This window comes from Rhodopirellula baltica SH 1, assembly GCF_000196115.1.
Lineage (GTDB): Bacteria > Planctomycetota > Planctomycetia > Pirellulales > Pirellulaceae > Rhodopirellula > Rhodopirellula baltica.
This window is the reverse complement of sequence record NC_005027.1, coordinates 2,825,904-3,056,589: the sequence shown is the minus strand read 5'-3', so window position 1 is coordinate 3,056,589 and position 230,686 is coordinate 2,825,904. Positions and strand designations below refer to the sequence as shown.

General features: G+C 55.0%; 159 protein-coding genes and 1 tRNA gene (1 of these 160 running past the window's edge). 93 read left to right on the top strand and 67 right to left on the bottom strand.

Annotated elements, in window-relative coordinates; translation table 11 throughout:
- The first annotated feature begins 10 nt into the window (after nt 1-10).
- A complete protein-coding gene (locus RB_RS11830; protein WP_007324545.1) occupies nt 11-1,207 on the top strand; it encodes an LptF/LptG family permease in 1,197 nt (398 codons plus the stop codon).
- A gap of 110 nt (nt 1,208-1,317) precedes the next feature.
- On the top strand, nt 1,318-2,184 hold the full coding sequence (locus tag RB_RS11825; protein WP_164921905.1) for a dienelactone hydrolase family protein: 867 nt from the start codon (nt 1,318-1,320) through the stop codon (nt 2,182-2,184).
- Nucleotides 2,185-2,320: 136 nt separating this feature from the next.
- On the opposite strand, the gene ylqF is transcribed toward RB_RS11825, so the two are convergent.
- The 6 genes from ylqF to RB_RS11795 form a co-directional block, all read right to left on the bottom strand.
- A complete protein-coding gene (gene ylqF / locus RB_RS11820; RefSeq protein ID WP_007335354.1) occupies nt 2,321-3,301 on the bottom strand; it encodes a ribosome biogenesis GTPase YlqF in 981 nt (326 codons plus the stop codon).
- Nucleotides 3,302-3,468: 167 nt separating this feature from the next.
- Nucleotides 3,469-4,794, bottom strand: coding sequence for an L-fucose:H+ symporter permease (fucP, locus tag RB_RS11815; protein WP_164921904.1), 1,326 nt, complete (start codon nt 4,792-4,794; stop codon nt 3,469-3,471).
- Between the two features lie 90 nt (nt 4,795-4,884).
- Nucleotides 4,885-5,907: an aldo/keto reductase gene (locus tag RB_RS11810; protein ID WP_231846427.1), complete on the bottom strand. Its 1,023-nt coding sequence runs from the start codon at nt 5,905-5,907 to the stop codon at nt 4,885-4,887.
- Between the two features lie 41 nt (nt 5,908-5,948).
- Nucleotides 5,949-7,568: an alpha-L-fucosidase gene (locus RB_RS11805; RefSeq protein ID WP_164922831.1), complete on the bottom strand. Its 1,620-nt coding sequence runs from the start codon at nt 7,566-7,568 to the stop codon at nt 5,949-5,951.
- A gap of 414 nt (nt 7,569-7,982) precedes the next feature.
- Nucleotides 7,983-9,398, bottom strand: coding sequence for an alkaline phosphatase D family protein (locus RB_RS11800; RefSeq protein ID WP_011120624.1), 1,416 nt, complete (start codon nt 9,396-9,398; stop codon nt 7,983-7,985).
- 50 nt (nt 9,399-9,448) lie between these two features.
- On the bottom strand, nt 9,449-10,318 hold the full coding sequence (locus RB_RS11795; protein WP_011120623.1) for a ThuA domain-containing protein: 870 nt from the start codon (nt 10,316-10,318) through the stop codon (nt 9,449-9,451).
- A gap of 121 nt (nt 10,319-10,439) precedes the next feature.
- On the opposite strand from RB_RS11795, the gene RB_RS11790 reads away from it, so the two are divergent.
- Complete coding sequence (locus RB_RS11790; protein ID WP_231846425.1) at nt 10,440-13,796, top strand: PVC-type heme-binding CxxCH protein; 3,357 nt, start codon at nt 10,440-10,442, stop codon at nt 13,794-13,796.
- A 177-nt stretch (nt 13,797-13,973) separates the two neighbouring features.
- Here the strand turns inward: RB_RS11790 and pnp are convergent, their stop codons facing one another.
- From pnp to RB_RS11775, 3 genes are all read right to left on the bottom strand, one after another.
- Entirely contained in the window at nt 13,974-16,235 is a 2,262-nt protein-coding gene (gene pnp / locus RB_RS11785) for a polyribonucleotide nucleotidyltransferase (protein ID WP_037246149.1), read from the bottom strand.
- 502 nt (nt 16,236-16,737) lie between these two features.
- The gene (rpsO, locus tag RB_RS11780; RefSeq protein ID WP_007329975.1) at nt 16,738-17,007 is read right to left on the bottom strand and encodes a 30S ribosomal protein S15; all 270 of its coding nucleotides are present in this window, start codon (nt 17,005-17,007) and stop codon (nt 16,738-16,740) included.
- Between the two features lie 119 nt (nt 17,008-17,126).
- Complete coding sequence (locus RB_RS11775) at nt 17,127-18,719, bottom strand: hypothetical protein (RefSeq protein WP_164921902.1); 1,593 nt, start codon at nt 18,717-18,719, stop codon at nt 17,127-17,129.
- Nucleotides 18,720-18,946: 227 nt separating this feature from the next.
- Here RB_RS11775 and RB_RS11770 point away from each other — a divergent pair, with 227 nt between their 5' ends.
- Both RB_RS11770 and RB_RS11765 read left to right on the top strand, forming a co-directional pair.
- A complete protein-coding gene (locus RB_RS11770; RefSeq protein WP_007329973.1) occupies nt 18,947-19,654 on the top strand; it encodes a PTS sugar transporter subunit IIA in 708 nt (235 codons plus the stop codon).
- Nucleotides 19,635-20,501, top strand: coding sequence for a hypothetical protein (locus tag RB_RS11765; protein WP_011120618.1), 867 nt, complete (start codon nt 19,635-19,637; stop codon nt 20,499-20,501). Before RB_RS11770 ends, RB_RS11765 begins: the two co-directional genes overlap by 20 nt.
- Nucleotides 20,502-20,787: 286 nt before the next feature.
- Here RB_RS11765 and RB_RS11760 read toward each other — a convergent pair whose 3' ends face one another.
- Entirely contained in the window at nt 20,788-22,476 is a 1,689-nt protein-coding gene (locus RB_RS11760) for a heterocycloanthracin/sonorensin family bacteriocin (RefSeq protein ID WP_164921901.1), read from the bottom strand.
- A gap of 607 nt (nt 22,477-23,083) precedes the next feature.
- Between RB_RS11760 and RB_RS11755 the strand changes: the two genes are divergently transcribed.
- The 3 genes from RB_RS11755 (at nt 23,084) to RB_RS11740 (ending at nt 27,121) form a co-directional block, all read left to right on the top strand.
- A complete protein-coding gene (locus tag RB_RS11755) occupies nt 23,084-24,469 on the top strand; it encodes a tetratricopeptide repeat protein (RefSeq protein WP_011120614.1) in 1,386 nt (461 codons plus the stop codon).
- Between the two features lie 301 nt (nt 24,470-24,770).
- Nucleotides 24,771-26,291, top strand: a complete 1,521-nt coding sequence (locus RB_RS11745) for a trypsin-like peptidase domain-containing protein (protein WP_011120612.1) — start codon at nt 24,771-24,773, stop codon at nt 26,289-26,291.
- A gap of 83 nt (nt 26,292-26,374) precedes the next feature.
- On the top strand, nt 26,375-27,121 hold the full coding sequence (locus RB_RS11740) for a hypothetical protein (protein WP_164922830.1): 747 nt from the start codon (nt 26,375-26,377) through the stop codon (nt 27,119-27,121).
- Here the strand turns inward: RB_RS11740 and RB_RS11735 are convergent.
- Both RB_RS11735 and RB_RS11730 read right to left on the bottom strand, forming a co-directional pair.
- Nucleotides 27,118-27,615, bottom strand: a complete 498-nt coding sequence (locus tag RB_RS11735; RefSeq protein WP_007329282.1) for a response regulator — start codon at nt 27,613-27,615, stop codon at nt 27,118-27,120. The two genes, RB_RS11740 and RB_RS11735, sit on opposite strands and share 4 nt — an antisense overlap.
- 1 nt (nt 27,616) lies before the next feature.
- The gene (locus RB_RS11730; RefSeq protein WP_007329284.1) at nt 27,617-28,141 is read right to left on the bottom strand and encodes a hypothetical protein; all 525 of its coding nucleotides are present in this window, start codon (nt 28,139-28,141) and stop codon (nt 27,617-27,619) included.
- A gap of 402 nt (nt 28,142-28,543) precedes the next feature.
- On the opposite strand from RB_RS11730, the gene RB_RS11725 reads away from it, so the two are divergent.
- Both RB_RS11725 and RB_RS11720 read left to right on the top strand, forming a co-directional pair.
- Complete coding sequence (locus tag RB_RS11725) at nt 28,544-30,301, top strand: alkaline phosphatase (RefSeq protein WP_164922829.1); 1,758 nt, start codon at nt 28,544-28,546, stop codon at nt 30,299-30,301.
- 125 nt (nt 30,302-30,426) lie between these two features.
- The gene (locus RB_RS11720) at nt 30,427-31,383 is read left to right on the top strand and encodes a Gfo/Idh/MocA family protein (RefSeq protein WP_011120607.1); all 957 of its coding nucleotides are present in this window, start codon (nt 30,427-30,429) and stop codon (nt 31,381-31,383) included.
- A gap of 40 nt (nt 31,384-31,423) precedes the next feature.
- On the opposite strand, the gene RB_RS11715 is transcribed toward RB_RS11720, so the two are convergent.
- Together RB_RS11715 and RB_RS11710 are read right to left on the bottom strand one after the other, a co-directional pair.
- The gene (locus RB_RS11715; RefSeq protein WP_231846423.1) at nt 31,424-32,902 is read right to left on the bottom strand and encodes an RtcB family protein; all 1,479 of its coding nucleotides are present in this window, start codon (nt 32,900-32,902) and stop codon (nt 31,424-31,426) included.
- Nucleotides 32,903-33,033: 131 nt separating this feature from the next.
- The gene (locus RB_RS11710) at nt 33,034-34,416 is read right to left on the bottom strand and encodes a hypothetical protein (RefSeq protein ID WP_231846422.1); all 1,383 of its coding nucleotides are present in this window, start codon (nt 34,414-34,416) and stop codon (nt 33,034-33,036) included.
- 233 nt (nt 34,417-34,649) lie between these two features.
- On the opposite strand from RB_RS11710, the gene RB_RS11705 reads away from it, so the two are divergent.
- The 6 genes from RB_RS11705 to RB_RS11680 all read left to right on the top strand — a co-directional run bounded on the left by RB_RS11705 (nt 34,650) and on the right by RB_RS11680 (nt 43,113).
- A complete protein-coding gene (locus RB_RS11705; RefSeq protein ID WP_011120603.1) occupies nt 34,650-38,219 on the top strand; it encodes a mechanosensitive ion channel domain-containing protein in 3,570 nt (1,189 codons plus the stop codon).
- A 105-nt stretch (nt 38,220-38,324) separates the two neighbouring features.
- Complete coding sequence (locus RB_RS11700; protein ID WP_007329291.1) at nt 38,325-39,722, top strand: NAD(P)/FAD-dependent oxidoreductase; 1,398 nt, start codon at nt 38,325-38,327, stop codon at nt 39,720-39,722.
- A 140-nt stretch (nt 39,723-39,862) separates the two neighbouring features.
- Nucleotides 39,863-40,981, top strand: a complete 1,119-nt coding sequence (locus tag RB_RS11695) for an FG-GAP repeat domain-containing protein (protein WP_164922827.1) — start codon at nt 39,863-39,865, stop codon at nt 40,979-40,981.
- An 11-nt stretch (nt 40,982-40,992) separates the two neighbouring features.
- Complete coding sequence (locus RB_RS11690) at nt 40,993-41,391, top strand: nucleotide pyrophosphohydrolase (RefSeq protein WP_007337535.1); 399 nt, start codon at nt 40,993-40,995, stop codon at nt 41,389-41,391.
- Nucleotides 41,388-42,164 (top strand): sulfite exporter TauE/SafE family protein, encoded by a 777-nt coding sequence (locus RB_RS11685; RefSeq protein ID WP_007329295.1) that lies wholly within the window; start codon nt 41,388-41,390, stop codon nt 42,162-42,164. The genes RB_RS11690 and RB_RS11685 overlap by 4 nt, the downstream gene beginning before the upstream one ends.
- A gap of 94 nt (nt 42,165-42,258) precedes the next feature.
- Nucleotides 42,259-43,113 carry a TerC family protein gene (locus tag RB_RS11680; protein WP_164921900.1) on the top strand — a complete coding sequence of 285 codons (855 nt, stop codon included), beginning with the start codon at nt 42,259-42,261 and terminating at the stop codon, nt 43,111-43,113.
- Here RB_RS11680 and RB_RS11675 read toward each other — a convergent pair.
- The 4 genes from RB_RS11675 to bcp form a co-directional block, all read right to left on the bottom strand.
- Complete coding sequence (locus RB_RS11675; protein WP_011120599.1) at nt 43,107-47,096, bottom strand: FG-GAP-like repeat-containing protein; 3,990 nt, start codon at nt 47,094-47,096, stop codon at nt 43,107-43,109. The genes RB_RS11680 and RB_RS11675 overlap by 7 nt on opposite strands.
- A 100-nt stretch (nt 47,097-47,196) precedes the next feature.
- Entirely contained in the window at nt 47,197-50,067 is a 2,871-nt protein-coding gene (locus RB_RS11670; RefSeq protein WP_164922826.1) for an Hsp70 family protein, read from the bottom strand.
- Between the two features lie 7 nt (nt 50,068-50,074).
- Nucleotides 50,075-51,940, bottom strand: a complete 1,866-nt coding sequence (locus RB_RS11665) for an Hsp70 family protein (protein ID WP_164921899.1) — start codon at nt 51,938-51,940, stop codon at nt 50,075-50,077.
- 4 nt (nt 51,941-51,944) lie between these two features.
- Nucleotides 51,945-52,442, bottom strand: coding sequence for a thioredoxin-dependent thiol peroxidase (gene bcp / locus RB_RS11660; RefSeq protein WP_007337529.1), 498 nt, complete (start codon nt 52,440-52,442; stop codon nt 51,945-51,947).
- Between the two features lie 249 nt (nt 52,443-52,691).
- Here bcp and rsfS point away from each other — a divergent pair, with 249 nt between their 5' ends.
- The 3 genes from rsfS (at nt 52,692) to RB_RS11645 (ending at nt 55,748) form a co-directional block, all read left to right on the top strand.
- Nucleotides 52,692-53,153, top strand: coding sequence for a ribosome silencing factor (gene rsfS / locus RB_RS11655; protein ID WP_231846419.1), 462 nt, complete (start codon nt 52,692-52,694; stop codon nt 53,151-53,153).
- 62 nt (nt 53,154-53,215) lie between these two features.
- The gene (gene argS / locus RB_RS11650) at nt 53,216-55,231 is read left to right on the top strand and encodes an arginine--tRNA ligase (protein ID WP_011120594.1); all 2,016 of its coding nucleotides are present in this window, start codon (nt 53,216-53,218) and stop codon (nt 55,229-55,231) included.
- A gap of 124 nt (nt 55,232-55,355) precedes the next feature.
- Nucleotides 55,356-55,748 carry a hypothetical protein gene (locus RB_RS11645; protein ID WP_007324801.1) on the top strand — a complete coding sequence of 131 codons (393 nt, stop codon included), beginning with the start codon at nt 55,356-55,358 and terminating at the stop codon, nt 55,746-55,748.
- Between the two features lie 201 nt (nt 55,749-55,949).
- Here RB_RS11645 and RB_RS11640 read toward each other — a convergent pair whose 3' ends face one another.
- A complete protein-coding gene (locus tag RB_RS11640) occupies nt 55,950-58,058 on the bottom strand; it encodes an adenylate/guanylate cyclase domain-containing protein (RefSeq protein WP_011120593.1) in 2,109 nt (702 codons plus the stop codon).
- A 71-nt stretch (nt 58,059-58,129) separates the two neighbouring features.
- Nucleotides 58,130-59,425: a BaiN/RdsA family NAD(P)/FAD-dependent oxidoreductase gene (locus RB_RS11635; protein WP_011120592.1), complete on the bottom strand. Its 1,296-nt coding sequence runs from the start codon at nt 59,423-59,425 to the stop codon at nt 58,130-58,132.
- A gap of 220 nt (nt 59,426-59,645) precedes the next feature.
- Between RB_RS11635 and RB_RS11630 the strand changes: the two genes are divergently transcribed.
- The 3 genes from RB_RS11630 (at nt 59,646) to RB_RS11620 (ending at nt 62,900) form a co-directional block, all read left to right on the top strand.
- Nucleotides 59,646-60,773, top strand: a complete 1,128-nt coding sequence (locus tag RB_RS11630; protein ID WP_007324798.1) for a fatty acid desaturase family protein — start codon at nt 59,646-59,648, stop codon at nt 60,771-60,773.
- On the top strand, nt 60,770-61,696 hold the full coding sequence (locus RB_RS11625) for an aminotransferase class IV (protein ID WP_164921898.1): 927 nt from the start codon (nt 60,770-60,772) through the stop codon (nt 61,694-61,696). The genes RB_RS11630 and RB_RS11625 overlap by 4 nt, the downstream gene beginning before the upstream one ends.
- Nucleotides 61,697-62,123: 427 nt before the next feature.
- Nucleotides 62,124-62,900 (top strand): transcriptional regulator, encoded by a 777-nt coding sequence (locus tag RB_RS11620; RefSeq protein ID WP_011120588.1) that lies wholly within the window; start codon nt 62,124-62,126, stop codon nt 62,898-62,900.
- 55 nt (nt 62,901-62,955) lie between these two features.
- On the opposite strand, the gene RB_RS11615 is transcribed toward RB_RS11620, so the two are convergent.
- Complete coding sequence (locus tag RB_RS11615) at nt 62,956-63,819, bottom strand: GAF domain-containing protein (protein WP_007324795.1); 864 nt, start codon at nt 63,817-63,819, stop codon at nt 62,956-62,958.
- A 342-nt stretch (nt 63,820-64,161) separates the two neighbouring features.
- Between RB_RS11615 and RB_RS11610 the strand changes: the two genes are divergently transcribed.
- Nucleotides 64,162-64,476: a hypothetical protein gene (locus RB_RS11610; protein WP_231846418.1), complete on the top strand. Its 315-nt coding sequence runs from the start codon at nt 64,162-64,164 to the stop codon at nt 64,474-64,476.
- Nucleotides 64,477-64,542: 66 nt separating this feature from the next.
- Here the strand turns inward: RB_RS11610 and RB_RS11605 are convergent, their stop codons facing one another.
- The 4 genes from RB_RS11605 to rph form a co-directional block, all read right to left on the bottom strand.
- Nucleotides 64,543-66,150, bottom strand: a complete 1,608-nt coding sequence (locus RB_RS11605) for a serine/threonine protein kinase (protein WP_164922824.1) — start codon at nt 66,148-66,150, stop codon at nt 64,543-64,545.
- A gap of 20 nt (nt 66,151-66,170) precedes the next feature.
- Complete coding sequence (larE, locus tag RB_RS11600) at nt 66,171-67,091, bottom strand: ATP-dependent sacrificial sulfur transferase LarE (RefSeq protein ID WP_164921897.1); 921 nt, start codon at nt 67,089-67,091, stop codon at nt 66,171-66,173.
- Nucleotides 67,088-68,146 (bottom strand): Gfo/Idh/MocA family protein, encoded by a 1,059-nt coding sequence (locus tag RB_RS11595; protein WP_164921896.1) that lies wholly within the window; start codon nt 68,144-68,146, stop codon nt 67,088-67,090. The genes larE and RB_RS11595 overlap by 4 nt, the downstream gene beginning before the upstream one ends.
- A 174-nt stretch (nt 68,147-68,320) precedes the next feature.
- The gene (gene rph, locus RB_RS11590) at nt 68,321-69,061 is read right to left on the bottom strand and encodes a ribonuclease PH (protein WP_007330546.1); all 741 of its coding nucleotides are present in this window, start codon (nt 69,059-69,061) and stop codon (nt 68,321-68,323) included.
- Between the two features lie 77 nt (nt 69,062-69,138).
- Here rph and RB_RS11585 point away from each other — a divergent pair, with 77 nt between their 5' ends.
- Nucleotides 69,139-69,330: a hypothetical protein gene (locus tag RB_RS11585; protein ID WP_164921252.1), complete on the top strand. Its 192-nt coding sequence runs from the start codon at nt 69,139-69,141 to the stop codon at nt 69,328-69,330.
- Between the two features lie 56 nt (nt 69,331-69,386).
- Nucleotides 69,387-70,280, top strand: coding sequence for a C39 family peptidase (locus tag RB_RS11580; RefSeq protein WP_007337514.1), 894 nt, complete (start codon nt 69,387-69,389; stop codon nt 70,278-70,280).
- 29 nt (nt 70,281-70,309) lie between these two features.
- On the opposite strand, the gene RB_RS11575 is transcribed toward RB_RS11580, so the two are convergent.
- Entirely contained in the window at nt 70,310-71,167 is an 858-nt protein-coding gene (locus RB_RS11575; RefSeq protein ID WP_164921895.1) for a carbon-nitrogen hydrolase family protein, read from the bottom strand.
- Nucleotides 71,168-71,332: 165 nt separating this feature from the next.
- Here RB_RS11575 and sthA point away from each other — a divergent pair, with 165 nt between their 5' ends.
- Nucleotides 71,333-72,826 carry a Si-specific NAD(P)(+) transhydrogenase gene (gene sthA / locus RB_RS11570; protein ID WP_007325276.1) on the top strand — a complete coding sequence of 498 codons (1,494 nt, stop codon included), beginning with the start codon at nt 71,333-71,335 and terminating at the stop codon, nt 72,824-72,826.
- Nucleotides 72,827-72,828: 2 nt separating this feature from the next.
- Nucleotides 72,829-73,125: a DUF202 domain-containing protein gene (locus RB_RS11565; protein ID WP_007330542.1), complete on the top strand. Its 297-nt coding sequence runs from the start codon at nt 72,829-72,831 to the stop codon at nt 73,123-73,125.
- A 6-nt stretch (nt 73,126-73,131) separates the two neighbouring features.
- On the opposite strand, the gene RB_RS11560 is transcribed toward RB_RS11565, so the two are convergent.
- Nucleotides 73,132-73,764 carry a TerB family tellurite resistance protein gene (locus RB_RS11560; RefSeq protein ID WP_007325274.1) on the bottom strand — a complete coding sequence of 211 codons (633 nt, stop codon included), beginning with the start codon at nt 73,762-73,764 and terminating at the stop codon, nt 73,132-73,134.
- Nucleotides 73,765-73,934: 170 nt separating this feature from the next.
- On the opposite strand from RB_RS11560, the gene RB_RS11555 reads away from it, so the two are divergent.
- From RB_RS11555 to csrA, 3 genes are all read left to right on the top strand, one after another.
- Nucleotides 73,935-75,890, top strand: coding sequence for a flagellin N-terminal helical domain-containing protein (locus RB_RS11555; RefSeq protein WP_011120579.1), 1,956 nt, complete (start codon nt 73,935-73,937; stop codon nt 75,888-75,890).
- Nucleotides 75,891-76,097: 207 nt separating this feature from the next.
- Entirely contained in the window at nt 76,098-76,562 is a 465-nt protein-coding gene (fliW, locus tag RB_RS11550; RefSeq protein ID WP_037198267.1) for a flagellar assembly protein FliW, read from the top strand.
- 458 nt (nt 76,563-77,020) lie between these two features.
- Nucleotides 77,021-77,245, top strand: a complete 225-nt coding sequence (gene csrA, locus RB_RS11545) for a carbon storage regulator CsrA (protein WP_007325270.1) — start codon at nt 77,021-77,023, stop codon at nt 77,243-77,245.
- Between the two features lie 55 nt (nt 77,246-77,300).
- Here csrA and RB_RS11540 read toward each other — a convergent pair whose 3' ends face one another.
- The 5 genes from RB_RS11540 to RB_RS11520 are packed head-to-tail and all read right to left on the bottom strand — an operon-like array spanning nt 77,301 to nt 83,337.
- Complete coding sequence (locus RB_RS11540; RefSeq protein WP_231846416.1) at nt 77,301-77,807, bottom strand: molybdopterin synthase catalytic subunit; 507 nt, start codon at nt 77,805-77,807, stop codon at nt 77,301-77,303.
- A 2-nt stretch (nt 77,808-77,809) separates the two neighbouring features.
- Complete coding sequence (locus RB_RS11535; RefSeq protein ID WP_011120576.1) at nt 77,810-78,070, bottom strand: MoaD/ThiS family protein; 261 nt, start codon at nt 78,068-78,070, stop codon at nt 77,810-77,812.
- On the bottom strand, nt 78,067-81,300 hold the full coding sequence (locus tag RB_RS11530) for an FAD-binding and (Fe-S)-binding domain-containing protein (protein ID WP_164922823.1): 3,234 nt from the start codon (nt 81,298-81,300) through the stop codon (nt 78,067-78,069). The genes RB_RS11535 and RB_RS11530 overlap by 4 nt, the downstream gene beginning before the upstream one ends.
- Before the next feature lie 46 nt (nt 81,301-81,346).
- Nucleotides 81,347-81,985: a DUF2238 domain-containing protein gene (locus RB_RS11525; RefSeq protein ID WP_011120574.1), complete on the bottom strand. Its 639-nt coding sequence runs from the start codon at nt 81,983-81,985 to the stop codon at nt 81,347-81,349.
- A gap of 8 nt (nt 81,986-81,993) precedes the next feature.
- The gene (locus RB_RS11520) at nt 81,994-83,337 is read right to left on the bottom strand and encodes a redoxin domain-containing protein (protein ID WP_164921894.1); all 1,344 of its coding nucleotides are present in this window, start codon (nt 83,335-83,337) and stop codon (nt 81,994-81,996) included.
- Between the two features lie 99 nt (nt 83,338-83,436).
- Here RB_RS11520 and RB_RS11515 point away from each other — a divergent pair, with 99 nt between their 5' ends.
- Complete coding sequence (locus RB_RS11515; protein ID WP_011120572.1) at nt 83,437-84,264, top strand: inositol monophosphatase family protein; 828 nt, start codon at nt 83,437-83,439, stop codon at nt 84,262-84,264.
- A gap of 58 nt (nt 84,265-84,322) precedes the next feature.
- Here the strand turns inward: RB_RS11515 and RB_RS11510 are convergent, their stop codons facing one another.
- Entirely contained in the window at nt 84,323-85,189 is an 867-nt protein-coding gene (locus RB_RS11510; protein WP_007329752.1) for a carbon-nitrogen hydrolase, read from the bottom strand.
- On the opposite strand from RB_RS11510, the gene bioD reads away from it, so the two are divergent.
- On the top strand, nt 85,188-85,958 hold the full coding sequence (gene bioD / locus RB_RS11505) for a dethiobiotin synthase (protein WP_164921893.1): 771 nt from the start codon (nt 85,188-85,190) through the stop codon (nt 85,956-85,958). The genes RB_RS11510 and bioD overlap by 2 nt on opposite strands.
- 288 nt (nt 85,959-86,246) lie before the next feature.
- The gene (locus RB_RS11495; RefSeq protein WP_164921892.1) at nt 86,247-87,353 is read left to right on the top strand and encodes an adenylate cyclase; all 1,107 of its coding nucleotides are present in this window, start codon (nt 86,247-86,249) and stop codon (nt 87,351-87,353) included.
- Between the two features lie 40 nt (nt 87,354-87,393).
- On the opposite strand, the gene RB_RS11490 is transcribed toward RB_RS11495, so the two are convergent.
- Entirely contained in the window at nt 87,394-88,608 is a 1,215-nt protein-coding gene (locus tag RB_RS11490) for a ribonuclease D (protein WP_037230144.1), read from the bottom strand.
- A 251-nt stretch (nt 88,609-88,859) separates the two neighbouring features.
- Between RB_RS11490 and RB_RS11485 the strand changes: the two genes are divergently transcribed.
- On the top strand, nt 88,860-89,657 hold the full coding sequence (locus RB_RS11485) for a (5-formylfuran-3-yl)methyl phosphate synthase (protein ID WP_011120568.1): 798 nt from the start codon (nt 88,860-88,862) through the stop codon (nt 89,655-89,657).
- Between the two features lie 89 nt (nt 89,658-89,746).
- Here the strand turns inward: RB_RS11485 and tig are convergent, their stop codons facing one another.
- A complete protein-coding gene (tig, locus tag RB_RS11480; RefSeq protein WP_007330527.1) occupies nt 89,747-91,267 on the bottom strand; it encodes a trigger factor in 1,521 nt (506 codons plus the stop codon).
- Between the two features lie 254 nt (nt 91,268-91,521).
- Between tig and RB_RS11475 the strand changes: the two genes are divergently transcribed.
- The 8 genes from RB_RS11475 (at nt 91,522) to RB_RS11440 (ending at nt 99,756) form a co-directional block, all read left to right on the top strand.
- Nucleotides 91,522-91,594, top strand: a tRNA-Gly gene (locus RB_RS11475).
- Nucleotides 91,595-91,753: 159 nt separating this feature from the next.
- Nucleotides 91,754-92,764, top strand: a complete 1,011-nt coding sequence (locus RB_RS11470; protein ID WP_011120566.1) for a ketoacyl-ACP synthase III — start codon at nt 91,754-91,756, stop codon at nt 92,762-92,764.
- Nucleotides 92,765-92,922: 158 nt separating this feature from the next.
- Nucleotides 92,923-93,702, top strand: coding sequence for a YqgE/AlgH family protein (locus tag RB_RS11465; RefSeq protein ID WP_011120564.1), 780 nt, complete (start codon nt 92,923-92,925; stop codon nt 93,700-93,702).
- Nucleotides 93,703-94,416 (top strand): metallophosphoesterase family protein, encoded by a 714-nt coding sequence (locus RB_RS11460; RefSeq protein ID WP_007337498.1) that lies wholly within the window; start codon nt 93,703-93,705, stop codon nt 94,414-94,416.
- A gap of 185 nt (nt 94,417-94,601) precedes the next feature.
- Nucleotides 94,602-96,713 carry an NAD(+) synthase gene (locus RB_RS11455; RefSeq protein WP_011120563.1) on the top strand — a complete coding sequence of 704 codons (2,112 nt, stop codon included), beginning with the start codon at nt 94,602-94,604 and terminating at the stop codon, nt 96,711-96,713.
- 114 nt (nt 96,714-96,827) lie between these two features.
- Nucleotides 96,828-97,172, top strand: coding sequence for a rhodanese-like domain-containing protein (locus tag RB_RS11450; protein WP_007329766.1), 345 nt, complete (start codon nt 96,828-96,830; stop codon nt 97,170-97,172).
- A 153-nt stretch (nt 97,173-97,325) separates the two neighbouring features.
- The gene (locus tag RB_RS11445) at nt 97,326-98,444 is read left to right on the top strand and encodes a crotonobetainyl-CoA--carnitine CoA-transferase (RefSeq protein WP_011120562.1); all 1,119 of its coding nucleotides are present in this window, start codon (nt 97,326-97,328) and stop codon (nt 98,442-98,444) included.
- A gap of 253 nt (nt 98,445-98,697) precedes the next feature.
- The gene (locus tag RB_RS11440; RefSeq protein ID WP_390175247.1) at nt 98,698-99,756 is read left to right on the top strand and encodes a DUF1570 domain-containing protein; all 1,059 of its coding nucleotides are present in this window, start codon (nt 98,698-98,700) and stop codon (nt 99,754-99,756) included.
- Between the two features lie 83 nt (nt 99,757-99,839).
- Here RB_RS11440 and RB_RS11435 read toward each other — a convergent pair whose 3' ends face one another.
- The gene (locus RB_RS11435) at nt 99,840-101,081 is read right to left on the bottom strand and encodes a DUF1559 domain-containing protein (RefSeq protein WP_164921889.1); all 1,242 of its coding nucleotides are present in this window, start codon (nt 101,079-101,081) and stop codon (nt 99,840-99,842) included.
- Nucleotides 101,082-101,300: 219 nt separating this feature from the next.
- Between RB_RS11435 and RB_RS11430 the strand changes: the two genes are divergently transcribed.
- From RB_RS11430 to RB_RS11415, 4 genes are all read left to right on the top strand, one after another.
- Nucleotides 101,301-101,696 (top strand): Dabb family protein, encoded by a 396-nt coding sequence (locus tag RB_RS11430; protein ID WP_007329772.1) that lies wholly within the window; start codon nt 101,301-101,303, stop codon nt 101,694-101,696.
- A 272-nt stretch (nt 101,697-101,968) separates the two neighbouring features.
- Nucleotides 101,969-102,946 carry a LysR family transcriptional regulator gene (locus RB_RS11425; protein ID WP_007329773.1) on the top strand — a complete coding sequence of 326 codons (978 nt, stop codon included), beginning with the start codon at nt 101,969-101,971 and terminating at the stop codon, nt 102,944-102,946.
- Nucleotides 102,947-103,014: 68 nt separating this feature from the next.
- Nucleotides 103,015-107,580, top strand: coding sequence for a glutamate synthase large subunit (gltB, locus tag RB_RS11420; RefSeq protein WP_011120560.1), 4,566 nt, complete (start codon nt 103,015-103,017; stop codon nt 107,578-107,580).
- A 142-nt stretch (nt 107,581-107,722) separates the two neighbouring features.
- Nucleotides 107,723-109,225: a glutamate synthase subunit beta gene (locus RB_RS11415; RefSeq protein ID WP_007330518.1), complete on the top strand. Its 1,503-nt coding sequence runs from the start codon at nt 107,723-107,725 to the stop codon at nt 109,223-109,225.
- Nucleotides 109,226-109,472: 247 nt separating this feature from the next.
- Here the strand turns inward: RB_RS11415 and RB_RS11410 are convergent, their stop codons facing one another.
- On the bottom strand, nt 109,473-109,862 hold the full coding sequence (locus RB_RS11410; RefSeq protein ID WP_164921888.1) for a hypothetical protein: 390 nt from the start codon (nt 109,860-109,862) through the stop codon (nt 109,473-109,475).
- A gap of 160 nt (nt 109,863-110,022) precedes the next feature.
- Between RB_RS11410 and RB_RS11405 the strand changes: the two genes are divergently transcribed.
- The 4 genes from RB_RS11405 to RB_RS11390 all read left to right on the top strand — a co-directional run bounded on the left by RB_RS11405 (nt 110,023) and on the right by RB_RS11390 (nt 114,575).
- The gene (locus RB_RS11405) at nt 110,023-111,759 is read left to right on the top strand and encodes a B12-binding domain-containing radical SAM protein (RefSeq protein ID WP_011120556.1); all 1,737 of its coding nucleotides are present in this window, start codon (nt 110,023-110,025) and stop codon (nt 111,757-111,759) included.
- A 149-nt stretch (nt 111,760-111,908) separates the two neighbouring features.
- Entirely contained in the window at nt 111,909-113,438 is a 1,530-nt protein-coding gene (locus tag RB_RS11400) for a PA14 domain-containing protein (RefSeq protein WP_231846411.1), read from the top strand.
- A gap of 48 nt (nt 113,439-113,486) precedes the next feature.
- A complete protein-coding gene (locus RB_RS11395; RefSeq protein ID WP_164921887.1) occupies nt 113,487-114,224 on the top strand; it encodes a 3-keto-disaccharide hydrolase in 738 nt (245 codons plus the stop codon).
- Between the two features lie 81 nt (nt 114,225-114,305).
- The gene (locus RB_RS11390) at nt 114,306-114,575 is read left to right on the top strand and encodes a hypothetical protein (protein WP_164921251.1); all 270 of its coding nucleotides are present in this window, start codon (nt 114,306-114,308) and stop codon (nt 114,573-114,575) included.
- Here the strand turns inward: RB_RS11390 and fliG are convergent.
- From fliG to RB_RS11370, 4 genes are all read right to left on the bottom strand, one after another.
- A complete protein-coding gene (gene fliG, locus RB_RS11385) occupies nt 114,572-115,579 on the bottom strand; it encodes a flagellar motor switch protein FliG (protein ID WP_007326344.1) in 1,008 nt (335 codons plus the stop codon). The two genes, RB_RS11390 and fliG, sit on opposite strands and share 4 nt — an antisense overlap.
- Nucleotides 115,580-115,759: 180 nt before the next feature.
- Nucleotides 115,760-117,388, bottom strand: coding sequence for a Na+/H+ antiporter NhaC family protein (locus tag RB_RS11380; RefSeq protein ID WP_011120552.1), 1,629 nt, complete (start codon nt 117,386-117,388; stop codon nt 115,760-115,762).
- A 39-nt stretch (nt 117,389-117,427) separates the two neighbouring features.
- Nucleotides 117,428-119,722 carry a hypothetical protein gene (locus RB_RS11375; RefSeq protein WP_164921886.1) on the bottom strand — a complete coding sequence of 765 codons (2,295 nt, stop codon included), beginning with the start codon at nt 119,720-119,722 and terminating at the stop codon, nt 117,428-117,430.
- Between the two features lie 57 nt (nt 119,723-119,779).
- A complete protein-coding gene (locus RB_RS11370) occupies nt 119,780-120,532 on the bottom strand; it encodes a TIM barrel protein (RefSeq protein ID WP_011120550.1) in 753 nt (250 codons plus the stop codon).
- Nucleotides 120,533-121,021: 489 nt separating this feature from the next.
- On the opposite strand from RB_RS11370, the gene RB_RS11365 reads away from it, so the two are divergent.
- Together RB_RS11365 and RB_RS11360 are read left to right on the top strand one after the other, a co-directional pair.
- A complete protein-coding gene (locus tag RB_RS11365; RefSeq protein ID WP_007330042.1) occupies nt 121,022-121,297 on the top strand; it encodes a hypothetical protein in 276 nt (91 codons plus the stop codon).
- A gap of 74 nt (nt 121,298-121,371) precedes the next feature.
- Nucleotides 121,372-122,220, top strand: a complete 849-nt coding sequence (locus RB_RS11360) for a ParA family protein (RefSeq protein WP_007330043.1) — start codon at nt 121,372-121,374, stop codon at nt 122,218-122,220.
- 53 nt (nt 122,221-122,273) lie between these two features.
- On the opposite strand, the gene RB_RS11355 is transcribed toward RB_RS11360, so the two are convergent.
- Together RB_RS11355 and RB_RS11350 are read right to left on the bottom strand one after the other, a co-directional pair.
- The gene (locus RB_RS11355) at nt 122,274-122,867 is read right to left on the bottom strand and encodes a DUF6702 family protein (RefSeq protein WP_011120546.1); all 594 of its coding nucleotides are present in this window, start codon (nt 122,865-122,867) and stop codon (nt 122,274-122,276) included.
- A complete protein-coding gene (locus RB_RS11350; RefSeq protein WP_011120545.1) occupies nt 122,864-125,500 on the bottom strand; it encodes a M1 family metallopeptidase in 2,637 nt (878 codons plus the stop codon). Before RB_RS11350 ends, RB_RS11355 begins: the two co-directional genes overlap by 4 nt.
- 367 nt (nt 125,501-125,867) lie before the next feature.
- Here RB_RS11350 and RB_RS11345 point away from each other — a divergent pair, with 367 nt between their 5' ends.
- Entirely contained in the window at nt 125,868-126,050 is a 183-nt protein-coding gene (locus RB_RS11345; protein ID WP_037199528.1) for a Flp family type IVb pilin, read from the top strand.
- A gap of 13 nt (nt 126,051-126,063) precedes the next feature.
- The gene (locus RB_RS11340) at nt 126,064-126,579 is read left to right on the top strand and encodes a hypothetical protein (protein WP_164921884.1); all 516 of its coding nucleotides are present in this window, start codon (nt 126,064-126,066) and stop codon (nt 126,577-126,579) included.
- A 186-nt stretch (nt 126,580-126,765) separates the two neighbouring features.
- Here RB_RS11340 and RB_RS11330 read toward each other — a convergent pair whose 3' ends face one another.
- A complete protein-coding gene (locus RB_RS11330) occupies nt 126,766-127,731 on the bottom strand; it encodes a uracil-DNA glycosylase (RefSeq protein WP_011120542.1) in 966 nt (321 codons plus the stop codon).
- A gap of 90 nt (nt 127,732-127,821) precedes the next feature.
- Here RB_RS11330 and der point away from each other — a divergent pair, with 90 nt between their 5' ends.
- The 4 genes from der (at nt 127,822) to RB_RS11305 (ending at nt 133,397) form a co-directional block, all read left to right on the top strand.
- On the top strand, nt 127,822-129,186 hold the full coding sequence (der, locus tag RB_RS11325) for a ribosome biogenesis GTPase Der (RefSeq protein WP_007330049.1): 1,365 nt from the start codon (nt 127,822-127,824) through the stop codon (nt 129,184-129,186).
- A 251-nt stretch (nt 129,187-129,437) separates the two neighbouring features.
- Nucleotides 129,438-129,944 (top strand): NINE protein, encoded by a 507-nt coding sequence (locus RB_RS11315; protein ID WP_011120540.1) that lies wholly within the window; start codon nt 129,438-129,440, stop codon nt 129,942-129,944.
- A gap of 168 nt (nt 129,945-130,112) precedes the next feature.
- A complete protein-coding gene (locus RB_RS11310) occupies nt 130,113-132,212 on the top strand; it encodes an alpha/beta hydrolase family protein (protein ID WP_011120539.1) in 2,100 nt (699 codons plus the stop codon).
- Between the two features lie 57 nt (nt 132,213-132,269).
- Entirely contained in the window at nt 132,270-133,397 is a 1,128-nt protein-coding gene (locus tag RB_RS11305; protein WP_011120538.1) for a hypothetical protein, read from the top strand.
- Nucleotides 133,398-133,475: 78 nt separating this feature from the next.
- Here RB_RS11305 and RB_RS11300 read toward each other — a convergent pair whose 3' ends face one another.
- The 4 genes from RB_RS11300 to RB_RS11280 form a co-directional block, all read right to left on the bottom strand.
- Complete coding sequence (locus RB_RS11300) at nt 133,476-133,931, bottom strand: hypothetical protein (RefSeq protein ID WP_011120537.1); 456 nt, start codon at nt 133,929-133,931, stop codon at nt 133,476-133,478.
- A 30-nt stretch (nt 133,932-133,961) separates the two neighbouring features.
- On the bottom strand, nt 133,962-135,044 hold the full coding sequence (locus RB_RS11295; protein WP_011120536.1) for a DNA glycosylase AlkZ-like family protein: 1,083 nt from the start codon (nt 135,042-135,044) through the stop codon (nt 133,962-133,964).
- A 24-nt stretch (nt 135,045-135,068) separates the two neighbouring features.
- A complete protein-coding gene (locus RB_RS11290; protein ID WP_011120535.1) occupies nt 135,069-135,869 on the bottom strand; it encodes a hypothetical protein in 801 nt (266 codons plus the stop codon).
- A gap of 400 nt (nt 135,870-136,269) precedes the next feature.
- Nucleotides 136,270-137,649 (bottom strand): 3-keto-disaccharide hydrolase, encoded by a 1,380-nt coding sequence (locus RB_RS11280; RefSeq protein ID WP_011120533.1) that lies wholly within the window; start codon nt 137,647-137,649, stop codon nt 136,270-136,272.
- 83 nt (nt 137,650-137,732) lie between these two features.
- Here RB_RS11280 and uvrA point away from each other — a divergent pair, with 83 nt between their 5' ends.
- Nucleotides 137,733-140,738: an excinuclease ABC subunit UvrA gene (gene uvrA / locus RB_RS11275; protein ID WP_164921883.1), complete on the top strand. Its 3,006-nt coding sequence runs from the start codon at nt 137,733-137,735 to the stop codon at nt 140,736-140,738.
- A gap of 547 nt (nt 140,739-141,285) precedes the next feature.
- Here the strand turns inward: uvrA and hisG are convergent.
- The 3 genes from hisG to RB_RS11255 form a co-directional block, all read right to left on the bottom strand.
- On the bottom strand, nt 141,286-142,176 hold the full coding sequence (gene hisG / locus RB_RS11265; protein ID WP_007329831.1) for an ATP phosphoribosyltransferase: 891 nt from the start codon (nt 142,174-142,176) through the stop codon (nt 141,286-141,288).
- 104 nt (nt 142,177-142,280) lie between these two features.
- A complete protein-coding gene (gene hisE / locus RB_RS11260; protein ID WP_011120528.1) occupies nt 142,281-142,757 on the bottom strand; it encodes a phosphoribosyl-ATP diphosphatase in 477 nt (158 codons plus the stop codon).
- A gap of 25 nt (nt 142,758-142,782) precedes the next feature.
- Entirely contained in the window at nt 142,783-143,295 is a 513-nt protein-coding gene (locus RB_RS11255) for a hypothetical protein (RefSeq protein ID WP_011120527.1), read from the bottom strand.
- A gap of 240 nt (nt 143,296-143,535) precedes the next feature.
- On the opposite strand from RB_RS11255, the gene RB_RS11250 reads away from it, so the two are divergent.
- From RB_RS11250 to RB_RS11230, 4 genes are all read left to right on the top strand, one after another.
- A complete protein-coding gene (locus RB_RS11250) occupies nt 143,536-147,408 on the top strand; it encodes a serine/threonine-protein kinase (RefSeq protein ID WP_011120525.1) in 3,873 nt (1,290 codons plus the stop codon).
- Nucleotides 147,409-147,552: 144 nt separating this feature from the next.
- Nucleotides 147,553-148,059 carry a hypothetical protein gene (locus tag RB_RS11245; RefSeq protein ID WP_007329836.1) on the top strand — a complete coding sequence of 169 codons (507 nt, stop codon included), beginning with the start codon at nt 147,553-147,555 and terminating at the stop codon, nt 148,057-148,059.
- A gap of 526 nt (nt 148,060-148,585) precedes the next feature.
- The gene (locus tag RB_RS11235) at nt 148,586-149,245 is read left to right on the top strand and encodes a hypothetical protein (RefSeq protein ID WP_011120524.1); all 660 of its coding nucleotides are present in this window, start codon (nt 148,586-148,588) and stop codon (nt 149,243-149,245) included.
- Between the two features lie 133 nt (nt 149,246-149,378).
- Nucleotides 149,379-149,957, top strand: a complete 579-nt coding sequence (locus tag RB_RS11230; protein WP_007329838.1) for an ECF-type sigma factor — start codon at nt 149,379-149,381, stop codon at nt 149,955-149,957.
- A gap of 40 nt (nt 149,958-149,997) precedes the next feature.
- Here RB_RS11230 and RB_RS11225 read toward each other — a convergent pair whose 3' ends face one another.
- Nucleotides 149,998-150,501 carry a hypothetical protein gene (locus tag RB_RS11225; RefSeq protein ID WP_007329839.1) on the bottom strand — a complete coding sequence of 168 codons (504 nt, stop codon included), beginning with the start codon at nt 150,499-150,501 and terminating at the stop codon, nt 149,998-150,000.
- Nucleotides 150,502-150,781: 280 nt separating this feature from the next.
- On the opposite strand from RB_RS11225, the gene RB_RS11220 reads away from it, so the two are divergent.
- Entirely contained in the window at nt 150,782-151,810 is a 1,029-nt protein-coding gene (locus RB_RS11220; RefSeq protein WP_231846409.1) for a formylglycine-generating enzyme family protein, read from the top strand.
- Between the two features lie 62 nt (nt 151,811-151,872).
- Nucleotides 151,873-152,925, top strand: coding sequence for an SMP-30/gluconolactonase/LRE family protein (locus RB_RS11215; protein ID WP_390175113.1), 1,053 nt, complete (start codon nt 151,873-151,875; stop codon nt 152,923-152,925).
- Nucleotides 152,926-153,036: 111 nt separating this feature from the next.
- Here the strand turns inward: RB_RS11215 and RB_RS11210 are convergent, their stop codons facing one another.
- The 4 genes from RB_RS11210 to dxr all read right to left on the bottom strand — a co-directional run bounded on the left by RB_RS11210 (nt 153,037) and on the right by dxr (nt 158,773).
- Nucleotides 153,037-153,972, bottom strand: a complete 936-nt coding sequence (locus tag RB_RS11210) for an alpha/beta hydrolase (RefSeq protein ID WP_007329841.1) — start codon at nt 153,970-153,972, stop codon at nt 153,037-153,039.
- Between the two features lie 78 nt (nt 153,973-154,050).
- Nucleotides 154,051-154,950, bottom strand: a complete 900-nt coding sequence (locus RB_RS11205; RefSeq protein ID WP_011120520.1) for a DMT family transporter — start codon at nt 154,948-154,950, stop codon at nt 154,051-154,053.
- Between the two features lie 185 nt (nt 154,951-155,135).
- Nucleotides 155,136-157,367: a M50 family metallopeptidase gene (locus tag RB_RS11200; RefSeq protein WP_011120518.1), complete on the bottom strand. Its 2,232-nt coding sequence runs from the start codon at nt 157,365-157,367 to the stop codon at nt 155,136-155,138.
- A gap of 38 nt (nt 157,368-157,405) precedes the next feature.
- Nucleotides 157,406-158,773 carry a 1-deoxy-D-xylulose-5-phosphate reductoisomerase gene (dxr, locus tag RB_RS11195; RefSeq protein ID WP_164921880.1) on the bottom strand — a complete coding sequence of 456 codons (1,368 nt, stop codon included), beginning with the start codon at nt 158,771-158,773 and terminating at the stop codon, nt 157,406-157,408.
- A 247-nt stretch (nt 158,774-159,020) separates the two neighbouring features.
- Here dxr and ftsH point away from each other — a divergent pair, with 247 nt between their 5' ends.
- Together ftsH and RB_RS11180 are read left to right on the top strand one after the other, a co-directional pair.
- Nucleotides 159,021-161,207 (top strand): ATP-dependent zinc metalloprotease FtsH, encoded by a 2,187-nt coding sequence (gene ftsH, locus RB_RS11190; protein WP_011120515.1) that lies wholly within the window; start codon nt 159,021-159,023, stop codon nt 161,205-161,207.
- A 194-nt stretch (nt 161,208-161,401) separates the two neighbouring features.
- Nucleotides 161,402-162,262 carry a hypothetical protein gene (locus RB_RS11180; RefSeq protein ID WP_231846408.1) on the top strand — a complete coding sequence of 287 codons (861 nt, stop codon included), beginning with the start codon at nt 161,402-161,404 and terminating at the stop codon, nt 162,260-162,262.
- Between the two features lie 86 nt (nt 162,263-162,348).
- On the opposite strand, the gene trpA is transcribed toward RB_RS11180, so the two are convergent.
- From trpA to RB_RS11160, 4 genes are all read right to left on the bottom strand, one after another.
- On the bottom strand, nt 162,349-163,185 hold the full coding sequence (gene trpA / locus RB_RS11175; RefSeq protein ID WP_164921878.1) for a tryptophan synthase subunit alpha: 837 nt from the start codon (nt 163,183-163,185) through the stop codon (nt 162,349-162,351).
- Nucleotides 163,186-163,248: 63 nt separating this feature from the next.
- A complete protein-coding gene (locus tag RB_RS11170) occupies nt 163,249-163,737 on the bottom strand; it encodes a hypothetical protein (protein WP_011120511.1) in 489 nt (162 codons plus the stop codon).
- A gap of 117 nt (nt 163,738-163,854) precedes the next feature.
- On the bottom strand, nt 163,855-165,168 hold the full coding sequence (locus RB_RS11165) for an outer membrane protein assembly factor BamB family protein (protein ID WP_231846407.1): 1,314 nt from the start codon (nt 165,166-165,168) through the stop codon (nt 163,855-163,857).
- A 329-nt stretch (nt 165,169-165,497) separates the two neighbouring features.
- Complete coding sequence (locus RB_RS11160) at nt 165,498-167,489, bottom strand: hypothetical protein (protein ID WP_011120507.1); 1,992 nt, start codon at nt 167,487-167,489, stop codon at nt 165,498-165,500.
- Between the two features lie 352 nt (nt 167,490-167,841).
- Here RB_RS11160 and RB_RS11155 point away from each other — a divergent pair, with 352 nt between their 5' ends.
- Nucleotides 167,842-169,014, top strand: a complete 1,173-nt coding sequence (locus RB_RS11155) for a hypothetical protein (protein WP_011120503.1) — start codon at nt 167,842-167,844, stop codon at nt 169,012-169,014.
- A gap of 5 nt (nt 169,015-169,019) precedes the next feature.
- On the opposite strand, the gene RB_RS11150 is transcribed toward RB_RS11155, so the two are convergent.
- The 4 genes from RB_RS11150 to RB_RS11135 form a co-directional block, all read right to left on the bottom strand.
- On the bottom strand, nt 169,020-170,597 hold the full coding sequence (locus RB_RS11150) for a hypothetical protein (protein ID WP_193427771.1): 1,578 nt from the start codon (nt 170,595-170,597) through the stop codon (nt 169,020-169,022).
- A 367-nt stretch (nt 170,598-170,964) separates the two neighbouring features.
- On the bottom strand, nt 170,965-173,004 hold the full coding sequence (metG, locus tag RB_RS11145) for a methionine--tRNA ligase (RefSeq protein WP_011120499.1): 2,040 nt from the start codon (nt 173,002-173,004) through the stop codon (nt 170,965-170,967).
- 153 nt (nt 173,005-173,157) lie between these two features.
- Nucleotides 173,158-173,925, bottom strand: coding sequence for a PIG-L family deacetylase (locus RB_RS11140; protein ID WP_007325025.1), 768 nt, complete (start codon nt 173,923-173,925; stop codon nt 173,158-173,160).
- A gap of 69 nt (nt 173,926-173,994) precedes the next feature.
- Entirely contained in the window at nt 173,995-195,489 is a 21,495-nt protein-coding gene (locus RB_RS11135; RefSeq protein WP_164921876.1) for a tandem-95 repeat protein, read from the bottom strand.
- A 756-nt stretch (nt 195,490-196,245) separates the two neighbouring features.
- On the opposite strand from RB_RS11135, the gene RB_RS11130 reads away from it, so the two are divergent.
- The 15 genes from RB_RS11130 (at nt 196,246) to RB_RS11060 (ending at nt 218,176) form a co-directional block, all read left to right on the top strand.
- Nucleotides 196,246-196,722 (top strand): type II secretion system protein GspG, encoded by a 477-nt coding sequence (locus RB_RS11130; protein WP_007325029.1) that lies wholly within the window; start codon nt 196,246-196,248, stop codon nt 196,720-196,722.
- 5 nt (nt 196,723-196,727) lie between these two features.
- Nucleotides 196,728-197,459, top strand: a complete 732-nt coding sequence (locus RB_RS11125) for a prepilin-type N-terminal cleavage/methylation domain-containing protein (protein ID WP_011120494.1) — start codon at nt 196,728-196,730, stop codon at nt 197,457-197,459.
- A gap of 11 nt (nt 197,460-197,470) precedes the next feature.
- A complete protein-coding gene (locus RB_RS11120; RefSeq protein ID WP_164922818.1) occupies nt 197,471-197,974 on the top strand; it encodes a type II secretion system protein in 504 nt (167 codons plus the stop codon).
- A 40-nt stretch (nt 197,975-198,014) separates the two neighbouring features.
- A complete protein-coding gene (locus RB_RS11115; protein WP_164921875.1) occupies nt 198,015-199,058 on the top strand; it encodes a prepilin-type N-terminal cleavage/methylation domain-containing protein in 1,044 nt (347 codons plus the stop codon).
- Complete coding sequence (locus RB_RS11110) at nt 199,042-200,847, top strand: type II secretion system minor pseudopilin (protein ID WP_164921874.1); 1,806 nt, start codon at nt 199,042-199,044, stop codon at nt 200,845-200,847. The genes RB_RS11115 and RB_RS11110 overlap by 17 nt, the downstream gene beginning before the upstream one ends.
- Nucleotides 200,848-200,862: 15 nt before the next feature.
- On the top strand, nt 200,863-202,476 hold the full coding sequence (locus RB_RS11105; RefSeq protein ID WP_011120490.1) for a type IV pilus biogenesis protein PilM: 1,614 nt from the start codon (nt 200,863-200,865) through the stop codon (nt 202,474-202,476).
- A complete protein-coding gene (locus RB_RS11100; RefSeq protein WP_011120489.1) occupies nt 202,473-203,867 on the top strand; it encodes a hypothetical protein in 1,395 nt (464 codons plus the stop codon). Before RB_RS11105 ends, RB_RS11100 begins: the two co-directional genes overlap by 4 nt.
- 127 nt (nt 203,868-203,994) lie before the next feature.
- Nucleotides 203,995-205,491 (top strand): transcription termination factor NusA, encoded by a 1,497-nt coding sequence (nusA, locus tag RB_RS11095; protein WP_011120487.1) that lies wholly within the window; start codon nt 203,995-203,997, stop codon nt 205,489-205,491.
- Between the two features lie 261 nt (nt 205,492-205,752).
- Nucleotides 205,753-208,869: a translation initiation factor IF-2 gene (infB, locus tag RB_RS11090; protein ID WP_011120484.1), complete on the top strand. Its 3,117-nt coding sequence runs from the start codon at nt 205,753-205,755 to the stop codon at nt 208,867-208,869.
- Between the two features lie 152 nt (nt 208,870-209,021).
- A complete protein-coding gene (gene rbfA, locus RB_RS11085; RefSeq protein ID WP_007325039.1) occupies nt 209,022-209,435 on the top strand; it encodes a 30S ribosome-binding factor RbfA in 414 nt (137 codons plus the stop codon).
- Nucleotides 209,436-209,448: 13 nt separating this feature from the next.
- Complete coding sequence (locus tag RB_RS11080) at nt 209,449-210,747, top strand: hypothetical protein (protein WP_011120482.1); 1,299 nt, start codon at nt 209,449-209,451, stop codon at nt 210,745-210,747.
- A gap of 83 nt (nt 210,748-210,830) precedes the next feature.
- On the top strand, nt 210,831-211,571 hold the full coding sequence (locus tag RB_RS11075) for a YebC/PmpR family DNA-binding transcriptional regulator (RefSeq protein ID WP_007340094.1): 741 nt from the start codon (nt 210,831-210,833) through the stop codon (nt 211,569-211,571).
- A 38-nt stretch (nt 211,572-211,609) separates the two neighbouring features.
- Nucleotides 211,610-212,935, top strand: a complete 1,326-nt coding sequence (locus tag RB_RS11070) for a glycosyl hydrolase family 28-related protein (RefSeq protein WP_164921873.1) — start codon at nt 211,610-211,612, stop codon at nt 212,933-212,935.
- 256 nt (nt 212,936-213,191) lie between these two features.
- Complete coding sequence (locus tag RB_RS11065) at nt 213,192-214,901, top strand: efflux RND transporter periplasmic adaptor subunit (RefSeq protein ID WP_011120479.1); 1,710 nt, start codon at nt 213,192-213,194, stop codon at nt 214,899-214,901.
- Nucleotides 214,898-218,176: an efflux RND transporter permease subunit gene (locus RB_RS11060; RefSeq protein WP_011120478.1), complete on the top strand. Its 3,279-nt coding sequence runs from the start codon at nt 214,898-214,900 to the stop codon at nt 218,174-218,176. Before RB_RS11065 ends, RB_RS11060 begins: the two co-directional genes overlap by 4 nt.
- A 147-nt stretch (nt 218,177-218,323) precedes the next feature.
- On the opposite strand, the gene RB_RS11055 is transcribed toward RB_RS11060, so the two are convergent.
- Nucleotides 218,324-219,388 (bottom strand): protein kinase, encoded by a 1,065-nt coding sequence (locus tag RB_RS11055; protein WP_231846404.1) that lies wholly within the window; start codon nt 219,386-219,388, stop codon nt 218,324-218,326.
- A 660-nt stretch (nt 219,389-220,048) separates the two neighbouring features.
- On the opposite strand from RB_RS11055, the gene RB_RS11050 reads away from it, so the two are divergent.
- The 7 genes from RB_RS11050 (at nt 220,049) to RB_RS11020 (ending at nt 226,098) form a co-directional block, all read left to right on the top strand.
- Nucleotides 220,049-220,447, top strand: coding sequence for a response regulator (locus tag RB_RS11050; RefSeq protein WP_160167117.1), 399 nt, complete (start codon nt 220,049-220,051; stop codon nt 220,445-220,447).
- Between the two features lie 7 nt (nt 220,448-220,454).
- Nucleotides 220,455-222,035, top strand: coding sequence for an ATP-binding response regulator (locus tag RB_RS11045; RefSeq protein ID WP_164921872.1), 1,581 nt, complete (start codon nt 220,455-220,457; stop codon nt 222,033-222,035).
- Between the two features lie 95 nt (nt 222,036-222,130).
- On the top strand, nt 222,131-222,526 hold the full coding sequence (locus RB_RS11040; protein WP_011120473.1) for a response regulator: 396 nt from the start codon (nt 222,131-222,133) through the stop codon (nt 222,524-222,526).
- Nucleotides 222,527-222,711: 185 nt separating this feature from the next.
- Complete coding sequence (locus RB_RS11035) at nt 222,712-223,227, top strand: response regulator (protein ID WP_231846403.1); 516 nt, start codon at nt 222,712-222,714, stop codon at nt 223,225-223,227.
- 946 nt (nt 223,228-224,173) lie between these two features.
- A complete protein-coding gene (locus RB_RS11030) occupies nt 224,174-224,575 on the top strand; it encodes a response regulator (protein ID WP_231846402.1) in 402 nt (133 codons plus the stop codon).
- Nucleotides 224,572-224,937: a response regulator gene (locus tag RB_RS11025; protein ID WP_231846401.1), complete on the top strand. Its 366-nt coding sequence runs from the start codon at nt 224,572-224,574 to the stop codon at nt 224,935-224,937. The genes RB_RS11030 and RB_RS11025 overlap by 4 nt, the downstream gene beginning before the upstream one ends.
- Before the next feature lie 477 nt (nt 224,938-225,414).
- Complete coding sequence (locus RB_RS11020; RefSeq protein WP_007340108.1) at nt 225,415-226,098, top strand: alpha/beta fold hydrolase; 684 nt, start codon at nt 225,415-225,417, stop codon at nt 226,096-226,098.
- A 68-nt stretch (nt 226,099-226,166) separates the two neighbouring features.
- On the opposite strand, the gene RB_RS11015 is transcribed toward RB_RS11020, so the two are convergent.
- Nucleotides 226,167-227,141, bottom strand: coding sequence for a diguanylate cyclase (locus RB_RS11015; protein WP_011120464.1), 975 nt, complete (start codon nt 227,139-227,141; stop codon nt 226,167-226,169).
- Nucleotides 227,142-228,096: 955 nt separating this feature from the next.
- Here RB_RS11015 and RB_RS11010 point away from each other — a divergent pair.
- Entirely contained in the window at nt 228,097-228,660 is a 564-nt protein-coding gene (locus RB_RS11010) for a hypothetical protein (protein WP_231846400.1), read from the top strand.
- Between the two features lie 98 nt (nt 228,661-228,758).
- On the opposite strand, the gene RB_RS11005 is transcribed toward RB_RS11010, so the two are convergent.
- On the bottom strand, nt 228,759-229,205 hold the full coding sequence (locus RB_RS11005) for a hypothetical protein (protein WP_011120460.1): 447 nt from the start codon (nt 229,203-229,205) through the stop codon (nt 228,759-228,761).
- Between the two features lie 413 nt (nt 229,206-229,618).
- Between RB_RS11005 and RB_RS11000 the strand changes: the two genes are divergently transcribed.
- Both RB_RS11000 and RB_RS10995 read left to right on the top strand, forming a co-directional pair.
- Nucleotides 229,619-230,164 (top strand): hypothetical protein, encoded by a 546-nt coding sequence (locus RB_RS11000; protein WP_231846399.1) that lies wholly within the window; start codon nt 229,619-229,621, stop codon nt 230,162-230,164.
- A 226-nt stretch (nt 230,165-230,390) separates the two neighbouring features.
- Nucleotides 230,391-230,686: the 5' portion of a hypothetical protein gene (locus RB_RS10995; RefSeq protein ID WP_011120456.1), read on the top strand. Its footprint extends 49 nt past the window's final position; only the first 296 of its 345 coding nucleotides appear in the window; it begins with the start codon at nt 230,391-230,393; the stop codon falls past the right edge of the window.

Below are 230,686 nucleotides of genomic sequence, written 5' to 3'. Positions count from 1 at the left end.
TACAGAGCCAGTGATTCCAACCCGTCTGACACGCACGATTCTCTTCGAAATCCTTCGGATCTTCGTCGTTGCGCTCGTCGTGTTGACGCTGCTGATTCTGCTGATCGCGGTGGGACGAGAGTTGTTTCGCAAGGGTTTGGGGGCGATGGCTGTCCTGCAGTTATTGCCATTCGCGATTCCGATTTCCTTGCAGCACGCGGTTCCCGCGACGGCGTTGTTCTCCGTTTGCTGCGTTTACGGCCGAATGGCTGCCGACGGCGAGATCTCGACCGTCAAAGCGTCGGGCATCTCACCGCTGAGATTGCTGCAGCCGGCAATCGTTTTTGCGGCTTTGCTCAGCCCAGTCGCGGTTTACTGCAGCGACATGGCGGTTTCCTGGGGGAAACCCGGCGTCAAACGAGTCGTGTTGCTCTCGATCGAAGACATCGCCTACCGGTTGTTGGAACGCGACCACTCCTACACGTCCGATCATGGTTTCTCGATCCATGTTCGCGAAATTGACGGTCGCCGAATGATTTCGCCTCGAGTGACCGTTCGAGGCAAGGGCGACGACGCGTTCACCGTGACGGCGAGCGAAGGCCAATTGATGATGGATGAGGAGAGTCTGTCCCTTGTCCTGAAATTGGTTGATAGTCAGGTCATTCGCGGAAAAGGATTGCAAGGCGATTTCTACGGCGAACATCAGTTTGAAATTCCAATCGGAAATGCGTTGGAAGAAACCGATGTTTCCACGCGAAGCCCGAGTGAGTTGCCGCTGCGACTGATTCGAAATGAACGACTTCGCCAGCGTGAACGCACTCATGCGAAAATCGGTGAGCTCGCTGCGTTCACCGGTTTCTCTTTGTTGACATCACGACCAGCCGAGATCGGCGGTGAAAAATCTTCGGCAATTCAATCGAGTTTGCAATCCAGTCGACATCGTTTGACCCGTTTGCAGACCGAACCGTGGCGTCGTTGGGCGGAAGGTTTCACGTGTTTCTTCTTCGTGCTCGTTGGTGCTCCGCTGGCGATCGTCGCAAAGACCAGTGATTACTGGACAACGTTCGGCATGTGTTTTCTGCCGACGATCTTGGTTTATTATCCGCTTTACTTGTTGGGTTTGGACCAAGCAAAGGCGGGTGACATGCCCCCGTATGGAGTCTGGATTGGCAACGTGGTTTTGTCTGGCGTCGGCATGATGTTGATCGCTCGGGTTCGGCGATACTAGAAGCCGCCACCTTGGAAACCGCTCTCACGTTCTTTTCGTTGGGGTGGTTTTGCTTTTACAATCGCAGCGTCGTTTGTATTTGATGCCCATTGCCCGCCCGAGGATCTTTCATGTTGTGCTGCTGTCTTGATGTCCGTCGCTTCGTTTCTTCAAAGTTACCGGCCCTGCTCGCCTTTGGTTTGTTTGCTTGTGTGACCGGGCCAGCTTCGGTTGCACAGGCGGAAGTGCAGACACAAACCATCGTCTACAACGATGGCGACGTGGTGCTGGAAGGATTCTTGGCTTTTGATACCAGTGTGCGTCCCGCCGGTACGAAAGCCGAGTCGGGCAAGCCCGGGGTTTTGGTCGTGCATCAATGGATGGGGCTGACCGACTACGAACGTCGTCGTTGCCGTCAATTGGCCGAGCTGGGATACATCGCTTTCGCTCTGGATATCTATGGTCGTGGTGTTCGTCCCGCAGACACGGGCGAAGCGGCAGAGTTCTCAGGAAAATACAAAAGCGATCGAGAACTCTATCGTCGCCGATTGAACTTGGGTTTGGAGCAACTTCGCAAGGCGGACAATTTGGCCTCGGATCAGGTGGCAGCGATCGGATACTGCTTTGGAGGAACCGGGGTGATTGAACTGGCACGCAACGGAGCGGACATCAACGGCATTGTCAGCTTCCACGGTGGTTTGGATTCGCCCACCCCTGAGGACGGAGCGAACATCAAAGCCAGAATTTTGATTTGCCACGGTGCTGACGATCCTTACGTTCCTAAGGAAGACATCGAAGCAACGATCGCTGAGTTCGATGCGAACGATGTCGATTGGCAAATGAATGTTTACGCCAATGCGGTTCATTCATTTACGCAGCCGATGGCCGGCAACGACAACAGCAAAGGCGCGGCGTACAACGAGAAGGCAGACCACCGGTCGTGGGACGCGATGCGAGTTTTCTTCCACGAACTGTTCGCTGCTCAGTCGGCGGAGTGAGTGTCGCGGATCCGTGCCGCTTCACATGCATGTGAAGCACACTACGAATGCTTGTGTGCTTCACTCGGAAGCTTTCCCGATCTGCGAGACTGTTCGGCAACAATTACATTGCCGAGTGATTCTTTCATGACCAGGTTTACTGGCGGCGGTCGCGACGCGAAGCATCCATCTCGCGAGATTTGCGTTGGGCCTTTTGCTTGTTCTTGAATCGCTTCTTGCGTTTCTCGTCTTTCAAGCGAGCGGCTTCTTCGGCTTCGACCATCGCCTTTTGCGTGAGGATGCGTTCTCGTTGCATCGTCGCAGGTGTCTCGAGCGTGAGCCGGCCCAAGCCGCCGGTGCGGTATTCCTGAATCAGGATTCGAGAGGCTCGTTCCAGATCGACTCGGTTGTTCCGGCCCAGGCAGCCCCGGCGGCGGCCGATGTCTTCAATGACCGCCATTTCGGTGTCAGCAACCGACTCGAGATCAAAACGGCTGGCCAATCGATCGGGATACTGTTCCATGAAATACCGAGCGGCAAAAAAGCCGACGTCGGTGTAGTCCATCGCGGTGTCTTTGATGGATCCGATCAATGCCAATCGATAGCCGCTGCTAACGTTGTGGACCTTTGGCCAAAGCATTCCGGGTGTGTCCCACAGGATCACTCCATCGCCGATGTCAACACGCTGTTGATGCTGGGTCACCGCGGGCGTGTTGCCGGTTTTGGCGACTTTGCGACCGGCCAGAAAGTTGATGATGGTTGATTTGCCGACATTGGGAATTCCCATCACCATCGCATTGATGGATCGACCTTTTCGATGAGGGCACATGCCGATCAGAGCGGATTTCAATCGGCGTATGGTTGGCACGTCGTCGGTCGTTACCGAGCGAGCCCGCGTGGAGCTGGAACTGTTCAACGCGTCCAACCATTCTTCAGTCCGGTGTGGATCGGCCAAATCGGATTTGGTCAGGACTTTCAAGCAGGCTTTGTCACCGCGAATGTCGGCCAACATCGGATTCTCGCTCGAATAAGGAATCCGAGCGTCGATGATCTCCATCACCACATCCACTTTTGGCAACGCAGCCTGGATTTCCAGCCGAGCTTTGTGCATGTGGCCGGGGAACCATTGAATCGACATGGTCAGAGTGTTTTGTGTGGAGCGGGTTGGCGACCGGCTGAGTCGGTCAATCGAATGAATCGATCATTCCCGACGGCGCAAGTCCGATTTGGAAGCCCGCCCAGTGTCACACACCGGGATGGATTTTTCTAACCCTGTTTTCAATTCTGGCGTCCGGCGTTTCGCATTCAGGCAGCCGGAGCGGCCAGAGGAGCCTGTGGCTTGGAAGTGAACAAGCCGTAAATCGCGATCACCAAGAAACAAATCAGCGGCAAAACGAAGGAAAAGTTGAGCGACCATGTGTCGATCAAGTAGCCCTGCAGCGGCGGCATGACGGATCCGCCGGCGATTGCCATCACCAACCCCGCGGCACCCAATTTGGCGTCGTCACCGACTCGATCTAGGGCGATGCCATAGATGGTCGGGAACATCAAAGACATGCAACCCGAGACGCCGACGAGAGACCACAGGCCCACTTTGCCCCCAATGAAAATGACGGGAACCAGCAATGCCATTGCGCCGAGAGCCAAAACCATCAACAACGCGCCCGGACGAACGTATTTCAGCAGGAACGTGCAGACAAATCGGGAGACGGCGAACAACACCATCGAATACAGCGTGAAAGAGGATGCCGCCGTCGCACCGTCTCCGGCGGACATGCCTTCGGCCACGAAGACGTCTTTGCCGTATTGCGCGGTGAACGTCCAACACATGATTTGAGCGCCGACATAGAACGCCTGTGCAATCACTCCACCCACATAGCGAGCATTCGCAAATAACCGGCTGAGTGTTCCTCCAATATCGAGTGACCGGTCCGAGTCTTGATTGCGTGGCATCTTCTTGACCAGGATCAATACGAACATGGTGGCGATCACCAATCCAATTGCCACGTACGGGCCGCGAACAATGGCTAGGTCCGAGAACTTCATCGCTTCGAATTCTTCAATTGGCAGTTCCGCTCTTTCGGGACCGTCCAAAGGATTGATGTTCGAAAGGATGGCGTATTTGGCGGTGAGGATGCCAACGATCGATCCAAGTGGATTGAACGACTGAGCCAAGTTCAGGCGTTGGGTCGCGGTTGAGGCGGGGCCCATTGAAAGGATGTAGGGGTTGGCACTGGTTTCCAGAAAACTCAGGCCACAGGTCATCACGAAGAATGCGATCAAGAATGGCATGAACTCGCCAACACTGGCGGCGGGAATGAATGCCAATCCTCCCAGTGCATACAACGCCAGCCCAACGAGCAGGCCGGTTTTGTACGAAAATCGCTTGATGAACAGTGCGGCGGGCAACGCCATGAAGCAGTAACCACCGTAGAAGGCGAACTGCACGAAGGAGCTTGCAAAGGTGCTTTGATTGAAAATTCGTCCAAACGCTTCCACCAAGGGGTTGGTGATGTCGTTGGCAAATCCCCACAGGGCAAAACAGAACGTCGTCAGAACAAACGCGACCAAGTAACTCTTGGGAACCACTTCAGCCTCGGATTGTGGTTCAGCGACGATTGGTTCAGCCATGAGTTTCCTGGGGAGGAGTTGGAGGAATGAAGGAAGAGATGTCCACGCCAATGGTTAAGCCGTGGATCACGCAAATCATAACGGCTCGTATCAGACGTATGGGTAAGACGTGTCGATCAAACCGTCTTGTTTCATCGATGTCCAAAACTCAGCAGGAGGCTTGGCCGAAACCAGTTGAACATTCTGAGCGATCCGATCTGGTTTGCTGCTGTTCAAAGCGGTCGCCACGACACCAGGTGGTGACATGCCGAAGGCGACGCACGCTTCGGCTGGCCGAACGCCATGTCGCTTGCAGTGATCATGGAATCGTTGTCGCCAAGAAATCAGCTCCTGATCCTCGACGCTTTCGCCGGTGACTTTTCGATAATCGTAGTAGTCACCACCGGTTAAAAAGCCGGCATGAAAGACGGCTGAGTTGATCACACTGACACCTTGAAGACGCATCGCTTCAACGAAGTCCAGCAAGGATTCTGGATGAGTCCGAATGGTGAGGCTGGTCGCGAGCATCACCCAGTCCAAGGGAAAGGCTCGTGCGAGTTCTTCGGACACACGCCAGTCCTTTGAACCAACGCCTATCGCCAAGACATCACCGCGATCACGTAGTTCACTCAACGCTTGGTAGGCACCCAGGATGTCTTCCCAGCGTCGTTGGCGATCGTTTTCGTCGGTCGCGGCGGCCAGGTATTCGTCCGGGTCGTGGACCGATACCAATTGCGGTCGGTAGGGAGCGAGTAGCTCGCAACCCTGTTCCCAGCATCTCAAAATGCCGTCGTAGCTGATGTCCTGGACCGCATCGTGTTTGAGCCCAACCCAGGCACCGGGTTCGAAGGTTGGTTCCGGCGTCGTCAAAGCCACCCGCCGCCAACCAAGTTTGTTGCTGATCAGAATTTGATCCGGAGCAACGTTCAATGAACGCAATGCATCCGCCATGCTTTCCAAAGCCAAACCCGCGCCGTACTTGCCGGCTGAATCTGCGGCAACCACACCGTCGCAATGTTCAAACCATTCCGAAACGATGGACCGCTTGGTATCGCGGTCGACCGCTTGGTAAAGATTGCCCAATGCACTGGTGCCAAAGATGATTGGCGGCAGCGTATTGCGAATGGTTGGCACGGCGGCTCTCTCGACTCGTTGAGACGCAATCGACTCTGGCATCATTGGGTGACCTTCAGGACGTAAGCAAACTTCGACGCTTTGTCCTTTGGAAGCGAAACGGTCACACCTGACGCGTCTCGTTCCCAACTCAGTTCCCTGTCGAACCCGAGCAATTGGATGGTTCTGATCTCTTCCGGATACAGATCGCTGCCCTGAGCCAATGTCTTGACCGTGATCTCGTTGTTTTCGGGCCACTTCAAGCCATGGACGTACAGGACGTTGTCGCGAGTGGTGAACCGAAGGTCTTCCGATGTGAAAGGTTTGTCTTTGGATTCGGAAACGTGGCCTGTCGAAACCGATGTTGGTCCTTCACCAAAAGTCTTCCAATAGGTCGTGTCGTAGATCGCCTCGCCGTTGACCTTTAACCAATCACCGATTGCCTTCAGGATGGCTTGGTCTTCTTCGGGAATGGTTCCGTCAGCGCGAGGTCCCACGTTCAATAGCAGGCAACCATTTTTACTAACGATATCGACGAGGTCGTTCACCAATCGCTCAGGAGTTTTGTAGCGTTGGTTCTCGGTATAGCCCCATGAACTGGAACTCACCGCCGTATCGGTTTGCCAAAAAGGCTTGCGGATTTCCGCCATCTTGGAGCGTTCTTTGTCCAAAACCGCGGCGGATTCGGGGAACGCGTTGAATTTGTAGTTGATGATGCCGAGGTCGGAGTCTTTGGCGGACGTTTTGTTGTAGTAGTAGGCTGCGAATTTCTGCAGGTGTTCGGCGTACGTGTTGTTCTCGTGAGTCGAGTCGCCATGTTTTGGGGTGATTCCGAAGTCGAACCAAAACACATCTGGTTTGTACTTGTCTACCAACTCGCAGGAACGAGCCAACCAATCGTCTTTGAATTGGTCGTCTTGCGGTGTGAAGTTGTGTTGGTAATCCCACGCATTCTCCTCAAACAGGAAAGGCATTGGACGGCCATAGAGGTCAGCGTACTGCGGGTCCGCATTGTCGAACGATTCGTCACGCACGTAGAACATCCAGTTGAATGCTCGGTGGCTGCTAACGCCGAACTTCATGCCTTTTGCACGAACAGCTTCGGATAGTTCTTGGATCACATCACGTTTAGGCCCCATCTCGGATGCGTCCCAGCGGGTGAACGCACAGTCGTACATTGGGAATCCATCGTGGTGCTCGGCAACCGGGATGACGTAGCGAGCCCCGGTATCTTTGAAAAGCTGGGCCCACGCTTTCGCGTCAAATTTTTCCGCTTTGAACTGCGGGATGAAGTCTTTGTAGCCAAACGTTTTTTGCGGGCCGTAGGTGTCGATGTGATGCTGGAAAAAATTGTCGCCTCGGCGGTCACGATCGATGTACATCTGCCGTGGGTACCACTCACTGCCATACGCAGGAACGCTGTAGGCTCCCCAGTGAATGAAGATGCCGAATTTTGCATCCTTGTACCACTGCGGGATCTCGTACTTCTCCAGCGAATTCCAGTCGGCCTCGAAGGGACCCTCGGCGATGGTCGCGTGAATATTCTTCAGGGCTGGCTCGACCTGTGGGTGAGGCAATGTCGCCGGGTGAGGTTTGGTTTGGTCTTGTGCCACGGCGGTTTGGAGTGTGATACACGCCAACATGGACATCAGTGTCGTCCGGAATTTCATGCTGCAGCTCATCAAAAGGCGGGGCAACGCGGGGATTGGGAACGGTTGGGAGATGAATGCCAGGAGCCTTTTATGCGAAGCACCCGTGGGGCTTTCCGGCGAAGGCTGCGTGGCACTCGTTTCCCGCTCATCACTTAGTGGGGGAGGAAGCGTCTTCAGGAGGCGTTTCAGTCGGATTAGTTTCCACTGAGCCGGTAAGAATCCCATAGCCGAGTTTGAATTTTCCATGTGGATTTTTAAACTCGGGGCGGCGCCGGACATTCAATTCATGAATGGTGAAGCAGGCATTGCAAGCTTGCCGTTGGGGCTCGTCCCGTTTCAGGATATCGGCGCAAGCGGTGTGTTAGGTGCACGCGAGAAACGCTTGCTCACCATGTCTGGCGATCGTCTTTTGAGTCGCCAGTGTGAGCCGTCGAGAGACCGTGGTTAGGGGCGGGCTTCGTAGAGAAGTTTGCCCTCGTCGTTGTAAAACTCGACTAACAGATCCTCGCCCGCAGTGACCGATAGGAAGCCTCCGCTGGGTTCCGGCGAGATGAATGGCTGTTCGATCAAAGCTTCAGGGTCGGTGCCTCGCCGTGACCCAGGCGGCACGCCCATTCGAGAGTTTTCGTCATTCAAGGCGCCGCAAGCAAACTCTTGAATGCCCGACGGATGAATGCTGTGGTACTGCCAGTGTCGGTCGCCACACATCGTCATGAAGTGATCGATTTCATTGGCGTCCAACCACTCAAAGAACTCATTCGCTTCGTGCCGAAATCCCTTCAAATTGGCGTGGTTGTCTTTTTTGTAGGCATCGTCAGGGCCGATCAAAGGAGTGGGCGAGATCAACAACTTCCATTTCGCGTCACTTGCTTTCAGTGTGCTCTTGAGCCATTGCTTTTGCTCGTCGCCCCACAGTGTCTTCTCCGGTCCATCCTTCATGCGATTGGGTGATCGGTAGTCACGACCTTCCGTCAACCAAATTTGAAGGTGTTGGTTGACACGAAAAGTGCGATAGGTTGGTGAATCCTGATCGTCCGCGGGAACGATGGGCAGTTGTTCTCGAAAGACTTGAATTCCGGTGTTGGGAAGCGGCAGACGATCCTTGTCGTGGTCCGAATCGTTGAATCGAAAGTCATGGTCATCTTTGGACCAATACCCCGGGACTTCTTTCAGGAAATCGATCAGGCGAGGGAAACGGAACTGTTCGTGCCAGCATTGTCGAAGCTGCGTCAAGGTTTCCGCATTTCGATAGGGATTGTCGTAGTAAACGATGTCGCCGGTACCAACGAAGAAAGCTGGCGAATGTTTTTTCATATGGACCAACGCCGGATAACCCAGTCGCTTGTCCTCTTCCGTGGCAGTCAGTGGCCCGGATGACTTGGCTTTCTTGCCGTGCAGGAACTTGTTGTAGTTCATGCAACTGAAAACCAGGAACTCGACATCGGCCTCGGAGTCTTCGGCCGGGAGCGTTTGGAATTGCCCGATTGGTTCGAACGGGCGTTCCTCGGTCGCGACGGAAACCAATGCTCGATAGTAGTAACGCGTTCCGGGAGTGAGCGACGTGACCAGGTGGCGAACGATGAAATCGTGGCCAGGTTCCGCGATCAACTGGTCGCTCGTTTGCGACGATCGAAAATCTGGGGCGGTGGACCATTCGAAACGTACTCTTCCTGCGCGACCCGGCAAGTCGCCGGATTCGTCCAACCCTTCTCTCGCGGTCAGTCTCGTTTGCAGCAACACGCTAGTCGAGGTGACTTCACCGGACATCACGCCTTGGCCTAGGAAATACCGTTGTGCTTGAACCGCAGATGAGCAGACAAGCGACGCTAGGATGACCAGAGCAAGACGTGATAGCATCATTTCGACCTAAGAAAGCGGCACCGTAAGTGAATGTAGGAACGTCTCGGAGTTCACTCGGCTGATGCGGTGGTTTCGTCGAGCTGTCCAGCCGCCCAAAGCACACCACGCGAAACGAGGTCCATGTAACGAGTGTCGGCGACGGTTTCGTTTTGGTGCCCAAGCGAGGTGCTGAAAATTCGCGTTTTATTGGGACCGTATTCGTTGGTCCAAGCAACGACGGCAGTGGCTTCTTTTGCTTTTGCGTTGGGATCTTGCTTCAGTTGTTTCTTGTTCGGTGGAGTCTCTTGGACGCCTTGGATCAATGCCGAGGCACCATCAAACACGCGAATGTTGTTGTAAAGTTCTTCGTTGATGGTTGTCCAATCTTCCATGCCTGCGGTGATTGGATGTTTGTCCAAGTGTTTGATATCGATTGGAAATTTGGGGCCGTGACCGGTCGACTGCAAACCAAGCATCTCGTACCAACCCGCATTGTCGGCTCCGTCTTTGACAGGTTGGCGGAAGTCGTCCCAGCGATAGCTGTGCATGGCGCAGTGGAGATTCACGGCGGGCACGCCATCGAGGTGCTGTTTCAAAATTCGATTCACATACGGCTTTTCGATGACGTCCGCTGAGCACTCATCGTGAATCACGACGTCATAGCCATCTGCCCAATCGTCGGACTCGTAAATGTCGAATCGTGCTCGGGTGGTCGTGTTGTCACTCAGCACAACGGTGACCTTGGCATTGATTCGCTCTTCCAATCCCTCCTTCAGAATCTTTGTTTGGCTGGTGTAGTCGTGGCAGCAACCGCCGGCAACGAGTAGCACCTGAAGCGGCTTCGTTTCGGATGAAGCTGCGGCATCTTCTCCATGAGTCGCACTCGCAACGAAGAAGGGAGACAGGATGGCGGCAAACGCGAGAAGGATGAACTTTTGCATCGTGATGTGAGCTTGAGTTGAGTCGAAAGATCGGAAGGTTTCGTATTGTAAACGACCAGTCGGGTATTTGGTTGGGGTAAGGTGTTTTCTGCTGAATTCCAACCCCACAGGAATGCGTTCCATGAAGCGTTTTCGATTCAATCACTTCCGCGGCGAAATGCGTGCGGATTTTCGTTCTCCAGCGGTCTTCTGCTGTTCGTTGCTGGCTCTTTTTATTGCCGGAGGGCCTGCTTTGATTGGGCAGGAACGGAATCAATCGGAGGGCGTGTCGGCGGAGATGCCAGTTGGTGCTGCCGAACCGGTGACTGCGGCGGAGGTTTACGGTGAAGGGGTTCGGTCGACGGGGCATCGGACTCCCGCCGAAGAGATGGCTGGGTTCCACCTGCCGCCCGACTTCGAAATCAGGCTTTTTGCATCTGAGCCCGAAATTGCCAAGCCGTTGAATATGGCGATGGATTCGGAAGGCAGCTTATGGGTGACCGAAAGTGTTGCTTATCCGTATCCGGTGGCATTGGACGAAGAGGGCCCCGATTCGATCAAGGTGTTGAAAGACACTGACGGTGATGGAAAAGCTGATTCGATCAGGATGTTTGCGGATGGATTGAACATCCCGATGGGAGTGCTGCCTTACGGTGACGGATGCTTGTGTTTCAGCATTCCAAACATTTGGTACCTCCGTGACACCGACGGCGATGGGAAGTGTGATGAGCGACAGATCGTTTTGGGGCCGTTTGACACGACCCGAGACACGCATGGCATGATCAATTCCTTGCGAGACGGTGGTGATGGTTGGATCTATGCCTGTCATGGATTCAGCAATCAAAGCCGAGTTACGGGAACGGATGGGCACCTTGTCACGATGGTTTCAGGCAACACATTCCGGTTCCGTCCCGATGGAAGTCGGGTGGAGTTGCATACTCGCGGGCAAGTCAATCCGTTTGGGATGACGAGGGACGAATGGGGGTATTGGTATTCAGCGGACTGCCACAGCAAACCGATCAGCCAGTTGGTCGCTGGTGCTTGCTACCCTAGTTTTGGTCTGCCACACGATGGGTTGGGTTTTCTGCCGCCGATGATGGACCATTTGCATGGCAGCACCGCGATTTCTGGTATTCATTTTTTTCCACCCGACTCGATGGTCGTTCCACTTCGCAACTGTTTTATCAGTGGCAACGTGATGACTTCACGTTTGAATTGGAACCAACGAGAGTTCGTTGGGGCGACGGCGAAAGGGCGGGCGTTGCCCGATTTTTTGACCAGCGATGACCCTTGGTTTCGGCCAGTGGATATTCAGGTCGACAAACAAGGGAACATTTACGTCGCCGATTTCTACAACAAAATCATTGGCCACTACGAAGTGCCGCTGGAGCATCCAGGGCGAGATCGAACGAGTGGCCGTATCTGGCAAGTTCGTTATACGGGCACCGCAATCGATGGGGATGAATCGACCAGTGAAGAACAGCGGTTGGTCTCTAAAATTCGAATGAGTTCTGATGGCAATGCAGACACCATGTCATTGGAGCAAATTCGTGGGTTGTTGATGCATGACAACGCCCACATCGTGCGGATGTCCGCGGAGTGCATCGGCCGACGCGGGGACGCGACGGACGTGGCAGGATTGGTTGTAACGTTGAGCGAGGTCGATGAGGCGGACGTTGTCTTGCGGCAAACGATCCGCATTGCCATTCGGAATTTGTTGCAGTTCGCCTCTGACGATGATCCGTTTTGGGATTCTGCACCTGACGCAGAGACGACCTCGATCATGCTAGGCCTGAAGCGAAACGAAGTCGTCGAGCCGATCTTGGCCTATCTGACGACAGCGATGCAAGTCAAAGGCGAGCAAGCAGCGAACAGGGCCTTGTTCGGTCACGCGGTATCGTTGGCGAAACCGCATCAGTTGGGTGCCTGCGTCGCGTTGGCCAGGCAGTTGGCAGGTTCCAAAACAGAGCAGGCATTCGATTGGTTGCATCTGATTAGCGACGCGGCCGGTTTTCAATCGGCGAGTGTCCCGACATCCATTCGAAGTTGGGCAATGGAGTTGATCGAAGCCGAATGGACCGAGTTGACCGTCGCTGACGATATTCCGGTCGCATGGTTCGGTTCCGACGAAAAGAATTGGTCCACCGAACGGCGTTTGACTCATGTGGCGGCATCGGCTGAGGAACGCGATGTGTTTGCGGAGCTAGTGAGCAGCTTTCCGCTCGGCGAGACATATACGGGAACGATCGCGAGCGATTGGTTTGAGGCCCCCGAGCAAATCCGATTTCGCGTTGCCGGCCACAATGCTCGGCCAGGACGAATCAATCCAGAATCGAACTTCGTTCGTCTGGTTTCAGCGAAAACGGGAGAGGTGCTTCGACAAGTGTTGCCTCCTCGCTCGGATGTCGCGCAATTGGTCGTTTGGGAGACCCATAACGTGGTTGGCCAGTTGGTTCGAATCGAAGCTGTCGACGGTGACTCGGGCACTGCCTACGCGTGGTTGGCGATCGGTGACTTCATGCCGGGAAGGCTCAGTCCAACTGGATCGTCTCATCGGTGGGCGAGAGCATTGGATTGGATTGAACGACTCGAGTTGATTGAATTCGAGGGTCGCTTGAAGGGACTGCTCGTCGATGAACAATTTGGTCCGCTGACGCGATTGAGTGTCGCCGGCACGGTGGCGAATTTGAGTGGGCAAGCTGGATTGTCGACGCTGGCTCAATTCGTGTCGGCGGAAATCGGACAAGTGGATTTGGCTGAGTCGATCGTTGATGCAACTGCGAGTGAGCGATGGGAGGCAGTTGAGCAGCTGAAGCAACTGGGGCCGCATCTGAATGCATCGCAGCAACGGAAGCTGGCGCTGAACTGGATCGCTAGCGGTGCGGACCCGGCGGTTTTGATTTCCGTGATCGAGTCGGGGTCGTACGCCGCGCAAGTTTTGGTCGATCCAGATGTTCAGCAGGCGATGGAACCGAAGCTGGATGAAGCCTCACGAAATCAGGTGAGGGAGTTGACCGAAGGAATCGTTGTTGACTCTGGGCGCATTGAGAAGTTGAGCCAATTGCTTGCGTCGATTCGAAACCTGGATGGCGACACGGTGAATGGCAAAGCTGTGTTCACCAAACACTGCCAAACTTGTCATCAGCTTCACGGTGAAGGGAGTTTGGTCGGTCCGCAGTTGGACGGAGCGATTTCACGAAGTGTGGAGCGGTTGCTTGAGGACGTCGTGCTGCCGGATCGCAACATTGACCAAGCATTTCGAACGCAGAGTCTGCTATTGGATGACGGTCGTGTTCTAGTTGGTTTGATCGCCAGTCAGGATGACGAGGTGATTCGATTGACCACTTCGGATGGGAAGACCCAAGACGTTCGCGTTGACAACGTGGAAGCTCGGCAGGCATCCCAGCGATCATTGATGCCCGCCAATCTGTCCGAGTTGATGACCGAGCGTGAACTGGTGGACTTGATGGCCTACCTGAAATCGTCGTCCGGAAACTGAACGGACGTTGTGCGAGGATGCTTTGGGGACCGTGAAAGCGGGACGCGATTGTGCTCCGGCTGCTTTGGTTTCCCGGAAAGCAACAGGTGACCTGCACATTGGCGCATGAAAAACCCCGGCATCAAATCAGATGCCGGGGTTGAGTGATCATTCAGTGGTACTTCGGTAGAGAAGCGATCAGTCGCGATCGCGTCCGCCACCGCTTCGACGTGGGCCGCGTCCGCGACCTCCGCCTCCACCACCGCCGCTGCCGCCGCGTCGACGACGTGGGCGATCTTCACCGTCGCCACCGCCTTCGCTGTCGCCGCCACCTTCGCCTTCAACGGCCAAAGGATCTTCTTCGCCGAGCTCTTCGAGAGCTTTGCGACGGCTGAGCTTCACGCGATCGTGTTCGTCAACATCGATGACCAAGACCTTCATGGCGTCGCCAACGGCGATCACTTGGTCCAGGCTGCTGATGTATCCGCCACTCATCTCGCTGATGTGAACCAGTCCATCGCGACCGGGAAGGATTTCAACGAAGGCACCAAACTCTTTGATGCTGCTGACGGTGCCGTCGTAGATCTTGCCAATCTGAACGGTTGCCGTGCAAGCCTCGACCTGACGCATGGCTTCTTGAGCCGACTCTTTGTTGCTGCTGGCAACCAAGACGGTGCCTTCATCATCGACTTCGATGACCGCACCGGTCGTTTCTTGAATTCCACGGATGTTCTTTCCGCCAGGACCGATCAAGGCACCGATCTTGTCGGGCGAGATTTTCGTGCGAAGCAGACGAGGAGCGGTCGGCGAGATTTCGCGACGAGGACGTGGGATCGTCGTCAGCATCTTCTTCAGGATCTCGATCCGAGCTTCACGCGATTGTTTCAGCGTGGCGCGGATGATGTCGTTAGTGACACCGGTGACTTTGAGGTCCAACTGGATACCGGTGATACCGTTTTGAGTACCAGCGATCTTGAAGTCCATGTCGCCGAAGTGGTCTTCGGTTCCGAGGATGTCAGTGATCAAGCACCAGTTGTCAGGACCGTCTTGGACGAGGCCGACCGAGATACCAGCGACTGGGTTGCTGATTGGAACACCCGAAGCCATCAGGCCGAGGGTAGCACCACAAACGGAAGCCATGGAGGAGCTACCGTTCGATTCGGTGATGTCGCTGATCACGCGAATTGTGTAGGGGAAGTCGTCGGCGGAAGGAAGCACGGGAGCGACGCTACGCTCGGCTAAGCAACCGTGTCCGATTTCACGACGTCCAGGTCCACGAATCGGACGGCATTCGCCAACCGAGTACGAAGGGAAGTTGTAGTCCAGCATAAACTTCTTGCTGTACTCGTCCTGCAGGCCATCGACGCGTTGTTCGTCGCGGCTGGTTCCCAATGCGATCGTGATGAGAGCTTGGGTTTCGCCACGTTGGAACAAAGCCGAACCGTGAACGCGTGGCAACAAGTCGGTTTCGCAGTGAATGGCGCGAAGCGAGTTGTGGTCGCGGCCATCGGGGCGGGTGCCGGCGAGGATCAGGTCGCGAACGACCTTTTCTTCCAGGTCGTGCCAGACTGATTTGAAGCGGTTGACGCAAACGGCGTCAGCAGCGTTGGGATCAGGAATGACGTCGGCCATCGCACGATCGCGAACGGCACGGACGGCTTCCGCACGAGCTTGCTTACCCGAAGTTTGTTGAGCGGTTTTGAAGTCGCTGTAGTAGGCGTCGGTCAAACGCTGAAGCAACCCGTCGTCTTCAGGTGACTGGTAAGGAGTCTTCTCTGGGTTGACCTTTTTATAGAACTCTTCTTGCAGGTCGATGACTTCGCGGATGGCGTCATGGGCGAAGCCAATCGCTTCCATCATCTCGTCTTCGGGCATTTCATTGGCAAAGCCTTCGATCATGGCAACCATGTCACGGCTGCCGCTGACGATCATGTCCAACTCGCTTTGTTCGAGTTGATCGGCGGTTGGGAAGGCAACCAATTTGCCGTCAACCTTACCGACTCGAACGCTACCCAGAGGGCCTTTGAATGGCAGTGGGCTGATGTGCAACGCGGTAGCGCCACCGATCATTGCCAATACGTCGCCGTCGTTTTGCAAGTCGCTGGCGATCACGCAAGCTTGGACTTGAACTTCATCTTTGTAACCGGCTGGCCAAAGCGGTCGGATCGGGCGATCCATCAAACGCGAGCTGAGGATTTCTTTTGTGCTGGGACGACCTTCGCGTTTTAGGAAGCCACCAGGGAATTTACCAGCTGCAGCCAATCGCTCGCGATAATCACACATCAAGGGGAAGAAATCGATTCCCGGACGTGGCGTACCCGATGCGGCCGCGACCAGCACAACGGTTTCGCCGTATTGAACCAGCACGCTGCCGGCTGCTTGTTTAGCGATGTGTCCTGTCTCAAACGACAGCACCGAATCACCAATTTTTCGCTCCACGCGAACTTTTTGAACACTCACAACAACCTCTTTTCCTGCATCTACACAACAAACAACAATTTGAACGGCTTTTCCGAAGCCGGCCCGATTTTCATCCCTGGCCAACAAGGCCTTGTCAGCCACAACGGCTGATGGGAAAGAGCGGCGAACTGGGTCGCCACGCAACAACGTGAAGAATCGCGAAAATCGCCAAGCGACATTCCCGATTCGTGACAATCAAACGTGGGCTTGTTTTGATTGGATCGCAATGGGTACCGAAAGGTGCCACAAACGAACTGCTCTGACGAGGCGACAAGACGCAGCCGGACCGGCTGCAGTACATGGACAAGGCAAAGTAGAGCCAGCGAAACGGCGATCACGTTCGCTGAGATGGATGGGAAGGATTTGAGTCCAGAGAAGGACATTCCCGATAGCGATGCTGAGCCGCAGTCAAACTGCGACTCCATCCCGCCCCGGGACCAGAGAGCCCGGGGGGACATACGCCACGTGGCCGCGGCCACGCCGTCGACCACCCGGTCACAAACTATTTGCGGATACCAAGTTTTCCAATGATATCCAAGTAACGTTGTGGGTCTTGCCCACGAACGTAATCCAGCAGACGGCGACGGCGACTCACCAAACCCAGCAAACCGCGACGCGAGGCATAATCCTTGCGGTGGGTTCGCATGTGTTCGGTCAATCCGTTGATTCGTTCCGTCAAAATTGCGATCTGCACTTCAGGAGAACCAGTGTCTCCAGCTGCGGCGCCGTGCTCGCTGATTACTTCTTCTTTCCGTTCTTTCGAAATCGTCATACCGACTGATGCTTTCCTGATCGTTTGTGATCGCGGTGGACCAATGTTTCTGAATCGCAGAAGTTTAGCGTGCCCCCCTGCGAACGCAACGTCAAATTCGCTGCCGTGGGAAAATCGGCTCAGTAGCCAATTCCCGCTCTTAGAATAAACGCTTCTTCCAAGCTTGTGTTGCCCGAGACCGATTGTTCGTAGAGCAATTCTCGGTCAAACGAGATGCCGGCTTCGATGAATCCGGAACGTTGGCCGGTTCGCAGCAATTGCGAGTTGCCCCATTCGAATCCAAACATCGCGTTGATCTGGTTGATATCGACGCGTTCGCCGTCTGGTGCGAGCAAAGTATCGCTGAGCGTCCAAGAATCACCGCCGTATTCGCCGGCCAGGTACCACCAAACGTCACGGGTCCCGATCGTTCGCCAATATTTTGCCATTTTTGGCTCAGGGAAGAAAATGTCGAACCGGGTGTAAGGATTTGGCTGCCACAGCAATCCCCCCGCAGGAAGGAGCTTTGTGTCGAGTCGGTCCAGGTAATAGACGCCACCCTTCAACGTCGACGTGGGGGTCAAGCGGAAGGAGGCGAGCCCTTTTCCGAGCACGCGGATGCTGTCGCTGTTGAAAGTGTCAAAATCGGTGTACGCCCCAACTCGGACTCCGAGCTCAGCACCAACGATTTGATTGGGATCGGTTTGCCAGCCGAAATCGATCGACGCAGCATAGGCATTGCTGGGCAGCATGCGTGTCGGGGCTGCAGCAGGCGTGGATGGTCCATCGAACAGGTACAGCGAAAACGACGGAACGACGAACAAAGGCCGTGTGCTGAACAGAAAGTTGGGGAACGCGAATCCGATCGAGGCGTCGGTTTGGTTGTATCCGACATCGGTTGCTCCATCGCCACCACCGATGAATGTGTGGCGAATCCTCGGTCCGTTGAGCATTCGATATGCGCTGACGGCCTCCGGTGAACTGAAACCGCCCGGAAATAGGCTCGACGGAGAACCTGAGAATCCACCGGGGAATAGTGTGGACGGGGATCCGGATGGATAGGCCGCCGACGGATAAGGATCTAAACCCGGCGGAGGAATCGCGGTGCCTGGATAGCCGGTTCCGCCTTGGTAAGGCATGCCGGTTCCGGGGTAAGTCGGAGGTGCACCGGTGTAGATGGATCCTGCGTCGTACGGGACGGCAGTTCCTCCACCGAACCCGGTCGCGAATCCATTGCCCTGATAAGTGGCCCCTTGATAGGGCGCCGAGGTTGAACCTTGTGTGAACATACTGCCGGAGAAAAGTCCGTTCAGCAAACCGCCGTTGGGATAAGCGGCGTTTCCCGTTGCGGGAGGGTATGCTCCGGCGGCGGAATTCAACGGAACGGGTGATCCGAGCGGCGTTGGCGTGTACTGGGGCACCGCGAAAGAGTTTGGAGCCGCGGCCGCCGATGCGTAAGGATCAAACAGCGATCCCGACACCGGAGCGGTGTTGGGGCGTGGCGGAGTGGCAAAGTTTGGGCTGGCGTAAATCGAACTGCCGTAACTGCCATTTGGCGCACCATTCGCAACGCCGGGGGGAGGGGCAATTGTCGACTGTCCGTACGGTGAGACGCCAGTGGCGGGCGATTGGATCGGAGCAAGATTTGTTTGTGGAGTTTCGCCGTAGTTCGACTGCGCGACCAAGGGAGCCGGATTCATCACGATCACGACGCAGACCAACGAAGCCGCCATCAAGGTGAGGACGATTCGGAAGAATCCACCTATGATGGCGCTCGACTGCGGAGCGACGAAGTGATGAAAATGGTTCGGCAAAAGATTGCACTTTGGAGTCGGCGGGCGCGGTCGAGACAACAACTTGAGTCGATTTAGCGATTTTCATGAACTTTCGTCAAGATAAATCTGAGCGGCGATTGGCTCGTGATCACCACAATTCATTGAAAACTAGGCAAGCTTGAGCGATGGAAGACTTAGATATCCCGCAGTTGGCTGAATACCTGCACATCACTCCCGACCAAGTTCGAAAAATGGTTTCGCGAGGAAACTTGCCGGGCCGGCGAGTCGGAGGTGACTGGAAATTCAACGAGGCCGAGATCCATCACTGGCTCGAAGAACGAATCGGGTTGAGCGATCAAGGTGAACTCGATCAAGTTCGAGCAGTATTGCATCGTCGATCAGAGGCCCCGCCGCATACTTTGGCAGAGATCTGTCCTGTGGAGTTGGTTTCCAACCCGTTTGTTGCCAGGACTCGTGGCAGCGTGATTCGCAATATGTGCGAACTAGCCAGTCGAACGGGCATGCTTTGGGACGCACCCGCGATGGCGGAAGCGGTAGCGACTCGCGAAAAATTGCATCCAACGGCTTTGGACTGCGGTGTCGCATTGCTTCACCCGCGTCGTCCGCAAACGTCCATTTTGGCGGAATCAGTGTTGGCGATGGGAATTTGCCCAACGCCGGTTGCTTTCTCTGATACCGGGCAATTGACCGACATTTTCTTTTTGATCTGCTCTTATGACGACAGTTCGCACTTGCGTATTTTGGCGAAACTGAGCCGGATCGTCTCCGATGAAGCCTTCCTGGAAGGTGTGCGTGCAAGTGACACGCCGGCAGACGCTTGGGCGATCTTGAACGAAGCCGAGATGTCGCTGGATGAGAATCACGCTTTCTAAGTCGAACGAATCCTTCAGAGACAATGTCTCCGCTGAGGCGGTAGAGAATCAGGCAACTGAAATTCGGGCCATTGAAAATTCCGAATTCGAGCCAGACATCAGTCCGCCATGCATCGTCGCTTGGGTGGGCGACTCTTCCGATTCATTGGCATTGCACGCCAAGGCACTTTGCGAGCAGAACGCGGATGCGGTCGCGACCTATTCCAGTGTCGCGTGCATGCTTGCTTCGCCGCCGCGACTTCCGTTGTCACATGTGTTGCTGGCTCAAACCGATCGTTCGCACTTCATTGGTTCCGATCACGTCCGTGAGCTGAAGCGTGTCGCTCCGAACGCGAAAGTGTTGCGATGGTTGGGACCGTTGGTGGCTCCTTCGGTTGGATTGCCAGGGCAAGAAGGTTGGGTTGAGTCAATCGGTTGGCGAGACAGTACGCAAACGCTTCCGCTTTGGTTGGGCGGAGTGGACCGTTCGGCTGACGCGTCGAATTCGACCCAGGGTTTGATCATCGTTTCTCAATCTTGGGCAATCGCTGATGCCCTGTTCGGGACCGTCGAAGCTATCGCGGGTGAATTGAGCCGGCCAGTCCCCGTCATGACGTGGCGTCGAGATGGATTGACTCGCGCGGATCGATTCACCTCCGCACACGTGGTTTGGGACGATTCGGTGTGGCGATGTTCAGATGAGAAGCCTTGCGAGTTGGCGTCCGCTGTGGAAGGTCGCCAATACCGTCACATTTGGATGACTGGAATGGCATCGCCAACGCAAATTGAAAGCGCGTATCGATCGGGAGTGAACGCAGTTTGGAACAAACCAACTCGTCGCGAGTCGATCGAAGCCTTGTGGCGCTGAGAGAGTTTTCGCTGAGTTGTATTTTGCCACCGCCAGCGTCCATCTGAATCCTCCAGCGTCCGTCTGAAATCATCCAGCACTGCGCATAAAAAACCCGCCCGCGAAAAATCGCGGACGGGTTCGTCGCCGACCGAGTGGAGTATCTCGGTCTAGCGTTTTGGAGTCGAGTTGTCGTTGACGGATCGTTTTGAATCAGACTTTCTCATTCAACATGCTTTTGTTGCGACAAAGAACGTTCCGTCAACGCATTGCCCACTTCAATGTGGACGAAAATTCGAGCTGCTGATTAGCAACCGGTGCAAGGCGATGCACTGACCGTTGCGCCACAGCTTCCGCAGCCACTGCCGATCGACGGAGCCGATTGGTAATGGATTGGGGTGCTGCATCCGCTTGCTCCGCTACCGCCCATGATGACCGATGGTCCCACGTTGATGGCTGGTCCGGATTGATACCCGCCCATAGCAGCTGGTTCAGCACAAGGCGTGAAGGATTCTTCCACCAAGGTCGGGACCATCTTGCAGACTTGGACTTTCTTTTCCTTTGTCACGGTGACAGGAACACTGACGGTGTACTCCTCAACCACTTGCTCGGCGACTTGGTCGTAACGAGTGGTTGTGTAAGGTTCGACGGTGTATTCAGGAACGTTGTAAGTGAAGCTAACTTCCTTTGTACGTTCTTCTGTCTTGTAGGTGACGTAGGGAATCGTTTCCGTTTTGGTGACCGAGGTGTAGGTCAGTTGTTTGCGAATGCGAGTCCGAGTTTCCTCGTTGTACTGGACTTCCTTGCGAGTACGTGTGCGAGTTTCGTCCACGTACTGGACAACCTGCTTTGATCCGGTGCGGGTTTCAGGTTGGTAAACGATGGTCGTGCACTCGTAAGGGACCTGGGTCGCTTGTTGTTCGTACACGGTGTAATTAACCACTTGCGACTCGGTCGTGCTGGTTGTCACAGGCACTTCTTCGGTCACAACGTTGGGGACCCAAACGCGTTTGGTGATGGTGCTGGTTGTCGATCCGCAAGCGGTCGATGCAGGGGCTGAGTACGAGACTCCGCCACCGCAACCGGCGTAGGTTTGTCCGTACCCGGTGCCGCATCCGCCACATTTGGAAACGCAACCGCCACATGAGCGGCATCCGCAAGCACGACGTCCGCAAGATCCACCACAAGCAGAGCCGACCGACGAAGTTGATCCGCATCCGCCGACATAAGCGACTGTGCTGGCAACAGGAGCCGAGGCGACTTCAACGACTTGTTCTTCCCAGTGACCGTAATCTTTGGTGACTGTTTGCATGGTCGTCTTTGGCACAGCGACTTCGATCGTGCGACTCTTGGTGACTGGAACAGCGTTGACGACTGTTCGAGTCTTTTGAGTCGTCACGGCTTGTGGCACGTTGACGGTGTAAGTGAAAGTCTCGTCGACCAACTTTGGCACCTTGACGGTGTACGTTTCAGGAACGTCGACCAGGGTTGGGACACGAACGGTGTACTCTTCCGGAATTTCGGACCACTGAGGCACCGACTCGGTGACTTCGACTTGCTTCTCTTCCTTCACGGGAACCAAAACCGAGTAGGTGATCGTCTTCGTGTCCGTCTTCGGCACGTTGACCACTTTGGTGCGGTACTTTTCTTCGGTCACTGGAACCGTCTTGTAGACCGTCTTGGTGCGGAAGCGAGTTTCCGGTTGGCTTTCGGTCACGTTGACCATGCGGGATTCGGTCACATAGGTCGGCTTCATGACGACGCGATAACCGACGACAGGTTCGCAAATGGTTTCGCGAGCAGGAACCGACGAGGTGACAACCGAACCGCCCATCACCGATGGGCCGCTGCTGTAAACCACGCCCGTCGAATAGGTCTGGCTGGGGACGACGTAGCCTTGGCCGCAACCAATTGCGCCGCCGCAACCGCTGCTGACGACGGGTGCTGAAACGCCGCACGGATCGGAGCATCCGCCGCACGGAACGCATTGTGCCATGGCAGTAGCCACCATGGAGGCGAAGCATGCCGCGGCAATGCTCGCAAAAGTGGATCCAAACTTCACTGGTGAAATCCTCAAAGAGTCATAAACAACGATGGAAACGGATGCCAATCGAAGTCCGACGGCACACGTGAAGGGTGTGAATCATTTCAGTGCGAGCAGCGCCAAACCGGACAGTTGTCGTTCAAAAAGACATTGCTCGGAGCATTCACGCAGCACCCCAGGGGGGGCGAGGCTGCTACTCTGTCGCACCAGATTAGATCGGGTCTAGAAGGTTACAATCGTTCAGGTGATAAAAAAGTGCCTATTTGTTGCAATGGGCACAATCGTTGCAATCTGCACAAATATCCTACAGCACGTAAGTTTTTGCCGGTCAACCACCCGAGGCGTCTGAATCGCCCGAACAAAACAAACCCGCTTCGGAAATCTCGGGAAGATTCCCATTTCCCGGGCGGCGTCCCTCGTGAGGGGAGTTTCTGGTTGATAAATTTCTTCTTTGCACGCCCGATCCCCGACTGTGTCAAACAGCTCGAGGCTTCCGTTTTGAGACCGTTGGCATCGAGGCCACGTTTTCAACCGATCTCAGCACCTTCCGAAGAAATCTATGAACGCCGTGTTTGATTCTCGCCCTTGGGCCGTCCGAGTTGGAATTTCTGTCTTTGCCGCGTTTTGCTGGATCAACGCCTCGGCAACATTCGCGGCAAAGCCTGGACAACCCGTGGTCGCTCGCGTCGAAATGCAATTCGCGAAGGAAGACAAAGTCGTTGACGTCATCGCGAAAGGTGATTTGTTGACGGTGGTCGAAGATCGCGGAGAAGACTACGTGATCGTGACGCACGATGGGACTCGCGGTGCCGTCGACAAGGTGAACGCGGTCGAATTGGCGGAATCGACCGGCATCTACACCGATCTGATCGAGGAGTTCCCTGAAGAAGGCCGCTACCACACGCTTCGAGCGTCAGCCTGGTGGGCTTTGGGAGAGCAGGAAAAGGCGATGGCGGACTTCAACGAAGCCATTGAAAAGGGCTACGAAGAAGCCCACGCGTACAGCAGCCGAGGACTTTTCTATGCCGCTCGCGGCGAACACGACGCCGCAATCAAAGACTACGAGCGAGCGTTGAAGCTCGATCCCGAAGATATCACTCCGATCATCAACCGGGCAGCCGTTCGAATGGCTCAGCGTGAATTCGAAGCGGCAATCGGCGACTACACCGAGGCATTGGAAGTTCGCGAAGGCAACGCGGGGCTGCTTCGCCAGCGGGCTTTAGCGTACAAGTCCGCAGGTGAAATGGAAAAAGCGATTCAGGACTACGATGCGATCGTGGACGACAATCCCGAGGACGTCGCCGCGATCATGGGCCGCGGTTACATCCGTTTTCAGCAACACGAGTACGCGGCCGCTGCTGCCGATTTCTCCGCGGCTTTGGAGCTGAACGAGAAAGACCCGGTGGCTTGGAACAACCGGGGCTACAACCGTTATCAGCTCGGCAAAGCCAAGGAAGCATTGTCGGACTACGAAAAAGCCATAGAACTGGCGCCCGAATACGGTTTGGCCCACCAAAATCGAGCTTGGTTGTTAGCGACCACCGACGATGAATCGCTGCGGGATTCGGATGCCGCTGTGGAAGCCGCCAAGAAGGCGTGCGAACTGAATGGCTACGGAAACGTCAGTGACCTTTCAGCTCTCGCGGCTGCACTGGCCGCGCATGGTGAATTCAAGGAAGCGGTTGGCTGGCAAGAGAAAGTGGTCGAGTCGGCTCCCGAGGATGCGAAGGAATTTGCTGGCAAAATCCTGGATCGTTACCGCGCCGGGAAGCCCTATATCGCTGATCCCGCCGCGGCAGAGAAGGCTGAGCGTGCGGCGGCCGAGATCGAGGCCAAGAAGAAGGCGGAGAAAGAAAACGCAGCCGCAAAGAAGGCTGCGGCCAAACAATTGGCAGAGGAAGCCGAAAAGGACGCCAAGGCAACCGGCCTGGAAAAGGCAGAGTAGCTGCCGGACGTCGCAGACGTGACTTCTCCCGCACGACCTGCAATTTGTGAGGAAAGCACACTGCTTTAGTGCTGAAGCCGGTTTCGAAATTTGCGTGCTTGCAACTTTTTTCGATTTTCTCGTCAGAAACGCTCAAGTTTTGGCGGATGGCCGATTCAATTGGGGTTGCCGTGGTTCGGGAGGATGTCCGACCATCGCGCGACGGACACAAAGTGGTTTCTTCGTTGCCAAGGATGGTGATGGGGAGCTCAGGGACACTTTGTGCTGATTGAACTATTCCATCGTCCAAGGAGGGACGAGAGTGCAAACGACTCATCAACTGGCTGGCGTTCTCGACCGATCACGGCAAATTCGTTGGTTTGCCCGGCACCTCATGATTCAGTTCATGACGGTCTGCTTTGCCGTCTCCGCTCTCGCGTCCTCCGCTTCGGCGAACGATGCCGTGTTGCTGGAGTTCTCATCGTCTCAGTGCGGACCATGTTTGGCGATGAAGCCGATCGTGTCAGAGTTGATTGCTCGAGGCGTTCCTGTTCGCCAAGTCAACGTCGACAACGAAGCACACCTGACTCGCCGCTTTGGAATTCGCAGTACCCCGACCTATGTGGTGCTTCGCGAAGGCAAAGAAGTCACGCGATTGTTGGGAGTTCAAACGGTCAGCGAACTCACCGCCGCGTTGAACCAATCTGCCGCCGGTCCCCTGATCCCCACACGAAGTGCGTCGTCCGAGCAAGCGTGGAACGAACCACAAACCCGGTTGGCCCCTCTGACCTCCGGACAAAACGCAGTCGACCGCAGCCCACGTCGTGCCATTCGAAAAGAGCGTGCCGACCGAGATTCTGGCTTTGCCGGTGGTTGGCAATCGATGAATAACCAAGCGGCCGGATCATCCGGGCAATTGGTGAGTTCGCAAGACGCGGCGATGGAGCCGATGCCCAGCATGTCGCTGGCCGATGCAATTGAAAACGCGAAAGCAGCGACGGTGCGTTTGCGAGTGTTTGACGGTCGTGGATATGGGGCTGGTACAGGAACAATCATTGATACCAACGGTGACGAAGCCCTGGTGCTGACATGCGGTCACTTGTTCCGCGATGGCGAAGGCAAAGATCGAATCGAAGTGGACTTGTTCGTCGCTGGCGAAGTCCGAACCGTTTCGGGACAAGTCGTCGACTATGACGCGGGCGATCGAGACATCGGATTGGTTGCGATACGACCTGGTTTCGCAGTCACTCCCGTGAAGGTGATTCAAGAAGGCGAAAAGGTCAAAGTGGGTCAAACTGCGTTTAGCTTTGGATGTGACCGCGGCGACGATCCGAGTCGCCGGGACACCCGCATCACCGGTGTCGACAAATACAATCAAAACCTCGGTATGTCCAACTTGGAAATCGATGGTGCTCCGATCGATGGCCGCAGCGGCGGTGGTTTGTTCGACGACCGCGGTGTCTTGATCGGCGTCTGCAACGCAGCGGATTACAAGTCCGACTTGGGAATCTACACCGGGCCTGGATCTGTCCATTGGCAATTGGAACGCATTCAACTGGGGCGTTTGTATCAAGGAACCCCCGTCGCTCCTGTCGCCAACCAGTTGTCCACAACTCAGCCCGCATCGAACGGATTTGCCAGCGGACCAGCACTCAACGCTCCCGACCAGAACGGAGCCAATGCTGCATTGGCTGGTCCAGCCACGCCGTCGGCTGGAACCGCGACTGAAATGATCGTGATCTTGCGAAATCCTGACGGGCAACAGCGGGAACAAGTGATGACGTTGAACAGTCCCGATGCGGATCTGGTGAGGCAAATTCGCCAAGCCGCGTTGAGCCGGTAGTCATGACAGGTCGAGGCCTGCAGTACACGCTCGGCATCTTGTGGTGCCGCGTGGTTCCAGCGTGGTGCTTTCGGTACCGGTGCATGGAAATCGTGAGGCTGGGACCGTCATCGGCCGAAGGTGAATCAAACGATCGAAACGCGACCGATGCCTATCAAGCTCGCAAAGTTGTATCGGCCGAAGAGCTAGAACACGTCCAGATGGCGACGCTGTACAGCGGGGATTCGTCACCGCAATGGTCAACGCAATCCAAAGACGTAGCAGCAAACGAACCGACCGAAACCGCCTACGCCGTCTTCCGCATGCGATCGACGGAAAGAAGTTCTCAATCGGAAAATCAAAACGAGTCGGCCGCTCAGATTGTCGGTGGTGTTTGGATCGCGACCCGATCCTTCACCGAGCGAGATCTTCATTTGCAGATCGATTTGGCCGAGCACCAACGCTGGCTCTTTGCTGCCAGGATGATACCGGAGGAACGAAATCGCGGTGCCTACTCGGTATTGCTTCGGAAGTTGTTGTGGGCAGAAACTTCGTCTGATCCATCGAATGGTCGCGGAGCGGAGGCTGGTGAAGTCACGCAAGTCTGGGCGGCGATCAATCCAGCGAACCACCGAAGTGTTCGAGCCCACGCTGTTTTCAATAATTCGTCCGCCGGGCGGATTCATATGGTCCGGGTAGGGCCCCTTGCCGTTGCTTGGCGTGGTCGATCATCTGCTGACATTGCAATGACGATGCGTCCCAAGTGGACGTGGCGTGGAGGCGATTCGCCCCTACGCATGACGGTCGAGCCTATAACCAGTCAGAAAGATTCGACCGCGAATTCCGATTAGGCTCGCAGCGATCCAGATGGCGAAGGGCTGTGATTGCCTGCCGCGGCGGACACGGCAGCCTGCTGCAAGTGAATCATCAATTTCTTGTGATCACGAACGACTCGCAAAAACTCATCTTCGCTGACTGGTTTTTGAATGTAGTCGTACACTCCCAACTCATCACAACGCGTTCGATAGGATGCATCTTCGCAGGCGGTTAGGACCACGGTCGTGACGCGAGACGAATCGGGTTGCAGTTCGCTCATTTCTTCTAGGACATCGATTCCGGTGCCATCAGGCAGAATCATGTCCAGCAGCAAAAGGTCCAAACGCGGGGCTCGCGCAAAGATGCCTGTCCGTTTCATAAAGAGAATTGCTTCGTGAACGCTGCGAACCAGCGTCAGTCGGTGATGCAAGCCGCTGCGTCGAAGAGCATGAATTGTCACTCTCGCGTCGACCAAGCCATCTTCCACCAACAGAATTTCCATTGGTTTGGTGCGTGAATCACCTAGCATTCTACAACTCCCTTTCGATCAGTTCGGCTTCGAGACGTTCATGTCGGGTCATCTCACGAGAGAATTGGGCAACTTGTTCGGCGAAAGCCAGCAAAGCGGAACGATCGCATCCACGATATTGTAATTCCTCGGACTGCTCGACGAGGTCACAAAGGTCCAGATACAGCCTGCAGTGCTGTTCGAGTGCCTGACGCAGCTGTTTTTGCACGTCCTCGAAATCTGGTTGCAATGGTGCCAATTGGGGGGGCGGTCCCGAGGCATGCAGATACCCGTATGACTCTTCCAAACCAAATTGCAGTGAGATCAGATCTCGCAGCTCACCAAGTGCGCGAACGAATTGTTTGATGTGATCTCGGGTGGTCGTCTCGGCATCCCACTCGTCGCTCTCGCACATCGCCCTCAATTCGCTGGCGGCGTGCCAAAGGTTCGGGTTGCTATCTTTGATCTCCTGCAGAAAGGCTGCGTTGATCAAGATCGTTTGCGAGGCGTTTTCACCATCGCGGACCAAAGCGTCAGGTGCACCCATTGATGCGTTCCGTTGAAGATTGGGTCTTGCGCTCGTCATACAAATGCAATTCCTCCATGCTTTGATGGCCCGTTTTCTGCCAGATCATGTCTGGAGCAGTGACAGTGAGAGTACGATTGCCTGAACCGGTCGTCAAGGAATTTTGCCAGGGGGGTGGCGTAGAATGTCACCTCATTGCTGGCTGTCGAGGATCAGAGTTCCTCTAATCGTCGCCGTTTAACTCACGTGCGGCGCCAACTCAGGTAGACGCCGGCATCGGTTACAGCACTTCGGTTGAATTTTGAGGACACTTCTGAGTCGGTTCTTACTACGATCTTCATCATTGCCCCGTTTGACGAGTGGTATTTTGAAGACATGATGTCACTCAATGCTTTTGTCCCGCCTCCACTAAACCGTAAATCAATGATCTCGTTGCGATTGCAGTTCGCTGCTTGTTTGCTCGTTTCTTTTTCCGCTGTGCCCGCTACCGGTGAGGAAACCGTTGGGAAGCTTCTCGAGAAAGCCAAGAGTTTGGTCGACATCGACGATGCGAGAGCACCAGGTACGACCGAGTCCGGTGAACTGGTGATTGATCCGATGCGTGAGATGCAATCCAACGCGATCAAAGAACAATCCGCCCCGTGGGGGCATTGGGGCAGCAACCCAAAGAAGTACAGCACATGGACCAATCACAGCAATCGACTGGTACCGCTGTACACGTTTGGCTACACGCTGAACGACTTGCGTGAAAAAGGCAGCCTGTATGGCGATCCGGAACGACTGAAGGAACACTTCGGACGCGTGGATGAAAAGTCATTCAATCCAAACGCGAATTATCACGATCAAATTGACGTTTATGACTTGCAGATGGCTGCGGTGAAGGCGGGCAAGCGACACGTCATCTTGATGGTTTATGACGGGATGGATTGGCCGACCACTCGTGCGGCGGCGCTGTATCACAACCAAAGCAATCGCTATGACAGTGGTCGTGGAACGGGGCTGCTTTTCCAAGACTATCGGGGAACCAAAACGGACTTCACATTCTTGGTCACGACACCGTTTTCGTCCGGCGCAAAACTTGACGTGAACTCTCAAACTGTCACAGCACCCAGCAAAGAGTCCACGGGCGGATACTCACCTGATCATGGTGGACGAGCACCTTGGCATGAACAGTCACGCCGTGATTATGTGATCGGGCAAGACCGATTGGTCCCGCACACGGTTGCTGATTCCGCTGCGACGGCAACCAGCCTGATGTCGGGAGTCAAGACTTACAACGGTTCGATCAATGTGATGCCCGATGGATCGCATGCGATTCCCATCGCGCGGACCTTGCAAAAGGATGGTTTCAAAGTTGGAACCGTGACCAGTGTCCCTGTCAGCCACGCAACACCCGCGGCGTCCTATGCAAACAATGTCGTGCGTCAGGACTACCAAGACATCACTCGCGATTTGGTTGGGTTGCCGTCGTCTTCACACCGCCAAGATCCACTGCCCGGATTGGACCTTTTGATCGGAGGCGGTTGGGGAGAAGGCACCGGTGCGGACAAATCACAAGGCGAGAACTTCATGGAAGGCAACAAGTATTTCCATGAATCGGATCGCGACGCTCTGAAGGAAAAGTACGAAGCAGGCGAGCCGAACTCATACCTCGTCGTGGAACGAACCAAAGAACGACCCGGTGCGGAAGTGTTGAAGGAGGCAACTAAAAAAGCCATTCAAGAAAACGCACGGTTGGTAGGTTTCTTCGGTACCAAGGGCGGCCACATGCCTTTTCAAACCGCCGATGGAAACTTCAACCCGACCTTTGATGTCAAAGGCACGGAACGCTACACCCACGCCGATGTCATTGAGAATCCAACGATCTCCGACATGACTCAGTCCGCTTTGGAATTTTTGTCTGCACCGCAGAAGGGTTCCGACCAACGATCTGATTTTTGGTTGCTAGTAGAAGCTGGCGATGTTGATTGGGCCAACCATGCCAACAATTTGGACAGCAGCATTGGTGCTGTCTTCAGTGGCGACAAAGCGTTTGCGACCATCGTCAATTGGGTCGACGAGAATGCGGCATGGGATGATACCGCCGTCTTCGTCACCAGTGACCATGGTCACTTCTTAGTGATCGAAAACGTTGACGCGATCGGGAAGGCTGCTCAAAAAGCCGCCGCCGCGAATCGCTGATTCAAACTGTCGACCCGGGACAGCATTGGTCCTGGGATGCTGTGGATCTTCCATTACGCATCCCGATTGCAAGTAACGCGTTGGCGTCATGACACTCGTTGATTTTAGGAATGGAGCGGATCTGAATGACTGTTCGTTGGGGGCTGATTGGCACAGGCGACATCGCTCATAAACGAGTCGCTGGCGCGATCCAAGACGATCCGCGTTCGGAGTTGGTCGCAGTTTGCCGTCGCAGTGAACGGGAGTTGAACCTTTTCGCTGATCAGAACGGCGTTCCGCATCGATTCACCGATGCGGAACAGTTGATCGCGCTATCGGAAGTGGACGCGGTTTACATTGCCACTCCGGTTGGTTGCCACTGCTCGCAAACGATCGCGGCGGCCAACGCGGGAAAGCATGTCATGGTCGAGAAACCGATGGCGATCGATCCGGAGCAATGTCAACAAATGATTGAGGCATGTCAGAACTCCGGCGTGACTCTCGGAGTCGCATACTACCGGCGGTTTTATCCGGCCGTCGAACGCATCAAGAATCTGATCGACTCCGGTTCGCTGGGGCGTCTCTTGTCGATCGCTTGTGTGACAGGTAACCCGAATCGGTTTCCTGCCGATGATTGGCGAGTGGTGCTTGCTCAAGGAGGTGGCGGACCTTTGATGGACATCGGCAGTCACCGCTTGGATTTGTTTCTGCATTTGTTTGGCGAAGTCCAATCCGTTCAAGCAAGTCGGATCGATTCACCTGATTTCGAAGCGGAGCAGGTGGCGACATTGTTGATGCAGTTCAAGGGTGGCGTTCACGGCGTGTTGCAATGCTATTTCGGTACCGTCAATACTCCGGATCGGTTGGAAGTCATCGGCACTGATGGAAGGGTGACCATCGAAGATCTTAACGGTGACGAGGTGTTGTTGTTCACGGGTGAGGGGGTGTCGCGAGAATCTCATCCGCCGGCGGAGAATTTTCACTCGCCGTTGATCGCCGACTTCACACTGGCGTTGCAGGAAAAACGTCCGCCGATGATCAGTGGCCATCAAGGCAAGCAAACCAACGACATCATCAAACTGGCCTACGCAAACGCTCTTTGAAACTTGATGAACGATTCAGGAGAACGTGCCGTGTCTCGATTCAATCGTCGGCGGGGGCACCGTCTTTCAAGACGAACTTGGCTTTCAACCGTGCCACCTCATCGGCCAACCCAGCTTTGGTAACGCTTTTCAGGACTTCGGCGAAGTCCTGGTATGCATCCGGAGCCTCGTCCCGCGGGTAAACGCGGCAGTTGCTGATGACGTCGTGATCAAGCAAGTTTTGATCGATGACTGTTTGGTTCAAATTCTTCTTGGCTTTGGTTCGGCTGAGTTGTCGTCCCGCACCATGGTTCACGCTGAAAGCCGAAACGGACGCTCCCCGTTGAGCGACCATGATGCTTGATCCATCCCGTGGATTGCCTGGTAACAGGATCGGGTGGCCAGTCGATTCGAACTCGGTGCCCGCCAGTTGTTCGTGTCCTTTGGGTAACGCTCGCGTGGCACCCTTTCGATGAACCCATTGCAGGCGTCCATCCACGGGTTCTTGGCGAGCAATGTTGTGGCTGATGAAGTAGATCAACTCACCCCGGATACCGGGAAACACTTCGCGGAATGACTCGAGAACCAACTGATTGATCAGCAAGTGATTGACCGTCGCGAAATTGGCTCCCATCGCCATGTCGCAGAGATAACGCTGACCTTCGGGCGAGTCCGCTTCGGCATAGCAAAGTTGTGGGTCACCAGCGGGGAACGCCAAACCACTGGACTGGAAGTGAGTTTTCATCGCACGGAATTGACTCATCGCCCAATCGTGGCCAAATCCACGCGAGCCACAGTGCGACAAAAACGCCACGCAACCATCACGCAGTCCCCATTGTTCGCCAAGCGAACGGAAGTACTGTTTGTTTGATAGCGACACGATTTCGGCTTCGCCAAAATGATTGCCGCCACCGTAGCTTCCCAGTTGGCGAAACTTGCTTTCCAGGCGGTCACGTTTGTCTCGTTCGCGTCCCATCCATTCCAACCGTGCCGCCAACGTATCCACCGAACCGTCCGGAGCGGTATGCGATGCGTCTTCGCAGCGGCTCGCCCAAGACTTGGGGATGCCTAGTTTTTTCAGAACGGATTTCGAAGCTCCCTCCGTTGCAACTTGAAATCCGAGAGGCCCGTCCACGCTTCGGCTTTTGGGCACATGTCGTTGCCCGCGTCCGGCACCGGTAGGCACGCGTTTCGCGATCGCTTGGATCACGCGACGACGCATCTTCCAATCGGTAATTTCGCTTTCCGGCAAATCGGTTTGCAACAAACTCATGCTGCATTTGATATCGACGCCAACGGGGCCCGGATAAACATGCGTCGGCGAAACCATCACGCAACCGACCGGTGCACCATACCCAACGTGCGCGTCTGGATTCAGCACGACTTGCGATACGCCAGGTGCCAAACGACTGTTGATCGCTTGTTGAAACGTTTGGCTACCAAACGATTGTCGGATCGGATCGGTGCCGATCACGGTAATGGGTGAGCATCCATCGCCGACGGGCAAAGTCGCCGTCGCGGGGCCAGTGATTTCCAACATCTCGTGCATCGTATCCATTGCACTTGTCCGCCTGAGTTCTTTCTGTGATTGATTGAACAACAAGAGAACACAAGATGTCAGAGGTTCGCTTTGAATCAGCAAATCCAATGCTTCTTAGATCACGACTCGCTTCACTTTGGGGTGGAACGCAGCGTTCCACGGAAAAGTTCGATCAACTCCGTTTGACGATTGAAGAGATCCTTTGAAAGAGGTTGTTCCACTTTCGGCAATCGCTTTGGTCGAGCGGGATCGCGCTTGTCGTCGTCCTTCGATCGCAGGTTTGCCGTTTGCGAATGAGTTGATTCGCTGGCGTCTGTTGCTGGCCAATGGGGGGATGATGGTGTCTTGTCGCCCGAGAAATCAGCATCAGCTGCCTCGTCGATGAACGACGCTTGAGCCACCCCGTTAGGGTCGATTCCACGTGGTGTTTCGGCAAGGATCGGATCAACCTCAACTACCTTCAACTCACTTGGAAGCGGAAGCTGGTCGACAAAGCTTTCAAGCGTTCTCAGCAATACGGAACCGGGTGGCAGGCTGGTCGATTCGTTGCGAGGAGACGCTTTCGCACCGTGATCGGACTTGGCCATCTGAATCAATGAGCTCGCGTCAGGATTTCCTGGCTCGCAGAGTCTCAAGATCGCTCGTAAGTTGGATTCGGTGATGCGGCGACCAGGGCGACTGGAGTGCACCGGGCGATGCAGTGCGAAGTCACTTGTGAGGTCGCTCGAGTTTTGGTCGTGACATTGAGCGCATTTTGCCAAAAGGATCGGCTGTACCCGAGCGGTGAATGCGTGCAGCAACCAGGAATTCATGACCGCGTCGTGCAGGTGATCCGTGGGTTCGTCACTTGATGAAGGGGCATTTTCGGGTGCAACGTTGGTTTGCTCCGTTTCATTGGCGGTTTCGACAAAGCTGGCCTGCTGAACTTCGCTCGTCTTGGGTTCCGGGTCACTGGGACGCGTCAGATTGCGAAGTCGTGATTCCAAGTGCTGTGCTTCGGAGTTTTGCGGGTCATTGCGGTAGACGACCATGAGCTGTTCCACCGCTTGCCGATGCAGACCTTGGTCGACACACCAACGTGCCGCGGACAATGCTCGTTGGGTTGGTCGCGTTGATGTTCGGGCGGAACGCCATTTCTCTCGAAGTTCAAAAAGAGCGTCCAAATTGTCTCGGGAACCGATGACTTCTCCCGCGGGGAGTCGGATTTCGGATCCACCGCGTCGCACGATGACGGATTCTCCTGAGCTCTGAACATCGCCTCGGAGTACGCGATCGTTTCGAAGCAATACAAACTCGCCTTCATCCTTCTCGGTTGAATTCGAAGAAGAATCCGTAGAGCTACTGATTGCCGCTTCGTTGGCTCGGACCGTCGCGGTCGTTGCGGGACCACACCACCCGGTCAGGAACCACCCAATGATGAGGCCGCTGACCAAACGCCTAGCCGGACTTAGCACCGCGAAAAAATTTCGCGATGAGGCGGGGAGGGCTGCGGTGCGTGGGATTGTCTCGTTCATGTTCGATGCAGCTACCAAAAAAGCGGTGCCAAAGTCAACGTACAACTCGGAACGCCGCTCGAATTTTGAGTTTCAAAGACAAAACGGCACGCGATTTGACGCGGCCGGCTGTCGCCTTGCACTTGAATTCGTTGAGAGCATTTGACCGGTAATCAGTTGCAGTTCCGGGTTTGGGCTTTCGGTCGCCAACGCCTTTTCGAGACACTTCAACGACTTGGTTTCCTGTATTCCTAATGATCATCACCGACATCTTGCATCGACGATTTACCATGCTCCTTGACGGACCATCCATGCGTCCCGGCTCTTTACAAAACACTCGTCGCGCAGCGACTTCAACGCGGCTAAGCTTGATGCTGTTCGGCTGCGTTGGCGCTTCGATTGCCAGCAATTCGTTTGCTCAGACGGTTTCGCCAATTCCGGCTTCGCTGAACGCTCAGACGCAACGATCGCCGGCGCAAACGATTGTCCAAGTCGCGGCATACACGCCATTTCAAGCCGACGATGCGACCGGAACTGCGGCGAGCGGTGGTGGAACCGCCGATGCGAAGCCAAAGGCAACCAACGACCTGAACAGCGTCGAGGCCGTCGCGGCGGAAATCGAGTCGGTCACCAACGACGCGAACATGGATCCGATGCTGAAGAATCGGTTGTTGGAGTCGCTAAAAAGCCTGCAAGCGGTTCTCACCGCTCGACAGGAAGCCGTCAATCGAATCGCGTCGTATGAAAAGTCGTTGCTGTCGATCGCGGAAGAAAAGAAGCGATTCAAAGCCCTCGCCAATCAAGAAGTTACGATTCAAGCAATTGATGTGGATCGCTACATGGCGATCGAACAAATTCAGCAAAAGCAAGCAGAAGCTAGTCTCAGTCTCGACGCCGCTCGGAGCAAGTTGCAGAAGATTGAGTCGGACATCACGGCTCGGAAAGAAACTCTGGAAAAGCTTCCTGAGCAAATCGTCCAAACTCGGAAGGAAATCGAGTCGTTAACAGGCGAAACGATCGGCGAAATCAAAGATGACCCGGACGGGCGTCTGCGTCATGTTCGCGAAATCGAAACTAAAGCAAAACTCGACGAAGCACGTCAGCGACTCGCCGCTTATCAGCAGCAACAGACACTGTTGGAATCACAAGGCGATCTGCTGCCGTTGATGAAAACCGCGACTGAAAAAGAAGTCGCCGAAGCGGAAGCAAAAGCACGAGCTTGGTCGGCAACGCTTGCGAAGAAGCGACAAAGCGAAATCGCCAAGGACTTGAAAGAATTCCGACGCACGATGGAAGCCGACGGTGGCGATCCCAGTGAGTCGTTGATCCTATCGCTCGAAGAACGGTGGATGCGAATTGCCGGCGAAAAGGATCGTATCAGCCGATCGCTCAACGACGAACGTGCGGAGTTGGACAGTTTGTCCGATCGACGCACGAAGATCACAACAAATTTGGAAGAGAACATCACGGCGTCCGGTGGTTTGACCAGTACGCTCGGGGTGGAACTGCTGTTGCTCAAGAACAAGCTTCCCGCTCTTGCTCCGATCAATTCTCGAATTGCAGAACTCAGGAAAAGCATCGAGACCAATCGGGCTCTGCAAACCCAACTGGAACTGACTCTCGAAGGGATCTTGGACAACTCGTCGATCGGGCTGTCGCTGGAGAACATCGAAGGCGTGTCGATTCCTCAGGGGAAACTGTCTGAGAGTGAGATTCGTTTGGTCAACAAGTTCATCGCTGACTTGAGTGACTACATCGTTCAAATGGTCAGCTTGCAAAGCCAGCTCGAGCAGAAGCAGCGGTTGGTGATGGAGCTGACTTCGATCATCGACACCAAGATCGTTTGGATCAAAAGTCAGCCCTCGTTTCGTTTGAACGATTTGGTCGTCTCCTGGCAGGTCTTCCGTGCGATCGTCCACCCTGACAATCTGATTCTTTTGGGTCGCAGTTTGCTGAAAGGTTTGCTTAACCGTCCAGAACTGATAGCGATCGCGTTGATGGCAATTTTCACAATCATTTACGCGGGAGCTAGATTGCGGCGGCGAATCGCAACCCACGGCGAACGTGCTCGAAGTCGCCAAAGCGTCTCGTTGAAACCCACCTTGGCGGCGACGCTGCTTTCTTGGGCGTTGGTACTGCCGCTGGTTGGATTGCTATGGATTATCGGCGACGCATTGTTGGCGTCTGGCGCGAGCGAAGCGATTGTACGAGCCACCGCCAAGGCGTTTCATTTGGCTGCCGTTGCAGTGACTCCGGTCGAACTGCTGCGTCAATGCTTGCGTCGTGACGGTTTGGCCGCGGCTCACTTCGGTGCGGATGAAAGTTCGATTGCAACGCTTCGGAAATGGTTGCGGTTGCTGATTGATATCGGCGTGCCGATTTTGATCTTTTATGGGATCGCCGAAAATTTGGGACGCTGGCAAGCCGCCGCGGCGCTAAGTCGAGTCATGTTGGTGATCGGCATGATTTTGATCAGTGTTGTTCTTTGGCGATCGTTTTCTCCCACCTCGGGAGTCTTCTCAAAACACATCCAACTCAATCCAAACGGATGGACATCGCGATTGCGCTTCCTTTGGTTCGGATTCATCCTGATCGTGCCACTCGCACTCGCCTTTATCGCTTTGATCGGGCTGAGCAGTGGTGCTCGAGTTTTGGTTGAACAACTTTATCTAACGCTATGGCTTTGTTTGCTGACGTATTACGTCAGCGGTTTTGTGAACCGATGGTTGCTCACCAATCGTCGCCGATTGACGATGGCGGTTCACCGCGAACGATTGGAAGAATCGGAGCGTCTGGGAGCGGGGGGCGTTGAAATTGAACCGAGTACTTCAATGGAAGCCTCTGAAATCAATGCCCAGACCACACGCTTGTTGCAGACAATCCTGTTCATTGTTGCCTTGGTTGGAATTTCGTTGGTGTGGTCGCCGGTGTTGCCCGCCGTTGAGTACTTGGATCAAGTCAAACTGGGGTGGTCCACCACCGACGGTGACGGAAATGTTACGCCAGTCACTCTGAAGAACATCGTCTTCGCAATTCCAATCATCGTATTGACTTGGGTGTCAGTGCGGAACTTGCCTGGTTTGTTGGAAGGCGTGTTGCTGGAACGTTTGCCGCTCGACAAACCCGCACGTTACGCGATCACGACTCTTGGCACATACGTCCTGATCACGATCGGGATTCTGATGACGGCGAAGGCCCTCGGCCTGCACTGGCAGAACATTCAGTGGCTGGTCGCCGCATTGGGCGTCGGACTTGGTTTCGGATTGCAAGAAATCTTCGCGAACTTCATCAGCGGTTTGATTTTGTTGTTCGAACAACCCATTCGCGTCGGAGATGTTGTCACGCTGGGTGACACGACCGGAGTGGTGGCACGGATTCGAATTCGCGCAACCACGGTGACGAATTGGGACCGGCAGGAACTCATTATCCCGAACAAAGATTTGATCACTGGGCGATTGGTAAACTGGACACTGACCGATAGTACCAACCGGATCGTCGTCAACGTGGGCGTCGCTTATGGAAGCGACACGGAGTTTGCATGCGACTTGCTGCGGAAAATTTGTGAGGAACATCCAAAGATTTCGAAAGATCCAGAACCCGTCGTCACGTTTGAGAGCTTTGGTGATTCGACATTGAATTTGGTTTTGAGGTGTTACCTGTCGACTTTGGATGAGCGACTGAAATCAATCCACCAACTGCACACCGAAATCAACAAGCGATTCAACGAATCGGGGTTGGAAATTGCCTTCCCGCAACGCGATTTGCATTTGCGTTCATTGCCGCCTGAGTTGATGGACCGATTGTGTCCTCCACCAAAGGACTGATTTGGTGTCAACTGGAACAACCTGCGAAGCGATCGGTTGAGTACGGACGAAATCGATCTCGCTCGACGAAGGGTGTTCTGAACGTTGTGAAGAGAGAAATTGGATATGAGCAACGCAACTAAACAGCGTCCTCACGTTGTCGTGGTTGGCGGCGGTTTCGCTGGTTTGCAAGCGACACGCGACCTGCGGAAGGTCGACGTCTCGGTAACGCTTCTTGATCGTCGCAATTTTCACCTTTTTCAGCCGCTGCTGTATCAAGTCGCTACCGGCGAACTTTCACCCGCAAACATTGCGACGCCACTGCGTGGGATTCTGCGAAAGCAAAAAAACGCTCGCGTGGTTTTGGAAGAGGTGACATCGATTTCGCTGGATTCGAATGAGGTGTACACCACGGATTCAGTGATTGCGTTCGACTATCTGATTGTCGCGACGGGAGCGATCCACCATTACTTTGGTCGTGAAGAATGGCGTCCGCTGGCTCCTGGGCTAAAGACGATTGAAAACGCGACGGAAATTCGTCGGCAAATCTTGGGGGCGTTTGAGGCTGCTGAACGCAGCAGCGATCCCGATGAAATTCATGACCTTCTGACGTTTGTCATCGTTGGAGGTGGTCCGACCGGTTGTGAACTGGCCGGTGCGCTGGCCGAGATTTCGCGTCACACCCTTCAGAATGATTTTCGCTCGATCCAACCTGCAGACGCACGGATCGTGTTGGTCGAATCGGGAGATGCTCCGCTGGACGTATATCCTGAACCATTGCCGCAGCGTGCCGCGCTTGATTTGAAAAAGCTGGGTGTTGAAATCCAAACGCAATGTCGCGTGGTGGAGATTGAACCGACGCATGTGATGATTCGCAATAAGACGACCGAAGAAGTCAGTCGTTTGAACACGCGAACGGTGTTGTGGGCCGCAGGGGTCAAAGCAAGTCCGTTGGGTGCGATTCTGTGTGAAGCCGCTGGGATCGAATCAGACCGTGGCGGCCGAGTGCCAGTCAGTCCGGATCTTTCAATCGCCGGTCATGGCACGGTCTTCGTTTGTGGCGACTTAGCCCAAGTGAAGATGGAGGATGGTGGCGAGGTGCCGGGGTTGGCTCCCGCAGCGATGCAGATGGGGACACAAGCGGCGAAGTGCATCCGCGCCGACTTGCAATCCAAGCCTCGCCCCGAATTTCGATATCGGGACAAAGGCAGTTTGGCCGTGATTGGTCGCTGCACCGCCGTTGGACAAATTGGAAGCTACAAGGCGAAAGGCTTTGTCGCTTGGTTCATTTGGCTGTTTATTCACCTGATGTACATCACCTTGTTTCGGAACCGGTTGTTGGTGTTGATGCAGTGGGGGTGGACCTTTGTCACACACGACCGATCGGCTCGGTTGATCACCGATGGCGCCAACACAGATATTTCGACGATGGAACAAGCGACCGGATGGAATGCAGACCCTGCAATGCCATCGACCCGCCGTTTGGAGCCGACATCACAAACCGGCGTTGGTGGATCGGATTGACCCCGCCAGCTGGCTTCCAGTTTGAACTACAATAACCGCGAAAAGTGGCGTCCTTCTTCTGGAGTGGTTGTTTGATGCGGTTCCGTACGTTTTCTGCCGTTTGTTTCTTGCTTGGTTCTCTGTCGGCTCAGGTTACCGAGGTGTCAGCGGATGAGCCGGTTTCGTTTGAGATTCGTTTGTTGACCTTGGATGCAAACGAAGGAATCGCGGCGGGTGACGTTGACGGGGATGGAAAAACGGACCTGGTCGCCGGGCGCAATTGGTTCCGAAATGGCGATTGGGCACCGCGGCCCTTGCGAGCAATCGAAGATTGGAATGGTTACGTTCAGAGCAACGGAGACTACCTCTTCGACGTTGATTCGGATGGTCGTTTGGATGTGATCGCGGGATCGTTCTTGCCGACGGAAGTGAAGTGGTATCGCAACCCAGGCGAAGAAGATTTGCGTTTGGGGAAAATGTGGCCCGAATCCACCTTGGTTGATACGGGAGCGACGGCAAACGAGGGGCAGCTGTTCGAAGACATCGATGGCGATGGACGTCCCGAATGGATTGTGAATAGTTGGAAGAATGAAGTTCCGACGGTGATCTGGCGATTGGAACCCAACGAATCAACGGAAGATGGCAAACCGGCCTACGAATTGAAGCGGCATGTGTTGGGCGAAGAGTTCAACGGCCATGGAATCGGTGTTGGCGATATCAATGGCGATGGTCGGAATGACATCTTGGTTGGTTGGGGATGGTATGAACAACCTGCCGAGAATCCTTGGGGCCAACCCTGGATCGCTCACCGTGATTGGAAGTTGCACGCCAGTTTGCCGATGTTGATCGAAGACATCGATCAAGACGGTGATCAGGACCTGATTTATGGTGAAGGTCACAACTATGGGTTGCAGTGGTGGGAAAACACCGGTGCCAATGATTCCGGATCCATCGAATGGAAAGAGCACGAGATCGATCGACGTTTCAGCCAGCCTCACTCGATGGTTTGGGTGGACTTGGATGGTGATGGCAACAAAGATCTCGTGACCGGAAAACGGTATTACGCCCACAACGGAAATGACCCAGGCGGAAAAGAAGTTCCGTGTCTCTACTGGTACTCGTTCGATGTTGCGTCAAAATCGTTCCAGCGACATGTCGTTGATGAAGGTCGCGTGGGAACCGGTTTGCAAATCGTCGCCGAGGACTTCAACGGTGACGGAAAAACCGACCTGGCGGTCGCCGGGAAAAGTGGCACCTACCTGCTATTAGCAAAACCTTGACGAAAGACTTGATGTCGCAATCATCTTCGGACTCCGCAAAGCAAACGCCTTCGTCCATGTCGATTGCGGATGCTCAAACGCAGGTTGACCAATGGATTCAAACCATCGGCGTGCGATACTTCGATGAGATGACCAATCTGGCTCAATTGGTCGAGGAAGTTGGCGAGGTTGCACGGATTCTCTCACGCACCAAGGGCGAGCAGTCCACCAAGTCGGGTGCGGTCTTGGGCGAATTGTCGGACGAATTGGCCGACGTGATGTTCGTGGTCATTTGTTTGGCAAACCAATCCGGGATTGATCTGACGGATGCCTTGCGGCGAAACCTGGACAAGAAAACGAAACGCGATGCAACGCGTCATCGCGAAAATTCGAAGTTGATCGGTACTGATGAATCATCGGAATCCGCGTGAGCTTCTTAGACATCCTGGCTCAACCGGATACGTGGCAATTGGTGGGGGTGCTTTGCCTGGGCATCTTCGTTCAAGCCGCTGCTGGATTCGCGGGCGGGTTGGTGATTGTGCCGTTGCTACTATGGGCAGGATATTCCATCCCGGAAGCCCAAACATCTTTGCTGGTCGCAACCATTCCTCAAAACTTGTGGGGCGTGGTGTCTTTCCGCGACGCTCTGGATTCGAAACGCATGGTGTGGCCGGGGGCGGCGCGTTTGCTGTTCTTGCCGCTTGGCGTGCTGACGTTGCAGTGGATGGAATCGTTTTCAATGGTGACGCTTCGGCAGATCGTCGGGGTGGCGGTCTTGTTGGCGACGCTGGCAACGATTTTGTTTCGACCAAAGCCGCGTGATCAGGTGGCACCGTTTTGGAGCTATTTGGTATTTCCGCTGTCCGGATTTCTTCAGGGTTTGGTCGGGATGGGCGGGCCGCCGATGGTGCTTTGGGTGCAAGCCCACGATTGGGATACGCGGCGGATGCGTGGGTTTCTGTTTTCGATGTACCTGATCAGCTTGGCACCCGGGATTGCTGTGTTGGTATGGTTCTTTGGATCTCGCGTGATTCCCCCGGCATTGATTGCTGCCGCCGCGATTCCTATTTTGCTGGCGGTGACTTGGGTCGGTCTGAAAGTCGGAACGGCTTTGGGGACGCAACGTCTGCGACGGATCACGATGGCATTGTTATTGCTGATGGGGTTGGCCGGTTTGGCCGCACCGTGGCTGTCTCCCGCCTGAATCGAACCATGATCTCTCGTCGCTGCGAACGGTGCGTTGATTTGGTTTGCGTGTTGTCTGTGTTGCGAGTTTGGAATTTCTTCCTGTGGGTCCCATGATGGATTTGATTGCGTCGTCGGTTGAAGTTGCTGCGGATGTACCGCTGTGGTCGGTTCCGTCACTCATCGCTTTGTTCGCGTTGACTTTGATGGAGATCGTTCTCGGCATCGACAACATTGTTTTCATTGCGATTCTGACCGGGAAATTGCCTGCTGAGAAACGCTCCTTTGCTCGGCGATTCGGATTGTTCGTCGCGATGGGGATGCGAATCCTATTGCTGATGATGATCGGATGGTTGATGAGCCTGCAGTCGCCAATCATTGAACTGTCGTCGCTGGCACCAATCGAATCGTTGAGAGAACATCTGGCTGCCGACGCCGAAGTCAATGAAATCAGCGGGCGGGATTTGATTCTGTTGTTCGGTGGCCTGTTCTTGATGTTCACCGCGGTTCGAGAAATCCATCATAAAATCGAAGGCGAGCACGATGATGATCCACAGATGGACATGGATTTGCCCGAAGCCGATGCAGCGGTGAAATCGCGAAAACCGGTGACGGTCGGATCCGTTTTGTTTCAGATCGCTGTGATGGATGTCATTTTCTCGCTCGACAGCGTGATCACAGCGGTCGGCATGGCGTCTCACCTGCCAATCATGATCGCCGCGGTGGTGATTAGCGTCGGTGTGATGATCACGTTCGCCAACCAAATTAGCGACTTCGTGCAGGAGCACCCAACTGTCAAAATGTTGGCTTTGTCGTTCCTGATTTTGATTTCAGTGGTATTGCTCAGCGAAGCCGTCGGAACGCCAGTCAACAAAGGCTATGTTTACTTTGCGATGGCGTTCTCTTTGATCGTAGAGTTCCTGAACCTACGGATGACGAAAAAGGCGAAGTTGCAGCACGCTCATTGAACAGGCCTTTCGCTTGAATCGTTCCGGGGCGACGCACCTCGCGACCAAAATTTGCGAAAGGGTTGCTCGCGTGAGAGGTGAACCGCGTTGGTTTCGCGAGACTTGGTTGCTTCTTCTTTTTGGGATGCGGTTGGTGGGTACTTGCTCATCGATTGGAATGGGAGCGGCAAAGTTGATTGGCCAGCCAGTGTGTTGAGGTCGGCGTCTTTGTCCCATCCCACTCCGTGCATTACGAAGTCGCGTTGCTCGGAATCCGAGAGCTCTTTTTTCGGAACCTCAAAACGCAATCGGATTTCATCGCCACCACTGATGACCACCATTGAGTCGTCCCAGTCCGAAATCAGATCCTCGGCCGGACCGTAATTGGTGAGTGGCCCATCGAGAGGTGGCCATCGAGGTGAATCCTGAACGCTTTGGTAGTCGTAAGTTTCGGCCTGTTTCGGTCCAGGATGACTTCGTCCGGAGAAGCCGTGCCAAGCCACTTCGGCAGATTGCAAAGTCAGCGGTTGGACTACGACGAGTGAGCGAAGACGCTCAATTTCCTCGTTCGTTCGAACGGATACCGCTGCGGAATCCCAATAAATTTGGTTGGTCGTTCGGATCCTCACTCGAGCGTCTTTGCGATTTACCCAGTCGGTAATGTCGACAACGATCGTTTTGTTCTTGCCACCGGGGAATCCAATGAACGGTGAGGCCATTTTCCAGCCGGATTCTGATGATTCATCGGGAACCCAAAGCGATGGTGGTTCAGGCGATGACAGTTCGGGGTTCTGATCGATTTGAATGTTTAGCGACGTGTCCGTCGGCAAAATCCATCCGTTGAGGACCAAGTGAATGTTGGCGTCCTCGGATGTGGTTTCAGAAACACGGTCGCTGAGGTCCAAGTCGATCCAGTGTGGAGGACAGAGTCCCTGTCGATATCGATGTGCAAACCCCTGGACATGCTCGCCGTCCGTTTCGCGAAGGAGCGATGTCACGTCTGCTCCCGCGGTGTCGGTTGATTTGGAAACTGATTGAAGTTCGGATCGATCAAATGCGTGAATAATTGGTTCTGCTACCGAAGGCGGGCCGACTTTTTCGTTGGTGAAGACGACCACATCTTTGGGGTGATCAATCGCCGCCAAGTCCAGTTGATCGAAGTATGCGACTTCCCAAAGTTCCTCGGTGATTCGAAGTTCGTAGGCGCCGTCGTTGGGAGCCAAAAACTTCCCGTCGACCAACAAGTGTTCCCACGGTCGATCAGGAACCACAACTCCGGGAGAGGTTTGCAATCCCAGTGGCGCCGCCCACAAACAGTCCGTGACGAACTCAAACCGTTCCCCGTTGAACGCATACAGGTACGGGCAGGATCCTTTGAGTGTTTGTTCTTCTTCGATCATGACTCCCGGTTCAATCTTGGGAACCGATTGGGTCAAGCCGTTTGGGAAGATGACTCGTAAGTTGCCGGGGCCGATCAATCCATCCAGTCCGAAGTGGGTGGTCGGATCGGTGACGATACGAGAGCGGTAGTGTGGTCCGAAACGCAGTTCCAATACCGATCCGACGGCATAGTGATTGACTCGGCCGCTGTTTGCGTTGTTGTCGTCGATGCCTTTGAAGCGAACTGAGATCGCCTTGCCGCTCAGATCCGTTGTGTTGGAAGCAACGGAGATGGTCGGTGAGCTTGCGTCACCGGAAGCCGACCACCCGACCAAGTCGACGCGTAGGTCGGCATCGAAATCAGTCGCCGCGTAAACGAAGATCTCGGATGTTTGGTCGGAAGCTTTCCACTGCAAATCCTGTTGAGGCCCAAACTTCTGTGGTTTTTCATCCGCCGGTGAGGCAGGCGATAGTTCCAAAACGGATGAAGCGATTCCACCACGAAGGCATTCATAGAAACTGTCATTGTCGAGGTCAGCAACGATGAGTGAACCTCGGTGGGTTCGCGACGGTTGCTGATCCGTTCGGGTCGTTGGCCACGAGAATGGCGTGACCGCATCGACTCGCCACATGCCAATGTCGCCGGTGTGAGACAGAACCAATTGTCCTTGATTGGGCGAGCCCAAAATGATGTCCCAGGACACGTTTCCATCGACGTCTTCGATCGCTAGTGAATCCACGCCCGGTAGGACGGGGATGTCGTCGCGATAGGAAAAACGAAACTGCAGGTGCAGCAAGTTTTCGATCCATCCGACGCGGCCCGATTGAGGGTGAACGGTCACGACGTCCAGGTCCAAGTCGCGATCTAAGTCTGCGATTGCGAAAGCAACGGGTGGATCAGACTCGTCCCACGACGTGGCTTGATTCTCATTTGTTGGAAGCGGAAAAAACGTTCGGTTGCCGCGATTGACCAGGAGTTCCCATCCTCGATCGGTGGCCGCCATCAAATCCAAGTCCCCGTCTCCTTCAAAATCGCCACTGATCATCGCGTGAACTTGTGAAAGCAAATCCAGGCCGTCGGCGGCTTCGGTCTTCAACGAGTCTTCATCGGTCGCGTCGGTCTGGCCAAAGTCTCGTCCATCGACGACGACCAATTGAGCACCTGAATCACCAAACAGGATGATGCTGCGAAGTGTGTTGTGACTGCGTGACGTCGCGTCCTGACGAAGCCGGCCTGGTGAACTGGAGTCGACCATGAATAAATCCGCGACCATCATGCCAGTCCACTGGCCGTCCACTTTCAAGGTGCCGTGCTTCTGCCAGCCTTTGTCACCTTGCATCCATAGAAACAAAGTTGCAGAGTCGTTACCGGGATGTAGCGACACCACATCCATTTTGAAGTCGAGGTTGGCATCAATGGCAATCAGATCGTTGGCTGATATCCCTTCATCGTTGTCACTAGCAATCGTCAACGATTGAATGTCGAACGACAAAGGATCCGAGGCCGACGCAATTCGCGATTGTTTCGAAACTTCCGCTGAAAGTCGACGCAGCGATTCAAACTGAATCAAATCCAACGGGTGAGGTGACGCGCGGCGTCGGTCGGTCTTGATCAGTTCCGTGGAGTTCAAAAGATTGAACCAAAGCATCATTTGGTTGTCAGCCTCGTCGAACTCGCCGGCTTCGACCGAGGAAACAATTCCATCGACCAATTCAGCCGGAGTTTTTCCGATCGGGGCGGTTTGTTGGCGAAGGGTGGGCTCGATCGATGCCGCAAGGGTTTGGGTTCGCCGAATCGCATCGACGGCCGCTTTGGATTCGTTCGCGATTCCAAGTCGTGCCGCTCGGACGGCCAAATACAGGTTGTTGGGTTGTTGGTTGGACAGCTGAGTCAGAGCGGTCGCGGCCGGTTCGAGAATGGTTGGTGGAATCCCGCGAATGGGATCCTCCAGCACATCCACCACCTGAGTCAAAGTGCCCGCCAACAGAATGGCATTGCTTTTGTCGCCTTTCGCATCAGCGTTTTTTTGAATGGATTCAATCAGCCGGCCAAAGACTTCTTTGCGGATCGATTGCATCACCGATCGCGGCAGCAAGTTGGCTTCATTCAGGTCGACTCGTGCGTTCATCCAAGTCGCCAGGTTGGGATCGCCACCAAGCTCAACATACTTCTGAATCAAACCGCGAGCTTCTGAAAGCAGCGATGCGAGTCGTTGTCGAGCGGCTTGCTTTTCTTCTGGTTTGGCGGAAGCATCGGTGGCGACGGCAGACAACTCGTCGATCGTCAATGCTCGGTTCAGTGCGCGGTTCAGCGCGATCGAACGATCTTCTGGTCGGGACTTTGACAGTGCAGACCAAGCCGTTTCCGCATCGTCGGTATCGAGATTTTCCATCGACGCTAGCGCGACCCGGTTCAGGTCGAGGTTTTGCGACGCGAGCTGCTCGGATTGGTTTTCGCCACCAACACCGGGAACGTCGTCTGGAGGATCCGCTGGGCCGCGACTGAACCAATAGCCGGCTGCTGCGAGCAACCCAATCGCGACAACAGCGACCAGCCAGGTGTTGATCGCGGGCTGTTTACCGGAAGGAGACTGTTTGCTGGTTGGGGATTGAGACGAAGTCACCGATTAGCATCCTTGGAGAACAAACTGACACGAGGTCGAGAGCGGATGCAGTCTATCAAATGCGAGCGAATTTGATGCGGCACTTCGGTGCCTACCGAACTCAGCCTCGCAGTTCGATCCCCAGCGGCAGCGTGTCACCGAAAACAGCTTGTTGTTCTTCGTGGTCGAGTTGGCCACCGTTCTTGACCAATTCAATCCAGTGGTCGGGTGCGCCAAGTCGATCCAGCAAGCTCAAAGCTCGATCTCGCGTGGGTTGGTCAACGTCACGAAATCGGTCATCGCAACGACGAGTCATTTGAGTGATCGTGAAGGCGGCCAATCGCTTGGTTGCTTCGTCTGAGGTGTTTAGCGACGGCGAATGCGAAAGCTTTTGTAGCCAATGTGAAACGTCCGTCGCCGGAAGGATTAAATTCAATGGCCCATACGCAAGGACGCGAGACGCGAGGCGGCCGAGCGTCCAAAACAGACTCGGGTACAGCGGGGAAGCCTTTTTGCGGTCGAGCGATTCCATGACGGCGGTCGCGAAAGATCGTTTTTGGTCGATGGGCAGTCGCTCCAGCGAACCGATCGTCCGCCACGCCTCGTTGGCTTCGGCCATGTCCTGGTTTGATGTTCCCGCGAGTAGCCATCTGCCCAGCGAGGTCGCCAACTGACTTTGTTGACCCGCCGTCATTCCACCCGCGATGCGTCGCCACATCACGTAAGACTCAGCGCGGACCTGGTGATCGGGATGCGAAATCTTTCCGTAGATCATCCGCCAAGTTTGCGAGGTTCGCCAATCATCCACCGCGACACCGTAACCGGGACGCAGGGCGAAGCCAGCTAAGTTCAACCAACGGGATTCATGAGCGGGCGACCGGCGACGATTTTCTTGGACATCCATCAACGATTCCCATAACTGACGAAGCAATGCCGGTGGCCATTGATCGCGGGAAGTGCCGATGGTGGTTTGAAGCCGCTTGATTAGCAGCGAAGGTTTGAGCGTGCCTTCAACGAAGACCCGCGAGATCAATTGGCGACATTCGTCGAGGGTTTCTTCATCAACAATTCCAGCGGACTCACCGGCATAGTCATGAGATTCGCGGTCGGTTTCGAGGGTTCCACGGATATCAAATTCCAAACGCCAACGTTTGGCGTCAGAGACGCAAAACAGCCCGACCGTGCCGATTTCCGAAAGCTCCGATTCGATCACGATTTGCATCGTGGATTGGTCACGCCGTTTACGATCTTTGAGCGCCGTTTGAATGGGCGGCAACGGCGTCATCGTATTTGGGTCAATGTCGACCACCTCGCCGGGTCGGTCAGCCAGACGAGTGCTACTGACCCAAAGTGGAAAACTAACCGGCACACCAACTCGCAAATCCATTGGAACTTGATCGATACGGAAGGATTGGCCGGCTTGCGCATCAGCGGGAATCACACAAACCGCTCGCGGCGGGTTTTGTTCGATCTGCATGAAGTAGGTCCGAGCCAAGTTCGCGGCGATGCGAACCCCATGGCCCCGCCGGACCATCGCGTAGTGAGCGGCACCTTGAGCGACCGCCAAATCCAACCGTGCGGATTCCAGGACGGCGGGTTCCGAAAACCACTTTGTCAGTGAGCCGATGACTCGCTCGCGAATCGCGGGTGCCGTCAGCACGCCTCCATTGAAAAGTACCAAGTTGACCTGGTCGCTTTCTTTGAGTTTTGACGGATCGGCCGCGGTGCCATCGGCCGTTGCGTCGTCCAAGCCGGTGCGGCGATGTTCGCGAAGGAATTCGGCCAGGTGTTTGGTGACGGCGGGGTCAGCAGCGTATGGCAGACCGACTTCTTGAAAACCGCTTTGTTGCGAATCGACTTCGCATTCCATCTCCACATCGGGAAAGAATCCGTCGAGCAACAATGAGTCGACTTCTTCGGCGGTCATTTCGACACTGAGCCCGCCACCGATCAGCGACGATCCTTCACCGGGCAAGTGAATCGTGGTGCGTTCAGGACGTGGTACTGAGAGAAATGTCTCTTTGGTTTGTCTTGCCGCTGCCAATAGTTGTTGCCATTGCCGCGGCGATAACGTCCGGCCAAGCTTGGCTTCCGCCGCTTTGGCGACCGCCAAATCAAGATTGTCTCCACCGAGAATCAAGTGTTTTCCAACGGCAACGCGATGGAACTGAACGACGTTCGATTGGTCGTTCGAGTCAGCCGGACGCACGCGAATGAGTGTCAGGTCGGTCGTTCCGCCGCCGATGTCACATACCAGAATCAGTTGGCCGACTTGAACCAAGTCTTGCCACTCGTTTCGGTGGCGATCCAGCCAAGCGTAGAATGCTGCCTGTGGTTCTTCGATCAATTGGATGCGAGGCAGTCCCGCCATCTTGGCCGCCCGAATTGTCAACTCGCGAGCGACCTCGTCAAACGATGCGGGCAACGTGATCACGATGTCTTGTTGTGACATCGGATGATCGGGGTGTTCGGCATCCCATGCGTCGGCCAAATGTTTTAAATAGCTTGACGAGGCGTCCGCCGGCGATCGTCGTGGAACATCATGGTCGCCATGCCAAGGCAACAAGTCCGCGGTCCGGTCCACTCCTTCATGAGACAGCCAGCTTTTTGCCGACGCGATTTGTCTGCCAGGATGCAGCAGCCCAGCGATCCGGGCGTACTCGCCCACGCAGGAAGCCAGGGCATCATCCGTTGGGTTTAGCCAATCGTGAGCGTCACTGCGCGGGAGCTTCTCAGAAGGATGAAGTGTGTAGTGGAACGACGGCAGCGTTGAGCGAGATTCCGCCACACCCAGGTCGACCCATTGGGGCACCAAAAAAGTGTGGACGGTGAATTCAGCGTTTGCGTTGGCTGGGGACGCACCGGTATCCGTGGCGGAGGCTTCCGTATCGACATAGGCCAGCACACAGTTGGTTGTGCCTAAGTCGATTCCGATGCAATAACGCGGTGGAAGTGGATCGTCGTGTTCATCCGATGGATTGCGAGAATTCATGTCGAGATTACGACTCGTCTTCTTGGCGAGCGTTGAATTCAAGTTTCCAGTGGCGATCACCCCGTTTGTCATGACACCAAAGCTCAAACATTCCAAGCTCGGTTACACGTGATTCAAACTGCACCGGAACGAAGCTCTGGGCTGGTTCGTTGTCGGCCGCGCCGGATGCGGAGTCTTCGCCCCGATTTTGGTCCAACGTCAATTCAATCGGTTCACTTTCTTGAAGCTCCGTGGGGCTCCAGCGATCCAACCGGTCGCCTGGTTGGTCGCCTGCACGAGTTGTTGACGAGAAGAATCGAAAACGGGCTGGCGTACCGACAACGACGCCGACTTCCTGTCCAGGAACTTCGGCCTGGGTGCCTTCTTCCATTCCCTGAGCGGCGACGCAGACGGCGCGCAAGGGACGAGGAGCGCCGGGGATTGCCATGCCCGCGGTTTCGATTCCGATGTAGAAGGCTTTGGCCGTGCCGCCACGAATACGGATTCCGCCATGAGTTTTGGTCCAACCGTAGTAGGCGGCACCAATCGCGACGGCGTGATCCAAATCGTCTTCCGACGACAAAGTATTGACGCTGGAATCGGTCCAAGAAGAAAGCGTTGATTCCAACCGTTCTCGCATCACCGGACTTCGGAAAACACCGCCATTGAGCAGCAAGTGGGTCACCGGGCCGATGCCTTCATTGTCGCTGTTCAGTGCGGATTGATCGGTTAGGAAGGCCGCAATGTGTTTCGTGATGGCAGGATCCGATTCGTAAGGCAAGCCGACGTCTTGGAAACCGCTGACCACGTTGGCTTGAGGCCGATCCTGTGGTGCACATTGTGGGAAGAAACCATCCAGTAAAAGTGTTGCCGCATCGCTGCGCTGGATTTCCGTGGTGATGGTTCCGCCGATCAGCGAACTTCCTCGACCAAGTACCGAAATGGACTGCGAGTCGGGACCATCGTGACTGAGCAATCGTTCTTTTGCGTCACGGCAGGCGTGCCAAAGTGAGGTGCTTTGCCAAGGATCCAGGTCGTGACCGGACTGGCGAAATTGCTCGGCGGCTTGATAGGCCAATGCGAGGTCCATGTTGTCACCGCCGACCAACAAGTGATTGCCGACCGCAACGCGTTTCAACATCAGTTCGCCAGCTTCTTCTTCGACACCGACCAATGTCAGGTCAGTGGTGCCGCCGCCGACATCGACCACCAACATGGTGTCTCCGTCGGATAACGATTTGCGCCACTTGCCATCGGTCGATGCGAGGTAGCGATAGACCGCTGCTTGAGGCTCTTCCAGAAGAACAAAGTTCTCGTTCAATCCAGCTCGAATGGCAGCACGCCGAGTCAGTTCGCGGGCTGCTGGATCAAACGAAGCCGGAACGGTCAGTACGACTTGTTGCTGATCGATCGGAGCGTTGGGGAATTGGGCATGCCACGCCGCCACCAAATGACGCAAAAAGATGCCGGTGCATTCGACTGCGGAAACTCGCGGGATTTCATCAGGCGATTGCCAAGGAAGCACCGGGGAATCCGGATCCACCTTACGCTGACACAACCAACTTTTCGCGGCGACGATGACACGTTGTGGGTTGTCGGCGGCCTGCTGCCTTGCGTACACGCCTGCGACCCCTTCGGTCGAGGACGGGAACCGCGCGTGTTCGCTGGTCACTTCCAACGCGTCAACTTCCTGATCGCGAGGCAAGTATAGGAACGACGGCAATGAAGTCCGCGACTCGATTTGGCCGGATGCGACGACCTGCGGGATCGGTAGCAACTGAATCTCAGGGGCTTGGTCAGCCGTTTTGACTTCCGCGTTGGATTGAGGAGCGTACGCAACGACGCTGTTGGTCGTTCCGAGGTCGATTCCGATGCAATATTTTTGCTCACTCATGGGATCAATTTTGCTCTGCGAGTAAAGCGAGTGCATCGAGAACCTGTTGGTCGTGGCCGTCGACTCGAACACGTTTCCAAACCTTGACCACTTTGCCTGCGGCGTCGATCAAATAGGTCGAACGTTGGATGCCCATCGACTTTTTGCCGTACAGGTTCTTCTCCCGGTATGCCCCATATTTCTCACTCATGGCATGATTTTCATCGACGAGCAGAGGGAACGGCAATTCAAACTTGTCACGAAATTGGATGTGACTTTCGGCTGAATCGGTGCTGATGCCGAACAATTGTGCTCCCGCGGATTGCAGTTCAGCGTATCGATCGCGAAACGCACAGGCCTCTTTGGTGCATCCAGGTGTGTTGTCTTTGGGATAGAAAAACAAAACGACCGGGGCACCAGCCAAATCTTTCAATTTGACGGTCTGGCCGTCCTGGTCTTTGAGCGTGAAGGCGGGAGCCTTTTTGCCTGGTTCGATAAAATCAGCCATGATGAAACGCCCCATTTGGGGGCATATGGATTGAAAGGAGGCGGATGGGACAGGGCATTGTTTTCGATCGGCCAAGTTGTCGCCAGCGGGGGCGGATCGACCGAGACCAGCGATTGGATCCGAGGCGGGAAAACACGACAGAAACACGCATCTGTATGGTGTTTGACGGGTGCCCCCAAAAAACAAACGCGTTACACTACGGGGCAACTCCGAGACGTGGGATTGCTCCACCCTCCATTCTTTCCCCATTCGCTTGAAAGTTGTTTGAACTTGTCTGATCAACCGCCTTCTTCCTCCAACGACACCCCATCTGCTGATCCTATGGCTTATCCCAGTCGGGCAATTCGTCCGCATGGATTGGAAGATGCTCGCAAATTGGCGACTGAGGCCGCTCGGGTCGCGTTGGACAACAACGGTCAAGATGTGATGGTGTTAAACGTCAGCGAGCAATCGGCTGAGTTTGATTTCTTCGTCATCGCCACTGGAACCAGCCGTCGTCAATTGCATGCGATCAGCGAGCAAACCGATGACGCACTCGAAAAAGGTTTGGGCGATCGGCGTCAAGGAATCGAAGGCTATCAAGAGAGCAGCTGGATCGTGCTTGATTACGGCAGCGTCGTTGTTCATCTGTTCGATGAAGAGACCCGTGAGTACTACGACCTGGAATCTTTGTGGGCCGATGCCACCCCCATTCCGCTGTCGGATCTTGGTTTGACGCAACGCTGAACCGCGTTTGGACGTCCCATTTCTTTTTCTTCCCCACCTTTTCTTCAGGTGTGTAGGTTTCGATGCATCTACCCAATGTTCTTCAAGCACGATTTGTTCAAGCCCTCGAGCCTTTGACGGACTCACCCAGCGATTACGCAGGAATGATCCGACCCGCGGCTGACCCAAAGTTTGGTGACTACCAATCCAACGCCGCCATGCCATTGGCGAAACGGGTGGGCAAGACATCTCGAGATGTTGCGGCCGAACTGGTGCAAAACCTCAATGTCACCGATCTATTTGAAGAACCCGAGGTCGCCGGACCCGGATTTATCAATTTGCGTCTGAAGGATTCGGTCCTTTTTGATTCGATTCAACAGATGCTGTTGGACGAACGAGTTGGTGTCTCGAAAACCACCGACCCGAAGAAAGTCATCGTCGACTTCTCTTCGCCCAATGTGGCGAAGCCCATGCACGTAGGGCACATTCGCAGCACCGTGATCGGTGATTGTCTGGCCCGGACGCTGCGTTTCTATGGCGAAGATGTTGTCACCGACAATCATTTGGGTGATTGGGGCACTCAGTTTGGAATCATCATTTATGGTTATCGAAACTTTGGCGATCCCGCAAAAGTAGCTGCCAACCCAGTCCCAGAATTATCCGCTCTGTATCGGTTGACCAACCAACTGATCGAATACCAAAAAGCCAAACAGTCGCTCGCAACGATGGCGGACAAGCTCGCCACGGCGAAAAGCGATGCTAAGACGGCGAAAGAGGTGTCTGACCAATCGGAATCGGACGAGAACCTCAAGCCAAAAGATAAAAAGAAGCTCCGGAAAAACGCCGAAGCTGCGACTCGCCGAGTTGCCTCGATCGAGGCAGATATGAAGTCACTGAAGGCCAAGATCGATGCGGTTGATAGTGATACCGAGTTGTCCAAATTAGCTTCAGAACACTCTGACGTGGATGTCGCGGTTCTTCGAGAAACGGCCAAGCTGCATGAAGGCGACCCCGAGAACTTGGCATTGTGGAAAGAGTTCTTGCCTCACTGCCAAGACGAAATCAACCGAATCTATGACCGCTTGAACGTTCAATTTGATCATACGCTCGGCGAAAGCTTCTATCACGATCGATTGGCAGGTGTTGTCGATCACCTCACCACGCTTGGACTGACGACCAAAAGTGATGGGGCGATATGCGTCTTTCTAGAAGGGTTTGATAGCCCCATGATCATTCAGAAACGCGATGGCGCGTTTTTGTACGCGACGACGGACTTGGCCACGCTTCAGTATCGTCGAGATGAGTTCCAACCTGACGAGATCTTGTATGTAGTGGATTCGCGTCAAGGCGAACACTTCAAGAAGTTTTTCGCGATGGCTGAGCCTCTGGGCATGGCCGAAGTCCAATTGGTGCATGTCAATTTCGGGACGGTATTGGGGCCTGATGGTCGCCCTATGAAGACTCGTAGCGGTTCGCTCATTGGTCTGGAAAGCTTATTGAATGATGCCGTGAGTCGTGCCAAAGAGGTGGTTTGTAATCCGGACCGTTTGGCGACGATGGATCCCCCAATGGGCGGAGAGGAACAGCAGCAAATAGCAGAAATCGTTGGCATTGGCGCCATTAAGTACGCGGATTTGTCGCACCATCGAACGAGTGACTACAAGTTTGATGTCGACAAAATGGTCGCTTTGGAAGGCAACACTGCGACCTATGTGCAGTACTCATACGCTCGGACCCAAAGCATTTTGCGGCGTGCGTCCGATGGTGAAGGCCTTCCCGCATTTGAACAGGCCATTGAACAAGCCGCCGCGACACAACCGATGACTTTTACCCACCCCAACGAGCGATCTCTCGCGTTGATGTTGATGCGTTTTGAAGAAGCGATTGAACAGGTCCGTTTGAATTACGCACCCAACGCGTTGTGTGATTACCTGTTTGAAACCGCAAAAACATACTCTTCGTTCAATGAGAGTTGCCGCGTACTGGGCAATGATGATCCCGCGGTAATGCAAACCCGCTTGGCTTTGGTTGTGTTGACCGGTCGAGTCCTCAAGAAAGGGTTGTCATTGTTAGGAATCGATGTCGCGGAGCGCATGTAGGTCAACTTCTATGACAATGTCATCTATTTTATGACTGTTGTTCCCTTTGAAGTATTGACAGTAACTCTACTTTTTATAACGTGTTGCGGAATTAAGTTTTCTAAACACACTTATGGAGTAAAACGTGGCCAAAAAATCTGGTGGACCGAACAAGTCACAAGCGATTCGTGATTACTACGGAGCGAACCCCGACGCCAAGCCAATGGAAGTTGCGGCTGAACTGAGCAAGAAGGGAATCGTCGTCACGCCTGCTTTCGTTAGCACCGTGAAGTCCACCACCATGGGCAAGTCTGCTAAAAAATCCGCTCGCAAGTCGGCTAAGAAGTCGGCTCCAAGCGTGAAGAAGAGCAGCACAGGGGCCAAACGCGGTCGTCCAGTTGGTAGCACCAACAAGGCAACAGCAAGCAACGAAGTTTCGTTGGACTCACTGTTGCAAGTGAAGCGCATCGTGGAAGAAATGGGCAGCGTCCAAGATGCAAAGAATGCTTTGACCGCACTCGAAAAATTGATGGGCTAAGACTCGTTCAACCGAGTCATTTGTCCTTCCGATCAAAATCATTGATCGAGTCAGCAGCGAACCATGACAATTTGGTTCGCTGTTTTTTTATGCGCCCGGAGAAGTGGTCAATGCTTTGTCCGCTTGAGCTCGTCCGTCTAACGGACGAGAGGTCCATAGACGAATCGTCAAACGGTATCGAACCTTCGCATCGCCGGTGGGCTATTTGGGGAAATCGAGAACACCATCCCATCCCGGGGGGGCAATTCGATGATGTTGCAAGATCAGGCGTAGCAACACGTCCTTGGGACGGTCCCATGCTGGTAGTTCCAATAGTCGTTGGTAGGCCGAATCCCAATCACCACTGGCAAACTCTTCCCACCCTTGCTCATAAGCCTTGATCTGCGAATCCGTGAGGTTTTGGGGGCCACCGCTTGGGACGACCAATTGATAGACGTCGACCGGGATTTTCATGCCGGCAACTCGGACGCGACCTAATTTGCGAAGCCGAAACGGTGAGGGCTCATCGGTGGTTGGTATGTGTTTGAGCCACGCTTGCAATGCACTCGCCGAGGCGTGGTCCATGAGGACCTCGACTCCGAAGTGCTTGGTTAGGCCTTCTAATCGACTCGCCAGATTCACGACCGGGCCAAACGCCGTGACTTTGACCTGATCGACCGTTCCGATTCGACCCGCGACGGCGGGGCCAGATGCGATGCCAATCCCGCATCGAAATTCCGTTTGCCCCGTCGCATAATCCTTTCGGATTCCTGCCGCCGCTTTGGCGGCCGCTAGAACACTGGCAACGACGTGGGCCGATGCTGAGAGGTCTGAATGCGGATCGGACAATTGCAGCTCAATGGGCCAGCCCCAGAATCCCATGGCAGCGTCACCGTGGAAGTCTCCGATCACGCCACCGGTGTCGAGGATGTGACGGGTCATCACACCCAGCGCTGCACTGACCTGTTCGAGTAATAGGAGTAATTGGTCACTCTGCATCTCCGAAGTTCGTGAGAAACCGCGAAGGTCGCAGAACATCACTGATAAATCGCATTGTCGAGGTTGCAGCCAGCTTTGTGGGTCCTGGCCTGACAACGCGTCGAGAACGACGGGTGCGAAGAAGCGTCTCATTGCCAAGTGACGTTGTTGAAAGTGAGACGTTTGTCGGATACCTGAGATCAGAGATCCCACCACCTCCGCAAACTTCACGTCGTCACCCAATCGATCTGCCAGTGTGGCGGAGTCGTCAGAGAGTTCTTTCCAGTTGGATCCCAGTGCGCGTGATCCCGCTACATAGATGGCCCACCCTGAGCACGCTTCGCTTGTTAGAGGCACGCAAAAAGCCCAGTCAACATTCTCAGCCGCGGTGAATTCGATGCCACCATTGCGTTCGGTTTCCCACAGATGCAGAACACTTTCGCGGCGGTGAAGTGCTGTTGTGACCAAGCGAGCACTGACCGCGTGTTGTTGCGATCCATTGTCGCGGCAATCGTAGTGCAACACCTTCATGTCCGAAGGCGTTTCATTCTTTGGGGCATCGATATCGGAACCGACACGATCGGGAACATTCGCACGGACGATGGCCACCGCGGATGCCGATGGAGTCGCGCGTAGCAATGTGTCGGAAACGCGAACCAATAGTTCTTCATCGTCGACACTGCCGGCGACGATGTCGGGAAGGCGAGCAAGCAGTTGAATGCGACGTCGAGTGTCACGAAAGTCTCTTTCACGCAATACCGATGCGTCGAATGCCATCTCCGTGACACCCTCGGCACTGCCGATCATGGCAGAACGTTGCGACGGAGGGATCGGGCCTTCGCGTGGCGTCGACGCATCAATGGCACGCTCCTGAATGGACTGGCCTCGCATCACATGGCTGACGTCGTCCGTGAATCCGGGGCGGCGTGCGAGCGTGAAGGTGGTTTCACCAATCACGAAGTGTTCGCCAGGCACAACCACAAATCGGTCTCGGGGGCGACCGCGAAAGAAGATTGGGTTGCGTGCTCGAGCGTCTCGATGAACCTGAATGCGATCGTTTTCCAGGATGGTCAGAATCGCATGGCAGCGTGAGATGGATTGATCCCAAGCGACTTGCCAATGAATTGTGCGTGTCCGCCGACGGTCTCGCTGAAGGTTGATTTCTCGTTCGGTTGGTTCTGAATCCGCTGTGTCGGTGTCGGACAGTTCGCCACCGGAAGACTGCAGAGCGATTGGATCCGGCGAACCGGATGGTTGGCGGCCTAACAATACGTCCACGCCGGCGACCAATTCGGGAAGACCTTTGCGCCAACGGAATCCGTCACCGGCACCTTGAGCAATCAAATCAGGCATGCGGTGGTGTCGTCCGTGAGTGGAGGGTGGCGAATCGCAAGTTTTGATTTTCTATGATCGAGTCGTGTGTCTCAAGCATCGTCTGTTTGTACCGCGGCCAGTCCGGCGGCGCGGCCCGTGCTGAAGGCGGCTTGGAAGTTGTACCCTCCAATCCAGCCGTCAACGTCCAAAATTTCGCCGGCGATAAAGAGGCCTTTTGCCAATCGACTTTGCATCGTTCGCGGATCGACTTCGCTCAGTTTGACACCGCCGGCAGTGACTTCTGCTTTCGCGAATCCACGGGTTCCATTGACTGGTAGGTGCCAACGTTTGAGTTTTTCGATCATCAAATTGGCGTCTTTGTTCGGCAACTCTGCGAGCTTGCAGTTTGCATTGGTCGGATGGCTTTCTTCGCAGATCGCGAGTGCTAAGCGAGATGGCACCCATTGTTGCAAAACGTTCGCCACCGTCCGTTTGCCAGCTTCGCCCGACCGGCGGCCAAGGACTTCGCGGAGTTCGGCTTCACTGAGTTCAGGAACCAAATCCAATCGCATAACCGAATCTTGGATCCGCTCGTAAGCAGTCATGACACCACTGACATCCATCGCAGCCGGGCCCGAGAAACCAAAATGGGTGAATAGCCAGGAGGACCGTCGTTGAACCTTAGGCTTCTTGCCTGATCGATGGTCAGGAGTGAAGACTGAGACGTTGACGTCAGGCAGCGTTAGGCCGGATAGAGCTTGGGTTGCATTCGTGCCGCCCACCAAAGGAACCAGTGCGGGACGCGTCGCCACGATTGTGTGCCCGAGGGCTCGCAACCAATCGTACCCGTCTCCTGTCGTTCCGCACCCTGGCCAACTTCTTCCGCCGGATGTCACGATGACTCGGTCGGCGAAGATCTCGTCGGCACAACCGTTTTGCTCGAAACTGATTCGCCACTGGCGGGATGAGTCCGACGGCGGAAGAATGCTTTGGACCGCGCAACGCAGTTCCAAACGGACTCCGGCATCCAGCATGGATTGATGCAGAGCGTCCCGGACGTCGATGGCCCGGTTGCTAACAGGAAAAATTTTGCCCGTCTCTTCGCGTTTGGTTTCCACGCCCATTTCGTGAAACATCGCGATGACATCAGAGGGGCCAAACTTGCCAATGCTCGGTTGCAAAAAACGTTTCGCGTGACCGAACGCTTCGGTAATGCCCTTGGAGTCGGTGTCGTGAGTGATGTTGCAGCGAGTGCCGCCGGACATCAGGATTTTCACGCCCGTTTTGGTGTTTTTTTCGAGCAGCGTGACGCGTGCGCCCGATTGAGCGGCCACGGCAGCAGCCATCATTCCCGCCGCCCCGGCTCCCACGACGACGATGTGGAGACCGGTTGATTGGGTGGCCACTTGGGTCAAAACGTTGGCGTCCTATTCGTCTTCAAGAAGGTGTTTGGCTTCGCTCGGGTACCGTCGGCAACCATCTTGGCGAGGGGGAATCATTCGACGGCAACCGCTCATTGGCGGATTGGGATCACAAATCTGAATTGCATTTTGTTATCTCATTGACTAACTCTGATCTTACATCACAAGCGAAGACTCGTTCACACCCCTTTTTTTCCATAGTGAAATGAGCGGCACCACTCCAAACGCCTCCTGTCACGGATTTCGGTTCTCAGAGGCGCGAGCTCTTATCTCCGATTTGCAGCGTCCCAATCAAGCCATCTACTGGATTGACTTTTTGGGCTCGATTTTGGCGGGGCACGTGTTCCTCCACGGCATCTTTTTGTTGCCCTGGTTTTACGGATTCACACCGCAGGTTTGGGCTGGGATGGCCGTGTGCTATGTGTTGACACTCATCCTCTACATGCGGGCGTTGATGTTCATCCATGAACTGGTGCATTTACCCGAGAAAGGGTTCACTGCCTTTCGCATCGCATGGAACGCTCTTTGTGGAATTTTCTTCTTTGTGCCTTCGTTCCTTTACTATCCGCACGTCGACCATCATCGAAGAAAGCACTACGGGACTGAGCACGACGGTGAATATTTGCCTTTGAGCAACCGTGGGCCGTGGTTGATCGCAGTCTTCATTGGGCAAGCGTTGTTTCTGCCCCTGCTGGCGATCTTTCGTTTCCTGGTCATCAGCCCGGTGTGCTGGATCGTGCCGAGTTTGCGACCGCTCGTTCATCGTCACCTCTCAACCATGGTCGTTGATCCCTTTTATGAACGTCCCGATGCATCTCCCAAGGTGATGCGAATCGTGTTGTTACAAGAAGCTTTGTGTTTTGCCTGGTGTGTGTGGTTCCTGATTCGCGGCGGAATTTTGCGAGATCAATGGCTCGATCCGTTTTGGTTGATTGCTTATGCGGTTGGCGTCGGGATTCTCGTGCTGAACGAGGTTCGTACGCTGGGGGCTCATCGATGGACGAATGACGGTGGCGAGATGAGCTTTTCGGAACAGCTGCTGGACTCTGTGAACTATCCCAACCACGCTTGGGCCAGTGAACTATGGGGGCCGATTGGAACCCGTTTTCATGCCTTGCATCACTTATTTCCAAGGCTGCCGTATCACAACTTGGGCAAAGCTCACCGGCGACTCACTGAAGGGTTGCCTGCTGATTCGATTTATCATCAGACTTCTGCGGAATCATTGTTCTCAGAGATCGCGGCGCTTTGGCGACGTTCGAGAGCCTCTGAACACGGCGATGTCGTCCCGGCGGAGACGTCTGATTCCAACCATGTGGTTCCGTCAACTTGAGCGACCGTTCGCATACGCTCGGAGAAGCGAACATCGAATCGTTTGCTACGCACACCGCCTACTTTTGTTGTCCCGCATGGGGCGTCAGAGAATGGCGATCGTTTGATCAGATCTCATTGCCCATCAGCGATTTGGGTTTCCGCCAGGGTGTGACCGCAGTCGAACGGCTTCGAACCTATGGCGGAATGGTTTTCTGTGCCGAGCAGCATTTGCTGAGACTGCGTGAGACGCTTCGATTGTTGAAGATCGAAAATGGGCCTTCCACCGGTCAGCTCGAGAGGTTGATTGAGGAATGTTTGAAATTGAACACTGAGTTGGTCCGGCAGGTTGATGTGGGGATGACCATTTGGGTGACCGCGGGATCATCCAAGTTTGATCCCACCTGGGCTGTGCACCTCAACGCGATCGACCACGAGGCGGTGGCAGATCGTCAAATGCATGGTCAGCCCATCGTCATCACGAATGTGGTCCAGCCACCGATGGAGTCGTGGCCTCGCCAGGCGAAAGTTCGAAATCGCTTGCACTACTATCTTGCTGATCTCGAAGCAAAGCAGGTCGATCCCGACGCGACGGGGATGCTGCTGGATTTGGACGGCAGTGTGACAGAGTCGAGTGTGGCGAACGTCGCGATTGTCCGCGAAGGTCGATTGGTCGTCCCACCGGAAAAAAAAGTGTTAAAAGGAGTGACGATTGGCCTCCTTCGGCAGTGGGCGAATGTGCAGGGGATCTCGTGTCTGGAGTCGCCTTTAATGCCGGATGACCTTCATGCAGCTGATGAGATTTTGCTTGCAGGGACGGATACGGGCGTTTGGTTTGCCAGCAATTGCACACAGGGGGGGGATCTGCGTCAGAGAGGGGCGGTCTGCCGAATGATGCAGGAAAAGTTACTGCGATCTGCGAACCGCCCGAACAGCGGGGTCTAGGCTTGCCTGGGGGCCCTAGGGGAAATGTAGGGCTTGTCTTCCGTTAGGTCATTGCGCATATTCACCCGTCCGATGCAGGTAGTGTTCGCAAATGCGAATCAAAGTTCGGATTGATATCACTTGCCCCGTGATGTCAACCACTTTGTAGGTGGTCTTGTGGGGACTGCATTGTGCCCCATTGGCAGTCTCCGCAGACCACCACTTTGAATCACATTGAAATGTTTTGAAAACGCATTGGGCTTAGCCTTCTTGTCGAGCGGCATATTGCGAAAGTTGCGCCTTCGGTGCCCTATCTGAAGCGATACCTCAAGTGGTGTGATAAGATCGCTCTCTCGAGGCATCGTATTGACGTGGAGTGGCTCTTGTGAATCCGAATCGATCGGGTTCAGCCTCGGTGCTTTCCTCCCCATAAGGGTCGAGGGTCGGAATGGTCCAGCAGGTATCCGCCGCGATTCATCGATTGGCCTACCGTCGTCCATTCACGGAGGATCGACGGGTGGTGGATCGTTGGCTGAATACTCATTTCAGCGTTATCTTGACCACCGGCATGCTTGAGAGTGGATCGAATCGTTTTGATGCGCCCTCGATTGAGTTGCCAGTCGAATCCCTGCGCGGGTCACTCACCGAACTGCGATTGGAGTCGGGTGTGTTCTTACTGGACCGCGAGCGGAGGTTGATCGCTTGGAACCAAGCTCTCGAAGATCTGTTCGTCGAGGTGGAGTTCACCGCTACCGAAACGTTGCCATCCGGGTTGCCCGGCGAGATGGTTCAAATGTTGTTAGGTGGAAGCGAGTTGATCGCCCTGGGAGCGTTTGAATTGGACTACTCGTTTCAATCCAAAGACGACCGCGGACGAATGTGTGTTTGGGATGTCAGTAGCATTCGGCGCGAGTTCCATTCGGGCGGCAGCGCAATCAGTGCAACGCTTGTTCGCCCGGTTGCGCTTTTGAAGGCTGATGCGACGGAAGAGGGTTTGTCGCTGAGTGAGTCGTTGTTGGTCTATCAACAATTCGACTCGGTCGATCGTCAAATTTGCGAAGCGATCGCGATGGGAGATACCACCGGGGACATCGCCACAATGGTCGGGCTGACTCGGCGTTCGGTCGAAGTTCGCCGTGCGAAGATCCTGGAACGTTTGCAATTCACGCGGCCGGTCGAGATTGTCCGGTTGTTGGTGCGTTTGGAAGAGAACGGCTTGCTTTAAACCGGCAAGCAGCGAAACACGTTGCCGATGTTGCCACGCAAAGCGTTAACAAACGTTACGCAGGAGCGGTTTCGGTGATCTTGAGATTGAACGCGTTGTAGTCCGAAGCGATTCCGCGCGTTGCCAATCGATCTTGAATTGAACGTCCTCGTTCAATCACCAGCGACATTTCGTGGTCTTCAAGCAAGATTTCGAATTGGTCCGTCGCGAGGTGCCCAATCAAATAGTCGGACCCGAATTCATCTTTGATCGCCGAAACGATCTCAGACAATTTGGTTTGAGCGTTGAACTTGATATCAACTCGAAGCACGTTTGAAGGTCTTCCCAAACGATTCGCACGTTCGCGTTCTCGTTGAATCAATCGGCTCCAACCTTCCCGGTTGAAGTAGCTCGTTGTCGGGTCAACCATTTGATGCAAGGAATTGCGATCGCTTTTTCGCTGCAGCGATTGCAATTGCAATTCCATTGAAAGATAGCCACCCAGCAATCGAGCCAGCAGTTGGATCAACGGCAGGTGATCTTCGAACTGTTCTGATTGGATCTCCGGATCGATGCCACACAGCGTGCCAAACAATTCGCCATCGCGGTCCAGAATTGGGACGCCGGCGTAGGCAGCAATCGGGAGCTTTTGAGAGATTTTGGACTGAGCAAAGAGCGGGATCTGCTGAGCATGCCGGGCGATCTGAGGTGCCGTGCCTTCGATCATGTGCTGGCAATAAGAATCGGACCACTGGATCATGTCGCCCGAGTCGACGGGATAAACGTCGTTGGGATCGGAGCGGTCCAGGACGATCCAAGCTTCGTCCTCCGTGCGGGTGATCATCCAAAGTGCCAACCCCGTGGTTGACTGGAGGTGCTCGAGCACGACGCGGCTTGCTTCACGAAAATTCATCGTGGGCGCGAGCAGATTCTGAATCATGGCAAGTCATTTGCAACATGGATGGTGATTCGAGCCCGTCTACCTTAACGAACCTGTGCACTTCCTAGCTCTGATTATGACAGAACGCACGACGATCATACACCCAAAATCTGACGTTCGATGTGCGCTTGATTATGCGAAAATTACATCTCCGTTGGGGGGGCGCGTGGCGGGGCCGGAAATGGGCGGTGGCCACAAAATCGCGATTTCTCGCGGGCCCTGATTCTGCAAAGTCGCCAGACTCGTTATCTTACCACCATGCCTGCGGATTCCGATCTCAATACGAACGAATGCCGAACTGCCATTCAGCAGCGTGACGCTGCTTCATTGGCGGATTGTCTGATGGCCCATTCGTACGTTTTGATTCATTTACGCGACGAAGACGACTCGGACGAACTTGGGGCGTTGACCGCCGAATTAGACGGTTCGCCTTATTTGGTGGCTTTCACCGGTCAGTCATCTGCGGCTGAATTTGTGGAGCTACGAGCGGACCTTTTTGGCGATGATGAAGTCGGTGGCTTCATCGTCGATGGAGAAACGTTGCTCGATTACATCGCCGAAGGCTACGGGTTGCTGCTCAATGCCGATCTGAAATCGATGTGCCGGGTTGACTCGGAATTGGTTTCCGATGTTCTCGACGAATTGAATTTGGACTGAGCCCTTTACCGGGCACCGTCCTTCTGAAGTTTCGTATTGCCAGCTCGGATCCTTGAACCACCACGTTCAACCGATTCGCGGCGAGAAAAGTCGATTGAATTCAACTGCGGATCTTCGATCGCTCGGGCCGTCGATCACCGCGGGCTCGTCGAGTCCTAATTCCAAGCGATCTGACAACGGCACCAACGCGCGAAACGTTTCCAAGACCTGTGATTTTTCGTTTCTTAATTCATCGACCAAGTTGCGAAGTTTGTTCTTGGTTTCATTGGCGTCTCTTCGAGCACCGATGCCCATTTGGATTTGGTATCGCATGACCAACGCGAGTGCGCGATAGAGTCGCGACGTGTTGGCGGACTGTTCGACCCCGGCAAGCGCCGCCGATGCTTCGGGCCAGCGTTGCTCGTCGATCAGCAATCTCGCAAGCTGCAGTGCCGCTTTCAAATGATAGATTTCCTCTTCGGGAGTGATCTCGTCTTTGGGAAAGTAATCCTCCACCGCTTTCCATGCTGGCACGCTGTCCAGCGAGATGGCTTGCCAATATTGATCTTCGATACTGGCGGTGCGCGTGACCCTGGGGACTCCGATGGTTTGAGCAACCGATGGAGCTTGGGTCCAGATCGCGATTCCCCATCCAGCCAGCGCGGCAATGCCTGCTAACGCGATCACACCGACCCACCGCATCGTGTCGTGTCGTCGATCGTTTGCAATCGCATCGGTGACTCGTTGAAGTTGAATTGTCGCGGAGGTGGATCCCAAATAGTTCACAGCAGCGGATGTGCGATCGGAATCGATTGAAGTCGTTCCATTGGAGCACGAGCCGTTTCCGACTGGCGTTGCCGGCAAGCCAGATTCGGAAGGCGATATGTTGGCTCGAATAACGTCGAGCAGTTCCATTGCAGATGCGAATCGTTCACCCGGTGTCTTTCGCAGCAAACGCATGATTGTGGCGACCAACCAAGGCGGTAGGTCAGACGATCCGCGAGCATGGTCGAGCGGTTGCGGCATTTCGTGCAAATGCTTGACCGCTAACGCCAGGGGTTCTTCGGCATCAAAGGGTGGCTGACCGGCCAGCAAGTGATACAAGGTCACGCCGAGCGAATAGAGGTCGCTTCGGCCGTCGACCTTGTGCCCTTGGATTTGTTCGGGACTCATGTAGCGAGGTGTGCCGAGTGTCAAACCCGCCCGAGTCAGATCCACCGCACTGGCGTCGGTGTTGGACAACACACGTGCCAACCCGAAGTCGGTGACTTTGATCGCACCGTCACCCGAACGCATGATGTTCTCAGGCTTGATGTCGCGGTGAGTGACTCTAGCAGCATGGGCGACCACGAGCGCCTCCGTCACACAGCGAAGAATTTCAATCCCTTCCTTCGCGGTGAATTGCCCTGATTTTTGCAAGCACTGTTTGAGATTTGAACCGTCGATCAACTCTTGCGCGATGAAGTGGGTGCCCTGATGGTCACCGATTTCATACACCTGAACGATGCTGGGATGATTGAGGCAAGCCGCGGCTTGTGCTTCACGTTCGAATCGTTGCAGATCTTCTTGACTGGTTTGTGGTGTGCGTCGCAACACTTTCAACGCAGCATCTCGTCGGAGCTTCAAATGTTTGGCTGCGTAAACGTCCGCCATGCCACCGCTGCCCAAGCGGCGCAAGACTTGGTAGTCACCCACGCGACAGCCAACTAGATCGCTCACGAAAGTGCCTTTGTGCCGTTGGGGGAAGACTCGCCGTGACTTGGTTGGCGAGACGAAGATGAGTTGGACATGGAAATCGGCCGGTCGGGTGTCAGTTGAACCAGTTCAGGTTCGGACAATCCGCGGTTTTGACTTCCGCTGGACAGGCCACCTAACTCCAAGGTGACATATCGAAAGCCCATTGTAATGAATGAGCCAACCAAATCTTCGTTTTGTGTCCAATCCAGGACCTTGGCGAATTCATGTTGGGGAACTTCGATTCTGGCCAATTCGTCTGCGTGCAGCCGAACCCGGCAATCCGAGACGCCACGTTCGCGGAGCCATGCTTCGGCAGTTTCAATCCGTTGCAATCGTTCAGGTGTGACTTCAACGTGATACGCGATGCGGCTGGCCAAACACGGGGAAGCCGGAAGGTCCGCATTTTCCAAATCGAAATGAGCGGCCAATTGACGGACTGCCGACTTGCCAATTCCCAGATCGGCCAACGGTGTTTGGACACGAGCCTGAGTGCCCGCGGTGATGCCCGGACGGTGATCGCCTAGGTCATCCGCGTTGGTTCCGGAGACGATCGTCGCACCGCGTTGCTCAGCGATTGGCGTTAGGAATTCATAAAGCGTTTGTTTGCAATAGAAGCAGCGGTCCGAGTGGTTCCTCCGGTAAGACGATCGGTCCGATTCATCGGTCGAAACAAACTGATGCGTGATTCCAACTTGCTCGGCCACGCGGCGAGCCCAATCCAGTTGCCACCGAGCGACGGCCGGTGACTGAGCAGTGACTGCAACAACATCGCGACCCGTTCGATGCGCCGCCGCCGCAACAACGCTGCTGTCGACGCCACCCGAAAACGCAACAACCAATCCGCCCATCTCTTTCAAGTGAGCGATCAGTTGGTCGGCAAGTTGTTGAACATCGGTCATGAACGGCGACTCGCCATTTGCATTTCGCAAATCGTTAAAGCATCAGTTGCGAGTTGTGCGTCAAGCACCGGATGCAAGGGTCCGCCCGCGACGACCGCTGCGGCCGCATCGATCTCACTGACGAAACCATCAATCGGATCTTGCTCGCCTAAACCGGGGCGTTCTAGTTGTCCATCGTTGTGCATGACAGTCAGAGGAATCGTGTCCGAGGAACCATCGCCATAAGCGGCAAATTCAAAACGCACAGTGGCCTTTTCGAATGAGACCTCATAACCATGGGTGAATCCGCGAGCCGGGGAGTCGATCACGCCGCCGGCCAGACTGACCACGGGTGTGACACCATAAGAATCGGCTGACGGAGAATATTCCAGAATCGTTTCGTATCGCTTGGGAACGCCTTGTTGGTTGTGGCTGACGCAGTGAGCCGCCGCTGGCATTCCGAACAACACGCGAGCCAAGTGGGCGTCATGCACCTGCAAGTCGATCAGGGGACCGCCAACTTTTTCGGGGTCATAGAAATCAGGAATCCAATCCGGTGGACTGATCGTCCGAGAGAATCGACCTGTGATGGGATCGCCAAAGCGACCGTCGGATTTTGCTTCGACGAGGAAGCGAAAGGCGGGCATGAATGGCAGAATATGAGCGACCATCAATTGCCCTGGTTCAGCAATGTTCAGAAGCGAACGTGCCGCGTCCGAATTCAATGCGAGCGGTTTCTCACACAGCACTTTCTTGCCGGATGCCAAGATTTTTTTGATGGCATCGACGTGAAGATGAGGTGGCAAACATACATCGATCAGATCGATGGAATCATCTTCCAAAAGTCCGTCCAGGTTCTCGCTGACGTTTAGTCCGGACACATCCCATTGTTCACCGGGCGGTCCAAAGTTGCCCTGGATACCTCGCCAATCACCTGCTCGCTTTTTTGCATCTCGGCTAGCAAAACCAACCAACTCCGCGGTCGTACTGCGTTGGTAAGCGAGCGTGTGGATCCAACCCATGAATCCGACGCCTAAGATGGCGGCACGCATGGGGGTGTTGGCGTTCGAAGACATACACTGAACTGGCAAAAGGAGGGACGACGGCACACGGTCGATTTGCCTTCGGCTGAGGAAGGATGGCGATCCGCGTGTTTGCACCGCCGGTGATCGAAGTTTGGAGGGATAGCAAAGCGAAGTGATTCGAGTGGAAGCCGTGCAAACGCAACGACTCAATCCGATTGGTGGCGACTACACGGTTACCAGTTGAGCTTTTTGGAGTTTGGTCAATTCGGCGATACCAATTTTGCCCAAACGCAGAAGTTCTGCCAATTGAACGTCGTCAAACGTGGCTTCTTCGCCGGTGCCTTGCAGTTCAATGAAGCGACCCGAACCGGTCATGATCACGTTCATGTCGACGTCGGCAGCCGAGTCCAGTCGGTAGTCCAGATCCAAGACGACATCTTCGCCGATGACACCCACGCTGATCGCTGCGACAGAATCGCGAAGAACGGCGGTTGGGTCGACGGGAGGATCGAGTTCAGGAATCGCCGCCAATTGCGACACTGCCAAAGACAACGCGATGTAGCCGCCGGTGATCGAAGCGGTGCGGGTGCCGCCATCGGCTTGAAGAACGTCACAATCGACCGTGATGGAACGTTCCCCCAGGGCATGCAGATCAACGATCGCGCGCAGGCTGCGTCCGATCAAACGTTGAATTTCTGTCGTCCGGCCGTCCACTTTGCCGCTCCGGTCGCGTCGCTTTCGTGGGCTCGTGCTGCCCGGCAACATGTTGTATTCGGCGGTCACCCAACCTTTGCCCCGACCTTCCATCCACGGCGGAACGTTCGTTTCGACCGATGCTGTGCAAAGCACGATCGTTTTACCGCTTTTGTAAAGAACGCTGGCGGGGTTGGATTCTAAGTACCCGCATTCGATTTCGACGGGGCGGATTTGATCGTGGGGGCGGGCGGAATCGGTGGCGGAGTTCATGCGTTGAGTGGGCTTCGCGAGCAGGGAGATGGTGAAACCGGCAGCCTATCTGACTTTGGGCCTTCGATGGATAGGCGATGCCCAAAAAGAAGGTTGGCACGGCAAGTGCTCAAAGGCATCAGCCGAAGCAGACCTCGGCGGAAGTTCGTTTTTTTGAGGCGCCCGCGCGAAAATTGGGCGGTGTCGAGAGCCGAAAGTCGATTGTTATGAGAGGGATTGATGAAGCCAAGGTTAAATTGTTGTTTGTGCTGAAGGTCATCGGTTGGTAACGTTAATTTAACGGAATGTTAACTTTGGCCCCGTTGTTGTGCCCTCGGAGGTGTTTATGGACCTGGATTTCGCTCGCCCTGATCTCGAACTGGCTTTGGCAGTGATCGTGGTGACATTGATGACTTTGGGTGCCTATCGCCTGGGATGCCGCTTCCAATCCGCTTCGGAACGATCGGACCGCTGGGTGTTTTTGGGGTTGGTCGGGATTTCGTTCTTATTCGCCTGGAGCTTCTTCGGTCGCCTGATTTGGGCTGAAGCCATCACATCATCCGCGGCCCTCTACTGGTCCAACGTAACACCTGTTGTTCTGGCGTTCTCCGCGGGAATGGCGGGGCACGCGGTCGATTTGCGTCGCAATTTTCGGCCCGCTGTCGCTGGGATCATGATGACATTGGCGGTTGCTTTCGTGATCACGCCTATTGCTCGTCCGGTTCTGTTTCCCTTGGATTGGGATCAACCTCGTGAACCACAATGGATGTCGCAGTGGCATGATGGTGTCTACATCCAGTCCAACTCTGCCAGTTGTGCCCCCGCTGCCGCCGTCACACTCTTGGATCGATCGGGGATCAAAGCCGACGAACAGGATCTTGCCAAATCTTGCTTGAGCAGTTCGCTGGGAACCGCACCTTTGGGACTTTACCGTGGTCTGTCGACCGTCGCGCACCAGCACGACCGAAAGGCAAAGGTTGCGTCTCGCAATCCCAGTCTTTGGCTTGAGAAAGGTCAACTTCCCAATGTCGCGTTGGTTCGATTTGGACTGACCGGCGACAATCCTCAGGACAACGGTTTCTTAGGCAATGTTACGGTCGGGCATGTCGTGACTGTGCTGGGCCAGACCGACGGTGGTCGCTGGTTGATCGGGGACCCTGCGGTCGGCAAGGTTTCCTGGAGCGACGAAGAACTGCGACGACGGTTCACGGGTGAAGCCATCTATTTGGCCGATCAGTGAATCGAATCGTTGATTGACAAAAACGAAGTTCAAGCGTCGTCGGGTGATTCGTTGGCCGCAATTGATTCACTGAGACGTGAATACATCTCGGGACGTCGATCGGCAAACCGGTCGATGACGTGTTTTCCAGGCGTGCGTTCGATGCGTTTGTTACGGGCCTGTTCCAAATCGATGTCGACGATCAGCTCCGTTTCCTCAGCTCCTTTTGCGCGAGCCAGTTCCACGCCGTCGGGGCCACAGATCGAACTCAAGCCGCAGTATTCGAAGCCGCGTTCTTCACCAATTCGATTTGCGGCAACGAAGAACAAATGGTTTTCCATGCTTCGCGCCGGGGGAACAATTTCTGCGGTGCGAGAAGCAGCGACTGGCCAGTTGGTTCCCAGTGCAATGACATCCGCACCGGCCAGTCCCAACGCTCGCATGGGTTCCGGGAAGGAACTGTCGTAGCAGATTCCCAGTCCCACATTGCAACCCGATTGAGTGGTAAAAGTTTGATCGCAAAAAAGTCCGCGATCGACGAAGCGGTCCACGCCCAGGTGTGGCAGGTGGACTTTGTTGTAGCGTCCGAGCAACCCGGACCCATCGATCATCAAAGCTGAGTTGTGGAGCTCGTCCCGATCCTTCCGAATCAGCGTTCCAATCGTGATTGTCAGTCGATTGGCTTGGCAAGCTTCGATCAAACGGCCGATTGCGGGGGAATCAATTGTGGGGGCGGCGTCGAGTGCTTCCTCACGACTTTCGTATCCGTATCCCGTAAGCGTGCATTCAGGGAAAACGGCGAGTTCGACGCTTTGTTTGCCGAGCTGTTCCATCTTCTTGCAGACGTCGTCGACGTTCTGATCGACGGACGCAAAATGGACACCGGTCTGGACGCAAGCAATCAACATCGTACAAACAAGACTTATTCGACGGGGTGACGGATTCTTTCGAGCCATGATTCGAACAGAAAACGACGCTCCGTGGTACCCAATCATGTCGAGACACGAAGCGAACGGTGAGGCGGCCAACGCTGAATTGACTCGCGATTCATTGCAAATTTCAGGGAACGAGTCATGTCATCAGCGACCGAATCCTCCTCGTCCAACGGGGCGGCGTCGCCCGACGAAACACCGGATATCAATTTGCCTGCCCCCGAAGCGAAGCCAGCCGCCAAGCCCGCACCTGACAAATTTGATTTTGATTTATTTGTCATTGGCACCGGACCGGGCGGCGAAGGTGCCGCCATGCAAGCTGCGAAAGGTGGATTGCGTGTTGGTGTTGCGGAACGCTATCGGCAAATTGGTGGTGGTTGCACCCACTGGGGGACAATCCCCAGCAAGGCCCTGCGATACGCAGTGACCAGCACCATGAAATCGCTGAAGAATCCTGTGATGCGAGAAATGGGATTCGCGGCCAGCCCGAGCATGGAACAGCTCAACCGTGGTACGCAGGCGATCATCGGCCGTCAAGTCACCATGCGGCAATCGTTTTATGATCGCAACTCGGTCCCGATCTCTCGCGGACAAGCACGCTTTGTCGACGAGCACACGATCACGATCGACAACGGGGAATTGATCACCGCGGCCGCATTCGTGATCTCAACCGGATCGCGACCTTACCGTCCCAAAGGCGTTGACTTTTCACATCCCAGAATTTTCGATAGCGACACGATTCTGGAAATGAAGGACAAGCCAACATCAATCACGGTGTATGGCGCCGGCGTGATTGGAACTGAATACGCTTCGATGTTTCGCAACCTGGGGATCAAAGTCAATTTGATCAACACGCGAGACAAGTTGTTGGAGTTCCTGGACGACGAAATCATTGATGCGTTGTCGTATCATTTGCGTGATCAGGGCGTCATCATTCGCCACAACGAGACAATGGAAAGCATCGAAGGCCTGGACGATGGCGTGATCTTGCGACTGAAAAGTGGCAAAGTGCTCAAGACCGATGTGTTCCTGTGGGCGAATGGTCGCCAAGGCAACACAGATGACTTGGGGCTGAAGAACCTTCCGATCGAAGCAAACAGTCGCGGCCAAATTGTCGTCGACGAGCATTTTCAAACTTGCTTGCCGCACATCTACGCCGTCGGCGATGTCATTGGAATTCCTTCGCTAGCCAGTGCCGCTTACACGCAAGGCCGCGCCGCGGGAATGCATTTGTTGGGGCGAGTGGATGGCAATTTACGGCTCAACGACATTCCAACAGGCATCTACACCAGCCCCGAAATCAGCTCGGTCGGTTCGACTGAACGTGAATTGACCGAGCGGTGCGTTCCCTATGAAGTTGGCCAAGCACAATTTCGCTCGCTGGCCCGTGCTCAGATCACCGGTGAAACCACCGGCATGTTGAAGCTATTGTTTCATCGCGAAACCAAAGAGATCCTTGGCGTGCACTGCTTTGGTGCCAACGCGTCGGAGATCATTCACATTGGCCAGGCGATCATGAATCAACCGGGAAGGCAGAACACGATCGATTACTTCATCGAAACGACGTTCAACTATCCAACCATGGCCGAAGCGTATCGAGTCGCGGCGTTGAACGGACTCAACCGGCTTTTTTAAATATGAGCGAACCCGGCACCGAATCGACATCTGAATCAACCGGCGATCTGCTCGCACGCAAACGGAACGACTTGGCGGTGATCCGAACGGATCTTGCTAACGAGCGGACGTTGCTGGCGTATTTGCGGACGTCGTTGATGATGGTGGGAACCGGGGGAACGCTGATCAAGTTCTTCGGCGAGTCTCGCGAATTATTGATCGCGGGATATGGCGCGATCGGGATCGGTGCGGTCGTTCTGTTGGCCGGTTTCGTTCGCTTTCTTCAAACCATGCGACGGGTGCGATCGGATTGCCAATGAACGCGGTCAAACGCCTGCGTACATCAGCGAATCTTCGATGACCGCTTCAAATTCGGTTTCGGTTAGCTCGAGTAGATCTTTTAGGCGACCGAGTTGACGAATTTTGGCATCGGAGACTTCTTCCTCGCAGGACGAGGCCGCTAGGAACATAGCCTGTAGAGCGAGCAAACGCTGTTGCATGTTCCAGCGTTTGGAAACGGTCATGACATAGTTTTGCGTTTCAATTCCCGAATGCATGGCGACCGAACACAGCCGCCCCAGTTCTTCTCGGGAGATCGGGTTTTCCAGAATCACTCGGCTGATTCGAAGTAATGACTGAATCTCGGGTTCGGAGATTTCTTCGTCTTCCAACGTCATCAAAACGCAGGACCGAATTGCCTCGTTGCGAAACTGATTTTCGCGAACTTGTTCGTGCGTGCGTTGGTCGATGTGCAGAACGCTCAGATCCCAGGGCGATTTGCAGTTGTCGCACTGGATGAACGGTTCGGGGGCGCTGATCGGAATGACCGGGATGAAATACAGGGTCAGAAACGTGCGTTTCGTACGATGACGGTAACCCTGGATCGATTCGCAGGTTGGGCAGTAGAACTCCCCCCGTTCCAGGGTCCGAGTCAACTGCATGGTGCTGATGAAAATCATGTTCTTTCTCGGTCCGTTGTCATCGATACCGGCTCTTTAGCGGCGCCGGCGACGATCGCGAATGGATTGATCTACAGTCGAGATGTCGATCGTGCCGATTACAACGATACCGAAAATACTTTCCTCGTGCTTTCGGACGGTGTCTTCGAACCATATCGCATCGTTGAAACATGTCACTACTTCCCGTCGCAACCAACCGTACGAGCACGCCGCTGCAGAACCAGCGGTTGATGTTCCAGCTCAACAGCGACCAATTGGCGATCCAACGCCAGTACGATCAGCTTAGCACTGGCCGTCGAGTGTTGAGCATCAGCGATGATCCAGCGGCAGCTTCGCGGGCGATCGGACTGCAGCGAGGAGTTTCACGAACGGATCAGTTGGTTCGCAACGCGAGTGCCGCCGAGGCATTTTACCAATCCGCAGACGTGACGCTTAACAAAGTCGACACCGCCATTATCGAAGCGCGTGGTGCCGCCGTGGAGGCCGCACAGAGCGTTTTGTCTGATGACCAACGTGAGGCGTTGGCGATGACGATTCGTCAGCAGATGGAGCAAATTGTCAGTGCCGGAAACGGCATGTTCACCGACCACCAATTGCTCGGCGGCGTTTTGCAAACCGAATCGGCATTGGAACACATCAGCGGAACGGTTCGATTCAACGGCAACCAGGCAATTGGGCAAACCAAACTCGGCGATGGAACTCGGACCGAGTTCACTGTCACCGCCGCATCCGCGATTGGACTGGGGGAACCCTTCATCGAGGGAAGCTCGTTGGGGGCGGCTCTCAACGCTGATACTCGTTTGATCGACATGAAACAGGGCGCGGGCGTGCAGGCCGGCGTGTTGACTGTTTCAGACGGCGACAATTTCGTGGAACTCGATCTTCGTCAGGCGGCGACCATTGGGGACGTCGCTGACATCATGCGTTCGGCGGATTTGGACGGGCGATCGTTGTCGGTGACTCTGGGGGCGGATTCGATCACCGTTCAGTATGCGGACGGTTTGCCCGGGACTTTGGCGATTAAAGATGCACCCGGAAGTCGTCTGGCGTCGGATTTGTTGATCTCCAACCCGGAAGGTTTTCACGCTCCACCATTGATTGGCGACCGCTTGTCGCCCCAAGTGACCGCGGGAACTCCGTTGGCCGACCTTAACAATGGCGTAGGCCTCGATTTGTCCGACGGACTGGTCATCGATCGCGGAAACGAACGATTCAACATCGATTTTTCTGATGCTGAAACGATCGGTGACGTTGTCATCGCAATCAACCGAAGCGATGCCGAAGTCAGAGCTGTGCTGAACGAAACGCAGGGCAGGATCGAGTTGCACGCGTTGCGTTCGGGAGTCGATTACAGCGTTGGCGAGAATGGCGGGACGGCGGCGTCGGAATTGGGGATTCGGACTGCCACCGAGGACACTCTGATCAGTGATTTGGCGCGCGGAAGGGGATTGAATTTCAATCCAGCCGGTCCTGATTTGGTGATCACTCGACCCGATGGCGTCGAGCTGGAGTTGGAGTTGGAAGATGTGGCAACGGTGGGTGAGATCATCGATTTAGTCCGCAACCATCCAGACAACCAAGACACACTTCGCGTTCAGATCACGTTGAACGACGTCGGGAATGGTTTGCGATTGACGGCGCCTCCGGGGGCCGACCCGATCCGCGTCACGCAACCGGGTTTAAGCGATGCCGGGACCTATTTGGGATGGATTCCCGAAGATGCAACGGCCGCCGAAGGCGAATTCGACGGCAGTTTCGCGGTGCTGAATGGTCGTGATTACCTGCCTCGTGATGCCGGCGGAGCGATCGACACGCTGTTGCGGCTTGAGCAAGCGGTTCGTGACGGGGATATCTCGGAAATTGGCCGTCTTCAAGCTCGCTTGGATGAAGACCTCGACGACAGCACGCGAACTCGTGGCCGCGTTGGGGTTTGGCATTCCGCTCTTCAGGACTCACGCACCGCGGTGGAAAACGAAAACGTATTGCTTCAATCGCAACTGTCCGATGCGATGGACGCCGACTTGGCGGTCGTGATCAGCGAATTGCAGGCTCGTCAGGTCGCGTTGGAAGCTTCCATGCGATTCGTTGGGCAAACGTCGGGTATCACCGTTCTGAACTACTTGTAGTCAACTGGCTCGAGGCGAGCACGGCTGCCACGTTGATGGCTGGGAATTCCGGTTGTGACGGCTGCAGCGAATTTCCGCTTTTTTTCGATTGTTCAGTGAACTGGTATCGTCAGGTGGTCGATGAAAGTATCGACGGAGAACCCGATGGAACCGTCTGGGACAGGACCGGTCCCGGATACCAAAAAATTCGACGAGTGGAATCAAGTCATGCGGATCGACAGTCATCGCTTCGGCACGTTGGAACTCAACGCCGATCAGTTGTTTTTGTTCCCGCAAGGTTTGATCGGAATGGAATCGCTTCATCAGTGGGCGCTCATTCCAGATCCTGACAACGCTTCGGTTGCGTGGCTGCAAAGTGCTGCCCGTGGTGATCGAGCGTTGGCCGTGATCAGCCCACGTGCGTTCTTCCCCGATTATCGCGTCCACATTGGTCGCCGTGATCTGTCGAGCCTGCACCTGACATCAGGTTCCGAAGTCTACGTGATGACCACCGTCGCCGGACACGTCGGGAAACTGACGACCAACCTGCGTGCTCCTTTGATGTTGAATTTGGATCGCCGCTTGGGTTGTCAAGTCATCACAAACGACGATCGCCCCATGCGTCAGCCATTGCCAACCGTGGCGGCTGAATCGGCCAAGCCACTGCCGACGTCGCAAGTACGGGCCGCCTGAGCCGGCACGACGCATCTGAAACAAACACGAATGGCGAGCGCTCACTGTGCTCGCCATTTTTCGTTGGCATGCGGTACAGCGATGACCAAGCGGCAATTGAGTCCGCCCGAGTGGTCTGGGGTCTCGGAAAACGCACGGAGTGAACCTGCAACAGTCAATTCGTGTCCGGATCCGGTGTTGGGGATCGGTGGGCGTTGCAAACGGGGTACCAAGTCGAATCGGCACGACCGGCACGTGCCGACCTTCTGACCGATGCGTGAACTATTCCATGCGGTGGGTCGATGAGTGGTGTACGCGAGGCGAAACAACGGGTGTTGTTTCATCAGGTGAACCTCGTCCGAAACTTTGCGATGGAATGCAACAACTCTCGGCAATGGACTGCCGCCGTGAACACATTGAAATTCCTGACGAATTGATTCGAAAGCTCTCCCACTCCGACAACTTAAGCCGAGGACACCATGCTCGTCCTTTCCCGACACCGCGACGAAAGCATCATGATTGGTGACGATGTGGTCGTAACCATCGTTGATATCCGAGGCGACAAAGTGCGTCTGGGGATTGAAGCTCCACAAGCGATTCCAGTGCACCGCCAAGAAGTTTATGACGCGATTCAGCGAGAAAATCGCCGCGCGTCACAAACAGGTGCGGGGGCTACGAAGGACGTTCGTCCACCTCGCGACTGAACGCCGTCAGAAGTGATGTTTCGCGAAAATGCCCGGTGGGTGTTTTCGTCGAACATCAATGAGTCGTTGGATCGTCCGTCGTGGGTGACGGGTGAATCCATTGGCGGTCGCCTGATTCAAATCGTTCCTGTTTCCAAATCGGAACTTCTTTTTTCAAGCGATCCATGATGGTGGCAACCGCATCGAGCGAGGCGACTCGGTGGGAACTGCTGCATCCGACGATCACGCTGGCTTGTCCGATCGGGACAACGCCCAGGCGGTGCCAAATCACGACCCGGTGCAAGGTGAATTCCCGCACGGCGTCGTGAGCAAGCTCTCTGAGTTGCTTGACCGCCATTTCGCGATGGGCCGTGTACGAAAGTTCTTTCGTGACGGTAACGCGATCGCCCTGTACCGTTTTGCGGCGAGTCACTCCATGGAACCAAAGCATCGCACCCGCGTCGGGGTGTGCCAGCCAAGGTTCTTCGGAGGACGTCGCGGCAACCATGGGTTCCAAAGGTTTGTCCGTCAAACAGACGTGAACGGAACCGGATTTCTCGTCGGTGGTGGGTTGGACAGGCACGATCAACCGCCACTGACCGGTGGAATCAAAGCGACTTCCGCACCTGGCTGAATCACGTGACTGGGCGACACGTACTTTTGATCGATCGCCAATCGTGATCTTTGAGCCAATGGTGCCAAAGCGGCATACTGGTCGGCGAGTTGCTTCATCAAATCACTGGCGGTGGTGTTCTCGTGCGATTGGACGATCACACGATCCGCACCATCGGCGGCCTCGCTGGCACCGGCGAACAGCAAAACTTCGATCGATCGCGGCTCGTTCATGCTCGGACACCTCCTGAGTTTGGAGTTTTTCCCCGCAAGTTCAACGCGGGTAATCGGCCATACGAATGCGCCAGTAACTTCAGCGGATGAATGGCTTCGTAGTCACCGCCGTGTTCCATTTGCAATTTGCACGCACTGCATTCGGTTGTAGGCGCGCTGGTGGTCGCCTTGCGAACCGTGGAAACCATCGGCCATCCAATCCGTAAACTATTGCGGTAATTCTTACGCTGCAGTCCCCATGTCCCAGCCATTCCGCTGCACCCCTTCGCGACAACGTCCACTTCGAGTTCTGGAATCAATCGCATCAAGTTGGCTGCCGCGGTGTCGCTGTGCAAAACTCGACTGTGGCACGGTTGGTGATACAGCATGCGGTGCCGAACGGGTTCGAACTCCAATGTCAGACGCTTTTCTTGGTGCAGTGACCACAGGTAATGACATGCTTCAAAGCTGTGTTCGGCGACCAGGTGAGCGTCTTCGGTGTCGAGCAGGTTTGGGTATTCGTGTTTCAAGCACAAGGCAGCAGCCGGTTCCGTCGCCAGGACCGTGTAGCCTTGCCTGACCGCATCGGCCAACAAGCGAACGTTGCGTTTGGCGACTCTTCGGGCACCTTTCAGGTCGCCCGCGGTGATGCGTCCCATCCCGCTCAAGCTTTGGCCCGTCGGAACATAAAACCCAATGCGATTGTGTTGAAGGATTTCAGCCAAAGCACGACCAATTTCCGGATCGTGATAATTCGCGAAATGGTCGACGAAGTAGACCACTTTCAATCCGCCGGCCGGCGAGGCTCGGTGCCATCGTCTTCGCACGGCGTATCGGACGAACGATTCACTGGCTAGCAATGGAATTTCACGAGAAGCGGACAAGCCAAGGGCTCGTTCAGCAAACCATCGAAGTGATCGTCGCCGAAGCATCCAGTTGGAAAGCCATGCGACACGTGATCCGAGTGCAGCCAACATGTCGATGCGGCCGATCAACCAATCCGACAGTGTCAAACCGTTCGTGGCGACGTACTGAGCTTTGATTTCGCCGACAACCTTTGGAATGTTGACCGACGCGGGGCACTCCACGCGACAAGAGTGACAATTGAAGCACAAGTCCGCGACGGCTTTGGCTCGTTCTCCAGTGAGTTCTGAAACGGGCAGTTGTCCGCTCAGGACTCCTCGAAGCAGATTGGCCTTCGCTCGCGGAGAGGCTTCTTCGATCGAAGTGATCCGGAACATGGGACACTGGCGTTCATCCGAGGCGTCAGCACGGCAGCGAGCACACCCGTTGCAGGCGCGCGTGGTCGTCGTGATGGGAGCGCCACCGGGCCAGTGTTGAAGGACTTCCAATTGAGGTGCCGGTTGGTGCGGCATCATGGACGCAACCCATTTGGTCGGCTGAGGATCATCCGACGATTGGTCGTCCGGCGGTACCGCGTCCGAAGATGGTTTCGTCTTGGATCCATCCTGTGCAAGCCCGTCCGTCGCTTTGGCGGACGAAGACGCATTCATTTCGTCGGTTGCGCTTTCGGTTGTCATCGGCAGAGACGATGGAATCACACTGCGTCCGGAGGCGACGATCTCAATCGTTTGATCCAGCGGTCGCAGGTTCTCATCGGGCTTTTGCAGCACGGCACCGAATAGCTTGCCAGGATTGAAACGGTGATACGGGTCGAACAATCGTTTGACTTGCCCCATCGCTTGCCAAAGTTCGCCCGATTGCTTTGGCATCAAGTAAGAGCGGCTGAGTCCGGCGGCGTGTTCGACTCCGATTTGTCCACCGCGGTCCCAAACAACACTGGCAATTTCTTCGCTGAGAGGACGGATCTTTCGTCGATCTTCTTCCTTCTGCAAATCCAGCATGGGGCGAACATGCAGTTGACCGTGACCGGCATGAGCAAAGATGGTCGCGGTGGTTTGATGACGCTTGAGAACGTTCTGAACGGCAACCACCATCTCCGGCAATTGCTCCGGTGGTGAATGGATGTCCTCGACAAATGGCAACGGCATCTGCGTGCCACGCACTCGATACTGTCGCGGAATCACCCGTCGAAACAACGTCCAATAAAGATCGCGAATTTCATCTCGGATGGTGTCTTCGGATTGAAATGCCGCATCGTGGCCACTGGAGATTGATTGTCGCAAAATGGCGAGTCGATCATAAAGATCTCCAAGCGATTCACCTTGGATCTCAACCAGCATTGCGGCTTCCGCTTCGCGAGGCACCAAGTCCGCAAACCGCTTTTCACCTTCGCGAGCAATTTGAAGGAGGCGGCGGTCCATGACATCGCATGCGATTGGTCCATGTTCGAGGGCCGACACGGCGGCACGCGTGGCTGAATCGAGTCGGTGGAAGAAGAACAGCACCACGCCGCGGTGCGCCGGGATCGCTTCGGTGCGAACGGTGGCGTCGACCATCAAGCCCAACGTGCCTTGAGATCCACTGAAGAATTTCGCCAGATCGACCCTGTTATTGGAATCGTAAAGATCGTCGAGTCGATACCCACCGCTGGCGGGCGAAGCGAATGCATTGGAGTCGATGTGGTAGTTGAACCGGTTGCGGATCTCGACTAGGCCACGGGAGACTCGGTTGACGAATCCTGCTTCACCGGATCGATCCAACAGCGACGCGTTCGGGTCTCGAATCGCATCATGGTTTCCACCATCGGTTAGCGTTTCATCGTCGCTGGCCGGCGTTGGGGCATGCTGAGAAAGTTCGACCAGACGTCCATCCGCGGCAATCATTCGCAACGACAAAACGGTGTCGCGTGCCGAGCCGCTGCGGAGGTAATGACTGCCCGAGGCATTGGTCGCGATGACACCGCCCATGGTGGTGATCGATCGCGTGGCGGGATCGGGACCAAACCATCGCCGATGTCCTTTTAAGAAGCGATTGACGCTCGACAGAGTCGCTCCACTCTGAACGGTGACCTGCATCCCATCGTCCGATGGAGAGATCCGCTTCATGTGAGCGGACATGTCCACGACGATGCCGGGGCCAACTGATTCTCCGGATACACCGCTACCGCTGCCACGTGGATGAATCGGCAAGTCATTTTCGCAAGCGTATTGAACGGTCGCGGACACGTCAGCCACAGAACGTGGCCGCACGACAGCGAGCGGCCGAATTTGGTAGATACTGGCGTCGGATGCGTACAGTTGTGTCGACACTGCGTCGCACAATACGTCACCGGAAACCAATCCGCGGAGGTCGTCGTGAAGTCGCTGGCTATCAATGTCTCGTTGCATTGTCCCATTACGACGCCCCGCGACCGGTTCCGTCAAGATGACAGATTCAGTCGCGGCGTATTTCCGACCAGATCCAGTGGATTCCGATGGCCGCCAGTCCACCGATTCCAGCTAGGCAGAGATCCTTTTGAGCGTCCCAAAGGTCACCCTGCTGGCCATTGTAGGCTTCCGCTTGATCAGGCGAGAAAAACATCGCTATCTGCCATTCCAACACTTCGTAGGCGGCCCCCACGGCCATCACAACGCATAGCGACAAAAACCATCCCCAGCGTTTGGGCAGTGTGACTTTGGGGTGCGATGTATCCCAGGTTTGCTTCAGCCAATCAAATGCCACCGGGACGCCAAAGCATCCCGATGCAAAATGGACCAATCGGTCGTAGTGGTTGCGTTGCCAACCGAATTGGTCCGAAAGCGAGGATCCGGTCAGAAATTCCCACCAAGCATCGTAGGGCACGTTGGAGTAAATCCAGCGGGCCCCGATGATATGCAGAACAATGAACGCGATCGCACAACCAAATGCGATTCGCGACAATCTAGCGTTACCGGTTGACCACAGTAGACCCAGCAGCATCAACACCGTGGGAGTGTGCTGCAGCCACTGCTCTGCTGGATACAAAGCATTGCGAAGCGACGCAACCATCAGCAGAAAGGTTGCCAGCAGGGCGATCTTTTGGCGATCAACCAATGGAACGATCAGTCTTCATTGTCTTCGTCCGCCGGTTTTGAATCGCCATCAGCGTCTGACGCTTCGCCAGTCAGTTCTCGCAGGTACGCCTTTAGTTTGTCTTTTTCATCATCAGGTGCGGTCTCGATCGCGCGCTGCTGCCACTCGATTGCCGAGTCTTTGTCTTTCGCCAATGCCTTCAGGTGAGCAACGGTGTCGTACGCGGGCCACAATGCATCGTTTGACTCGTTTTCTTCCGAAGCCAAAGCAGACTCCAGAGCATTCGTGGTCGTCATCAAAATCTTATCGCTATTATCCCATCCTGACTCGAAGGCCTCGTAGACTTCCCATGCCCAGCGATTGATGGCGACAACATCGTCTGGATTGGATTCAATCTTCTCTTCGATCAATTTCAACGCGATCTCGTTTTGCTGGGTTGCAAGTGCCGTTGGGAACCAAATTGACTTGAGTATCGATTCATACCCTGTGCCCTGGAAAAGATCGGCGTGTTCTTGTAATAGTCGCGACGTGGTTTCGTAATGCTCGGTGCGATACGCCATGAAGATCTCGCGTAATGCTAGATCGACTTTTTGTTTGCGCTCGAATTTTTCTTTGGCTGGACCTCGATCCCATTTGTCATTGACAACCGCTTCCAAAGGGCCATCCATCGACATTGGATGTCCGATCCATTCCACGTGACCGTCCTTGCCGACGATGAACGCGGTGGGGATGCCGTTTTGAGCGGCGGCTTTCATGTAGTCTTCGTCAACTGATTTGTCTGGGTCGGTGGTCAGGCTGTAAGCAGACGTCAATTCGCCGAAGGTAATTCGTTCGGCTTCTTCTTCGGTCGACTCATCTTCATCAGGTTCAGTTGCGTCCTCGTCAGCTTCTTCTTTGGGTTCTGGAAGGCCAAGGATCTCCGGGCTGACAGGGCGTTCCAGGAAGCTGGTGACAGTTTCTAGATCTTCATTGCTGACGCTCACCACGCGAACACCTTGGTCTTCGTACTTGCTTTGCAGTTCGGCAAGGTGTGGCATGCTGTGAAGGCACGGTCCGCACCAGGTCGCCCAGAACTCAACCACGTAAACTTTGCCCGGCTCAAATTCTGACATTGGCGAAGGCGAGTCACCAAACCAGTGCTCAATGTCGAGGGAGGGAGCCAACGAACCAATCGAAAGCACTTTCGCTTTCTCTTCTTCAGCGGGTTCGGCGTCGGGAGTGGCCGCTTCATCCGCGTCCGGACTGATCTTCGCAGCAGTGGTTTTCTTGGCATCGACGGACGGCGACGTTGTTCGATCGTCCCCCTTGGCAATCCCACCGGTACCAATCACAAAACAGCAAACGAACACACGAGCGGTCGAAAAGATTTTCACGACGAACATCCTCGTTGGGCAAATCGAATGGAGAGTCATGGGATGACTCCTTCACGATAACAAACTACCGCCTCTCCCAATTGACCGAAGGTACGAAAAATGTCCGAGAACGATTTGAGGCGGTCTGAACTACTCCAAACCGCAGTCAAGGCTGCGAAGAACGGCGGCGAAATTCTTCGTCGATATTTCGAGAATGGCGTGACGATGCGGGACAAGTCCACCGACGGTGGGAAAACCTACGATTTGGTCAGCGACGCTGATTTGGAAAGCGAACAAGCGGTGGCAGCGATCATCCGTGAGTCCTACCCCGATCATGAATTGTTGGGCGAAGAAGATCTCAAAGGCGGCGATGCCAACGCTGAGCATTTGTGGGTCATCGATCCGCTCGATGGCACAAACAACTTTGCACATCACTTGCCGCATTTCGCGGTTTCGATTGCTTACTACGAATCAGGAGTTCCAATCGTCGGGGCCGTCTACAACCCAATTCGCGAAGATTTGTTCACCGCGGTTCAGGGGCAAGGTGCCTTTGAGAATGGAACCCAAGTTCGGGTGAGTGAATCAAGTTCGCTGAATCAATCCATGATTGGTTGCGGTTTCTATTACGACCGCGGCGACATGATGCGAGCCACTTTGAATGCGATTGCCGAATGTTTCGAAAATGAAATTCATGGCATCCGACGCTTTGGCACCGCGTCGCTGGATCTTTGCCAAGTTGGCTGCGGCGGGTTTGACGCATTCTTCGAATACAAATTGTCACCGTGGGATTTCGCCGCTGGTGCACTCTTCATCACCGAAGCAGGTGGAAAGATTACGACCGCGACCGGCGACACGCTGCCGTTGGAAACAACCAGCGTGTTGGCTAGCAACGGAAAAATTCACGCGGCAATGCAGGACATCACCACGCGACATACTTTGCCAAAGTGACGATGTCGGCTCAGCGGCAATGTCAATGTGCATGAGAATGTGCACAGGTTCGAGTGGCTCAGTCGATCCAGCGTTTCGTTAGATCACCGTACGCATCGATGCGACGATCACGAAGGAACGGCCAATGCGTTCGAACGACATCGATGTCCGCAAACTGACAATCGGCCGAGACGATTTGATCGCTTGAGCAATCGCCCTGCGAGAGAATCTCTCCTCGCGGTGAGGCGATGAAAGACGATCCCCAAAACTCGACACGACCTTCAATCCCGACGCGGTTGGGGGCTCCCAGGTAGATTCCATTGGCGATCGCATGAGCCCGCATCGCGGTCATCCACGCATCACGCTGGCCTTCGCCGAATTCCTCTTTCTCTTCGTCGATCCAGCCAATCGCGGTTGGATAGAGCAAAATCTCGGCGCCCGCGAGAGCGAACAGGCGAGCCGCTTCTGGAAACCACTGGTCCCAGCAAATTCCCACACCCAGTTTGGCGAAGCGGGTCGGAATGACTTTGAATCCTAAGTCGCCGGGTATGAAATAGAACTTCTCGTAGTACAACGGGTCGTCAGGAATGTGCATCTTGCGATACACGCCCGCGATGCTTCCATCGGCGTCAATGACCACGGCACTGTTGTGATAAACGCCTGGTGCTCGGCGTTCGAACAGTGGGGCAACGATCACAATACCCAATCGTTCCGCCACCGGTTGCAGGGCTTCGGTCGTCGGTCCCGGAATCGATTCCGCCAGATCAAAGTTATCGTGGTCTTCGCTCTGGCATGGGTAACATGTGGCAAACAGTTCCTGCAAACAGACGATTTGGGCACCTTCGGCGGCGGCTTTTTCAATCCATCCAATCGATGCATCGATCGACTTGTCTTTCGACCCCGCATCACGCATTTGAATCAACGACAATTTGACCGAAGAACTCATGGCAAGTCTCTATTTCGTTACGGGAACCGATACCGAGGTTGGCAAAACGTACTGCACCGCGAAAACGGTTGAGCGGATGCGGGAATGCGGGCAACGGGTTGGTGTTTACAAACCGGTGGCCAGTGGTTGCGAGTTGCGCGCCGATGGCCAGCGCTATAGTGTCGATGCGGCAACGCTATGGCAAGCGGCAGGACGCCCCAAAAACATTGACGCGGTTTGCCCGCAACGTTTCCTTGCTGCTTTGTCGCCACCGCAATCGGCCGCGAGAGAAGGGGTGAAGGTTGATACGCGACAATTGCGAGATGGTTTGGCGATTTGGTGCGACGGCGATTTCGACGTCGTCATGATTGAGGGAGCCGGTGGTTTGTTCAGTCCCATCAGCGACGATTGGCTGAACGTGGATCTGGCGATCGAGATGAAGCGTTGGAGCGATCAGAATGGCCACTCGTTTGAGTTGCTCTTGGTGGCTCCTGACCGATTGGGGGTTTTGCATCATGTGATCTCTACCTCCCGTGCGGCCGAATCCGCTGGGATACCGATCGCCGGATTGATCTTGAATCGAATGGATGACCACGCCGACGAATCCACGCAAACAAATGCCGAAGATTTACGCCGGTGGTGCGGTATACCGATGGTCGCATCGGTGCGGCAACCGAGTGGCCCATTGGTCGTCTTTTCCGGGCCCAACGGCCGAAACGCGTCAGGGGAAACGTCTCGTGAAACTGCGGGGGGTGTGAATTTTTTGAATCAAACGACAATTCGGCGTTGACACTCATTTGTCGTCGGTGGTACCCCACTTTCAACGGCAAAGACATTCCCACCGCCGTCCCACCTTCGCCCATCCAAAAGATGAGCTTTACCATCCAGACATAAGTTTCGTTGACAAGGAATCGTTTGCGGGAATGATTTCTTCGTCCGTTCACTCGGGCGGAAGCATTTGTACTCGCTGCGACGGTTACTGGGTCAATCGTCTCAGCGTTTTGCTTCTCGACGAAACTTAGCTGCGCACCGGAGCGTCGTTCATCGGCGCTCCGGTGCCAGGATACAAATCTTCCTCATGTCATCGAACGAAATACCAGACGACGACCGAGAGGAAGAAAACGATTCGCCCGAAGATGAATCCGCTGCTGCCGCGGTCACGGGCGAATCCGGCGCTGAGTCTCCGCCTGACAATGACGAAGATGAATTGGGCGATGTCGTTGAAACGGACGACGAGGAACAGCCGCCCAAGCGACTCAGCCTCAAGGAACGGTTGATTGCACTCTGCACGCCCACCAAACTCGGCGTGAGCATTGCTGTCGTTGCAATCTTCGGGCTGGCATGGTGGGCCACTCGACCGATCGAACCGCCCAAGCCACCGGCAAAACCTCCTGAGCCGGAAGAGCTTTACGCCCAGCAGATCGAGCAAATTCTGAGTGGTGCGTCGATTCAGCTGCACACGACAACGTATGAGATCAACGACGAAAAGTTGCTTCTGATTCCGTTTGAAGAACTGGAAAAAGCAGCCGAGCAGCGACGGCAAAATTTGCTCGCAGATGAACAGTCGTCTGTGGATGAAACGGCAACGGATGAGTCGTCCTCAGACTCTGCCCCATTGCCACCTAGCAGCTCTCTTTCTTCATCAGAAGGCGAGTCGGACGAACCTCAGGTGTCAGAGCTTCCCAAGTTGGACACGGTGTTGATCGATGAAGGCGTGATCACCGACGAAGGGATGGTCACGATCGCGAAAATTCCTGAACTCCGGCATTTGCGATTGCGGCTTTCGCCGATCACCGACGAAGGCTTGAAGCCTTTGCTCGAACGAAAATCGATTTGGTTTTTGAACCTGCCGCACAGCAGATTGACCGAAAAGGGGATCCGTTCACTCTCGGAGTTGCCAAAGCTGCGCCAATTGCGAGTCGGGTCGACTTTGTTGGGAAACGATATCGGCCGTGCATTGCTGGAAGTGAAATCGTTGAGAGGGCTGCACCTAATCGGTGTGCCACTTTCAGATGAAGGCCTGAAGGTGATCGTCCAGCTTCCACACTTGGAATCGTTGTACCTGGACGACGCAGCAATCACTGAGTCGGGTTGGGATTGGTTGTTTCAAAACCATCCTCAGTTGCACGTTCACATCAACCAGCGTCATCACGATCGCGACCCGCAACATCACAAGCACGAGTAGTGACCGGAGTCCGCCGTTTCGGTCCATCTGGTACCGAAGCTCACTCGTCGGGCTGGTTCGAGCCTTCGCACTCAACGAATTCGAGCGGTTGTTGCTCGCTGGTGTCCGCGACGCGAATGGCTAGTTCGCCGCGAAGGATCTTTCGAAATGCGGTGCCAACGATGTCGCCACGCCAACCTTTGAGCAATGATGGCGTGGGTGTTCCGCGACGAGGATCCAACTCGTAAGACAACAGTTCTTTGACGTCATCTGAATTACCGACGATCGCAGGTGCCAATTTTTGCTGGCGGCTAATGCAAGCGATCGAGGTCGAGAGAAACTGGCTCAGCATCGGCGAAGCACTCCGAGAACGTCCGCGCGTTCGACGGGGCAAATGTTCGTCAGGGACGTCCAAAGCCGCCGCAATGGCAGCCCCAATTTCATCGTATTGATCGTTGTACCCACGACGTTCCATGCCACGGATGTTGCGAATCTTTTTCGTGTCGGGTGAACCCTTCTTGGCGAGTTCGACCATCAGGTCGTCTCGCATCACCCGGCGAGGCAATCGGTTTTTGGTGCGAGCGATCTCTTCACGCCAACGCCAAAGGTGTCGGATGATTTCAAGTTGACGCGGTTTCAGACCGGAGCTGCCACTGACGCGCTGCCAGTTCTCACTTTCTTCGGCGTCGATGACCTTCTTTTGCAGGCGATCGGTTTCTTCGTCGAGCCACGAAACGCGATCGAGAGCTTTGACATCGGCGATCAGCTTGGAGTGCATTTCCGCCAGCGTCGTCACATCGTGCAACGCGTAAGTCAGCTGATCCTTGGTCAGAGGTCGATGTCGCCAGTTCGTTCGGGTCTCGCCTTTGGGAAGCGTTTGCCCGACCAATTTTTGAACCAGTGTCGCCAGCGAAGCGGGGTATTCGATCCCGACAAATCCTGCGGCCAATTGAGTGTCGAACAATCCCGCGATCGGTCGGCCCGAATACCGATACGCGAATCGAATTTCTTCTCGAGCCGCATGAGCGATGACGACTCGGCTGCCAGGTTCGATCTGGTCGTCGGTCAGGATGTCCCAAAAGGGCTTTGTGTCGCCGACGGTGTAAGGATCGATCACCGCCAAATGTTTGCCCGCGGCGACCTGGACCAGGCACAATTCGGGGCGGTAGCAGTCCTCGGACACGAATTCTGTGTCAAAACCGATCACGGGTTCGTCCGCAATGGCTTCGCAAAATTCTGCGAACTGCGAAGGCGTCTCGATGGAGTCGTAATTCACCGCGGCAAATCCGGTGTCTTGTTGGGCGACGTTGATTTCACGTAAGTTGCGTTCCTGAAACGCTGTTTCGGAACGTTTGAGAAACAAGTGTCGGAGATCTTTTTTCGGAGCGGCCTGTTGCGGGCATCGCCTAAAAGGTGCCTGACACTTGTTTCTTGCGTTTTGCTTTGACGAAGACTGTAGCTTGCCAGCCGCTTCGGGTCGATCGGATGTAGCGGTGGCTTGGATCAGAATGCCCCGAAGGAATCGAAGTGGAGTCGACTTCACCCCGCCAAAGATTGGTGCTTGCTAGAACCGAAGCTCGTTCGACCTGTTCGGGGAAGGCGAGCGGGAGCGTTTCCAAATTGCTGGTCAGTGTGCGGGATCTGGGGGAGGCCCGTGTGGCCGTCTCCGGGGGCGTCGATATCCTTGACTTCAAAGAGCCTTCACGGGGTGCTTTGGCCGCATGTGACCCGTGTGTTTGGAAGTCAGCCGTCAGCGAATTCGTTGATGGTGCCCCCGCGGATTGCACCGTGCGGTTATCGGCGGCGTTGGGTGAGTCCGACACGGGGGCCGACTTATCTTCGCTCGTTCCGCCGGAGTTCTCTTTTGCAAAGGTCGGCCCTAGCGGTTGCTCCACCGCAAAGAAACTGATGGAGCTTTGGGAGTCGGTCCGACTGCCACAATCGGTTGAATTGGTGCCGGTCGCATACGCGGACCATCTTGTCGCCGACACAATCTCCGTGGAGCGAGTGCTCGACATCGTGATCGAATCAGGGCGTCATCGATTGTTGATCGATACTTTCGGTAAAGACGGCCGAACATTGACGGACCATTTGTCGATCGATCGGCTGAGGGCGTTGGCAAACATGGCGAGCGAGCACAGCGTTTGGATCGCCTTGGCCGGATCACTGCGGCTGCCGGAGATGCGGTCGCTGATGAGCGAAGGCGTGCGTCCTGATTGCTGGGGTGTTCGTGGGGACGTGTGTGATCAACGCGAACGGACCGGGCGGATCAATTTGCATAAAGTCACCGCCTGGAGAAAAGCAACAGGCTCTCCGGCGATCTGACGTCATTCGCGTTCACGGGTGACGCACGAAAAAACGCCCGATCGCGATTGGCGACCGGGCGTTGATGCGCTTGGAAAAGGGACTTGGAATCAGTCCTTGTCTTTTTCCTGCTTGTCTTCAGTTTCGGCGCCCTTCGGCGTGTTGTCATCGTACTTGGCTGCTGGGATCGCGTCGTGATCCTTGGTTGGCAGCACTTCGTGATCGATGGCGAACTCTTCGTTCTTCTCTTCGGCTTCTTTTTCGACAGGTTCTTCGGTAACCGTTGCCGCTTCGGAGATCAGTTCAATGACCTTGCGTTCGACGATTTGGTTACGAAGAGCATCCATTTGACCGGTCTTTTCCAGACGAGCACGGACGCGACGTGGCGACGAATCGCTTTGCTCAGCGATCAGCTGGATTTCCGTTTCGTATTCTTGAGGTTCCGCGTCGATTTTCTCTTCGTCGGCGATTTGCTCAAGGATGAAGTGCTCACGCAGCGAGGACTCGGTGCCCTGTTGCATGTTCTGCTTGCTGGCGTTGACGAAACGACGAATCATGTCGTCGTCGAAGCCGCTGCGACGGAACTCAAGAACCTTGCGGTCGAGTTCTCGTTTCATTTGGCGACGAACCAAGGTTGGTGGCAATTCGAAGTCTGCCGAAGCCAGCAGTTTTTCGATGATGCTGCCCCGCATCGCTTGTTCGGTGCGGAAGTTGGCTTGTCGTTCCAATGATGCACGAACGAATTCGCGAAGTTCATCTTCGGTTTCGAACTCGCCCAATTCATCGAGGAATTCGGAAGTCAGTTCTGGAAGTTGCTCTTTCAAGACCTCGACGACCGTGAAAGTAGCGTCGACTTCTTTGCCTTGCATTTCTTCGTTGGCGTGACCTTCGCCGAGTTTGACCTTGCCGGTCACGACATCACCTTCTTTGCAATCCTTCATCAGTTCGCCGAAGTTTTCGCAAACCGCATCGGAGAGGCTGAGGCGATTGGCCAACGTGACGCGTTCTTCGTCCATCTCGGAGATGGTTTTTTCGCCGTCAACAAATTTGCCGGTGATCAACAAGCGATCGCCGATCTCGGCTGGTGCGTCGCTGGCTTCCAAAGAAGCGTAGCGTGAAAGGACTCGTTGAAGAGCTGCGTCGACGTCTTCTTCAGAGATCGTTTCGACGGGTTTTTTCAGTTCCAGTTTCTTCCAGTCTGGAGTTTCGAATTCAGGTCGCACTTCGATGCTGAATTGATATTTGAATTCGCCTTTTTCAGGCAATTCGATCGACTCGTAATCGAAGTCAGGTTCACCGATCGCTGAGAACTCAGCATCTTCGGTGACTTTGGCGAGGCTGTCCATCAACAGCGAGCCTTTGACTCGATCTTCGATGCGATCTTTGAATTGTTTTTCAACCAACTTGCGTGGCGCGCGGCCGGCACGGAATCCAGGAACCTGGGCTTCCGGAACGAGTTCGTCGTACGCGTCCTTCATGTAGCGATCCACTTCGCCACGAGGGATGGTGACAACAACCTCCCGCAAACAGGCATGAGGTTTCGTAACCTCCATGTTCAACTGCAGCGGGTCTTTGACGGGAGCAGCCGCGTCTTCGGCGGGCGTTGAATCGGTGTCGAAAGACGTGGACATCCTGATTTTGAACCTTGTGTTAGAAAAACGAATCGATCGAACCGGAACTGGCTCTCGATTACTTCGGGAAGCGAAATCGAATAGGCCGGGGTGATCGGACGCTTCGACCGGGGGGCCACCTGCTTCAGGGGCCGTTTCATGCAGCGGCAAAGTGTAGTGTTTTCCGGCGATGATCGACAAGCGGTTAAAAAACCTTTCAAGTCGACTTGCGACAAATCCGATGGTTCCTATACTGTGCCCCACACAACTGAAACGCGGCTGTAGCTCAGTTGGCAGAGCATCACGTTGCCAACGTGATTGTCGTCGGTTCGAATCCGATCAGCCGCTCTTCAAGACCACGCCCGGACATCACGGGCGTGGTTTTTTTATGCCCATTGGGGTGGATCCTCGTTTGCGAGTTGCCGTTGATGCGGAATGGCTGGTACGCTTCCGCGTTCACTCGAATGACCCACGCCAGTTTTCTTTAGCCTCTTCGCCGAGACGAACGTGCCCCACGCCCAGATTGGTCCCATCTCGGTGCATCTTCCGGAACATGTGGAAGACAATGCGACGCTGAAGGAACAGTTCCCCTCGTGGGATCTCGACTTGATCTCGGAAAAAACGGGCATTCACCAGCGGCACATCGCCAAGCCGGACGAGACAGCGGCAGATTTGGCGGTTCAGGCGTGCGAGCAATTGTTTGAACGCGAAAACTTGGATCGGTCGTCGATCGATTTCGTATTGCTGTGCACCCAGACTCCGGATTATCCGCTGCCGACCACCGCATGCTTGCTGCAGGATCGGTTGGGGCTGCGAACCCAATGCGGCGCGATCGATTTCAATCTCGGTTGCAGCGGGTTTGTGTACGGCACCGCCATGGCCGACGGATTGATCCGGACCGGCGTTGCGAAAAAAGTTCTGCTCGTGACGGCGGAAACTTACAGTAAATACATCGATGAGAATGATCGCAGTTTGCGGACCATTTTCGGTGACGCCGCTGCGGCGACTTTGATCACGTCCGCCGACCAACCCTCTCTATGGGGATATCAATTCGGCAGCGACGGCAGTGGCGCGGACATGTTGATTGTGGGCAACGGCGGAAGTCGCCCGGCCGAGGACGCTATCCCGCCTCGCCACCGCAAGCGTTGGAAGAGTCGTCTGTATATGGATGGCCCCAGCCTGATCAACTTCACGGTCGAAGCGATCCCAAGGTTGGTGGATGAAATCCTGACGGAAAACGGATTGTCGGATGACGAAATCGGCCACTATCTCTTCCATCAGGCCACTTGGAAAATGTTGGACCAACTTCGCAAGCGAATGGAGATCTCTCCGGAGAGATTGCCGGTCGATTTGGCGGATGTCGGGAATACGGTATCTTGCACGTTGCCCATTCTGATCGATCGGATGCGACAACGCGACGAACTGGTTCGGAATGCAACCAATGTTTTGGTCGGTTTTGGCGTAGGTTTGTCCTGGGGTGGGTGCCTTTGGCGCGATCAGTACCGAGACCAGTCCTGAATTTAGCAATCAGCGGGAATGAAGACTCAAGTACCTTTTGGGCGTGGCATCCGGCTTGTGCGTTGCACCCAGCGGGCCGTTCCGGCAGAAGGCATTTGCCTCGTCCTACTCAACCGTTCCTTATCCACGCAGTTGCCGGTCCTTGACCCGGGCTTGAGATGAAAACGTCCCAGAATTGCACCGGTTGTTTCTTGATCGCGTCGCCATATTTGCATGACGGTAATTTTTTCCGATCTGTCGTGCTGATCATTCGGCACACGCACGAAGGTGCATTTGGCGTGGTCATTAACCGCGCGGGACCTCAGCGTTTTGGCGATGTGATTGAAATGAGCGATCCGTCGTGGCAGGCATCCAGCGGTCCGGACATGAGTTCATTGCTTGCATCGCAGGCTGAGTCGGCATCCTTGGGCGATGCCAGCGACCCGAACAAAACGAACGAGTCTCTTCAAATACACCCCGACCAGATTTATCTGGGCGGTCCAGTCAATGGACCCGTTTTGGCCCTGCACAACATTGCCGGTATTGGCGATCCGTGTGGAGTGGATATCGGCGAAGGGGCCGAAAATGATCCCGCAGGATCCAAGACACAGCTGCACGATCATCCAGCCGAACCATGGGGTTCGATGTCGATCCAGTGGGCGGACGTTCCGGCTTGGGTGACATCGGATGAAGACCACTTGAGATTGCTGGCTCGGCGAGACGACGCCAAGTTGCGTTATGTGGTTGGCTATTCGGGATGGGGGCCAATGCAATTGGAAAGCGAGTTGGAAGAAGGCGGTTGGTTAATCACTCCCGCCGACACGGATTCCATTTTTGGTCCCTGCGAAGAAGTCTGGGAAAAATTGGTGCGTCGTTGCGGCCAAGCGATCATGAAGGATTTGACGCCGGACGTGCCCTTCCCTTCTGAGCAACAGGGTTTCGACCCGGGTGTGAATTGAATGGCTCGGTATGTGATCGGCGACGTCCACGGTTGCGCCAAAGCCCTCCGGTCAATGATCCAGGAGCTCGCGCCTACCGCCGATGATGAGCTGATTTTCCTCGGCGACTACATCGACCGAGGCCCCGATTCTCGCGATGTCATCGATCAATTGATCGAATTGCAGTCGGCGTGCAAAGTGATTCCCCTGCGTGGTAACCATGAATGGATGCTGCAAAGCGTGGTTTCCCGAGGCTTGGACGATGCGATGTGGCTTCGCAGCGGCGGCAAAGCAACGGTGACCAGTTACGGTGGTTCAACGGGCAAAATCCCCAAAGATCACCTCGCGTTTTTTGAGGCGTTGCTTCCCAGTTACGAGACGGATCAAGAAATTTTCGTGCACGCGATGTACGACCCGAGTTGCGATGTCGAGTCACAGAGCGACGAGTTGACATATTGGACGCATCTGCCCGCGAGTCTGCCCGCACCTCATCACAGCGGGAAACGCGTTTTCGTCGGGCACACGCCCCAGCCGACCGGTGAAGTTCTGCGGCACACCCACCTGGTTTGCATGGACACGTATTGTTTCGGCGGTGGGTTTCTTTCCGCGATGGATTTGGAATCTGAGACGGTCCTGCAGGTGGATCGGCACGGGCACATCCGTCGTGTCCCCGTCGAGCGATTCGCGATGTTGATGAAAGGCTGCGTCCAGTGGTTCCGATCTCGGAATTCCTAGATCGTTGCTTGCTATACTGGTTCGACAGCACCTTTGGGAACGAGCCCGATGCAGATGGCCAGGCTTCCTGGTCATGGATTCACGGCCCGCCCTAATTGTGCAATATCGCTCCGACGAGCATGTGTTGGTCGGTTGAGCATGCTTTGCGTTGTTGCCACGTCCCCGGAATACGAGACTAACTCGCTTTGACTTCATCGAACGAATTGACGTTTCCAAAGCAGCGACGGCAGCATGGTTTTTACCGAATCGCGGCGGTGTCACCGAAAGTCGTTGTGGCCGATCCCGCAGCAAATGCGGCGGAAACGATTCAGGCGATGGATGCTGTTGTTCAGCAATCTGATCCCGATTTGATACTGTTCCCGGAACTCGGATTGTCCGCATACACGTGCGGCGATTTATTCGCGACGCAGACGTTGTTGGATGCGAGTCTGGACGCGCTTCGGACGATCGTCACGCATTCCCATTCCTGCGACGCCGCGATCATCGTTGGTTTGCCACTGCGGGTGGGAACCAGCGTCATGAATGTCGCTGCACTAGTGCGTGGTGGGGTGATCCGCGGATTGGTGCCCAAGACGTTCTTGCCCAACTATCGCGAATTTTATGAAGCGAGGCATTTTCGAGCAGCTTCGGCTACCGATCCCGCGACCGTTCGGATTGATCGGCAAGACATCCCCTTTGGCACTGATTTGTTGTTTCAAGATGGTGCCGCGACGCTTGGGGTGGAAATTTGCGAAGATCTTTGGGTGCCAGTTCCACCGAGCAGTCATGCGGCGATCGCTGGTGCAAACGTGGTCGTCAATTTGTCCGCCAGCAACGAATTGATTGGCAAAGCTCAATGGCGTCGAGATTTGGTTGTCAGTCAATCGGGGCGTTTGATCGCGGCCTATGCCTACTCTTCGGCGGGTGGTGGTGAGTCAACGAGTGATTTGGTTTTCGGTGGACATTGTTTGATCGCCGAAAACGGGGCTTTGATCGGAGAGTCTCGACGGATTGGCGACACCGATGACGAAGACTTGCCAGTGCAAACCCAGTTGATTCGCGATGTCGACTTGCAACGACTCGACCATGATCGACGCGTGGTCGGTTCGTTCGATGATTTTCAGGCCTCGCTGCCTCGGCCTTACCGAACGATCGATGTGGCATGGGCAGGTTCGAAGAAACAGTCATCGTCTACCACGTTGTTGCGAACCGGAAAGGGCAATGAGAAGGATGCGACGCACAGCGATCAGTCAGACTTCAATCGATTGCTCCGGCGAGTGGATCCGCATCCATTTGTGCCAGACGATTTGTCTAAACGAGAAGAGCGGTGTGGGGAGATTCTTGCGATTCAAACCGCGGGATTGGTCAAACGGTTGCAGCAATTGCCAGCTGATCTACCACTAACAATCGGGATCTCCGGTGGGCTCGATAGCACCTTGGCATTGCTAGTCGCGGTTTCGGCGGTGGATCAACTGAAGCGAGATCGAAAGGTGATCGATGCGATCATCATGCCTGGATTCGGCACGACCCAGCACACCAACGACAGCGCGACGCAATTGGTCGAAGGGCTAGGGGTGACGTCGGAAAGCATTGATATCCGACCGCTCGCGTTGCGAACGTTCCTGGATATTGGGCATTCACCCTTGGGGTTGGCGATTGACGTTTCAACCAAAATTGATGACCTGCAGTCACGGCTACAAAAGGTTGACGTCAACGCGACCGACTTAAAATTTGAGAACGTCCAGGCGCGCCTCCGAACGATGTTGTTGATGAGTCGCGGATTTGTGCTTGGAACCGGTGACCTGTCCGAGCAGGCTCTAGGATGGAGCACTTACAACGGCGATCACATGTCCATGTACAACGTGAACGCATCGGTTCCGAAGACGTTGGTGCGTTACCTCGTGCAGTACGCCGCCGACCATCGGTATCGTTCGTCCTTGCACGAGACCTTGCATCGGATCGCCGACACGCCGATCTCGCCCGAACTATTACCGCCCACCGAAGATGGTGAGATCCGGCAAAACACTGAGGCTTCGATCGGCCCATACGAACTGCATGACTTCTTTCTGTATCACTTCGTTCGTGGTGGCTGTGACGTCGCGAAAATGTGTTTTATGGCGGAGCAAACGAAATTCGATTTGCCGCATTCCGCTGAGCTGATTGAGGCGACAGCGAAAACGTTTGTTCGGCGGTTCTTTCAAAATCAATTCAAACGCAACTGTGTTCCGGATGGACCGAAGATCGGTTCGGTCAGCTTGTCGCCCCGAGGTGATTGGCGGATGCCCGCTGATGCGTCGAGTGCCGCGTTCCGCGATTGAACTTCATTGTTACCCATTCGCGTCGAAGCGACAGCGTGCACAATATGAGTTGTCGGCTTCGGCTGCACGTTGCCATGTAGGCGATTTCATTTCTATTCCTTGAGACCATGATCCATGTCAAACGATTCTGCCTTGCCACTTGAAATCACGGTTTCCGATTTGGACGCGATGCGAACCCGCGGTGACGAGTTCGTTTTGCTGGACGTGCGTGAAACAGCCGAGTATGAAACGGCTCGCATCGAAGGTTCGAAACTGTTGCCGATGAGCGAGATCCAGCAACGCTTGTCAGAGCTCGACGAACATCGCCAAGATCACATCGTCGTTCAGTGTCACCACGGTGGACGCAGTATGCAGGTGACTCAGTTCTTGCAATCGCAAGGATTTGAGAAGGTTCAGAACTTGGCAGGCGGAATCGATCAATGGTCACAGCAGATCGATTCGTCGGTTCCTCGCTATTGAGGCTTCAACCCCGGTGAAGTCAATCTTTAACGCGTTGGTAAGGTGCGCGGTTTGAGGTGTTTTTGCCTGTCGTTCGGATAGTTTTAGTCCTGACGATCATTCCTCGTCGATAAGCGATGTCAGTCATCCAAAGTTCGACGGAGAAAGTAGCTGATGTCTTGGACCCTTTCGAAAAATCGACGTGCGTCTGATTTGTGTGTCACAACTTGTTTGCAGCCTGGACGGCGAATTGCCGCTGTCCGTTTCTTTGCCGCATTGGCAATGGTTGCCGCCATGGTGTGTGTTGGTGTCAGCGACGTAGCGGCACAGTCTTGCAGTTGTGGCGAACCAGCCTGTGGTCTGGACTCGCCTACCTGTGGCAGCGAGCCAACCTGCGGTTTCGAACCGGCTTGCGGATGTGAAGCTCCGCTTGCGTTCCCCGCGTTGCGTGCACATTTGAGTGCTTCTTGTGGTTGTGAAACCGAGTGCTCCTGCGGTGTGGAACCAGAGTGTGGGGCGGAACCTCTTCGCGGCGTAACACCGTTCTTCGCTAGCGAGCCCAGTTGCGGTTTCGACGTGACCTGTGGTTGCGAGTCCGCAGGATGCTCCAGCTGCAACAAACCGGATAGCGGCGGATTCCTCGGGCGTCACAAAGTTCAGAAATGCAATCCGATCTATCAGACATTGGACCTCGCCGCTTGTGGCGTGGAACGCGTCTTTGAAGTCGGTGCGTTCTTGGTGCACGGAAAACGTTGTCATCGCGGATGCGAATCCGGATGTCAGACCTGCAGTCACTGCGAATCTTCAGCGGGTGCGATGCATAGCCACGAAGTGCATTCGTACGGCCATCATCAAGTGATCGAAGCTCCCATCGTGATGGAATCTCGCGGGATGCCACACATGTCGAGCCCAAGCGTGAACGAGATGACACCGTATGTTCAGCGAAAACCAAGCGTGCAAGGGATTCCAACCCCCGCACCTCAACCACTCACAGACGGACCGAAGACAACCATTCGAAAATCGAATCCTGGCTTGCCCGCGATTCCAAAACCGGTTCCCGCGGAGGCGACCCCGAATCGCAATTCAAAAGGACGTGCGGGATCGTTGTTCGACGAAATGCGGAACCCGTTCGAAGATGATTCGGCCAGTCTCAGCAAGCGTCGAGTCAAGGTTCGCCAGACTTCGTTTGATGGCGGCGAACCAGAAGGCTTGCGTCGAATTCCACGACCGGTTCGCAAAGCGGCAACGCAGCCAACCGAAGCGGATGACTTTGCCGACTATTTTCGAAAGTAGTCACGGCCGACCGGGCTTGGTTTTTGACGAGGATTGACGGGCCCGGCGGATTGCATCCTGCGACTGATGATCGAACGAGGGCAGGCGATTCGTTGACATGATTTGGATGGTCTACAATGGTGACGGGTGAGTAACCCGTCGCCATTTTTTTGTGGATTCGCTTGCCGTGACTCGGTAGCTGGATTCGCTTTGGTCTTCGTTCTCGTTGGATTTGTTTGTCGTGGCAAGACGCACCGTATTGATCCTATTTGCAATGCTGATGATTTGGGTTGGTTCCGCCGATCCGTTCACGCACGCGGATATCATCACGTTCAACGGCGGTGCGGATGATTCGACCGAACAAGAACAAACCATCGATGCCGAAATTTTGGTTGAGGCTGCCGACGGTGGTGTATTGGCTCGCTGTGACGCTGGGCGGTTGTGGACGATTCAGCCGGACATGATCGTTCAAAGAACTGAGCAACCGGCAGGACCGCCAATTGATCAAGAGACCATGGCTCGTCGAATGTTGGACGAGTTACCAGATGGTTTTCAGGTTTACCGGACAGCGAATTATTTGCTGCTTCACCAAGGTAACGAAGCCTATGCGAGAGATTGCGGTGTTTTGTTTGAACAGCTGCACCGTGGTTTTTTTACGTACTGGAAAAATCAACACGTTGATCTCGAAGAGCCGCGTTACCCCTTGGTCGCGTTGGTGCTTGCGAATCACAATGAGTTTTTGAAGTACGCGAGCCAGGAGATTGGCGACACGGCGAAGAGCGTCATCGGTTATTACCATTTGGAGAGCAACCGAATGACAACGTTCCGAGTGCCAAACTTGGAACGAAACATTGCGACGATCATTCACGAAGCGACACACCAGTTGGCCTACAACTGCGGGTTGCAAACTCGGTTCGCTGATAATCCGATGTGGGTCAGCGAAGGATTGGCAATGTTTTTTGAATCGCCGGACTTCAGCAACCCGCGTGGTTGGCGTGGGATCGGGCGAGTCAACGCGGTCAACCTAGGGCGATTTCGACGCTACCTTTCTTCGCGACCGGATGATTCACTCGCGACACTTTTGTCGGACGATTCACGGTTCCGTTCCGTTTCAACGGCGGAAGACGCTTACGGCGAATCTTGGGCGTTGACGTATTTTTTGTTGAAGACGCAACGGAAAGAGTTTGTGTCGTATTTACAAAAACTCAGCGAATCCAAACCTCTCGACGAAAGAACGCCTCGAGAACGAATCGAAGATTTCGAAAGCTCGATGGATATGACCCTGGAGCAGCTCGATCGCAAATTCATCACTTACATGCGACGCGTTCGCTAACGGAATCTGGGCATCGTCGCAGTCTGGTGTCCAGTGGAACGCGTTTGCGGGACCGCAAATTCTTTTGCAACTTCGACGTCGCGTTAGAACTCGCCGTTGATGATTTCGCGTGCGGCGCGTGTTCCCAGTGAGCCCCACAAACCATAGGGGCTTTCCGATCCAGCGGCTGTTGGGCTGTCGGTTTGCCCAGACAACGCTTTGCAGTAAACGCATGGGACGCGAGAATTGCCGGCTTCGATGGAGTCGGTGATGAACTTCACCGCGCCATCGGACATGGCGACGTGAACTCCGCCGATGTGATAGCTGCTTGGTGGCGCGATGCCATAGGTATCGGAATGCCCGACCAAGCAGACTTCTGAGTTGGGCCCGAGAATGGTGTTGAATTGCGACTGAAGCGTGTGGAAATCCGCCCACCGCAGGCCGCGTTGTGATACCGGTGCATAAACGCGAGCATCTGCGGTCCAGAAGTTTGGACGTTCGGGATCGATGAACCCGAGGTCAAAACATCGCTTCGGGTTGTTTGCGATTTGAAAGAACCCGCCTTTCGCGTTGGTAAATCCGATCGTGCGGTTATCGCGATCGTCCAAGCCTGTTGCGATTTCACCGATCGCGATGGTGTTGCTGAGACCATCGGTGAAATCCCGAAAACGCATCGACTTGCGAGGCACGAAGGCACCGCGGAGTCCGCATTGAGCGCGTTGCATTGCCAAACGTTCGTTGTATTCCCATCGGTTCGCACTCGTGTTCCAAACCGTCACCCCATGCTCGGCTTCATAAAAGCCATCGCCGGTGCAGGCTGCGTAATTCGTGCGGCCGAGTCCTGGCAATCCAAATCCGGGGTCGCTCGGGCACCGATAGGTTGGGATCTCGGTTGCCCATGGCGGGTATTGGATCGTCCAAGGACGTGGTCCGAAGGCGGGCCAGATATCGCCATCCGCTTCGATCAACGGGTTGCTGATCATTGACCAAATGGATTGTTGTTCAACGTACGGCAGCAAACCAACCAAATAGGTCAGCTCCATTCGTGTGAATCCCGTGCCGTCATTCGCGCTTCCACGACCGGCGGTGTTGTCATTTTCATCGGTTGGTCCGACGCCGTGAATCGGCAACTGGTTGAAAGCCGCGTGGTAGTTGTGCAGCCCCAATCCGATTTGCTTCATGTTGTTGCCGCAGCTCATTCGTCGAGCCGCCTCGCGTGCGGACTGAACCGCTGGAAGAAGCAATGCGACCAAGACACCAATGATGGCGATGACCACCAATAGTTCGACGAGAGTGAACGCGAAGCGTCCTGAGTCGCAGCGTCGAGATGGACGAGAGAGAAGCATGACGGATCCACAAGAAAACGTGGGATGTGATGTCAATGCTTCCATGCATGTGCCGAAGTCGTTTTACGCATGACGTCAGGAGTCAACAAGTAAAAATTTGCAACCCAACAGTGGAAGCACGATCAAGCGTCCTCGCCGTGGCTTGCACGACTAGCTGACCGTCATCGAACACGCGACAATGGGGCTTTCGTCCGTTACCGCTACCATCGAGAGAGTGTCATGCGTTTGTTGTTAGGTTTAGGAATTTGTTGTGTCGCCGCCGCGGTCATGCAGTTGTCAGCAACGGGAGCTGAGGAAGAAGTGTCCAAAAAAATGCTCCGTCACGTGGTGATGTTCGGGTTCAAAGACGCCAGTTCAGAAGCAGACGTCCAAAAGGTCGTCGACGCGTTTCGCAATTTGCCGAATGAAATCCCTGAGATCGCGGATTTCGAATACGGCACCAATAATTCGCCTGAGGGTCTCAACGACGGTCTGACTCATTGCTTTTTGGTGACCTTCAGCAGCGAGAAAGATCGCGAGGCGTACCTGCCGCACCCCGCGCACAAGGCATTTGTTGAAGTGCTGAAGCCTCACCTCGAAAAAGTGGTCGTCATCGATTATTGGGCCGATAAGTAGTCCGGTTGATGACGTTCCAGACCGGTTGATCAGGTTCCACCCGCCCGATTTGGCGGATTTTGTGCTGCCCTTGATCAGGTCTGGAACCAGCCCAAATAATTCAGAAAAGCCCGGCAATTGCGGTCCAAAACAGCTGCCGGGCTTTTTCGTTGACCGAGCGAAACGGCCCGGATCGGCTGAACGCTTGACCAAATTTGCATCCGTGGCTATTCTCCGTCATCAATCCGGCTAAGAGTGGCTGGGTGCATCATAAGGAAATTTAATACAGCAGGTTGTCGTTGCAGTTTCGTACGCTTGAATTGTTCTGTCGTGTCGCAGATCACCGTAGCTTTTCCAAAGCGGCGGTTGATTGCGGATTGACTCAGAGCGCGGTCAGTCAAGCCATCAGCGGATTGGAAGAATCCGTTGGTGCGTGTCTGATTGATCGCTCAAGTCGACCATTGGGTTTGACAGAAGCGGGCGAGATTTATCTGTGCGGCGTCCGCGACGTGATCCGCCAATACAACGAACTGGAACAGCGTGTCCGGTTCCGAGGCGAGCGATTGACCGGCAGTGTCACCGTTGGTGCGATCTATTCGGTCGGTCTGAGCTACATGCCCGAAGCCACCAAGGTTTTCGAGACTCAGCATCCCGACGTCAAAGTTCGAACCGAGTTCGGAAGCAGCCAACGTGTCGTGCAAATGGTGCTTGATGGCGGCGTCGAATTTGGCTTGGTGAGTTTCCCTCGCAGCACAAAAGCCTTGGGCACCATTCCCTGGCAATCCGAGCCGATGCGTTTGGTTTGTTCCGACGACCATCCTTTCGCCAAGCGAACCGAAGTCTCCGCTTCAGAACTGAGTGGCATGGAGATGGTTGGCTTTGAGAGAGGGTTGGTGCTGCGTCAGGCCATCGACCAGTGTTTGAAACGAGCCGGAATCTCGGTTGTGACTCAGATGGAGTTTGACAACGCGGACTCGATGGTGCGTGCCATTCAAGCGAACCGAGGTTTGGGGATCGTTCCCGAAGCGGCGGTCCGACGCGAGACAGCCAACGGGACATTACGCGTGGTCGCTTGTCCCGAAATTCAGATGGTCCGGCCACTCGGGATCATCTTTCGCCGCAGCAGCAAACTCAGTCGCGCGGCAATCGAGTTGGGATCACTTCTTCTGGGGCGGGAGATGGAGCCTGAACTGAGAACCAAATCAGAAGCTGCAAAAGCAGATCGAAAGAAAAATCAAACCAAAGACCGGGCGGTCTCGGTCGTCGCATGATCCGCGACTCAGACTCAAACGCCCCTTCATAGTCCACACATCCCCTCATCCCCCAAGTTGTTTCAGTTATGACCAAGCAACCTTTGTTTCACCTGCCGCCGGCCCAAGGACTGTACGACCCTGAGCACGAGAAGGATGCGTGTGGCGTTGGGTTTGTTGCCCATATCAAAGGGGCACCCAGTCATCAAATCGTGATCGATGCCGACACGATTCTGCAAAATATGGACCACCGCGGTGCGTGCGGATGTGAACCCAACACCGGTGACGGTTCGGGAATCATGTGTGGACTGCCCCATAAGTTTTTGCAAAAGGTTGCCAAAGCAGATCTCGGTGTGGAACTGCCCGAAGAAGGCAAGTTCTCGGCTGGTTTGATCTTCTTGCCAACCGACGAAGCCGAGCGAAAGGTCTGCAAGGACACGATCGCTCGATTGATCGAAGAAACCGGTCAGAAATTGATCGGCTGGCGTGATGTGCCGCAAGAGACGGATGCTGCCGACGTTGGCCCGACCGCTCGTCAAAGCGAACCTGTGATTGAACAGTTGTTCGTCGGTGCCGCAGACGGAATCACCAACGAAGAATTCGAGCGTCAGCTTTACTTGATCCGCAAGCAAGCCAGTCACGAACTGCGCGGCGGTACGAAGATCAAGCAAGCGTTGATGTTCTACGTCTGTTCGTTGTCGACCAAGGTCATCATTTACAAGGGCATGCTCACGCCGGCCCAAGTGATGCCTTACTTCCCCGATCTCCGTGACGAAGATTTCGAGACGCACTTGGCGATGGTCCACAGTCGTTTCTCGACCAACACGTTCCCCAGTTGGGACCGTGCTCAGCCACTTCGTTTCATGAGCCACAACGGCGAAATCAACACGCTTCGCGGCAACGCGAACTGGATGCGTGCTCGTGAAGGCACGGCCGCCAGCGAGATTTATGGCGACGAACTGAAGAAGTTGTTCCCGGTTGTCGAGCCGCACTTGAGCGACTCGGGAACGTTCGACAACGTGCTTGAGTTCTTGTTGATGAACGGCCGCACGCTGCAAGAAGCCATCATGATGATGGTTCCCGAAGCTTGGCAAAAGCACGAAACGATGCCCGAAGAAAAGCGTGCTTTCTACGAGTACTTCAGTTGCATGATGGAACCTTGGGACGGCCCCGCTTCGATCGCTTTCACCGACGGAAAGTGCATTGGCGCAACGCTCGACCGAAACGGATTGCGTCCAAGCCGCTACTACATCACGCACGACGACCGTGTGATCATGGCCAGCGAAGTGGGCGTGTTGCCAGTCGACCCATCGATCGTTCGCGAAAAAGGTCGCTTGCAACCCGGCAAGATGTTCTTGATCGACTTCGAAGCCGGACGTTTGATCCCTGATGAAGAACTCAAGGCCGACTTCGCTCGCAAAAAGCCGTACGGCAAATGGCTCAAGCAACAACGCATTCGCTTGGCCGACTTGCACCCTGAAGCCGAAGGTCACGGGTTCGACGGCGACACCTTGCTGCCACGCATGCAAGCGTTTGGTTACACCGCCGAAACGATGAACTTCATGCTTCGTCCGTTGGTCGAGCAACTGCGTGACCCTGTCGGATCGATGGGCAATGACTCGGCGCTAGCATGTTTGTCCGACAAACCACGGATGATCTATGACTACTTCAAACAACTGTTTGCTCAGGTGACCAACCCCGCAATCGACTCGATTCGCGAAGAAGTCATCATGTCGCTGGAATGCTACATCGGTCCCGAGCAAAACTTGCTTGCCGCAACTCCGGAGCACTGTCACCGGTTGCTGATTGACCATCCGATTTTGACCAACGAAGAAGTCGCCGCCCTCAAGCACGTCGACCATGAACGTTGGCACAGCCGCGTGATCGACACAACGTTCGATCGTTCCGAAGGCAAGGCTGGTCTGACGAAGACTCTGGATCGGATTTGTGCCGAAGCCGAAGCCGCTGTCGACGAAGGTCTGCAAATCATCGTCCTTAGCGACCGCGATGTTTCTCACGATCGTGTGCCCGTCAGCATGCTGTTGGCCACCGGTGCGGTTCACCATCACTTGGTCGCCAAAGCCAAGCGGACTCGTGTGGGGATCGCGGTCGAAACCGGTGAAGCTCGCGAAGTGCATCACCACTGCTTGCTGATCGGTTACGGTGCTGATGCGATCAACCCGTACCTCGCATTCGAAGCGTTGTGGCAGGCACACCGCGACGGACTGATGTCACCCACCTTGGATGATGACAAGATCGTTGCCGCATATCGCAAGGGTGTCGCCAAGGGCATGCTCAAGGTCATGGCCAAGATGGGCATCAGTACCCTGCAAAGCTACAAAGGTGCACAAATCTTCGAAGCCTTGGGGCTCCGCGATGAAGTCATCAAACGCTGCTTCGTTGGCACCGCCAGCCGTATCCAAGGGGTGACGTTCGACGTCATCGCTGAAGAAACGCTGCGTCGTCACAAACTCGGTTTCCCCGACAAGGAATCCGATCGCCTGACTCAGTTGCCAAACCTGGGCGAATTCCACTGGCGTGCTGAAGGTGAAAAGCACGCTTGGAGTCCTCAAGCGATCAGTTCGCTTCAAATCGCTGCTCGCAACAACAATGAAGACGCGTACTGGAAGTTCTCGCACGAAATCAACGAGGACAACCGAACCCGTTGCACACTGCGTGGTTTGCTGGACTTCAAAGAAGGCGTCGGCGGACCGGCGTTGCCGTTGGACGAAGTTCAATCGGCCAAGGACATCGTCAAACGATTCTGCACCGGTGCGATGAGCCTCGGCAGCATCAGCGCCGAATCGCACGAAACGCTCGCCATCGCGATGAACCGTTTGGGCGGCAAGAGCAACACCGGTGAAGGCGGCGAAGATCCAAAACGCTTCCTACCACTGCCCAATGGCGACACCAAGCGATCCGCAATCAAGCAAATCGCATCGGGACGCTTCGGTGTCACGATCGAATACTTGACCAACGCGGATGAGTTGCAAATCAAAGTCTCACAGGGTGCAAAACCTGGCGAAGGCGGCGAGTTGCCCGGCAAGAAAGTCGACAACTACATCGCCAACATTCGCTACAGCACGCCGGGTGTGGGACTGATCAGTCCTCCGCCTCACCACGACATCTATTCGATCGAGGATTTGGCTCAGCTGATTCACGATTTGAAGAACAGCAACCCAGCGGCACGCGTCAGCGTGAAGTTGGTCAGCGAAGTGGGCGTTGGTGTGATTGCATCGGGTGTTGCCAAGGCTCACGCCGACCACATCCTTATCTCCGGTGACACCGGCGGAACGGGGGCATCGCCACTGACCAGCATCAAGCACGCCGGATTGCCGTGGGAACTCGGGATCGCTGAAACACACCAAGTCTTGGTGCTCAACGATTTGCGTAGCCGCGTTGTGTTGCAAACCGATGGTGGTTTGAAAACCGGACGCGACGTCGTCATCGCTGCCTTGCTCGGAGCCGAAGAGTTTGGTTTCTCAACCGCGCCGTTGATCACTCTGGGCTGCATCATGATGCGGAAGTGTCACTTGAACACTTGCCCGGTCGGCATCGCGACTCAAGATCCCGAACTCCGCAAGATGTTCTCGGGCAAACCCGAGCACGTTGTGAACTACTTGTTCATGGTCGCCGAGGAAGCTCGCCGGATCATGGCACGACTTGGCTTCCGCACGATCGACGAAATGGTCGGCCGCAGCGATGTGTTGTCGACCGACGACGCGATCAAGCACTGGAAGAGCGATGGATTGGATTTGACATCGGTCCTCAGCCCCGCGCAGCGTCCTCACGACAAGGTCGAAGTGATCTGCACACGTGGCCAAGATCATGGTTTGGAAAAATCGCTCGACATGACCAAGTTGGTCGCCGAAGCGATGCCTGCGATCGAAAACGGCGAATCCGTTCGCATCACGTCGCCGATCATCAACATCAACCGGACTGTCGGGACGATCTTGTCGCACGAGATCGCGAAACGGCACGGCCAAGCGGGTTTGCCCGACGACACCATCCACATCGATCTAACTGGTTCAGCGGGACAAAGCCTCGGTGCGTTCCTCGCTCACGGTGTCACGATTGAACTGGAAGGCGACGCCAATGACTACGTCGGCAAGGGCTTGTCGGGCGGACGCATCATGGTCTACCCGCCTCGCGAAAGCACCTTCGAAGCTGCCAACGAGATCATCGTCGGCAACGTTTGCTTGTACGGTGCGACCAGCGGCGAAGCTTACTTCAGTGGCCGCGCGGCAGAACGTTTCTGCGTCCGAAACAGTGGTGCTCGCACCGTTGTCGAGGGTGTCGGTGACCACGGTTGTGAATACATGACCGGTGGACGGGTGGTGTGCCTTGGCGAAACCGGACGCAACTTTGCGGCGGGGATGTCAGGTGGGATCGCTTACATCTGGGACCGCAAGGGTGACTTCAACCTTCATTGCAACTTGGCGACCGTTGAGCTGGAAAAGATCGAAGACGAAGCGGAACTCGCGGATGTCAAAGGCATGATCGAAAAGCATCACGAGTACACCAAGAGTGCGTTGGCTGCGGAAGCCTTGGCCGACTTTGACAAGTTTGTATCGCAATGCGTCAAAGTCATGCCGATTGACTACAAACGCGTGCTGGCCGAAATGGCTGCCGAGAAAGACGCGGTCAGCGTCTGAAAATGACGGCGGACATCGCTTGATCAAAAGCGACTGACATCGATCGGGCGAAGCGGTTCGCTTCGCCCGGCACGCGTGGCCTTCGCCGCGAAAACCCACCCCACATCAACCGTACACATCACCCCATTTTGAGGACTCTGCCATGGGCAAGCCCACTGGATTCAAGGAATTCGATCGCGAAAAAGTTGCCTGGCGTCTGCCGGTCATTCGAATCAACGACTACGACGAGATCTACACCGAACCCAAGACCGAGCACCTGCAGCGCCAGGGCGCTCGTTGCATGGACTGCGGTGTTCCATTTTGTCAGTCTGCCACCGGATGTCCGATCGACAACTTGATTCCTGAGTGGAACGACCTGGTTTACAACAACCGTTGGAAGGAAGCGATCGAGCGTCTGCACAAGACCAACAACTTCCCTGAATTCACCGGTCGTGTTTGTCCGGCACCCTGTGAGGGATCGTGCGTGTTGGGAATCACCAACCCGCCCGTGACGATCAAGAACATCGAAAACGCAATCGTCGACCGTGCCTGGGAAGAAGGCTGGATCGTTGCCGAGCCGCCTGAACAACGCACTGGCAAAAAGGTCGCTGTCATCGGCAGCGGGCCTGCTGGTTTGACTGCCGCAGACCAACTGAACAAAGCGGGCCATTTGGTCACCGTCTACGAACGCGCCGATCGCATCGGTGGTTTGTTGCAGTACGGCATTCCCAACATGAAGTTGTCGAAGAAAGCCGTTCAACGTCGCGTCGACAAAATGACCGAAGAAGGTGTGACGTTCAAAACCGGAGTGAATGTCGGCGTAGACGTCTCGCCCAAGGAATTGCAGAGCGAGTTCGATGCTGTGTTGTTGGCTTGTGGTGCGACCAAGCCGCGTGATTTGCCGATCCCGGGCCGCGAAGCCAAGGGCGTTCATTTCGCGATGGACTTCCTCACCTCAAACACAAAGCAGCGGGTTCACAGTGATAATTTGGGAGCCGAATTCATCAGTGCCGAGGGCAAGGATGTGATCGTGATCGGTGGGGGTGACACCGGGACCGACTGCATCGGAACCAGCCTTCGTCATGGTTGTCGCAGCATGGTCAACTTTGAACTGCTGCCCCAACCACCTGCTGAACGCGCCGATGACAACCCGTGGCCTGAATGGCCTCGTATCTTCCGTGTCGATTACGGACATGAAGAAGCCGAAGCGAAGTTTGGCAAGGACCCTCGTGAGTATCAGATCCTCAGCAAAGAGTATCTGGTCGACGACGAAGGTAAGCTGAAAGGCATCAAGACCGTCAATGTCGAATGGACAAAGAATGACGAAGGCGGCTGGCAAATGGCCGAAGTCGAAGGCAGCGAGAAAGAATGGCCTGCCCAACTGATCTTGTTGGCGATGGGTTTCTTGGGACCAGAGCAAACCGTTGCGGAATCGCTCGGCCTCGAGACGGACGCTCGCAGCAACTTCCAAGCAGAACATGGCAAGTACGCGACCAACATCGACGGCGTGTTTGCCGCAGGTGACTGCCGACGTGGTCAAAGCTTGGTGGTTTGGGCGATCAACGAAGGCCGTGGTGCCGCTCGTGCGATCGACATCTTCTTGGAAGGTTCCAGCAACCTACCAGCCCCCGGCCAAACGATGGGCACATCAATGGCCGCCGTCTGAGCCTAGCCAGTTCCAAACAAGACTCCACAAAAGCGACCTTCAATCATTGAGGGTCGCTTTTTTCGTGTCGGTCATCTGTCGCACGTCGCCATCACGCTACATCGCCCCGGACGAGGCCCTCGTCCGTAAAGACCGATTTTGGTTGCAAAAGGGCTTGGCCATGGAGGGCTGCCCGACGGAACAGTTGAGGACAACGGTTCGACTCTGGTGCTTGGACTTCTTTCGCCTCACGCGATTCGGACCAAGCTCACGTCCACCGCCAAACGGTCCACAGGTGGACGGTCATCGCAATGATGAAGAAGACGATCGAGATTGCCGTCGGGATCTCGTAGTAGTACTGCAGTCGTTTGTGATTGCCCCAGTACCATCGGAAGTGAATGAACAGCCCGATGCAGATCAGCAACACTCCAAACGTGATCGCGGGCGTGCCGATGTATTCTCTCCAGAACATCGGGGACATTTGCCCGCCGCGGGAAAGGTTGATCGTGGTCGCTCGCTGGAGAAGGCAGCATCGCAGTCCATAAAAGCAAACCACCGCCGCTGCACCGATTCCCACGACCCGCCGTGCGATGGGACCGCCATCGGGACCGTCAGACAGTCGGTCGGCCAAATCGATGATCCAGTCGTGCTGATACATGGTCGTTGGTCGGGAAGCGAGGAGTGCTCGTGAAGGTGCATTCTGTGTCAGGTTGATTCCAACGACGGTTGGGGCGCGGAGTAGACCCTTGCACAGGCGTGTTCCAAAGAAAGTGATTCGCACCCCCTGATGGTGGGTTCTGCGGTATGCTGATGTTCGGTTGGCAACTCACGCAAAACTCACAGGTGCGAATATGTCACGGATCGCGATCATCAACCCCGCCTTTGAAGTTTCGTATTGGGGGCTGGAGTATTCGCAGCCTTTGTTTGGCAAGAAGGCAAACATGCCCGTGGCAAGTCTTCCGTTGCTGGCCGCGCTGACACCGCCGGAGCATGAAGTCGTTCTGTTTGACGAGAATGTCGAGCCACTGGATTTTGACGAGCTTCAAACGTTCGATCTCATCGCGATGACGGGCATGAGCGTTCAGCGTTTCCGAATGGATTCGATCGTCACCGAGTTGAAGGATCGTGGTTGCTTTGTTGTCATCGGTGGACCATGGGTAACGGTCGAAGAGGACTACTTCGGCGATCGGGTGGACGTCGTCTTTATCGGTGAAGCAGAAGTCACTTGGCCGCGTTTCCTAAGAGAGTGGCAGGAAGGTGATTGCGGCCAGCGGTATGAACAAACCGACAAGACGGAGATGACGACGGTCCCCACACCACGTCACGATCTGCTGAAGAACAAGCATTACCTCGTCGGCAGCCTTCAGATCTCTCGCGGATGTCCGTTTCAATGCGAGTTCTGTGACATCATCGTCACGTTTGGTCGTCGCCCTCGCATCAAACAAGCGTCGCAAGTGACCGCCGAACTGGACAGCTTGCTTACCCAAGGGATGCATATCGTTTTTATCGTGGACGACAATCTCATCGGAAACAAGAAGGCGATCAAACCGGTTCTCCGCGAAGTCGCGGCTTGGCAACAACGCCACGGTTATCCCATCGTGTTCAGCACCGAAGCGTCTTTGGATTTGTGCGAAGATGATGAACTGATGGAGTTGATGGCGGAAGCCAACATTCAATCCGTGTTCATCGGATTGGAAAGCCCGGACGAGGAATCACTGAAAGAAACCAAGAAGTATCAAAACGTCCGCAGTCGCGGCGGCACGATGCTGGAAAAGGTTCATCGCATCCAGGACTTCGGAATGGAAGTTTGGTGCGGATTGATCGTTGGTTTTGACAACGACACGTCGGCGATTTTCGAGACTCAGCAAAAGTTTTTAAAGGATTCGCGGATCGCACACGCCATGGTTGGACTCCTGCACGCGATTCCCAAAACGCCGCTGCATGCTCGGCTATTGGAAGAGGGGCGTTTGGACCTTGCCGACGAGCATCACTTTGGCACCAACGTCATTCCCAAGAGTATGACGCGAGACGAGTTGCTTCGCGGGTACTTGGAAACGATGCGAAACGCATACGAACCGGATGTCTACTTCGATCGTTTGGACCAATTGTTCGTTCGCGATCGATTTCAGTTTCGTGCGTTGAACACAAGCTATTTCGAAAAGCATCGGTGGCAGCGTCGCAAGCAACGTGCCATCTTCACAGTCGGCTTCGTCGCCATGTTCATCAGGTTGATGTGGAAGGTCCCTGATGCCGAATTGCGCCGGACTTACCGGCGTCAGATCTTGGCGGCGGTCCGCAGGAGGTTCGCGACTCCAGAGATCTATTTCTTCTACGTGCTCAAGTGCGCGATGCACTACCATCACCACCGCATGACCACCGAGATGATCGACGATCCGTCCAAGTTCGTATCGACCTATGGAAAAGCGATGCGTTCCGACCAACCCGCCGCGGTGAAGTCAGACTGCGGTTCGGCGGCTGAATTGGAGCACACCGAGAGGCCTATCGCGGTGGCGTCACCCAGTTTGCCCGTCGTTGAGACGACAACGTCCACCTGAGAATCCGGGTGTCGGCGTTTCGTTTGCTTCGCCGTTCCATCTTTGTGAAGCGGTACTGTGTGGGGTGCGATCATGGTGGATCGCGAGTCGTTGGAAATATCGGTAGGTTGTTGCTTTTGATTCTTACCGACCTGCGCCGCGAAAAACTAATGCGACTTTTTTCGATCGTTTTCTGTGCATCTTTGATCTGGCCAACGTTTTCGCAATCGGTCTTGGCTGACGAGCCAACGAGACTCGACCCGCGATCTCCACGCTGGTCTCCGTTGGTGGATGTCATCGACAAGGTGGAGCCCGCGGTGGTCGGATTGTTTTTAAGGGACGAGAAGTCTGGCGGTTTTAATTCGGGCAGTGGAACCATCATTGAATCGTCCGGGTATGTGCTAACCAATGACCACGTACTGTCGAGTGACACCGGCTACGCGGTGCTGGGCAAGGTTGCGGGCAAATTTGAAGTTGTCGGCAGAATGCCCGAAAAGGACATGGCCATCGTTCGCCTATTGCACGTGAAGGGACACTTGCCAATCGTTCCACTGGGACGCAGCAACGATGTCCACAATGGCGAAGCGGTCGTCGTGGCTGGAAACCCCGGTGGTCGCGGAATCACAATCACATCGGGAATCGTCAGTTCCAAGAAGACATACCTGGACATGCCAAACGCATTGATTGCGACGAATTACAACTTGCTCGCTCGAGATGACTACTTGCGGTTCGACGCTGCAAGCAACCGTGGCAACTCGGGCGGTCCGTTGGTGAATATGGAAGGCAAGATCATCGGGATCGTATCCCGCGTGAACCCGGAAGAACAAAACGCAGGATTTGCCATTCCAATCGACCGCGTTCGCAAGTTGATTGTTCGTATCGTTGAACCGGAACTACGACACGATCGGTGGGTGGGCGTCTCGCTCAATCCACTTGCCGAAGCGGCCGTTGTTGCCGCGGTTGAAGAAGGTTCGCCAGCCGCGGAAGCTGGGATACTCGCCGGCGATGTGATTGAGATGGTGGCGGGGACTCGTGTTCGCAATGCGGCTCAATACACGTTGGCTTTGGATCGAGTGCTCAGAGAATCAGAAGAGGTTGAGTTGCTGGCGAGCAGACGCGGATCAGCGATACCGGTTTCGATGCAGACCATTCCGGTACCTCGGTTGAAAGGTGTCGAAGTGGAAACCCTCGAACCGGGGCTGGACTACCGCATGTATTTGGGGAAGTTCAAAAAGTTGCCCGAGTTCGAAACGATGGAAGTTGAGAGAACAGGGCAAGTCGATTCGCTGAACTTGGAAGAGATTCAGGGTGATCAGCGCGACGATTTTGCTTTATCGATCAACGCGATGTTTCGCGTGCCGGAAGAGGGTTTGTATCGATTTCAAATCACCTCCGACGATGGCAGTCGAGTCTTCCTCCACGACAAACTTTTCTTGGACCACGATGGCAACCATCCGCCGATGACGGTCAGCCGATTGGTGCGAGCCGGCGCGGGTTTGCATCCGATACGCATCGATTATTTCGAAGGCGGAGGCGCACAAACACTGACGGCGGCGCTGACCCGGCTCGACGTCGCAGGGGACGACGACGGCGATGATTCCGCATCGGAAACGATACAAACTCCGATCGAATTGCAGTTCTTTCGCGTGCCGGCGGAAGACTCTGTATCGAAACCCACATCGGACGCTGTTAGCGAGTAAAATCTTCGCCAGCTGTTCTGTTTGGCAGCTCGGCGGATATTCCCGCCAATGTCCCCACCCCACTTTCCCACCTGCGAATTGCTGATGAAAACGTATATCTTTGCTGCTGTCACCCTGTGTGTTTCGACACTTTTGGCTAATTCACACGCCGCAAAGGCGGATGACACCGCTGCTCCCACCGGAAAGTGGGAAACACTGTTTGACGGCAGTAATCTGGATGCCTGGCGTGAATACAACCGTGATTCGGTGACGAGCGGTTGGAAGATCGAGGGCAATGCTCTGACTTGCATTTCACACAAGGATCAGGGCGATGCCGCTCGTGGTGAAAACCTGATCACGAAAGAAAAGTTTGACGCTTTTGAGTTGGAACTTGATTTCAAAGTGACACCCGCAGCCAACAGCGGCGTGATGTTTCATGTGGTCGAAACCAAGAAGCCGCCTTACTACACCGGGCCTGAAATTCAGATCCAAGATCACAAAGGTGGACACGATCCGCAAAAGTGCGGATGGCTGTACCAGCTGTATCCATCCGAAACTGACTCGACCAAACCGGCCGGTGAATGGAATCACTTGCGAGTGTTGATCACTCCCGCGAAGTGTCAAATCGAGGTCAACGGCGTGTTGTACAGCGAGTTCGTCAAAGGCAGCGATGACTGGAACGAGCGAGTTGCCAAATCCAAGTTCGGCAAATGGGAAGGTTTCGGTGAACCGACCAACGGACACATCTGTTTGCAGGATCACAACGATGAAGTTTCGTATCGAAACATTCGGATTCGTCGACTGTAGGTCGTCGCATGATGCGAGCGTACAACGCTACTCTGTTGTGAAACGAATCGCGTGAAACTTAATGGGGCAAAGGGAAGGGCCATGGTGAAGCCCTCCCTGCCTCACCATGGCCCTATCATTGCTGGAACGATATGGCACCGATCGTTCCACCCTCCCAATCCATGGTACAAGGAGTATCGGACCGCATCGGTCAAATGCTTCAACCGTTTTGGTGAGGTGAACCCGTTTTTTCTGACGGGGCGCAGCATCCCGGGGGAAAGCAACCGTTTTGTATCAAGGCAAAATGGGCTTGCCGCGAAGGAAAGCCCGGTTCTGAGCGAGCTTTCCGGCATGATTGAGCCGGAGCGTTAGGTAACGTACTCTTCTTCGGCTTCGCCGGTTGGGCGTGAGATTTCGCCGGTGTCTTCGAGATGTCGGACGATATCGACGATCTTTTGTTGGACGGCTTCGACTTCGCTGATCCGAACGCTGCCCAGATAGCCCATTTCTTCCTGCAAGTTCTCGGCTGCGCGTGAACTCATGTTTCGCAGCACTTTCTGCTGCAAAGCTTCGCTGGCACCCTTCAATGCCATCGCCCACTGAGCGGTTTCGACATTCTTCAGCAACGCTTGGATGTCGCGGTCGCCCAGCTTGGAAATGTCTTCGAAGACAAACATCAATCGTCGGATGTCTTCTGACAACTCCGGATCTTCACGACCCAGAGATTCCATGATGGTCCGTTCGATTGCACGTTCGACCACGTTGAGGATCTCAGCGACGCTTTCGACACCACCAGTGTTGCTGTGTTGCTGGTTGACCATGTTGCTGAGGCGAAGTTCCAACCCACGTTCCAGTTCAGAAACTGCCGTCGGACTGGTGCGGCCGATCGATGCGATACGGCGAATGACTTCTAGCTGTTTCACGGGGTCTAGCCCCGCAAGCACTTCCGCCGCATAGGACGACGGCACGTGAGACAGCAACAAGGCGATCGTTTGCGGGTGTTCTTCGCCGATAAACTGCAGCAGCGTCTGTGTATCGACCTTTTTGACGAAGCCAAAAGGCATCGCTTCGATCGTTTGCTGAAGATTGCCGATCAGTTCGCCGGCGTCTCGCCCAAGGGCTTCTTTGATCAGTTCCTTGGCTCGTTCCAATCCACCCGGGCTGGCGTAGATTGAGCTCGCTTTGCTGGTCAAAAACTCAGCGATCACGACTTCTTGTTCGTCACCACCAACCGAGTCGATTTGGGCGATTTTGATGCTGATCGTTTCGATCAATCGCGGCGGAAGTTGACCGAGGACCTTTGCCGCGACCTTCGTGGGAAGGCTCATCAGCAAGATTGCCGCTTTCGTCAATCCGCGATCGTCAGCAATACCCATGGTCGACGAACTATTCACTTCGTTGAGAAACCTGCCACGCAAATGAGAGGAAGCGCTATACGAGTGAGCACTTCACTACTCTTTCATCGGCAATCCAACGGGCAGGCTCAATCGAACGCCGAAGAGGGAGGCGTCGTGCCAAATTAGGATCGGGATATCTGGCAGAACCAGCAAACTCGACTAGGGTGCTGCGGTTTGGGGAGGTTTGCCGAGCACGCGAACGATCAACCAGAGCACTGCGGCGGAGACCAGTAAACTGATCCAAGGTGAAATGCCCCACGATGCCGGTAGCGTTCCAAACAAAATGCAGGTGACGCCGACTACCAACGCGTAAGGCATTTGCGTTCGCACGTGCAGCACGTGATTGCAGTCACAAGCACGACTGGACAGCACCGTTGTGTCAGATAGCGGTGAACAGTGATCGCCAAAGATGGCACCGGCAAGCACGCTGCTGAACGTCGCTAGACAGATTGGCGACATGGCGAGGGAAGCCGTCGTGGTTGATTGCAACCCCGCCATCGCCACCGTATCCGATGCTGCCAACGCGGCTTCTTGCAAGTTGACGGACAAGGCAACAGACAGTGGAGTTAAAATCGCCATCGTGCCCCAACTGGTTCCGGTGGAAAAGGCGATGAACGCCGCCAGCAGGAACACGCACGTGGGGAGCCATTCCACGGGAAGACGTGTGTCCAGAATGGATGCAAGATAACCGCCGGTGTTGAGTTGTTCCGTCGCGGTGAGTGAGGAAAGCCCCCACGCCAACCAAAGCACTGCCATCGCCGGCAGCATTTGAAACATGCCTTGCGCGGTGCCCATCGCGACCAGTTCCCATGACACTTTGCTCAGCAGCATTGCAAGTGTTCCGGCGACGATGAGGCCCGCGGCGCCACCGGCAACAAGCGCCAAGTAAGAGTTGCCATTGCCAATAACGTGGCCAAAGGTTTGCCAGGTCGACATCTCGCCTTCGATGGGAGTTTGCAATCCGGTCCAGACGAGCACTCCGCTGATGACGATCAAGCAAATCACAATTGGCATGACCGCCGCGAAGGTGTCTCGCCAGGATGTCGAAGATGTCCAGCGGTAAGGATGGATTGGCTTGCGAGAGGCGGTGTTTTCTTCCGCCCACATCGGACCGAAATCTCTTCCCGATCGGGCGATGACGAAGACAAACCACAACGCCAAAAGCGGATAGAAGCGATAGGGAAGGCTATGCAAGAAAACCGAGAATGTCATGTTCGTCGTTTCGATCCCCGCGTCGGTCAATCCAGTCTGCAGGTAACTCAGTTCGGTCGCGACCCATGTGCTCACGAGGGTTAGGCCAGCAACAGGAGCAGCGGTGGAGTCAACCAAATAAGCCAGCTTGGCTCTCGATATGCCATAGCGTTCCGCCGTGGTCCGCATGGTGCCACCAACTAGCAACGTGTTGGCGTAGTCATCAAAGAATATCAGCAAGCCGGTGAAGCCAATCAATGTTTGACCGCCTCGGCGAGTTGACACACGGCGGGTCCACCCGGAGATCATCCGTGCCATGCTTCCCGCTGATTCCAAAACACCCACCATTCCGCCGAGAAGCAATGTGAAGGCGAGAACGTGAAGGTGGTCCCAATCGCGAACGGATTGATCGATCGTGAAGAAGAACTGCTTCGACGATTGAATGAGTGTGCTAGCTACGCCACCGTCTTCTTTGGAAGCCAGCAACCAAGTGCCGACGAAAATGCCGATCGCGAGAGGAAACAGGACTCGGCGAGTGAGCAGGGCCAGGATGATCGCGACGGCGGGCGGCAAGAGTGATTCGATGCCGTCGGTCATGGCGGTCTCCGTCGAAGGATTTCAGGGCGGCTGAGTCGGCTATCGCAATCGAGATAAACGAACCGGCGCAGACAAGCTTTGAGCGGCAGCGGCTTCCGACAGGCTGGCCGTCACATAACTTGGAAGCAACTCGCTGATTTCTGATCGATCGTTTGCAAACGATTCCAAGCCGTCTAGCAGTTCCAAGGCGTGCAAACGAATGGAAGCGGCGTCGCGGCCATCATAGCGGCTCGCGATTTTTGACCAACGTACACCGAGTTTGCCTCGTGCTTCTGCGGCCTCGCCGTCGGACAAGTTATCTGAATCTTCTCGCCACAGCATCTCGGCTTTCGCCAACGATGCCAATCGAGAATCCGAGGCTTTGCACATCAATGGAACTCCGTCGTCCCAGCGTCGTAGTTGCAAACAAAGGGTGCGACCCAAAACGCCGGCCGACGTTTCGGATTGTCTCATGCGATCCAGTTCCATCTCGGTGGGCATCGTTTTGATGGAAGCCAGCAGATCGTTCAGCTCGTTTTGCGATTGCTCGTCCGTTGCGAATGGGACCAGCTTCTCCACGTCAAATCCAAACGAAGCGCACCACTGATTCTTGTTGTTCAGGATCAATTGATCCAGCAACGCGTTGGCCTGAAGCAGCAAATGATTGAGGTGGTCAGTGGTCGATATCGTTTGTCGACAATCCCGCCAACTTTCAACGAGCTTACGCACGACCGGATCGGACCAGGGCTCCTGAGACGCTTCGGAGACGGTTTCTGACGAGGGTGTCGTTGCGATGGCGGTGTGGGCGACTAGATCTTGGGCACGGCGGTGCGTTGTTTCAAATGGCTCGACCAACCAACTGGCACGCAAACTCAAGTGCATGGCCGCGAGGTGCTCCAGAGAACCGTTGCCCGCGAGTTCCGCAATCAATTCCCACTGATCAATCAAGCCAGCCGCCTCGGTCAGTCGAAACCGCCGAGTCGCCCGTTCTGTTTCGTCCCACAATTCCTGGGTTGCTTCGCTGATCTCAATCTCTGTGAACCGCGCCTTCTCGGGTTCGGGCGTGGGTGTCACGGGAGCACCGGCTACGTCTTCCGGAATGTCGACATTGTTGGTCGCTTCGAGCGTTTCCGCCATCGCCATCTCGGTAACAGCCGGAGTCTCCGCAACCGATTCCGCTGCATCGTCCGTGTCATCAGTCATTTCGGATGCGAGTTCAGCGACCGCAGGGCCGCTGGGAGTCATCGGTTCAACCGCGTCATCGCGAGTGGTCTCGGCAAGCTCTGTATCAACGTTTGGTTCGGGTTGATTTTCTGTCGTTTCAACGTCAGGAGCCACCGCAATCATTTGCTCGGGTGGTGCGGTGGCATCGGGAAACTCGTCCGGCGTATCGACGTCTTTCAGTTCTTCAGTGGTTGGCACGTCCAACTGCGTCGTAGGAAGTTCGACAGGAACGGAACCGATTGGCTCTGCTGGTTGCGTGGCCAAGGTGGACTGATTGGCTTTTCGAGCTCCCAACCAATACGCCAAATAGAACGTCGCAGACAGGCAAAGGATCGAAAGCCCCACCAGTGTCCGAACTTCCGTCATCCATCGTTTCCATGCGCCGCGATGAGAACGCATCTCTTCGAGAACCAGTTCGTTTTCATTGCGCGGCGGCAAATCTTCTAGCAACGAACGTTCGACGGAGGGCTGAACCCAGTGCGATGTTTCATCCGCGGTCATTGCGATCGTTTGTGCATCGCTGGCATCAATCACCACGTCAGCCAATCGGTTGCCCGAATTGGGAGGCTGGCCAGGAATCAGCACATTGTCTTGGATCGGCGATGCCTGGTCGTTCGCCGCAAAGATCGTTTCTTGTGAAAACGATGTGTGCGACACGCTTTCCATTTCGAATGGAAGGATGCGGCCGAGTTGAACTTGTTGATGTCGGTCGATTCGATAACGCGGGTCCATCACTCGGTAGGCCGATGTGATGACTCGTGCTAAGTGGCATTCATTGATTGTCGACGGTTTGCTGACCTGAACCGATGCGAGAGCACCGGCACTACGTTTGGTTGCGGTGCGGATGATGTGCAACCGGCTTTCAAACGTCCGCAAACCCAGGGTCGCGAAATGTAGGTCGTCGAGAAGGTCGTTTGCTGCGACCGGATTCGGATGGCAATGACGGACTTGGTCAAAGATTGAATCGCTTGCTCGATTGTCCCCGTGATCGTCTGAATCGTCCGATTCCGCAGTTGGCAACCCCGGTCGGGTCAATGCGTCACCCTCCGCCGCGTCGCGGTCCGATTCCGGAATCGCGTCGTCGATCGAAGCATCGATCGGTCGGTCGTTGGGGGGAGTGTTTTCGGACATGTTCGAAAATGCGTACCGAAGATCGATTGGGAACGTTCGGCGGCGGGAGTCCAAGAATCAGGTATTACACAACGTGAAGGCTTGGCTGAGAGAGGCGATCGGGTCCGGGTGCGTGGGAATGAATTCTTGGGCGAGGTAGCCAGTATAACCGGTCTCGCGAATCGCCCTGATGATAGGTGGATAGTTGATTTCCTGGTTAAAATCCAGCTCTCCGCGGCCCGGATTGCCGGCGGTGTGATAATGCCCCACAAATTCGTGATAGCGGCGTAGATGACGGATCACGTCCCCATGCATGATTTGCACGTGGTAGATGTCGAACAGCAGTTTCATTGCCGGTGAATCGACCGCTCGGATCAAATCCACGCACCGATGAATGTCGTCGCCCCAGTACCCGGGGTGACCTTTCATCGGATGGGAATCGTCCACGCTATTAAGATGTTCCAACACGATTTGAATGCCATTTTGCTCCGCGTAGGGAGTCACCCTCTTCCAACAGTCCACGCAATTCTGAAATGCGGCTTCGTCCGTGATTCCCGGTGTTTGCATGCCAGTGAATGTGATGACCGATGGCGCACCGTACTTCACGGCCAGGTCGATTCCCTTGCGAAGCGATTCTTCGACGGCTTTGTGGTTGGCCGGATCAAGAGGGCCTTTTTGAAAACCGTGGCTACCAACGAGTGAAATCTCCAGACCCATTTCTTTGATCGCTGGGTAGTGTTCGGCGCCCACGCCTTCCAACGCGACGTAGCCGATCTTCTTTGCTTCGGCGGCCAATGTCATCACCGGCATTGGCTTGAAACACCAACCCATGATGGATTGCCGAATGGACCCATTCGGTTGGTCGGAATCGATGGCCTGTGATCCGTCTGCGTTACCCGTTGTTCTCGAAGGCGTCTGGGTCTTCGAATTCGGCCGGGTTCTTGATGGCGGTTGGGGCTGGGTGGGCATCGCAGAAGTCCATCGAGGGGGGATTCAGGGGGAGCCACCATCATGATCGCTAACGACCGCTTCATTCAACTAGGAAAATCCGTTGGTGGAGCAATCCAAATGGACTAGTCCAGCCGCCGGCCAAGCGATTTCGCAAGGGAAAGTGGAGCAATTTGCCAGCGTTTTTGAGATCGGGTTCAAGCTCCTCGATTTGCCCGCAAATTTTTCTCAAGTTACCTAATCGGCACAGTCGATAGTTCTTTCACGCGACGCCCTGGCGTCGAACCCGCTCGGCTTGTTACATCCTGACCATCGGGTTGCCAATCTTCGCGGCCATGCCAACCGAAACTCTCGTCAATGGAATGACTCTCTGTGACATCCCTTACCGCTCGTCACCAATCGAAAACGGATTCCACCGACCTGAAACAAGCTCGCCGCGAAATGGAACTGGACCGAATGGCTGGTTTAGGAACGTCCAAAACCGTTTCTCTTCCGCTTTCGCAAGTGGCTCGATTGCTGATCGACGCCGCCCAAAGCAACCGAACTTGGCTGATGGATTTCGCAGATGATGTGGTGCGAATCGACTCAGATTTGTATGAAGTCCTACTGGCATACCAAGAACTGCGTAGTGATCTTCGCACGGCTTGATTGGTTGTCAGATTTGGATCGGATCCATCCACACGCACGACACTAACCATTTGTAACTCAGGAGCATTGCCATCATGCGATCAATCGCTGTCATCAACCAAAAAGGTGGTGTGGGCAAAACGACCAGCAGCGTCAATTTGGCCGCCGCTCTCGCTCGATCCGGTCGTCGCGTCTGTGTGATGGATTTGGATCCCCAAGCCCACGCGTCATTGCACCTTGGGATCACCGCCATCGACGGAAGCGTGCCTTCGATGTACGAGGTTCTGTGCAGCGATGTTTCGCTGTCGGAAGCCCGCCAACAAGTCGGTGAAAACCTCTTCGTTGTGCCATCCAACTTGGACTTGGCCGCCGCAGAAATGGAACTGGCCGGTGAAGTCGGTCGCGAGATGATTCTCAGCGACAAGCTCGCCGACGATGAAGAAGAATTTGACTACTTGGTTTTGGATTGCCCACCGAGCCTGGGTGTGCTCACGTTGAATGCATTGGTCGCGGTTGAAGAAGTGTTCTTGCCGCTGCAGCCACACTTTTTGGCGCTGCACGGTTTGTCCAAATTGCTTCGTACGATCGAAGTCGTTTCTCGCCGGATGAACAACAAGTTGCGACTCAGCGGAGTCGTTTTGTGCATGTATGACGCCAACACGCGTTTGGCCGCGGAAGTCAGCACCGACATCGATGAGTTCTTCGCCGCATCCAAAGATGGTCGCGAATTCTTCTCCGGTGCCAAGTTCTTTGACACTCGAATTCGTCGCAATATTCGCTTGGCAGAAGCTCCCAGTTTTGGACAATCGATCTTCGATTATTCCAGCGAAAGCAATGGGGCAATTGACTATCAATCGCTCGCCGAAGAAGTGCTGGCACAAGAAGTCGCCAGCGTTCGCAAAACGTCGAGTGTTTCGACTCAAAGTGCTCGCATGGCCGCCTGAGGCCGCTGTGCGATTCTTTTGTCGGGCGGGCTGGTTCGCCCACGCCCGACTCGTCAGTCAGGCCACTTCAATTCAGCGACCGGTTCCCGCGGTGTGATGACCGCGGAAACTGGAACTGGATGGCCCAAGATCACAAACGTGTTCTGAAACGCGTCGTGAGGTCCATGCCCACCAGGATGCACCGTGTTTCGAGCGGTGTCGACGAACAAATCGCATCGCACGTGACTGGGCGGTACGACTTTGCCATCCTTCGGTTTTGAAACCTCGTATTCCGCGAACCACCAGACGTGGATGCCTTCTTCTCGGCGTCCCACCCAGCGATATTTCGCGGCGTTTTCAAGCTTCGGAGCAGGAAGACACGCGTCGTCATTGGCAAACGTCATGTGTCTGCCAAATGCCAACTGTTGAGGTTTCAGGTCAACGCGTGATTTCTCGCCGGTTGCCGTCTCAGGACTGTGTTCGCCTGATTTTGAAAGCGTCGAATTTGCTTCCTTTATCAAGCGTTCTTCATCGGCGAGCGATAGTCGAAACGCAATTTCGATTCGCTCGGTTTCAGGATTCCACTGCAGTTCGCACAAGGTTTCCTGAGTGGGATGCAATAGCATCCCACTGAGTACCAGCCAACAAGAAGTGACAAACGCAATCATTCGTCGGTGGCCTCCGGCGAATCTGCTTCGGCTTCGTTTTCTTTCTTGTCTTTGGCTGCCTTGGGCTCAGCCTCGGCAGCTTCATCCTTCTTCTTGGGTTTTGCTGGTTCGTCTTTTTCGCCTTCGCCCTTTGGCTTCTTGCCTTCGTCTGATTTCTTGGAAGCTTCGTCAGAGGGTTTATCTGCGGAAGCGGCTTTCTTCTTTTCTTCCTCTGCCTTCTGCTTTTCGGCGGCCTTTTCTTTTTCGGCGGCCTTTCGCATCGGGTTGCTGGATTTTCCGGATTGATAAAGCTTGAAACGGCTAGGTTCCAACTTTGGAGGCCAATGATTGTTTCCGCCGTCGGTGTCCGCGATTTCTCGCTTTGGATCGATCTCCAAACGAACGATTTCTTTTTCGCTCAGGAACAACCGCTTCACTTCCTTGCTGTTCACTCGCCAGATTTCGGCTGGTAGCTGAACGTCTTCGGAGGTGCTGTCTGCGTAGTGGATTCGCATTGGCACCGGCATCACCAATCCGCCCTTGTTGGACAGGTGCACCACGTAGAACCGAGTGGTCCGGCGAAGCATGGCACGTTGTTCGTCATCGAGTTTGTCCAAGAACTTTTGATAGTTCTTGCGATCGTTTTCCTCGACCTTGTCTTCGTCGTAGTCCGGCGCGTTGTAGAAATCCTTCAAGCCGGGACGCCATTCGATGCGGCGGCGAAGTGGCAACTCGCGGTTGCGTTCATCAGAGATTGAATCTTCACGAGCATCTTTCTTTTTGCGTTTTCGCTCGGCGGCTTCGTCTGGATCGCCGCTGTCGATCAAATACAGTTCGATGCCTTCGATCGCAACGTCAACGTGATCGGTGCTGTAGAACCAACCTCGCCAGAACCAATCCAAATCGGTGCCGGAAGCGTCTTCCATGGTGCGGAAGAAATCACTTGGCGTTGGCCGTTTGAATTTCCACCGATTCGCATATTGCGAGAACGCAAAATCGAATCGTTCTCGTCCCAAGACGGTTTCGCGAAGGATGTTCAGAGCTGTCGCGGGTTTTCCGTATGCGTTGGAGCCGAACTGCAGGATTTCATCGCTGCTGGTCATGATCGGACGTTGGTTGCTGCCCCGCATGTAAGGGACGATCTTTTCCGGTGGGCCGCGACGCGATGGGTAGTTGTCTTCCCACTCTTGTTCGGTCAGGTACTGAAGGAACGTGTTGAGGCCTTCGTCCATCCACGTCCACTGACGCTCGTCACTGTTGACGATCATTGGGAAGAAGTTGTGGCCGACTTCGTGAATGATGACGCTGATCAAACCGTACTTGGTCGCTTTGCTGTACGTACCGTCGTCCTCGGGACGCGGGCCGTTGAAGCAGATCATCGGGTATTCCATCCCGTATACAGGCCCGTTGACGCTGATGGCCACTTCGTACGGGTATTCAAAGGAATAGCGGCCGTAGACTTCCAATGTGTGGGCGATTGATTCGCTGCTGTATTGGCTCCACAACGGTTCGGCTTCGTTGGGATAATAAGACATTGCTAGAACGGTCTGGTCGCCGACTTTGACGGGCATCGCATCCCAGATGAATTTGCGACTGGCAGCGAACGCGAAATCGCGAACATTCTTGGCGGTGAAATTCCAAGTCGCACGTTCTTTGGATTTGGATTTTTCGTTCTCTTTGGCTTCTTCTGGGGTGACGATGAATTCGAGGTCTTCGCCCTTCTTCATCTTTGCCAAACGCGTCTTCCATTCCGGTTTGAGAACGTCGTCTGTGTTTTTAAGCGTTCCCGTGGAAGCAACCACCATGTCCGCTGGAACATCAATCCGGACGTCGTAGTCACCCAGTTCCAATGTGAATTCGCCTGAACCCAAGAACTGATGATGTTGCCATCCGGTGTAGTCGGTGTAGGCGGCCATCCGTGGGAACCACTGAGCGATTTCGTAGATGTAGTTCTTGTCCTTTTCGAAGAACTCGTAGCCACCGCGAGCTCGAATGACTGTCGCATCAACAATGTTGTAGCTGTATTCGATTTTCAGTTGGGTCGACTTGCCCGGCGGCAATGGCTTGGCCAAATCCACTCGCATCATCGTGTCGACGATCAGGTGATCGATCTCGCCACCTTTTCCGTCGGTCACGGAACTGATTTTGTAGCCGCCATCGAAGGCTTGTTGAGCCAACATGGTTTCGACGAACTTGAAAGTGGCTTGCGAGCCGATCCCGGGAGCCGACTTGCTGGTGATGGCAACCGAATCGTTGTTGAATCGGTTTTGATCGAGTTGGACCCAAAGGTAGTCCAGCGTGTCAGGCGATTGGTTGTGATAGGTGATCTCGCAGGTGCCGCTGAGCGATTGATTCTCATCGTTCAGTGAGACGTCAATTTTGTAGTCGGCCCGTTGTTGCCAGTACTGAGAACCGGGAGCACCCGAAGCGGTTCGATAAACGTTCGGCGTCGGCAACCATGGTTCCAATGGATGGAACTTGTCCGTCGGGTCGCTGTGTTTTGGGTTGGGCAACGGTTGTGCGGACGCGGTGCTCGGTGCGACCGCGGTCAGCAATCCTGCCAATGCGACGGCCAAACAAACCATCGCGGTGGAGAATCGAAAACTGAACGCGGGAGCCAAAACACGTGAAAGCGGGATCGATCGAAATCGCATCTTTCAAAGACCTAGGGCGGCGAGGTACCAAACTGGGATCAAACTGAAGCTTCACAGGATACTTCGCCAAGAAACGTCGTTTGTCCACGTCGCAGCCGTAATTTGGTTAGGGAGGTGATTCTCGCGGCAGCTTGCGATTGGCAAAGTGTCTAAACCCATGGATTCCTCGCCTGAGGGGCTCAGTTTTCGCTCTTCGCTCTAGAGAATACGGCGCAAGCGTTACAAACCGAACGATCGGCATGAATTTCCACTTCGGGGGCAAACCCATTCGATATGCCCGGCTCACATGACAATGCCGGGCTAGGTTTTCGACAGAGTAGGAGCGTGATCCTGCCGCCATGATTTGTAACCGTATGAAGTCATTTCCATGTCCCAAAGACCCTTCTTGCGATCGATCCAGCGATTTTTGCTCGAAGAAGATGGCCCGACCGCTGTTGAATACGCCGTGATGCTGTCACTGATTATCGTGACCGCTTCGGTGGGTATCAGCATTTTGGTCACCGAGACGAGTAACAGTTTGCAGAACTCGTCCGACGCCATCGCTAACTGAATTGGATTGCCCCGTGAAAGCCAAGCGACCCACCCGTCCGTTGCGTCAACAACTGTTGATCGACAAAGACGTCCAAGTAGCGTTGATCTTGCGTGCCGTTCTCTACGGAACCGCATGCGTCACCTATTTTGTTGTCATTCAATTTTTCACTCAGTCGATGATCCATCCCGGTGTGAACACCGCGGATCTGTTCTTCTCGTTGACTGATGAAGCGATGTACTGGGTCCCCGGCTTGTTGGTTTTGGGACCATTGATGATCTACGACGTTTTGAAAGTCAGCAACCGATTTGCCGGACCGATTTTTAGCATGCGTCGAGAAATGCAAAACTTGATCGACGGCAAAGAAGGTCGAAGCATCACCTTCCGAAACGATGATCATTGGTCGACCTTGGCGATGCAGTTCAACACCATTCGCGAGGAGTTGTTGGAACTGCGAGCCAGCATGCCGAGCGAAGCGGAAGAGGAAGATGAAGAAGACGACAGCTGGATGGATGCAACACCGGAAGACAACGCTGTCGCCGTTGGTTGATAGCGGGCTGTTGATTCAATGAGCCGTACCGCGTTAGTGGCGGTTAATCAGATGCCAACCGGTACGAATGCCCATCGGCTAATTGTTGTCATGCGGTAGACGACTAAACAAACAGCTCGACCGCATCGGAACGAAACCGATTTTATGCTGAATGATTTCAGCTGCTGGTTCAGTTCGGCAGCGGAATCAGGCTAAACCCGCGTCTCGCATCAGCATCTGCAGATCGGCCCAGGCTGCTTTTTTTGCGTCTGGATTTCTCAGCAAGTACGCCGGGTGATAGATCACCAACACTTTGCTTTCGTGGTATTGGTGAAAGCGTTGCCGAAGTCGACCAATGGAAAGCTTGGTCTTCAGCAGTGAATGAGCACTAACCGCACCGAGACACACGATGTATTCGGGACGCAGGATTTGAAGTTGTTGCTCAAAGTATTCGCGGCAATTCGCCAATTCGGTCGGCTCGGGGTTTCGGTTCTCAGGCGGTCGGCACTTGACCGTGTTCAGCAGATAGATGTCTTCCCGCTGAAGCTTGCAGGCCTGAACCATTTTGTCGAGCAATTGCCCAGCCTTCCCGATGAACGGCCGTCCCAATCGATCCTCGTCGGCTCCGGGAGCTTCGCCAAAGAACGCGAATCTCGCGGCTGGATTTCCTTCGCCAAAGACGGTTTGGGTCCGGCACTTGGCCAGCAAGGTGCATTTGGTGCATCCGGCGACAACCGATGCCAAATTCGTCAACTGGTTTTCGCGTTCCGCAATCGGCAAGCTGGTCCCGGGGTAGGGATCGTCGCATGCGGAGAAGGATTCGACCGGTTGCAGCCTGCCTTCGGGGGCTCGCGGAGGCGTTTTGACCTCGGGCCCGATCGACGAGCCAGCGGCGGATGCTTGAGGAGATGGTTGCGGGCTGGACGCTGCTGCGACGGGCGATGGTGATTCAGATGAGGCAGCATCCTGGATCCAGCGTGATTTCCACGATTCGACCGATTCCGCCTTGGGTTGGGGAATAAAACGAATGCCAACCCGCTGCAGGTGAGCCAGCAGTTCTCCGGCGGCTTCGTGAGTTTCGCCGGGGTCGAGGTCGTTTTCTGAGGAGGTCATGAGCAACTGGAGAGGCGTTTTCGCGTCAAAAAAACGGTCATTGCGGGGAAGTTCGAGCAAGGAAGGGATTCTTGAAATGCTCGACGCAGCTTACCATTGGCAGGTTACCACCGATTCGTCGTTCCTTTTACCCTCTGTTCGATTTTTGTCATGCCTGTCCCTCAAGTCGCCATCGTCGGCCGCCCCAATGTCGGCAAGAGCAGCCTGTTCAACTGGCTCGCTCGCCGTCGGCTCGCCATCGTCGATAACTTCGAAGGTGTGACTCGCGATCGCATGACCACACTGATCGAGTCTGACGATCAGTTCTTTGAACTAATCGATACGGGCGGCATGGGGGTCGAAGATGCCGACGACCTGACCAGCGACGTACGGCGGCAAATCGACATGGCCATCGCTTCGGCCGACGTGATTTTGCTGGTCGTCGATGTTCAGACCGGATTGATGCCACTCGATGAGGAAGTTGTCGAACGCCTGCGTGGTGTGGAACGACCTGTGATCTTGGTTGCCAACAAGGCCGACCAAGAGCACCAGGACATTCATGCGGATGAATTTCGACGCCTCGGACGAGGTCACCTGATCACGGTCAGCACCACACAAAACCGACACCGTGATGACTTGATCCAAGTCATCGTGGATCGACTGCCGGAGAAAGATGAGGATTTGGTCGCCCCTGAATCTTCGATGAAGATCGCGATCGTTGGCCGTCGGAACGTCGGGAAGAGCACCTTTGTCAACACGCTCGCCGAATCCGATCGGATGATCGTCAGCGAGGTGGCCGGTACCACGCGAGACAGCGTGGACGTGCGATTCGAAATCGATGGACAAACGTTTCTGGCGATCGATACACCTGGTTTGCGAAAACGCAAATCCATACGAACGGACTTGGATTTCTACGGAACCCACCGCGCTCAACGCAGCGTCCGACGCGCCGACGTTGTGCTGATGTTCTTTGACGCCTTGGAAAAGACCAGCAAGGTCGACAAGCAACTTGTTGGCTACATCATGGAGCATCACAAACCGGTGATCTTTGTGGTCAACAAATGGGACAAGGTTGACAAAGAGGTTCCAACCGAACGTTGGGTCAAATACCTGCGTCACCAATTCACCACGCTGTCCTACGCACCGATTGCGTTCATCACTGGACAAACCGGACGCAATGTCAAAGCGGTGATGAACCACGCCGCGATGCTTTACAAACAAGCCCAAAGCCGAGTGTCGACGGGCGAACTGAACCGAATTTTGCGAGCGGCGATCGAGCAGCATCCGCCCGCGATGTACCAAGGCCGTCGACCGAAGATCTTCTATGCCACGCAGGTTTCGACCGAACCACCAACGGTCGTTGTGATGTGCAGTGATCCCAAGGCTTTGACCCACGACTACCAACGCTACCTGATTGGTTGGATGCGGGATCACCTGCCGTTCGGCGAAGTTCCGATCAAGCTCTACATGCAACAACGCAGCCGATCAGAAGCCAAAGCGGAACGATCCGGGCAAGGTCGCTCGTTGGAATCCTAGAAGACCGGTGGTGTTCGCTGGCATGGTACGGGCACAGTTTTCGACGAAGGATTGCTGATAAAGCAGCGATCGTTGTGTGCTTCGCAAAATGGCGCGCCACATGCACTCGTAAATGGTGCCCTAACAGCCTGTTGATTTAGTCGTCTACCGAATGACGACAATCAGCCGATGGGCGTTCGCCCCGGTTGGCGTCTGACTAACCGCCGCTAGCGCGGTACGGCTCATTGAATCAACAGCCCGCTATGGGGTAAGTGCCTCAGCCATCGCGAATTTTTTGCGATGCGAACATCCGAATGCAGCGAAGTGCCATGTCGACGACACACAACCACCCACAGCCCTCAGCGCCTTCCTCGCAAGGTTACATGCCGTCGCCCGAAACGCATTCCATTGTGATCGGGTACATCGTCTGGATCTTTGGCTTCTTTGGAGCACACCGTTTCTATTACGGGAAGCAGATCACAGGAACGATTTGGTTTTTTACCCTGGGTCTAGCCGGGATTGGCTGGCTGATTGATTTGTTCTTGATTCCAAGGATGGATCGGCGTGCTCAAAGACGCTTCACGTCGGGCCCGGTGGACTACACCATGGCCTGGATTCTGCTGACGTTTTTGGGTCTCTTCGGCATCCACCGTTTCTATCTCGAAAAGTGGATCACCGGCGTTATCTATTTGCTCACCGGTGGGCTGTTTGGCGTCGGTTGGCTGTACGACCTGTGGACGCTGAACGAACAAGTCGATCAATACAATCGCCGGGCGTGAGCGACCGCGATAACATTGGCTTTTTGAAGAAGAGTTGATGGATCGCCACGGGTGAAGCACAGGCAGTCGTGAACCACCTACAATGGGGCTGAGCAACCGAGCGGTTTTGAAATCGACTGGATGCTCCCCTGCCCCATATCCCACCTTCTTCGCGATTGAGATTCACTCATGCGCACGCTTTATCTGCCATTCGCTGCACCGATTCTGATTCTGGTGCTTTTGGTTCTTTCTCCGTGCTCTCGTGCCGATGACACCCCGGCGGTCTCGCCCGACGGTGATCGATTGGTGGCTGATTACTTCGAGCAGCAAACTCGTTTGTTGACGGATCGATCACTCGCGGACATCGAAAATTTGGAGGACTGGACGAGTACGCGAGAAATGTATCGTCAGCAACTGCTGGACATGTTGGGATTGAACCCGATGCCCAAGCGAGGCGAATTGCATACGACCGTGACGGGCGAAGTTCGCAAGGGTGACGTCGTCGTGGAAAAGCTGCATTTTCAGTCGATGCCAGGACTGTACGTGACCGCAAATTTGTATCGGCCCGCAGAAGTGGACGAGCCCCTGCCCGCGGTTCTGTACGTTTGTGGTCACGGACGCGTTGTGGAAGACGGCATCAGTTACGGAAACAAAGTTTATTATCAACACCACGGCGCCTGGTTCGCTCGCAACGGCTATGTGTGTTTGGTCATCGACACCATTCAGCTTGGTGAGTTCGAAGGGATTCATCACGGCACTTACCGAGAGAAAATGTGGTGGTGGAACAATCGCGGTTACACACCCGCAGGCGTCGAAGCTTGGAACAGCACGCGAGCAATCGATCTGCTTCAAGCTCGAGCCGATGTCGATCCCGATCGGATTGGCGTGACGGGCCGAAGCGGCGGCGGAGCCTACTCATGGTGGTTGTCTGCGATTGACGAACGCATCCAAGCGGCAGTGCCGGTCGCTGGGATCACCAGTCTTCACAACCATGTGGTTGATGGCTGCGTCAGTGGGCACTGCGATTGCATGTACATGGTCAATACGCATCGTTGGGATTTTCCAATGGTCGCCGCGTTGGTTGCTCCACGACCGCTGCTGATCTCAAACACCGATCGCGATTCGATCTTTCCACTGGAGGGCGTCGTGGATGTGCACGCCAAGGTTCGAAAGATCTATGAGCTGTATGGGGCGGAGGAAAATCTGGGTTTGCAGATCACTTCCGGTCCGCACCACGACACCCAAGAGCTACGGATTCATGCGTTTCGATGGATGAATCGTCATCTGAAAAACGATGAGTCACTCGTTGATACGGTGGCAACAAAGCTGTTCGACACCAAGCAACTCAAGGTGTTTGATGAACTGCCCATGGACGAACGCGTGACAACGATTCACGAAACCTTTGTTCCCAAAGCAACGCTCAACAAATCGCCTTCAACACCTCAAGAGCTGGCAACGTTGAGTGAGAGTTGGAAAAAGCTGCTTCATGAGTTGACATTCGCTGGTTGGCCAGATGATGTTTCGACAAAACAAACGTTGACCAACTTCGAGCAACTCACACGCGACGATGCTGAGGTCATCTTTGCCCAGTACGACAGTCAAGCCCCGTATTGTCTGCCACTAATCATCGTGCGTCCTACCAAAGTGGAGAAGAAAACGACCGAAAAGAAGCAGGCCACAACAGCGTCGCCCGTCGATGTGGTTGTGTTGGATCAAGCGGGTTGGGATCGTGCCACGTCCGGACTGGCCGTGGTCGACCCGCAACGCTATCCGAACATGGAACCTTCTCAGGATGTTTGGAACGAGATGATTGAATCGGGACGTCCTACGGTTTTGATTGCGCCTCGTGGAGTTGGGCCGACCGAATGGTCGCGTGATGAGCGAGAGCGGACACACATCCGTCGCCGATTCATGCTGTTGGGACAAACTGTTGCCGGAATGCAAATTTATGACGTCGTCAGTGCGTTGAAAGCACTGAGCGGACACCGAGAAGATTTCAATTTGGCCGGTCCATGGACCTTGAGTGGGACGAACGATTCGGCGTTCATCGCGTTGCATGCCTCCGTTTGGTCGGACTCCATTGCCAAGTTGAAATTGCTGAATCTTCCGATATCCAATCGAGATTCACCGGATTTGCTGAACGTCAGCAGGGTGCTCGAACTTCCTGAGCTTCTGACCATGGCCACCAGCGAAGTCACAGTGTTGATCGGAGGAAGCAACCAGGCCGAGTGGCGGAAACTTGCTGGATCAGCCCCGCTTCTTTCCAGCATCGATTGGGTGGTTGAGTGATCGAGCAACAGTCGCGTTTCTGATCGTGTAGGCTTAATCGTATCAGGAGCCAATCACATGCGAAAATTCGTGCTATTCGTCGCTGTCTTCTCAGCATTCTTCCCACGTCAATTGTCCGCCTGTTTGTGGGACTACGACACATTGGCAATGGAACGCGAGCTGTTTCCCGGTGCGAATGAATTGATTGCTGGGTATTTTGTTCGCCATTCGGACGCCTACTACGAATGGAGGATCGCCGATCGAATGGCGAAGCCAGCGAACCAACAGCTACCTTCGGACCTGGACGATGTGGCGGTCGCTCACGACAAACTTGGCAATCACGACAAAGCCATTGAAACGATTCTTGAGAAGATGGAGCGATGGCCGAACCAAGGTCGCTACGAATCGGAAGCCAATCTAGGGACGTTCTACATTCATGCGGGGCGACTGGAGGAAGGCTTGAAGCACATTCGCAGCGCCATTGCGATCAATTCGGATGCCCACTTTGGTCGTGAAATCTATCAGCAGCTTCTGGTCGAGTATCTGATTGAAAGGCAAAGTGAATCACCGCAGTTACCTTTGTCCACCTCCGTTGGTGAAGGACCACTTGGCTTCACTGCTTTTGTGCTGGAATCCCGAAAAGCGGCGGAGGACGTGAGGTTGGAGGAGATTCAAGCCGCTGCCAGAGGCGTCATGGGAATGATGCGATTTGGAAACGCCGATTCGCCTGTGTTGCTGGAAGCACTCGGCGACTTGTTGCTGGCGGACTTTAGCAACGATGACGCGAAAATGCTGGCGACCCGAGCCTATCTGAGAGCATCCATGAAGGTGGATGACCCGGATGCAACCGTTGCATATCGAGACAAAGCGGAGGCGACGATTTCAATGCAGAAAGATGTCGAGCTGGAGCAAGTCGAGGAGCTGTTGTTTCAAGAGATAGAGAAAGGCAACAATTTGTTTATTCGCATTTCTGCCGATGAAGCGGCATGGATCGCAGCTGATATGGATGTCGATGTGGAGTTCCGGAAGAAGTACCTCGATGCACCACCGCTCAGCTACGGTCCGGAGGAAGATGATGAGGAAGGGTGGGTGAGCGGCCTTTCGACAACTGGTGTGGTCGCTTGTATTTTTTCCTTAGTCGCCGGGCTGAGTGCGATCGCAGTGGTCGCGAGAAAGCAAAGCCGTCGTGATCGCTCTTTGTCGTGATCTTACTTCGCCTTGATCTAACTTCGCCTTGACGCGTAGTTCGCGTTGTGACTTCAACAGCGACTCAGCGTTTTTGGATCAATTCATTTCAGAACTCGGCGACTCTTTGGTGCGTTGCTCTTTCTGGGGTGGTATCGGCAGTGACTTCCGTTTCACTTGTCTTTGATACCAGCCTCCACGGTAAACACTCAGCACGCCAAACTTGTAGCGAGCGGTTGTGCCAGCGGCCAACATGCCGACAAACACAACCGGAAAAAAGTGACCGATCTCTATCCGACCGAACAACGCAGGGGCCAAGAGGCTGAGCGACAGTGTGGCGACAATGAGAGAGCGAATCCATTCGTGTCCTTCCGGCATCTCGACGAACATTCGCGTTCCGCAACCTTTGCATTCGTATTGCAATGAGAACAATACAGAGCTGATTTGGTTTTTTGTCCGGCAAAGTGGGCATTCATCTCTGGCGATTTCAGGTCGATCGGTTGGCTCCGATTCCGGCGGTGGAGTCGACGGTGTCTGATAAGGGTTCACACTCATTCAAACGGTTCGCTCAAAAATGTTCTTACTTTAGCCAAGTGTTACTTCCTGAACGCTTTGATCGAGTCCTAGAAACTCCGCCAGTCGATTGACTTCCGACTCTGCGGCCAGACGGAAGGCTCGATCTTTTGGACGGCGATCCACATAACCAAAGTCAACTTTCAGGCGGCCTGCTTCGACGATGGCGTTTGCCCAACCAATGATTTGATCTCGCCAGAGAACCGGCATGGCATAGTAGCCCAGTTTCCGTTTTTGCTGAGGAGTGTAGGCTTCGAAACGGTAGGTCCAATTCCAAAAGTGCTCGAAACGCGTTCGGTCTCGAACAATCGGATCGAACGGTGCCAGGACCCGAACGGTATCCGTTTTCATCCTTCCGCGTCGACCAGAGTCCAGCGACAGGTATTCGACCTCATCGATCGTGTCCACGCGAATTCGACCGGCGTCGATCAGTCTTTGCAGACACCTTCGCCGATCAGCGACGTTTTCGACCAAGTATTTGAAGTGAGATAGTTCGCTGAGCAGAAAGCGACGTGTCGTTGCACCCATCGCTTGTAACGTTGCAAGCATGATTTCTCGCAACCGTTCCTCTCGGGATAGCGTCGGTTCAAACTCATCGGCGACTTCGTAGACGCGGATGCCGTTGTTCCGGTTGGCGACGCGGAGTGCACCGCGATTGTGCAGGGATTCCATGACCATCCTCGCTGACCGAGAGAATCCGCCCCAGTAATTTTTGACTCGTTCGCCACCGATGTGTGATTCCAGGTCTTTGGAATGCATCGGACCGTGTTGCCGAATCAGGTCGAGCGTTTTGCGATGTTCGTCAGTCAGTTCCTTGTCCGTTTTCGGGTGCACCAGTCGCCAAAGGTCTTTCGAGAGAAACCCGTAGGCGAACAGATAGCATTCCTCCAAATCGAGATTCGGGTAGTGACGTTCCAAGTCTCCCGCCCGGTAGTTTTTGACACGATGACGCAGGATCAGATCCTGAGCCCGGGCTGGGCAACGAATCGGATCGGCTTGGACAAAACTGAGACGTTGGATCGCGGCGGCCATGCCGCAAGGTGAGAACAAGCTGTCACTCAGCACTCGTTTTCGGAATTGATCCAGGGACGGCATGGGCGATGCAATCGTGTCTTGGTTTTAGATGTCTGTACGAGTCAACCGAAGATACGTTGTTGGATCATTGGTTGGAACAAGGATGAGTGCATCGTCGCTGTTCATCGCCGCATGAAATCCGGCTCCAATCGCAACCATGGCTCCATCGGATACCGAGAACCATTGTTTGCCAGACTTGAAAAACGGATCGGAAGATTCCGCTTCAAAGGTTTCTTGATCAATGAACGTGTATTGGTTGGTAGCGGGCTTCCCGTCTGGTGCGACGATTTTGACATCCCACTTGCCCGTTAGTTTGACATCGCCGTCAATCGGCACCAATGTTTCGCCGAGACGTTTGCTGACTGGTTCGAGAGCCTTGCTGACTTGCTCCTGCTGCATCCGCTTCAATTGCAGGCGTTCTTGTTCTTTCTCCGCGATCGCAGGTTTGAGCGAGTCCATGTCCTCGAACAACTCCTTGGTTCTGGCGTGGACACCGGATGTCGCATCGATCACCAGCAGTTCCAACGAAGGAAACGATGCCATGGAGCAATTGCCACCAAGTTGCTCCCACTCAGCCGGAAAAACCATCGATTGAGTTACTCGCATCAACGTCGAAAAGTCGAGAGGTGTGTCTGGCGAGACCCCAGCGTCGCGAGTGGCTCGAATGAGATCACCCACCTGGTAGACCACTGGATAGGGGTCTTCGGATTGATACTTGGCTCGTCCGGACGAGTAACCACTTGAGAAGCCAGTTCGATAACCGGCAAAAAAACCGGCGACGCAGAGGCACGCGAAAAGCAAGAATGCGATTGGATAGCGGAATGATCTGCGGTTCAAAACGGACATGGTGCTGATCGATCAACGGGCGAGCGAAGGAGAGTGAACTTGCTCGTTAATCTATCGGCTCCCCCCCATGCGATGTTGGCACGGAGCTCAATTAATTCGCCGTCTTGCGGCGACCAATTGGTGCCGTTGTCGTCGGCGTCTTTTTGATCGTCTTGCTCTGGTAGAGACTGTGCCGTTTTCCATGCCCAGCCCTCACCCTCGCGTACCCCTAAACGGCGTCGCTCGACCTCTCCACAAACTTCGTTTCGGGAGAGGTGCGACATGTGGAATGCCGACAACAAGCGATATGAAAAACGCACAACCTCCGTGTTCAGGGAGGGTGATTTCAACCTTGGGAGCACGGCATCCTAGAACGGCATCGCCCTCTCATGGGAGAGGCGACGAACGAGTCTATTTCGCCCTAATTATCAGATTTCGGTGGGAACGAGTCGCTGGTGGCGATCCCTCGGTCCAGTACCCAGACGTTGCGGAAACGGACCGGGTCGGAGTGGTCTTGCAGCAACGTTGGCAATGGAATCGCTTCCTCTGCTTTGCCGGCACCGGTTGGACCGGGCAAAGCGACGTTGTCTTGGACTTTCACACCGTTGACCCACGAGGTCACGTGAGCGGGACGTAGCTTCTTATCATTGGCCCCAAACCGTGCGGCGGTGAAGCGGATGTCATAGGTCTGCCAAGTGAGTGGTGGGAACGCCATGTTCAAACGCGGTGGCTTGAACCGGTAGAGTGCACCCAGGCCATTGAAGACTCGATCGGTACCAAACGAATCGAGGATCTGACACTCGTAGCGGCTTTGCAAATAGACGCCGCTGTTGCCGCGTTGTTGACCTTGTTTACCAGGCATGTGTGGAATTCGGAATTCCAAGTGCAGGTCAAAGTCGTTGAGCAACCAATTGACGTTGGCACCCTGAGCGAGCAAGCCTTCGTCAGCGATCCGAGCCTTTGTGAATTGATCTGTGTTCTCGCCATTGAAGAGCACGAGTGCATCCTTTGGCGGTTGAGCACCCATCGTGGGGCTGGTTCGAATCACGCGGGGCAATTCACCGAGTGAGTCACCTTCGAAATTGATCAAGCGACATTTCTCGGGACCAGCGAACAATGCCCAGGGACCACCGGACAGGACCAGGATTTCACCGTTGCGGCGTCCGATCAGCCGGAGTTGGGTTGCCTCGTCGAATTTCTCATCGCCGGGAAGTCCACCTTCGTACGCGAGGGCTTCGAACTCGCCCGAACCGAGGGCTCGAATCTGGATTCCGAATCGTTGATTGGTGGCTTCGGCGGAGGCGTCCGAGTCGTCGGTTTTGGTTTCGGTTTGAATGGAAACGTCGCCGGCGTATTCGCCAATCAGTTGGAAGTCGACAGCGGCCGGGCCATCGGTGGGTGGCAAGGTCCAAACACCCTTTTCGACCCAAGTCGGATCAGGTTTGGGCTCGGACGGTTGTTCTTCGGATGGTTCTGCGGCTTCTTGTTTCGGGGCGTCTGCCGCCTTGTCGGTCATCTTTTCTTCGTTCGACTCGTCCGCCTTCGAATCGGCTGGCTTGTCGTTTTTTTTCTCGGTGGCTTTCGCATCTTTGGTGTCTTTGGAGGCTTCCTCAGCCTTCTTTTCCGTTTTTTTCTCGGCTGGTTTGTCCTCGGATTTGGAGTCGTCCGACTTCGTTGTGGCCGCGGAGTCCTTTTCTTGTGCCGACACTGCCTGTGGCGCCAGCGACACCGTCAGGCACAGAGCGAGCAAACCCGTGAAAACGCGTGGGGTTGGGGTCGCGAGAAATTTGCGAAATGACATACTCGAACGGGTCTCGTGCTTTCGGGGATGGTGGGCAGTCTGGGGGGAGGAGACATTTTAATTCAATTGTGAATGGATGCATCATGGGACAAACGCAAAGTTCGACAACAAAGACCCCGGTGACACGACAACCGATCTCGGTTCGCGGGTGCCGTGTTCACAATTTGCGTGATGTTGATGTTGATATTCCTCGCGGGGAATTGGTCGTGATTTGCGGGCTTTCCGGCAGTGGAAAGACTTCGTTGGCTCTGGACACGCTGTATGCCGAGGGTCAACGCAGCTACATCGAGAGTTTTTCGGCGTACACGCGGCAGTATCTCAACCAGCTCGACAAGCCGGATTGCGACAGTATTTCCGGGATTCCGCCCGCGATCGCGGTGACTCGAGCCTCGGCGGTGAAGACGAACCGCAGCACCGTGGCCACGTCGACCGAGATTGCCGAGCACCTGCGACTGCTGTTCGCCCGTGCATCGGAATTGGTGTGTTACCAGTGTGGCCAACCAGTCGTGATCGACAGCCCGCAAAGTGTCGCGGCCCAGCTCAGCGACCCGGCAGCAAAAGTTCAGCGGGCCATCGTGGGATTCGAACTCTGGTTGCCGGATCGGAAAGCCGCGTCCGAAATTTTGCTCGGGCTGCAGCAAGAAGGTTTCGTGCGTTTAATTCTGAAAGGCGAAACGTTCCAGTTGTCCGATGAAGACCGCAGCAAGATGGCCAAGCGGATTGGATCGAAAGGGGTGACGGCGACGGTGGTCGTTGACCGGCTTTCCTCCTCGTCGGAAATGTCTCGCTGGACGGAGTCATTGGAAACCGCGATGACGGAAGGCAACGGTCGCGCGGTCGTGCTGTTCCAGTCCGACGCGGAAGATCGGTTCAAAGGGTTACCGACCCAATCAATCGACGGACGGGAGATATTGCAGCGAGTGGCCAGCGATCGACAACGCTGCGATCACTGCGACATCGAATATCCGGACCCGGTCCCACGGGCGTTCAACTTCAATCATCCGATGGGAGCGTGTCCGGAGTGCGAAGGGTTCGGCGATGTCATCGGAATCGACATGGACCGGATTGTCCCCGACAAGTCCAAGTCGATTCGCGAAGGCGCGATTGCACCTTGGAATGCACCTTCGTATCAACACGAATTGGAAGAGCTGCTGGCACTCGCGGACGATTATGACTTGCCGGTCGATGTGCCCTTCTCAAGCCTGAAGAAGAAACATCTGAAGTTGATCCATGAAGGCGTCCGCGAACGCAAGTTCGGTGGTTTGAATGGCTTCTTCGCTTGGTTGGACCGCAAGAAGTACAAGATGCACATTCGAGTGTTTGCATCGAGGTACCGCAGCTATCGGACTTGCCCGGCATGCGGTGGCGATCGGTTGAAACCCGAGTCGCTGGCCTACAAAGTTGGCGGGCACAATGTCTCCGAAATGTTGGCGATGCGTTGTGACGAGCTGGACCAGTTTTTCAGTGACTGGTTTGGTGCGGATGCTGAGAACGCCACAGCGACCGATGCAACCACTGAGGGTGAAATCGTCGGGGAAAGATTGGTTGGCTATCAGACACAAGCTGAATTGTTGATCGCCGACCAGCAACGTCGACACACGATCGCCAGCGAGCCGGTCCGGCAGATTCGCGATCGGTTGCGTTACCTGGACCAGGTTGGACTCGGTTATCTGCAGCTCAATCGAACGCTGCGAACGTTGTCCGGTGGTGAGACCCAGCGGATCGCATTGACGTTGGCTTTGGGCAGCACCTTGGTTGGCATGTTGTATGTGCTCGACGAACCGACGGCCGGTTTGCATCCAATCGACGTGGAGCAATTGGTCGATGCAATCACTCAGCTTCGCGACCGTGGTAACACCGTGGTCGCGGTGGAACACAACGACACGCTGATCCAACTCGCCGATCGAGTGATCGAGATCGGTCCGGGGGCGGGCGTGGGCGGAGGCTTGGTGACTTTCGAAGGCACGCCGAAGCAGCTGGTGAAGGCCAAGGACAGTTTGACGGGGCGGTATCTTGGCAAGAACCGCAAGCGTTCGATCCAACTTGATTTGACCGATGGCCGCGCCCCCACCGGTTCATTGAAGCTATCTGGCGCGAGCGGTCACAACCTCAGGGACATTGATGTTGAGTTTCCGCTGGGATGTTTGACGGTCGTCACCGGGCGATCAGGAAGCGGAAAAAGTTCGTTGATCCACGACACTTTGTTCGGAGCCGTGTCGACGCGATTGGCGGAACGTCGTGGCGAAGTGCCGTCCGCTGACATCGTCGCCAACACGCTTCCGTTTCAGTCCTTGCGTGGTGAAAACGCAATCGATGATTGTTTGTTGGTCGATCAATCTCCGATCAGCCGCAGCCCGCGCAGTTGTCCGGTCACGTTTGCGAAAGCGTTTGATCCGATTCGGCAAGCGTTCGCTGAGACGGTGGATGCGAAGATTCGGAACTTCAAACCGGGGCACTTCAGTTTCAATTCATCGGCGGGGCAATGTTCGGCGTGCGAGGGAGCGGGCGTGCAAACGATCGACATGCAGTTTCTCGCGGATGTCTCGATGCGATGCGGCGAGTGTCGCGGGCGACGATATCGAGACGAGGTGCTGCAAGTCCGCTATCGCGATTGCACGATTGCGGACGTGTTGGAGATGACCGTTCGCGAAGCATCCGAATTCTTTCGCGAAATGCCGAAGGTGCAGAACAAACTGAAGCGGTTGATTGACGTGGGGCTGGATTATGTCGCCTTGGGGCAACCCGCAACCACGCTTTCCAGCGGCGAGGCCCAACGTTTGAAGTTGGCAGCGTTCCTGGCGGGATCGAGCAAACGGCGGACGTTGTTCTTGATGGACGAGCCGACGACGGGATTGCACTTCGACGACATCCGACGATTGCTCAAGTGCTTTGATGCGTTGATTGACGAAGGGCATTCGTTGGTCGTGATCGAGCACCATCCCATGCTGATGGCGGCCGCGGATCAGATCATCGAAGTTGGTCCTGGTGCTGCCGAGAATGGCGGCCAAATCGTCGCCAGTGGGACTCGTGACGAAGTGGCGTCGGTCAACGACAGTCTGACCGGGCAGATCTTGCGGCAGATGCTTTAACGAGCAGTCAGAGGAGAACGTTTGTCTCAAGCGTTTGGAGGTCGTGCAGGTTTGAAGTGCTGTGCCCTTCAACCTGCAAGCACGTGAGTGGGAGTCATCGGGCTTGATCACGTAGCGGCGTCTCTCCGAGACGCTGTCATTTGCGAGTCTCAGAGAGACTCGCCTAAGTGAGGTTCTAACCGATCATTCCTGCCGACTTGCTTAGAACCCCGCCCGCGCAGCGGGAGTGGGCGGAAAGCGAGCGTTCAGCGAGATTTCCGGGGGAGGGCAATACGCGCTGCTTCCCATGCTCGGCCCCCTCCCTCGCGTACGCCTGAACGGCGTCGCTCGACCTCCCCCGAAACTGCGTTTCGGGAGAGGTTCTCAAGTGCTGAAACCCGCTAAAACGCGGCCTCGATCAACTGCACGACCTCTTTGCATGACGCGGTAACGTCGTTGCGCCGCGTTGAGCGAACGGTGTGACACGCTGCGTCTGGGTTGGGACGCGGTTTGGCGTTTGGATTTGGCCTGACGGAACTGTTGAGGACAACGGTTCCGCTCGTTTGCCCTACAAGCGACAGTTGTTGATCGTCATTTCAAAGATGCCGGACGCGCCGATCTCTTTGAGACGTTCCATGACTTCGACGACTTCGCCGCGTCGGACCATGACTTGAACAGCACACCAGTCTTTGTCTTCGAGTGAATTGATCGTTGGCGAGTTGAATCCGGGGGTGATCTTTTCCGCTTCGCTCACTCGTGATCGCGGGATGTTGTATTCGACCAGGGAATAGTCTCGAGCGAGAACAACGCCTTCCAATCGGGAAACCAAACGGTCGGCGACCTCTTTGCAGCGATGCGTTCCGTTTTGAATCAGCACGGTTTCGTAGTGGCCGATTTCTTCCAGAATCCGAAGTCGGTTGGCTGCCAACGTGCTGCCAGTTTCAACCAAATCAACAATCGCGTCCGCGACGCCCAAACGGATCATCGCTTCGACGCTGCCGGACAGCGACACCAGATGTGCTTTCGCATTTTTGGTGGCCAGGTACTGTTCGGTGACGTGGGGAAAGCTGGTCGCGATCCGTTTGCCATTGAGCTGAGCCGCGTCGGTGTAGTCTTCGTCGTCGGGGACGCAGAACGCCAGTCGACATCGCCCGACGCCAAACGCCATGCGTTGCTCGACATTGGCTCCGGCTTCTTCGATCAGGTCGCTGCCGGTGATCCCCATGTCGATGGCACCTTCTGCACACAGCGTCGGGATGTCATCGGTTCGCAAGAAGATCAAATCGATTGGCAATCCGCTGACTCGGGCAAACAGGCCTCGGTTTTGGCGGCGAAAGCTCAGTCCAGCTTGGTTCAGCAGTCCGGTCGCCAATTCGCTGAGTCGGCCTTTGCTGGGGATCCCCAAACGCAAGAAACTGTCGGGGTCAGAGCCGCTTCCGAGGGGGGCCAAAGTCGTCATGGGAACCAAAAAAGATCGAGAACCAAAAAGTCAGTGAGGCGAAAAGAGTAATCGCTGAACCTGATTTTTGGCAGGTGTCTGTTTGGATCCCAGCGTATTCGGCACTACGAATCGGCGGTGCCGGAGTCCTTTTTCGCGGGACGGGAGGCTTTTTCGACCAGACCAGACGTGCCTTCGCGGCGAGCCAGTTCGGCGGCGACTTCGTCCAGTTCAATTCCACGCCAGGCCATCAGAACCATCGCGTGATAGATCAGGTCGCCGGCTTCGTAGATGGCGTGTTGGCGGCCAGCTTCGTCTGGTTCGTCCGCCGCTTCGATCAGCTCTTCGGCTTCTTCGCGAATTTTTCGACCGATCGCCTCGGCGCCACCGTTCATCAATTTGGTGGTGTACGAGCCCTCGGGACGTTCCGCGGCACGTGTCCGCAGGGTGGTCATCAAACGATCCAGGGGAAGCAACGATTCGGGCATGGAATTTCCGTTTCGACAAAGGGGTGAGTTGCCCTGGCCAACATACTTCCGCCAACAAACGATCGGAACCCGCCGGGCAACCAAGCCGGCGAGTTCCGTTGTCGTTTTCTTCATGGAGGTTTCGCTCAGACGTGGAAGCTCACCAAGGCATGACCGCGTTTTGGATTGGCGGAGTGTAGGGCTGCGGGACATAGCGGTTGTCGACCGCCCGTGCTCGACTGTTGCTGTACTGGCCGAACCATGAATTGGCGTTCGAATTGGCTCGGGCGTTGGACCAGTTGCCGCGTGCTTTGGCAGTGCTGCTGCTTCTCGAGAATCCACCGTGAGTGACCGCACGTGAATTCGCGTGTGACCGGGCTGCCCAGCCGTTGGCGTGCGAGCGGCCTTGGCTGATTGCGACACCGCCGTTGGCGTAAGCGGTGCTGTTGCCGCTGGCGAAGCCACCGTTGCGACCGCTGCCTCGCATGTCGGCTCGAGCGTAGCCGCCATTGGTGGCGTAGGAACTGGCATTTAATCGAGTATTTCCGCGGCCGCTGGCGGTTGAGATAGCGGTGCCGCCGTTGGAGTAGCTGCTGGCGGTGACTTGAGCGTTGGCTTCTGCGGTCATCAAGCAAGCGGCTGCGACTGCGATGGCTAAGAGACGAGTGGACATGGCTGGGTTCCTCAGTGAGAGAGTTTCAAGAGTTGTTCGGAAGGACGTTGTTGTCTTCACCGGAACCTTGCGAGAAACCCTTTGCTAACCCCTCATCGTTTTTCGGTTTTTTTGTTTCCATCGTGAAAAGACGCCTAAACCGAAGCCGTCGACCGTCGGTGTTCGAGTAAGCTTCGCGAGGCGGATTCGCGTTTTTCGAAAGAGATTGACGCTCCACACAATCGATGTTGAACGAACGAGGTGACCGTTTTGCCAGATGACCCGTCATCCAACGCAGAAGACATTTTCTTGGACGCCATTGATCTGCCCGCAGTGGATCGAGAGGCGTATCTGCGGCAGCGGTGCGATGGTGACGCGGAGTTGTTGCGGAAAGTTCGCAACCTGATTGCGGCCGACGAAGCGGCTCAGGACGATGAATTTTTGAGGTCCAAGTTCATGCCGGCATCGCCATTGATGCAGGCGTTCGGTGAAGCGGATCACGATGCGTCGGGCGACATCCCCGAGGAATATGCCGCTGTCAACGAGTCGGCTCGATTCCGGATTCTGTCCCGACACGATGAAGGCGGGCTGGGCGAAGTGTTGGTCGCTCACGATCGGCAACTCGACCGAGAGGTCGCGATCAAGCAGATCCGGCCGCAATGGAATGGGCACGAAGAAGCCAATGCCCGCTTTCTTCGCGAAGCCGAGATCACTGGCCGGTTGGAACACCCCGGTATCGTGCCCGTTTATGCGATGGGGACTTGGAAGGATGGGCGCCCGTTCTATGCGATGCGCTTCATCGAGGGGCAAACACTTCGCCAAGTGATCCGCGAATATCGTGATTCGCTCAAAGAAGAGTCGGAAGATTCATCGAGTGGAAGAGACGGCGAGAAAGCTCGGTCGTTGCGGACAATCCTGAATCGATTCGTCGATGTCTGCAACACGATCGAGTATGCGCACAGTCGGCGTATCATTCATCGCGATATCAAACCCGCCAACATCATGATTGGTCCCTACGGTGAAACGTTGGTGGTCGATTGGGGATTGGCGAAGCAACTCGATGATGGTTTGGCGATTGCGTCCCGCGACAATGCCGATGCGATACCAGACGCTTCCACCAAAGCTGAAAGTGACTCCAGCCACACGCGAGCGGGCGGGACCGTGGGAACGCCGCAGTACATGAGTCCCGAGCAGGCGAACGGCGATGTGTCGCTGGTTGGATGCCAAACGGATGTGTATTTGCTGGGAGCGACGCTGTACCAGATCCTGACTGGCTCACCGCCTCATCAAGACGATTCGGTCAGCCAAATCCTTCAGCGTGTTCGGCAAGAAGAGGTCACACCGCCACGTCGCCGCGATGCAAGTGTTTCGGAATCGTTGCAAGCGATTTGCATGAAAGCGATGGCGAAACGGCCGGCAGATCGATACACGACGGTGGCCGCATTGGCGGCGGATGTCGAACGCTGGTTGGGTGACGAACCCGTGTCGGTGTTTGAAGATCCACTGCCGGTACGGATTGGACGTTGGGGGCGAAAACATCGAACGCTCGCCACCAGCGGTGCGGTCGCAATGTTGTTGTTGATGTTCGGCTCGATCGCGGGAGCGGCGGTATGGAGCTACCAAAGTTCGCAACGTCTGAAGGTCGAAAGCGAACGCAACCAAAAGGAATTGGAACTGACCATCGCGAATGCGAAGCGGTTGAATGAGATTCGCAATTCGGTCGACTCGGATTGGCAGGTTGCTGCCAGCGAGATCGAATTTGGTCGCTACGAATCGGCGTTGGGAATCTTGCGCCGAGCATCCAAAACGCTGGAGGAAGAATCGGAGTTCAGCCAAGATCGCGAGAGGATTGTTGCCAAAGCGAAGCGTCTGCAGCGATTGGTTTCGTTTTACGACCTGTCGGAACAAGCCGAAGAATTTGGAATCATGAGCCGTGACACACAGGGGATCATGGCGGCGTCGAACGCGCTGAAGGCTCTTGGCATTTGGGAGCAACGAGATTGGTGGAACTATCTGCCTCACGAGGATCTGTCGGCAAATCAAAGGGATCAGCTTCTTTGGGACGCCTACCAACAGTGGATCATCCTGGATGGGATGCTGGTCAAGACGATTGGGACTCGATTGTTTGGAGTGATGAAACACTCCGATGGTGAATCGGATTCGAGTGAACGCTTGTGGAAAGCCTGGACCGCGATGCAGACCAAAGCCGGCATCGCAGAGGCTCAGGCCGCCAAGGTCGTGAGCGAACGCGTAGAACTGTTTCGGCAATCGGAGGCTGTGCGTTGGTACCGCGGGATCGCGAATTTTCGATTGGGCGATGGCAAGTGGGTCAAAGGTGAAGAGCTGGGGACGGCTCGCAACGCAGCGGATGCTCAAAAGATCGGAATCATGTGTTTGCTTTCCGCCATGGACCCATCGTTTCGAGTGGTGTTCAAAGACTACAAAAATCTCGATGCCGTCGAAGGCGGACGCCAGTTGTTTCAGCGTTCGGCGTCGCTGCGTCCGAATCACTATTGGACGCAGTTGACTCTCGGCCATCTTCAGTACTTTTCCTCGATCCAGCAGCCTGAACTGACTTGGCAGAGCTATTCGTTGGCCATTCAAACCTTTGGACGTTGCATCGCAATCAATCCCGACAATTGCTTTGGCTACGCCGACCGTGCTGCGCTGTACCGGATGCAAGCGGATTTACTGCGAGACGATGAATCGGTCGATCCGTCCATCCGGGAAGAACGGATCGAAGACCTTCTGTTATGGAGCATGCAGGATGCAGAGAATGCTTTCCGGCTCGGCGAGAAACAGCCTTGGGTGGGATGGGTCTATGGCATGACCCTGTCTGCGATCGACCAAAATCAACTCGCCGTGGACGTGTTGTTGGAAACTTGCCGGCAGTCTTTAGCATTGGTTCCCGTGGTCGATTCCGCGTTGATTGCAGCGGAAGATTTGCGGGGACGATCCGATGCGATTCAGTTCGCCGAGGAAATGTCTGAGCAGCATCCCGATCAACCCGTGTACCCATTGTTGCTGGCGTCCATTCATCTGACGCGTCAGCAAAACGATGTGGCCGAAGCGGTGTTGGACGAGCTCTTCGAATCAGGGCAAGTCAATCAGCTATCGCCGCCCCTGCTGGCTCACGCGTTGGCGGCGCGCGGGATCATTCATCTGTCGGCCGAACGATTGAATCTCGCGGTGGAAGATTTCGAAAGAGCCAATCAGTTGGATCCACATCACTTGTGGGCGGCCTACGGAATCGCTGCCTGCAAAGATCTTTCGGGGCAGTACGAAGAAGCTCTCGGTCTCTACAAGCAGGCATCGAAGCTTTCGACACTGAGCGAACACCAGGCGGCCTGTTTGTTGGGCATTGGGCGAACGCAAGCGTTTCTGCGGAAGTATTCCGAAGCGGCCGAATCAGTCCAAGCGGCTTTGGAAACGCAGCCCGGTTGCGAGGTGCTCGGCGCGGTGCGGCCGTTGTATGACCGGCTGAAGGAATGGGCAAAGACGTCGCAGCCGAAGGAGGAGATGAGGCAATTGTCGGACTGGATCAAAGAGATCAACAAACTGCCGCGAGCAACCAAGGTGCTGATCGCGGACGGTGAGACGCCGACGCCTTACCGAGCATCGCTGCTCAATGGTGGTTTCGAACAAGGTGGATGGAATTACTGGTCCAATGATCGTGGCATCGCCTGGGTCAACGATCCGGGATATCGGTCACTGGCCAGTGTCACGTCGTCTCAGGCTCACTCGGGTGAGTATTCGATGCGGATCGTTGGTGATCGGTCACCATCCCGCGAGGTAGCGATGCGGACTGACGGTGAAACGCAGCCAACAGGCGGGCGAACGAAACAGGTTTTCCCCATCCCTGAAAATTCGAGGTGTGTTGTTTCCGTTTGGGCCAAAGCGAAAGAGCTGAACGAGAATGCCGTCCGAGTGATCATCGATGGATCGCAGGTTCCGGTGACCTTGGATTTGGCCGAGGGAACTTACGATTGGCGGAAATTCGAGACCGAGATTTACTTCGGGCGGTCGCCGGATCCGACGCTGACGAGCATCCCGATGGAGGTTCAGATTGTTTCTGCCGGCGAGGGCGAAGTCTGGCTGGATGATTTGAAAGTGACGGTGTTCGACGCGGATTGAGGCCCAAATCACGATGTTTTCGGCGTCTTGGGAAAAGTTTTGAATTTTGTGAGGGGATCGGAGAGGGGATCTCGCAAGTGTTGGTGAGGCGGCAAGTCAGCCGCACAAATCACTTCCTGAACACTTCTGCTTGCGAGAAAAACCATGTCCAAGATCGTCAACTTCAAAGTCCTCTCCGGTATCGCTGCTCTCCTGTTCGTCGCAGCCACATGCCAACCCGCTTCGGCACAGAGTGCTGGATCGTATGTTGATTTCCTCAATGGCGGAGCGAGTGCGGGGGCATCTGCGAATGGCCAATGGAAATTCGCCAAGTCAAAGAGCAGTTCCAAGAATGGCACCAACTTCGGTCATGGCTTTGGCGTGGGAGCCGGACCCAACGGCATCTCGCTGTCAAATTCGATTGGCGTGGGCGGCAAAGGAGTCGGCGGGATCGGGCACAACCTGAACATGACCATCGGTCGCAACGGAACACACGTCAGCCACGGTGGTGTGACTTCGCAAGGAAACGGTCGGATCTACACCGGTGGCAACACTGGGGTTCGAAACACCGGCATGCAACGAGGCCAGGTTTATGGCGGCAGCACATCGACCGGCTTTGGCAACCGCACCCGAGCTTGGTCAAACAGCCGCACCCGATACTGGAATCGTTGAGCTGGAAGTTGAGTTGTGCTTCGCGCTTTCCTCGACCCTCCCAGAGGTCGTGCAGCTTTTAAATGCTGTGCTTGCAATGCCTTGAGAACCCCGCCCGTGCAGCGGGAGGGGTCGGGAAGCGAGCGTTCAGCGAGATTTCCGGGGGAGGGCAATCCGCACTGTTTACCATGCTCGGCCCCCTCCCTCACGTACGCCTGAACGGCGTCGCTCGACCTCCCCCAAAACTTCGTTTCGGGAGAGGTTCTCAAATGCTGAAACCCGCTAAAACGCGGCCTCGATAAACTGAACGACCTTCTTAGAGGGAGGGCGGAGTTTGGAATGTGGGAATGATCGGGATTCGCCCTTCGACTCATATACTCAAGACGCTTGGATGCCTGCTGAACTCGCGGGCAGCAACCAACGACTTTCCCTTTTTTTGACACTCTCGAAATCAACGAACGTCGGAGGATCCGACGCTCCTTTCTCAGTGACCTCAGATGAAGTCCGATCTAACATTCAACTCATCACCAACTCTCTAGGTGTTCTCATGAAACGTCTCCTCCTTGCTTCCGCTCTTTGTCTCGGGTTATCCGTTTTCGCTTTGCAAGCCTCGCATGCCGATCAGCCAGCGATTGGAGCTCCACCGGAGAAAATCGACGCCGCTGATTCTCTTCATCCAGAGTGGAAGGTCCAGTTTGCTCCCGTGCCTGAATTGTTGCGAATGCACTGTCCGATGATCGCACCTGGTCATGGTTTGGTGGTGGAGCGTGTTGGAGATGTCAAAGACGCTCCTTTTCGGCTCAAGCGGGGTGACGTGCTGATGTCCGTTGACGGGATGCCTGTTATTGAACGCGATGACGCACCAAAATTGGCTCGGATGCACGTGTTGGTTTTGCGTCGAAGTCAGATGACTCCGATTGGCAATTCCGGCCAGTCGCAGTTCAATCAATCGATGCCGCGTATGAGTCAGTGGGCTTTTCCCGGGCGGACGACAGCCTCTGTTTCAACATCCGCTTATGCGGGAAGCAACGAGAGTGTGTCGGTGAGTCAGAACGGCGATCAAGTTTCAGTGAGTTTGGATTTGCCAAACCTGCATCCGGCTCCGCTTCGCTACCAAGGCACGCGTGACCAGATCGAAGACGAAGTCCGCAACAGCAACCTCGCGCCGGCGGTTCGACGTCGCGTTTTGGAAGCGATCGACCGGTGACCCCTAGCGGTGACATCGAGCGGTGACCTTGAAGGGGCGAAAAGCGGGTATGCTTTCCGTTTTCTCGGACCGTCATTGAGCGACAACGATCACGGTTGCCGATGCCGCCGTGTTTTCCTTGGAGACTTGTCTCGTGAGCCAACCTGAAACCGAAGTCTCGATGCTGTTGCAGCAGGTCAAGGATGGCGACGAGGAAGCCCGCGAAAAGTTGTTTGTGACGTTGCAGTCTGAACTGCGAGACATGGCCGGTGCATTGATGCGTGGCGAGCGTCCCGATCACACGTTGCAGGCGACAGCTCTGGTGAACGAGGCCTGTGTGCGGTTGTTGGACACCGAGGCACTGAAAAACGTTTCCGACCGCCGGTACATGTTCGGAATGGCCAACCGGGCGATGCGACAAATTTTGATCGATCACGCGCGGCGTCGTCGGACCAACAAACGCGGCGGTGACTACCAACGAGCTTCGTTGGACGTGGTGCTGGACAACTTTGAAGCCAACAACCGTTGCCAATACGAGGATTTGGAATCCGCGTTGGAAGGGTTGGAAGCGACGTCGCCTCGCCAACGTGAAGTCGTTGAACTGAGGTTCTTTTCCGGGCTGACAAACGAAGAAGTCGCCAAGGTTCTCGAAATCAGCGTGGCGACGGTGGAGCGAGATTGGCGATTGGCGAGAGCGAAGTTGTTCGATCAACTGCGAAGCGACGACGCATAGGCTTCACGCGAGGCTGAACGACGACGCGAGCCCTGTCTGTTCAGCGATTGAACAGTTCTTCGGGAGCGACCAAGGCCTGCTCGATTTCGGGTTGTTCCGGGGTGGAGGTTTCGTCCCGACCGTGATTGCGTGGTGGACGTCCGGAACGCTGCCAAAGTTCAATTTGTTTGCCTTTGGCTTCTTCCAAACTGTCGCTCATTTTCGACGCACTCTGTTGCGCGTTGGCGAGCAGACGTGAAACAGAACCCAAACGCGGATCGACTCGATTGGGCGAAATTTGGGCGATCGATTCCAATTGCGATTGCGCGAGCGCCAATTGGTTTTCGAGTTCGATCACTCGTGACTCCGCATTTTCGACTTCGGTCAACGTCTTCTCATCGAACTCAACGCCAGCAAACGATCGAATGCCTGCATCCTGCAAAATATCGCGAACGGTGGTGGGAGTGAGGAACAACGCCAGCATCGCTAGAACAAGGATCAGTTCACGGATGGCGGCAAATCCGTCACGCACGGACGCGAAAGTCGATGGGGTAGGCTCGTCCATGGAAAATCCTTTTCCAATCGATGAAATGGGACAAGCTCTTCTTTCGTGTTTTCGGGGCACCTGAGTCTAGATCGGTTCGCCCATTTTGAGTTCGAGAGTGCAACGCGGATGTTAGTTGCACTGTCCATCCGTGGGCGGTGATTCAAAGGACGGTAGAATGGATCCTTTCCGACCGCTTTCTTTGCGTGCAGCGATGTTGATTAGGAACCGTTTCGTCTTGATCTTACTTGTGCTCGCGTCTTGCCCTTTGGTGGCAGAAGCTCGAGGTCCTGAATCGAGAGTGCAATCCAAATGTCCGACGGATGAACGCTCCGTCAAGACAGACCGGGGATTCATGGTCGTCTATACGCAGCGAATACCGGGGACAAACGTTGAAATCGAAATGGTACCGGTTGCCGGCGGCACGATTGATTTGAAGCCACCTTCTCCAACACCGTGGGTCGATGCATCTGGCGTCAAGCAATCGGAAGCGACGTTGGTCCCGCCAAAAGTCGCGTTAGATCCGAAGGTGCAGACCGTGGCGATCGAACCGTTTTGGATGGGGAAACTGGAAATCACGATGGAGCAGTACATGCCGTATCGACAACTGTACTACGCTCACAAGAAAGCCGCCTTTCGAAAGGGTTACCAGCGGCCGGGCTTTGACGAGGTGGATGGCGTGACCGCTCCAACGGACGTTTACGACTACTCAATCAACTTTGAATTTGCTGGTGCCTCTGATTCACCGGTGCCAACCACCAGCCAATTCGCTGCCCGGCAGTACACGAAATGGTTGAGTTTGGTTTGCGAGGTGGACTATCGGTTGCCGCTACGAAGTGAATGGCAGCACGCCTGCGTTTCAGGTCAGAAAACGGAACGATTGGTCGATGATGTTGCGGTTCACTTTGAGAACACCGAAGCGGTCGATGTCCTTCTCACTGGTTCGAAAGCCGCGAGCTCTTTGGGGCTGCACGATATGCAGGGCAATGTTTCGGAATGGGTGATCGAGGACACGGCGACGACCGGCCTGTTCCGTGGGCACGTTGCCATCGGCGGGAATTTCAACTCGGATGCCAAAGATTGCCAATGCGATTCCATGCTTCGTAGCACAGAAGATTGGTGGGATGAGGATCCGGATTTTCCACCGAGTCCATGGTGGGCGACATCTGACGAATCCCGTGCAACCGGTTTTCGAATCATCAGTCCGTTGACGCAGATGAGTGATAAGCAGCGTGAGTTGTACTGGGAAGCAGACTCGGATCGTTTGCGAGAGGACGTCGAATCGAGGGTGGAATCGGGGCGAGGAAGCTTTGGTTTGGTAAAGCCCTGAGTCGTTGTGTCGAAATTGGGCTATTCTTGGCAACGTCGACAAGAATCTTGGACTATGAATTCATGAAGGAAACGAAGTTGAAAGTACGTCTTCGAAGTTGGTATCGGTTGGCAAAGTTGGGCTTGGCAATGGGCGTGACTTGGGGCTCGGCCAGTGCCGTGGTCGGTGAGGAAAACGACTACGTATCCCCGCGGGCTACTTCGGTTTTTGCGGGAACGCCGATGTTGCTGCAGGAACACGGCGCGGGGGAAGGTCCAGCCTGGCACCCTGAGAAAGGGCTGTTCACCAGCGGCGAAGGGAACATCAACCTGCGAAGCCCGAATGGCGAAACATTGGTGTATCAAACGGATTCCGGTTCGAACGGATTGATGTTCGATCGAGAGGGACGTTTGGTCGTTTGCGAAGCCGTGCGACGTCGTATCGTTCGGCTGGAATTGGACGGCAGCAAAACCGTGCTGGCGGATGGTTTTGATGGGATGAAATTCAACCAGCCCAATGACCTCTCCATCGATTCTGTTGGCCGGATTTACTTCACCGACCCACAGTATGGCGACCGGTCGAACATGGAATTGGTGGATGAATCCGGCAAGCACGTCGAGGGTGTTTACCGGATCGATCCCGATGGAACGGTTTCGCGAATCATTGCTCACGAAGTCGATCGGCCGAACGGGTTGGTGGTCACGGCAGACGATCGATCCCTGTTTGTTGCGGACAACAACAACGGTTTGGGCGGCGCAAGAAAGCTATGGCGATTTGATTTGAAGGCGAATGGAAGCGTTGATCTGAGCAGTCAGACATTGGTCCACGATTGGGGAACGACTCGTGGCCCCGACGGAATGAAATTGGATCAACAAGGGCGTTTGTACGTTGCGGCAGGATTGAACGAACCTCATCTTCCGCAGGAGACCGCAGAACAGCCTACGGCCGGCATTTATGTGTTTTCGCAAGAGGGCAAACTACTCGACTACTTGCGCATACCGCGTGACGAGACAACCAATTGCGCCTTCGGTGGTGACGACTTGAAAACTCTCTTCGTGACGGCGGGGGGAACGCTCTGGAGTGTGCAGACGGTCGCCGCGGGTGCCCCCGTGTTTCCGAGTCGCTCGTCCAAATAGTTTTCTGTTGACCGCGAAAGAAGCAGTGAGAAACAAAAAAGCCCAGCGAATCGCACGAGGCGGAACGCTGGGCATGTTCTTTTGAAACTGACGAAGTTGATCAAACCGAAATCAACGCTCGATCCATTCGTTTTCGCTTTCACTGACCGGCACGTTGGCCTTGATGAACTTGACGATGTCTGACGCGGTGGAAGGAACCTCGTTGATCAATGCTGGGCCGCTCAAGCTGGTGCTTTCGAGTTTGACTTCCAACCCATCGATCTTCAATCGCTTACGAAGTGCGGTAATACGTCCGCCCAATCGTTCCGCTTCGTCGGCTTCCGGGCTTTCTCTGCCAGCGACAATCATCGTTGGCAGCACGCCGACATTTCGATCACGCAAGGTGGAATCGATTGTCAGGCCGTTGAAGTTTTTCACGGGCGAAACATAAACCAGTGCTTTGACGTCTTGCCCTTGTTTCAGTCGCCCTACACTTGGAAATCCCCAGTCGCGAACTGCCCAATGTGAGGCCATGATCGCACCTTCTTGGATACCGACAACGGCCAATGCGTTGAGGTTGAGTCGACCTTCGTTGTTCTCTTGCTTGAGAAATTGCTTGGCTTCTTCCAGGTCATATTGGATGATCGCTTGGATGTCGCGTTTGCCCATTCTGGCGATGTTGAAATCTTCCTTCTCACCGTTGGGGGCCGTGTACTGCCGACTGTTCCCATGGCCACGGTACTCAACCAACAGAACCGCCAAACCGGCCGACCGCATTGCCATGCAGAGTTTTTGATAAGGAGATCCCTGCCCTTTCCACTCGTGAATCAACAGCACCGGAATTGCTTCTTTGCCTTCCGCGGACGGGAAGTAGAACGCGGTCAGCTCGATGTTGTCTTTGGTTTTGAGTTTGACCGGTCGCGGTTTGAGGGCCGGATCTTCGCCGCGTTTGTTTCGTTGTGCTGAAGCGGGAACGGCAAGCAACGCCGAAACCAGCAAGGCGGAGCATCCGAGCAGAAACCTGCGAGTCGACGATTGAGCGAGTGACTGAGATGCGTTTGCGTACATGGGGATGCAAAACTTGGGTGGGAGTCAACGAGGAAGAGAAGAGATCCTCATTTTAACCCAAGCCCGACGGTGCTGCACTCATCCAATTGGCAATCGTTTTCGACGTGACCAGCCGGTGTGTGCGAGCACCAAGAATGCGATCGCAGTTGCACCGAAGTAGAAGCCCACGCCCAACGTCCGATAATCGCCGAACAGGATCGCTCCGAGAATCATTCCGTAGACGGGTTCGAGATTGTTCGCAAAGTTGATGGTGAAAACAGAGAGGCGTTTGAGAAGCGAAACGTACTCACTGTAGGCGTAGACCGTACAAACCACGGCCAAGACCAGTAGCCATCCGAAATCGCTCAGCGAGGGCACCAGATCGAGACCTTGGCCTTCACTCAGGTAGAACGCAGACAACGGCAAGCACGCGGTACAGAATGCGCATGCACCGATCATCTCATACAGCGAAATGACTCGATGCGGAGTCGTGACGGCAAACCGCCCATTCAGGATCGAGAACACGGCAGCGGCAAACGCTGCAACGATTGCGATCAGAAATCCGCCCGCGTATTGCAGTTCGCTTTGAAAGATGACGGCCACGGCGGCGATCACGCAAACGCCAAAGATCAAATCCATGCGGCGAAGTTTTCGACCGCGGATCATCAATGGCTCAAGCAACGCGGTCCACAGCGAAACCGTTGCGATCCCAACCATGCAGACCGAAACGTTGGCCACTTTCACGGCCAAGAAGAACAGCACCCAGTGGGCGCCAATCAAACATCCGGTCGCCAGCATCGCGACAGCTTGCTGGATCGATACACGCCAAGACTTTCGGACCATCCAGCCCAGAACGACCGAAGCAATCGCACTTCGAAACAGCACGATTTCCACAGCAGGCAAATGAATCAATTCGCCCATGGCGCCTGTGAAGCCCCACACGAACACCAAGAAGTGTAACTTCAGGTAGTCGCGTGGTTCGCCCAAATCGTCATTCACCGCATCCCTTTCACATCATCGATGGCGGTCAGATCAAGAAGACCTCAGCGGCAATCGGGCTCTTGGTTTACTGAGCCGTTTCAGCGGTCGCCTCGGTTCCACCACCACAGAACCGGGCTAACGCCCAAACGGCTCACATGAAGAATCGAAAGTCGACTGAGTTAACAGCCCGAGATGCTTCGGAGCTACAAAAGGTTCAGGATGTCGTTGGTGAAGACAAAGATCATCAGTGCCAGCAATGCCAAGACGCCGACAAAAGTCAGACGCATTTCCATCGCTTCGTCGACCTTCTTCCCACGGATCAACTCGGCGGTCAGGAAGACCATGTGGCCACCATCGAGCGCCGGAATCGGTAAGAAGTTGAGGATCGCCAGGTTCATGCTCAACATCGTCAAGAACATCAATTGAGCGGACAAACCCTTCTCGGCTTGGTGGCTGGCCATTTGTGCGATCCGGATTGGACCACCAACAAACTTGGCTTTCACCTTTCCTCGAACAAGCATGCTGAGGAAGCGTCCAACATCTGCCATACGGCGTTTGGCTTCGCTCACGCCCAAAGCAAGTGCCATCCCCAAAGAATCCGCTTTGCGAATGGATTCGACGGGAGTGAAATTCAATCCGCGTTCGTACCAGAATCGATCAGATTGACGAACCGTCAATGTTTGCTCCACCACGGTGCCATTGGGCGGACGAATCGCGGTGGCAATGATCTTGGTCCCGTTGGGCAACAATTGAATTGTTTCCATCAAGTTGCCAAGCGGCTTCGTGGGGCCAATTTCCCAGCCCTCAGTCAGGGCTTCCATCGCGGTCTCAGACAACTCATCTTCGATTGATTCGCGATCCTTGGCGCTGGCAAACTGCACGCGGATTTCGCGGAGTTCGTCTCCGACCTGAATGGTTTCGTTTCCGTCCGCCGCGGATCCTTCGGTGCCAGAAATCACTTCCGATGTCACAGCGGTTGGCTCGTAGGCAAAACCGAGTGAATCGACTGACATCATCTCGCCGAACGCTGAGACCGGCGTCATCGTTTGTTCGATACGCTGGGGTGTAAGCGTCAATTCAATCTCCTCGCGGGAGTCGCCTTCACCACGCTGCACGGTGATGTTCACCGGTTCGTCGTACTGAACATCCGCGAGCACCATCTGATAGGCGTCGACTTCCGTGTCATCTCCCACGGAAATGATTTGGTCGCCGACCTTCATCCCGGCCAATTCGGCGGGACCGTTTTGCATCAACGCTTTGATCGGTCCAATTTTAAATTGGATTCCGAAGTCTTTCGCCTTTTGAGGCGGCAGGGTCAGCGAATGTTCGGATTCGTCGGTGCGTACCAATCGAATTTCAATTGGCTGTGACGGTGCGGTGTGAATGCGAGTCAACAGAGGCGTGATGGGCATGGTTGCTGATGAATCCAGCGTTTGCTCATCAAAGCCAACCACTTTGGCCCCCGCATCCTCTTCGGTCACCACATCGGCGGCGACTGAGTTTGGCATCGCAGGCAGTTCAGAAAACAGCGTGTCGCCGGTTGGACTTTGGATGCCGATCATCCGTCGATCGGGTTCGATCGGGCTGGCCTGCGTTACCAATTGGTATTCGCGAGTGTCGTCTCCGTATTGCAATCGAACTGGAACAGCGGTCTCGGACGACTCGATGCCGGCCTCCATGATCTTCAATTGCATTTCGCTGAATGGCAATTGCGAATCATCTTCGAGAGAACCAACTGCAACGACCTTTCCACCCGGTTGCACGCCTGCTTGCCAAGCGGGGCCGCCAGGAGTCACGCCACCGACAACTGCCGGCGTGTAGCCAACACCGTTGAAGAAAGCGAAGGCGGCAAACAACACACCGGTGATCACGTTCATTACCACGCCGGCACTGATAATGATCATTCGTTGCCAAACGGGCTTGGCCGGATAACTTCGTGGATCGAGTTTCTCTTCGGCGTCGGAAGCTTCCCCGCTTTGTCGGATGCGTTTGGCTTCCTCTTCCGCTTTTCGCGGGTCATCGTCCTGACCCAACATCTTCACGTATCCGCCCAGTGGCAGAATGCCGATCCCGTATTCGGTTTCGCCGTAGGTGAACTTGCCGAGCGTTCGAGGGAACTTGATCGGGCCAATCGAGATTGGCACGTCGAATCCGACGTAGAACTTTTCGCATTTCACGCCAAATGTTTTGGCCGCGAGAAAGTGTCCGAGTTCGTGGACGAAGATGACCAAGCCAATTCCGAGGGCGACTTGGGTCCACAGCCAAGTGGTTTGCAACCAAGCGATGACGCCGCCGGTGTCTTCGGTGGCCGCCAACAAGGAGGGCAAGAGGGACCAATCAACAGGCAACGACATGAATTCGACGGGGGTGAAAGAGAGTTGAACGAGGGATGCCAGCCCGGCAAATCCACGTTGAAGATATGGTTGGTCGGGCAAACAGGTTCATCGAACCCGTCTTTCCGAAGGTGACGACATCAAATTTGAGCCAATTCCCGGGCTCGAGCACGTGCCCAAACGTCCAATTTTAACAGCCGTTCGAGTGTGGGCGAAGATTCGTGGTCGTGATCCAGAAGGGTTCGGCGGCAAATTTCAGGGATGTCAGTAAAGCGAATTTGGCCGTGCAGGAACAGGTCGACTGCGGTTTCGTTGGCGGCGTTGACCACCGCTCCGGCCGTGCCGCCGACGCGGGCGACTTCAAAACCGAGTGCCAAAGCGGGAAAACGGTCGGGATCGGCGGGACAAAGGGACATGTCCCAGGCCTGAGAACGATCGAGCTCGGGTGCGGGGCAAGGCAATCGGCGAGGGTATGTTAGGGCGTATTGAATCGGAATTCGCATGTCGGGCGGGCTGACCTGGGCGATCAAACTGCCGTCTTCGAATTCGACGAGCGAATGAATTAGCGACTGCGGATGAACGACGACTTCGATTTTGTCCGCCGGCACGTCGAATAGCCATTTGGCTTCGATCACCTCGAGGGCCTTGTTCATCATCGAGGCTGAATCGATCGTGATTTTCGCACCCATTTTCCAAGTCGGATGAGCGAGAGCTTGTTCGATCGTCGCCTCTCGCATTTGGGCAGTCGTCCAGTCGCGAAAGGGGCCTCCGCTGGCGGTCAAGATGAGCCGCCGGACGCCCGGCCAATGTGTCTTTGCCGGGGAATCAGTCGTTGAGCTCGGCGGATCCGTTGCCCTCACGGATTCTGGCTGGATTGATTGTTTCGCCGTGGCATATTGGCTCTGGCGAGCCCGTGATTCAGCCAAACACTGAAAAATCGCAGAGTGTTCGCTGTCCACCGGCAGCAACTGAGCGCCGTTGTTCGCTGCCGCTCGCGTGACGACCGGGCCAGCCACGACGAGGGTTTCCTTGTTTGCCAAAGCGACTCGTTTTCCCGCGTGGACGGCCGCCAACGTCGATTCCAAACCGGCCCGTCCGACGATGGCGGCAACCACCACATCAACGTCATTTTCCGTGGCGGCTCGAACCAATGCGTCCGGCCCAACGTCCAACCGACAACGCTCCGTCAGTCGTGAACTGGTTTGTGTGGATGCTGTTCTCAGGGCTTTGGCGGCTTGAGCTTCCATTTCAGCATCCGAAACGACCACGCATTTCGGTGGCGTGTGGCAGCCTCCTGCCAATTCAATCAGCGGATCGATCTGGGAGTGTCCGGACATGCTCGAGACTTCCCAGGCGAAATCTGGGTCACATCGATTCAGGTTTTCGATCACGTCCAATGCCGCCACGCCGATGCTTCCCGTTGCTCCCAGCACCGCGACGCGACTGACGGGGCGATTGGTCGAACGGAAATCGGGGACCGAGTCCGCGGAGATGGATTCGGCCGGCACTGTTGGTTCCGTTTCTGAGGAGATGGGCTGGGGCGATGTCACGGGAATGATTGTCCAGGGTGTCAGGGGCCGTATCATGGGGGAACGGACCTGCCAGAACAATCCGAATAAGTCACCCAGACGCGTCGCGAAGCCATATTTTCATGCCGCGCGGGAAGTGGTGCCTTGGGAAGTCGACGAGCAGAAGAAATAGTGGAACCGTGGCTGAATTAGCCGTTATCAACGAAACAAAGACAATTGGAACGCAATGAGCAACGAACCCAAGTCGAAACGCGGTGGATCGTCCGAGAATCGAGGCGGAGGAAATGTTTGGTTGGTTTTGCTGGCGGTCACCGGCGCAGTCGTGCTGAGCGCGTTCCTCTTCAGTGACAATCGCCGACGTTTGGCCTACCCGCATTTGAAAGAATTGCTGGCGATGTCGGCCGAACGCCAAGAGATGCTCGAGGCCCAGCGATCTGCTTCGGAATCCGGTGACGCAGCAGCGAACGTGGACGGCGAATCGCGACCGGAGTCCTCGGTAATTTCGAGATCCTCATCAGCATTGATCAGCGGTGATCCGGCCAACGACATTCCGGTGCCGAAGATCGTCGTTCCCAGCAGCACGAAGGAAGACGTTTGGCACGAATTCAGTCGGCTCGACAACATCTTCGTCGCGGACGATCGAATCACCGGGAAGGTCCACTTCAAGTCGTTTGTGAAGAACCATCCGAGCGAGAAGGAACCAGCAGAAGAGGTCACCTTTCTGACGATTCGCGGATATCCCAACGATCTAATCGCGGCCGAGTTGGAAGATTTGCTCGTGCAATCGGGCGTCAAATGGGACAACGATCGCCCCAGCCGCTTCCTGGAAAATCATTGGCCTGAGTTGTTGATGATCGGGGTATTGGTCGCGCTCGGCATCGTGATGCTTAAACGAATGGGCGGCGTTGGTTCGCCGATGTCATTCTCAAGAAGCCGCGGCAAACTCTACAGCGAAGACGACTTGCCGACCACGTTTGAGGACGTCGCTGGCATCGAAGAGGCGGTCGATGAAGTTCGCGAAGTCGTTGACTTTCTAAAAAACAGCGAAAAGTATCAAAGCCTCGGCGGCCGAATTCCCAAAGGTGTCTTGTTGGTCGGACCTCCCGGCACCGGTAAAACATTGCTGGCCAAAGCGATCGCGGGTGAAGCCGGTGTGCCGTTCTTCAGTCTGTCAGGCAGTGACTTTGTCGAAATGTTTGTCGGCGTCGGTGCTGCTCGAGTACGTGACATGTTCACCCAAGCCGTCAATCGCGCACCATGCATCATCTTCATCGACGAATTGGACGCACTCGGTAAAAGCCGAAGCGGCAGCGTTGTTGGTGGACACGATGAACGCGAGCAAACGCTAAATGCTTTGCTGGTCGAAATGGATGGGTTTGATTCCAATTCGGGCGTCATTGTCGTTGCGGCTACGAACCGTCCAGAAACCCTGGACCCAGCGTTGCTGCGTCCTGGGCGTTTCGATCGTCATGTCTTGGTCGATCGTCCCGATGTTGCAGGACGCGAAGAAATCCTCGCCGTTCACGTCAAGAACGTCAAACTCGATGAGACAGTGGAGCTGAAAGGCATCGCGTCGATCACCAGCGGTTTCGTGGGGGCCGACTTGGCCAACCTGGTCAACGAAGCTGCTTTGCTGGCCGCTCGGAATGGCAAACCCGCTGTGGCGATGGAGGAGTTCAACGAGGCGGTTGAGCGTGTCACCGCTGGGTTGGAAAAGAAAAATCGGGTGATGAATGAGGACGAAAAAATTCGCGTGGCTTATCACGAGTCCGGTCACGCACTCGTCGCTGCGGCACTTCCCAACACGGATCCAGTGCACAAGGTCAGTATTATTCCTCGAGGTTTGGCGGCGCTCGGTTACATGATGCAGCGTCCCGAGTCAGAGCGTTTCTTGATGACCAAGAGCGAACTGGAGAGCCAAATGAAAGTCATGTTGGCCGGAACCTTGGCCGAGGAAATGATCTTCCAAGACATCAGCACCGGAGCGCAGAACGACTTGGAACGCTGCACCGAAACGGCCCGCAGCATGGTGATGGACTATGGAATGAGCCGTTTGGGGCGAATCAATCTTCGCCGCAACACGCGCAGCCCATTCCTCGCTGGATCCGGTGGTGGCGAATACCAAATCATGCACAGCGATGAGATGGCCAAGATGATTGACAAAGAAGTTTCACGCATTGTCGATGACATGCTGGTGCATACGCGAGAGATTTTGGAACAGCGTCGTGACGTCTTGGAGGCGGTCACGCAGCGATTGCTGGAGGTCGAAGCGATCGACAGTGACGAGCTGATGCGGTTGATTCAAGAAAACAGTCGCGGCCCGTGGTTGGTGCCCGGAACGGTCACGGAAAAACCAAAAGCCAAAATTGTGCCCCGCGAGGAAACGGAATCTCAACAGTCCAATCGCTCGTAATTCCGTGCGATTTTTGCTCTTTCATGAGTTAATTGCGGCATCCGATGAAGGACGCTCGATTGTGATTCCGGTCTTTCGAAAAAGATCGCGAATTTGTTAAAGCCCGATGCGGCAAGCGACGACATGCGTCCGCCTTGCCGTTTTTCATAAGCAGATGACACGCAATCGGGCGTTCCAAGATGCGACTCAATTGGATGGCGAAGAAAACTATCGGGCGGACCTGTGCCGGCCTTTCGGCGGTCACCGCGCTCGGTCTGTTGACCGGTTGCCAGCAAACCAACGGGACCAACGGTGCCCCGATCAGCATGCTTCAGCCCGGCCAAGCTCCGGTTCAAAACCCGACGCTGCCAACGCTTGGCCCGTTCGGTGCCTCCGCCCGCGTTCCACCACCCGCGACGGGGTCGTATGGCCAAGTCAGCGGAACACCCGCAGCAGCAGCTAACTACGCACCCTCGGGAACCTACAACACAACTCCCGGCAGCGTGATTCCGATGAGTCACAACTCCAACGACTCGATTGGGTCCGGTATCGCGCAGGCGGGCGGAACGATGCCGGGCTCGATGACACCCGCCGCTCAAAACGCGAGCCAACAGTGGGTGGAAACCAACGCGGTTCAATCGAATCCTATGATGCCAGCGCCATCGGATGCTTCCAGTGGAGTTCGCAGCGGTGGCATGCCGGTGATCGACCTGACCGGAGCTCCTCCGCCTCCGGGCTATGTCCCGCAGGCCGCGAACGCATACCCGAACTCGTATCCGTCAACGAACATGATGGGAGCGAACAATGTCGCACCGCAAATGAATGTTGGTTCGATTTCGTTGCCCGGGCAATTGCCTGTCAGTCAATTGATGCCCTCGGCTCCGCCCGCTGTTCAAGTGTTGCAGTGGAACACCGCCTCGGCGCCCGTCCAATCGCCTCAGGACTCGTTTCAAGGCAACGTCGCAGTTCAGACCAATGGTGGGATGAATTCGGCCACGTCAGTTCAAGCAGCCGCGAATCAGCCAAGTTTTTCAACGGCTGATCGTCCGGTTCAATGGCGAGCACCAAATCGCTGAAGCAGGTTTCGTTTGCATCCGGCTTGAGCACTTCCCGACCACTCGTCGCCAATCCGCATTCTTCGCGGATGGTGAAATCGCGAGTGTTATGCCGCGTCGATTGCCTGTCGCAATGAATGGCAGAAATCACCGGCCTCTTCTGCGGCCGTCTTGACCGGATCAGCTCCGGAGCTCTTCGCCTTTTCGACCGCGTCGGCGACACGCCGGACGATGGCTGAGCCGACGATCAGGCCATCAGAAACAGGTGCGAGTTGTGCGGCCGTTTCCGGACCGCTGATTCCAAAACCGATGCAGATGGGCAATTCAGTTTGCTCACGCAGCCATCCGACGTTGTCCACCAAGTTGGTCGGCAAGGCGGTTCGCTCACCGGTGATCCCGGTCACGGAAACGTAGTACAGAAATCCGCTGGACAATTCCGCGATGCGGCATTGGCGGTCTCGGGTTGTGGTCGGTGTAACCAGTTGGATCAGATCAAATCCCTTCTCACGGCAGATTTTGCTCAGATCCTCTGCTTCTTCGACCAACAAATCAGGCACGATCGCGCCGCAGTACCCGGCTTGCATTGCCTGGTCGACGTACTTGGCCATGCCAATTCGGTAGATGATCGAGTAGCTGACCATCGTGACACGCGGCATCGCTTTGACTTTGGGATTTTCGGTCAGACGTTGACCCAGATCCCAAACGTGTTGAAGTTTGAATCCTGCGTCGAGTGCTCGTTGGTAAGACGCTTGGATGACCGGGCCATCCGCAATCGGGTCGCTGTAGGGGACACCGACTTCGCATAAATCTGCCCCGGCTTGGCGTGCTGCCGCGATCACCGCTTCCGTCGTATCGATGTTTGGGTCGCCAGTCGTCAGGAACGGCATCAAGGCTTTGCGGTTTTGACCACGAAGGGATTCAAACAGGCTTTGCAGAGGCGTCATGGATGGCGGATCGGCGTCAGGATGGGCGGACGGAACAGGTCTCAACGAATACAGCCGCCAAGCCTAGATTCCCGCGTGCGGATCGGCAACCAAGCCGCCGCCAAAGACCGGACGAGTCGGCACCGGATGAAAACGCGGCCAAGGCACCTCGGGTGGCTTTTCCGGTTCAGCATGAACGCCACCGGTGACCGGATCCAGGTCCAAAGGCATGACTCCGTCAATCACGCCTGAACCAACCTGACCAACATCTCCCTGATGCATTGGCCCGGTGCTCGCGCACATGACCCCGTGTCCGTCCGTGGGGACGACGACCGCTCCATCCTCGATCAGGCTTTGAGTGTGCTGAGCGGCCGTGTGGGGACGCCCGCGACGCCAATCACCAAGCAACCCACCATGGTCGTCGGGATCGTGCATTCGTTTGCTGGGAACGCCCAATGCCACGCAACCGCTCGTGCTGGCGAGCACGCAAATCAACAAGCACCGCGTCAACGAGCGAGCGATCTGGACTTGTCCAATCGGAGCAATGCGGTCGTGTGGATCGGAATGTGGCATAGCCAGTCCATCGACCGTTCCAGGTAATTTCTTTAGAAAAATTTGCCTGATCGGAAAAGTCTGCCAAATCACTCTGACGGGGCAGACTGACGCAGTCGCGCCGGGAGGCAATTGACGCTAGCGAACGCCCACCGCGATCAAGTACTCCTGACGCTGAGCACCTTTGCCCACGCCCGTACGAATGAGCAGGCGATCATCGACCGGAACAGGTGTCGCGAAGATAGAATCCCCCGTGTTGTTCTCGGCTACTAAATCAAAGCGGTCCGGGCTGGCTTTGAAGACGAAAATCTTTCCTTCTTCCGACCCAACGTAAATTCGATTGTTCACCAAGACGGGTGATGCGCTGATTCCACCACCAAACAATCGCGAGCGCCACATTTGTTTCCCGTCCATTGTCCGCCAACAGTAGGCGACGCCCGTGTCGGCCACGGCGAAGACGTAGTTGGGAATGGTCAACAACGACTGTTCATAGCACTTCACATTGTTTTCCCACTGCACGTTGTTGGAACTGCCGTCACCGAGAATGCACCAGGTGCCGGAGCCAGGGTTACCGCCGCTGGTCAGCACTCGACGATCGTCCCAAACCACCGTGCCGCAGATCGCGGCGGTGGCCGTGTCGACACGCCACAACTCTTTGCCCGTGGCGGGATCATAGGCGTTGATCATGTCGGCACCAGACAGCAGCACCATGTGCTGACCGCCGATTGTGGTCGCAATCGGAGTCGCAAAATTTAGGTTGGAGGGGCGTTCGACTCGCCAAGCGATCCGACCCGTTCGCGTATCGAGAGCAGCAAGGCAGCTGTCGGCACCGTCATATTCCGCTGCGACGATCAACAAATCGTCCACCAGGATGGGGCTGGCCCCGTAGCCAAACTGAAAACGCGAGGGACGAAAGTCGGCAACTTTCTTCTGCCAATTTCGTTTGCCATCCAGACTGAGCGATGTCACCACGATCGCGTCGTCGGTGTGAAACGAAACGTAGACGTTCTGTCCATCCGAGGCTGCGCTCGGCGAGGCATAGGAATTGTTCGAGTGAATCCGGTCCGGCAATGTTCCGCGATGAATCATCCAATTATCGACCATTCGTCCATCCGATCGATTGCATTTCATGAGCCGTTGTGTCTCGTCCTCTGCCACCGCCGTGGTCAGGAAGATGTGCTCGCCTACAACGATCGGCGTCGAATGCCCACGACCCGGAATCGCAGTTTTCCAAACAACGTTTTCGCCGCGTTCCAAATCCCATCGAACGGGAGCGTCCGCATCTGCCGCGGCGTGATTGTTACCGTCTGGACCTCGCCATTGTTTCCACTCCTCTGCACGAGACTGGGAAGTGAACGACAATCCTAAGACTGCCACGGTCAATCCGGTGAATGTGGCGTAGGCGAGGTTCCAAGTGCGGTTTGCGCCCAGATTTTCAGTGGTGCGATTCATGTTCCAAATCCATTGTCGGAAAAGAGAGTGTGAAGAGGAGAAGCATGCGAAGCGGTGGTTGCGAATGACGGGCAGCGATTGAGATGCCGTCTCCGGACCTTGAGACACTCGCATCGTCATGATTGAGCCGACCCGATATGGATGTCATCAGACATCGACGAGGTGGTCGTTTCGGTTCGCAAAGCTTTGCGTGTTACTGAGAGTAGGCTCCTCATGATTGGCAGACACCGTTGTCTGTCAATCAGTGGCCTACCCCATAACGACACGAGGTTGATGAGCACATTGCTATCAACCTCGCGTTGGGTTTCTTTTCTATCGTCGGGGTTCGCTCAGTTCACCGGCAAACCACCGCCCACTGGCAAACCGGCGTCACCTGCTGCTCCCGCAGGTGCACCATTTGGAAGTCCGGCACCGGCTGGCTGTTCGGAGGGTAGTCCACCCCCGCCCATGCCTGGCAATCCGCCGCCGAGGATACCATCGAAATTGTCACCTTCTTCATCCTCATCTGTTAGCTCGACACCCGCCAATTTTGCCAGGGAGACGCGTTGCTCTTCGAGGGAGTCCAACCACTTCTTTTTGTCGTCCAGTTGATCGTCATTGATGGCTTCTGCAATCGGGCGAATGTCATCGACCCATGACGTCAAGACTTTTTTGTCTTCGTCCGAAGCAGCCGCGATCAAACCGCGGGGGTTCTTCGGGATCTCAGCTTCGGGTGATCCAACGGCACCTTGCATGATTTGTTGCAGGACGTACGTGATTCGTCGGCGGGAAAGTGAGACTTCGGGTGGCTGGGGTTTCGCGGCCGGCATTCCGCCCATCATTCCCATTCCCATGCCCATTCCCATGCCTCCTTCCATCATCATGTCGGAGCCCATTCCCATGTCCATGTCCATTCCCCCTTCCATCATCGAATCCATCCCCATTCCCATATCCATGTCCATCCCCATACCCATTCCACCGCCCATCATGCTCCCGCCGGCGCGGCTTTTGTCCTTCTTCTTTTTCTTCTCTTCTTTGACGCCCAGGAATGTTTCAGGATTGGGCGGCTGCTTCACTGTCATCGTGGTATTCCGATCGCGTGCCTGCAATCGTTTCAGTTCTGACTCCACGGTGTCGAAAGCTCGTCGCGACCAGCTTTTTAAAACGCCGTCTGTGTCGGCGACTTGTCCTTTGAGTTGGGTCGTCATGTCGCCCAACTGAGCGGCCGAATACAGCGCGATCAGGTCGGGCTTTTCTTCGTCGGTGCTGATCGAAATCAACTGCTTGCCGAGCGATGTGTCGTCAGGTGTGCCGATGTAATGCAGAATGTCGACCGCCGATCGCTGCAAGTAAGCATGTGCTTTAGGGTCACGACCTTCGGGGGCCGGTGCATCGAGCAAATCCGTCATCAGCTGCGTCAGCTTGGCTTTCGGTGCATCCTTCAGCGAAGAGAATCCGTACATCGCAGTTCGATGCAAAGCTTGCAAAGCGGCCGCACGAACGCCGTCGACTTCCTCTTCGTTTTCGTACAGTCCGACAAGCGTGTTAAACAGAGGTGCAAAACCCGCGGCCAATGGCACTGGCGGACGACCCGTCGCTCCATCGTAAGGATTGCTATCAAGTCGTCCCAAGACCAAGATCGCATTTATACGAGCGGCAGGAATGTGGTTGCCTGTCGCAACCTTGTTCATTCCGTTGTAGATCCTCTTCAGCAATTCAGTCTTGCCAGGATTATTGATGCGTTGAGCGTTGGTGAGGGACTTCTCAAGCGAAGCCAGCATTGGACCCATTTTGTTCAGGTTTTCTTTGCGGACGATCTGGTAAGGAACGACGTGCTCCACATAAATCGTCGCGCCCCTCAGGACGTCATCCGTCAGTTGCTCTTTCTTTCGCGTTGACGACAAAGTTTTGGTCGCACGCTCGTAGCCAGCAATTTGTTCGGGACTCAGCTGAGCCGCCGGCGAGTCGATCACCTCGTATTTCTGGCCCGATGCGATTCCGCTGAACAGCCAACACAGCACCATGACCACGCACAGAATCCAAATTTGTCTGGCGCGTTGATGGTTGTAAACCTGACCTTTTGCATCTGGAACCGAGTGCGCTGAATTCAAATGCGCAGCGGCAGCGATGGGGCCAGTTGAATTGGATGGGGACGAGGTCGTTGTGACGTGTCGCAACGGAACACCTTCGGTGAGAAGAGCACGGCCGAAAAGGATCGAAACACGAATGTTTCGCGGATTCTTATTATTCACCGACTCACCGTCTCCCGTCAACGAAAATCCCGAATGTGCGAGCATTTGAGCGTTTCGCCTGGCTTCTCGCCGTTCGCCGGACACTTTCATCCGAGGTCCACGAAAAAAGGCGAGGCCGGCTCCGAAGAACCGACCCCGCCTCGCACGGGGGGACGCTTAATATTTGGGTAAGTCATGGTGCAGAGTGCGTCCCTCCGACACAAACAACCATAGTCCCGTTCCTGCGAATTTCGAGCAATTCGGTCTCGGAATCCGGCGTTCTGGAGCAGTCCATCGTTGCACGAGATGGTTTGTGAGGGTGGGAACGATTGTGACGTTTGGAGTCCCTGGCAATCCCGATTGATCGGAGTGACCCGCCGCAAAACTTTCCCAGCCTGAACCGGATCGATTGGAGTGGCGGTCAAAATTTGCCGATTGTTCCGATTGGAGGGGGGCCTCCGTCATGGATCATCGTTTCGCCCACGACACCGTCGTTCAGGCCGCGATCCATGTCCATTTCAATCCTTTGGGAACGGAAGTGACGGAAGTAGCAATGCAGAGCAACACCAACCGTTGGGTCGGCCATTTCGCACTGCGAACTGTGGAGCCGGTGGAAAATCAGGAGCCGGTGGCACGCCGTTGGCGATCCGCCTTCGTCGCAGGAGTCGCAGCTTTGGTAAGTGTGTGCGGTGGAGACGCCAACGCACAACGGCCGGTCGTTCCCGGGACGGGCATTGAGCTCGTTGGCGTGGCCGATGACTTCGAAGACGAATCTTGGCGGTATGTGCCGAACAACCCAAAGAGCACGGAAGACATTGATGAAAATCAACGTGCTCCGATGGGGAAAAGCACCAATGGCCGTTGGTACGAAGGCATCAAACGCGGCCATCCGGACGTGGTCGAGCGAGTTGCCACTCCTGCGGGCGGATTGCCCGGCAGCAAAGGCGCCCTGCTGATGCGGAGCAAGTTCACTGGCATCCCTGGGAATGCCAGCGGCACGATGCACCAAGATGACTTTATCGCCAACGTTCAGTATCGACTCAAGCGTCGCATCGATGTTTCTGAGGTGCCCAGCGTCACAACTCGAGTGTTCTTGCCGCCAGTGGTTGAGTGGGAAAAACGCAGCGGACCACACTTTGGTTTCCGTTTGGCTCTCGAAACGACGGCAATGATCGAGCAAGAGACCGGCTTCTTCAAACTCAAACGCAAAGAGATGGGCAACGAAATTTACTGGCCCGGAATGTTCATCGAGTTTGAGAGCAAGGCAGATAGCAGAAGTCGTAGCGAGGACTACGCTTACCTGCGAGTTCGTAGCAACCAACGAGGAGCTGACTTCCGCGGACCACAGATCACGACGACCGGTTGGTGGACGATGGGAATCAGCGTCACGCCTGATGGCATGGTGCACTACTACGCATCGCCAGGTGTGGAAGATCTGACGGAAGAAGACTACATCACCAGTCAATTCCCGTACGGTTACGAAGCCGAACGCATGCGGACGTTCTTCTACAACATCTGCAGTGCGGATGATGGACGTCGATGGAGTACTTCGTTCATCGTCGATGATCCAAAGGTGTTCTTGGTTCGACCCAAGGGCAAACAAATGGCAGGCCGCACCAGCAACTCACGTCGCTGAGTCGTTCAGTCCAGTTGTTCAACGCGGCACGGATAAAACGGCCGCGAATTTTCGACCAACTCCAACATGGTTTGGTCGTTCTGAACTCCGGTCCCCGGAATGCTTTCGTTGCTGATCGCTTTTCGATACGCGTTCAGCAATTGCTGCTTCTGGTTTTCCGGTCCGAAGTTCGCGGCAACAATGTTTCGGTTGTAGTCGATTATTTCGGGACGGGCGTCGGTCACCAATGCATCGCACAGTGCCGCATTCCGATCGCGAACTTCCTTTGCAAATCCGGAGTCGGTGTTGAAACGCACGAGCACTTCGATCTGCATCGCTGGTGTTAGTCGAGCGAAGTCGATCCACTCATTCGCATCGCTGATTGATTGGTCCGACGCGGAAGGCGATAGCGCGGTTTCAACGTCTCGGCGAACATCTTTCCAAGCGTCTGTCTTCGCATTTTGGAACTGGCGATTCGCCTCGGTGAGCCATGAGTGCGATCCGGGAATTTGGACCGCATCGTAGAGGTGCTCCAAACGCATTCCGTGGTTGATGAAGTCACCGGTCACGCCCGGTAGATTTCTTGCAACAACGCTTCGAGATGCTAGCCATGGTTCGAGAAAGACCATCCCGAACCCTTCCGCCACACTGGACGACACGACAACGCTCGCGGCCGATAAATTGTCGACGAACTGAATGTCCTCGTGGTGTGCGGCATTGAAAACGACGTTCTCGACGCACCGCTCAGCGACAGCTTGCCATCTCTCGTAAGACCTCTTTTCCATCGGAGTGTCTGGCATCAATGTCATTGCACCGATCGTGGGGCGACCAGCTAATTGGCACATCAACAAGAACTCGCCAAGGTTTTTTCGTCGAATGCCGCGGACGGGATACAACATCCAACGAAAGTCGGCGGGCAAATCAAATGCACGCTGAACTTTGTGAGTTGCGACTTCGAATTCAGGCAGCTCATCAGTGGGAAGACGGACGCTGTTGGGCAAGACATCGACGCGAGAACGATGGATTCCAAATTGCACCAACGTTTCGGCATCACCTGTCGTCAGCGTTGCGTAGGAAAGCCGGTCCCCATGTGGATAGAGGATCGCGTCGAGTTCGCTCGCTTTCTCGCAACCATGGGACTGTTTCAGGTAAGCCCAATTTTGAGGACGCTGGTCCTCGGCAAAGTCGTGAATTTGCAGCAAACATGAGTAGCCAAAATCTGCGAGATGTTTGATCACCAACGGCGATGCCGCGTTCTTGCCGAGACTGTGGTTGTGCCAGTGGACGACGGTCTCTTGACGAGTCCAACCCGCCTGACGGCATCGTTCATCAATTTCTCGAGCGGTGTGCTGGGCTTGTTTATCGTTTTGAGCTTGCTCATCAACATTCAGTGACGTGTCGCGAAGTGAATCGTATTCCAGTGACGCAATGCGCCAAATGGAAGCCGACGAGCGTGTCGTTTCCTGCAACCCCGATTGTCGAGGTCCGCTGACAAGGGCGACCTCGTCAATTTCGTCCGACCCTTGAAGACAGTGAACATGGTTGTCCACCACCTGGGTCACGCCGCCTCGTTCGAAATGACAATGCACAATGAGAATTTTCATCGCGGAAATTTTCACTGGTTGTCGGTCTCAAAAGGGGCAAGGCGTTTCAGTGACGGAGGTCGTGCGGCGTTGCTTCGTCCTTCGACTCGCTTCGCTCACCCTCGCGAAGGTCGTGCAGTTTTACTTCACCCTACCGTTGGGAGGGGCGGACCGTTTCGGGCCGGGGAGGGTTACTCGCTGGATTCAATGCCGAGCCCTCCCCTCGCTTTGCTCGACCCTCCCAAGGGGAAGGTGATGATAAAAGCATGGCAATACAACAGTTTTAAAAACTGCACGGCCTCCTCAGAGTGAGGGTGATGGTTGAGGGGAGTAGCCGCTTGCTTGGTGCGTTCTTTTTCACAGGCTGGAAACCTATGCCACACTGGGGTCAGTGGACTCGTTGACCAGGCAGTGCGCCTTCGTCGATTCCAAGGACGAAGACTTCTTCGCCGCCGGGGCCCGCTGCGGTGACCATGCCTTCGCTCAAACCAAAACGCATCTTTCGTGGTTTGAGGTTAGCGACCATCACGACTAATCGACCAACCAGCTTTTCGGGGTCGTACGCGGCTTTGATTCCGGCGAAAACTTGACGGGTTTCATCGCCGCCCAAACCCAAGGTCAACTTCAAAAGCTTGTTGGCTTCTGGCACATGTTCCGCGGAAAGCACTCGAGCGACACGCAAGTCGACCTTCATAAAATCGTCGATCGTGATTTCATCGGCGAGTGGTTCATCCTTGAGTGGTTGATCACTGTCGTTGAACGGGTTGGTGGCAGCGGCACCCGTTTCTTGAGCTGCTTCGTCTTTGCTTTCTTCCATCATCGCTTCGAGATCCTCAGTTTTAACACGGTCCATCATACGTTGAAATTTGTTGACGCCACGGTCGACCAGTGGCGTTTGGCTTTGTTCCCATGACGTGATCGGTTCTCCGAGCAAGTCACCACATTTTTTTGCCAGTTCGGGAAGGACAGGGGCCAGGTAAACGGCCAATTGTCGGAACAGATTCAATGCGACCGTACAAACGTCTCGCAGTTCGTCTTGTCGTTCCGGGGCTTTGTTCATTTCCCATGGTTTGGCATGTTCGACAAACGGGTTTGCCGCGTCGGCCAATTCCATGATCAAACGCATCGCTTTGGAAAATTCACCGTCTTCATAGGCGGAGGCAATCTCGTCACCTTTCGCGGCTGCGGCTTGGAACAGCCCACCATCCTCGGGATACGATGGTGCCAATCCCGTGCGGCTGGCAAATTTGCCAACACGGCTGGCGAGGTTGACGACTTTGCCGACCAGGTCAGAGTTCACCTTCTCGACGAACTCATCCACTCCTAGGTCCAAATCTTCCACTCGCGAAGACAACTTGGTGGCGTAGAAATATCGCAGTGCGGATGGATCGATGTGTTTCAGGAAAGTTTCAGCTTTCACGAACGTTCCATCGCTCTTGGACATCTTCTTGCCGTTCACATTCAGGAATCCATGAATGTGGACCTTGGTAGGCAGTGAGAAGCCGGCGGTCTTGAGCATGCCCGGCCAAAACAGCGTGTGGAAGTAAGTGATGTCCTTGCCGATGAAGTGATGGACTTCGCAGTCATCGCTTTTCCACCAATCGGCCAAGTCTTCACCGTTGGCGTCGCACCACTGCTGCGTGCTGGCGATGTATCCGATTGGAGCGTCGAACCATACGTACCAGTAATTACCTGGTGCATCGGGAATTTCGAATCCGAAGTATGGAGCGGGTCGACTGATGTCCCAGTCGCGAAGCTCATCGGCCAGGAAATGACCTTTCAAGTAGTTGGCGGTTTCTGGTTGCAACGCACCCGAGTTGGACACCCATTCGGAGAGGAAGTCGTGCAGTTTTTCCAATTCCACGAACAGGTGTTCGGCTTCTTTGATGATCGGTGTGGCACCGCTGAGTGTGCTGACGGGATCGATCAGTTCGGTGGGACTGTAAGTGTGTCCGCAATTGCAGTTGTCGCCTGCTTGGTTGGGCGTACCGCATTTGGGACATGTGCCACGAACGAAACGATCGGCCAGGAATGTCTCGGCTTCCGGGTCGTAGAGTTGCTCCACACTCCGCTCGACGACCAGATCCGCGTCTCGAAGTGATTTCCAAATTTGATGGCAAAGCGTCCGGTTTTCTTCGCTGTTGGTGCTGCCGTAGTGGTCGAATTCAATTCCAAAGCCCGCGAAATCGCGTTGGTGAGCTTCGCTCGTTTCCTCGATCAATTCAATTTCAGAACGGCCTTCTCCGCGGGCACGGATCATGATCGCGGTGCCGTGTGTGTCGTCGGCGCAAATGTACAAACAACGATTGCCTCGCAATTTCTGAAACCGTACCCAAATGTCGGTTTGCAGGTATTCCACCAAGTGGCCGATGTGGATCGGGCCGTTGGCGTAGGGCAATGCAGCGGTAACGAGCAGACGACGCGTCATGAAAGCAGTTGTCGGTGTGGGGAGCGAGGGCTTCGGCGTTACCCACGACCCATTTTCGCGACGCGGGGTTCACCATCCGAGGTCGCGATTGTGACAAACCACCGCTGAATCGAACAGCACCAGCCGCCGAAGTCCATGTTCAGCGCAATCCGACTACAAATTCATCACCGTCTTGACCAGATCGCTGACCGAATAGGGATGAGCCGAGGCGAACGCTTCTCCGGCCCAACATCCCGCTTGTGACCCGGTGACCAATGCCGCCGCACGCACCCGCTCGGCGATCTTGGGTTTGTGGGCGAATTGACTGTCGTAGGCAGTGATCGAAGCCAGCTTCTGTTCCAGACAATCGCCGATGTCGACGATCAGATGATGGGACTCGCCGGGCATCACATCCGGTTCAAACGCCAAACGGAAGTACAGCTGGCGAGCGACCGCGTGAACGGGCACTCCATCGAAGTGTTCGTCCCAACGACACAATCGGCTGTAAAACACGGCCGCATCGGTGATCTGCATCGCTTGCCAGTGATCCGGTGACGCCATCGGCGTTTTCTGGCCAAACCCAATCACGATCCGAGGTCGAAACCGTCGGAATTGCCGAGCAAGCGCAATCCTTGCAACAAAACCATCCATCAAGATTCGATTGGGTAGGTTCAGTTGAATTCGAGCGTGAACCCCCAGGCACTCGGCGGCTCGGACCGACTCCGCCATTCGAGTCTCGACGTCGGGGCAATGAGGTGTCGGTTCACCATCGGTTAAATCGATGATGCCGACGCGATAGCCCTGGTGGACCATTTTCGCGAGCGTTCCACCGCAGGCCGACTCAACGTCGTCCGGGTGAGCCCCGACCGCAATCACATCGAGTGACTGCGTCGGATCGTCGGGAAGAAGGAGATCGCTCGGTGCAGGAATGGCTTCGTTCATGCAAACCAGCTTAAAGCCGCGGGCATCGTCGAGACAGGTCCCAACGATGCCCGAATCCGTCAGAGTGACTTAGAACAATTCTCGCACGGCGGCATCCAAATTCGATTCCAAAGAATCGGCTTCTTCGCCGTCGCGTTTGGATTGCTCATTCGCGATCAAGTCAATCAGATCCACTTCCGCGTTGGACGATGAGGACCCGACCATTTTCGATGGTCCTGAGTCAACGGCCTCAGCAGCCAACGATGTGGATGCACCCAAACCGGCCGATGTGCTGAAGTCGCTTGCCAGAACGTCAGTCGGTTCACCGAATCCGGACTGACCCTGAGCGTTGATCTCATTGATCACCCGCAGTGCATCCAGCGAAGAAATGAATCCATCACCACTTTGGTCATAGTAGAACTGTTCGTTCACACCATTGTTGGTGCCGATGCCGAAGTCAGCATCGGTGACTGGAATGTTTTCACCGCTGGAACTACCGCTGACTTCATTCAATCGGTTGATGATCAACAAGGCGTCCAACGCGGTGACTTCGCCGTTTCGGTTGACGTCAGAGAAGCTGACCGGGTTTTGCAGACGACTCATGACCGTGTTCAGGTTCATGCGAGTCGGTGCACTTCGGTTTCCGTTGATGTCAGCGACGGTGAAGATCAAGAAGTCCGGTCCGACGTAGTCGGTGTTCGGCGTGTACATGATCTTGCCATCGATCACTTCCGCGGTCCCGTTGGTGGGCTGAGTCGTGATCAAAATCGACGTCAGATCCAAATCAAACGCTGTGTTGAAACTGTCTGAGATGTCAATCGCCCCGGTTCGTCCAACGGATGTTCCCGCGGAGATGTCCGAAGCGGTTGGTCGTCCTTGGAGTTCAACTGTAGCTTGAGCACTGGCTTGACCAAGGTCATCGGCGATCGTGTAGGTGAACGTGTCCACGCCAGCAAACAGTGGTCCGGGCAGATACGTCAACACACCGTTGTCGTCCGACAGTGTTCCGAACTGAGGTTCGACCACAATCGTCAGTGAAGAACGGTCGAGCGTTCCATCGATGTCCGAATCATTGAACAATGGATCTCGCATCTGGTCCAACACGGTGGTGCCAACGGATTCGATGAACACCCGGTCGTCGACGGCAACCGGCGCGTCGTTGCGACCTTGAATGGTCAACGTGACATTCGCGGTCACGACGCTGGTTACGCCGCTGTCATCTTGCAATCCGTACTGGAACGTGTCCGTTGCCGTTTCCCCTGGACGGAGCGACTGAATCGTTTCCGAACCCATCGGCGTGTATGAGATTTCGCCGGTCGTTTGATTGACATTGACGACGGCACCCAACGCGGTTGTGGTTTGTAATTCCACAAAGCTAAGGATGTCGCTCAGGTCAGGATCGCTGTCGTTGGCCAGCAGATCCTCAATCGTGAAGAACAGCACCGCGTCTTCGGTGGTCGTGAATGAGTCATCGACCGCGACTGGAAGGTCGGGTTGGTCAGTGATCGTGATCGACAAAGTGACGGGCTGGGAACTGCCAGCGAAAACACCGTTTTCGAAGTCTTGCAATGTCACCGTGACGTCAGTGTTGCCCGCAGCATCAGGAGCCACGCTGAACGTCAGCACTCCGTTTGCGTCGATCGACGGTAGCACGGTGAACAAATCTTGATCTTCTGCTGGAACTTGAACCAGGAACGCGACCGTTTGGTTGCCTTCGTTTCCAGGACCGGCGGAGATATCCGTCGCCCATGGTTGCGAATAAGTTCCACTGTCTTCCAGGACAGTCACCGCGGGACCGGCGGTGAAGGTCGGCAGATCGTTCACATCGGCAATGGTCAGCGTGAACTGAACCGGTGCACTTTCCCGAACGTCACCATTGACCGAGTCGTTGGGACCACTGTCGAAGGCCACCAATTCGTAGGTTGCCGAGCCGCTGTTCTCGTCCGAGGTCGTGAACTGCAGCGAACCATCCGACAAGATCTGCAACCCGGTTGGATTGCCAGTCGATGTGGCGAGCAAGTCCGAATCACCACTGACATAGGCAAACCGGTATTCGGTGATTGTCTGAGGTGCCGTGGTTCCGGTGCCGTCGAATTCATCTGCCGCTCGCCCGCCAGATCCCGTTCCGGGAGGTCCAACCAAGACGGTGCCGAGCCAATCCGGAAGGGTAACCGTGCCGGCACTTTCTTCCACGACGATCGGTGCCAACGGCGAAATGATTGGTGCGTCGTTGACCGGAGTCACCACTAGCGAAATGGTCGCCGATGTCGTTCGCGATGCGTCGCCGTCGCTGACTTCGTAGACGAACTGGTCAGTGCCGACAAAGTTCAACGGTGGCGTGTAAACGTAAGACGTTGCACCCACGCCGTTTGGCGATGGGGTCAAAGTGCCGCCCATTGCGGTTTGCAATGGCACGTTGACCGCGGACAGCGTTTGCGAATCGTTTTCGTCTGGTAGTCCATCGACTGGCGAATCAGGACCAGCGATGAAGTTGCCAAGCAAAGAACCGTTGATCACACCGTCGACTGGGATGGCCAACGTGTTGTCTTCGCGAGTCGCGATCGTGATTGTGTCGCCCGTTCCATTAGCAGGGATGGGTGCGTCGTTGACGGCAAGAACGTTGATGGTGATTCGTTGAGCCAATGACTCATTCAAATCGCCACGTCCAAAGTTCGGTCCTTGACCATTGTCTTGACCATAGATGTCAAACACGAATTCACCGAACACGCCGGGAGCGGCTTGGAACGTCAAGTGGCCAGCAGGCACGATCGTTGGAAGCGTCGTGAAAGCTTGAGCCGCTTGGGTTGCTGACACATTGACCGGTTCGATGCGATTGAACGATACCGTTTGAGCAGCGGTTAAGCTGAACTCGTCATTGGCAGTTGGCGTGGGGCCGCCGAAGACGTTGAATGCAAAGTCATTGCGGACGAACATGTTCGCGTCTTCGCTAACATTGATGACCGTTTGTGCAATGTCGAACACCGGGCGATCATTGACTGGATTCAGAACAAACTGAATGCGGCCTGTGCGTGTCAGAGGTGACGTGTCGAGGATTTGGTCACGAATGTTGAAGTTCGTGCCATCATCAATGACCTGGTAGGTGAACGAGTCGGGCAGGTTGTTCAACGAGTTGACATTGGTCGGCGGCGTGTACTCCAGCGAGGCTGGTGTCGAACCATTTTCAGGGACGTATGTCACCGAACCACCAAGAGTCGTCGGCAGCGTCGTGAATGGCACCAACGCAACCGTTTGGTTTCCACCTAACGTACCGTCCGATTCGTTTTCGGGGCCGGGGGTGTAGATATCCAGCAAGCCCGGACGTCCGCCAGTCGCTCGCAGTGGAATCGAGTACGGCGTGCCGGTGGTTCCGTCGTTGGCCGTGTTGTCTTCTTTCATTGTGACGATCAACGTGCCGTCCGAGGTGATCTCGTAGGCGTTGTCGATGGATCCAGTTTGGCCTGTTGGTGCAATGTCAGACAAACGAGGTTGATCGTTGACTGGGCGAACGTTGACCGTGACTGTCAATTCCGTCGACTTCGGCGTGAACGGATCGGTGTCCGATACGCGGTCCGTTGCGGTGATCACAAAAACGCCCGTTCCAACCGCATCTGGCGATGGGTAAACCGTCAACGTTCCGTCGTCAGAAACTTCAGGGGTGAAGCCAGGACGGAACAAGTCAGGCACGCTTTGGCTGATGTACTGCTTGAACGTGAAGAAGACGTCTTGGCGATCGAATTCATCCAACGCAGTGGTTTCGGCCGGATCGCGTCGTGTCGCCCAATCGGTGAGGCTTGTCCCACGGTTGTCATCGCGTTCGCGAATGTCGACGACTTCGCGGAATTCGACTCGCGGAGCGTCGTTGACCTGGATGGTTCGAATCGTCACACGACGTGATTCCGATCGGTTGTTCGATCCAACACCACCAACGGTCGTGTAATCCGATTGCTGGAATCCAGCAACAGGCGGCGCCATCTGACCATTGATGTAGTCAGAACCTGGGATCGAAGTTTCGCCGAAGTCTTCGACGATGTAGTTGAATCGCTCGAAGTCCAAGAACGGGTCTTCTTGGTTGTAGTCGACGTTTGGTTGGTACTCGCCGCCAATGAATGCGCCCGAGGCGTCAAAGTCGAACCTGACGGTGCCGGTTGCGAGAGAAATCACCTGTCCATTCAGGTTGTCTCGATCGACGACCGTTGGCGTGCCACTGGAATTCGTGACGGTGAACTGAACGACCCGGAGGTCTTGTTCGTCTTCGTCAAACTCGTTCGTCGTGACGACGCCATCGGCAAAGTCTGCTGTCTGAGCGTCACTTGGATTGCCTTCCAAGAACGTCTCTGGAGTCAGATCAAGAACGGCAACGCGATTGGTTGGTTGGCCAGTGATTGGGAAGTACTCTTCGACCTCATTGACGGTCAATTCCCGATCGTAAGCGACCGGTTGGTCATTGACGGGGGTGATGTTGACCGTCAGCGTCCGCGTGATGCTGCGAGGGTCATCTTGCATCGAACCGGAGATGTAGGATTGTCCGTCGTCGGTCATGGTCAGTGCGAACACTGCATAGCCGTAGGCATCCGCATTGGGTTGCAATTGCAACACTCCAAAGCGGTCCAGGACGGGGTCGCTGGCGAACATGCCTGCCGGTGATGAGATCACGCTGATACTGTACTGGAGTTCTTGGACCGAACGTTCATCCAGTGCGGTAACGCGTCCAGGATGGATCGCTTGCGGCAACCCATGCACCAACGGGTTGTTGCTGCTGATGACTTGCCCGCCGTAGATGTCATAGAAGACGGTGTTAAAGGCCCCGCCAGCGTCGTTGATGTCTTCCGCAAAGGTGACGGTGTCGAACACAGGGAAGTCTGGCACATCGTTGACCGCACGGACGGTCAGCGTCATGTCGCGAGGCTGAGAACGATTGTTCGAACCGACTCCACCGACGGTCGTGTAGTCGATGGACCCAGTGGCATCCGGATCTGGCCGGTCACTACCAGGAATCGATGTCGGGCCGAAGTCTTCAACGACATACTGGAAGACTTCCGTCGGTTCGAATGGCAGTTGATCGTTGACATCGACATTGGGGAAGTATTCCCCTTGAACAAACGCACCCGTTGCAGCATCGAACTCGAACAAGATCGTTCCGCTGAACAGCGAAATTGGAGTTCCGTTCACATAGTTTCCAGCATTGACGGTTAGCGGACTGCCGTCGACAAGCGAGACGGTGAACTCGACGACTCGAAGGCCTTGTTCGTCTTCGTCAAACTCTTCGAAGCTGACGGAGTCGTCGGAGAAGTCGCTGGCTTTCGCAAGCGTTGGATTTTCCGTGGTTCCGCCCAGGAAGTCCGCTGGCGACAACGGCAGACGAGCGACCGCACCAGTAGGAAGGTCATTCGGCGAAGAAAATTCTTCGACTTCGGTGACTTCCAGATCTCGATCGACACTCACAGGTGCGTCGTTGACTGGTGTGATGTTGATGGTCAACGTGCGAGTGACGCTGCGAGGTGAACTGACCAGTCCTGCGGCAGCGTCGTAGTCGGATCCATCGTCGGTCGCAGTGATCTCGAAGACCGCCCAACCGTAAGCATCGGCTCGCGGGGTCAGGGTCAACACGCCGAAATCATCCATCGTCGGCAAGGTTTCAAACATGCCAGCGGGTGAAGAACTTGCCAGGGACGTGAATGTATAGGTCAATGATTGTGTGGGGGCAAAACCAAGCCCATCACCACGTTCGTCGAACGCTGTGTCACGACTAACAAAGATCGCTTGCGGACGCATTGGGTCGGCAGGGTCGTAGTTGGCGACCAAGTTGCCTGCGTAAACATCGTAGAAGACGGTGTTGAACGAATCTCCTGTGTCGTTGATGTCCTCAGCGAAGGTCACCGTGTCGAACACGGGGAACTCAGGGGCGTCGTTTTTCGCTCGTGTGGTGAGCGTCATCGTTTGCGGTGCCGAACGGTTGTTCAGGCCAACTGGAGGCGTGGCACCGTCGTTGGTGTAGTCGACTTCGTCAGCAGCACCACCGTTGATGAATTGCGATCCTGGGATCGATGTCGTTCCGAAGTCTTCGACGACGTAAGTGAACTGTTCGTTGGCAGCGAACGGGCTTTCCTCGTTGTAGTCGACGTTGGGGTAATAAACGCCGCCGGTGTAGGCGCCGCCCACGCTGATGTCGTCGAAGTTGAACGTGATTCGGCCAGTGGCCAGAGTCAGTTCGACGCCGTTGTTGTTTTCAGCATCGACGACCACGGTGGAACCATCGGCCAAGGTGACGGTGAACTCAACGACTCGGAGGCTTTGTTCCTCTTCATCGAACTCATCGACAGCGTCGACGTCATCGGTGAAGTCGCTTTGTTCTGCCAGTTCAGGATTCTCGGTGGTTCCACCGAGGAATTGGTCTGGGGTCAGGTCGATCGAGGCAACGTCGCCGGTCGGGAGGCCGGATCCGTTGGCGAATTCTTCGGCTTCAGAGACTTCCAACTCGCGGTCAACCGTGACCGGTGCGTCGTTGACAGGTGTGATGTGTACCGTCAGCGTTCGCGTGATGCTGCGGAAGTCATCGACCAACATGCCGTTGTTTGGATCGTAAGACTGTCCATCGTCGGTCATGGTGACCGTGTAGACCGCGTAGCCATACGCATCGGCACGAGGCGTCAGCGTCAACACTCCGTACTCGTCGAGCACCGGTGCAGATTCAAACATACCGGCTGGTTCGTACAGGGTGCTGTAGGTGTAGGTCAACGACTGAGTCGCGACTGCACCGCTGCCGTTTCCACGTTCGTCTTCCGCGGTTGCTCGACTGACGAAGATGGCCTGTGGGAGGTTGTGAACGGCTGGATCGGCCGACGCAATGATGGCTTCGCCGTAAATATCGTAGAAGACGGTGTTGAACGTGTCGCCCGCGTCATTGATGTCTTCGGGGAAGGTCACCGTGCTGAAGACGGGGAACTCAGGTGCGTCGTTTTGTGCTCGCGTGGTCAGCGTCATTGTGCGAGGTGTCGAACGATTGTTCAGGCCAACGGGAGGTGCGGCGCCATCGTTGGTGTAGTCGACTTCGTCGGCAGCACCACCATTTATGTATTGCGATCCTGGGATCGAAGTGGTTCCGAAGTCTTCGATGACGTAAGTGAACTGCTCGTTGGCAGCGAAGGGACTTTCCTCGTTGTAGTCCACGTTCGGATAGTAAACGCCGCCGGTGTAGGCGCCGCCCACGCTGATATCGTCGAAGTGGAACGTGATTCGGCCAGTGGCCAGAGTCAGTTCGACGCCGTTGTTGTTTTCAGCATCGACGACCACGGTGGAGCCATCGGCCAGCGTGACGGTGAACTCAACAACTCGGAGGTTTTGTTCCTCTTCATCGAATTCGTCGACCGCGTCGATGTCATCCGTGAAGTCACTTTGCTCGGCCAGTTCGGGGTTTTCGGTGGAGCCACCGAGGAACTGGTCGGGGGTCAGGTCAATCGACGCGACGTCACCCGTTGACGCATCGTCTGGCGAAGCAAACTCCTCGACTTCGTCCACCTCGAGAGATCGGTCAACCGTCACAGGAGCATCGTTGACTGGTGTGATGTGCACCGTCAGTGTGCGATTGATGCTGCGTGGATCGTTGGGGAGATTGTAGCTGCCACCATCGTCCGTCAGAGTGACAACGAACACCGCATAGCCATACGCGTCAGCTCGTGGAGTCAACATCAGCACACCATACTCATCCAGAGTTGGTGTGGTCTCGAACATTCCGGCTGGTTCGTAGAGCGTGGTGAAACTGAAACTCAATGATTGAGTTGGTAGAGCACCGCTGTCATTTCCACGTTCGTCTTCCGCTGTCACGCGACTGACGTGGATCGCTTGTGGCAGGTTGTGAACGGCAGGGTCGGCCGACGCGATCACGGCTTCCCCATAGATATCGTAGAACACCGTGTTGAACGCGTCGCCAGCATCGTTGATGTCTTCGGCGAAGGTCACTTCACCAAACACGGGGAACTCAGGGACATCGTTCTGAGCCCGCGTGGTCAGCGTCATCGTTCGCGGTGTCGAACGATTGTTCAGTCCCTGCGGTGGCGACCCACCATCGTTGGTGTAGTCGACTTGCTCGGTGGTTCCGGTGACATCCGTCGAACCTGGAATGGTGGTCACACCGAAGTCTTCGACGACGTAGGTAAACTGTTCATTCGGTGCGAACGGGCTTTCCTCGTTGTAATCCACGTTCGGGAAGTAAGTACCGCCGGTGTAAGCACCGCCGTCTGCGATGTCATCGAAGTTGAACGTGATGCGGCCTGTTGCCAGCGTCAGTTCGACGCCGTTGTTGTTTTCGGCGTCGACGTCTGCGGTGGAACCGTTGGCCAACGTGACGGTGAACTTGACAACTCGCAGGCTTTGCTCTTCTTCATCGAATTCATCGACCGCGTCGATGTCATCGGTGAAGTCACTTTGCTCGGCAAGTTCTGGATTCTCGGTGGTGGAACCCAGGAACTGATCCGGAGTCAAGTCGATGGAAGCGACCGCGCCGGTCGGCATGTCATCCGGCGACGAGAATTCCTCGACCTCCATGACTTCCAATGCTCGATCTTCGGTGACGGGAGCGTCATTGACCGGTGTGATGTGCACGGTCAACGTGCGAGTCACGCTACGGAAGTCGTCGACCAACATGCCAGTGGCTGGATCGTAGGACTGCCCGTTGTCTGTCATCGTGACTTCGTACAGGGCATAGCCATAGGCATCGGCACGTGGTGTTAGCGTCAACACCCCGTACTCGTCGAGCACTGGTGCGGATTCAAACATGCCGGCCGGTTCATACAGCGTGTTGTAGCTGTAGGTCAGCGACTGCGTCGGCGCCGCTCCGCTGTTGTTTCCACGCTCGTCTTCTGCGGTATCGCGGCTGACGAAGATGGCCTGCGGGAGGTTGTGGACCGCCGGATCAGCCGACGCGATGACGGCTTCCCCGTAGATGTCATAGAAGACGGTGTTGAAGGCATTGCCAGCGTCGTTGATGTCTTCGGCGAAGGTCACCGTATCAAAGACTGGGAACTCAGGCGTGTCGTTGGTCGCGTGAGTTGTGACCGTGACGGTGGCGGCGGCGCTGGTCAGGCTACCGTGACCAACGCTCTCGGGTGACTCGCCTGGGAAGTTGTCCGCACCAGGAACTGGGATCTCAGAGAAGTCTTCCACGAAGTAGGTGAACAGGTCCGTGGTGTCAAACGGTGTTTCTTCGTTGTAGTCCACGTTGGGTTCGTAGGAACCACTGACAAACTCGCCACTGTCAGCGATGTACATACCTGGGTTCATTGGATCGGCGACCAAGCTGAACGTCAGCGTCAACATTCCGTTTGCTGTGGCCAAAGTTTGAACCGGTGCCAAACCGGTGACCGCGTCGTAAGTCAGCAAGCGAGCATCGACGGAAGCTCCCGCGGCACCAGGCAAGCCGATCTTGATGACTCGCAAATCCTGTGCATCCTCATCGAAGTCCGCTGGAAAATCAGTTGGCGGGGTGACTTCAAGAGCCGAGCCCGCGCTACCGAGGCGAAGCAGGTCGTCCTTGGAGAAGTTCTTGAACCCGGTTCCGTCGGTTTTGGCCACCGGATTCGCGTTGCCGGTGACATCTTCGTCCTCACGGTATTCCAAAAGGTCCAGTGACAGGTCGTCCGCTTGAGGCGTGTCGTTCACCGGTTTGATCAGAATCCGCACGGTGGCGGTGTGCGTGAGGAAGTCATCGACTTCATTCATCGATCCGGGCATCCCCTCGGGGCCCAAATCAAAGGTGATGCCGCTGTCAGTCACCGTGTAGGTGAAGGAGTCTTCACCGTAGGTGTTCAGCGCGGGCGTGTAGATGATGTCGCCGGTGTTGCTGTCGATCGAAACCGTTCCACCAAGTGCACTGGTGGCACTCACTGCGGTCACGGTCAGTCCCGCATCGTTGGTATTGTCATTCTCGTCAGCTGCCGAGTCACGAGCTTCCTTGTCATTTGCGATCAGGTAAGCCTGCGGAATGACCAAAGTTTGGTCTTCAGTCGGAACTGGGACGGGAGCCACGGGATTCATCGGATCAGGTCCGATAAAGAATGCGTTCCAATCCGCATTGTTTTCGCTGATCACATCCTCCGCTGCGACGGGAGCGTCGTTCTTTGGTTTGACGTCGATCTCCGCCGTCGCCTGGGCTGTGAGCTTGGCACCCGTGAACACGGTATCGTCCGCTGGATCTACCAAGTCCGCGCCAGGATTGACCAGCACTCCGTCGTCTTCGATGGTGAATTGGAATTCATCACGCAACAGCGAATTGCCATTCGCGTTGTCTTGGTTTAAGTCCGTGTCGGCCAAGTACTCGATGGTTTCTAAGAACCCGTTTACTGCTTCCCAGGTCGGAATGATCCGGCCGCGTGGGGTCTTGAAACCATCGGCGGGGATTGGTGTGGTCCAGTCAATGTCGGTGACAACTCCTGCCACCGTGGTTTGCAGCGAGATGACATTGAACGTTTGGATTGACTCGTCCCATGGGGCCGACTGAGTCGAACCATCAGGGAGTGTCAATGTGAATTCACGATTTCCGTCGCCAAATGCGCTGGCTTTGAGTTGTTCCGCTGTGAAGGTGCGCGTCGTGTCTTCCAACGCGAGCAATGTCAGGTTCTCGACAGAAGGCACATCATTGACAGGTTGCACATTGATGGTGACTGTTCCGTAACCGATCGGTGCTCCCATTCCGTCGATTGCTGGGGCGGCAGCACCGGTCGCTTGGTCGTAGAGGCGATAGGTGAAGGTGTCGATGCCAGCGAAGTCTTCGAAGGAGTCGTAGACAAACTCACCGGTCATCGGGTCCAGGGTCAATGTGCCATAGGACGGACCATCCACAACCACGGCAGTGATCGGCATGAATTGAGCCGCATCAAACGTGTCGTTGCCGAACACAGATGGATTCGAACCCAAGGTCGACGAGTCCAAAACTTCGTCCTCGTCAACGACATAGCTGTCATTGACCGGTTGAGGCAAATCAACATTGACAATGCTGACTTGATAATCTTCGACCTCACCACCGATTACCAAGCCAGTTGGTGTCGCATTGCCTTCTGGTGACAAGCGGAAACGAGCCCAGGTCACACCCTCGGTCGCATCATTTGGGGTGAAGATGGTGAATGTATTTTCACCCGCTGTTACGGGCACCGAGTCCAGGATCGTTTCTGTCGAGGCAGCGAAGACTCCATTTCCATCGAAATCAATCCATGCGTCGACGAAGCCGTCGGACGTCGCATTGATGACGATCGTCGTTCCACGCGGATCAGCTGGGTTGAGGTAGCCGGAGACCTGGCTTGGATCGGTAAAGGTCTCTTCTGATACCACTGACGGATCGACGAAAACGTAGTGGTTGTTTGCAGCAAGTGGAGGGTTTGCCCCCGGATCACCTGCTGTTTGAAGTTGAGATATTCCAATCCCGTCTTCGTCATCGAATTTCGACAGAGTGATCGTGGTCGGGGTGCCCGCAACAGAGTCGCTCGTTTGGAAGTCAAACTCAACATCAGCACCAAAGTCGACGAAGACCTTTGCGATGGCATCGCTCAATGTCACGCCCAGCTCGTCGGTTGTCCCCAGAGGATCAAATTGGACGGCTATGTTGTCGCCCGACGGAGCAGTGCCTTCTAAAACAAATTCGAATGTCGCTTGGTCACCGAGTAGTTCAGTGACTTGCAAGATATCGCCAGGGAGTGGCAGCTGATCAATGCCGAGCGATTCCACACCAACGCCGACGGTGGTGATGGTGAACGTTCCCGGGGCAGCATTCGAAGTGAAGGTGATGTTGCTTCGGTTATCGTCAAGCTGGCCACTGGCCCGCCAAGATTCGGCTTCGTCGTCGATGCGTGAACCCAATCGCAAGTCGCCTTTATCGATTACCGCATGACGGGCACCATCGTTGACAATGTTGGTCCCGTAGCTCGCGGGTGCATCACCAAAGTCGAGCTGAACGGTTGGCAAGATAATCGTGAAACGGGTGGTTCCATTTTGACGATTTGGACGCAGTAAGTTCCCTGCACGGTCCGCGATGAACGTGTTGTCTAGCCGGATTTCGTAGACGCTGCTTGGCTCCCACAAATTCGATACTGGTGTCAGTCGCAATTCACCAGAAGAAGCGTTGAAACCTAGAGTGAAGTCTTCTCCTTCTGTCAAGTCTCGTCCATTGCGACGGACCACCACGCTCGCTGCGTTGACAGTTGCTGGATCGATTCCGGTGCCTTCGAATTTCGAGAAGATATTCTCACCATCGGACAGCAAGATGGAGAATGCATCTAACACAGGATCAGTCAGTCGCAAATTGGTTGCGGTTGGATCCGTGTCCTGGCCGGCGTTGTCGTTGTCCGTCGGAATCAGCAGCGTCGCGAATGGTCGCCGACTGTCCACGCGGTCGATCGCTCCAAGGTCGACGGTCCCTGCGGTGGTACCACCCGAGTTGGCACGGACTTGACCCAGAGCATCACGATCTGGGGTAAGTACAGGAGACGGTGGGATTCCCAACAAGGCTTTAAATTGTGAGTGCAACGAACGCTCGTTGGCATCTTCAGAATCGTCCAGGGCAACGGATCCCGCTGCCAAGTAGAAATTCGATTCGAGAATTGCTTGGGCGGGAGTGCCGGCCGCAAACAATGGGGTGGCGGAGAGAATGGAGTTGGTGCCCTCAGTGCCGTTGGCACCGTTCCCGTGGAACAGATTGTTCTCGATCTCGATTCCGTCGTCTTGGTTGACCGTGGCAATGGCCACAGCCAAGTCCGCGAAGATATTGTTCAGCACGATTGGGCTGGCATTACTTGTGACCGTCAGTCCTGTGCCACTGCCATCGCCAACGATCGTGTTGTTGATGATTCTCCCGTATGGAAGAGGTTGTTGAGGATCCGTGCTATCAGGACCGTCGAATTGGATGCCATTCCCACCGACAATAACGTTGTTGAGGATCACAACGCCTGGGATCAACGAGGTGGAGTCTTCGATTTCGAAATTCTTCAGTGCTCCCGGATAAGTGACCCCGTTTCCGTCACCGGCCGTTCTGCCAGGCTGCACATGCACGCCAACCACGGATGAATCGCGGATGATGTTGCTTTCGAGAAGGAAAACACCCTGTGTGCGTTCGCGATTTTGGTCAGCAAGCAACAGGGTTCCGCCACTCTCCATTGTATGGCGAGCGTTGGTGTCGAACGTATCGAGGATCACGATTGCCCCGTTTTCACCAAACGCATCGGCGTAGTCGCCACCGCCGACGCCGTTCAGGTAAATGATGTCATTTCGCTCTATGACGTCTGGTTCATTGCCGTTCAAACCATACAAAAATCCTTCGCCGTAGTCCGTGCGACGGATTTCCAATTGGTACTCGCCGTTCAGTTGAGGGCGGCGTGCCAGTTCGGTCGCATCCAGATCGGTTCTCGAATTGGCAGCAAGATTGGTGAAAGCGTTTGCAGCCGAATTGCTCGGTGCCGCTGTGACCATTTCCCCACGCTCAGCGAAGCCGACGATGATATCGTCGATGTAAAAACCTTCTCGATTGTTGTCGCGAGCAAGCGTGCTGTCAGATTCGTCGTAGATTCCAAATTGATCACCTTCCAGGCCATCCAATGAGTCACCGGTGGTGCTGAAACCGAAGCGGAGTTGCACGTTGGTGTCCCCCGCAAACGTCGACAGGTCAATTCGGGCCTGTCGCCAAATGTTGCTGTTCTCGTGCAGTTCTTGGACGGTACGTTTCGTTTGTGCCGCTGGGTTGACGCTCGACGAATCGTGAGGATTCGAAAGGTGCGAAAGGTGCTCAGGCAGTTCGGCGTCGTGATCGCCGACGTCTGTCAGCGTGCTGTTATTGGTCGCGACCAGTTCCCAACCGTTGCTTTGATCGCTTCGTGCATAAACGCGAGCGCTGTCACGGAACGTCGGGTCTTGTTCCGAGTGGACTCCAGCGGCATCCTGGGTTTCCAAGAAGTAGTTGAAGTACAAAGTTGGACGATCCTCTGAACTCACTCCCGTCAGATCGAACGTGCCAGAGTCGAGCAGTCCTCGAGCACCTCCAGGAAGATCATACGAGTTGTTCAGCGAGGGGTTGCTGGACAAGTCTGCATGTTGCACTTCGGTGATACCGAACTGGTTGTTGCCTCCAGCGGGATTGAGGTATTTGTTGGAGCCGTTCGCTGGCGAGCTGTCCCAAGTTTCCAATCCGAAATACCAACTGGCACCGCCATTCGCTTCGGTGGGGTTCTCGTCACCGGTTGCAAGATCGCCCGAGATCGCATGCCGGGTTGTGTTGCCGGATCGGCTTCCGTCTGATGCTTCGTTGACTCCGTGTCCCGCATCGCTGCCACGTCGCATCGTCGGGTGCCAAAGGTTGAAGTCCGATGGGCTGAAGGCGACACCCACGGCCGATCCGCTCAGGCTCTGCGTGGTGCCATCAACATCGCGAGTGATGGATATCGATGTCGCATTGCCAGCAAAGATGGGGGCCGGAGTATCTTTCGCTTCGAATCCGCCAACGTCAGCGGTTCCTCTGCCCAGGGTGTCTTCAGGGTCAAACGCGATCAGTTGGCCCGTTGTGGTTGTCGCGAACAGCATTTGACTGTATCTGCCGTCCTCAACATTTTCGGGCCCCAATGCGAGTCCCGCGAAACTAAGCGACGAGTCTTGATAGAGAATCGTTGCTTCTCCAGTTGATTCGTCGATTGAGATGAAGTCTCCGTCTTCCGTCACGCCATACAGGCCACTCGAACCAAAACGTGAACTAAATGAAAGGCCAGTGACGCGAGCCATCGGCGTTCCTACGCCTGTGGTTGTTGGACCTGCAGAAATCTGAATAGCCTGTGTTCCATTCGCCCCATCTCCATTCGCTCCCGAACCGCCGGCAATGACCGCCATCACAATTTGACTTGCATCGGCATCATTGTTGATCAGGTCGACAATCTGTTGCGCCGTGGGGGCGCCGGTGATATCAGGATCACCGGTGACGTCCAAGTCAATGGTGATGATTGAATCGGACGAGTTGTGCATGTTATTGACAACGTTCGCAACTTCCGTGTTTGCATCGACATCTTGGCGGAAACGGATGTCAATGTTTCCGTTCTCACCTGGCAACTTGGAACGAATCAGGACGGTTGTGCTCGCAGGGGTATCCGGATTTCGGAACGAGAACTGAGCGGTGGCCGTCGTGATTCCAGCCGGTTGAATTTCGCCCTGGAAGCCATAGTCGGGGCCGTTCGCAGCAGTGCGTGGCGACGCATCGCCATTCTCTCGACCCAGATAAAGTCTCGAGGTCGTGAAGTGGGTCGCACTCGTACCTGTGCCTCGCGTTGCGGTTTCTCTGACTGAGTAGTAGGTCAAGTAATCAGGAACATTGTTCGTGGAACCAACACGCTCAAATGTCAATGCATCGACGTCGTCAGAATCCATGAACTCTTGAGCGCGGGCTCCATGGCCGCCAGCGTCATCGTCGATGGTCGATGTGTTCGGGGTTGGGCCAACTCCCAAGATTCCATCGTTTTGACTGGCGATGATCGCCCCTGTGTTTGGATCGATCTCAACAAGCGTGCCGACCGATCCATCGTTTCCGTCAAGTCTTGCATAGCCAAACATGCGTCCATCGCTACGAATGACGATGTCCTGAATGTCATTGTCGCCGGCATTCAGGTTGATATTGTTCGCAGGGAAGTAGTTCCGGTAGGCGTTCCCACCATTAAAAGGATCAGCCAGGTAGAAGTTGTCGTCCGAACCATTCGACAACTGTGTCACACGATCGGTGATCATGAACAACGGAACATCGCTCAGTGCCAATTCGCCAATGTGGGTTTCCAATTCGACAGTTGAGTCGATATTAAAGATGGCGGGTGTGGTCGGGAGGATGCGCACTTCCTCGTTAATTGAGGTGTCGCGGTCGTCAGCGTTACTGGTGTATCCGCTGAAACCGATGTGGTCTTCGACGATTCGCTGAACGGAGTTGACGGGTTCGAGTCTCGTGAGACGCGCATCTGGCCCGCCATTCGGATTGGCCGTGTAAAACTGAACCGCGGCCGATGTTGGAACCATCTGGTCACTCATCACGGCCACGTAATAAACGCTGCCGGGTGTCAAATTCACTGGACCAATGTAGGGGTCCCGATCGCCGACTGTGCCTCGCGAAAGATCGTCGAGACCTCGTCCGTCAGCAGCACTTGGGTCGGGCCGGTCGTCATCAATGTTTGATTCGCGACCGATGTAGATCAGCTCATTGTTGCTGTTGAAAACAGCGATGGTGGAATCCAGTCCGGAGACTTGATCCGCGTAGTCAATGTCGAATACGAGAGCGATCGTCGACGCCTCGGGAGAAGGCTGTGCCATATGGGTCAAGTCGACTTCGTAGACGTCGACGTCTGCCGCGTTTCCAATTTCGCCCGCAATCGAGATGGCCACCGAATCACTTCGGAGCAGATTGATCAGCGCTTGTCCGCCACTAAATTCGGCAGCAGCATCGCCAACTTCTGCCGCGTCGCCCGTCAAAAAGCTGTTGCTTGGAAGTCCTTGGACATCAATCGCGCTCGTTGCGTATCGAATGTCCGCAAAGCGGACGGTTGATCCAGGGAACTCGTCGATCTGCTGCATGCGGATCTGCAAGCGGTAACCACCTGCTGTCACGCCTTCAAACGATCGGACGCGAACGAAGTACTGTCCTGCGCCAGTTCCTGGCAGTTCGATCCGCATCCCGGGATCTTTATGATTCAACGTGTAGGTGTCTCCACCCAGGTTGACGTTCTTCGTCAATGGATTCGCAGCAACACTTCCGCTGGTGAACAGATCGGGGTCCGAACTTGCTGCCAATACGTTGCCAAGGTTGTCAATCAGTTCCACCACGCCATTCAGCGCTGAACCGGTTCGGTCGAGGTCGATCCAGACTTCCGTACCGCCAGTGGCACTGAAGCTATAAACGTCCACGTCATCTGGCGCATCGGGACTGATGTAGCCCATGACCTCAAATCCAAGTCGACGGTTTTCGTCGCCACTCTTCATGTCGGGCGCTAGGGTACCCAGGTCCTGGGCGCGGTTGCCGCTGGGGCGATCGTTCAGTTCGTTGCCACTAGTCAAAGCGGGCTCGAGTTCTCCGATCAACGCGACGTTTCGATCGTTGCTGAACTCATCGAAAACAAAGCCACGCCATGAGCCGGAGGTGCCGTTGCTTGGGCCATTATTTCCCGTGTCGAAAATGATGTCGCCCGACGGGTTGTATCCAGCACCGACCGAGTCATCGTTGATGTCGGTGATGATGACGGGGTAACCAGGTTGACCAATGACGTGAATCGTTCCACCGATGCGATCGTTGATGTCCAGGGGGGATCCTGTGGCTGTGAAGCCCGATCCCGAACCATTGACTTTCACGACCAAACTTTCCGACACGCTACTGAGCATTCGGATGCCGCCGTAAGTCGACAAATTGCCACTGGACAGTTCGCCGTTGACCACGTGAACGATGTCGGTGTCGTCCCAAATGATCTCAGTCGTGATGTTGGAGTCATTTAGGACGCTGGCAACATTGAAACTTGGGTCTCTAAAACCTGAAGCATCAAAGCGGTTGATTGGGGTTGGATTGTTGCGGATGTCAAGACCGTTGACCGCGTTGTTCTCAAGTTCGTTGATCCGAATAAGGGGACCGCGATTGTCATCAAACTCTTTGAACTGATCGTTGAGTCCCGTTTGCCGACCTGGATCAGCAATGTACTCGTGTCGGAGCGCATTGACGTTGATGCTGATGGCAGGGCCAGCGTTGTCGGTGATTTCGTTTCCGATGATGGCGGGTTGAGCACCACGCACATAGATGGTCGCTGGGCTGTTGGCACCGATGCCTGCGCGAGTGTTCGGCGCATTTCCGTCTGCGTTAAGGGTGATTTCGCTGTTTGCAATTCTCACGAGCGCTTGATGAACTTCGATGACGTTGAAATTCGATAGTCCGCCCGCGACACCGGGGACTTCTGCATCGCCACCGCCATAAGAGATCAGGGCGTGGTCAATGCTTCCGGAGGACGCCTCGCTGAAGATGATCCCAGCCCAATCCCCAGGCGAGCCGGTGCTACCTGGATTGCGGTTGAGATCGAATGCCCCACTTCCACCGAAGCGATCATCCAGCACGGACGTGAAGATGATCGGTTCGTTCTCGGTTCCTTCTGCGATCAGATTGGATTGACCACGCTCGGCTTCAATCCGGGCCCCATCAAGTTTGATGATCAAGCCCGGATCGATGACCAATCGACCGGATGGTCGGGCATGCAACACACCGGAGATGATTTCCGGACCGCCAGGATTGCCCTGAATGATCAGGCTTTCATTGATGATGTGGGGGATGTCAGTGTCATCGAAACGCCCTGACACGGTCATCTTGTCAAGTACGCGACCAGAACCATCTGTTTGGATGAAGACCAGCAGGCCATTTGATCCGTTGTCTTGGAGGTAGTTTCCCGAAATATCAGGACCGATCCGATTCAGAGAATCCTCGAAACTGTCAGGTGTGGCCAACATGGCAACATCAGCACTTTCGGTAATGGTGCTGAAGGTAACCGTCGGCCTTGCATTGAGTATGTGAATGGGAGCAAAGTTTGACTCGACTGAATTCACAAAGACTTTGCCGCCGCCCTGTTTGATATCGGCATAGTTGATGGAGTTGAGGAAAATACCACGGCTTTCAAGGTCTGAGTCATCGCGGATCACGATGCCTCCGAAGTCACCGCTTGTTGGTGCAAACGCGTCGTTTCCGTCGCTCTCCCCACCGGCCGTGTCGTCGTGGTATGACCGCATGTAGACCGGGACGGTTGGCGTTCCAAGTAGCTGGATGGCTCCGCCGGAACGATTGGTGTCTGTACTTGCAACGGTTCCGATGTCGATGTTTGCAGCTCGCATCTTAAGGAGCACACCCGCATCAATCATCACAGTGGTGTTGCGAGGCACGCGAAATTGTGAGCCGTCTTCCAATACATTGGCATTTGGGTCGACTCCAACCAAGTAGGGTGTCAACCCATCCAAGTCGTTCACCAACGGGTCATCGGTCGTAAATGTTCCAGTGACTCCTGAGTCGACTGCATTGCCGACGATGCGAATGACCTTTGGTACCATCTCCAGGGAAGGTGCGTCGTCCAGAGACAAGGTATTTTCTGCTGCGACCGAGAGTGTTGCACCGGCGCTAGACGCAATCGCCGTTCCTGCTACCGTGTTGATTCGGCCTGCAATGATGGAAGCAGCATCGGCCGCATCGGTGGCAGCCGACAAATTGATCGGGTTGGTGCCCGACGTCCCGAACGTGAATATCGACGTGACGCCAGCGATGGCGACGGACAATGTTTGCCCGTTCAGTTCGGCAAAGTTCGTTGCTGATAGATCCTCCACGACTACTTCGTCGTTGCGATTCTCGGCGTCCGCCAAGGCGGCGTCGATTGTGTCGTAAGGAATTGTCAGACTACCGTCACCGCCAGCGGCCGAAAGCTTATCGACAAAAATGGTGTCGGTAGTTTCTGTGGCCTGGAACCAGAAGGAATGCGTTCCGCCGCTTTGCCCGTCCGCATCGCCATCGATTGGGGTGCCGCTGACATCTCGAAGTTGTTGGCCAGCAACCAACGATGGTTCAAACGTCAGTTGCAGACCATATTCACCAAACGTTGAACCGCCAAATCCACTGTCGGGGGACGCTGGGTTGTATTGGTCGTTGCCCGCACTCGAGACGCCGACAAAGTATTCTCCGGCTTCCAGTTCAACATCAACGTAGGAATCGCTGCCAAAGAAACTGTAGTTGCCAGCGATCTCGGTGGAGCGGTCGGGGTGAAGCGGATCTCGCTTGAAAAGACGTAGATGAGTATTGAGGAGACTCGGCGTCGATAGGCGCTCGGCGAATGTTTCGATCTGCACTCGTCCAGCCGAGGCGAGGTTGAATCGATAGACATCCACGTCCGTGCTGACAGGAGGTGCAACTCGTTGGAGTTGGACCAGATCTGCGTCTCCGGGTTCCGTATCGGAGATTGGTGCAATTCCCATCGTGGCGTGCTGTTCGTAGGTGTGCCCCAGTCCCAATGCATGCCCTACTTCATGGAACATCGTTCCAGTGAAGCCGTCTCCAAACGTGCTGATGTTGTCGAAGTCTTCAAAGTCGAGAACAATTCCACGGGAGCTGCCTAGACCGGCAGTCCCACCGACTCCAGAAGTAGAGTCCGGGTCCGCGGCACGCAAATCTCCACGACCAATCGTCAGGGCTCCGCCTGAGTCCTGTTCGATAAACTCATAGCCAAGTTGTTGGGCATAGATTTCCAAGATGCCCCGAGTGATCTCTTTTTGCTCGGGTGTGATTAGGTTTTGATAGATGTCGCCGATTGCATTCGCTGGAAATTGCGACGGGAATGAATAAGTCACGACCTTTTCAGAGAAAAGGTTGGGAGCGTCTTCCTGTGTGCCAATCGGCGACGTCAATTGGTTGGGAAATGGTGGGAACGGCGGTTGGAGATCTCCCGCTCCAGAATCATTTGGTTTGTAGTGATTCTGAACTTGGACATTCCGATGGCCTGGGTAGTCGAGTCCACCTGGGTACCGTGGTTGAGGAACAAACGATTGTGGCTCAATTTCGCCTGAGATTCGGTAGATGCCCTCCGTGACGTTCCCAGAAGAATTGTCGATCTGCGTGGCCGTGTCCATTGAACTGTTGACGTCATTCAGGGCAGTGAATGACGTTTGCAGGACAGGTGTGTCTTTGCTGGTACCCACGTCCAAACGAAAGTTGCCATTACTAAGAACACCTGGGGCGAACGACAATTCGACGCGGTTTTGGTCTGGATAATACGTTGCGTCGGTTGGATTGGCAGCGAAGGAACCGTCGTTTGCATTGAGCAGCCGATAAAAGACTTCATTTTCGGCATCGTTCAGATCGAGTCGTTGGTCATCGAAGTAGACATCGATTCGGTCATGAAGATGTGTAAGTGAACCGTCAGCGTTGCGTTGAATTGGTTGAGGAACGACGGAGGTCACCTGCGCTGCGCGGTCCAACGTGAAGGTGGAAGCAAAGTCAACTCCTCCGTTGAAGGCCACATTGCCGCCCGCTTCTTCGCTTTCCAGGCTCGCTGTGATCTCGATGCGGTAGGTGTCATCGGGCAATGATGCCGATGGATCGGTGGCGTTGTGGATCGCGTTGCTGGCGGGACGCATGACGATGCGTTGGCGACCTTCAAGTGAATTGTCACCTGGCGTTTCGAGCCCCAGGTAACCGAGGCTGATCTCGACTTCGTTGCCGTCACCAAAGGTTCCATCGCCGCCGGCACGTACCAGACGCACATTCCCATTGATGGTGCTTTCCACCAAATTTGCGTTGCCGTTGAAAAGCAAGTTGATTTCGCGGGGAGTATTGCGAAGCGTGTCTCCGTCCGAAATCAATACGCCCGCATCTGGGCGAATGGCAACGACTTCCGCGGCGAGGAGTTCTCGTTTTTCGAGCGTTTCGTGGTTCAGTCGGCGGTCGGCGGTCTGCCATTTGCTTCGTCGCTCACTCCGGGCACGGCGGGATTTACCGGTACGTTGCCCCTTGGTCCGTCTATCGGATACCGAGGAAGCGTCTGAAGCAGCGGTGCCCAACAAAGAATGAAAGCGTCGAAGCGTCATGAGAAACTCAAAGAATGAAGGGATCCAGCCACGGTCACCGTGACAGCGAAGCGAATCGAAATAATCAGATGAAAAGCTTGAAAATGTCGTTCTAGACAGGTTCTCACGCACCGATTGTGGTCGAAATCGGAGCGCAGTGGGGGCCTGCCGGACGTCTGAAGATAATTGGATTGTCAACTCGGCGGCGAGAAACTGTTCAGAAATCCGATCAATTTGTCACTGCGACCGTTGCAAACCAAACGACCGAGAGCCCCCAAAAGGACTCGTCGGACTGCCCAAATAGAGTCCACCGCTCGATGCCGATCCATCACGGGTCAGTTCAGGGGATGTTCCCGAACCCGGATTGGTGGGATGCCGACGATGCCATTTCTCCAGGGCTGGCTTCGGTTTGAATCCAGTTCACGTTGCGTCTAACGGAACCGAATTCCGCTTGCGAATGCGCTGCGTTCATGTCGACGGACGAGACCATTGAGCCGAAACCACTGAACCGCCCCTTTCGCAATTTGACACTGGGCAGATTCTCTGTTTCGATGACAGGCGGAGCTTGCGGACGCGTTGCTCAGGGGCGGTCCGGCCGAAGTCATCGGTCGCAAATCGTTCAACCTGACCCGATCCACGAAACTTCGGGGCTGGCTTGGGGTTCATTTCAATGTACGCTTGGAAGAATGCTCTCGCCCTCGGGCGGCCACTGTGCCAGCCGATCAGTCGGGCGGGTGCCCTTCCTACCCATCCCACCTTTGCAGAATGTTTCGACTCATGATGCTCACTGATCACCACTGTGTGGCTCACCGAGCCCGTCGCCAAACCGCGACAATGACTTCCCCTCGCTCTCGTCGCAGCACCGCTGCTCGTGCCGGCTTCACGTTGCTGGAACTGTTGTTGGTGCTTTCGATCTTGGTCGTGATCGGCGGGATCGTGTTGGTCAACATCACCGGTGCCCAAGCCGAGGCGAATGCCAACGCGACGACAACCCAGCTCAATTCGCTCAAGAGCAACATCCAGATGTATCAGATCCGGATGAACTCGTTGCCGGAAACGTTGGAGCAACTCCGCGATGGACCAAGCGACTCGGCAAAGAAAGCCAAGTGGGTTGCTCCGATCATCACGGAAATCCCTCTGGATGCCTGGGGCAACGCATTGACCTACAGCGTGAATGGAAACACGTTCGAGATTCGCAGCGGCGGAATCGACGGTCAAGTCAACACGGATGATGACATCATCGTGTCAGGCTGATCGCGATGACGCATTCGTCTCGCGCTGACAGCCATTTGCGCACTCGGTTCGCGTCGCGAGCCGCCTTCACCTTGTTGGAACTGTTGCTTGCGATGGCTGTGTTTGCCGCCATCGCGGCGGTGGTCATCCCAACCGCTGGTGCGTTGTTGTCGGATCGCAGATTGGTTCGCGGGACGGATCAATTGGCTGCCGAGATGACTCGGCTGCGTGTTCGAGCGATGCGAGACGGGCGAGTGATGGTGTTGCGTCCGACGGAGGCAAGCTTTGTCGACGCATCCGGCGCGAGTCAATCGAATGCTTGGATTGTTTCGCCGCTGGGTTCCGCCGCGGATGGGACTCAGGCAATCGATCAATCCGGTTCCCAGTCGGCATTGCTGTCGGGGGCTTCGCAGGCACTAAACGCTACCGCGGTGACACCGGTCGAAGCGGACGCGAGAATCATTCAGATGCCCGAAGGCGTGACGATCACCACCGTGCTGACTTCGCCGGTCGGCGGACAGAGCAGCGCGGAAGCGGCGACGTTGTTGATCAACGCGACCGAATCAACCACCGCGACGGTTCCTAATACGAATGGTGAAGTCGTGCTGACCGCTTCTTCGGATTTTCCGCCCATCTACTTCTATCCGACTGGGCAGACAAGCAACGCGAGAATCACGCTCAGTCATATCGAGGCTGGATCGGGCGCTGTGTTGCTGCGTGGATTAACCGGGGATACCAGCGTCGAGGTGTCACCTTGAACGCAAATCGAATGATCAGCGGTTTGCCGCGTCGGTCGAGTGACACGTTCAGATGCGGATTTTCGCTACTTGAGATGATGTTGTCACTTGCCATCTTGGGCGTTTCTCTCGGCATCCTCGCCCAGATCGCTGGGACGGGAACGGACGCGGCACGGGAAGCTCGCGATCTCAGTCAGGCTCGGTTGATCGCGTCCAGCAAGATGTCGGAATTGCTCGTTTCGGCTTCCACCGGAATGACGCCCGCGGCATCTCCGGCGATGCCAGTGGAGGCGATGGACACCGACGCGACAACAGCATTTCAGGTGCAGATCGACGTTGTGCCGGCTCCGATGGAAGGCATGTTGGCCGTTCGAGTGAGTGTGGAAGCTTTGGATCCCGATGGCGGTCCGGCACTCGCCACTTATTCACTGACTCGATGGATGATCGATCCGTTGATGGGATTGAAAGAAATGGCTGAAGAAGAAGCCGCTTTGCGAGAGGAGGAAGCCAGTGCTGAATCTGCATCGATCCAATAGTCGTCGCTCGATCAAGTCGTTCGCTTGCGGAAAGTCGGTTGTGATTTCACGAGCCGGTTTTACTTTGCTGGAAATGCTTTTGACGCTCGCGCTCAGCGTTGTGTTGATGGGGCTGATCAGCGGTGCGATCAATTTCTACGCTCGTGAAATGGACAATGCGGAGCAACAGTTTCGCGAAGCTCAACTCGCGTCAGCTTTATTGCAGCTGATCGAAGATGATTTGCGGATGACGCTGGTCACTCGCCCAGTGTCCACCGACGCTTTGTCGGATGTGTTGTCCGCGGCGGCGGCTCCGTTGGAAAGTCTTGGCCTTACCGGCGGTGACGCTTCCGGAGGCGAAGCGGATGACGCATTGCCACCGGATGATCCCGATACGCTCAATGGCGATCCGACTTTGGAATCGGACATGGGGATAACGTCCGGAGTCGTTTTGCAGTCGCCTGGTTTGATCGGCAATGAAACTCAGTTGCAGATTGATGTCAGCCACTTACCCAGTTTGGAACAAACTGCCATCGATCCTGATTTGGCGATCAGCTCCGGCGTTGATCTTTTGGACCGACCCAGCGACATCAAAACGGTCACTTATTTTGTTCAGGTCGCGGGCTCGTTTGGAATTCAAGACGAGATGCAAAAGTTGGCTGCGACGGATGCGAACGCAACCGCGAACGTGTCTTCCACCGGCGGTGGTTTGGTTCGGCGGCAATTGGATCGAGCCATCAGCATGCAGGCGTTGTTGACCGGTGGATCGTCCCGTTTGGATCAGACCGGTGAAGTGATCGCTCCTGAAGTTGTCGCGATCGCATTTGAATACTACGACGGTGTGAATTGGTTGCCGCAGTACAGCACTGACGAAACCGGGTATTTGCCGTTGGCGGTTCGTGTTCGTTTGCAATTGGCCCCTCCCGCGTCGCCGGGTGCGGCGTTCGGCGAGACTGCGAGTTCCACCACGATTGGTTTAACCGAAGGGCGTGTGTTCACTCACGTCATTCGTCTTCCCATGTCGTTCCCAGAGGACGGCGAAGCATTGCTTGAAGAGCAAGAAGCTGCCAGCACCGCGGAGGCACCTGATGTCGTCGCAGAATAAATCATTGCGAAAGTCGGATAAGTCCTTGGGACATCAGTGCCAGAACCCGTGCACCAAACCAGTTGGGCGAAACATTCGCCGCCAAGGGTTCTTTTTAGTGCTGGTCTTGATCGTGATTGCGGTCGCGACCATGGCGGTTTACTCGTTCACCGATTTGATGATCGCAGCGGACGAAACGGCATATTTGACGGGCGATCTGGTGCAAGCACGATCGACGGTCGATTCCGGGATTGAAGCGGTCCGTTTGATCCTGGCTCAACCCGCTTCGATGCGAGAGGACGCCGGTGGAGTGTTCAACAACCCGAACATGTTCCAGGGTGTGCCGATCACGGATGGATCACTGGGCAACCCAACCAGCAACTTCACCGTGCTGGCGCCCGGACTAACCGAGATGGGGACGCTGGGTGGCATTCGATATGGATTGCAGAACGAGTCGGCTCGTTTGAACATCAACGCACTGACCGTGTTGGAAGAAAACTCGGATGCTATCAACATGCTGACGGGACTGTCCGGTGGCAGTGTCGATGCGGGAGGCATCTTGGGCGATGCGACCGCGTCGGAGGAGTCTGATTTGTCGACCGAAAACATCGCCGTGACATTGTTAATGACTTTGCCAGGCATGGATGTCACGATCGCGGATGCGATTTTGGACTGGCTCGATGAAGACACCGAGCCGCGGGAGAACGGTTGCGAAGACGAGTACTACACATCACTCGCGACGCCATATGCGGCGGCAAACGGTCCGGTGCAAACGGTGGAGGAACTGCTGCTCGTTCGCGGCGTCACTCCTCAGTTGTTGTTTGGAGCAGACAGCAATCGCAACGGCGTGTTGGACCCTGACGAGCAGCAACGCTATGCGGCCAGCATCGAAACACCTGGGGTTCTCGGTTGGGCCAGTTACTTGACAGTCCATGGTGCCGAAGCCAACAAGACGATGGATGGCGAATTCAGAGTCAATATCAACGGCGAGGATCTGGAAGTCCTCTACGAAGAATTGATGACCGCGATTGGTGATGAAGTGTTCGCGTCGTTCATCGTCGCTTATCGGATTTCGGGAGAGTCGTCGCTTGCCGCATCGGTGGCCAGTGGCGCGAGTGCGGAAGCGTTGGCGGCCCAGGGGATCGAGGCGCAGGACGCTGACAACGCAAATTCTGAATCAGAAGGGACGGTGCTGCCGTGGTCCGTCGAAGCCTTGGACGATTTCGATTTAACCGGAGGTGCCGCTGTCGAATTCAATCAGGTTCTTGATCTGATCGACGCGAAAGTTTCGTTGGAGCGAAACGGTGAAACATTCACGTACACATCGCCTTTGATTGGCGAGCCCACTTTGCTGGCCGAGTTCCTACCGTTTTTGATGGATCAATTGACGACGCAAGACGGCGACGTTTTGCCTGGCCGAATCAATCTGAACGAGTGTCCGGCGGAATTGTTGATGGGCGTTCCATTGGTTGATGTGGACACGATGACGGCGATTCTCGAAGCACGCTCTCAGGACGTTGGGGGGACGACTTCTGACCGCAACCACGAAACTTGGCCGCTCACGGAGGGTTTAGTCACCGTGGATCAAATGCGAGCGTTGTTGCCGCTGGTAACCGCTCGCGGCGACGTCTTTCGAGCTCAAGTCATTGGGTTCGATTCGGGCTCCGGTTTGGCCGCCAGAGGCGAGGCCATCATCGACGCGTCCACACCCAATCCGCGTGTGGTTCACTACCGAGACCTGACGCATTTGGGTCGCGGGTTCGATCTGTCGGTCCTGGGCGGAAACATCGTGGTTCCGAACAACAACTGAGTAAACTATTGCACCATGACTAAAAAAGTAGCCGTCGATTGGGACGAACAGCAGATTCGCATTGTGGTCGGAGAGGTCTCCGGCAAGCAGACTCGAATCGTTGATGCCGCGATTTTGCCGATTCAAACCGCCGGCGTGGGATCCACGTTGCGCAAATGGATCCAAGAACACGGGTTGGAAAAATCGGAGTGCTTGGTCGCGGTTGGTCGCGATTCAGCGGAGCTTCGTCAGATGGAGTTCCCACCCGTTCCGGACGATGAACTGCCGGACATGATCCGGTTCCAGGCGGTGCGAACTTTCGCGTCCGCTGGCGATAGTGCCACGGTGGATTATTTGCCGACCAGCCGAACCGAAAAGGGCGTGCGAGCGATCGTTTCGGCCACCGGAGCGAGCAAGCTCGATCCAATCCGGAAAGCGATCGGCGAAGCGGGCATGACCGTCGGTCGAATCGCACTGCGTCCCATCGCTGCGGCAGCACTCTATCAAATCATCTTGAGGGACAAGACCAACGATTCGACTCGGTCGACTTTGGCATTGATTGACTTGGTCGGTGACGAAGCGGAAATCGTTTTGTTCCGGGGCCGTGATGTTTCATTTGTTCGTTCGGTCCGATTGCCTTCGCAGTCACCGGCGCGGGTCAACGCGTTGGCCGGTGAGCTTCGCCGCAGCATGATCGCTTGCGGGGCATCGGGTTCGCCTTGTGACATCGCGATTTGGGGAACACCCGATCGCCATCGCGAAGAGCTCGATCAGCTCGCCGCTCGCTTGGACCAAGGGCAGGACACGCCTTCCGAAAAACGGCTGATCAATCCACTGCAGATTGTCGACTGTGATCCCTCGGTGGAACCATCGGTCGGCGAGACAGTTGGTCGACTAGCACCGTTAGTCGGTCTGTTGGTCGCCGATGAAGCTTACGCGGATCGCTTGATCGATTTTGCGAATCCACGTCAGTACATCCCGCCGAGCACCAATCGCGGCAAGATGGCCGCGATGATCGGTATCCCCGCTGCCATCGTGTTGGGGCTGGGGTGGATGTTTTGGAGTCAGCTCAGTTCTCGCGACTCGGAGATCAAACGCCTGGAAGCCGCGAATGCGACGATGCGAGACCAAGTCAAAACGGCAGACGCGAGCGTTCAGCGAACCGAGAGAGTGGATCAGTTCCTCGATGCTGATGTGAACTGGCTAGAAGAAATCGAACGTCTGGCCGCAGCCTTGCCGCCATCGGATCAGTTGATTCTGAAACAGGTTTCCGCTCAGGCAGATTCCCGTCAGGGTGGCGGACGGATGGTCGTTTCCGGATTGGTGACGTCGCCCGATGTGATTGACGAAATGGAGTCGTCGCTGCGGGATGAATCGCACCGCGTTGTTGGTGACGGTGCGAGCCAAGTTGACACCGAAGATGCTTACCGTTGGCAAATTCGCGAAACAGTCTCGGTGGAAACCGAAAGCGTTCGCGCGGATCGTTACGAGCGGATTGCGAAGGCCGCCGAAGAAGAACCTGCTACCAAGCCGAGTGAGGACGGCGAATCCACGCCGAATCCCGATGCACCTTCATCTGACCAGGGATCGCAGGACGCTTCGAAGTCGGCAAGCCTCGACGTAAACGTTCAACCGGAGGTGCAGTCATGACTCAACGTGAACGCTTTTTAGCGATGGCCGTTGGTGGCCTGTTCGTAGTCATTGCATTTCAGTGGGGATTCAATCGTTACCGAGATGCGATCAAGTTTCGTGACAACCGTTTGGCTGGTTTGCAGAACGAAGCCAACACGCTCAACGAGAAGTTGTTGGCTGGTGCCTACGCCGATCGCCAGATGGGCGAGTACATGGTGCGTTCATTGCCCAGCAATCCCGAGCGGGCGCAAAGCATCTACCAATCGTGGTTGTTGGGCACGGTTCGCGAGGCTGGGTTGAGAGACGCAGGAGTTGACCCTGTCAGCGATGCGCCGGTTGGCGATCTCTATTATCGGTACGGTTTTCGAGTTTCTGGCAAAACGACGTTGAACGGGTTGGTCGGGTTGTTGCACGACTTTTACGCTCGCGATTACTTGCATCGAATTCGCGAACTGAACTTTGGACCGTCGCGAACGGGTGATTTGAACGTTGAGATGACCATCGATGCGATCTCACTGAACAACGCAGCGATCGACGCGAAGATTCCGGAACGCGAATCGTGGCGGGTTGCCAAGTCACTCGATGAAACTCGGCAAACGATCTTGAATCGAAACTTCTTCCAGCCACCCAACCAACCGCCTGTCTATGCCGGTGATGCAACCTTGGTTGCCGTCAAAGGCGAAAAGACAGATGTCCGGTTGAAGGTCGATGATCCCGAAGGCACTGACGTGACTTACGAGTTGGAAGGTGAGTTGCCCGAATGGGCCAGCTTCAAAGCTGATTCGGGAACGTTCACGTTCAACCCGCCTGCGGATCCTGAGGACGGTGAAAAATCAGGCGATGGATCTTCGGCATCCAGCGACGAGCCGCTGAAGGTTGTCGTTCGAATGACAGACACCGGTTATCCACGCCGTCAGATCGAAAAGACTTTGGCAGTCAAGCTTGAGAATCCTCCGCTGCCAAAAGAACCCGACCCACTGCCTCCAAAGTTTGACGATGCGACTCAGACTTATTTGACCGCGTTGGTTCAGGGACGCGATGACTGGACGGCATGGATGAACGTTCGGACTCGCGGTGAAACGCTGAAGTTGCAAGTCGGAGATTCGTTTGAGATCGGATCGATGAAAGGCAGCGTCAAATCGGTATCGGCCCGAGTGGTTCTGTTGGAGATCGACGGCAAGGAGTACGAACTGCGACCATCGGGCAAGTTGTCCGAAGCGGTGGCTTTGGAGTCTCCGGAGCAACCGAAGGAAACGGAGGCTCCGACAGACGGGGGCGCACCTGAGGCGGCGGACGAAACGCCGGCCGAAGCTCCTGCTTCGGCGCCGGAGCAATCCGAAACGCCATCCGAACAAACGGAAGAAGCTGACTCATCCGAGGAGCCAACCCCACAATCGCAGCTGGATTGACCCCAGTTCGGATTGACAATTCAACCGCCGAGCGATAGTCTCGGTTCATCACCAGGGAAATCGTTCGCCCGGGCCGATTCGGTCCGGGCTGTTTTTTTATCTTTTCGTCACAAGACTTCTCTTCGCCATGAATCCGCAAGACATTTTGCGATACGTCGATTCGCTGCATCGCGATAAAAACATCGATCCAGAACTGCTGTTTCAGGCGATCGAGTCGGCTCTACAAAGCGCGGCAAAGAAGCAGTACGGCGAAGAATCGGATGTGATTGTATCGATCAGTCGCGACAATGGAGCGATCGCCGCGACCTTGGCTGGCGAACCTCTTGGTGACGATCAAATTGGTCGCATCGGAGCTCAAACGGCGAAGCAAGTCATCATCCAAAAGGTCCGCGAAGCAGAACGCGACGCCTTGATGTTGGAATACCGCGATCAGATCGGTGAGATCGTCAGCGGAATGATTGGGCGTGCTGACGGCGGCGTGGCGACCGTCAACCTGGGCAACGTCGAAGCCATCCTGCCACGCAGCGAACAAATTCCTGGTGAAAGCCTGCATGCGAACGAACGCGTTCGTGCGATCGTATTTGAAGTCCGTCCATCCGGTGGCAACCGCGTTCGCGTTGTGTTGTCTCGCACCCGGCCGCAATTCGTACAACGTTTGTTTGAACAAGAGATTCCCGAACTGAACGACGGCGTGATTGCCATCAAGTCGATCTCTCGTGAACCTGGCTACCGAAGCAAGGTTGCCGTTAGCAGCGAAGATCAGCAAATCGATCCAATCAGTGTTTGCGTGGGCTATCGCGGCAGCCGGATCAAAGCCGTTCGCGAAGAGTTGGCCGGTGAGCACATCGACGTGGTCCGCTATGACAGCGATCCCGAAGTGTTGATCCCCAACGCCTTGCAACCTGCTGAAGTCGATCAAGTTTTGTTGTGCGACATGATCGGTCGTGCGATCGTGTTGGTTCAAGAAGACCAGCTTTCGCTCGCGATTGGTCGTCGTGGCCAAAACGTGCGATTGGCCAGCAAGCTCTGCGGCTGGGACATTGAAATCATGACCAACGCCGAGCTCGAAGAACAGATCGAACGAGCGGTGGGTGGTTTTAGCCAGATTCCAGGCATCACCGAAGAAATCGCTCAGGCGTTGGTCGAACAGGGTTATTTGTCATATGACGACTTGTCCGTGATCGAGCCCGACCTGTTCATGGAAATGAGCGGCTTGAGCGAAGCGGATGTCGATCGGATCGTCGAAACGGCGGAAGCCAAAGCGGAAGAGGCAGAACAAGCCGCCGCGGAAGAACGACGCGTTCGTCGCGACCAGGAACGAACCGACCAAAACGCTCCTGCACTGGCAAAGGCTGAAACTCCAGCTGCCGAAGAGAGCACGGAAGAAGCAACCGCTGAAACCGCGGATGCGGAGAACGCAGAAGCAGCCGATGGTGATCAGCCAGCTGCTGAAGTTGCAACCGAAACATCGGAGACTACCTCCACCGAAGAGGCCCCCGTCGAACCCGCTGATGAAGTGAGTGGGCCAGTCGCGGATGAGGGCGAGACTGAATCCGAAGAGCCAGAGCCGATCGCCGAAGCGGTTGAATCGTCTGAGGCCGAAGGTAACAAGCAGGAAGGTTGAGTGAGCCGTTTTCAAAAACGGGCCACGTACGCTATCCTAACGTGGGACAGAAGCAAAGTTGGTCTTTGCAATCGTCCTTGGGACAATTTGAACGCTATGAAATTCCCCGTTGTTTTCAGCGAGTTTGGTGCATTTTCACCGGCTGGCGGTAGCAACGATGGAGGTCTTTTTATGCGATTTTGATGAACGAAACCACGAAGCCGCACCCGCAAGGAATTGCGAGCGGACTTCACCTATCGAATTTGACAGGACCCCGACCCAGTGCCAGTACGCATTTACGCGCTCGCCAAAGAACTGAATCTCGACAGCAAAGAACTCGTTGATGTGGTGAAAAAAGCCGGCATCACGGGCAAAGGTTCCGCGCTGGCCAGTCTCTCAGACGAAGAGGCCCAGCAAGTGCGAGGTCATCTCGCCGGTTCCGCTGCGAAATCTGAACCAAAGCCAAAAGCTGCACCCCCAACGAAGGATACGCCTACGGCTCCCGTTGCACCCGTTCGTGATTTGAGCGGTGCGACCGGTCGAAAGCCATCGGCGATCAACGTGGGCCGCCCTTCCAAACCAGCGGAGGCCGCCGACAATCCCAACGCACCGGCACAGCCGATTCGCGATGGTGGCCGCCCAGTTGGCAAACCCGCACCGATCGTGCGAACACCCAAACTGGCGCCCGCTCCCGAAGCGAAAGCTCCTGAGGCACCGGCAGCCGATGGTTCGCCAAAACCCGAGATTCGTCTGCCAAAGACTGGCGGAGTCGGAACCGGTATGGCTTCACCAAGCGGACGCGGAATTGGCATGGGCGCCAAAACGGATGGTCAATCGACCAAACCCGAATCGGCTGCCTCAGCCCCAAGCGTTCCTGGTCCCAAATCGGACTCCGGTGGACGCAAAGCACCGGAATCACCCAAACGCGAATCCGCACCAGTCGCTTCATCGGATGACGATGGTTCGTCCAACAAGGGCGGTGGTTTGGCGAGCCGAATCGCGGGACGGATGGGTAACAATTCCTCTGGCCGTGTCGTTCCCAATACTCCCGGAACGCCTCTGTCTGCCGTGCGTCGCGATTCCGCGTCTGCTGGCGGAAAAATGCGATCCTTGGATCGTTCGCGAAATCGTCCGGAAGAAGCCGCCAAAGCCGGTGATGCTGGCAAGTCAAAGAAACGCGAACCTCGTATCAAGGTCAACTTGGCTCAATTGCCCAGTGCACCAGCGAAGCCTGCTGCTCCGACTGGCAGCTCCGGGCCAGCGGCTCAGAAACCAGACATCAAGCTGACCCGCGATGTCATTGAGGGTCACAAGCAGGGCATGAAAGCTCCGCTTGCTCGCCTCGAACAAGACGAAGCGGACAAGAAGCAACGCAGCAAGAAGACAGCCGAAGGCACCGTTGGACTCGCGGGACGTGGTAAACGCGTCATCGATGAAGACGAAAAGCCAAAGAAGAAGGGCTTGGCCGGAATGGCCAGTGCTCGTGCCGAACGGCAACGTGGCGGTGGTGGTCGGCGGATCGTCGGTTCCGATGGCGGAGATCGTCATCATTACCGACGTTCGCGTCCTCGTATTCGTCGTAAAGGCGTCAACACCGCTGCACCTCGGAAAGAAAAGGTCCAGATCGAATTGCCGTGTACCGTTCGCAATTTCTGCGAAGGGTCTGGGTTGAGTGTCGCTGACGTGATGCGAACCCTGATGGGTATGGGCATGATGGTGAACATCAATGCGGACATCGATTTCGAAACCGCCGAGTTGCTTGCGACCGAACACGATCTCGATATCGAGTTGAAGGCCGCTGAATCACTCGAACAAGAGCTGATCACCGAAATCGAAGAAACGGCTGACGACCCTGACACGTTGGTCGCTCGTCCTCCGGTTGTGACCTTCCTCGGTCACGTTGACCACGGAAAAACCAGCCTGCTGGATCACTTGGTTGGCATCAATGTCGTCAAGGGCGAAGCCGGCGGGATCACCCAGCACATTCGTGCGTACAAGATTGACAAAGACGGTCGCGCGGTAACGTTTGTTGATACACCTGGTCACGAAGCGTTTACCGAAATGCGTGCTCGTGGTGCGAATGTGACTGACATCGCCGTGTTGGTGGTGGCTGCCGATGACGGCATCATGCCGCAAACCGAAGAAGCCATCAGCCACGCGAAAGCGGCAGAAGTGCCAATCGTCGTTGCGTTGAACAAAATCGATCTCGAAGGGGTCGATGCGAACCGCGTCATGACTCAATTGACCGAACATCAACTCACGCCCAGTGAATGGGGCGGTGATGTTGAAATCGTTCGAACCAGTGCCACCCAAGGCACCGGGATGGACGAGTTGTTGGACACATTGTTGACGATCGCTGAACTGAACGAGTACTCGGCCAACCCGAACCGATCGGCGTTGGGCGTGTGTTTGGAATCGGAACAACAGGGTGACCGCGGTGTGGTTGCAAAACTGATTGTTCAGAACGGTACACTTCGAGTCGGTGACATCTTGGTTTGCGGTCCGGCTCACGGTCGGGTGCGTGCAATGCAAGACACGCTGACTGGCAAACCGATTACAGAAGCCGGTCCAAGTACGCCTGTCAGCTTGATGGGTTTGGACACGCCTCCTGGTGCGGGCGATCGTTTCCACGTCCTCAAGGACATTTCACAGGCACGCGAAATCGCGAGTGCTCGTGAAGGTGAATCGAGTCGTCAGAGCTTGTCGGGTATTACGACCAAGGTTAGCTTCGACTCATTCCAAGAGATGCTGGAAGACGGCAAGCTTGGCGAATCGGCTGACACCGTGAAGCTGAACTTGATCATCCGCGCCGACGCACGTGGTTCGCTGGAAGCAATCGATAAAGAGCTGAGCAAATTCGATCATCCCGAAGTGGAGATTCGAGTTCTGCAACGCAGTGTCGGTGGCATCTCGCTCGCCGATGCGACACTGGCAAGTGCTTCCGACGCGGTCATCTTGGGCTTCAACGTGATTCCCGATGACAAAGCTCGTTCACTGGCCGAAGAACGCGGTGTTGAAATCCGTCGCTACGACGTCATCTACAAGTTGACCGATGACATCCGTGCATTGATCGAAGGGCGTTTGAAACCGGAAGAACGTGTTGTCGAACTCGGCCGTGCGTTGGTCAAACAAGTCTTTTCGATCAGCCGAGTTGGCACGATCGCAGGTTGCTACGTCGCACAGGGTTCGATTCAGCGGAACTGCCGCATTCGAGTCAACCGAGACGGGCGAACGATTGGTGACTACCAACTCGACACGCTTCGTCGGATCAAGGAAGACGTCAAGGAAGTGCCTCGCGGCATGGAATGCGGTATCCGTCTTCAAGGCTTCAACGACATCAAACAAGACGATGTTTTGGAAGCTTACAAGATCGAAGAAGTCGCTCGAAAACTCGATTGATCTTCGAGTCGGAAACTGACGGCACATGGCATCGATGTGTCGTCAGCGACCATCACGGAATGAATTCAGTCCAGCGATCGATGCGGGCATCATGGCTCGCGTGACGTTTTTTCTGATGCGTTTGCACGCTCCTCTCTGTTGAAGTTTGTCTTTTGTCCAGTCGACGTTTGCTCAAAGCCGCCGAAGCGATCCGCGAAGTGGTCGCGAATGCGATCGTGACCGAAGTCCGCGATCCGCGTGTTCGTGATGTCACGGTCATCGGGGTCGAGGTTTCACCCGATATGCGCGAAGCCAAAGTGAAGGTCAGCGTGATGGGCGACGAGACCCAGAAGAACCTGTCACTGCGTGGACTGCAAAACTCGGCAGGGTTCCTGCAGAGCAAAATTGCCAACCGAATGGATACCCGTTACACGCCCAAGTTGCGGTTCGAGGTCGATCGTGGCCAAGAGAACGCGATGACGGTGAGCGAGATTCTTGCCCGGATTCAGCAAGAAAAAGAAGGCGCGACCGACGATCGTGACCAAAATGATTCTGGCGAAGACGCCACTCCCCACTCAAACGATTGATTACCGCATTTAGATGTCAGCCACTAACCGCGCGAAACTGATTACAAAGCTGCAGACAGCTTTGAAAAAACACTACGACGTGGCCCCCGCCACCCCGTCGCGTCCTCTCCTCGAACACGCGCTGTATGCCTGCCTGCTCGAAGACTGCCCCGCTGATTTGGCCGACGAAGGCCTGGCGAAGTTGGAGCAAGATTATTTCGATTGGAACGAAGTCCGCGTCACCACGGTGACCGAATTGGCCGCCGTTTTGTCGAGTCTTCCGGATCCGAACAAAGCCGCCCAACGTCTGAAGTCCATTCTTCAAGCGATCTTTGAAGAGTTCTACAGCTTTGATCTGGATCACCTGAAAAAGGAGAACCTCGGCAAAGCCGTGGCGAAGTTCGAAGGCATGTCCTCAATGACTCCCTTCGTGCTCAGCTACATCATTCAGCACGGACTCGGTGGGCACTCAATTCCAATCGATTATTCCGCCATGGTGGTGATGTTGGTCACCGGTATCGCCAGCCAAGCGGAAGCATCCGATGGTCGCGTTCCCGGTCTCGAACGTGCCGTGCCAAAGAGCAAGGGCGTTGAGTTTGCAGCCTTGATGCATCAACCAGCCGTTGCGCTGTTGATGGATCCAAAGGACAAGAACGCTCGGACGTTCCTTGAGTCGGTTGCCAAAGGAAGTTCCAAAGAACTCGACGAATGGTTGACCAGCAAAGAAGCCGCGATCAAACGAGTGAAAGCTCGTAAGAAAGAAGAACGTGAAGCGGCCAAACAAGAAGCTGAGGCGGAAGCCGCAGAAGAAGCAGAAGCAAAGTCGGCTGTTTTGGTCAAGCGAAGCGCCAAAAAAGGCAGCCGCGTGACCAAGTCTTCGGTTCAACAAAAGTCAGCTGCTGAACAGGCTGCCGAGTCGCAGGCGCGTTTGGCCGCGGAAGCGAAGAAGGCAGAAGCCAAGGCTGCTGCCAGTTCCAAGTCGACCAAGAAGAAGGCGACGACGGACAAGTCCTCCAGTACGGCCAAAAGCTCGACATCTGGTACTGCGAAAAAGTCCAGCAAGACATCGGCTTCAAAGACGGCGTCCAAATCGACTGAGACGACTAGGTCCGCGGGGGAGAAATCCTCCAAAACGTCGACAACCAAGAAGGCGCCTGCGAAGAAGTCCGGCAGCAATGCCAAGCCAAGCAGTAGTGCGAAAGAAGCGGCTCCGAAGAAGTCGGCCAAGAAGAAGTCGACAACCACCAGCAAATCTGCCTCGACCGACTCCTCCAGTTCTGCTGCTGGCAAGAAAGCCACCAACCGTAAATTGACCAAGCGGAAACCCCGCTGATCTCAGTGAGGATCGGTCCGATTCCGATGGACGCGATCGCACTCCAGTGAACAACGATTGATCCAAACCGGAAGGACACACTCATGGCAGGTCATAGTAAATGGGCGAACATCCAGCACCGCAAAGGGCGCGTTGACGCTCAGCGGGGAAAGATGTGGAGCAAGCTCAGCAAAGCAATCATCGTTTCGGCGAAGATGGGCGGAGGTGATCCTTCGCTTAACATCCGGTTGCGGAAAGCGATCGATGACGCCAAAGCTGTTTCAATGCCCAAGGACAACATCGAGCGGGCGATCAAACGAGGCACTGGCGAGCTTGATGGCGATGCCGTTGAAGAAGTCCTCTACGAGGGCTACGGTCCCGGCGGTGTCGCTGTGATGTGTTTGGCGCTCACGGACAACCGAAACCGCACCGCTCCCGAGTTGCGAACCATGTTCGGTAAGTTCGGTGGAGAGCTGGGGAAGACGGGATGTGTCTCTTACCTGTTTGAACGCAAGGGTATTTTCGTATTTGGCGAAGGTGCGGACGAAGAAAAGGTTACCGAGCTTGCTCTCGAGAACGGGGCGGATGACGTTGAGGTCGACGAGGATGGCAAAGTTCAAGTGACTTGCAGTCCCGAAGCCTTCAGCGATCTGGAAGTCGCCTTTGACGAAGCAGGCATGGACACCGAAGTTAGCGAAGTGACGCAGATCGCCTCCACCAATGTGGATCTAGACGAGAGTGTTTCAGGCAAGGTGTTGGCTTTGCTTGAGGCATTGGATGATCACGATGATATTCAAACGGTCAGTACGAACGCGAACTTTCCTTCTGAGTCGGTTTCGGAATAGAACTGCGGCGTTCACCGCTCTTGATTCAGGCGTCCACCATGCGAGATTGCGTTGTCTTCTTTTGCATGGTTTTGACGCTTGGTTTGCTTCCGGCTGTGGATGCCCGATCGGATGATCCACCGGTTCCTGAGATCGGTGTTGCCGGAGGGAAGGATCGCCCGTCCAGTAAGTGGATCGTTGGCGATCATGTGCTCGAGACGTCTCGGTCCATCAACGCCACGCACTTTGGTTTGAGTGCGGATTCCGACGCGGATCAGTCGATTGCGATGGCCGACGCTATTTCGCATGCTGCGAATTCGGCCGATATCGATACGGTATATGTTCCCTCCGGAACCTACCGGTTCTCTCGCCCAATCAATTTGCGTTCGGGCGTCAACTTCATTGGCGATGGAGCAGGTAGAACGATCTTGGAAGGTCGTGGGCTACGCACATATTTGCTCAATGCGCGGCGAATGAACGGAAGCGAAGCTTTGATAGCGGGGCTGACACTACGCAATCCGCATCGAACTGTGGTGATGGATGGAGTCAGTCGCCTGCACTTTCGCCATGTTGAGTTTGCGGGAGGGATCGTTCGGCTTCAAAATTGTTCGGACATCTCCTTGGAAGCCAACTTGTTCCGAGAAAACAGGGGCAAGTCCGGTTATGCCAGCAACAACTGCGATCGCATCCGAATTGTTCACAACCGATTCGAATCGATCGAAAATGGCAGCGTGAATCTCAGCCGTCATCGTGATTGTTACGTGGCCTGGAATGAGATCACCGCGAAGAGTTTGTTGGACTCCGGGTACGCGGGAATTCGTCTTCCGAATGATGCGATAAATAATTTGGTGGAGCACAACCTCATCGAGAATCATGGCCGTGGAATCTTTGTCTTGTCATCCTCGGAAAACAATGTCATTCGAAACAACATTGTTCTGGGGGCGACCAAGCAAGGTGCGCTGATCCAATCGTCGAACAACCGGTTGGAGTCGAACGTGATCGTGGATGCGGGAGAGCAGTCCATTTATGTCGTGGACGCGGTCGCCAGTTCTTCGCCAACTCCATCCATCGCAGATCACAACCATCTCTTGCGAAACGTGATTTATGACACGCACTCGCAACGAGGTGATCGTTTCATCGCGTTGAAGGTTTCCACGGAACGGAACACCATCGTCGAAAACGTCATCTCGAGCCACTACGGTCGCGAATTCAGAGCGATTCGTCCCGGTGCCGGAAATGTCGAGCGTGACAACGAATATCAGCCCGACGTTGGTCAGGCACAAACACGCTCGTTGGTGCAATCCATTAAAGAGCAAGTTGCAGCCCACTTGGTATTCAAACGATCCAGCGAAAACAGTGTTCCAACGTCATCGGCCGGCCGGTGAGATCCCTTGCGTTGGTGTGCCTCCAGGCTGGGAGGCGTGGATTTGAGTGACAAATCTCACCTGAACCGACTTTTTTGCGGAACATAGCGCGCGGCAACGGGTTTTAATGGGCGTACGTGGCTGCGCTTCTTGCTGCGCGGTTGTCGTTGTGAAATGAGCGTTCCGGCTTCCAGGGGCGTCCAAGCGATATTCGATCGAGAAATCCGGCTTCCGGCTGATTGACGACCATGATCTACCCGTCCTTCCCGCGAAATTCATGACTCACTTGCCAAACGTTCGATCACCGCAGTCAGGTTCGTCCGGATCGCGTCAATCGACTGATCTTGAGCCAGACACAGCTCCCACTTTTGAGTTGGAGACGAACGAGGCGGCACCTGCGAACGGCAGCGGTTCAGCGTCGACTCCCGAGCTTCCTCGGTCGGCGGGCGGGACAAATTTGGCTTCCAATGAATCGTCGGCCGGGCCAGCATTGGGAGACACTCGGCCTTCGTCACCGCTCCACTTTGTCGTCAATCTGCTCGTCTCAGCGGCCGTATTGGGAGCCGCGATCTACGGCTACACATTCTTAGGTGAACGTCAGCGTCCGCAGCGTAGCAAGCCGGCCAAGTCTCCTGTCACGATCGTTGCGACCGACGACATCCGTTTTCACAGCGGCCCCGTGGTGATCGATGTCAACGGTGTGGTCGTTCCCTTGCGAGAGCTGCGATTGGCTTCTGAAGTTGCCGGCCGCGTGGTCGAGTTGTCTGAGAACGTTCGTGCAGGTCGAAAGGTCAAACAGGGTGAGGTGCTAATTCGACTCGATGCGACTGAGTACGAGTTGGAAGTGAAACGCCTGCAAGCGTTGGCACAACAAGAAGCCGCCGAAGAAAACTCGGTGCAGGTCGGCATTGAGAACACTTTGCAGTTGCAATCTTTGGCCCAGAAGCAACTCGAGATCGCTCGCCAAGAACGCGAACGAATCAATGCACTGGTCGCCCAACGGGCCGCATCAGCCTCCGAAGTTGATACGGCTAGGCGTGCGGAGTTAGCCGCGGATGCTTCGTTGGTGGAACTTGAAAACCGTCGGCGTGAATTGACTGCTCAGTTGCAGTTGGTGACGGAGAAACGATCGCTCACGGAGGTGCTATTGGAACGGGCACGGTTGGATCTTTCCCGCTGCGAGATTAAATCACCAATCGATGGGCGGGTTGTGTCATCAGAAGTCGAGGAGCAATCGTTTCTGCCAACGGGAACCACGTTCATCACGATTGAAGATACGTCCGCCGTCGAGGTACGAGCGAGTCTGACCGCCGATCAAATGTTTTGGATCTGGAATAGTCGATCCGTTTTGTCGACGTTGGCGGCGAGCGATCCTGCTCAGGCCGAGAAAGCGGTCACCGATGCGGACCGTTTTAACTCTGCCGTGTCGGCGACAATCTCCAGCGTCATCGGATCGGAATCCCACCAGTGGTCAGCCGTCTTCGAACGCCTCGATGGAGTCGGCATTGATCTCAACACACGGACTTATCCGTGTCTTTTCCGTGTTGAGTCGCCTGAGTCTTCGCTGGAAGGAAGTGCGAGCCGCCAATTGACCCGTGGGATGTTCGTCGACGTGTCGATTGAAACCCAACCCAATCAGGTCCTCGTTCGTGTAGCGGAATCAGCCGTTCGACCAGGCAATCGACTATGGCTGAACGTCGATGGAAAGCTACGAATCGTACCCGTTACGATTGTCAGCCGAACCGGCGATGACGTTGTCGTTCAAATTCAACCGGAACTTGATCATCTTTGCACATTGGCATCGACTCGAATCATTGTTTCGCCAATCAGCGATCCGGTCGAAGGCATGCCGGTGGGCGGACAACCACCATCGCCGTCCGGCGAAGGAGCCGGGCCAGGCAAGACAGGGCAATCTGACTCTCCGCCGATCGGCGACACGACGTCAAATCCCATTCAAGCGAACTCGAGCTTGCGGGTTGACGGATGAAATCTTTGATTGCTTGGTCTGTCAACAATTGGCAGGCAATGAACGTCGTCATGGTTGGTGTGCTGTTGTTGGGGGCGTTCAGCCTATCGCAACTGCGTCGAGATTTTTGGCCCGACTTCGAACTGTATGTGCTGTCGATATCAGTCGAATATCCAGGTGCCAGCCCTGACGAGATTGAAGAAGGCATTCTAGAAAAGATCGAAGAAGCGGTTCGCACTGTCGACGGCGTCGATGAGATGACGTCGTTGGCACGAGAAGGCATGGGGACGGTCACACTGGAACTCGACCCAGATGCCAACCAAGCCGATGCCCAACGGGTGCTCACGGAAGTCACGACGTTGATCGGGCAAATCCCCAGTTTTCCTGAGCTGGCGGAAAAGCCTGACATCCGGATGAACACGAACTTTGTAACTGCGATTCGAGTGGCGGTGATGGGCCCGAAGGTGCCTGAGTTCTCCGACTTCGCAGGCAAGGACGAATTGGATTCCGACGATGTGAATCGGGGACGCCAGTTTGATCATGCCGAAGCCAAAGCCGAAGCCGCGCTTGCTCTTCGCCGCGTCGCGGAACAAATTCGCGAAGAAATCCTCGCGTTGCCGTCGGTGTCTGTCGCGGATTTGGTCGGAACGCCCGACTACCAAATTGATATCGAAATTCCTGAGGACACGCTTCGCAAATACAACCTGTCATTGCAAAGCGTTGCGCAAATCGTGCGTGCGAACAATGTGGAGCTTCCCGGAGGAACCCTTCGCGGCCGATCACAGGAAGTGCTCCTTCGCGGGAGCGACAAAAGTTCGGTTGGTTCCGGAATCGAAGAAATTCCGCTGGTTAGCCAACCCGGTGGCGCGGTCTTGACCGTCGGAGATCTTGGACGTGTTCGTGATGAGTTCTCCGTTGAAGGAAGCATCAACGAGGTCAATGGGTATCCCGCGGTATTGGTATCGATTGAAACGACCAGTGCCGATGATCTGATTCAAGTGGCAGATGATGTTCGACAGTTTGTTGCGGATGGCAGCGATGCACTTCCCAACGGCTACTCATTGATTGCGATGCGCGATCGATCCACCAGCGTCAAAAATCGACTCGATCTGTTGAGCAAGAATGCTTGGATGGGTCTGGTTCTCGTCTTCATCGTCTTGGCGTTGTTCCTGGAAATGCGATTGGCGTGGTGGGTGATGCTTGGCATTCCCATTTCGTTGTTGGGTGCATGCATTTACATGCACTTCGGCGGACAAACACTCAACATGACATCCATGTTCGCATTTTTGATCGCATTGGGGATCGTCGTCGACGACGCGATCGTGGTTGGCGAGAACATCTATGCACATCGTGAGATGGGAAAGAGCTATCACCAAGCCGCAATTGACGGTGCGTACGAAGTGATGCCATCCGTGATCACGGCGATTCTAACAACGGTGATAGCGTTCGCGCCGATCATGTACATGGAAGGCCGAATCAAACGCTTGACCGTCGTTTTGCCGATGTGTGTCGGGGCGATGTTGATCATTTCGATGTTCGAAAGTTTGACCATCTTGCCGTCGCACCTGTCACACAAACGCAGTCGCTTTTTGGATGTGGTGACGTACTTGCTAATGCCTTTGCGTCCATTGGCGTGGTTGCTTCAAAAAGCAAATGCGGGGATGTCAAAGCTGTTGACCAAGTGCATCGATCACATCTACACACCAATCTTGGGTTGGTCGCTCAGAAACCCGGCGGTTGTGCTCTCAACGCTCGCCGGTCTGTTGATTTTGTCAGTGGGAGTTGTTCGTTCCGGCATGGTTCCGTTTCTGTTGCTGCCCAAAATTGACTTTGGTTTTATCACCGTGCAGGTGACCTATCCTGACGGAACTCCCGTCGAGATCACCAACGCGGCGACGAAACGTTTGGAAGATGCCATTTGGAAAGTCAATCAGCGTTCGATTGACGAAAAGATGACGGCCGACCCCGGCGGGTTTGTTCAAGCGGTGCAACGAACCGTCGGATCGTCAGGTGATGAAGTTGGTAGCAGTGTCGCTGGTCACGTTGGTGGTCTGTTCATTCAGCTCAACGACATCGGTGAACGAACTGTATCAAGTGATGACATCGTTCGTATGTGGCGAGAAGAGTCAGGACGATTCCCGGGCGCCGAAGCGGTTGCCTTTGGTGCAACGCCTCGCGGACCCGCATCACTGCCGATTGAACTGAGGCTGATGGCGACCGGTGAGAACTTGGCAATGCTGGACGCTGCGATTGAGCGATGCAAGGCGAAACTAGGCGAGTACCCCTACGTATCCGACATCGCAACGGACACTCGCCAAGGCAAATGGGAATACCGCATCAAGGTTCGCGACGATGCAAAAGCGATGGGCGTTTCACTGGCCGATGTGGCGGGGACCGTCCGAGCGTCTTACTACGGCGAAGAGGTGATGCGACTGCAACGAGGACGCCATGAAGTGCCTCTGCGAGTTCGCTACCCTCGCGAGGATCGCAACACATTGGTCAGCTTCAATGATATTCGCGTGCGGGGCACAGATCGCATGGAGAGGCCGCTCAATGAGATTGTCGAGGTCGATGTTCAGCGGGGATATTCCGAAATCAGTCGAGTCAACCAAATGCGCAGCATCTCCGTGGTGGCCGATGTCGACGAAACTCGCGGCAATGCATTCAATGTTGTGTCCGATCTCAAGGCGAACTTTGTTCCTGAATTCCGAAAGGAGTTCCCTGGTGTTCAGCTGCAGTGGGGCGGACAACAAGAGCAGACCGATGAGACCGTCAATAGTTTGGTGGTTGGGTTCGTGTTCGTCTTGGGGGCAATGTTCCTGTTGTTAACGATCCAGTTCAATTCGAGTTGGCAAGCGATCCTGATCCTTTCGATCATCCCGTTTGGTTTCATCGGAGCCATACTCGGTCACATCGTGATGAACATCGATCTGACACTATTCAGTATCTTTGGGATCGTGGCACTCGCTGGAGTGGTGGTGAACGACTCTATTGTGTTGGTCGACTTCATCAATCGTCGCGTTGCCGATGGTTTGCCACTTCACGAAGCGATCATCGATGGCGGTCGACGTCGCTTTCGGGCCGTGTTGCTGACTTCAGTCACCACCTGTGCCGGGATGATGCCGATTCTGTTGGAACGATCCAAGGAAGCTCAGGTGGTATCACCAATGGCGACCAGCCTCACGTTTGGGCTGGCTCTCAGCACACTGGTGGTTCTTGTCCTCGCTCCGGTCATGTACCTCGTTGTCGCGAAAATATCGGATCCGCCGGCAATGTCGTCTGCTGCTGCCGAGTGAGTTGGCTGCTTGCAATGCGAACCAGTCAAGCAGCCGCCCTGCAAAGTGAAAGCGGAATTCGCGTCTACAACGAATCCGATGTCGACCTTTGCCAACATCCAAATAGAAAATGCTGTCGCATTCGGACATTGTCGATCGCTCGTCCTGTTATTCGACGACTTCAGGTGCCGATTTGGCGAGCCCCAAGATTGGTTGAGCTGAACCGTCCCGACGGCGCCACAAGATGACTTTCGAGTCATAACCGATGCTGGCGATCATCCCACGGCTCGAATCCAGTCCGACAACCGTCCCTCGGTGCCCATCTAGAACTTGATTGACCCGGCGACTCGCCAAATCAATGACATAGATTTTGTTGTTGGTGCCTCCTGCGGCAACCGTTGAGGAGCTGATCCCGGTGCAGCTGACTAACTTCGTCGGCAAGTTGGCGACAACCGTTTCTGCCGTATCTCTATTTGGGTCAATGATGGCCACTCGTCCGTCTTCGCCACATGATACGAATTGGGACCTGTCGGGGACGGAGTCCACTCGGCGGATCGTTCGTCGATGAACACGGTGGGTTCGGTAGCTGCTCCAGTCGTCTGCCTTCTCAACACGCGTCAAGAAGATGTTGCCTCGACGATCGCCGTAACAGAGATGTTTACCGCAGTCCGAATAGCATCCAGTTCGTAGCAGTTGGTTTTCCGTATCGACCACGTCGAGTTGGTCTTTCGAGGAGACGTAAAACCGTGTTGAGTAACCAACCAACGAAATCCCGAAGTGAACTCCAGGGCGAGCGAAGACCTCCGCAACAGACTCGACCGATTTCGTTCTGTCAGCAAGCCATTGCACGTCATCCTTCCGGTGAATCGCAATCTCGCCGTAAGAGGTCGACATCAGTATTCGTTGCTTCGGCACGAATGCCAACGATCGAACACCTAACTCGTGAGCTTGATGACTGGACGTGACTGATAGATCGGGGATGCGATGAACATAGATTTGACCATCGGATCCACCAACGGCCAAAGAAACTGGTTCTGACAGAAATTGGACTGAAAGCGGCGTGCATTCCAATTTGATCGTCGCCGCGAGAAGGAAGTCATCGCTAAGAAGTCGTTGTGTAAGCGGTCGCTCAACCTGAGCGAGGCAACGATTGGGTATCGAACCGGCCAAAAGCATCACCGCAACGGCAGCTGTGGTTGAGATTGAGGTCCGTTCCAATGCGGCTGGGCTCATGCGAAATCGATCACTCTGCAGCCCCGTTCGTTGAATGCTCAATGTGCATGCCCCCAATGAAAGTGTGGATTGCCGATCGGATGAGATCACTGCTTGTCCGACGAATAGAAGACGAATGGTTGCGTTTTGAAGGTCGCAGGCCAATTGTTTATCGGTGTTCGTCGCTTCTTCGAAACAACTCTCGTCTCCAATAGTCTTTTACCGTATGTGGAATCTTAATGGTCGGAACCAATTTGGAAAAAAGTTGGATTTGAATCCATTGCGATCCAGTTGGGCTGGGTGGCACTGGTCAGCCAACATGCGACGAACAGGAGATGGTTTGAGAAAAGAATGCAGAACTAATAACGGGTGATAAATGAAGGTCGAGCAATTGCCAGCAAATACCAATGCTAGGTTTCATTCGTGCGAGTTGGTACGAGACTGCCAACCGTTGGACGGAAAGCCAATGCAGAACCGTTCGTTTGCGAGACATTTCAAATGTCCTTCACAAGACGGTTTCCTGCGATTTTCGTTTCAAATGCACAACTTTGCGTGGTTCGCTATGCAAATCCACACCAATCCATTGGGAGGCAAGATCCGATGCTCATGACGCCGATGCCGCAGAAAACCAAACGTCGCGATGATGTTGGGACTCGTTTGAAAAGGTATTGCAATCGTGCAATGCATGCTCCACTTATGCCAAGGGTGCTGTGTGTTGACGACGATCCAGACATTCAAACTGCGATCGATATCATGTTTCGGCCATATCGAGTCGAAGTCGACCATGCTCACTATGGGATGGAAGGCATTGCAAGGGTGACTCAGTGGAAACCCTCATTGGTGGTGATGGACCTCGCCATGCCAAACGGAAGCGGTGAAGATTTGCTTTCCGTATTGAAATTCAATCCGATGCTAAAAGACATTCCCGTCATCATCTTGACCGGTGTTCGAGATGCCGATGCTGAGCGGAGAACGATGCTACAGGGAGCATCGTCGTTTCTTCGGAAGCCGCTTGACTTTCGACAGATACTATTTGAGGTGTCTCGGTTCATCGATCTCGCACGACGAGAAAGGGAGTGAGCATTTGATGGAATCTCTCCAACCTATTCGCATATTGCTTCTAGAAGACGATTCGATCGACGCGGAAGCGGTCGCTCGGCAACTCAGCAAGTCCAGCCCGAACTTCGAATTCACTTGGGCGGAAACGCTGGTGAAAGCGTTGGAGGTTTTGGGTTCGACGAAGCACGATTTGATCATCGCGGATCTTGCCGTTCCTGATTCGTCTGGAACGGAAACGATCACCAAGCTACGCAATTTGTGTAGCGAAACTCCGGTGATCGCGCTCACTGGTCTCGACAATGATGAGGTCGAGCGTGAGGCAATTGATGCCGGGGCGCAGGACTACATCGTCAAGGGAGAACTGCACGGCCAAGCATTGGCCCGAACCATCCTGCACGCGATCCATCGGCAGGTAGCGGAGAATCAAACCCGTGAGATCGTCAATCAATTGAAGGTTAGCCAAGAGGATTTAAAGGAGCAGAAACAGCTGCTTCTTCAAAAGAACGAAAAGCTCGAGAAGTTGTACGCCACCTCACAAGAGATCGTTGACAATGTATCCCACGATCTACGGACTCCGTTGACAGTGATCAAGGACTATGTTGCCATCATTCGCGATGGCTTGGTGGGTGATGTCAATCAAGAACAAGCCGAGATGCTAAGCAAAATTCTCGGACGAGCGGACGATCTCAATGGAATGGTGGATGATCTTCTCGACAAGAGTAAGTTAGAAGCCGGGTTGCTTCACCTTTCGCGACGAACCATCGGGTTGGACTCAATCATTCAACGTGTTCATATGCTCGTTGCAAACCGCGCGAACACGAAACAGGTGTCTCTTCAGCTTGAAGCAGCGGACGGCGAGATTGAGGTCTATTGCGATGCTGAGAAAATCACTCGTGTGATCACAAACCTGGCTACGAACGCGATTAAATTCGTCCCTCAGGGCGGCAATGTTTGCATTCGCACAAAATTGTCTTCCAATGGTGAAGATGCACTTGTTGAGGTCGTCGATGATGGGCCAGGCATCGAGTCAGCCGAACTCAAAAAGATTTTCGGCAGGTTTGAGCAAGCCTCTCACAACGGTACGAAGCAAAACAGCGGCGTTGGATTGGGTTTGAACATCGCTCAAAAGCTCGCGACGCTCAACTTTGGAAGCATCGACGTCGATTCAGAGGTTGGGGAAGGAACGGTATTTCGTCTTTCACTTCCATTACCAGACCCCGCCTGCATCGCGACGAGAATGGCCGAGGGTCGAACATCAGAAATGGGGCCCGTTTGCCTTTTGGCACTGGATATTCCAGGTATGCAGGATCAACGGCAAAGTGATGATTTCGAACGTTTTATCTGTGGATCTTTCCGGGCCGAGGATTTGTTGTTCCGTCAGAATGACGACCGGTGGTTGCTCCTTTTTTCAGGCAACCATCGCGATGCGAAGAATTGGATGGCCAGAACAGAAAGAGATTTCGCGCAGATGAATCGCAACCGTCCGTTTGGTCCCTTGCCAAATTACGTTGTCACGTTCTTTGACTGTTCGGGACGAGATGACATCGAAGCCGTCCGCGATGTATTAAGAGATGAGTGGAGCCAGTCAAGGGAAACGGTGCCGAACTGAGATAGTTAGAGCATCAACAGTCAATGGATCGACCATTGGCCAAGCGATTGAATTGAACGCAAAATCAATGGAATGACCGAGGTGGTTGAAAAGAGATGCCTGTAGTATTGATCGTCGATGATGAACCGGATATCCGTGAATCCGTTCAGCGGTGGCTATCGTCCGCTGGAATGAGCACTGGTTTCGCATGCGATGGGATGGATTGTCTTGCGCAAGCAGCGAAGCTATGCCCCGATTTGATTGTAATGGACGTACTGATGCCTCGGATGAATGGTATCACCGCCATTCGTGAGCTCCGGAACAATGATAAGTTCGCAACAACTCCGATTTTAGTGCTGTCGGCGAGTCTTGCCGATGAAAACGAAGCCTACATCGCTGGTGCGAACCAAGTTCTCGCGAAACCTTATCAAGGACGGCAATTGATCCAGGTTGTGCAGCAACTCTTACTGGATGAAACACGTCTGAGCGATGGCAAGGCCATCTCAACCTGAGGCGATCGTTGTAGTCAGATGAGGTTCCGTCAACTTGTCTGGGTTTTTGGAAATCTTCGATGTTTTAGACTTTGCGGAGTTCTTTATCGTTGCATGGTTGTAAGGTGGCGTCGCAAACGTTTGAGTACTGCGATCGCCAACGAAAACTGCTCGCCAGACGTGATCTCGACGAATCAAGGCCGAACATGGATATCCAGACGAAGAATGATGCAAGAAAGTATCTCTTCGAACTCGCAGGTGAGCAATCGTCTTCGGCGAATGCTGGTTTGAGCTATCTGGACGTCTCGGAACGTGAGAAAGTCATTCTCTCGATCGATGATGAACAAGACATTTCTCATGGCATTCGTTTGCGTCTAGCGGGGCACGGTTACGATGTTCGGACCGCGAAGCACGGGCTCGACGGGTATCGGATGGCTTTCAGCTTGCATCCCATCGCCATTTTGCTTGACTACAACATTCCGTTCGTCGACGGTGAGCAAATTCTTCTGGGCCTACGTGAGAACCCGCTGCTCGCAACGATTCCCGTGATCCTGATTTCCGGCAAGGTTGACGATCGAACGGAATCAAGGCTTCTTAAGATTGGCGCTTATGCTGTGATGCGAAAGCCCATCGAATTTGAACGCCTTGTCTTGCTACTCGATGAAATTGGTCGTCATCACCAAGGTTGTCAATCTGCTGAGACCGAAGCAATGCCCGTGTGAGGCAACTTCCCGGAAGCACGCCTAACATCAGATCGCAGTTCTTCTCTGGACTCGGTCAGGTATGCCGTGGCTAGGTAGATGTTCGAATGCCACCGAACTGCACGATGGGTGTTGGACTCGATGATTAGGCGGCACTCAAAATTTGAATTGTTAAGGAATGTTCGGGCAGATCGACGTTTAGAAAACGTCTTTGATTCGTCTTGAGAACCAGGCTGAGGACGGCTACGTCAGTTCCTGAAAACTTAGTTGCTTAAGCATCAACAGTGTTCTCAGCGCGAGGCAGAACGTGCAGTTTGAGCGGGACGATTCACTCGCGGGGTGTGATGGGGATTGTTTTTGGGATTCCTTACTCAACGCAAAGTTGTCCTCAATGTGGAACTATAGCGGGGATGAGAATTTGCTGCGGTTTCATTACGAAACCAATAGCATGGGAATTGCAGCTTGGGTGTTGGTCGTGACGAGCATGTCGCCTCACATTGTCGAAACATTAGTTGAATGCGACATTCAGCAGCAATATTGTTCGCAATGCGGTGGTATATCTTCAATAGAGGCTTTTTATGAGCCGATAATTAATTTGATGTCAGGTGCTATGTGAGTTGTTTGCAAAGCGTCTGTTGTCATCGCTGGGATGGGCACAAGCCAGCGTCAATTGGATGGTTGTTTTAGCAGCCAATGAAGATGTCGCGTTGGGCACAGGCGACCAATAGATGCGTTTTGCATCGATCCGAAAGGGCAATTTCGGTGTAGTTGGTCAAGTCGTGCTCGCGAGGCTTCATTCGTAGTAAGCGCGAGCTTTTTGCGTGTTCAGTTGTCAAAGCGGTTGGTGGAGTTCATCTGACTCTTGGATTTGAGCCAGCCGAAGGAAGCGGCAGATAGCATCTGTTTGCTTTTTCATCGGTTTCAGCGATTCAATTAGCAACTAGCTAGTGATTCAGTGGGGCAACTGATGGAAGATTCAACCGTCTTGGTGGTCGAAGACGACGAAGCAATCCGATTCGGAGTCGAATTGCGTTTGCGCGCGATGGGATATTTGGTTCACTCGGCGAACGATGGCAAAGATGCGATTAGAAAGGCGGAGACGCTTCTGCCCAGTCTGATATGCATGGATGTACGGATGCCGTTGTTGGACGGGATAACAGCGCTTCATTGGATGAAATCTCATCCGCAGCTGAAAGGTACGCCAGTCATCATCGCGTCGGCTCGTCCCACCGACGAGCGTGTGGCAATGTCAGCAGGTGCACGGTATTTCTTGCTTAAACCCTATGGTGCCGAGGTATTCGAAGCCGCCGTCACGCAGGTGCTGCGTCCCTCGTTGCATTTCAATCGTTACCGAGCGTGCGGACTATGAAAGTTCTTGTGATCGAAGACGATCCGGAGTTCTGCGAGATTCTGGTGCGATCGTTGTCTACGTGGGGGCATTTTCCGACGGCGGCGTTCAATTGGTTTTCGGTGATGCGAGTATTGGCATCGGACCGGTTCGACTTGATTGTCACCGACATTGAAACGCCGACCGGCAACGCGTTGAATGCGTTCGACTTTCTAAATAATGACGATCGAATTCGTGCGATTCCAAAAATCGTGATCTCCGGCCAAAGCGGGCAGGATGTTGAACGTGCATGTCTGGTGATAGGTGCAAAGTACATTCGCAAATCACCCACATGCGTGGCTGATTTGAAATTGGAAATAGAAGCCATGAACCTCGTGACATAAGAGCGAGATTGCTTGCTAAACGGTCTCGATTCTGTCGATCCGTTAAAATGTTGTCGAAGACGATCTCACAAGCGACCTGTCCGGGTGTCGAAGTGTGATCGACCATCAGTTTTCTTGTCGGAGGGCTGAGAAATTGCGGATTTCTTGTGATGCCCAATTCTGGTGTATGTGGTTTTGTATGATGGTAGTTCCGTGCGGAATAAGCTGACGCTTTCCGCGTTTCGTTGCTTCGCGTTTTTCAATCGACACCCGACCATGTCCAGTTCTCGGCACACCGTCCATTCTTATTTATGTTGCATTGTATTGATGCTGAGTTTGCCTTTTGCGAGCTTGGTAAACGCTGATGGAGGAGGTGAATCGGACACGTCGGTGTCGACACAGGCGTCCGCGGCAACACCCGCCGAGCAGCTGGAGAGGCATCTTGGAAAGCCGACAACAAGGGCCGATTTTCACGGTTTTGTCCAACATGAATTCGAGATGGATGGAGTTCCATGCAAATTGGTGAGCCCCGCGGTGACCGGTGCCGGGACGCCATGGATTTGGAGAGCACGCTTTTGGGGCCACGAACCGCAACTTGATCTGGCGTTGCTGAGGAAAGGCTGGCACGTGTGCTACTGCGACGTCAGCGACTTGTTTGGAAATCAGGAAGCCATCCAGCGTTGGGATCGGTTCTATCGTCTAAGCCAGCGTATTGGCCTGCATTCCAAACCTTTGCTGGAGGGAATGAGTCGCGGTGGATTGGTCGTGATGCGATGGGCGGCGGTCAATCCTGAGCGAGTCAGCGGGATTTATGTTGATAATGCCGTGATGGATATCCGGTCATGGCCCGGGGGCAAAGGGGCGGGCAGTGGGTCACCAAACGCTTGGCAAACTTGTCTCGATGCCTACCAGATGACTGACGATCAAACGCAGACGTTCGAGGATGGGCCGCTGCACCGGCTGTCCTCGCTCGTTCGAGCCGGTGTGCCAATTTTCGCGATGATCAATGAAGCTGACAGCGTCGTTCCGCCGAGCGAAAACAGCGATATTCTGGTCCAACGCTATCGCGAGCTGGGTGGTGCGATCCAGGAGCTTCGACGTCCGGAATTGGGGCATCACCCGCACTCATTGAAAGACCCTGCTCCATTGGTCGATTTCGCGTTAGAAGCCGTTGCGGAGTGAGCGGGATTGAGTCCCGTCGTCGGCATAACAGAGTGAAGGCGGTGGCGTCTTATCCGTTATGAATGGATTCAGTTCGGCATGTTGCTCTTCACGCAAGGCACGTGGATGGCGATTGACGAAGGAAAGTCAGTGTGAATAAGGATCGGGTGAATGGACTGTCCATCGTGCACACTGCTGCAACATCGGCCGCGTCCCTTGGATGCGTAGAGTGCGGCATCGGCTCGCTTGAACGCGGTTCGAAAAGAGTCATCGCTGTGAACGGCGGTGACTCCACAGCTCACCGAGATTTTGATCAGGTCTTGCGGGCCGTGTGAGAAGCTGCAGGACGTTTGGAGGCGACTCGCTATCGTCGACAGTTCTTTCATGTCTTCGACCGGGAACAAAACGGTGAACTCTTCTCCGCCATGGCGATGGAGGTCCCAGTGCTCGTCGGATGCTTGCGAAAGCTGGCCGGCAACACGCTGAATAACTTGATCGCCTTCATCGTGTCCGTACAAATCGTTGATCGCCTTGAATCGATCAATGTCGACGACGACCAAACCAAACATGGTGTGATCATTTCCTAGTCTTATGCGTCGCTGCTCGAAGGCGATGTCGCTTGCACGACGGTTGCCAAGCTTTGTGAGTCCGTCGGTCAGCGAATCCTCTTCCGCTTGCCGCAGACGTTTTTGTCTAGCAATTGAAAGCTGCGTCATTCTTGCCAGGACTTGTCCCACCATGTGCTGTTTAGGCAAGTAGTCCTGTGCGCCTGCCTGGATCGCAGCGAGCGCCGTTGCTTGCCGCTCGTCGCCACTCAGGATGAAAATGGGGACACTGGGTGAATGATCGCGGATCATCTCAACAGCTTCGACTCCAACATTGTCCGGTAGCCCGAGATCGAGAAGCACCAGATCGAAATTGGCGATCGCCAGTTCAGAAAGTGCGGTCGCCAATGATTCGGCCTGAGTGACCAAGACATCAAAGTCAGGCGATCTGCCAAGCATCATCTGGATGAACTCGGCTTCCTCTTTCCGATCTTCGACGTGAAGTATGTTGATGGTCATTTGTCAGTTTGGACTCAGTTGCGACTGATTGTGCTGATTTGCCTGCTGGGGCACATGAACTTTAGAACACAAAGGTTTGTGGCATGTTCTATTTGCAGGTAGGTGAATCAACTCAAAACGCCTTGCCCCATCAATGGTTCGGTTAGCCCGCTTTTTATGATTGTGCGGAACGTGTGGGGGTTTCGCGATCTGCTGCCCGAATTCAGGCGTTCGGGCACTGTGAATATTTTGGCTGCCCGACAGGGGTGAGGTTTTGGCGAAAGTAGAATCGAGTCTCTCCGCTCGCAAGTGTTTCGCAGAAAAGCGACTGTGATGTAGCGGCATCGATACCGGTCAGGTTCAAAACCTAGTTTCGTGCTGAAGCCGAACCCCGAAGTAAATGCCTGACAAAATGAGGGTGATTCATTTGGTCAATCCAAGCGACCCGTTCTCTCTCTGCAGGTTGACTTGCCGTTCCGCTTCTTGGGTCTGCGATTGCTATTTGTCTCTTGCGAAGGTTGCATGCGGCAAAGAGGTGCGTCGTCATGTTCTGCTGAAGATGCGAGGGCGTGTGGTTTCCTTGTTACCCAATATGGGGTTGGCGATCCTGTTAGGTTCGGGCGGAATCAATTGCTCGCGACTTTGATGAAGAAGGGTCGCAATTTGGTCGTTTGCCTGAACGGTCCGCGCGTTGAAACCGAGCCTCGTGTCAACGTTCGCGTGATTCGTGCTCTTGATTCCCGATCCAGTTGATCAAAACGAGAATGGCCGTTCTTTGAATTTTGGTTGGTGCCTGATCCGCTGCCGGATACACTTGTCGTAGATCGTGACAAGGAAACAGTCGAAATCCAACGGTGTCGACAAGGGCCGGATCACGCTGTTCAAAGAAGCCGACGGAGCCATGTCTTAAAAGCGGAGGGTTCGTATGTGCGATCCCGCGGAAAGTTATCAACCTGATGCAGTTGGATCGTTTCGAATGTTGAACCTCCGAATTTGTTTGCTCTTCTTTTTCGCGTTTCTCACGACCGCGGTGCGTGCTGACAAGCCCGACCTTCCTTCGCCGCCGGATGATTTTAATTGGCAATGGTGCGACGAAGTACGCGTCGGAATATTGAAACCTCAGCAATGGCACTTTCTGTCTCAAAGCAAAGGTGAGACGCGTGGATACTTCATCACCAAAGAAAAGATTCTTGGGGCCGGAGAGTTCAGAACCGGTCTGACGCTGAATGTGATTCCGAACGTCGGTAAAAAACGCGGCAAGGTTGCATCCGATTTTGCTAAGTCATACATCCGTGAAGCGATACGAGACAAGCAATCTGTGTTGCGGATCATTCCGCCTGCCGAAGCGGGGCCCGCAAAGGTGTTTGGCTGCCGAATCAGAAAAGAGGGGTCGGTCATTCACTACTTCTTGATTGCCGACGACACTCGGGATGTTCTCTACCTCTTTATGTTTGAGAGTCCAGAAGCGGAATGGGAATCGGAATGGAACACCGGCGAAACTATGCTGCAGAAGTTGTATGTCGACTTTCCCGACGAGTGATGGTTCGAGCCAGATTGGCTGTGCCGTATCAGCACGCGTGAACTTTGATCGCTTCTGCACGAATTGCAGGCGATGCGGCGAGGTCGTTTAGCGGTGTTTCATGGGTCGATGAATTCACTCTGCGATCGACGGTTGTTGAGAAAATGTTCGACTGCTTTGTGCCCTCGCTGCGTCTGCTTGATTATAAGCGACAAATCTTGTGGGTAACCATCGATCTTTGCGGGGCCTCCGTTGTGTTCCCACGACGTGGTTTCGACTTCTCGTCGGATCTCTTCGGCGAGCTTCATCAGATCCCCAAAAGACTGCGGACTCATCTCAGAATAGTCCGAAATGCGATAATTTTTCTCGGTCAGCTTCGATGCCATCGATTCGGACCATCCTTCCTCGTAACCGGCGGCATAGCCATTTTCGCGGCCTTGGTTATTTCCAAATCGGAAAGCGGCAAAACCTACCGCGACCAGTAAGACGAGGATGAGCAGCCCTTTCATCCCAAACTTTGTTTTGCGGCTGATCGGAATGCTGATATTGAATTCAAACTTTTCCATCCATTGGCTCCCGCGTTTGCAACTTCAATTGTTTTGTTTTGTCAGCGTACTGGATCGTCGCCAAGAATCCAATTCATGCTGATGGATCAGTGAGGCTTGGTGTCGGTGATCGCCGCGGTCAATCTGGGCGTGCACAAAATGACTTTGGGCGTCGCAAGCAATAATTTGGGGACGCAACTCACAATGCTCCTTTCGATCAATTTCAGATCGGGCTGAGTGACCGAAGGTAATCTTGGCGATCAATTTCCTGCCGCCTTGATCGGGTTGCAATCGCTTTTCGAGTGTTTTGAACGGCCGCAGAGAAATGATTGCTCGGGGAAATACTGCTATAGTGAGGGACTAGCGAGGACCGAATGTATCGGGTCTACGCTTTGGTGACGTCCCACTCACTGTCTAGATAAGTGGAGAATTCGATGCGATTCTTACCTGTGTTTTTGTTGGTCGGTATTGTTGTCACATCTGCCGACGCGCAGGACGTCAAGCGGCCCGAGAGGTTGTCTGGTTTTCTGAAGCCTGAAATGTGTTTAGGGATCCGAGTCATTGACGAGACCGAGGGGATCCGTATCACGGTGTACACGAAAGAGGCTTTTGAGATCGCAAAGGATTCAAAGGACCTCGCGTTCGATGAGCTTGTTCAAAAGCATGAGGCGATGAGACGTCTTCGTGACCAACGTCTGAAAGAAGTGAACGCAACTCTTGAGACAAAGCGAGAAGACCTTCGTTCGGACATGGATTTTGGCGAACCAAAGTTTGGCCTGCCGGTCGATCGTCGCGAGTTGTTCTGTCGGATTGAGCATGTTGGGAATGACTACATACTCGTGCAATACGCGGACGAGCCAGACAGACGCCGCGTTTTTGCGACATCCTTCATCTCGTCAATTCGTTGGAAAGACAGCGACGATTTGGGACTCAGCTATTCGGTGGGTTATGTGGCGAAGGAAGCAACCAAGGCGGAATGAGCAAATGTTTCGTCGTGCTTGCATCGCGGATCAACAAAGCTGCATTGCGGTCGTGTTCGGTCTGTTTTGCTGTGCGATGACTCGCAGGCGAACTGCCCAAACGGAGTGTCGTTTCGCTGGTGGGAGCATCGATGGATGAGACTCAGTCGGATTGGCTGTGGTGAGTTTTGATTGAGTTCTTGGCGTTGTCCGATGAACTAAATTTTGTTCTGAAATTGGAACCCCGATGAAATATCTCTTGGTGTTTGGGTTGGTCGCTCTCCTTGTCGGTTGTGATCCGCATCCGATCACGGGTTCAGTTCGCACGTCGGTGCAAGAGGTCAACGGGGTGACGACATACAACCTTGAGGTAGACAACATGTCGCTGGCCGACGCGGTCACTGCGATTAACCAACACGTGGAAGAACCGATCTCGATTGATCCTCGAGTTGATGCTCAGAGTTCTGTCGAATCAATCAAGATCGAATCGACCGATTGGCAGGGCATCATCGAGGAACTCGATGAGCAATTGACGGATGTGGA

Bases quoted from the DNA above. Each gene is read 5' to 3' on its own strand.
- RB_RS11825 (WP_164921905.1), top strand. From the start codon at position 1,318: ATGTTGTGCTGCTGTCTTGATGTCCGTCGCTTCGTTTCTTCAAAGTTA.
- ylqF (WP_007335354.1), bottom strand. From the start codon at position 3,301: ATGTCGATTCAATGGTTCCCCGGCCACATGCACAAAGCTCGGCTGGAA.
- fucP (WP_164921904.1), bottom strand. From the start codon at position 4,794: ATGGCTGAACCAATCGTCGCTGAACCACAATCCGAGGCTGAAGTGGTT.
- RB_RS11805 (WP_164922831.1), bottom strand. From the start codon at position 7,568: ATGAGCTGCAGCATGAAATTCCGGACGACACTGATGTCCATGTTGGCG.
- RB_RS11800 (WP_011120624.1), bottom strand. From the start codon at position 9,398: ATGATGCTATCACGTCTTGCTCTGGTCATCCTAGCGTCGCTTGTCTGC.
- RB_RS11795 (WP_011120623.1), bottom strand. From the start codon at position 10,318: ATGCAAAAGTTCATCCTTCTCGCGTTTGCCGCCATCCTGTCTCCCTTC.
- RB_RS11790 (WP_231846425.1), top strand. From the start codon at position 10,440: ATGAAGCGTTTTCGATTCAATCACTTCCGCGGCGAAATGCGTGCGGAT.
- rpsO (WP_007329975.1), bottom strand. From the start codon at position 17,007: ATGACGATTTCGAAAGAACGGAAAGAAGAAGTAATCAGCGAGCACGGC.
- RB_RS11775 (WP_164921902.1), bottom strand. From the start codon at position 18,719: ATGGCGGCTTCGTTGGTCTGCGTCGTGATCGTGATGAATCCGGCTCCC.
- RB_RS11770 (WP_007329973.1), top strand. From the start codon at position 18,947: ATGGAAGACTTAGATATCCCGCAGTTGGCTGAATACCTGCACATCACT.
- RB_RS11765 (WP_011120618.1), top strand. From the start codon at position 19,635: ATGAGAATCACGCTTTCTAAGTCGAACGAATCCTTCAGAGACAATGTC.
- RB_RS11760 (WP_164921901.1), bottom strand. From the start codon at position 22,476: ATGGCACAATGCGTTCCGTGCGGCGGATGCTCCGATCCGTGCGGCGTT.
- RB_RS11755 (WP_011120614.1), top strand. From the start codon at position 23,084: ATGAACGCCGTGTTTGATTCTCGCCCTTGGGCCGTCCGAGTTGGAATT.
- RB_RS11740 (WP_164922830.1), top strand. From the start codon at position 26,375: ATGGAAATCGTGAGGCTGGGACCGTCATCGGCCGAAGGTGAATCAAAC.
- RB_RS11735 (WP_007329282.1), bottom strand. From the start codon at position 27,615: ATGCTAGGTGATTCACGCACCAAACCAATGGAAATTCTGTTGGTGGAA.
- RB_RS11730 (WP_007329284.1), bottom strand. From the start codon at position 28,141: ATGGGTGCACCTGACGCTTTGGTCCGCGATGGTGAAAACGCCTCGCAA.
- RB_RS11725 (WP_164922829.1), top strand. From the start codon at position 28,544: ATGATCTCGTTGCGATTGCAGTTCGCTGCTTGTTTGCTCGTTTCTTTT.
- RB_RS11720 (WP_011120607.1), top strand. From the start codon at position 30,427: ATGACTGTTCGTTGGGGGCTGATTGGCACAGGCGACATCGCTCATAAA.
- RB_RS11715 (WP_231846423.1), bottom strand. From the start codon at position 32,902: ATGTTGGAAATCACTGGCCCCGCGACGGCGACTTTGCCCGTCGGCGAT.
- RB_RS11710 (WP_231846422.1), bottom strand. From the start codon at position 34,416: ATGAACGAGACAATCCCACGCACCGCAGCCCTCCCCGCCTCATCGCGA.
- RB_RS11705 (WP_011120603.1), top strand. From the start codon at position 34,650: ATGATCATCACCGACATCTTGCATCGACGATTTACCATGCTCCTTGAC.
- RB_RS11700 (WP_007329291.1), top strand. From the start codon at position 38,325: ATGAGCAACGCAACTAAACAGCGTCCTCACGTTGTCGTGGTTGGCGGC.
- RB_RS11690 (WP_007337535.1), top strand. From the start codon at position 40,993: ATGTCGCAATCATCTTCGGACTCCGCAAAGCAAACGCCTTCGTCCATG.
- RB_RS11680 (WP_164921900.1), top strand. From the start codon at position 42,259: ATGATGGATTTGATTGCGTCGTCGGTTGAAGTTGCTGCGGATGTACCG.
- RB_RS11670 (WP_164922826.1), bottom strand. From the start codon at position 50,067: ATGAATTCTCGCAATCCATCGGATGAACACGACGATCCACTTCCACCG.
- RB_RS11665 (WP_164921899.1), bottom strand. From the start codon at position 51,940: ATGAGTGAGCAAAAATATTGCATCGGAATCGACCTCGGAACGACCAAC.
- bcp (WP_007337529.1), bottom strand. From the start codon at position 52,442: ATGGGGCGTTTCATCATGGCTGATTTTATCGAACCAGGCAAAAAGGCT.
- argS (WP_011120594.1), top strand. From the start codon at position 53,216: ATGCATCTACCCAATGTTCTTCAAGCACGATTTGTTCAAGCCCTCGAG.
- RB_RS11640 (WP_011120593.1), bottom strand. From the start codon at position 58,058: ATGCCTGATTTGATTGCTCAAGGTGCCGGTGACGGATTCCGTTGGCGC.
- RB_RS11630 (WP_007324798.1), top strand. From the start codon at position 59,646: ATGAGCGGCACCACTCCAAACGCCTCCTGTCACGGATTTCGGTTCTCA.
- RB_RS11620 (WP_011120588.1), top strand. From the start codon at position 62,124: ATGGTCCAGCAGGTATCCGCCGCGATTCATCGATTGGCCTACCGTCGT.
- RB_RS11615 (WP_007324795.1), bottom strand. From the start codon at position 63,819: ATGATTCAGAATCTGCTCGCGCCCACGATGAATTTTCGTGAAGCAAGC.
- RB_RS11610 (WP_231846418.1), top strand. From the start codon at position 64,162: ATGGCCCATTCGTACGTTTTGATTCATTTACGCGACGAAGACGACTCG.
- larE (WP_164921897.1), bottom strand. From the start codon at position 67,091: ATGACCGATGTTCAACAACTTGCCGACCAACTGATCGCTCACTTGAAA.
- RB_RS11595 (WP_164921896.1), bottom strand. From the start codon at position 68,146: ATGTCTTCGAACGCCAACACCCCCATGCGTGCCGCCATCTTAGGCGTC.
- rph (WP_007330546.1), bottom strand. From the start codon at position 69,061: ATGAACTCCGCCACCGATTCCGCCCGCCCCCACGATCAAATCCGCCCC.
- RB_RS11585 (WP_164921252.1), top strand. From the start codon at position 69,139: ATGCCCAAAAAGAAGGTTGGCACGGCAAGTGCTCAAAGGCATCAGCCG.
- RB_RS11580 (WP_007337514.1), top strand. From the start codon at position 69,387: ATGGACCTGGATTTCGCTCGCCCTGATCTCGAACTGGCTTTGGCAGTG.
- RB_RS11575 (WP_164921895.1), bottom strand. From the start codon at position 71,167: ATGTTGATTGCTTGCGTCCAGACCGGTGTCCATTTTGCGTCCGTCGAT.
- sthA (WP_007325276.1), top strand. From the start codon at position 71,333: ATGTCATCAGCGACCGAATCCTCCTCGTCCAACGGGGCGGCGTCGCCC.
- RB_RS11565 (WP_007330542.1), top strand. From the start codon at position 72,829: ATGAGCGAACCCGGCACCGAATCGACATCTGAATCAACCGGCGATCTG.
- RB_RS11560 (WP_007325274.1), bottom strand. From the start codon at position 73,764: ATGATTTTCATCAGCACCATGCAGTTGACTCGGACCCTGGAACGGGGG.
- RB_RS11555 (WP_011120579.1), top strand. From the start codon at position 73,935: ATGTCACTACTTCCCGTCGCAACCAACCGTACGAGCACGCCGCTGCAG.
- fliW (WP_037198267.1), top strand. From the start codon at position 76,098: ATGCGGATCGACAGTCATCGCTTCGGCACGTTGGAACTCAACGCCGAT.
- csrA (WP_007325270.1), top strand. From the start codon at position 77,021: ATGCTCGTCCTTTCCCGACACCGCGACGAAAGCATCATGATTGGTGAC.
- RB_RS11535 (WP_011120576.1), bottom strand. From the start codon at position 78,070: ATGAACGAGCCGCGATCGATCGAAGTTTTGCTGTTCGCCGGTGCCAGC.
- RB_RS11530 (WP_164922823.1), bottom strand. From the start codon at position 81,300: ATGCAACGAGACATTGATAGCCAGCGACTTCACGACGACCTCCGCGGA.
- RB_RS11515 (WP_011120572.1), top strand. From the start codon at position 83,437: ATGTCCGAGAACGATTTGAGGCGGTCTGAACTACTCCAAACCGCAGTC.
- bioD (WP_164921893.1), top strand. From the start codon at position 85,188: ATGGCAAGTCTCTATTTCGTTACGGGAACCGATACCGAGGTTGGCAAA.
- RB_RS11510 (WP_007329752.1), bottom strand. From the start codon at position 85,189: ATGAGTTCTTCGGTCAAATTGTCGTTGATTCAAATGCGTGATGCGGGG.
- RB_RS11495 (WP_164921892.1), top strand. From the start codon at position 86,247: ATGTCATCGAACGAAATACCAGACGACGACCGAGAGGAAGAAAACGAT.
- tig (WP_007330527.1), bottom strand. From the start codon at position 91,267: ATGTCCACGTCTTTCGACACCGATTCAACGCCCGCCGAAGACGCGGCT.
- RB_RS11465 (WP_011120564.1), top strand. From the start codon at position 92,923: ATGAAAACGTCCCAGAATTGCACCGGTTGTTTCTTGATCGCGTCGCCA.
- RB_RS11460 (WP_007337498.1), top strand. From the start codon at position 93,703: ATGGCTCGGTATGTGATCGGCGACGTCCACGGTTGCGCCAAAGCCCTC.
- RB_RS11450 (WP_007329766.1), top strand. From the start codon at position 96,828: ATGTCAAACGATTCTGCCTTGCCACTTGAAATCACGGTTTCCGATTTG.
- RB_RS11445 (WP_011120562.1), top strand. From the start codon at position 97,326: ATGTCTTGGACCCTTTCGAAAAATCGACGTGCGTCTGATTTGTGTGTC.
- RB_RS11440 (WP_390175247.1), top strand. From the start codon at position 98,698: ATGCTGATGATTTGGGTTGGTTCCGCCGATCCGTTCACGCACGCGGAT.
- RB_RS11435 (WP_164921889.1), bottom strand. From the start codon at position 101,081: ATGCTTCTCTCTCGTCCATCTCGACGCTGCGACTCAGGACGCTTCGCG.
- RB_RS11430 (WP_007329772.1), top strand. From the start codon at position 101,301: ATGCGTTTGTTGTTAGGTTTAGGAATTTGTTGTGTCGCCGCCGCGGTC.
- gltB (WP_011120560.1), top strand. From the start codon at position 103,015: ATGACCAAGCAACCTTTGTTTCACCTGCCGCCGGCCCAAGGACTGTAC.
- RB_RS11415 (WP_007330518.1), top strand. From the start codon at position 107,723: ATGGGCAAGCCCACTGGATTCAAGGAATTCGATCGCGAAAAAGTTGCC.
- RB_RS11410 (WP_164921888.1), bottom strand. From the start codon at position 109,862: ATGTATCAGCACGACTGGATCATCGATTTGGCCGACCGACTGTCTGAC.
- RB_RS11400 (WP_231846411.1), top strand. From the start codon at position 111,909: ATGCGACTTTTTTCGATCGTTTTCTGTGCATCTTTGATCTGGCCAACG.
- RB_RS11395 (WP_164921887.1), top strand. From the start codon at position 113,487: ATGTCCCCACCCCACTTTCCCACCTGCGAATTGCTGATGAAAACGTAT.
- RB_RS11390 (WP_164921251.1), top strand. From the start codon at position 114,306: ATGGTGAAGCCCTCCCTGCCTCACCATGGCCCTATCATTGCTGGAACG.
- fliG (WP_007326344.1), bottom strand. From the start codon at position 115,579: ATGGGTATTGCTGACGATCGCGGATTGACGAAAGCGGCAATCTTGCTG.
- RB_RS11380 (WP_011120552.1), bottom strand. From the start codon at position 117,388: ATGACCGACGGCATCGAATCACTCTTGCCGCCCGCCGTCGCGATCATC.
- RB_RS11375 (WP_164921886.1), bottom strand. From the start codon at position 119,722: ATGTCCGAAAACACTCCCCCCAACGACCGACCGATCGATGCTTCGATC.
- RB_RS11370 (WP_011120550.1), bottom strand. From the start codon at position 120,532: ATGGGTTGGTGTTTCAAGCCAATGCCGGTGATGACATTGGCCGCCGAA.
- RB_RS11360 (WP_007330043.1), top strand. From the start codon at position 121,372: ATGCGATCAATCGCTGTCATCAACCAAAAAGGTGGTGTGGGCAAAACG.
- RB_RS11355 (WP_011120546.1), bottom strand. From the start codon at position 122,867: ATGATTGCGTTTGTCACTTCTTGTTGGCTGGTACTCAGTGGGATGCTA.
- RB_RS11350 (WP_011120545.1), bottom strand. From the start codon at position 125,500: ATGCGATTTCGATCGATCCCGCTTTCACGTGTTTTGGCTCCCGCGTTC.
- RB_RS11345 (WP_037199528.1), top strand. From the start codon at position 125,868: ATGTCCCAAAGACCCTTCTTGCGATCGATCCAGCGATTTTTGCTCGAA.
- der (WP_007330049.1), top strand. From the start codon at position 127,822: ATGCCTGTCCCTCAAGTCGCCATCGTCGGCCGCCCCAATGTCGGCAAG.
- RB_RS11310 (WP_011120539.1), top strand. From the start codon at position 130,113: ATGCGCACGCTTTATCTGCCATTCGCTGCACCGATTCTGATTCTGGTG.
- RB_RS11305 (WP_011120538.1), top strand. From the start codon at position 132,270: ATGCGAAAATTCGTGCTATTCGTCGCTGTCTTCTCAGCATTCTTCCCA.
- RB_RS11300 (WP_011120537.1), bottom strand. From the start codon at position 133,931: ATGAGTGTGAACCCTTATCAGACACCGTCGACTCCACCGCCGGAATCG.
- RB_RS11295 (WP_011120536.1), bottom strand. From the start codon at position 135,044: ATGCCGTCCCTGGATCAATTCCGAAAACGAGTGCTGAGTGACAGCTTG.
- RB_RS11290 (WP_011120535.1), bottom strand. From the start codon at position 135,869: ATGTCCGTTTTGAACCGCAGATCATTCCGCTATCCAATCGCATTCTTG.
- RB_RS11280 (WP_011120533.1), bottom strand. From the start codon at position 137,649: ATGTCATTTCGCAAATTTCTCGCGACCCCAACCCCACGCGTTTTCACG.
- uvrA (WP_164921883.1), top strand. From the start codon at position 137,733: ATGGGACAAACGCAAAGTTCGACAACAAAGACCCCGGTGACACGACAA.
- hisG (WP_007329831.1), bottom strand. From the start codon at position 142,176: ATGACGACTTTGGCCCCCCTCGGAAGCGGCTCTGACCCCGACAGTTTC.
- hisE (WP_011120528.1), bottom strand. From the start codon at position 142,757: ATGAAGAAAACGACAACGGAACTCGCCGGCTTGGTTGCCCGGCGGGTT.
- RB_RS11255 (WP_011120527.1), bottom strand. From the start codon at position 143,295: ATGTCCACTCGTCTCTTAGCCATCGCAGTCGCAGCCGCTTGCTTGATG.
- RB_RS11245 (WP_007329836.1), top strand. From the start codon at position 147,553: ATGTCCAAGATCGTCAACTTCAAAGTCCTCTCCGGTATCGCTGCTCTC.
- RB_RS11235 (WP_011120524.1), top strand. From the start codon at position 148,586: ATGAAACGTCTCCTCCTTGCTTCCGCTCTTTGTCTCGGGTTATCCGTT.
- RB_RS11225 (WP_007329839.1), bottom strand. From the start codon at position 150,501: ATGGACGAGCCTACCCCATCGACTTTCGCGTCCGTGCGTGACGGATTT.
- RB_RS11215 (WP_390175113.1), top strand. From the start codon at position 151,873: ATGAAGGAAACGAAGTTGAAAGTACGTCTTCGAAGTTGGTATCGGTTG.
- RB_RS11210 (WP_007329841.1), bottom strand. From the start codon at position 153,972: ATGTACGCAAACGCATCTCAGTCACTCGCTCAATCGTCGACTCGCAGG.
- ftsH (WP_011120515.1), top strand. From the start codon at position 159,021: ATGAGCAACGAACCCAAGTCGAAACGCGGTGGATCGTCCGAGAATCGA.
- RB_RS11180 (WP_231846408.1), top strand. From the start codon at position 161,402: ATGGCGAAGAAAACTATCGGGCGGACCTGTGCCGGCCTTTCGGCGGTC.
- trpA (WP_164921878.1), bottom strand. From the start codon at position 163,185: ATGACGCCTCTGCAAAGCCTGTTTGAATCCCTTCGTGGTCAAAACCGC.
- RB_RS11170 (WP_011120511.1), bottom strand. From the start codon at position 163,737: ATGCCACATTCCGATCCACACGACCGCATTGCTCCGATTGGACAAGTC.
- RB_RS11165 (WP_231846407.1), bottom strand. From the start codon at position 165,168: ATGAATCGCACCACTGAAAATCTGGGCGCAAACCGCACTTGGAACCTC.
- RB_RS11160 (WP_011120507.1), bottom strand. From the start codon at position 167,489: ATGAAAGTGTCCGGCGAACGGCGAGAAGCCAGGCGAAACGCTCAAATG.
- RB_RS11155 (WP_011120503.1), top strand. From the start codon at position 167,842: ATGGATCATCGTTTCGCCCACGACACCGTCGTTCAGGCCGCGATCCAT.
- RB_RS11150 (WP_193427771.1), bottom strand. From the start codon at position 170,597: ATGAAAATTCTCATTGTGCATTGTCATTTCGAACGAGGCGGCGTGACC.
- metG (WP_011120499.1), bottom strand. From the start codon at position 173,004: ATGACGCGTCGTCTGCTCGTTACCGCTGCATTGCCCTACGCCAACGGC.
- RB_RS11140 (WP_007325025.1), bottom strand. From the start codon at position 173,925: ATGAACGAAGCCATTCCTGCACCGAGCGATCTCCTTCTTCCCGACGAT.
- RB_RS11135 (WP_164921876.1), bottom strand. From the start codon at position 195,489: ATGACGCTTCGACGCTTTCATTCTTTGTTGGGCACCGCTGCTTCAGAC.
- RB_RS11130 (WP_007325029.1), top strand. From the start codon at position 196,246: ATGATGCTCACTGATCACCACTGTGTGGCTCACCGAGCCCGTCGCCAA.
- RB_RS11125 (WP_011120494.1), top strand. From the start codon at position 196,728: ATGACGCATTCGTCTCGCGCTGACAGCCATTTGCGCACTCGGTTCGCG.
- RB_RS11120 (WP_164922818.1), top strand. From the start codon at position 197,471: ATGATCAGCGGTTTGCCGCGTCGGTCGAGTGACACGTTCAGATGCGGA.
- RB_RS11110 (WP_164921874.1), top strand. From the start codon at position 199,042: ATGTCGTCGCAGAATAAATCATTGCGAAAGTCGGATAAGTCCTTGGGA.
- RB_RS11105 (WP_011120490.1), top strand. From the start codon at position 200,863: ATGACTAAAAAAGTAGCCGTCGATTGGGACGAACAGCAGATTCGCATT.
- RB_RS11100 (WP_011120489.1), top strand. From the start codon at position 202,473: ATGACTCAACGTGAACGCTTTTTAGCGATGGCCGTTGGTGGCCTGTTC.
- nusA (WP_011120487.1), top strand. From the start codon at position 203,995: ATGAATCCGCAAGACATTTTGCGATACGTCGATTCGCTGCATCGCGAT.
- RB_RS11080 (WP_011120482.1), top strand. From the start codon at position 209,449: ATGTCAGCCACTAACCGCGCGAAACTGATTACAAAGCTGCAGACAGCT.
- RB_RS11075 (WP_007340094.1), top strand. From the start codon at position 210,831: ATGGCAGGTCATAGTAAATGGGCGAACATCCAGCACCGCAAAGGGCGC.
- RB_RS11070 (WP_164921873.1), top strand. From the start codon at position 211,610: ATGCGAGATTGCGTTGTCTTCTTTTGCATGGTTTTGACGCTTGGTTTG.
- RB_RS11065 (WP_011120479.1), top strand. From the start codon at position 213,192: ATGACTCACTTGCCAAACGTTCGATCACCGCAGTCAGGTTCGTCCGGA.
- RB_RS11060 (WP_011120478.1), top strand. From the start codon at position 214,898: ATGAAATCTTTGATTGCTTGGTCTGTCAACAATTGGCAGGCAATGAAC.
- RB_RS11055 (WP_231846404.1), bottom strand. From the start codon at position 219,388: ATGAGCCCAGCCGCATTGGAACGGACCTCAATCTCAACCACAGCTGCC.
- RB_RS11050 (WP_160167117.1), top strand. From the start codon at position 220,049: ATGCATGCTCCACTTATGCCAAGGGTGCTGTGTGTTGACGACGATCCA.
- RB_RS11045 (WP_164921872.1), top strand. From the start codon at position 220,455: ATGGAATCTCTCCAACCTATTCGCATATTGCTTCTAGAAGACGATTCG.
- RB_RS11040 (WP_011120473.1), top strand. From the start codon at position 222,131: ATGCCTGTAGTATTGATCGTCGATGATGAACCGGATATCCGTGAATCC.
- RB_RS11035 (WP_231846403.1), top strand. From the start codon at position 222,712: ATGGATATCCAGACGAAGAATGATGCAAGAAAGTATCTCTTCGAACTC.
- RB_RS11030 (WP_231846402.1), top strand. From the start codon at position 224,174: ATGGAAGATTCAACCGTCTTGGTGGTCGAAGACGACGAAGCAATCCGA.
- RB_RS11025 (WP_231846401.1), top strand. From the start codon at position 224,572: ATGAAAGTTCTTGTGATCGAAGACGATCCGGAGTTCTGCGAGATTCTG.
- RB_RS11020 (WP_007340108.1), top strand. From the start codon at position 225,415: ATGGATGGAGTTCCATGCAAATTGGTGAGCCCCGCGGTGACCGGTGCC.
- RB_RS11015 (WP_011120464.1), bottom strand. From the start codon at position 227,141: ATGACCATCAACATACTTCACGTCGAAGATCGGAAAGAGGAAGCCGAG.
- RB_RS11010 (WP_231846400.1), top strand. From the start codon at position 228,097: ATGTTGAACCTCCGAATTTGTTTGCTCTTCTTTTTCGCGTTTCTCACG.
- RB_RS11005 (WP_011120460.1), bottom strand. From the start codon at position 229,205: ATGGAAAAGTTTGAATTCAATATCAGCATTCCGATCAGCCGCAAAACA.
- RB_RS11000 (WP_231846399.1), top strand. From the start codon at position 229,619: ATGCGATTCTTACCTGTGTTTTTGTTGGTCGGTATTGTTGTCACATCT.